This window comes from Myxococcus eversor (assembly GCF_010894455.1).
GTDB classification, from domain to species: Bacteria; Myxococcota; Myxococcia; order Myxococcales; family Myxococcaceae; genus Myxococcus; species Myxococcus eversor.
On sequence record NZ_JAAIXY010000002.1, the window covers coordinates 346,029 to 552,951 of the forward strand.

The window sequence follows — 206,923 nt, forward strand, 5'->3', positions numbered from 1 at the left end:
TCCAGGCCGCGCTCCGGCTGCTGCGCGCGGGCACGCCGAAGGCCTCCGCGCGTGTCGCGGCGAAAGACTCGGGGCTCCCCGTCGGCGGCCCGGATGACGCGTACGCGGCCATGACGTACCCGTCCGAGCCCTACCGGATGCTCGCGGTCATCCGCTTCTGGAACGTGATGCGCCTCTTCCACCCGGACCCCAAGGCCCTGCGGGATTGGGACGCGGTGCTGCCGGAGTTCCTCGGCCGGGCCCGCGCGGCCCAGGACTCGCGCGCGTACACGCAGGTGCTCTACGCGCTGTCCGCGCGAGTCTCCGACGGCCACGTCTTCGTCGCGGAGAGCGGCCAGCCCCTGCGCTCGCTCGCGGAGGCCACCGCGCCCCTCGTCCTGCGCGCGGTGGAGGGACGCTTCCTGGTGGCGGAGCTGCCCGTGCCCGAGGCCGCGCGCGCCGCCGGCATCGGCGTGGGGGACGAGGTGTTGACCATCGACGGGGAGCCGGTGGCCACGCGCGCCGCGCGCTTCTCTGGCCTGCTCGGCGCCTCGCACGACGCGGCCCGCGCCGCTCGCGTGGCCAGCCTGCTGCTCGCGGGCGCGGACGGAAAACCCGTGGAGGTGATGACCCAGGGCGTGGATGGACGCATGAAGGAATCGCGGCTGCCCCGCTCGCGCGACTTCCTCCCGTTCCTCCGCCCTCCCGTCCAGGACGACGCGCCGTGGAAGCAGCTCGACGGCGGCGTGGGCTACGTGGACTTGAGACGGCTGCGCGCCGACTCGGTGGACGGGATGTTCGAGGCGATGAAGGACACGCGTGCCCTCGTGCTCGACTTGCGCGGCTATCCCCAGGGCAGCGCCTGGGCGCTGGCGCCGCGACTCAACACCCGGGGCGCCACGGCGTCCGCGTTCATCACCCGCCCGCTGCTATCCGCGGGAGAGGCGCGGGAGGTGCGAGCCCCGGACACGCTGCCCGCTGGCGACAAACCCCGCTACCCCGGCCGCGTCGTCGTGCTCGTGGACGAGCGGACGCTGAGCCAGGGTGAATACACGGCCATGATGATTCAAGCGGCGTCCGGCGCGCGCCTGGTGGGCAGCGCCACGGCGGGCGCGGTGGGCGACACCACCAACGTCTGCCTGCCCGGCGACGTCTGCGTGCTCTTCACCGGTCAGCGCTTCGAGACGCCCGACGGCCGCGCGGTGCAGGGCGTGGGGCTGCGCCCGGACGTGGAGGTCCACCCCACCGTGCGCGGCCTGCGCGCCGGACGCGACGAGGTGCTGGAGCGCGCCCTCACCCTGCTGCGCGAGGCAGGTGCACGGTGAAGACGGAGCCCACGCCCTCGCGGCTCTCCACCTCGATGCGACCGCCCATCGCCTCGACAATCTGCCGGCTGATGTAGAGCCCCAGGCCCAGCCCTCCGTAGTGCCGCTCCGACACCGCGCGCTCGAAGCGGCCGAAGAGGCGCGGCAGGTCCGTCTCGGAGATGCCGATGCCCTCGTCCCGCACCGACAGCAGCACCTGGTCCTCGCCCGCCGCCGCGGCCGTCACCTGCACGGGCCTGCCCGCGCCGTACTTGGCCGCGTTGGTGAGCAGGTTCACCAGCACCTGGTCCAACCGGAGCGAGTCCCACCGGCCCTGGAGCGGCGCTGGGATGTCCACGCGCACCGAGCACCCCGCCACCGCGAACACCTCCTCCATCCGCTCCACCGCGTCGCGCACCGCCTGGCCCAGGTCCACCTCCGTGGGCTCCAGCGCCAGCCGGCCCAGCGACACGCGGCTGACGTCCAGCAGGTGGTCCACCAGCGAGGCCAGCCGCTGCACCTGACGCATCGCCGTGGACAGCCGGGGCGCCACCTTGTGGCGCGAATCCCCGCTGAGCGCCCGGTCGATGAGCCCATGCTGGAGCTTGAGGCTCGTCAGCGGCGTCTTCAGCTCGTGGCTCGCCACCGACAGGAACTCGTCGCGCAGCCGCACCGCCGCCTGCGCGTCCCGGTACAGCGACGCGTTCTCCAGCGCCACCGCCACCCGCCGCGCCAGCTCCTCCATCATCGACACGTCCGACATGGCCAGCGGCCGCTGCGGCGGCGACGTGCCCAGCGTGATGACGCCCAGCGTGCGTCCGCGCGTGCGCACCGGCACCACCAGCAGCGACGCGGGCCTCAGGGCCTCCAGCAGCGCGCGCTGGTGCACGGAGCTCTCCGACAGCCGCTCGCACAGCGCCGCGTCCACGTCCGGCACGAAGCGCGGCTCTCCCGACTGGAAGCACTCGCGCGACAGGGACAGGGCGCCCTCTCCGCCCAGCACGGAGAGCACGGAGGCATTGCGTGAAGGCTCCTGGTGCGCGGACGCCACGCACCGCAGGGAGCCATCCGGCCCCACCAGCTCCACCAGACAACTGGAGGCCACGCTGCTCGCGGCCACGCGGGCCACGTGCTCCAGCGTCCACTCCACGTCGTCCAGGTGCTCCGCCAGCGCGCGGCTCGCCTCCAGCAGGAAGAAGAGCCGCTCCTCGGCCTCCTTGCCCATCTGCAGCGCGTGGTGCAGCCGCTCGCCGCGCTCGCGCAGCGTCCCGTACAGCGCCGCGCGCTCCAGCGCCTGCGAGCACTGGTGGGCCAACGCCTCCAGGAAGGAGCGCTCCAGCGGAGCGAACACGCGCGGCGCGTTCCACGCCAGCCCCACGAAGCCCAGAATCCCCCGCTCCGTCAGCAGCGGGAGGACCGCGCGCGCGCCCTCGCCCAGCGCCTCCAGGTCGCGCCCCACGATGCCCGCCAGGGGAAGCACGTCCTCCAGTTGGGAGAACCACTGTGCCTCGCGCCGCTCCATCGCGAGCGCCAGCATGGGCAGGCCCGACACCCGCTGCCCGTCGATGGCGTCCAGCCAATCCCGCGAGTAGCCGCTGGCGCCGAGCGCTCGCAGGCAGCCCTCGTCGGTCAGCTCCACGAAGGAGACACGCGCCGCGCCCGAGGCCTCCAGCCCGTCGCGCACCAGCACCCGCGCCACGTCCTCGGCGGTGGCCGCGCGGGACAGCGCCGCCGTCACCAGTTGCAGCCGCGAGGAGAAGGACTGGGCCGCGCGCGCCTCCTCGTACAGGAGCGCGTTGTCCATGGACAGGCTGGCGCGGCGGGACAGCTCCATCGCCACATCCACGTCCGGCGCATCGAAGGAAGCCACCCTGTCACCTCGCACCAGCGACATGGCGCCGAGCACCCGTCCCCGCGCCACCAACGGCAGGATGAGCGCCGCCCGGCTGCCCAGGCTCCGGACGCCGTCGAGCTGCTCGGTGGCGCGCACCAGCCCCGGCAACAGCTCCTCCGTCACCACCGGCAGCGCCACCGGACGTCCGGTGCGCAGGGCCTCGGAGATGCCACCCGGGGACACCAGGTCCACGGGCCACAGCCGGGCCAGCTCGTGCACCAGCTCCACCTTCTCCGGCTCCCGGTGCGCCGCGGCCACGCGCTCCACGCGCCCGTCCTCGGCGATGACGTCCACCGCGCACCAGTCCGCCAGCACCGGCACCGCCAGCTCCGCCAGCCGCTGGAGCACCGTGCGCCACTCCAGCGACGTGCCCAACAGCTCGCCCGCGCGGGCCAGGAAGACCAGGCGCGCGTCCTCCGGGGAAATCGGCGGCTGCGCGTGGAGCTCGGAGGGAGGCTCGACGCGGCGGGGGTTCCCGGCGTCATCGCGGGAGGTGGCAGTGGACGAACCGGACTCGGCGGACATGGAGGCAGACCACGCTGGAAGAGAAGCGCCGCGCGACATCAGACCCCGAGGCTAGAGACGTCCCGGAGGCGTCAACAATGCCGTCTGTCTTCGAGGACAGGGAGACTGTCCAGTGTCGGACCGGTGAGACGTTGAGTCCCGCGCGTGCGCCCGCTTCGAACACCACGCGTACGGAATGACTCGGGACTGGGAGGACGCGGACTCAGCTCGCGGCGGCGGCCGTCGGCGGGTTCCACCACACGCCGCCCTTGCCTTCCATGGCGGCCTTCGCGCGCTCGCGCACGTCGGCCCGCTCCTCCATGGACAAGGGACGCGCCGAGTGGGCCGCGCCGAGCGCCGCGTCCTGCTCGTTGGGGTGGCTCATCCCCATCAACATGACGTCCGGGTCCAACGACAGCGTGTAGCGCACGCACTCCTCCACGCTCAGGTGCGGCAGGAGCGGCGCGTCCCGGTCCTCGCGTCCGCCGGAACCCACCTTGCCACGTGGGCGGGCCTCCAGCGGACGGCCATACCCCTCCGTGTCGCCCAACAGCTTGCCCGCGCCGAACGTCTTGAACGACACCACGCCCACGCCGCGCGAGCGCGCCAGCGGCAGCACGTCCTCCACGTAGCGCAAGTCCACGAAGGGCCCCAGCGGGAACATCACCACGTCGCACAGCCCGGAGTTCACCGCCGCGCGCAGCACGTCCGGATGGTGGCTGGAGATGCCCCGGAAGCGCGCCTGTCCCGCGCTCACGCACCGGCCCAATTGCTCCAGGCCTCCGCCCGGCGCCGCCAGTTGCTCCCACGCGGACGGCTCCGACACGGCATGGAAGGCGAACAGGTCCACCGTCGCGTGGCCCAGCCTCTTCAAGCTGGCCTCCACCTGCGGCGCCACCGGCGCGTCGAGCACGTCCACCTTGTCGATGAGGAACACGTGCTCGCGCCGGCCGCGCAGCGCCTCGCCCACCACCTCCTCGCTCAACCCCTCCTCGTAGTTGGGCGCGGTGTCGATGACGTTCAGCCCCGCGTCCAGGGCGCGGCGCAGCGTGGCGACGAGCGCCTCGCGGGGCGCCGAGCGGTCGGCGATGTCACCGATGCCCACCGCCGTGGCGACGAAGCCGGTGCGGCCCAGGGCGCGGCGGGGCGTGAAGCGGGGCAGTGGACTCACGGACATGCCCCGGGTTGTGCAAGAGGCCCTCCCTCGTCGTCAAGGCACGCGGCGCGCGAAGGTTCAGCGGAAGGGCCCTGTGACTTCGAACGTCACGCCCGCGTTGAGCGAGTTCGTCGTCCCGCGCTGCGAGCTGAAATACAGCCTGCGTCCATCCGGACTGAAGGCCGGCCCCGTCAGCTCCGAGCCCGCGTGGCCCTGCACTCGCAAGAAGCTGGCGACGATGCGCTGGGGGCCCGGGGTGATGAGACAGATTTCCAGGTTGCCGCCGTCCTCCGCGACGAAGAGGTCACCCGAGCGCGACACCACCACGTTGTCCACGCCCGACAGCGGCGAGCCCGGATACAGGGACGTGGCGTAGATGAGCTCCAGCTTCCCCGTGGCCGGCGTGTGCGCCCACACGCGGTTGTCGCCCTTGGTGGTGAAGTAGATGACGCCGCCGTCGTACCAGCAGCCCTCGCCGCCGTTGAACCCCGTCGTCCGCGCCGCCACGTCGGGCTGGAGCGACGCGGACCTGTCCGCCCCGCATGGCACCCAGCGCACCGTCGCATTCCCCGTCAGCGCATTGCCCGTCACATGGGCCGCCTCCAGCGTGCCCTCCGCCAGCACCGGCCACGCGGACGGAGTGAAGCGATACAGCCGCCCCATCGGATGGTCCTCCGTCAGGTAGAGCCGGCCACCGTCCGGGTCCACCGCCACCGCCTCGTGGGGGAACGTCCCGAGCGCGCCGCGCACCACGCCCTGCGAGGCCTTGACCGGGTTGCACTCCCAGACGCGTCCGGCGCCGTGCTCCTCGCACGACAGCCACGTGCCCCAGGGCGTCGGTCCCCCCGCGCAGTTCATCCGCGTGCCGGCCAGGATGCGGTACGCGGCCACCACGCTCCCACCGCCGTTGAAGCGCAGCGCGCCGACACCTCCGGGGTTGCCCTCGCTGTTGGACACGTACACCCAGCCGCCGTCGGGCCTCGCGAAGCAGGCGCCACCGTCCGGCGCGGGGTGCCACACATAGCCGGAGTTCCCCACCGACTGTCCCGAGCGGGCCACGATTCGCGAGGTGAAGCCCGCCGGAAGCCGCAGGCCGTTGACGTCCCCGCCGCCGGACATCGCCCCGTAGGGACTCACGCCCGGTTGGGCCGGCGCCGCGTAGGCCTCCTTCCAGAACGAGGGGCCCCAGGCGAGCGCTCCACCTCCGAGCGCGGAGAGACGAAGAAAGCCACGGCGACTCAGACGCATGTGCGGGTTCTCCTGTGCGAGCAGGAAAACCACCCACCCCGCCCCTCACCACTGAACGCGGCGCGAGCGTGAGGCCCGCGACATCACCCGCGTCGACTCGCGCGGTTCTTGTCCCAGATGGCGTAGAGGATGATGAGGAAGGCGACAAGCCGCGCCACGTAGAGGTAGTAGGTGCGCTCGTCCAGCGAGTCCATCAGCGCCAACACCGCCGAGTTCACCCCCAGCAGCGCGAACGCGAGCGAGAAGAAGGCGAACAGGCGCTCGTGCGACTGCTTCCAGAAGCGCAGGAAGAACAAGGCGCAGGCCAACCAACCCATCGCCGCCGCGCCGTTGAGCATGGACCTGAGCATGGGCGAGTTACCTCACGAAGCATCCCAGATGAGGCCGTAGAGCAGGACGGAGACACTGGCCAGCCCGGTCAGCAGGCGCGGCATGTACAGGTCGATGGTGGCGGGCAGAATCACCAGGTCCACGAAGAGCAGCACGTTGCTGACCGCCATGCCCACGAAGCACAGCCCGCTCCACAGGAGCAGCCGGGACTGGCTGCTCTTCCACGCGCGCAGGAGCAGCACCGCGCACGCCACGCTCGTCAACGCACAGAGGATGTAGACCGCCTCAGCCATTGCCGCCGTCCTTGTCCTTCTTCAGCACGAAGGCTTCAGCGAAACCCCGGACCTTGTCCAACGGCCGGGAGAAGATGAAGGAGATGACAGTCACCCGCCGCGCACCGTACACCGCCGCCAGCTCCGTCACCGCCTGCGCGTCTTCCGAGCTCGCGGGACTGAAACGATAGACGGATACGGCTCCGCCGTCGCTCACCAGCAGCTTGCTCGCGGTGAGGTCCGTCAGCCTCGCGGCCGCGGAGGGTTCTGTGATGCGCAGCTCCAGGCTCACCGATGACGCGGTCCACTCCCGTCCCGGATGGGCACGGAGCAGGAGAAGCACTTCCAGCTTCTCCAGGGAGTCGATGTGCGTCGTGATGAAGCGCTGGACCCGCGGGGGCAGTCCGGCGTCGCTCACGCAGCCAACATGCTCCCGTTATTTTGTGCGTCAACCTTTTCCTGCCCGAGGGTGTTCAGCTTCGGGCGAGGGGAGGTCCTCCGGTGGGTCGCGGAGCCTTGTGGGGAGGCCCTGCCCGGCTCCCTGCTCCGGCGGCGTCACGGGGGTAGGCACCAGGTGTCGCAGGCCCTCGACGAGCTGCTCGGTGGCGCTGGGGCCCGTGACGTCGAGCAGCGCCAGCAGCACCGTCTCCGGACGCCCGTACATCTTCGGCAAGAGCGTGCTGAAGGCGCGCACCGAGCCGCGCTGTTCGCCCAGCTCCCAGTCCACATGGAAGCCCTGGAGCGTCTCGCCCCGGGCCGCGCGCATCAGCGGCTGCGCGTCCTGCGGCAGCGCGATTCCATCCTGTCCCCGGACGATGACGCTCTCGTGGAGGCCCTGCGCCTCGCGATACGCCAGACACCCACCGGCCAGTCCCTGGGCGGCCCGGTTGGCCAGCAGGGTGTGGCCGCTGCCCGGCTCCACCAGGGCCAGGGGCGTGGGCAGCGCCGTCAATACGGCCTCCAGCCAGCGCTGCTGGTTGCGGTGTGACTCCATCTCCCGGCGCAGGTGCTCCTCGCGCGCGCGGGCCCGCTCCACCTCCATGCGCCGATGGGCCTCCGCCAGCTCGCTCTCGTGCTCGCGCCGCTGCGTCTCGCGCAGCGCCTCCGCCTGACGCCGCACCAGCTCCGTCTTGCGGAACAGGTCCACGAAGACGCCGACCTTCGAGCGGAGGATTTCCGGCTCATAGGGCTTGAGCAGGTAGTCCACCGCGCCCACCGCGTAGGCGCGCAGCTCCGGGAGCTGGCCGCGCGACAGGGCGGTGAGGAAGAGGATGGGGGTGTTGCGGCTGCGCTCGCGCTCGCGGATGAGGCTCGCCGTCTCGAAGCCGTCCATGCCCGGCATGACGACGTCCAGGAGGATGGCGGCGAAGTCCTGGGTGAGCAGGTGGCGCAGCGCCTCGCGGCCACTCTTCGCGGTGAGGAGCTTCTGCCCCAGCGGCGCCAGCGTCGCCTCCAGCGCCAGCAGTCCCTCCGGCTGGTCGTCGACGAGGAGGATGCAGGCGGGCTCCACGGAGAGCGCCGGGCCCCGCGGGGGCGTGGCGCTCATGGTTGCACCCGGCCGCGCGCCACGTAGGCCAGCCGCGTCAGCCATCCTCCCACCTCGGCGAGCGACAGGCGCTCCACCTCGCCCTCCTGCCCCTCGCCGCCCTCGGACCCGCCTCGCACCACGGCCACGCGTCCGCCCCGCGCCTGGAGGAGGTTCAGGCCCTCCTGGCCGTCTTCATGGCCGGCGAAGAGCAGCGCGGCGGCGGCCGCGCCGTAGCTGTCCGCCGCGGACTCGAAGAGGGCGTCGATGGCGGGACGGCAGCCGTGCTCGGGAGGCTCCACGGACAGGGCCACGCTGCCCCGGTCCACCAGCAGGTGATAGCCCCACGGCGCCAGGTACACGCGGCCGGGCACCAGGTCGTCCTTGTCGTCCGGCTCCACCACCGGCAGCGCGCAGCGACGGCCCAGCGGCGCGGCCAGCAGGTCATGCGGCCCCCGGTGCAGCGCGACGACGACGGGCGTCGGCAGGTGCGCCGGCAGCACGGACAGCAGCGTCTCCACGTCCGCCCCCGCGCTCCGAGGCGCCCCCACCACCAGCAGGCCCACGCTCATGTCACCCTCCGGAAGATGTGGCCGCTGCCCTCCAGCTCTTCGTAGGCGGCGGCGTGCGGCGTGCGCGCGAGCGACTCCTTGCGCCCCAGGCACAGGAAGCCGAAGCGGGCCAGGCTCTCATACAGCCGCGCGTGCACGCGGTTGTGCAGGGCGCGATTGAAGGACAGCAGCGTGTCCCGACACAGGATGACGTGGAACTCGTTGAACGAGCCGTCGATGGTCAGGTTGTGCTGGGTGAAGAAGATGCCGTCGCGCAGCTTCGGCTGGAGCAGCGCCCAGTTGCCGTCGCGCGTGTAGTAGTCCGACAGCGAGCCCCTCCCGCCCGACTCCGCGTGGCGGCGCGCGTCGTCCTCGCCGGGCAGCGGCAGCACGCCGGTGCGCGCGTCCGCCAGGAGCCCCTCGCTGGCATCCGACGCGTAGAGCCGGCAGCGGCCCCACAGGCCCTCCTCGTGCAGCAGGATGGCCAGGGCATAGGTGTCCTCACCCGTGCCGCAGCCCGCGTGCCAGACGCGCACGGACGGCCACGTGCGCAGCACCGGCACCACGCGCGCGCGGAAGTCGCGGAAGAAGGCCGCGTCCGCGAAGAGACCCGGAGGCGTGCTGGACAGCGCGCGCAAGAGGCCCTCCAGCGCCTCGCTGTCGTGCAGCACGCGGGCCTGGAGCGCGGAGAAGGACTCCAGGCGCTCCTCGCGCAGGTGGCGCCGCAGCCGCCGCAGCAGCCGCGGCCGGGAGTGGCTGCGCAAGTCGAAGCCCCAGTGGCGGGCCACGCCCTCCAGGAGCAGGTCCGCCTCCAGCGCCTCCAGGGCCGCCGCCGAAGCCGTGGCGTTCACCCGGAGATCTCCGTGCGCGGGCCTCGCGCCGAGACGCCTCGCGGCGCGTGCAGCCACACGCGCAGCAGGCTGAGCAGCTTTTCGATATCCACCGGCTTGGTGATGTAGTCGGACGCGCCCGCCTCCAGACACTTCTCGCGGTCCCCCTTCATCGCCTTGGCGGTGAGGGCGAGAATCGGCAGGTGCGCCACGCGCTCCATGCGGCGGATGGCGCGCATGGCCTGGTAGCCGTCCATCTCCGGCATCATCACGTCCATCAACACCAGCTCGATGTCCGGGTCTGTCTCCAACTGCGCCAGCCCCTCGCGCGCGCTCTCCGCGAAGGCCACCTTCATGCCGTAGCGCTCCAGCACGGTGTTGAGGGCGAAGATGTTGCGCACGTCGTCGTCCACCACCAGCACCTTGCGGTTGACGAGCAACGGGTCTCTCTCGCGCGCCTTCTCCAGCATGCGGCGCTTGGACTCGGACAGGTTCGCGGGCGAGCGGTGCAGGAACAGGCTGGTCTCCTCCAAGAGGCGCTCGGGGCTCTGCGCGTCCTTGACGACGATGGCCTCCGCCACCCGGCGCAGCTCCGTCTCCTGGGCGCGCGACAGCTCGCGGCCCGTGTAGACGATGATGGGCGGGCCGCTGGCGCCATGCGCCTCGCGCACGCGGCGGATGAGCTCCGTGCCAGGCAGGTCCGGCAGACCCAAATCGAGCACCATGCAGTCGAACCGTCGCTCGGCCAGCGCCGCCAACGCGTCCGCCGCCGTGCCCACCGCCACCGTCTGCACATCCTCGCTGCCCAGGAGTTCCAGCAGCGTCTGCCGGTGCACGGGGTCGTCCTCGACGATGAGCAGGCCCCGGCCCTCGCGCTCCACGAAGTCGCGCAGGGAGGCCAGCGCAGACGCCGCCGCCTCCGGGTCCGCCGCCGCGCGCAGGTGGCCGATGGCGCCCAGGTTGAGCGAGCGCTCGCGGTGGTCCGCGTCGGACACCGTGTACACGGGCAACGCGCGCGTGCCCGCGTCGTGCTTGAGCCTGTCGAGCACCACCCAGCCCGCCATCTCCGGCAGGTCCAGGTCCACCGCCACGGCCACCGGCCGCGCGTTGCGCACGGCGTCCAGCGCGCCCTCCACCTCCGTGGAGACAATCACCTTGAAGCCCGCGCCCTGCGCCGCCGCGCGCAGCCGGGCCGCGTGGTCCGGCACGTGTGTCACCGCGAGCAGCACCTTGTCCCCGGGCTGGATGGACAGCCGGTCATCGTCGATGCCCAGCGACGCCAGCGAGACGGCGGGCACCACCTCCTCCAGGTGGAGCGGCGGCACCAGCGAGGCCGTGTGGGCCAGGGCGGCGGCCGCGGGCACCGTCCGCGAGGTGTCCTGCTGTCCCGGCCGGTCCGCCACGAAGTCCAGGGGCAGGTACAGGGTGAAGACGCTGCCCTGGCCCGGCTCGCTCTCCAGCCGGATTTCACCGCCGAGGAGCCTGGCGATTTCACGGCTGATGGACAGACCCAGGCCGGTGCCGCCGTACTTGCGCGCGGTGGAGCCGTCCGCCTGCTGGAACGCCTCGAAGATGATGTGGTGCTTGTCCTTGGGGATGCCGATGCCCGTGTCTCGCACGGAGAAGGCCACCACCGAGGGCGCGGTGGAGAGCACCGGGTGGTCCGGCGTCCAGCCGCCCTGGGCCATGCCGATGTCGAGCGCCACCGAGCCGGACTCGGTGAACTTGAAGGCGTTGGACAAGAGGTTCTTGAGCACCTGCTGGAGCCGCTTGGCGTCCGTCTCCACCTCGCCGGCCATGCCCCGCGCCAGGTCGATGTCGAACTGGAGGCCCTTCTTGTCCGCCACCTGCCGGAAGGTGCGGTCCACGAACTCGCGCAGGTCGCTGAAGCGCAGCGGGCCCACGTCCACCGTCATGGTGCCGGACTCAATCTTCGACAGGTCGAGGATGTCGTTGATGAGCTCCAGCAGGTCCGCGCCGGAGGCGTGAATCGTCCGGGCGAACTCCACCTGCCGCCCGGTGAGGTTGCCCTCGACGTTGTCGCTGAGCGTCTGACTGAGGATGAGCAGCGAGTTGAGCGGCGTGCGCAGCTCGTGGCTCATGTTGGCCAGGAACTCGCTCTTGTACTTGGAGGTGAGGCTGAGCTGCTCCGCCTTCTCCTCGAGCGCGCGCTTGGCCTGCTCGACTTCGCCGTTCTTCCGCTCCACCTCCGTCTTCTGCTCGGAGAGCAGCTTCGCCTTCTCCTGGAGCTCCTCGTTGGTGCGGCGCAGCTCCTCCTGCTGCCGCTTGAGCAGCTCCTCGGACTGCTGGAGCGACGTGGCCTGCTGCTCCAGGCGCTTGTTCGTCTCCGTCAGCTCCTCCTGCTGCTTGCGGAGCTCATCGGTGAGCGCCTGCGACTGCTTGAGCAGCGCCTCCGTGCGCATGTTCGCGGCGATGGTGTTGAGGACGATGCCGATGGACTCCGTGAGCTGCTCCAGGAAGCCCAGGTGCACGTCGCTGAAGCGGTGGAACGAGGCCAGCTCGATGACGGCCTTGATTTCGCCTTCGAAGAGCACCGGCAGCACGACGATGTTGCGCGGCACCTCCTCGCCCAAGCCGGAGGAGATGCGGATGTATGTGTCCGGCACGTCCGACAGGAGGATGGGCTCCTTCTCCAGCGCGCACTGGCCGACCAGTCCCTCGCCCAGCCTGAAGCTGTTCGAGAGCCCCTTGCGCTCGCGGTACGCGTACGACGCCAGCAGCTTGAGAATCTGCTCCCCGGCCTCGGCGCGCTCGGAGATGTAGAAGACGCCGTGCTGCGCGTCCACCAGCGGCGCCAGCTCCGACAGGATGACCTTGGACACCGTGAGCAAATCCCGCTGGCCCTGGAGGACGCGGGTGAACTTGGCCAGGTTGGTCTTGAGCCAGTCCTGCTCCGTGTTCTTTCGCGTGGTGTCCTTCAGGTTGCGAATCATCTCGTTGATGTTGTCCTTCAGGGCGGCCACTTCGCCCTGCGCGGACACGGTGATGAACCGCGTGAGGTCACCCTTCGTCACCGCCGTGGCCACCTCGGCGATGGCGCGCACCTGCGTCGTCAGGTTGGCGGCGAGCTGATTCACGTTGTCGGTGAGGTCGCGCCAGATGCCGGCCGTGCCGGGCACGCGCGCCTGTCCGCCCAGCTTCCCTTCGATGCCCACCTCGCGGGCCACCGTCGTCACCTGGTCGGCGAACACCGCCAGGGTGTCAATCATCCCGTTGATGGTGTCCGCCAGCTCGGCGATTTCGCCCTTCGCGTCCACGACGAGCTTGCGCTTCAAGTCACCGTTGGCGACCGCCGTCACCACCTTGGCGATGCCGCGCACCTGCGTGGTGAGGTTGGAGGCCATGGAGTTCACGTTGTCCGTGAGGTCCTTCCACGTACCACCCACGCCCTTCACGTCCGCCTGCCCGCCCAGCTTGCCTTCCGTGCCGACTTCGCGAGCCACGCGTGTCACTTCGGACGCGAAGGAGGAGAGCTGATCCACCATGGTGTTGATGGTGTTCTTCAGCTCCGCGATTTCACCCTGCACATCCACCGTGATTTTCTTGGAGAGGTCTCCGCGAGCCACCGCCGTCGTCACCTCGGCGATGTTGCGCACCTGCGCCGTCAGGTTGGAGGCCATGGAGTTCACGTTGTCCGTGAGGTCCTTCCACGTGCCCGCCACGCCCTTCACGATGGCCTGTCCGCCCAGCTTTCCTTCCGTGCCGACTTCGCGCGCGACGCGTGTCACCTCGGACGCGAACGAGTTGAGCTGGTCCACCATCGTGTTGATGGTGTTCTTCAGTTCGAGAATCTCACCGCGCACGTCGACGGTGATTTTCTTCGACAGGTCTCCATTGGCGACGGCCGTCGTCACCTCGGCGATGTTGCGCACCTGAGCCGTCAGGTTGGACGCCATCGAGTTCACGTTGTCGGTGAGGTCCTTCCAAGTGCCACCGACGCCGCGCACCACGGCCTGTCCGCCCAGCTTTCCTTCCGTGCCGACTTCACGCGCGACGCGGGTCACCTCGGAGGCGAACGAGTTGAGCTGGTCCACCATCGTGTTGATGGTGTTCTTCAGCTCCAGAATCTCGCCGCGCACGTCGACGGTGATTTTCTTGGAGAGGTCTCCGCGGGCCACCGCCATCGTCACTTCGGCGATGTTGCGCACCTGGGACGTGAGGTTGGAGGCCATCGAGTTCACGTTGTCGGTGAGGTCCTTCCACGTGCCACCGACGCCGCGCACCACGGCCTGTCCGCCCAGCTTGCCCTCGGTGCCGACCTCCTTCGCGACGCGCGTCACCTCGGAGGCAAAGGACGAGAGCTGGTCCACCATCGTGTTGATGGTGTTCTTCAACTCCAGCACCTCACCGCGAGCATCCACGGTGATTTTCTTCGACAGGTCGCCCTTGGCCACCGCCGTCGTCACGTCCGCGATGTTGCGCACCTGCGCCGTCAGGTTGGACGCCATCGAGTTCACGTTGTCGGTGAGGTCCTTCCACGTACCACCGACGCCGCGCACCACGGCCTGTCCACCCAGCTTGCCCTCGGTGCCGACTTCGCGAGCAACGCGCGTCACCTCGGACGCGAACGAGTTGAGCTGGTCCACCATCGTGTTGATGGTGTTCTTCAGCTCCAGGATTTCACCCTGCACGTCGACGGTGATTTTCTTCGACAGGTCGCCATTGGCCACCGCCGTCGTCACCTCGGCGATGTTGCGCACCTGGGACGTCAGGTTGGAGGCCATGGAGTTCACGTTGTCCGTGAGGTCCTTCCACGTGCCCGCCACGCCCTTCACCACGGCCTGTCCGCCCAGCTTGCCCTCGGTGCCCACTTCGCGCGCGACGCGCGTCACCTCGGACGCGAACGAGTTGAGCTGGTCCACCATCGTGTTGATGGTGTTCTTCAGCTCCAGGATTTCGCCGCGCACGTCGACGGTGATTTTCTTGGAGAGGTCTCCGTTCGCCACCGCCGTCGTCACCTCGGCGATGTTGCGCACCTGGGAGGTGAGGTTGGAGGCCATGGAGTTCACGTTGTCCGTGAGGTCCTTCCACGTGCCACCCACGCCCTTCACCACGGCCTGTCCGCCCAGCTTTCCTTCCGTGCCGACTTCGCGCGCGACGCGCGTCACTTCCGAGGCGAAGGACGAGAGCTGATCCACCATGGTGTTGATGGTGTTCTTCAGCTCCAGGATCTCGCCGCGCACGTCCACGGTGATTTTCTTGGACAAATCTCCCTTGGCCACCGCCGTCGTCACCTCGGCGATGTTTCGCACCTGGGACGTGAGGTTGGAGGCCATGGAGTTCACGTTGTCCGTGAGGTCCTTCCACGTGCCGGCCACGCCCTTCACCCGGGCCTGACCTCCGAGCTTCCCTTCCGTACCCACCTCACGGGCCACGCGTGTCACTTCCGAGGCGAACGCGCCGAGCTGCTCCACCATGCCGTTCACCAGCCGGGCGGTGCGCAGGAACTCGCCCTTGAGCGGGCGGCCATCCACCTCCAGGGCCACCGTCTGGGACAGGTCTCCCTTGGCCACGGCGCCGATGACGCGGCCCATCTCCGTGGTGGGCTGCACCAGGTCCGCCACCAGCGTGTTCACCGACTCCACGCAGTCGGCCCACGAGCCCACGGCGCTCACCACGTTGGCGCGCTGGGTGATGCGGCCCTCCTTGCCCACCACGCTGCCAATGCGCTCGAACTCGTGCGCCATGCGCTCGTTGAGCTCGATGATTTCATTGAGCGAGTCGGCCACCTTGCCGGCGTTGCCCACCTTGTCCACGGGCATGCGCACGGAGAAGTCACCCTTGCGCACGGCGGTGAGCACGCGCAGGAGCTGGCGCGAGTCCAAGGTGTCCGAGTCGTCCACCACGGAGCGCGATGGCGGAGGACTCGCGGCGGCGCGGCGGGAGACCACCTTCTTCACAGTCATTGAGAGCCCCAGCGCGTTCCCGCGAGGAGTGGCCCTCGGCTGCCGGGAACGGAAACTTTCGGAAGGGCTCCGTTCTCCCGCGACTCCCCGGAGCGGGGATAGTCCCCTCGGGAGGGCTGGCTGACAGTCATCTGACACTGCGGCCCCGCTTCGTGAGCCAGGCAACACTTGGCTCGGGACCTACACGACCCGGCGTGAAATCCGGCGCCCACCAGGGCCGGGGCTCCGGCGCTTGCCCGAGCCCTGGTGGACCCTGGCCTAGAAGCAGCGCGCCTTCGCGGCGACGCTCACCTGGTTCGACCCCCCGCCCAGGTACCAGTAACCACCGCTGTCGAAGATGCGGACGTACTCGCCGCCGCCCTCGAACTTGCCCTTCACGTACGTCAAGGCACAAGCCAGGCCCGACGAGGGCCCCATGTACGCCGAGCCCTGGCCCTGGCTCCAGGAAATCTCAGGGGTATAGCCCGTCGTGGGGCTGACGGTGATGCAGCGCGCGCGCGCGCGCACGCCACTCTGGCCGGAGTCTCCGCTCAGGTACCACTGCCCCCCGCTGACATAGGCGTGAACCCACTCCCCGCCGCCGTTGAACTTGCCGGCGACCCCCACCAGGTAGCACATGCGGTTGGTCGCCGTGCCCATGTTCACGGGGTAGTTCATCGACTGCGTCCATTGATACTCGGTGGTGTCCCCGCTCGCGGAAACGCAGCGCGCGGCGCCGTTGATGCTCGTCTGGGACGAGTTGCCACCCAGATACCAGGAGCCGCCCGTCTGGAAGATGTCCACCCGCTCGCCACTCCCCTCGAAGTCGCCCCCCACGCGAGTGAGGAAGCAGGACCTGCCCGAGGTGATGCCCATGGGATTCGCGACATGGCCCTGCGACCAGGTGTACTCGGAGCTCGGGACCAGGGCCTGGGGCTGGGTGTCCAGCTCCGGCGCGGCGGTCACCTGCTTCGCGGCCTCCTCCTGGGACAGCTCGGCCGACAGGTCCTCGGGACCACAGCCCGACAGCACGACGGGAATCGCGAGCGCGACAAACACGGTGTGACGCAACTTCGACATGATGGAGTCTTCCTGTTGATGGGGATGGGTTTGACGACGGAGGTCACGCATCGGCGGGTGCCGCTCGCGTCACCTCGTCGCGGTCCGCTTGAGCAAGGCCCGTGCCTCCCTCGCCGATGATCTTCGCCACTCGGGAGCACGCAGGCGCGCGCCCCACGAGGAGCGGCTGACACAGCTCATGGCACGGCGAGGCGCGCGCGGTGACACAGCACGCGAGCTGTGCCATGCGGCCTCGGGGCTCGACTCCAGGGCCGCGTGATAGCGTCTGGCCATGGCGCCTTCCGGGAGAGACGAGCCGCTCCTCGCTCCGACCGTGGCGTCGGTGGCGCCCACGCCCGCGCCCGTGTCCACGTCGGAGACGCCACCCGCGGAGGCCTCACCCTCCGCCCTCGCCACGTCGGACGCCCCGCCCCCTCGCGACTGGGCACGCTACGAGCTGTTCGAGCTGCTGGGGCGTGGCGGCATGGGCGAGGTCTACCGCGCGGAGGACCGGCGACTTTCGCGCCAGGTGGCCCTCAAGTTCATCCGGGGCGCGGACCCCGAGCGCGCCCTGCGCCTGCTCCAGGAGGCGCGCGCCCAGGCACGCATCGACCATCCCCACGTCTGCAAGGTCTTCGAAGTCGGTGAAGTCGCCGGGCGGGCCTATATCGCCATGCAGCTCGTGGAGGGCGAGCTGCTGGATGCCGCCGCCCGGCACCTCTCCGTGCGGGAGAAGGTCCGGCTGATGAAGGACGTCGCCGAGGCCATCCACGAGGCCCACCGGCTGGGCGTCATCCACCGGGACCTCAAGCCCTCCAACATCATGGTGCTCCGCGCGGAGGACGCGGGGTGGACGCCCGTCATCATGGACTTCGGCCTCGCATATGAGGCGGAGCGGGGACACGGCCTCACCGTCACCGGCGCGGTGATGGGGACGCCCGCGTACATGGCGCCGGAGCAGGCGCGGGGCGACGTGCGCGGCATCGACCGCCGCAGTGATGTCTACAGCCTGGGGGCCACGCTCCACGAGCTGCTCACCGGAGCGCCGCCCTTCACCGGGGCCACGCGGATGGAGACCCTGTCGAAGGTGCTCCATGACGACCCTCCGTCCCTCCGCTCGCGAGTGCCCACGCTGGACGTCGCGCTGGAGACGCTCTGCCTCAAGTGCCTGCACAAGGAGCCCGGCCAGCGCTACGCGTCCGCCCAGGCGCTGGCGGAGGACCTGCGGCGCTACCTGGACGGCGAGCCCATCCTCGGACGGCGCCCCGGCCCGCTGCACCGGCTGCGACGGGCCGCGCGCGGCCCCAGGGCCCTGGTGACGCTCTCCGCGGCGTCGCTGGTGGGCATGCTGCTGCTCGCCGGACTCGGGACGCGGTCGTGGCTCGCGCAGCGGGAGCTGCGGGCGCGGACGGACGCGCGAGTGCGCCTGGCCGAGCAGCTTGGCCAGCAGGTGCAGGAGCTGGAGGCCTTCGTGCGCGCGTTCCAGGCCCTGCCGCTGCACGACACCCGACCCGAGCTGCGGCTCGCCCACGAGCGCCTGGAGAAGCTCGCCGCCCAGGGCCAGGGGCTGGGACCCCCGGAGGAGGGGCTCGTGCTCCAGGCGCTGGGGCGCGGCCACCTGGCGCTGCGCGAGTTCGAGCAGGCCCACCAGTCACTGGAGCGCTCGCGGGAGCTGGGCGTGGACTCTCCGGGCCTGCACTACGCGCTGGGACGCGCGCTCGGCGAGCGCTACCGGCTGGCGCTGGAGGACGCGCGGCGCGGCGGCGGCGAGGCGTGGGTGGCCAGCCAGGAGCCCCTGCTCGCGAAGCGCTACCTGCTACCCGCCCTCCAATCGCTGGAGCGCAGCCGGGGCCTGGAGCTGGAGTCACCGCGCTACCTGGAGGCGCTCATCGCCTTGTACCGCGAGGACCATGTCCTGGCGGAAGAGGCCGCGCGCGAGGCCATGGCCCAGGCGCCCTGGCTGGCCGAGGCGCGCAAGCTCGCGGGGGACGTCTCCCTGGCCCGCGCCATGTCCCTCTTGGAGCAGGGGGACTACGGCGGCGCGCGCGCCGGCCTGCGTGAGGCGGGGGCGCGCTACGAGCAGGCGCTGGAGCTGGGGCGCAGCGACGCGTGGAGCCACGAGGCGCTCGCCGAGGTCTGGCTTCAACTGTCGGAGCTGGACAAGCGGGAGGGCCGCTCGCGCAAGGCCTCGCTCGACCTGGCGGAGGCCGCCGTGGACAAGAGCCTGACGGCGGCGCCGGACCGCGCCTCCGGGCACACGAAGAGGGCCCAGGTCCTGATGAACCAGTACCGCGCGGTGAACTTCCAGGGGGAGCCCGACGCGCGCGACGCGGAGGCCCTGCTCACGGCGTGGATGGGCGCCGCGGGGAGGGCCGTGGAGCTCGACCCCCGCGACGTGCTCGCGCAGGACTCGCTGGGGTACAGCCACTTCATGAAGGGGCTCAGGCAGGCGCGCGCGGGGCAGGCGCCCGAGGCGTCGTGGGACGCGGCCATCCGCTGGCTGTCCCGGGCCATTGAACTCCAGCCGCTCTACCCCTGGGCGCTCAACGACCTGGGGCTCGTCCACCGCTGGCGGGGCAACCACCTGCGCGAGCACGGCCAGGACCCGCTGCCCGCCTACGAGGAGGCCGCGCGCGCGTTCCTGGAGGCGACCCGCGCGGACCCGCGCTACCTGTTCGCCCACTCGAACCTGGCGGAGCTGCATGCGGCGCTGGCGGCCCACCGGCTGTCACGAGGGCTCGCGCCGGAGGCCGACGTCCAGCGGGCCCTGGAGGCCAGCGCGCGCGCCCTCGCCGTCGACGAGCGCTTCCACTCCGCGCATGAACACGCCGCCTCGGCGGAGCTGACGCGGGCGCGCCACCTGCTCGACACCGGCGGAGACCCTGGCCTGGCCCTGGAGCGAGCCCTGCGCGCAGCCGCGCGCGCACGCGCGCTGAATGCCCGCTCCGACCGCGCCCCCTTCCTCCAGGCCGACGCGCACCTGCTCCAGGCGCTCCACGCGCTGCGCGAGGGCCGCGACGCGACGGAGCCGCTCGCCGCCGGGCGACGAGCGCTGGAGGAGGCCTCCCGGCTGTCCCCCTCCTGCGCGGACTGCCGGAGCCTGGGCGCGGAGCTGGCGCTGGCGGCGGCGGACCAGCAGCGGCGCGAGGGACGCACGGGCCTCGCCTCCCTGCGCGGCGCGCTCGACGAGGCCCGGCGCGCCGTGGCGCTCTACGCCTACCCGGAGAGCCACCTGACGCTGGCGCGCGCGTGCTGGCGGTGGGCCCAGGCGGCGACGAGGACGGCGGCGCCGCCCGTGGTCGACGAGGGACTCGCGCAGGTGGAGCTCGCGCTGCGAAGCGCCCCGGATTGGGCGGAGGCCCAGGCCGTGCGCGGAGCCCTGCTGCTGACGCGGGCCCGGACCCTGGAGCCCGGCCCCGGATGGACCCAGGTCCTCCACGAGTCCCACGCCGCGCTCACCCACGCCACCCAGCGCGTCCCCTGGCTGCGCGGCACGTATGCGCGGCCGCTGCGGGACGTGGAGGCGGAACTCGCCCGCCTCCCTCCGGAGCACCCGGTTCTACGGTAGCGGCCGGGGCACTCCCGTGGCGAACGTCGCCGCCGCGCTCCACTGGGGCGTGCTCGCGCAGGCGGGCAGCACGCTGGTGCGAGGGAGGGGGAAGTCGTGGCGACGGTTCCGCGGATTCAGACACACCGCGCCCTGGGGGCCCCAGAGCGCCTCCAGGTGCTCCAGCTCGTCGAGCCGATTGCTGGAGCGCGAGCCGAACCCGTGCGCGTCCCGCCGCAGGAAGTCGGTGCCGTTCGTCGTATAGGCCCTCAAGTCACCCTGACCGACGAAGTACGCGGCGCGCTTCGCCTGGAGGCAGGCCCGGTAGACGTGCTCGCGACTCGCATCGACCTGGAAGGTGTCAGGCGACCAGGGCTGGTAGCCCCACGCCAGACAGGCGCCAATGGCCCCCGTCTCGCAGGCCATCGTGACGGAGTCGAGCCGCTCATCCACGAAGGCGTTCAGCCCGTCCACCCGGCGCGCCGGAAGGAAGACGGAGGCGACGGGCGCCTTCTCCGGTGAGCGGCACTGAGGCAGCCAGGGCTCGCTGCCCGCCTCGCGGTAGAGCACCTGGAAGTGGCGCCCTTTCAGCGGGCTCAGCGTCAGCTCGTAGCCCCGGCTCACCACGTCGCCGTCCACCTCGTCCACGGGGAGCGTGAAGTGGAACGTCAGCCGCCCCAGCGCCTCACCCCGGACCTTCGTGGCCCGCCCTCCCTCGGAGACCACGGCGTAGAGGTCCGTGGGGCTCGCGTGGACCTCCTCGAGCACCGGAGACGCCTCCCGTGACGGAGCCGCCGAGGGCGTGAGCCGGACGGGGATGTCCAGCACCCGCCGACGCTGCTCCAGCGAGCGCACCCGCATGACGACCCCCTCGGGCGTGTTGATGAAGCCCTCGGGACACAGCGTCGCGGTCCTCCCGTGGAAGAAGCAGTAGCTGTGTCCCTCGGCGATGTAGATGCCCAGGCCGTTGGGGTCCGGGTCGCATTGCCCGGTGGGACAGCTTCCCCCTCCGCCCGGTATCACCTCGGGCCGCGTCGCCACGTCGGAGGGGCGACCCGGGCCCGTCAGGCGACAGGCCCCCATCCCCAGCAACAACACCAGACAGCCGAGCCACGCGCAAAGGGTCTTCATCCAGATGTCTCCTCGAAGTGGAAAGCCGGGCCCGACATGGCCCATGGACACGCCCCATAGCGAGCGCCATGCCAGCGCGCCCTTCGCGGGACATCCCAAGGGGCGGGCCCGGTGCCGAGGCACCCCGGAGCGGTGGCACACCTGATGGCACTGTGCCCGAGCGCGCGGGCTCCCGCGTAGGATGGGCGCGCATGGAACAGGACCGGTCGACCCTCCAGCAGAGCGACGCCGCCGACGGCGGGGACGGCGCGGGAGAAGCGCCGCGGCCGGGGCTGATGCGGGTGCTCGGAGCGGGCACCGCGATGGCCGTGGCCCTGCCGCTGGGGGACGAGCTGCTGCTGGGACGCGGCGCCCTGGAGCCAGGCGCGGCCCCGGACCCGCGCATGTCGCGCAGCCACGCGCGGGTGCGCTACGAAGACGGACGCTTCCTCGTCACCGACCTGGGCAGCCAGAACGGCACCTTCGTGGACGGCGAGCCCCTGGCGCCGCACACGCCGCGCGAGGCCTGGCGGGTCATCCGGATGGGGGACTCGCTCTTCGTGCCCGGCAAGGACGTGGGGCCGCTGTCGCGCCAGGGCGTCATGAGGGACGAGGGCTTCATCCGGGGCCCCGCGATGCGGAGGCTGCTCGAACAGGTGTCACGCGCGGCCCAGCACGGCTTCGCCCTGCACATCCACGGAGAGAGCGGCACGGGCAAGGAGGGCGTGGCCCGGGCCTTCCATGACCACGGCCCCCAGAAGGCCGGGCCCTTCGTGGCCGTCAACTGCGCGGCCATCCCCCAGGGGCTCGCCGAGCGGCTGCTCTTTGGCGCGCGGCGCGGCGCGTTCTCCGGCGCGGACGACGCGGACGGCTACCTCCAGGCGGCGGACGGCGGGACGCTGTTCCTGGACGAGGTGACGGAGCTGGACCTGGCCGTCCAGTCCAAGCTGCTGCGCGCGCTGGAGACGCGGGAGGTGTTGCCCCTGGGCGGCTCGCGTCCCCGGAAGGTGGACCTGCGCGTGTGCTCGGCGGGGAACAAGGACCTGCGCGCGCAGGTGGCGAGCGGGCGGCTCCGGGAGGACCTCTACTTCCGCCTCGGCAGGCCGGAGGTCACCCTGCCCCCGCTGCGGCGGCGCCCGGAGGAGCTGCCGCTGCTGGTGGCCCGCTTCCTCCTGGAGCAGGAGGTCCGCCTGCCCGCGCACGTCACGCTCTTCGAGGCCTGCCTGCTCCGTCCCTGGCCGGGCAACATCCGCGAGCTCCGCGTGGAGGTGCGAGGCGCCGCGCAGGAGGCGCTCCTGCGGGCCGCGACGCGCATCGAGGCGTGCCACCTCAGCCCCACCGCGGGGACCGCGTTCAGCGCGACCGCCGGGCCGGAGCCCGAGCCCACCCCCAAGCCCGGGGACGGCGGCGCCACTCCGAAGCCCGCGCGGCGGCGGCCCGTCGTCGTCCGGAGCCCGCCGCTCGCGGACTCCGAGCGCGCGCGGGTGGTGGAGGCCCTCCAGGCGCACGGCGGAAACGTCGCCGCCGCCGCGCGCGCGCTGGGCATGCACCGCACGCACCTGCGGCGTCTGATGGAGCGCCATGGCCTGGACGCTCCGGAGCAGCCGTAGCGTCAGTGCCGCAGCCGGGGCGTGGGGGCCCGCACGTGGACTTCCATGCGCGCATCCCCCGCCACCACGCTGCTGAGCACTTCCTGCTGCTCGGGAGACAGCCGAGCCACGGCGCGCAGCGCGGCCACCAGCAGCAGCGCCTCCACCGAGGACGGCACGCCCACGCCGTCCTTCCCCGTCTTCAGCGGCATGGGGAGCCGGGGCACGCGGTGGGCGGAGGTCAGCGCCTCCACGGCGTAGGCCGGCGTCGTGTCCAGCGTGACGGCGATGGCGGGCAGCTCCTGCGCGGCCTCGGCCTGCCCCCGCGCCTGCATCTCCATCAGCATCTGGAGCGCGCCCGGCTTGAAGTACAGCGCCAGCCCCGCCCGCCCATCATCCATGTGGAAGACGCACCCCTCGAAGGTGTGATTCAGGGGTCCGGAGACCGCCACCTCGAAGGGCTGGCTGTCGTCCCAGTACGTCCAGGGTTGCGCTTCCCAGAACTCGGTGGCCGCCTGGACGAAGAGCAGCGCCTTGTCCGAGCCCAGCGCGGACAACCCCCGCTGCCCCCAGGCCAGGAACGTGGCGATGGCCGCGCGCGAGGAGAGCGCCGCCGCCGGGGGCTCCGCCACCGCCACGCCCAGCGCCTCCCCGGCCTCCGCGAGCGCGGGCTCACATCGCACCCCGCTCAAATCCTCCAGCCCCTCCAGCAGCACCCGCAGGCCCGCCGCGTCGTCCTGCTCGAAGACGGGCTGGGACGGCTCGCCGCTTTCGGTGATGCGCAGATAGACCTGCGTGCTCCCCTGGGAGAGCGGCACGGGACCGAGCTTGAGCAGATGGAACATGGGGGCTTGCCGGAGACCTTCCGTGTCGTCAGCCGGAGGCGGCGCGCTTGCCATCCAGCGCCTTGCGAACCTGCTTCATCAGCGCGGGGATGTCGAAGGGCTTCTGGAGGAAGGGAATGCCCGGGTAATGGGCCCGCAGGGGGCCCACGTCCACCGCGCTCATGCCCAACAGAGACACCCCGGCCCAGCTCGGCTCCGCGCGGATGCGGTCGATGAGGGCGGGGCCGTCCAGCACCGGCATCATCCAGTCGGTGAGGACCAGGTCCGGGCGCAGCTCGCTCATGCGCTCCAGCGCCTCGCGGCCATGAGAGGCCGTCAGGACGCGGTAGCCCTCCTCCCTCAGGAGGTCCGCGAGGGCTTCCAGGATGCCCTGCTCGTCATCCACCACCAGGACCGTCTCCATACGGGCGGGCTTCGCTCCTCACGAATCAGGGATGTCCACCGCTCCGATGTCGGGCAAGGCCCGTCAACAGGGTGTCCAGGGCAACGGCGAAGGGAGGCAGCACCTCGATTCCTTGTCGGGAGATACGAAACTCCCGGATGGACGGGTCGTACTCGGTGTCCCGCAGCTTGAAGATGGTCAGCAGGCGGCGAAGGCGCCCCTCCAGCTCCACGTGCCGCAGGAAGAAGAGGTTCTCCGCCACGGCGGAGGGGCCCACTTCCAGCGGCACGTCGAGCGCGGGCCCGAAGAGGCGGGGCGTCTCCAGGCTGAAGATGGTGGTGGCGCACGACAGCCGCAGCTCCTGGGTGAGCGCCGCGAAGAAGGAACTCATCCGCGCGCTGTCCGGCGCGGCCTGGCTCATCGCGCTCAACCCATCCACGAACACCCGCGTCACCTGATGCTTGCGCACCGCGCTCAAGAGTTGGTCCGCCAGGATATCCAGGATGGACTCGGCGGGGGGTTGCCAGAGGATGTGCATCCTCCCCTCCTTCACTGCTTCACCCAGGTCCATGCCGGCGGCAGCCACCTTGTGGAGCAGGCGCTCGGGCGACTCGTAGAAGCCCATGTACAGGCACTGCTCGCCCCGCCTCAGTCCCTCGGCGAGCAGGCTGCTCCCCATCAGCGTCTTGCCGCTGCCGGGAGGCCCGAGCATCAGCGACGTGGAGCCCTTCGCCAGCCCTCCCGGGAAGAGCGCATCCAGCGAGGGGATTCCGAAGTGCACCCGCTCACTGCCAGGGTCCGGCGGCTGGGTGCGCCGCATGCGCGCCTCCAGCCGGGGGAAGACCTCCAGCCCGTCATTGGAGATGCGGAAGGTGTGCACGCCGCTCAGGGTGGCGCCACCCCGGAACTTGCGGACCTGCAGCTCGCGCCAGGAGCGCACGCCCAGGGTGCGCTCGCGCAGCTCCAGGATGCCGTCCACCATGGTGTATTCCGGGTGGACGGTGGGGCCGTTGGAGCTGGTGAGCATCAGCGCGGTGAAGCGCGACAGGCTCGCGGACACCTGCAGCTCGTGGATGAACTTCTTGAAGTCACGGCTGCTGCCGGCCGCCTCCTGCGCCTGGACCAGACCATCCAGCACGAGGATGCTGGTGTTGTGGTTGCGCACCTCGCGCCGCAGCAACTCCAGGAGCCCGGGCAGGCCCTGCTCCTCCAGCGTGCGGAAGCCGCTGACGTAGTAGACGCTCTCGGGCAGCAGCGCGGAGTCGAAGAAGGCCATGTCGCGCATGTTGGCGAGCATGCGAGCGTGCGACTCGGCCAGGAGCGTGACGTAGAGGCACCGCGCCCCCCCACGTCCCTGGTGGTAGCAGAGCTGGTTGGCGAAGAGCGTCTTGCCCGCCCCGGGCTCACCCACGACGATGTAGACACCCGAGGTGACAAGGCCACCCCCCAGCACGCCGTCGAGGCCGGGCACGCCAGTGGTCACGCGCGCGTCCTGCCGCGGCGCTTGCTCGGAAGGAGACATGAAGGGGCTCATACCGCAAAACCCGGCGTCCGCGCCCCTGGATTGCTTACAGGGGTGCGTGAAGGGGGGACAGGAGTGCTCAGGGGTCGGCGACCACGACGAAGTGCTCCTGGATGTGCCGGACGTCCGAGGCATGCGACACCCGGAGCTCGTAGCGCCCTGGCTTGTCGATTCGCACCCGTAACAGGGTGGCGGCGTCGCCGGTCCGCACGGTGAAGGCGTGGACGCAGCGGTCCTCGTCGCAGTCCACCAGCCCCCGTGAGAGAGCGTCGAGCGGATGGGGGTGGACCGCCAGGGGGGGCGAGGTCTCCAGCCGGACAGTGGCGGGCTCTCCGGAGTGGACTCGATGCGCCCATGGCAGCTCCAGCCAGCCGGCTCCGTCGCCCGGGAGCTGGAAGGCGACCTCCCGGGCCGGCAGCAGCTCCGGACCTGGAGGTCGAGGGAGCAGCAGCAGGACCAGCGCTCCCGTCAGCAACGCGCCCACCAGCACCCGGGTGGCGGGGTGGTGCGCCACGGAGAAGCGGGGCTGAGGCTTCGTCGCGGGAGGACCGCCGGACTGCTCGGCCCGGACGAGCGCGGCCTGGAGCCGGGCCCTCAAGTGGGCCGAGGGCTTCTCCGCCCGAAGCGCCCGGAGGGCCGCGTGGACCTCCTCGGGGAGCGGAGGTGGCCCGCCCTCATCCTGAGCGCTCATGGACGGCCTCCTTCGCTGAAGGCCTGAGCCTGGGGGTTGGAGGCCGCCAGGAACAACACCCCCAGCCGCGCGCGCCCCCGGGAGTGTCGACTCTTCACCGTGCCGAGCGGCACCCCGAGCACCCGCGCCACCTCCTCGTAGTCCAGGTCCTCCACGTCACACAGCAGGACGACGAGGCGGAACTTCTCCGGCAGCGCGTGAAGACACGCCAGCACCCGCTCCGCCTCCTCCGCGCGGCACAGCCGCGCCTCCGGGTCCGGCTGTTCGATGCCGCCCGAGAACAGCGAGCCCAGCACCGAAGAGGCCCCCTCCAGCACCGAGTCCAGCAACGAGCGCCGCCGCGCCTGCGAGCGCCGCTGCTCCAGGAACTGGTGCCGTGCGATTCCACACAGCCACCCCAGCCAGGAGTCGGAGTCCCGCGAGTCCCGGTGCAGGAATGCGCGCACCAGCGAGTCCTGCAACAGGTCCTCCGCCTCCTGTCGGCTCCGACACAGCGCCAGGCAGAAGCGGTGGAGCCGGGGCAGCAGCGGCTCCACGGCGGCCTCGAAGCACCGCCGCACGCTCGGCTCCGCGAGTGACTCACTCTGTTTCATTTTCAATCCAGACACGACCCCATCCCCTGAGAAACCAAGACACCCCATGCGGGCAATGGACTGCCCAGGAAATCAATACAAGCCCGGGAACCGGAGCGCGGCTCGTTCCATCTCTCGTTGTCGAGGGGGCGGCGCCATGCGAGCTACGCAGTCCAATGTCAGTCATTCGCCTGAGACCCAGGGACAGGCACCCTGGAAGCAAGACCTTGTCTCGGGTTTTCTCGTCTTCCTGCTCGCGTTGCCATTGTGTCTGGGTATCGCGATGGCGAGCGGCTTTCCGCCCGTGGCTGGCATCCTCACGGCGGTGGTGGGGGGCCTCTTGTCGTCCTGGGCGGGCAGCGCGCGGCTGACCATCAAGGGGCCCGCGGCGGGGCTCATCGTCATCGCGCTGGGGGCGGTGACGGAGCTGGGGGGAGGCGATGGCGTGCTCGGCTACCGGCGGGCGCTGGGGACCATCGTGGTGGCGGCGTGCCTGCAGATGCTCTTCGCGGCGCTGCGCGCGGGACGGCTGGGGGACTTGTTCCCGTCAGCGGTGGTGCACGGGATGCTCGCGGCCATTGGCGTCACCATCTGCGCCAGGCAGGTCCACGTGCTGCTGGGAGTCACTCCCGTGGCGCGGGCGCCGTTGGGGTTGCTGGCGGAGGTGCCGGCGAGCGTGGCGCGGCTGAATCCGGAGATTGCCCTCATCGGAGGGCTCGGCCTGGTGTTGCTGTTCGGCCATGCGGCGCTCAGTCGGCGGGTGACGTGGCTCCGGCGGATACCGGCGCCCCTGCTGGTGCTGGCCGTCGCGGTGCCGCTGGGGCTGGGGTTCGACCTGGAGCACGCGCACACGTTCACCTTCTCGCACGCCGTCTTCACCGTGGGGCCGAATCACCTGGTGAACCTGCCGAGCAACCTGCTCACGGCGCTCACCTTCCCGGACTTCTCCGGCGTGCTGTCCGTGCTGGGGCTCAAGTACGTGGTGATGTTCGCGCTGGTGGGCAGCGTGGAGTCGCTGTTGACGGTGAAGGCGGTGGACCTGCTGGACCCGGAGCAGCGCCGCTCGGACCTGGACAAGGACTTGTTCGCCACGGGGCTGGGCAACCTGGTGGCGGGGCTTTTGGGGGGACTGCCGATGATTTCGGAGGTGGTGCGCAGCTCCGCCAACCTGAGCCAGGGCGCGAGGAGCCGGCTGTCGAACTTCTTCCACGGCCTGTTCCTGTTGTTGTTCGTGGCGTTCGCGCCGGGGCTCATCCACCGGATTCCGCTGGCCGCGCTGGCGAGCATGCTCATCTTCACGGGCTTCCGACTGGCGTCGCCGGGTGAGCTGGTGAAGGCGTACCGCGTGGGGGCGGAGCAGGTGCTCATCTTCTGCGTCACGCTCGTCGTGACGCTGGCCACGGACCTGCTGGTGGGCGTGGCCGCGGGCATCGTCTTGAAGGCGGGGGTGCATCTGGTCAATGGGGCCTCGCCCCGGGAGATGTTCCGTCCCGACATCGACGAGCAGGTGAGCGCGGACCGGGTGGTGTTGCGCGTGCGCAGCGCGGCGGTGTTCACCAACTTCCTGGCGTTCAAGACGCTGCTGGACCGTCACGCCCAGGCGCAACGCATCGAGGTGGACCTGACGGAAGCCCGGCTGGTGGACCACACGGTGATGCAGCGGCTGCACGAGCTGGAGGTGGAGCGGGCCCGGGAGGGGCGGCAGCTGAAGGTGCTCGGGCTGGAGCGACATCGGGGGCTGTCTTCGCATCCCTTGTCCGCGCGGAAGAAGGCGCCGGCAGGAGACCTGGGTCTCACGCCCTGAGGCGAAGCCATGAGCCACGCCACTTGTCTGACTTCGCCCTCCGAAGACCGGGGCACGAGGCTGCGCGCCGCGCTGGCCCGGGCCAGCCACGTCCTTCCCGCCCAGGGCCCCATCGGCGTGTTCGTGCACCACAACACGCTGCACGCGTTTCAACACCTGCCCTTCCACGAGGCGGTGGCCACCGCGAGCCGGACCTTCGGCGCGGAGGGATATCTCTCCGAGGCGCGATTCCTGGAGTTGTACCGACAGGGCCGCATCACCGACCAGGACTTGCGGGCGGTGCTCGCGGAGCCGGGCGCGCCCCGTGTCACGCCACCGGAGGAGCTGACATGTGATGCGACGGCGCTGACGCTGCTCGCGCTGCTTCATCCGGTGGAAGCGGAGTCGGAGGCCTCGCTTCGCTGGAAGTTGGAGGAGCGCGGCGCGGCGGACCGGCTCCGCGCGGACCTGCCGCCCACCACGCGGCATGCGCTGCTCCGACGCTCGACCACGGAGGTACGCGCGTGGCTGGAGCGGGTGGGCCGGGACTGGACGATGACAGAGCTGGCGTGTGCGCTGCTCGACCCCGACATTGTGTCCACCGTACTTACGGCGGCGAGCGACATTCCACGGCCCCTTCCCGTGGATGTGGCGCTGCGACTGCTGGGTGTCCCGTCCGGTCGCGTGAACGCCTACGTCGACCGCGTGTCGCGCCAGCTCGACGGGCAGACGGCGCTCACGGTGGACGGCTGGTTGAGCGCGGAGGCGTCGAGAGTCACCTCCGAGCTGGCCACGGTGTTCGGAGGGGACGGCGGCCTGCGCTCGCTCCGTGAGCAACTGGAGCACGCGCCTGAGACCTTCGCGGTGCGAGCCCTGTGGGCCGCATGTCGCACGACGAAAACAGTATCCGACGAGCAGAGCGTCCCTCCGCGAACGACGGAGCCGCGCAGCCATCGCGAGCTGCTGCTCCAGGCCACGGGCGAGGATGTGAATGACTTGCTTCACCCCGTTCTCATCCGTGCCTGCGCGGCATTCCTGGATGAAGGCGTCGCGCATTGGAGCCTGCCGGGCCGGGAGCACGGCCTGCACACGGCCTGGGTGGCGATGATGCGCGACGGGCTCGGTGTCGCGCCCGACTGGCTGGATGGATTGGAAGACGACCTGGTGGCCGAGCCGGAGCACACGGTGCTCGGCATACTCGACGAACTGGGCGTGGCCGAGGCCGATTGGGAGCCCTACCTCGTCCGCGTGCTCCTCGCGCTGCCGGGCTGGGCGGGGATGATGCACCGGCTGGAGCACCACTCTGGGGACCGCGCCGAGGGAGCACCGCCCGCGCGGCTGCTGGACTTCGTCGCGTTGCGGCTCACCCTGGAACGACGTGCCCTGCGCGCGGTCGCCCGGCGACGACTCGACTACACCGGCCCGCTGTCCGGGCTGGCCCAACTCGCGAGACGTCCCCTCGAATCCACTCGGACCGCGAGCTGGCGACTCTTCCAGTGGGCACAGCTCCTGGCGCTGTCCGCGATGGACGTGGCGGGACTTCCACTTCGAGCCCGGCATGAGCTGCTCGCGGGACTGGAGGACTTCGACGACAGCGCGCGGCGTCGCGTCTGGCAGGAAGCCTACGAGCACCACTATCGAAGCGAGGTGTGCCGAGGTCTCGCGCGCAACCGTCTCCGCCCGGAGGCCGAGCGCACGGTGACGGCACCGCGCTTCCAGGTGATGTGCTGCATGGATGACCGGGAGGAGTCCTTCCGTCGCCACTTCGAGGAACTGGACGCGCGACACGAGACATTCGGCATCGCGGGCTTCTTCGGCGTGGCCTTCGACTATCGCGGGCTGGACGACGCGAGCCACGTCGCGCTGTGCCCCATCGTCGTCACCCCGGCGCACGTCGTGGAGGAGCAGGCGCGCGAGGAGCACCAACCCCTGGCGGAGACCCGAGCCAGACGACGGAGCCTGTGGGCACGCCTCGACCAGATGTTGCAGGAGGGCACCCACGCCCTGGAGCTCTCCTGGCTCTTCGTGCCGCTGCTCGGCCTGTTGTCCGCGCTGGCCCTGCCCTGGCAGCTCCTCTTTCCGCGAGCACGAGGTCGGCTGAGACGGGCCCTCGCCGAGAAGTGCCTGCCCAGTCCCTCCACCCGCCTCACGAGCCTGCGCGAACCCGAAGCACACCTTGCCTCACCGACGCTCAAGGCGCGGGGCTTCACCCTCGACGAGAAGGCGGCGCGGGTGGCGGCATCGCTGGAGAACCTGGGACTGGTGCGGGACTTCGCGCCGCTGGTGGTGGTGCTCGGCCATGGAGCGGTGAGCGTCAACAATCCCCATCAGGCGGCCTATGACTGCGGCGCATGCGGTGGCCGGCACGGAGGACCGAACGCGCGCCTCTTCGCGGAGATGGCGAACCGTCCCGAGGTCCGCGCGAGGCTGCGGGAGCGCGGTCTCCACATCCCTGACTCCACCTGGTTCATCGGCGGGCTGCACAACACCACCACCGACGAAGTGAGCCTGTATGACACGCAGGCCCTTCCGGAGTCAGCGCGTGGGGAATGGGCGGTGCTGCGCGCGGCCCTGGACCAGGCCCGTGCACTGTCCGCCCAGGAGCGCTGCCGACGCTTCGAGTCAGCGCCCCTCGGGCTGTCCGCGCCGGCGGCGCTCCGACATGTCGAGGCGCGCGCGGAGGACCTGGGGCAGCCTCGGCCGGAGCTGGGGCATGTCACCAACGCCGCCTGCATCGTGGGGCGCAGGGCGCTCACCCGAGGACTGTTCCTGGACCGGAGGGCCTTCCTCATCTCCTACGACCCGAGCCAGGACGCGAGCGGCGCCATCGTCGAGCGCATCCTCCTGGCGGCGGGCCCCGTCGGCGCGGGCATCAGCCTGGAGTACTACTTCTCCTGCGTCGACAACGAGCGCCACGGCTGCGGCACCAAGCTGCCCCACAACCTCACCGGCCTGCTCGGCGTCATGGACGGCGCGGAGAGCGACCTGCGCACGGGGTTGCCTCGACAGATGATTGAGATTCACGAGCCGATGCGACTGCTCCTCATCGTCGAGGCGAGCACCGGGGTGTTGTCTTCCATCCTCGCGCGGCAGCCCGCGCTCCAGGAGCTCATCGGTCAAGAGTGGGTGCAGCTCGTGAGCGTGGACCCGGTGACGGGAGAACAGCACCGCTTCACGCGCCACGGCTTCCAGTCACTCACGCCCCCGAAGACCCGCTTGCCGGAGGTGGCCTCCTCGTCGCACTGGTACCAGGGCCACCGCGACTTCCTGCCACCGGCCCTCATTCGCGCGCCAGCGCCGTGTCGCTCGGGAGAAGATCGTCATGCCTGTACCTGAGCTTGCCTGGACCTGGCTCACGGCGATGGTGCCGTTGAGTCCCCTGCTCGCCTTCTTCAGCCTGGGGACGGTGATGTTCCTGCACCGTGCGCCCAGCGAACGTTGGGTGGCGCGCCTGGTGCTGGGGGCGCTGTGGCTGTCATGGGGTTGCGCGGTGGCCACCGTCTTCCATTGGCTGTCTCGACCCGAAGCCGTGCGAGTCATACGGCTGTGTCCATGGTTCTCCTCGAGCGATTCGAGCTTCGACGTGACGCTCCAGCTCGACCCGCTCTCGGCGACGATGTGGCTGCTGACGAGCCTGCTCACCCTGCTCATCGGCCGCTTCTCGGTGAGCTACCTGCACCGGGAGCCGGGCTTCGCGCGGTTCTTCCTGCTGCTGTCGATGTTCTCCTCGGGAATGCTGTTGCTGGTGGGAGGTGGCAGCCTCGACATGCTCTTCGTGGGATGGGAGTGGGTGGGGCTCGCGTCGGCGCTGCTCATCGGCTTCTTCCACGAGCGGTCCGCGCCCCTGAACGCGGGGCTCCGGGCCTTCGGCACCTATCGACTCTGTGACATGGGGCTGCTGGCGGGACTGGTGCTGTTGCATCACCTGACAGGCACGACGGAGTGGAGCGGCGCGTTCAGCCCTCACCTCTCCGCGCTTCCGGCCACGGCGCTGAGCCTGTGTCTGTTGCTGGCCGCCATGGGGAAGTCCGCGCAGTTCCCCTTCAGTGGCTGGCTGCCTCGCGCCATGGAAGGTCCCACGCCGTCCAGTGCGCTGTTCTACGGAGCGCTCTCCGTGCATGCGGGGCTGTACCTGCTGCTGCGCGCGGCACCACTGTTGGAGCAGGCACCGGTGGCGAAGGGTGCGCTCGTGGTGGTGGGGCTGCTCACGGCGATACACGCCACCGTCGTGTGGAGAGTACAGACGGATGTGAAGAGCGCGCTCGCCCACGGGGTCCTGACACAGGTGGGCCTGATGTTCGTGGAGGTAGGCCTGGGGCTGTACACGCTCGCGCTCGTTCATCTGGTGGCGCATGCGTGTCTGCGCTGTCTCCAGCTCCTTCGCGCACCGTCCGCCCTGCGCGACGTCCAGGCACGACGCGCCGCGCTCCGGAACACACGCGCACCGTCCATCGTCACGGCGCACTCGCTGTTGCCGACGCGGTTCTACCGACTGGCGCTGGAGCGCTTCGCGGTCGACGTGCTGTTCGAGCGCTGGCTGGTCCAACCCGTGCTGCGCCTGGGTCATCGGTTGGATGGAGCGGAGCGTCGCTGGGTGGGCGGGCTCGATTCGGGAGCCTCGCGCCCGGAGGTCACCCCCGCGCCACGCCCCGCCGAGTCCGCGCCAGGCAGTCCCACCACGGGGGCCGCATGAGTCCCACCTTGTTCCTCTGCATCCTGGTGTCGCTCCCCCTCGTGGGCGCCGTGCTGCTCACCGTGTCGAGGCAACCCACGCTGGCTCGAGTCATCGCTACGGGCACGGCGGCCCTCACGTGGGTACTCGCCATCGCCGCGCCACACTTCGCCGGAGGCACTCCAACCGGCACCGGCCTCGCGGTGCCGTGGCTCAACGCGACCTTCCACGTCGGCATGGATGAGCCGAGCGCACGAGCACTGCCACTCGTCGCGCTGCTCACCCTCGTTACCCTCATCGCGAGCCCTCGCCAGGACTCCCACCGGCAAGTCCTCACCGCGCTGCTCCTCACCGAGAGCGCCACGCTGGGCTTCTTCTGTGCACACGATGTGCTTCCGCGGCTCCTCTTCTTCATCGCCATGGCGGCCCCCCTTGCTCGCGGGACACATGTGCCGTCCGCCGGGCGCGCGGTCCGGGTGTACCTGCTCCTCGGCACCCTGCCCGTCCTGCTGACCCTGGTGATGCTGGGCTGGCACGGGGGCCCGAGAACCCCCTTCCTCTCACCCGAGGAGCTCGCGAGCCTCCTGCCTCACGGCTGGCGCGTGGGGCTCTGCGCACTGTTCCTCATCGGCATCTGCGCGCGACTGGCGGTGGTGCCCTTCCATTCCTGGCTGCCCGTGGTGCTGACGCGAGGCCCTCTCGGCGTCGGGGTCCTTTGGATGAACCTCGCCGCGAGCCTCCATCTCCTGACGAATGTCGTGCAGCCGCTCTTGCCAGCGGAGTGGGGCGCGGTGGCTCCGGCGCTGGGAATTCTGGGGGCCGGTGCGGCGCTGTATGGCGCGCTGCTCGCGCTCGTTCAGACGGACCTGCGCCGCATGCTGGCCTTCCTGCTCGTGAGTCAGTCGGGGCTGCTGCTCGCGGGAGTGGCACTGGGTGGCCCCGCTGGACACTCCGGCGCGTGGCTCCAGTGTTTCTCCATGGGCATCGCCTTCACGGGTCTGGAGCTGCTCGTCCGCGCCATCGAGGCTCGCACCGGCACCACGGACCTGGAAGCACGGCACGGGCTCATCACCCGCGCGCCGCGCATGGCCATCACCTTCCTGCTGCTCGGGCTCTGCGCGCTGGGCTTCCCAGGCACGCTCGGCTTCGTCAGCGAGGACCTGCTGCTGCGCGGCACGCTCGGAGCCCATCCCCTGCTCGCGCTGCCACTGCTGCCGACGCTCGCGCTCAATGCCATCACCCTGGTGCGAGCCTTCCAGCGCGCCTTCCTGGGCCCGCGCCCGCGCGGCATGCCGTCCACCGAGGACCTTCTACCCCGTGAGCGTTGGACGACCCTGGCCCTGCTGGTGCTTCTCTGCGTGAGCGGTCTGTGGCCCTCGGCGCTCGTGCGGCCCGCCACCACGCCGGGGCTCTACTCCTCGACTTCCGTCTCGGTCCACTCCTGGTGGTTGAGGTTCGGGTCTCGGTTCGGGTTGTAGTTCGGGTCTTTCGACGGCACGTACTGGCCATTCCCATTCATCCAGTACTGATTCGCGCCCGACTCCACCTGGTGGCGCTTGCCATCCTTGGGGTTGCGGACCGTCTCCTCGTCCTTGATGTAGTTCATGAACCGGTGGTGGTTCCGGTCCGAGGCGGCGTTGCTGTCAGCGTAGTTCGAGGCAATCGCCTGGTTGATGGCGTCGTTCTTCTCATGGAAGGCGCGCTGCTGCGCCTCGAAGGCCGCCTTGTTCGCCTGCATGCGCTGGTTGTGCGCCGCCCAGCTCGCGCGCTCTCGCGCCATCTCGCCCTGGTTGTACGCCTGGACGTACTCCGGATTGTAGCGGGTGTTCGCCAGGGCGTTGAGGACGACCTCCTTGCTCGCCTCGTACCGCTCCTTCGGAGCATCCAGCGCATGGCTGTAGTAGCTCCAGTTCACCATGTTGCCCATGTCTGTCGCCGTCAGGTGGGTCACCATCATGTACGGGTCGCCGTTCTTGTCGGCCCACTCCGTCACCTTCGCGAGGAAGAGCTGCCGCATCGGGCCGACCTTGTAGAGCATGTCCGAGAAGCTCTTGTCGGAGGCCGCGATGGACGGGGCGTCGTACTGCTTCACCAGCTTCGCGCCCTCCTTCTTCGCAATCGGCACCAGGTCCTGCTGGATGACCTGCTCGATGGAGTGGAAGGGCCGCATCGCCTGGCCGCTCCGCGCGTACACCTGTTGCATCATCGGGTCGCCGGAGAACATGAACGTCTTCAGCGGCAGCATGTAGACATTCACGTTGCCCGGGCCGCTCATCGCCGCCTTGCCGTTGTTGACAATCCAGTTGTCCGGAAGCGGCATCATCGCCATCTCCATGAACTTGTCGTCATACAACTTGTGAGGGACGAGCTTGCCGTTCGCAGGGACCTTCATCTTGACCTCGGCCTCGGGTGAGTCGGCTTTCGGGGAATCGCCAGCGGCCTTGTTCTCGCGACAAGCCAGCACCACCACACACGATGCCGCGAGAGGAATCAGGAGAGATTTCATCGATGTCCCGGTTGTCCGCCTGAGCCACCAAAACTAACAGAGGACCGTCCGACCTCGAAAGCGCCCGCCACCCTGCTACGTGACAGGGCAAGAGGGGTGTCTGGCATCACTCAGGGGCGTGCCTACCGTGAAGCACGAAGCCACGTGAACCGGGAGGGGACGACATGATTCAGGCGAGCAGACCGAGAGTCTTGGGAGGTGTCCTCGCGGCCCTCCTGCTGGGAGGCGGATGTAGCTCGAGCCACTCCCACAAGAAGGCGGAGACCGCGAAGGTGGAGGACTCCTGGATGGCGAGGGTGCCCGCCGACCAGATGGACGACGTGCGCCAGGCACAGCTCGTCGTGAACACGGCGCAGGAGAAGGAGAACCGGGCGAAGGTGTCGGTGGAGGACGGCAAGCGAGAGCTGAAGGTGGCGAAGGAGCAACAGAAGGCCACGGAGGCTCGCCAGAAGGCCGCGGAGGCCGCGCTGTCGGCGGCCAAGGAGGGCGGCCAGGCCGACGACATCAACCTGGCTCAGGACGGTCTGGCCCAGTCCAACATGGAGATCGCCGCGGCGAAGGCGCGGACGACCCTGAGCGAGAAGACCCTCACCACGCGCGAGTCGATAGAGAAGGCGCGAGCGAGCGAGGTCAAGGTCGCGGAGGCGGAGCTGGCGCAGACTCGCTTCCTCACCCTCCAGCGCACGGGAGACGTCCGAGCCCAGCAGGTGGACGGCGACGAGCTCGCGCGGAATCTCGAGAAGGCTCGCGCCGAGGCCCGGAAGGCCGAGGACCAGGTCGACGCGAACCTCAGCGAACAGCAGCAGGCCCAGGCCACGTGGAAGGAGCTCGACGCGCAGACCCAGGCGTACGGCGGCAGCGGCGGACCGTAGCGCGGTGAGTCAGGCGCGGCGCGGACAACAGTGGTCGCCACGCGCGGGGATGCCGTAGAACGGGCGGGACACCATCCAGGAGCGCCCGCCCGCGTGGAGACCCTCGTCCGCATCGCCGAAGCCCTCGGCCGCTTCTCCGCGCGCTTCGTGCCCAGCGCGTTCTCCATCGCCGTCCTGCTGAGCCTGCTCACCATGGGGCTCGCCATGGGCTGGGCGGACGCGCCGGCACCCAAGGTGCTGGACGCGTGGGGCGGCGGCTTCTGGGAGTTGCTCACCTTCTCCATGCAGATGGCGCTGGTGATGTTCACCGGCTACCTGCTGGCGCTCACCACACCCGTGCGCGCGCTGTTGGAGAAGGCGTCCGGCCTGGCGCGCACGCCGCGCGGCGCGGTGGCGCTGATGGCCTTCGTCTCCATGGCGCTGGCGTACATCAACTGGGGCCTGTCCCTGGTCGCCAGCGCCATGCTGGTGCGCTACGTCGCGCGGAAGAGGCCGGACGTGGACTACCGGCTGCTCGTCGCCTGCGCGTACTTCGGCCTGGGCGCGACGTGGCACGCGGGCCTGTCCGCCTCCGCGCCGCTGCTCGTCGCCACGCCGGGCCACTTCCTGGAGAAGAGCATCGGCCTCATCCCCATCGACCGGACGCTCTTCTCCTCCTTCAACCTGGCGCTCACCGTGTCCGTCGTCGCGGGCCTCACGCTGCTCGCGTGGGCGCTGCATCCCAAGCCGGAGAACGTGGTGCGCGTGGACCCCGCCGTGCTGGAGAAGCTGGCGGACTTCGTCCCGCCCGAGCGCCCCACGGAGAAGAGCCTGGCCATCTGGTTGGACCACGCGCGGCTGCTCAACGTCATCTTCGGCGTGCTGGGCCTGCTGTGGCTGGGGCGCTACCTGTGGCTCAACGGCGGCTGGCGCGCGCTCAACCTCAACGTGGTGAACTTCACCTTCCTGGTGCTCGCGGTGCTGCTGCACGGCACGCCCGCGCGGCTCATCAAGGCGGCGGAGGAGGCCGGGAGCGTGCTGCACGGCATCGTCCTCCAGTTCCCGCTGTACGCGGGCATCTACGGCATCTTCAAGACGACGGGCCTGACGGACCGCATCGGCGAGCTGTTCGTGTCGCTGTCGACGAAGGAGACGTTCCCCGCCATCGTCTATCTCTACAGCGGCGTGGTGAACTACTTCGTCCCCTCGGGCGGCTCCAAGTGGGCCATCGAGGCGCCCTACCTCCTCGACGCGGCCAGTCGACTGGGCGTCGCGCCAGAGAAAGTCGTGCTCGCCTATGCCTGGGGCGACATGGCCACCGACCTCATCCAGCCCTTCTGGGCGCTGCCGCTCTTGGCCGTCGCGCGGCTCGAGTTCAAGGACATCCTCGGCTTCCTCCTGGTGGCCTTCCTGGTGTACCTGCCGCTGGTGACGCTGGCCTTCTTCCTGCTCGGGTGAGGGGCTGGGCGAGGACCTCGCTTTTCGTGCTAGACAGGGCCCAGGCTGGCCGGGGAAGGCCGGCTCGAACTCACCGAACGAGGGGACCCCGAAACATGAAGAAGCTTCTGACGCGGAGCATGGTGTGCGCGGTGCTGGGGATGTCGTCGATGGCCTTGGCGCAGGACGCGGCGCCTGAGGCTCCGGCCAAGGAGCCCGCGAAGGCGCCGAGCGCCGACGCGGTGCGCGACACCTGGAACTATTTCTACAACGGCCAGAAGCAAGGTCCCGTGCTGGTGGAGGCCAAGCTCTGTACGGAGGTGGCCAAGGACGGCCCCAACAAGTACGAGTGCACCGCCGAGGTGGGCGCCGAGGGCGTCAAGGCGAACACCACGGTGATGCTGTGGCAGGCCTACCTGGTGCCCCAGGGCGACTCCTACGAGGACGTCATGGTGCAGACCAAGCAGGGCAACGTGGTCCGCGAGACGAAGGACGTGAAGCTCAAGGGCGACGGCTGGCGCGCGCGGCAGTGGACGGGCGTGCGGCTGAACAAGCCGGGCACCTGGAGCATCACGGTGATGCGCGGTGACCAGGTCCTCAAGGAGCTGCAGGTCAAGGTGAACTAGTCTCCGGAGGGCCCGTTCACCGGGCCTCCAGCAACACGCGACGCCCGCCGGTGGCCACAGTGGCCCCGAGCGGGCGTCGGTGTTTTCAGCGTCCAGCGCCCTGGCTCATGGAGTCGGCAGCGGGCTGAAGAACGGGTCGTTCGGCGTGGACACGCTCCAGGTATTCACCCGGGTGTTGACGGCGCGGTACGTGAGGGTGCTCTCCCACTCGCCGATGAGGATGAGGAAGGTCGGCGTGGCGAGCACGCGGCCCCGGATGTCGCGCTCGATGGGCGTCGCCGACGCCGTCTTCACGCCGAGCCAGGTGTAGGCCGGAGTCGACGTGGACACGGGAGGAGTGAACGACACCCCCGTGACGGGCTGTGTGGCCGTGGCGAAGGTCGCTCCCGTGAGCAGCGGAGTGAAGGCATCCCGGCTGGAGCCGTCGGCCTGGAACGAATAGGAGCCGAAGTCGAGCGGCGTGGGTGAGCTGGCCGAGCAGTGGATGAAGCGCACGAAGGGAGACTGCGCGCCCGCCACCGAGAACTCGTCCTTCACGACGGTGAGCGTGGGCGAGGCCTCCACACGGCCACACAGCGCGCCCAGATAGCGACGACCCGCCTCCAGGGGACCCGTGGTCGCGCCCTCCAACACGCCTTGCCCGGGCTGGCCATTCACCGTGAAGCGCAGCGAGAAGCCCGTGGTCGACACCGGAAGGTCCGCGATTTTTGGCGCGGCGGCGTAGTTCATGGCGGTCGCGATGTTCGACGAGCCGCGGATGGCCTGGAGCTGCGGCGTCGTCCCTCCAACGGTGGCTGGCAGCAGGCCGTTGAACAGGTACAGGAGCGGGTCGCGTAGGAAGCGCGCGAACCTGTTCTCCTTCGCGGTGATGACGAGCAGCGCGGGAGCGCCCTCGTCAGCCAGGGTGCGGCGGTCCTCGCCGGTGTTGATGAAGTAGTACGCCTTGCCTTCCTCCAGCGTCCCCTCCGGCAGGGAGTAGAAAAGCCAGCCGCTCTGGGCGGGCGCGAAGGTGGGCGTGAGTCCAATGACCGCCACACGCTTCGTGTCGGCGGGGACCAGGACGCCTTGCTCGACGGCGTCCGCAGAGTACGCATCCACGCTGTTGTTCTCGTAGGGGCTGCCCGCCTCGTTCGCGAGGCGGCGCTTGGCCGTGGCCGAGAGGACCCGGTCCGCGGACGCGAAGCGCACGTGCACCTCCCCCGTCGGCGCGGCGACAGCCAGCTTGTCGTCATTCAGCACCAGGAGCCTGGGCTTGTCCGGGCGCTCCTGTCCGACCTGGAGCAGCGAGCCGACACCGACGACCGTCACATGGTCGCCGTCCGCCAGGGTGACGTCCGCCAGGGCCGCGAGGTCCAGCGCCTCCGCCGTGCCTTCCGCATCCCGAGCCACCACGCGCACGCGCTGGGTGGGCCCCGCCAGGATGACCTCCCGGAACTCCGACACGGACGCGGCGCCCGCCTTCATCGTCGGGAAGGGCTCTGCGTCGCCCACGCGCAGGGTGACGTGGAACGGGTCCCACGGCCGGTCCACCGCATCCGTGGGGTTGTTCTTGGACCCCACGAACGCATTGATGAAGCGCACGTGTGCTCGATAGCTGGGAGTAGGGTCGACACAGCCTCCGTCCGGCGAGGAAGCGCCGCCGTCGCACGTGTTCGTCGGAGGTTCGACACAGCCTCCATCCGGCGAGGAAGGGCCGCCGTCGCATGTATTCGTCGGAGGAGTGCCACAGCCTCCGTCCGGCAGCACAGGGCCGCCATCACATGTATTCGTCGGGGGGGGAGTGCCACAGCCCCCATCCGGCAGGACAGGACCGCCGTCGCACGTATTCGTCGGGGGAGTGCCACAACCTCCGTCCGGCAGGACAGGCCCGCCGTCGCACGTGTTCGTCGGAGGGAGAGTGCCACAACCTCCATCCGCCAGGACGCGACCGCCGTCGCAGCGGCCCGCGTCGATGCTCCCCGAATCCGGAGGCCCCGCGTCATCGTCTCCACAACCGGTGGCACCCACCGCGAGGGCGAGTCCCATCATCAACAGCCACGAACCCAGGACGTTTCTCTTCACGTTGACGCTCCGGAGGAATCGACTCGCTGAAGGACTCACAGGGACGGCCTGACTCATGGCGCCACCTGTCGCTCACACTCGGTCCGCAGGGGGTAGATGCCGCTCGGCCCCTCGGACAGCTCATCGCGCAGGTAGAAGTACGCCATCACCCCCACGTTGAACTGCGCGTGCTGAAGCCACTCACCCATCGCGGGCTCCTGGCCCGCCCGGACCGCGTCCGTCAGCGGGTTGTCGAGCGAGCAGACCTCTTCCCACATGCGCACGCCGCCAATGGCGTTGCGGTTGCCGCTCGGAGGCTCGGCGGACGCCGTTCCGAAGTTGCCCGTGCGGATGAGGTCACAGGCTCCGCGCCCGGCGCCCAGCATGTTCGCGCCCCACTTGCTCCAGTCCGACGTGCGCGGGGAGAAGTCGATGTCCACCTCTCCGTATTTGATCCACGCGCTCATGAACTCCGGAGTGAACTGGACGGTCGTCCCACCGGAGGCCATGTACGCCAGGTAGCGCGCGCCACCATGCGGGTTGATGCTGTCGAACCGCGTCAGGTGGGAGACGCCATTCGTGACGCCGAACAGGCCCGTGACGAGGTTGGCCACCCGACCGCCATTGAGCGCCACCAGCACCTTCGCCGCGCCCGTCTGGCCATCTCCCACGCGGCCGTGACAGTTGGAGCAGATGCCCTGGAAGGCCGTCGCGCCCGGCGTCGTGTAGTAGAGCTCGCCCCAGGGTGCCCGGGGATTGCCCAGCGCATTCACCATCCACTTGTCGCGCGAGTCATTCCAGGGGTCATGTCCCGCCGGAGGACTGTCGCGCTGCGGGAAGCGGCAGGTGCGCTTGGGCAACCACCAATTGGTGGGGAAGAGCTTCTTGGCGAGCTGCTCGTGGCGCTCGGTGATGGCGTACCGGGTGAGGTACTCGAACTCCCCCTGACCGATGGCGTCCCTCCAGGTGGGATTGCGCGGCTCGTAGGGGACCTTGTCGGTGAAGTCCTCGGCGATCCACTGCACGTCCGCGGGGTCCGTACACGCACCCGACACGACGGTGTCCGCCTCGCGCAGGCGCGCCTGGCGGGCCTCGGCCTGCTGAGCGGGGGCCAGGAGCTTGTCGGCGGGCCAGTCCAGCGCCGCGATGTAGCGCGCCACCAGCCGCGAGGCCCGGCAGTCCTTGCCCGGCACGTTGGTGGGCATGTGGATGACGCGTGCATCCGTGTCCCGCGCCACGCGCTGATAGAGCGTGCTGGAGGGCGAGCGCAGCAGCAGGTCCTGCGAGAAGTCCTTCACCTCGCAGTCCACATACACACGCTGGCCGTTGCTCTCCTTCACGCCGCACGGCTTCCAGCCGAAGAGGACACCGCTCGCGGAGAAGTCCAGCGAGGCGATGGCGGGGTTGCTCTTCACCGCGAAGCCGTTGGGGTTGTGGCACTGGCCGCAGTTGCCGACGAAGTAGCCCTGCAGCTCCAGCGTGGCCTTGTGGGCCTCCGGCGAGGTCGCCTCCGCCTGCGCCGCCTCGGCGATGCGCTCCAGCCGGGGCAGGTAGGTCTGCATCTCGCCCAGCCGGCGGAAGGTGGGCACGCCGGTGACAACGCCGTAACTCACCAGCCGGTCCATCTGGTTCAACTCGTCCTCGTCAATCACCGCCTTCGCATCCACCCCGGCCTCGCCGGGGACGCGGCGGTTGAGCTGAAGGGGGGTGAAGCCCAGGATGAAGTTCTGGGCCTCGGAGCCGGTGTGGCACTGGATGCACCGGTGGGCGCCCGGAATCGCGTAGTTGCGCGTGGTGCCGCCAATCTCATACGCCTTGTAGACGAGCACGCGGTCGGAGAAGGGCTCGTTGTCGCGGTAGCGCAGGTCATGCAGCTCCGCCACCGTCTCGTCCTCATTCCAGATGTACGTGCCGAAGAGGGATTGGTTCCAGGGCTCGCGGACGATGATGAGCCGCGTCTCCATCTTCCGGTAGCGCCGCTGCCCCTGGAAGTCCGTCACCGCCTTGAAGAACGTCTTGTAGAAGCGCGTGTTGGGCGGGATGTGGAACTTCTGAGTCTCCGAATCGTACCGGATGGACTGTCCTTGCGGCACATGGACCAGTCGCAGCTTCTTGGCGTTGTCGGAGAAGAGCGGATAGGTGGGCGCGAAGGCCACGGTGCCGTGCTCCGCCAGCGTGTCCGAGTCGAACGTCATGATGTCGCTGTCGGTCTCCGACAGGAGGCGGGGCAGCCTGGTGAGTCCGGCGAAGAAGGCGTCCTTCGCCGGGTCGCTTCCCAGCGGATAGTCCTTGGCGACCTGGGGGATGCAGTTTCCAATGTCCGTCAGCGAATCACCCACCTTCCGCGCCACCGCGACACCGCCCTCCGAGCTGGCCTCGCAGACGACGGGAAACGTGCCTGTCGGTGAGCCCCGGGCAAGCCAGGCATTGAGCGCGCAGGACAGCTCCACCGCCTCCTTGAGCTGCTGGGGCGACGCCCTGGGCGGCATCTCTCCTTGAGAGGCCTTCAACGCCATCCGCGCGCCGTCGCGCTTGAGCCCCTCCAGGTCCGCCGTGTACTGGAAGCCCCCCTGGATGTTGGGAGACAGGTGGCAGGAGGCGCACTGCGCCCCCACGCGCGCCAGCAGGTTGTCGAAGTTCTCCGTCACCGGCTCCCGGGTGGCGGCCAGTCGCAGGGGAATCTTCTCGCTGGAGCGAGCCTGGGTGCAGACGGGCCGGAAGGGAATCTGCTCCACCACGACTTCACTCCCCTCGGGCGCTGGCTCCGACGTACATGCCAGCAATGCCAGGAAGAACGACAGACACACCACCAGCACGCGGCCTGGGGCTTGCCCCATCCGAGTCATCCCCATGTCGATGTTCCTCCCGCATCCATTGGATGCGCCGTGGTCGCCCCCAGGCCCCCGAGTCATGTCAGACACGGAGGACCTGCCAGGATGGGCGCACCCTAGTCGCGGGCTCTGTCAGGGAATGACAAGTCCTTGCAACAAAATCAGACACCGCCCCGCACATCGGAAGCATGTCTCGGAATCGTCACGCCCCGGAACGTCAGGGAACAGCGATGGCGCGCAGCTTCCCGAGCTTGTGGCTGCCTCGCTCGGTGAACCAGACATGCGCGTCCAGGCACCAGTTGCCCGGAGGCGCGATGACGATGCCAGACGGGCGGCTGCCGGCCGTGGGCAGGGCGAACTCGGTGATGGCGCCCGAGTGGGTGATGCGGCCAATGCGGTTACCGGCGAGCTGGGTGAACCAGAGCTGGCCATCCGGACCCAGGGCGATGGCGTTCGGCTGGCTTCCGGCGGTGGGCAGCGGGAACTCCGTCACCACGCCCGCCGGGGTGATGCGGCCAATCAGGTGGGCCGCCTGCTGGGTGAACCAGAGGTTGCCATCCAAGCCCGCGACGATGGAGGACGGCGAGGAGCGCTCGGTGGGCAGGGCGTACTCGGTGATGACGCCCTCGAAGGAGATGGAGCCGACCTTGTTGGCCGCCTGCTCGACGAACCACAGGTTCCCGTCGAAGCCCTGGGTGATGGCGCGCGGCTGGGCGGAAGCGGTGGGCAGGGGGAACTCGGTGACTTCACCCGAGGGGGTGATGCGGCCGATGCGGTTGCCGGTGACCTCCGTGAACCAGACGTTGCCGTCCAGGCCCGCGGCGATGCCCGCCGGGCTGGCGCCACGGTTGGGCAGGGGGAACTCCGTCACCACGCCTCCCGGGGTGATGCGGCCAATCTGGTTGGCGGCCAGCTCGGTGAACCAGAGGTTCCCATCGAAGCCGGAAGCAATCTGCTGCACGCCCGCGCCAGGGGTGGGCAGGGCGAACTCAGAGGTGACACCCGCGCGAGTGGAACGGCCAATCTTCCCGGAGCCCGCCTGCGTGTACCAGAGCGCCAGGTCGGGCCCCAGGGCGATGCTCAGCGGGCCCGCGCTGGCGGGCAGGGCAATCTCCTCGACGTCGCCCACGGCGCCACGGGAATCACGGCACACCCAGGGCGGCACGCGGAGGTCCGACGCCAGCGCGGGAGCACCGAGCCAGGAGGTGGAGAGCAGCAACAGCGAGGAGCGGAACAGGACGCGAAGCTGGGAGCGCATGGTGGGTGGGTCTTTCGTCTGACACAAGGAAGCGCGGAGGGTCTTCCCTCCACGAGAGACGGGCCGGAGAGGCAGACAGGTGCCCTCCGGCCCGAAGCATTCAGTGACAATGACTGTCGAAGCGTGACGTCACATCAGATGCCGGAGCAGAGCCCCGCGCCACGGCCCAGGCCGTCGCCGCCGCAGTCGAGCGCCGCGGCGTCGCTGCAGGAGATGAAGTTCTGCTGCTTCAGAATCTCCTCGAAGTCAGTCGTGTTGGAGACGTAGATCCACTCGTAGAGGGTGGCCTCGTCGAACGACTGGGCGCGGCTGACGTTCTCGTTCAGGAAGATGCGGCGGGAGAGCGGATACGCATCCGTGGAGCCCGCCTGGATGAGCTTGCGCACGTTGGCGACCGTGGGAGCCACGTAGATGCTGGTCGTCGGGGTGATGGGGGCCACGGCCTTCAGCTTGAGCTTGGCGTTGCCGGCCCGGGTGGCCGAGTCACCGGCGTAGGCGATGGCGTTGTTGTCGTTCTCCGCCAGCTTGCCGATGCAGGTGGTCGCGCTGTCCGAGGACGTGCACGGGCTGGGATTGGAGACGGAGCCGTCGACGATGACGGTGATGCCAGGGCAGAAGGTGCCGCCCTTGAGCAGCGACTTGAACGTGTCCGTGGTGCCGGACAGGTCATCGCGGCGGTACTTGACGATGGTGGCCGACGGCTGGCCGAACGCGCTCCAGTCGGTGGGGCACGCGCCGGTGATGGCGACGTTCGAGCTGTCGGTGGCGAAGAAGATGCGGCGCAGCTCCTCCGTGGTGAGACCGTTGTTCGACAGGGACGCGGAGCGGGTGGACTTCACGAACGCGCTCACCGCGTCCAGGGCGATGGTGTTGCTGCGCTCGCCAGGGCAGCAGGCGCCGACCGCCGTGCCGGAAGCACAGTTCGAACCCGACGCCGTCTTCGGCGCCGCGAAGTCACGCGACATGGGGGCCAGCGTCTGCGCCGCCGAGCTGCAGAAGCCGCTGGAGCCCACGCCGTTGCGCAGGCAGGCCTCGCCCACGCCAGAACCCTTGCCCTCGATGCTCAGGCCGGAACCCGACTGCAGGCTGGCCGCGACCAGGGCCTCCTTCAGCGTGTCCGAACCATAGAAGTTCGGAATGGCCAGCGACGCCTTCTGCTCCACCGCTTGGGCCTCCTGGGCCCCCGCGCCGGACTGACCTCCACAACCCACGACCGACATGGCAACCACCGTGGCGGACATCACCCACTTCATGCTGTTCATGGACGGCTCCTTGGCTGCTGTGCTGGTTTCAACGCGGCGCAAGGTGCCTGAATGGACAGACATCCGATGACTCAACTTCGTCAATTCCACGACAGGACCACGTCACGCCGCCACCGACACCCAATTCGTTGCATGTTCGTGTTTGTCATCGAATCGTGATGTCCCCATCCGCCCCACCCCACGGATGTGCACGCGCGAGGCCAGGAACCGGACCGCGCGGCGCCTGTCATCTCCAGGACAGATGAGGGCCAAGCGCCACGCCTGCTCGCCGCCCGGAGCGCTACAGGCCTGTCTGCCTTCCAGCCGTGCGCGTCGTTTTTCCTCCAGCGTCAGCTGGTGGACAGGGATTTTTTCAGGAGAGCGGACACCTTTCTCGTCCTCCAGGCCCGGGTCCCTCTCGCGCCCAGAGGGAAGAGGCTTCCTTGGACAGTGCTGGCAATCGCCTTGCAGAAGCATCCTCGCGGTTGAAGGGCAGGGGGTCGTCGGGCGGCGGTGGCGGGGGAGAGGTCGGGGCGGGCATGGTGGGGTGGCGTTGGGTGAGCGTGGTGTGTCTGGTGGGTCCTCTCCTCGTGGCGTGCGGGGAGCAGGCCCTGGCGGCTCCACGTGCTCCGGGCTTGAGGGTGGTGGGGGCGGCGGCGGCGGAAGGTCGTGGCGAGGGCGAGGGGGCAGTGGCGTGGTCTTTCCCGTTGGCGAGCGGGGACAGCGAGGCGCCACATGCGGTGATGGCCCCCGACGGGGACGTTCTCGTCGCGGCGACATACCGAGAGCCTTTGGACGTGGGGGGCGGCCCCCTGCCTTTCAACCGGAGTGCGGATGCAACGCAGCCACATCTCATGGTGGCGCGCTTCTCCCCGGACGGGGCCCTGCGCTGGGCGCATGGGCTGACTCCGGGAGGGGGCACGTCCCGCGCGCGCGTGGGCGGACTCATCATCGATACGCAGGGCAAGCTCTGGCTGGGCGGCGCCGCGTCGGGCTCCCAGTGGGGCGACATGCGCCTGCCGGACGGGCCCTTCATCGCGCGCCTGTCGGCCGACGGCGCCGTCGAACACGTGAAGGGCTTCGCTGGAGAGGGCACGCTCACCGTGCACGCCGTCGCCCGGGACGACTCGGGCGTGGTGGTGGTGGGCGACTTCTCCGGAGCCCGCGACTTCGGCGACGCCGTGCGCGAGCCGCCCGACGGCGACCGCGGCGCCTTCGTGGTGCGGCTGGGCCCGGACGCCCACACGCGCTGGAGCCGCGTCTGGTCCGCCGGCCCCCAGGGCCTGGTGACGGCGCGCGCGACGGCGGTGGACACCTTCGGCGGTATCTATATTGGAGGCGCGTACGCGGGCGCGGTGTGCTTCGGCGGGGGCTCGTTCCTCACCGTGCGCCAACGCACTCCCTTCGTCCTCAAACTGCATCCGGATGGCACGCATGCGTGGAGCCGGGACTTCCGAGGCGCCACCGGAGCTGTCTCCGCGCTGGCGGTGGGCCCGGACCGCGTCTTCGTGGCGGGCTCCTTCTCCACCCGCTTCTACTTTCAGAACAAACCTCATGACGCGGGCGCCCATCACGGCTTCGTGGCGGCCTTCAACGCGGACGGACAAGAGCGCTGGGCGCGCTCCTTCGCAGCCACCGCCACGGCGCTCGCCACGGATGACGCGGGGCAGCTCACGCTCACCGGCACCCATGACGGCGGTCTGGATTTGGGCCCCAAGCCCTCTCCCGCCGGCCTCTATGTCGCCCGCCTCCTGCCTGAAAAGGGAGACTCCCTTTGGGTGCGAGGCTTCTCCAGTCCCCTCCCCCCGACAGCCCGCTCGGTGTCAGTGGATGGATCTGGCAATACCCTGGTCGCTGTCGCGCTGCGGCGCGTCCAACCTGTGGGAACCCCTTACCCGCATCCCCAGGATGGCTTCCTTTTCCGTCTGAAGCCCTGACATACACACACCACCTGACGGGTTGCGGGGCTCCCAGCTCCCTTCACAGTTGGATCAATTCGCGGACAATCACACCCCGCAATTCGACTTTCAGCGCCTGTCCATGCTATTCGCGAGCCCGCCTTCAGGCGTGTGACGTTGCACCTTGAAGGGCGAGGCTGTGCTGAAGCGTCGGCGCGCGGCAACTTCGCTCGCAGGCGGCCAACCCCTCGACACCACTCCCTGTTCACTCCGGGGCGCGGCGTTGTGGGCCGCGCTTTGGACGAGCCTCTGTGAGGAGTTGCACCCCCATGACACGCACTGTTCCACGGATGGACGCCCTGCGTAGGGGCGTCACCGGTGTCGCCGTCAAAGCCCTCGGGCTGTTGATGGTGTTCGCCGCCAGCGCCGCCCACGCCAGTGAGGCGGACCTCGTTCTCCCCGACTTCGCCTCCAAGTCATTCTTTGGCGGCAGCATCAACGGACACCAACTGTTGCTCTCCGGCATCGCGGTCTGCGTTATCGGACTGGTGTTCGGTTTCATGCAGTACGCCACGCTCAAGAACCTGCCCGTGCACCGGGCGATGCTCGAGATTTCCGAGCTCATCTACGAGACGTGCAAGACGTACCTGATGACGCAGCTGAAGTTCATCGCCGTGCTGTGGGCGCTCATCGCCGTGGTGATGGTGGGTTACTTCGGGTTCCTGCGCCACATGGGCGCGGACCGCGTGGTCATCATCCTGGTGGCGAGCCTCGTCGGCATCGCCGGCTCGTGTGGCGTCGCCTGGTTCGGCATCCGCGTCAACACGTTCGCCAACAGCCGCACCGCCTTCGCCAGCTTGCGAGGCAAGCCCTACCCCACGTACGCCATTCCGCTGCAGGCGGGTATGTCCATCGGCATGGTGCTCATCAGCACCGAGCTGTTGCTGATGCTCGCCATCCTGCTCTTCATCCCGGCGGACTTCGCGGGCTCGTGCTTCATCGGCTTCGCGATTGGCGAGTCGCTCGGCGCCTCCGCGCTGCGCATCGCCGGCGGCATCTTCACGAAGATCGCCGACATCGGCTCCGACCTGATGAAGATTGTCTTCAAAATCAAGGAAGACGACGCGCGCAACCCGGGCGTCATCGCGGACTGCACCGGTGACAACGCTGGCGACAGCGTGGGCCCTTCCGCGGACGGCTTCGAGACCTACGGCGTGACGGGCGTGGCGCTCATCACCTTCATCCTGCTGGCCGTGGGCGAGGGCTTCCGCGTCGAGCTGCTGGTCTGGATTTTCGTGATGCGCATCGTGATGGTGCTCGCGTCGCTGGCCGCCTACGGCCTGAACAACGTGTTCCAGTCCGCCAAGTACAAGAACGCGGACCACATGAACTTCGAGCACCCGCTCACCGCGCTGGTGTGGGTGACGTCGCTCATCTCCGTGGCGCTGACCTTCCTGGTCAGCTACCTGCTCATCCCCACCCTGAACGGTGACCCGACGCTGTGGTGGAAGCTGTCGCTCATCATCAGCTGCGGCACGCTGGCGGGCGCCATCATCCCGGAGGCCATCAAGGTCTTCACCTCCACGGAGAGCCGTCACGTTCGCGAGGTCGTCACGGCCAGCCGCGAGGGTGGCGCGTCCCTGAACGTCATCTCCGGTCTGGTCGCGGGCAACTTCTCCGCGTACTGGATGGGCCTCATCATCGCCGGCCTGATGGGCCTGGCGTTCTGGTTCAGCGGCTCCGGCGTGCCCGGCGCGGACGTGGGCCAGTTGATGATCGCCGCCCCCGTGTTCGCCTTCGGCCTCGTCGCCTTCGGCTTCCTGGGCATGGGCCCGGTCACCATCGCCGTGGACTCCTACGGCCCGGTGACGGACAACGCGCAGAGCGTCTACGAGCTGTCCCTCATCGAGAACGTCCCCGACGTGAAGGCGGAGGTGAAGCGCGACTTCGGCTTCGACCTCGACTTCGAGAAGGGCAAGCAGTTCCTCGAGGAGAACGACGGCGCGGGCAACACCTTCAAGGCCACCGCCAAGCCGGTGCTCATCGGCACGGCCGTCGTCGGCGCCACCACGATGATTTTCTCCATCATCGTGCTGCTCGTCGGAATCACCAACGGCCAGCTCAACACCGAGAAGACGCAGTTCCTCTCGCTGCTGCACGCCCCGTTCCTCCTGGGCCTCATCACCGGCGGCGCCATCATCTACTGGTTCTCCGGCGCGTCCATGCAGGCGGTGTCCACCGGCGCCTACCGCGCGGTGGAGTTCATCAAGGCCAACATCAAGCTGGAGGGTGTGGAGAAGGCCAGCGTGGCCGATTCCAAGAAGGTGGTCGAAATCTGCACCCAGTACGCGCAGAAGGGGATGATCAACATCTTCCTCGCCATCTTCTTCAGCACGCTCGCGTTCGCCTGCCTGGAGCCGTACTTCTTCGTCGGCTACCTCATCTCCATCGCCATCTTCGGCCTCTACCAGGCCGTCTTCATGGCCAACGCCGGTGGCGCCTGGGACAACGCGAAGAAGCTGGTGGAAGTGGAGCTGAAGGCCAAGGGCACGGAGCTGCACGCGGCCTGCGTCGTCGGCGACACCGTCGGCGACCCGTTCAAGGACACGTCCTCCGTGGCGCTCAACCCGGTCATCAAGTTCACCACCCTCTTCGGCCTGCTGGCGGTGGAGCTGGCGGTGGAGCTGGAGGCCGCGGGCCAGGGCAACCTCACCCGCATCTTCTCCGTGGTGTTCTTCGTCCTGTCGACGGTGTTCGTCTACCGCAGCTTCTACGGGATGCGCATCCAGAGCGTCGGCGGCAGCAGCGGCGCGTCGTCCTCCGACGCGAAGCCCCAGGCCGCCGTGAAGACGGCCTGAGCCGACTCATGGCGTTCGTGAAGTGATTGAAGCGGCGGGGTGCCTTCACAAAGGCCCCGCCGCTTCGCTTTTCACGCGCCAATGCCTTCCGGGTCCGTCCTCGACTCCCCGCCCAGGTGCATGCCCGTCTGGCAGCGGTAGTCCGTCACCAGCGCCACCGCCAGCGACGACAGCCCCAGCAGCACGTGCACCGTGGCGGTGATGGGGCTCTTCCGGGCGTACCCCAGGACGAAGGGCGCCAGGGCCAACGCGGTGCCCTGGACGTAGTCGAAGATTTCGTGTGCCTCGATGGGGATGAGCCGGGCCAGACTCAACCGGGCGTCGGTGAACAGGGACACGCCAATGGCCGACGCCCCCAGCACCCTCCCCGCCCGACGCGCCCGCCTGTCCTTGGACAGCTGCCCGGCCACCAGCGCCGCCACGCCCCCTCGGTAGTCCAGCAGGGTGTGGACCTCGGCGGGCACCCACCGGCGCAGGGGAAGTCGCTCGAACAGCGGTCGGGAGAGGATGCCCGCCCGGGCGCTCTTGTCCGCGACGTGCCGCGCCATCCGGCGGGGGCCCGGCTCCCTTCGAGGGGAGGCGGACGACACCGGGGGAAGGGTGGGATTCGGGAGGCTCGGCACGACCATGGGACGCTCCTTTTCCAAGGGAAGCCAAGGGCTTCCATGACGGTAGGCACGCGGCTCCCAGAGCGCGCGGCGCCTGTCCATGCCCTGGAAGCAGGTATGCCTGCTGGCAAGCAGCCAAGGGGGCTTCCACTCGGACGGTCGCCCCGGGCAAACTATGTCCCGCCTTACGGCCTCTAGTTTCTCAAAGGCCGATAACCGCGGCGCGCCGCACCACCCGAGAGAACGCGATACATGGCAACTGGTACCGTGAAGTGGTTCAACGATGCGAAGGGCTTTGGGTTCATCGTGCAGGACGGTGGTGGTGAGGACGTGTTCGTCCACCACACGGCCATCAACATGGATGGCTTCCGGACGCTGCAGGAAGGCCAGAAGGTGGAGTTCGAGGTCGGCCGCGGCCCCAAGGGCTTGCAGGCGCAGAACGTGCGCGCCGGCTGAAGCGGTCCGGCACGGTGGTCCCTGAAGCCCGGCATCCGCGCGCGCGGGGTCGGGCTTCTTCCTTTTGCTGTTCGGCGACGCGAGGGCTTGAGAGGCTGGACAGGCCATGCGTCTGCCCCGCTTCCCCCGAGTCATCGGCTTCGACGACGCGCCCTTCGCCCGCCGCGCGGGCTCCGCCGTGCAGCTCGCGGGCGTGGTGTGCGCGGGCACGCGCTTCGAGGGGCTCGTCTGGGGGCGCGTGCGGCGCGACGGCTGGAACTCCACGCGCGAGGTGTGCCGGCTCCTGGAAGGAGGCAAGTTCCTCCCGCAGCTGCACCTGGTGCTGCTGGATGGCATCGCCTTCGGGGGCTTCAACGTCGTGGACCTGCCGGAGCTGGCGGCGCGCCTGGGCAAGCCCTGCGTGGCGGTGATGCGGCGGCCTCCCGATTTGGACGCGGTGGAGCGCGCGCTGCGGCGCCTGCCCCGGGCGGACGCGAGATGGGCCAGGCTGCGCGGTGCGGGCGACATCCATCAACTGGGAGGCTTCACCTTCCAGGTGCAGGGCGCGGAGCCCTCCTTCGTCGCGGACGCGCTCGCGCTGGTGACGGACAAGGGCCGCGTCCCGGAGGCGCTGCGGCTGGCGCACCTCATCGGCTCCGCCGTCATCACCGGCGAGAGCAGTCAGCGGGCCTGAGTCATCCCGGACTCGATTTCACATCCGGCGTGGAGCATTCGCGTTGGCGTGGAACCCGCTGTGGGGTGGCGGCAATGTTCCGCCGTGCCGGGTCCATCCCGACACAATTCCTTTCGACTATTCCAGGGCTGACAGAGTCGCAGGGGGGGGTGTTTCGAACGGGGCCGGATGTTTGTTATTGTTTATCCTCCCCAGGAGGGAGGGGCTCATGTTCGAAGTCTCCAACGATACGAACCGTCGCACGGTCACCGTTCGGTTGAAGGGCTTTGTCCGACCCAATGAGATGAAGGATTTCGCCACGGCCTATCGGGCCGCGACGGATACGTATGCAGGAGGCCGGCACCTGGTGCTGGCGGATATGCGGGGGTTGAAGGCGCTGGAGCCGGAGTCCGCCACGATTTTCGGAGAAGTGGTGGCTTACGGTCGTCAGCGGGGTTGCTTGATGTGCGCGCATCTCTCGGATTCCACAATCGCCCGGCTTCAGACGGCGCGCGTGGCTTCCGAGGCCGCGCCCAACGACGACATCACGGTGGATTGTGTGTCCCCGGAGGAGGCGGAGCGGCAGCTCACCAAGGCCCGCACCCGCCACTTCCTGGTGAACGAGCCGGCCGCCGCCCACGCTCGCTGACGTCTCTTTCTTCTTCCCGCGCGCGACCCCCCCCTCGACTCCTTGTCGCGTCGCGCGCGGTTGTCTTCACAGGTTGTCTCGACTGAACGGCGCCGCGCCGGATGGCGAAGCCTTGCATTCGAGACATCCATTCCTGTCGCACTCGGGGGTGATTTACTTCCGGCGCTGACGCGCGTGCTCCAGGTACGCCCGCACCAGCGGGGAGACAGGAAGTCTCAGCGCGGTGTCCAGGTCGATGAACGCCGCCCAGGTGACCTCGCGGTCATCGATGGTGAGTCTTGGCTCGGTGCTCTCGGAGCCCTCGGAGTCCACGTCCAGCTCCAGGAAGCGGACATGGTCCTCCTTGTTCTCGGAGGTGCCCACCGTCTCGAAGGCGGGCCGCAGCGACGCGGGGTCTACGCGTATGCCCACTTCCTCGTGGAGCTCGCGCGCGCCGGCCTCGGCGGGGGACTCGTCCCGCTCCATGCCTCCGCCCGGCATGCTGAGCTGGTGCTTGTAGGAGTTCTGGAGGAGCAGCACCCGGCCCGCGTGCCAGACGCCCACGAAGACGCCGTGCGTCCGGGGGTGGCGCACGAGCCAGTACACCCGCGCCAGTGTGTACGCGCCCCGGTAGCCCGTGCGGGCGAGCGCATCCACCCAACGCTTCACTGGCGGCTCCGAATCTCAGGCATCCGCCCGTCATACCAGGAGACGGCCGCGCGCGGCGCGAGGGGCCCCCTGGCGAGCCCGCACCTCCGCGGGCACCTGGCAAGCCAGCACGCCCCACGGGCCCAGCAGGAGACGGCGGTGCGCGGCGCGAGGCCCTCTAGCGAGCCCGCACCTCCGCGGGCACCTGCGCGAGCCAGCCCACCTCCATGACGCCCCACAGGCCGAGGAGGATGGCCTCCGCGGCGTCATGGCGCAGCGAGGTGGGCCTGGGCGCGTGGGACCAGGCGATGACCTTGCGGGCGAGGCCATCCGCGGCGTCCTTGGCCTGGCCACCGCTGCGCTGCTCGCGGGCGTAGAGCAGCCGCTCGCGCCAGTCCTCGGCGGAGACGCGCAGCACGGGCAGCGCGCGGCGGGCGGCCTCGCGCTCCCAGACATCGGCGACGGGCCCGCCGCCCTCCAGCACCAGGAAGGCCAGGGGCCCGGTGTCCGCGAGCACGGCGGGCACGGCGCGCTTCAACCGGGACTGGCTGCCGAAGTTCTGGGAACGGTACGTGCGCAGGCGGCCGTCAGGGCCGTAGAGGGCCAGGCCCGAGCGCAGGCCCAGGTCGACCGCGAGCAGGCCGGGCCCGGTGGACGACTCAGGCTCCGAGCCCATCGCGCCAGGTGCAGCGGTAGGTGACGTCCGCGGGGGTGAACTCGCGCACGGTGACGACGGGTTGGATGGCGCCGGTGGCGCGCAGGCCCGCGAGCACGGCGCCCTGGGTGAAGTAGCGGATGGGGCCGGCCTCGTTCATCCAGAGGTCGACCTCGGTGGTGGACACGTCGTCGACGCGGGCCTCGGTGTAGTTGTTGCCGGAGCGGAACATCTGCCGTGCACGGCCCACGCCCCGGCGAGGGCCCAGGAGCTGGATGACGCTGAAGAGGGCTCGGCCCATCACCGTCTCGCGGTAACCGTCCACCATGCGCTCGCCGAGCAGGGAGTAGGCGACCTCGGCTGATACATCCGAATGGAGCTCATGGGCGGTGACACGGACGGCGGAACACCATGTGTCGAAGACGTAGGCCGGCTGGAGCTTGCGTTCCAGGTCCAGGCCCACGTCGCGCAGCCGCTCTCGCAGGGCTGGCGTGACACGTCCCGCGAGTCCGCGCACGAAGAGGCCTTCGAAGGTGTGCTCGAAGACGAGCTTCTCCGGCATGTTCACCAGTGTACTCCGGTCCTTTAAGCTGTGGCAGCGGGGTACGGAATTCCATGGGTTTACAACGAGAGCTGGCCGTCATGGCCATGAATGCAACGCCGTTGCCGGGCAAGACGAACTTCCTGGAGGAGCTGGGTGTGGCGACGCCGGTGCCACGCATCCGGGGTTCGATTGGGGCGGTGGCGCGCGAGCCGTTCCTGGCGTTCGACAACAAGCGGCTGTTCGACTTGTTGGTGGCGTTCACCATCGCGGACTTCCCGGATGGCGCGGGGTGCTCGGACTACTTCAATCCGCACACCCCTTGGTACAACGTCTTCTATGGCGCGTACGGCGTGCGTTCGTACAAGCGCGACGGCAATCCGTGGGGTTTCCGGAGTGACGGGCGGCCGGACGTGGAGGAGATGCTGGAGATTCCGCGGCTGGACTACAACTTCCTGACGGCGGGGGAGCTGGGTTGTCCGGCGTCGCGGATGTGCTTCGAGGTTCGCGAGGTGACGACGGGCCGGCATGGCGCGTGGCACAGCGCGGACGTGGCCTGCGTGATTCCCAGCGGGCTGCACCGCACGGAGGACGCGGACTCGCCGGACCTGAGCTACTACGCGGTGTTCGGGATGCCGGAGGAGGACTACCTCGCGGGTGGCCGGGAGAGCTACGAGCCGGTGGCCATGCGCGGACGCATGTACTGGCGCCCGGTGGCGGACCGCCTCACGCTCGTCTGGGGCGGACTGTGTCCGGACACTCCGGATGGACAGAGCCTCATGCACGCCATCATCGACGCGATGACGCCTGTGTACGCGGGCGGATGAAGCCCCGAGCGCTCACGGGCAGACAGGTGCTGGCGCATTCGCTGGGCCGCACCAGGGCCCATCGATACGCTGGGCCCCATGACCTGGCGGGCACGAAGCAGGCACCGAATCCTCGCGTTCGTCCTCCTCGGCTGCGCCCTGCTCTCCTGCGCCCACGTCGATGACGGGAGCGGAGGCGGCTTTGGCCGCAACAGCGCGGAAGCGCGAATCACCCACCTGATTTCGGAGGGCCATTTCGCGCAGGCCGAAGCGCTCGTGGCTGAATCGACCTCGGCGGGTCTGGTGGAGCAGTCCGCGGCAGCGGCCTTGCGCAGGCAGATTGCCGACCTCTCCATGAAGCTGGGAGAGATACCCGCCCGGCTCCAGCGCGTCCCGAGCTTCCCCTCCCGGCTCAAGGACTTCACGCGCCACGAGCTTCAGAAGATGTATGACTCGGAGAACTTCAGCATCGCGACGAAGAAGGAGCTTCAGACCGCGCTGAAGCTCTTGAAAGATGTAGCGAAGGACAACTCCCGATTGCTTCAGAAGCTGTGAGCCCCCATGCACCCGAGCCCCCACGAACTGCTGGAGTTGTTGTCGGAGGCGAAGCGCCTGGAATGGGGGAGCGAGGAGCAACTGAAGCTGCTCGAACGCCTGCGCGTCCGCTGTCCCGCCCATGTGCCAGGACTGCTGCTCTCCAGCAGGGCGCTGCTCTGGGCGAAGGAGGACCTCCCAGACCCCGCCGCCTTCTTCGCGGAGGTCGAGCAGTTGCTCCTGGGTGCCGTCGACGCCTCGGACAGGACGCCTGAAGCGCTCATCGGAATGGCCCGCTTCAAGAGCGTCGTCCGCGACTCGCCGTTGGAGGCAGAGGCCCTCTATCGAGAGGCCGCCACCCGCGCGTTGAGCGTCCTGGAAGAAGCCTGGGTCGGCCTCGTGGAGGCTCTCGGAGAGCAGGGAAAGACAGAGGGGGCCGCACGCACGGCCGACATCGCCAGCAAGGTGTTCCCCGACTCCAGCGCGCTCGCCGAGGCACGCAAGTTCGCGGGCCTCAAGGACTGAGCCACCTTCTGACACCGGGCCCGAGACACTCGCTCGGGCCCGGCGCTGTCGTCACGCGGCCCGGCTGGGCCCGGATGACACGGGGGCTTCTTCGGGCACGGGCGGCGTCTCCACCTTCGGCGTCTTCCAGAACCTGACCTTCTCCATCGCCGCGAACACCACCGGCACCACCAGCAGTGTCAGGAACGTCGAGGTGATGACGCCACCAATCACCGAGATGGCCATGGGCGCGCGGAACTCCGAGCCCGTCCCCGAGCCCACCGCCGTCGGCACCATGCCAATCGCCATCGCCGCGCTCGTCATCAGAATCGGACGCAGCCGCCGCGGCCCCGCCTTCATCAGCGCCACGTCCACCGAGTCCCCCTCACGCAGGTGCTGCAACGCACCGTCGATGAGCAGAATCGCGTTCTTCGTCACCAATCCCATCAACAGGATGACGCCAATCATCGCGCCCATCGACAGGTGATACCCCGTCACCACCAGGCCCAGCAGCGCACCCACCAACGCCAGCGGCAACGACGCCATGATGGTGAACGGGTGCTTGAAGGACTCGAACTGGCTCGCCAGCACCATGTAGATGAAGACGAACGCCAACCCGAACGCCAGGGTGAAGGCCTCGTTCTGCTCGTCCAGGCTCTTCATCTGCCCGTCGTAGACGATGGCATAGCCGGGCGGCAGCGGTGACAGCTTCACCTGCTCCTTCAACGCATTCGCGATGTCTCCCAGCGCCGCCCCCTTCGCGAGCTGCGAGTACACCGCGATCTGCCGCTCCCGGTTCTCGTGCTCGATGACGCTCGGCCCGTCGCGCAGCTCCACCTGCGCCAGGTCCGACACCGGCCGCAGCCCACGAGGCGTATACACCTCCAACTGCGCCACCCGCTCCGGCGTACTCCTGTCCCGCTCCGCCAATCGCACGCGGATGTCCGTCTCGTTCGTCCCCTCGCGCAGCTTCGCCACCACGTCGCCGCTGATGGCCAGCCGCAGCTGCGTCGCCAGCCCCGCCGCGTTGATATCCGCGTCGCTCGCTCGCGCCCGGTCGATGCGAATCTGGAGCTCTGGCTTCGGCGGGTTCGCCTCCACCCGCACGTCCTCCGTGCCCTTCAGCCCGCGCAAGATTCCCGCGACGCGCTCCGCCTCCTGGTTCACCCGCGTCAGGTCCGGCCCGGTGATGCGCACCATGATGGGGTAGTAGTCGCCCAGGCCCTCAATCGTCGGCGGGTCGCTCAGGTTCACCCGCGTCGCCACCAGCGGCGTCAACAGCGCGCGCGCCTCGTCCTTCAACACGGGGATGCCCTTGGTGCGTTCGCCCTTCCCCACCGTCAGCACGCGCATGCGCGCCTTGTTCACATCGCCGTTGGTGCCGACGATGGAATAGATGGCCGTGATTTCCGGCAGCTTGCGCAACAGCGCCTCCGCCTCTCCCGTGCGCGCCTCCGTCTCCGACAGGCTCGACGAGTCCGGAAGCTGCAAGTCCACCAGGAACTGCGAGCGGTCCTCCGGCGAGATGAACTCCGCGCCCAGCCGGCTCGCCGCCCCGAAGGACAGCACCAGCACCACCACCGTGATTCCCGTCGTCGCCCACTTGTGCGCCAGCACCCAGCCCAGGATGCGCGCGTAGACGCGCTCCGTACCGTCCAGGAAGCTCCGCAGCCCGGCCGCCACCGCGTTCTCCTTGTGGACCTCTCCCGGCACCCGCTTCTTCGCCAGTCGCGCCGACAACATCGGGTCCAGCGTGAAGGAGATGAACAGCGAGACAATCACCGCCGCGGAGATGGTGATGCCGAACTGCTTGAAGAACTGCCCGACGATTCCGGGCATGAAGGCCACCGGCACGAACACCGCCACCAGCGACAGCGTCGTCGCGAGCACCGCGAGCCCCACGTCGTTGGTGCCGTTGGCCGCCGCGCTCATCGGGTCTTCGCCCTTCTCCAGCCGGTGCGTAATCGCCTCGCGCACCACCACCGCGTCGTCGATGAGCAGACCGATGGCCAGGGACAACCCCAACAGCGTCATCTGGTTCAGCGTGTAGTCCAGCAGGTACATCACGAAGAACGTGCCGATGACGGACGTGGGCAGCGCCAGCGAGGAGATGAACGTGCCGCGCCCGTCCAACAGGAACATCAGGATGATGAGCACCGCCATCGCGCCACCGAAGACGAGCGCGATCCACACCTCGTGGGCGTTCTCCCGGATGAGCTCCGACTGGTCGATGAGCAGCGTGGCCGTGAAGCCCTGCCCGACCTCCGGCGCCATCTCCTTGAGCACCTGCTTCACCGCGTCGCTCACCGCCACCGTGTTGGAGCCCGGCTGCTTCACCACCTCCAGGATGACCGCGTCCTGGCTGTTGAGCCGCGCCACCGTACGCCGCTCCGCCACGCCGTCCGTCACCGTGGCGATTTCGCTCAGCCGCACCTGCGAGCCCGTCCGGCTGCGCGCCACGGGCAGCGCGCGAATCTCGTCCACGTCGCGGAACTGGCCCAGGGAGCGCACCGTCAGCTCACTGGCCCCCAACGCCAGACGTCCCGCCGGCAGGTCCAGGTTCTCCGCGCTCACGCGCTGGGCGATGTCCAGCGGCGACACCCCCGCCGAGCGCGCCTTGTCCAGGTCCACGTCGATTTGAATCTCACGCGTGTCGCCACCGGTGATGCGCACCTCGGCGGCGCCCTCGAGCTGCGCGAGCGCGGGCTTGATTCGGTCGTCGATGAGCCGGCGCAACGACTGCGACGGCATGTCCGCCGACACGGCGTACGTGAGGATGGGCGTCGCGGAGAGGTCCACGCGGCCCACCACCGGCGCATCCGCCGTCTGCGGCAGCTTGTTCGCGATGCCAGCAATCTTGTCGCGCACCTCCTGCACCGCGCGGTCCACGTTGGTGGACAGGGTGAACTGCACCACCACCGTGCTCAGGTTCTCCCGGCTCCAGGAGTGAATCTTGTCCACGCCGCTGATACCCGCGACGGCGTCTTCCACGGGCTTGACGACCTGGGTCTCGATTTCTCCCGGACCCGCGCCCTTGTACACCGTGGTGACGACGACGACGGGGAAGGACACGTCCGGATACAGGTCCGTGCCCAGGCGCCCCAACCCCATCAGTCCGAGGACGATGAGGCAGAGCGACAACATGGCCGTGAACACCGGCCGACGAATGGAGACGTCGCTGAGGAACATGGACGCGCTCCCCTTACTTCACGGTGACGCGCGAGCCCTGTGACAGGCCCGGCGTGGGGTGGTCGATGACGGACTCGAACGGCGAGCGGGCCAGCACCACCACCTCGCGCTCACGTCGCTCCAGCACCTGCACGTCCACGCGGCTCACCTCGCCGCCACTGCCCACCACGAAGACATGGTCCCCGTTGGAGGACGACAGCGCCGTGCCCGGCAGCACCCGCGCGTCCTGGTCCTCGCCCAACAGCAACACCGCGCGCGCCAGCGTGTGCGCCACGAAGCGGCCATCCGCGTTGGGCACCGCCAGCTCCACCGGCACCCGACGCGTGGCCGGGTCCGCGGAAGGGAGGATGGTGCGCACCGTCGCGTCCTCGGTGAACACGCCCGGGCCGCCAATCGACTCCACCCGCACCTTGGCGCCGGGCTTCAGCCGCGAGCGCAGCGACTCCGACACCGTCGTCCTCAGCAGCAGCGTGTCCAGGTTCTCCAGGTTGAACAGCGGCGTGCCCGGCCCCACCGTGGCGCCCGTCTGCTCGGGTGCGTCGATGAGCGTGCCCGAGAACGGCGCTCGCAGGTCATGCCGCCGACGCGCCGCCCGCGCCTGCGCGAGCTGGGCCTGCGCCGCGAGCAACTGCGCCCGCGCCTGCGCCGCCGTCGCGGAGCTGGCGCGGTTCTGCAAGTCGCTCACCCCGCCCTCCTTCTGGAGCGCCTCGTTGCGCGAGGCCACATCGGAGGCCATCACCGAAGCGGCTTCAGCGGCCGCCACCGCCGCCTGCGCCTGCGCCACCTGCGCGTCGACAATCTCCACGTCGAGCTGCCCCAACACGTCGCCCTTCTTCACCGCCGCGCCCTTGCCCAGCTTCACGGCGGCGAGCCGGCCCCCTACCTCGAAGCCCACCTGGAGCGCCTGCGCGGGGAACAGCGTGCCCGTCACCTCTTCCCGAGGCGCGGCGCGCACCGTGCGCGTGGCCACCAGCTTCACCGTGGGCACCGCCGCGTCCGTCTTCGCGGCGGCGGCCGGCGTGGAGGAGGCATCCGCCTTGCCACACGCGGACAACGACAGCGCCGTGACGACGACACCCAGCGCCGCGAGCGCACGCGGGGCGGAAGGTTTCCAGATGGAGTTCACGGGCTTTTCCTCGGGGTGTGGCGGGTCTTCGCGCGGGCGGGAGGCCGGCGCTGGGAAGTCGTGGGGCGCTTGGCCCGGGAGACAACAGGCTCCGAGACAGGCGCGGGGGCATCGAAGCGGGGCAGCGTGCCGCCCTCGCACAGGCGCTGGAGCGTGTATGCCCAGGCGGACATGTCTGGCTTCTCCGTCAGGTGCACCATGCGCTGGGACAGCAGCACGTACGCGCCGACGATGACGGAGGCGAACAGCTTCGCGTCCATCTCCTGGTCCGCCGCGCCCGCCTCCTGCATCCGCCGGAAGTCCCCCGCCACGCGCTCCACCTGCGCCTCCGTCATCCGCCACAGCAACGATTCGAAGGGCGTGCCCTGGCTGCCGCTGACGAGCACCGAGACGACGTCGCGGTAGGACCACATCAGCTCCAGCGACTCCAAATCGAAGGCCGTCTCCAGCTCGACGAATCGCCGGTAGCGCTCGCTGTGCTCCAGCCTGTCGCGAGAGCCCATCACTCCCTGCCCGAGGAAGTGGCGCTCCACGGCCGCCATCCGGCGCCCGTTCACCTCGTTCAGGTGCGCCTCGAACCGGGCCAGCACCTCCCCGAAGAGCGCCTCCTTCGAGGGGAAGTGCAGATAGAAGGCGCCCTTGGACAGCCCACACGCGGCGGTGATGTCCTCGATGCGCGCCCCACGCAGCCCCTTGCGGGCGAACTCCGCCCGGGCCGCGTTCATCAAGGCTTCCCTGGCATGAGGGTCAGCGGGTCTCGGCATGGCGGACCCGTTACTAACCCGGCGGTCATTAATGGCGCAACTTGACTGACCGACGGGTCAGAAACCCGCCCGCTATTCCAGTCCAGGCGTCCGAATCAACCCTGGCGCGCACCAGCGCCCACATTCATCAGGGCGGTGCAGAGGGGACACGCCGTGGGCCCGTGGGGCACGTCGCGGCGGTGCAGGTCCAGCACGGCGCGGGAGATTTCCGCCAGCTCGCGGCGCACCTCACGCCGCGCGCCCTTCACGCGGGCAATCTTCAGGTTGTCGTAGCTCGTCGTCTGGTGACGCATCCACGCGATGACGGCGGCCTCCGCGCGGCGCTCCACGGGGATGCGCTCCGTGCGGGCCACGGTGCCGCTGCCCACGGGCGTGGCATGCGCGGCGACGAGCACGGCCAGCCGCTTGCCGTGGGGCAACCACGCGGGGGAGAAGGCGAGGAAGCGCAGCACGGCGTTGGCGAAGTCGACCTCGTACTGCTCCTGCTCGCGGGCGCGGCGGTCTCGGCCAGCGGCCAGCTTCTTCGCGTAGGCGGGCGTGGCGCGCTCGGACTCCAGCGCGGCGCGGGCCTGGTGGATGTGCGGCTCGGGGGCCCACACGCCTCGGGAGAACAGCTTGCGGCCCACCTTCTCCACCACCGTCCAGGTGGGGCCGGCGGCCTTCACGCGACGGGTGAGGCCCGCGTCACCGGGGGGCAGAAGGGCCCAGCCCTCCGGCACGGAGAGCACGCGTCCATCCGGGGCACGCACGCGGCGAGGGTCGGGGGTGGGAGCGAACGTCAGGGATTCAGGCATGGCGGTGTCTGGGACGGCGGCCTCATAACACGGGCGGCTCCAAACCCTGCTAAATGGCGCCTCGCGCCGTGGGTGTGGCGCGGGAGACTCTCTTCGCGTGGGAAGTGCCGGCATGTCCCTCCTCAAGCTCACGTTCCTCGGCACGTCCGCCGCCCAGCCCACGCTGCACCGCAACCTGTCCGGGCTCGCCGTGAAGGCGGACACGGACCTGCTCCTGTTCGACTGCGGCGAGGGCAGCCAGCGACAGATGGTGCGCTTTGGCACCGGCTTCACGGTGGACGCGGTCTTCTTCACGCACTTCCACGCCGACCACTACCTGGGAATCATCGGCTTCCTGCGCACCCTGGGGATGATGGGGCGCGAGCACGCCATCCACCTGTATGGCCCGCCGCCCGCGCGGCGCCTCCTGCACCAGGCCGTGCACCTGGGCGTGGAGGCCATGTCCTTCCCCATCGAAATCCACGAGGTGAAGGACGGCGACGTCATCCGCCGCGACGGCTACTCGCTGCACGTGGTGGGCGTGGACCACCGCATCAACGCGCTGGCGTACGCGCTGGTGGAGGATGGCCGGCCGGGGCGCTTCCACGTGGAGAAGGCGCGCGAGCTGGGCGTGCCCCCGGGCCCCAGCTTCGGCAAGCTCCAGAAGGGAGAGGCCGTGACGCTGGAGGACGGGCGGACGGTGACGCCTGCGGACGTGCTGGGCCCGCCGCGCCCCGGACGCCGGGTGGTCATCTCCGGAGACACGCGGCCGTGCGCCGCGGTGGTCAACGCGTCGAAGGACGCGGACCTCCTCATCCACGAGTCCACCTTCTCCGATGACGAGCAGGAGCGCGCGGAGGAGACGCACCACTCCACGGCCCGGGAGGCGGCATGGGTGGCGCGTGAGGCGGGAGCGCGGCGGCTGATTCTCACCCACCTGTCCAGCCGCCACGACACGGACCCCGCGAAGCTGCTCACGCAGGCGCGCGAGGAGTACAAGGGCCCGCTGGAAGTGGCGTACGACGGCCTCACCCTGGAGCTGCCGCTGCGCGACGAGTAGCGCGCGCGAGCGGCGGCTCGTGGGGAAGCGCTACTGGACCTTGTCGGCCTCGGCGCGCAGCGTGGCGGCGGACTCGGCGTCCACCTTCTGGAGCAGCTCCCACTCCAGCTCCGCGTCGCGGTTGATGTTGCCGCCGTCGGCCCGGACGCTCGTCTCATTCAGCTCCTGGGAACGGCCGCCGGAGCTCGCGCTCTTGGTTTCGGTGGCGAGTTGCTTGTGGAACTCGATGGCGCACTGGCCGGGGCCGCGCTCGGTCCCCTTGACGTGGTAGCGCACCTGCGTGGTGCCCAGCGACGAGGGGGCGCCGTGCATCAGCCACTCGGAGGTCGCCTCGAAGCCCTGCGTACCGACGCGCAGCGAGTAGCCCTTCTCCTTGAGGAGGGCCAGCGCCTGCGGCCACACCTCGGCGATGGGCTTGCGGTACACGTGGGTCCGCGTCTTGTCGTGCAGGAAGGCCTCGCGGCGGCGGCCGGCGCAACCCGCGGCGGTGGTCAGACAGAGGGCGGCGACGACCAGCAGCGCGGTGGGCCCGAGCCGGGACTTGGACAGGTTCAGGTTCATGACGACTCCAGGGAACGTGAGACGCCGCAACATCCCTCACGCCCCGGCTCGCGCCAAGTCCCCCGCTCCCCCCGTCAAGTCCCCCGGTCAGGAAGCTTGCGTGGGGCAACTATCTTTTCCCCGCCTGCCTTCGCTCGGGGTGTGGCCAATGGTTGGCGCTCCAGGTGTTCGAGAATCTCCGAGGCCACGCGCTCGGGCGCCTCCAGCGGCGGGAAGTGGCCCACGCCCGCCAGGTATCGCACCTCCGGAGGTTGCTCGAAGTAGGGCTCCAGCCCCACCGTCAGCTCGCGGCCGAGCGCGGTGTCCTCCTCCCCCCAGACGAGGCGGAAGGGCGCGCGGATGCGCGGGTAGGTCCGGAGCAGTCGCCTGGCCCCTCCCGGAGTGAAGAGTCCTCGCAGGGCCTCGCGGTAGTAGTCCACGGCGGCCCGGGCCGCGTCCGGATGGGCCAGATTCTCCGCGTAGGGCGCCAGGCGCGCGTCACTCACCTGGGCACCCTTCGCCATGCCGCGCCGCATGAGCGCGGGCACCCGCCGGCCCCCTTCGGCGGACAGGGCGCGCTCCGGGAGCCAGGGGAGCTGGAAGTAGAACATGTACCAGGAGCGGCGCAGTTGCGCGGGCCGCCAGATGCGCCGGGCCAGCACGGACGGGTGGGGGCAGTTCACCACCGTCAGCGTGGCCACGACGTCCGGGTGCATGGCGGCCACGTGGTAGGCGATGGCACCGCCCCAGTCATGTCCCACCAGGTGCACGGGCCGCCCCGGCTGGAGATGGCGGGCGAGCTGGTAGACGTCGTCGGCCAGCGTGTCCAGGTCGTAGCCCTTGCGAGGCCGGTCCGTGCCGCCATAGCCGCGCAGGTCTGGCGCCACCGCGTGGTAGCCCGCTGTGCCCAACAGCGGCAGCACCTCGCGCCAGCTCTCCGACAGCTCCGGGAAGCCGTGCAGCAGCAGCACGAGGGGCCCGTCGGACGGCCCCGCCTCCAACGCCTGCATGCGCAGCGAGGCCAGCGGAATGGACAGGGAGGCGAGCGTGGAAGAGTCCATGGGCGCGCACGTTAGGCGCCGCGAGCCTGGACTTGGGGGACCTTCGTGCCGCCTCGCGTTGGACTCCGGACGCTGGCCCGCGCGAGGCGGGTGCGCCAGAGTGTCGCGCGCCCGTCCCCAACCCCGGGGCGGCCTCCCAGGCAGGTGCGCGAAACGATGCTGCGACGACTCGGCGGACTCCTCGGTGCGGTGCTCCTTCTCTCGGCCCTTGGCGGCTGCACGCGCAACACGCCGGGCGCCGAAGCCACGGGCACGTCGGTGTACGTGGCGAAGCGCATCCGCACGCTGGACGCGGCGCGGCCCCAGGTCGAGGCGCTCGCGGTGCGCGAGGGCAAGGTGCTGGCCACGGGCACACGCGACGAGGTGCTGGCGGCCGCGGGCCCCGGCGCGCGCGTGGTGGACCTGGGCGATGCCACGGTGGTGCCGGGCCTGACGGACTCGCACGGCCACCTCTCCGCGCTGGGCCAGTGGGAGGCGACGGTGAGCCTCTTGGGGGCGACCTCCAAGGAGGAGGCCGTGGCGCGCGTCGCGGCGGCGCCGAGCACCTCGTACCAGGGCGAGTGGCTCGTCGGTCAGGGGTGGGACCAGAACGACTGGACGGAGAAGGCCTTCCCCACCCGGCAGGATTTGGACGCGAAGCACCCTGGCGTACCGGTGATGCTGACGCGCATCGATGGACACGCGGCGTGGGTCAACAGCGAGGCCCTGCGGCGCGCGGGCGTCACGCGCGACACGAAGGACCCGGATGGCGGACGGATTCTGCGCGGCGCGAATGGCGAGCCCACCGGCATCCTCGTGGACAACGCCATGGGCCTCGTCTACGCGGTGCTGCCTCCGCTGACGGAGGAGCAGCTCTCCGCCCAGCTCACCGCGGCGCTCGCCCGGGCCGCGCGCGTGGGCCTCACCGGCGTGCACGACGCGGGCATGGACCTGCGCACCTTCCGCCTCCTCCAGCGCTGGGACAAGGAGGGCAAGCTGCCCCTGCGCGTCTACGCCATGGCGGATGGACAGACGTCGGACCGGGAGACGTACCTGCGCGACGGCCCCTATCAGGGCGAACGCCTCACGCTGCGCGCGGTGAAGCTCAGCCTGGACGGCGCGCTGGGCAGCCGGGGCGCGGCGCTGCACCAGGACTACAGCGACGAGCCCGGGCACCGGGGCCTGTTGATGATGGCGCCGGAGGAGTACGAGCGGCGCGTGAGGGCCTTCATGGCCGCGGGCTTCCAGGTGTGCACGCATGCGATTGGAGACCGCGCCAACACGCTGGTGCTGGACACGCTGACGCGCGCGGCCGAGGCCACGGGCACGAAGGACGGCCGCCACCGCGTGGAGCACGCGCAGGTGATGCGATTGGAGGACATCGACCGGCTGGGGCGCGGCGGCTTCCTGGCCAGCGTGCAGCCCACACACGCCACCAGCGACATGCCCTGGGCGGAGGCCCGCGTGGGTGCCGAGCGGATTCGAGGCGCGTACGCGTGGCAGCGGCTGAAGGCCTCCGGCGCGGTGCTGGCGTTGGGCAGCGACTTCCCGGTGGAGCGGCCGGACGTGCTCGCGGGCCTCTACGCGGCGCGCACGAGGCAGGACGCGCGCGGCACGCCCGAGAATGGCTGGTACGCGGACCAGCGGCTGAGCGGCGAGGAGGCCCTGGAGGGCTTCACGGTGGGCGCGGCATACGCCTCCTTCGCGGAGGCTCGGCGCGGACGATTGCAGCCCGGTATGGACGCGGACTTCGTCGTGCTGTCGGTGGACCCGGTGGACGCGCCCGTCGCCGAGCTGCCAGGCGCCCAGGTGCGCCTGACAGTCGTGGGCGGCGACGAAGTCTACCGCGCAACGGAGAAGTGAGTGCCGCCTAGAAGGCGGCCTCCGAGCTGAGCGACTGGACGCGGCGGTTGAGCTCCTCTTGAGCCACCTGCCGCTCCTTCGCCAGACGCTCCAGGTCGCGGGTGATGGCCTCCAGCCGGTCCTCCTGCTCGTTGAGCTTGGCCACGAAGCGCTCGGCCAGCTCACGCTGGGACACGCCGCTCTTGAGCGACTCGATGTTGGCGCGGATGCGCTCCTGGTCCTTGAAGAGCTGGGCGCGCTCGGCGGTGAGCTGCTGCTCGTCGCGCGTCAGCGCCGCCACGCGCTCGCGGATGGCGATGACTTCGCGCAGCGCGTCCGCCATCTTCGCGTCCACGTAGCGCTGCGACAGGAAGAAGGCCACGTCGTCCGGGCCCGCGCTGGAGACGGAGTACTGCCGGTGGCCGCGCGTGCGCTCGGACACCACCAGCTCGTCCTGCGAGCCCGGGGCCAGCTCGCGCTTGAAGCGCCAGAAGCCGTCCGTCGTCTCCGCGGGCGCGGGCATGTCCTTCTCCAGCTCCCAGCCCGTGCGCGGGTGCTCCACGTAGAGGACCTGCGCCCGCTTCCCCTTGTTGCGCACCAGGTACTTCGTGCGCCGCACGTGGAAGTACTCCACCACCAGCGAGCCCCGGCTCACCACCGCGCGGAACACCGGCCCGTCCTCCGTGTTGTCCTCCACGGAGACGACGCAGCCCAGCTCCACCGCGTACGGCACGAAGCGCGTGTCCAGCGGCTTCATGGTGTCGAGCATCGCCTCGCCCACGTACCGCTCGTCCTCCGTCACCGTCACCGGCCCGCCCTCCAGCGTCAGGCCCGTGGTGTTCTTCAGCTCGATGCAGGCCATGGGGTTCTTCTCGCGCGTCGTGCGGTTGTAGAGGAGCACCCGGCGGCCCTCGAAGGGCTTGTGGAGGATGGGCACCAGCGCGCTCTGGTTGCGGTGCACCGTCACCGGGCGGTCCACGCCGTACTCGAAGAGGTCCCCCACATCCTTCGTCAGCGTCGTCACCTGGTTGCTCTGCTCCATCACCTCGCGCAGCCGGGGGCCACCGCCACGGGCCGCACCTCCCACCAGGCTCGCCTCCTTGCGCATCTTCTTGGAGCGCTCCGGAGCCGCGGCGGCGGGTCCGGCGCTCGCCATCGGCATGGCCGCCTCGCTCTCCATCATGTCCATCGAGCCGCCGAAGCTCTCCTCCGGAATCACCGGCGCGGCGGCGGCCTCCGTGCGCACCTCCACCACGGGCCGCCTCATGTAGCGGGGGTTGTAGAGGTCATGCACGAAGGACACCGGCAGCCCCGCGACGAGCGCCAGCGACACGTCCACCCAGTCCTCGTCTCCCGTGTTGTCCACCAGCGCCCAGCCCTGGAGCAGCGGCGACTCGCCCTCATCCAGGAGGATGCGGTAGCTGGTCTTCCACACCGGCGCTTCCAACACGTAGCTGACGAAGACCTCCCGCTCACCCTCGCCGGAGGTGAGGATGGACATCCGCTTGCTGTCCTTCTTGTACGAGGACAGCACCGTGGCCAGGTAGAACTCCAGGTCCTTGCGCACCGCCTCGTCGAGGAACTCCAGCTCCGCGATGTCGAGCACGTCGAAGGTGCGCAGCGAGCCGCCCACCAGCAGCGTGAGGAAGGGCCGCACCACGCTCGTCTCGCCGGCCGCCACCGCGAGCGACTCCAGGCCGATGATGGCGCCCTCCACCTGGCCGCCGCCCACCCGCGCCCGCACGCGCGCGCCCTTGATTTGACCGAGCAGCGCCGTGAGGCTGCCGTCCTCGGGAATGCGGATGGTGGCCTCCGAGAGCAGCTGCTCCAGCGGCTTGGTGGAGTCGTAGCTCACCGCCGACACCGAGCCGCCCGACAAGTCCAACACCGTCAGCGACTTCAGCACGTCGTTCATGTCGCGCGCCTTGAAGTCCAGGTGCAGCGTGTCGCTGCCCGTGACGCCGCCTCGGCGCTCGAAGTAGCCGACGCCATGCTTGTAGAGGACGACGCGACGGATGGGCAGGTTCGTGGCCATGAGCGATGGAACTCCAGGAAGTTGGGGACAGCCTGCGCTCCGGTGTATCAAGCCCGCCCAGGGGTCGCGCAATGCCGCGCTCAAGCCCCACGAGGTGTCGCCCGAATGCGAAAGCCCACCGCAACCTTCCTGTCACGTTCCGCGCTGATGTGCGCGGCGCTGGCGTTTGGCGCCGGCTGTGAGAGCACGAAGCCGCGCGCCGTGAGTCCCACTGACGGCGTGCCCGTGACGCAAGGCGGCGCGGCGGAGGCCCCCACCGGTACGGCCGCGCCGGAAGCTCCCACGTCGACGCAGGGGAAATCCCCCTGGCATCGCGCCCGGGTGGGAGACCGGGTCGTCTATTCGTTCTCCGCGATTCGCACGCCGCCCCGCGAGGCGCAGGGCGGCTCGGCGGCGGCGGGGAAGCTGACCCTGGAGGTGGCGGCGGTGGAGGGCTCGCGCGTGTGGCTGACGCTCGACATCGTCGATGACGCGGGCAGCCCGCTGACGCAGCCGAAGCTTGCGCGTCGGCTGGTGCTCCCCATGCGCGTGGACGCCTCCAGGCCGTTGGCGGTGGCGCGCGAGGGCACGGAGACGACCGAGCAACCCTCGGCCGCCGGCCGCACGTGGGAGGCGAAACGTTACCTGCGCGACAATCGTCCCGTGGATGGTCCGCTGGAGAACCGGCTGTACGCGGTGGACGCGGGGCCGCTGTACCTGACGAACGGACTGCTCGACGCGAGCACCACGCTGTCCGGCTTCGGCGGCGCGGGCAGCCATCAACTCACGCTGGTGTCGATGCGCCAGGGGGCGGAGGGCGCGGGCACGGCGCCGGACCTGGAGTGGCCGCTGGGTCCTGGTACGTGGTTCGACCGGGAGATGGAGGCGGATGGCACGAAGACGGTGCTGCGCACGTGTCAGTCGGCCGAGGCTGGCTTCGTGCTGCGCACGGAGGCGCCGGTGAATCCCGCGGTGGATGAGGCGCCGTGCCAGGACTTCTCCCAGGCGAGCGTGCAGCCGCTGGAGGAGGTGCTGCTGTCGTTCATCTCGATGGGGCTGGAGCCCAAGCAGTGGCCGCCGGTCGTCCCCAATGCGGCGCCCGCGGTGCGCGAGACGCTGGCGGTGGGCGCCAAGCGGGTGTCGGCCCTCCTGGTCGACTCCACGGAGGGACCGGCGAACGCGAAGCAGGTGCGGACGCAGGGGTTCGCCGCGGACCCGTGGGAGAAGACGTTGGGCGGGCTGGCGCACGAGGCGCGCTTCGAGCCGCTGTCCGACTTCACCTATCGCGTCTCGCCCAAGGGCAAGCGTGAGTCGCAGGGCGGCGCGAAGCTGACGGGCTTTGGTGCCTGGCAGCCGTGACGGCGCTCTACACGGTGGTCATCGAGGTGGAGCCCGGGGCCGAGGACGCGTGGAACCCGTGGCATGAGGGGACACATGTCCCCGAGGTGCTGCGGGAGCCCGGGTTCCTCGGCTGCCGCAAGTGGCGCGATACCGAGCCCGCGAAGGACGGGTGGGCCCGGTACGTGTGTCACTTCGAGCTGGCCGGTGAAGCGGACTTCCAACGCTACACGGTCAGCGACGCGGCGAAGCACCTGCGCGCGGAGTCACTGGCCCGCTTCGGGACGGTGACGCGGTATTCGCGGCAGGTGCTCACCGAGGTGAAGCGGTTCTGACGTGGGCGGCGCCCGCGAGGTGAACTCGCGGGCGTCGGCCGGTAGCTCCAGACACCCCGCCACCAGGCGCGCAGTGTCCTCTTTTGCCAATTCCTGCCCAGGGCTCATCGCTGTCCCTTGAGCCGCGAGCGTGGGAAGTACAATGCTTGCCAAGATGGCGCCTCCCTTCCTGGCAGACATCTACGAGGAGCACCTGGCCGAAGCAGCCTTCCGCTGGAGTCAGTGGGAGCGTGCCCTGGCGGCCCCGGACTACAATCTCGAGGAAACGGCGCGAGTGGAGGAGTTGCTGCTGGCGCACCTCGATGGGTTGGTATTGGGAGGCGCTCCCGTCGCCGATGAAGTACTGCGGCCGGCCCTGGATTCAGAGGAACCCCTGTACGGAGCATCTGCGCTGTGGGCCTTGCTCGAAGGCAACGTCAACTTCAGTGAAGCGGATGTGCTGGCGTTGTTGAGGACCTCCGCGCCTGAAAAGCCCGGCCCGCTAAAGCGGGTCCTGGAGTTGAGCGAGCAGCGCAGCGTGGACGATGCACTGTGCCCACTGCTGCAACCCCAAGCCACCGAGGCGCCACTCCAAGCACTGGCGCTCGACGTACAGGCCTTCCGTGGCGCGCTGCCCAAACAGTTGGCGCTGGACCTGCTCCAACACTCCGACCCTCGAGTCGTCGCCGCGGCACTCCGGGGGCTGTGTCCGCTGTCGGGTGATGTCGCCACCAGGGAGCTACCTCGGTTGCTTCTGGATGGTCACCCCGAGGTCCGTCAGGCCGCCATCGAGACTGGCATCATCTCAGGCTCGCGCATGGCATGGGCGCAGTGCCGCGCAGTCGCGGAGGAGCGCAAGGATGCCGGCCGCTGGGCATTGGTCCTGCTGGCTCAGAGCGGGGAGGAAGGGGACCTGCCGCGGGTCATCGAGTGCTCCAGAGTGGCGTCGCTGCGGGCCGACGCACTGCTGGCGCTGGGCTTCAGCGGACGGGTGCAGGCCGTGGAGGTCTGCCTGGAGTTGATGGCTCACGCTCCGCTGGCGGCCCTGGCTGGTGAAGCCTTCAGTGCCATCACGGGACTCCGTTTGGAGCAGCCCTATGTGCTGCTGCCGGAAGAACAAGACTTCTTGCCGCCCCTGGAGGAGGACCTGGCTCAAGAGCTGACGCTTCGTCCAGAAGATGCCTTGCCGGTGCCAGACGCGACGGCGGTGGCTGCCTGGTGGCGGGGAGCTCGCAAGGATTTCTCTCCAGGGACACGCTACCTGCGTGGGCGGGTTTTCAACACCGCGACGCTGCTGGAGGAACTCGAACAGGGTGTCATGCGAAGCAGGCCTGTCCATGCACTCAGCCTGGCCATCAGGACTCATGGGGGGCGGCGACTCCAGACTCGAGCTTTCACCCGAAGGCAGCGAGCCCAACTGCAAGAGGCTCGCGCCGCCCGGAGGGGCCATGCAGATCTCCCATAACACCACGGAGATGCAGGCCGGATTGTGTGTGGCCACGGACAAACATGCCCGCGCTCACTGCGTGGTGGTGGTCAAGGGCACGTTTGCCGCAGATGCGAGAGGCGAATTGAGGCTGTCGGAGGTGCAACGGCCTTTGGTGTATGCCGACGAGCATCAAGGCGATGCCGGGAGCACGAGCATTCGCCACGAGTGTGATTTTGCCCTCACAAAACCCCACTCGGAGGTGCTGGTGCATGGACATGCGGTCGCGCCAAAGGGCCGTCCGATAGAGCGCATGCTGGTGCGTCTCGAGCTTCCGGGGCGGCGAAAAGACCTGCTGGTGACAGGGGAGCGGCGCTGGGAGCGAGGCCTGCTGGGGCTGAGCGCCTCGCCGCCCAGGCCGTTCATCCGCATGCCCTTGGTGTACGAGCGCGCTTTTGGCGGCGCTGACCACTCCCATCCGGACCCGAAGCACCAGGGGGCCGACCTGCGAAATCCCGTGGGGTGCGGATTTCGAAAGAACCCGCGTGCGGCGGATGCCGTCGGTGCGCCACTGCCGAACCTTGAGCATCCGCAGCAGTCCCTCTCCAAGTGGGACGAGGCCCCGGTCCCAGTGGTGGGGATGGGCTCACTCGGGCGCGGATGGCAGCCGCGCATCGCGCATGCGGGCACGTATGACCAGCGCTGGCTCGATGAGGACTATCCCTTCCTGCCCAGGGATTTCGACACGCGCTATTTCCAATCCGCGCCCGAGGACCAGCAACTGCCTCGCTTGCGTGGCGGCGAGGTGCTGCGCTGCATGGGAATGACTGCGGCAGGGAGCTGGGGAGTGACGCTTCCGCGAATCGCGCTCCCTGTGACATTCCGCTTCCAGGACCGCTCGGCGCATGTCGAGCCCCAGATGGATACGGTGCTGTTGGACTGTGATGCCCAGGTCGTCACCGTGACGTGGAGAGCCTCCACTCCCCTGGGGAAGAAGCTGACTCAGCTCAAGGAAGTGTTCGTCGGGTCGTCTCCAACCAGGTGGGGTATCCGCCGAGTTGGTGCCGCAGATGCTGGCAAGGCTCCGAGAGGAGTACGGCTTGCGCCTCGATACCGTCCATTCTCGTGGCTTCCCCACAGGTGGGACCAGTGGCCTGCGAGCCTTGGCGGAGGCCCGCGCCCTGCTGGAGCGCGATGCCCACCTCCCAGGGTGTCTCGTGGCGAGCGTCGACTCTCTCGTCAATGCACCCGCCTTGGCCTGGCTGGCTCGGAATGGGCGTTTGAAGCGGCCTGGTCACTCGGATGGAGTGATTCCGGGGGAAGCCGCTGCGTGCGTCTTCGTGACGCGCAGACCCTTGGGGCAAGCCCCTTCCGTGGAGCTGGCCGGGTTGGGGTTCGCACAGGAGCATGCGACGCTCGATTCGGACGAGCCCCTTCGCGGTATTGGGGCAGCGCAGGCCAGCCGCCTGGCGCTGAGCGAGGCGGGACTCGACCTGAGCGAGGTCGACTTTCGTGTCGCGGACGCCTCGGGTGAGGGGTACGCATTCATGGAGGTGGCGCTGGCGTCGGCGCGGCTGTTGCGTGTACGCAAGGCGTCACTGCCACTGTGGCTGCCGGCGGAGTCGCTGGGAGAAACGGGGGCCGCGTCAGCCATCTTGGCGCTGGCTTTGGCCGTGGTGGGGATGCGTCGAGGCTATGCGCCAGGACGGCGGGCGCTCCTCAGTGTCACGAGCGATTCGGGAGACAGGGCAGCTGCCGTCCTGCGGACACGCGACGTAGAGGTGAGGGTCCGGCAATGAAGGAGGTCTATGCCAATGGCCATGAGATTGCCGCTCAGGCGGGCGGCGGGAAGGTGACGGCCGCCTTTCCGGATGTCTGCCTGAGTCCGCCCGCGCCACCGGCCGGACCGATTCCGGTGCCCTACCCCAACTCGTCCTTCTCCAAGGACATGAAGAACGGCAGCAAGTCCGTGATGATCGGCGGCAAGCCCGTGATGTTGCGCGACCAGTCCTACTACGCCACTTCGCCCTTAGGCGACGAGGCGGCCACGCGCAACTTCGGTGCAGGCGTCATCACGCATACGATAACGGGCAAGACCTACTTCAACTCCTGGTCGATGGATGTCCAGTTCGAGGGCAAGAACGTCCCCAGGCACGTCGACCTCACCACGTCCAACCATGGCAGCAACTCGAACGAGTCGGTGCCCATCCCGAACCTCTCCCAGAGTTCAGCGGCCAGCGGCGGTCAGGCCACCCGCGATGCCTGCCCATGTTGTGCTGGCCCGCTCCACGAGAACCAGAAGAACCCAGAGACTGGCGAGCCCTACGACACCATTCCAGAGGCTGATTTCTATCAGGGCATCGCCGGGCACTACATGAAGCGACGCTCGGAGATGCAGAAACTCCTGAATGAGTTGGCTGCCAGCAACAAGCCCCTGCCCGGGTGGGCCACCGAGCTCGCGAGCAACGACAAGAACCCCGCCTACCGAAGCCTGACAAAAAGCGACGTCATCATCGCCAAGGGGGACGCCTTCGAGGAGGACTGTGACAGTCTGCGGCAGCTCCGGGAGAAGAATCCCAACTGCCCCAATGTGCATCAGCCGCCAGACCAGGGGTGCGGCGTCCACTTCAAGGTCAAGCACGCGGGCAAGGCCAGCGAAGCCCGCAAGAGGTTTACGGATGGCGTGCGCAAGCAGTCCATCAAGCAGTGGAAAGAGAAGGGGTTCGACATCAAGAACAGCGAACAGGTGAACCACAAGACGCCGCTGGATGCAGGCGGATGTCCCGTGTCCATGAACAACCTCGTCCCTGATTCGGTGCTCAAGGGAGATTGCAAGGGCATTGAGGACCTGCAGACGCGGCTGCAAAACAACATCCCGGACAACGCCAAGGATCGTGCCGCGCTCTTCGCGTGACTCCCATGCGCCCTGCCTACCTCCGCCGCACCTTCATCGAGATTGGAGATGGCCTGCACTTCTCCAGTCCTCCTCCGCCTCACGTGGCGGAGCTCCGCAACCTCTCCAGTCGGGACCCCTGGCAGGTCCTGCCTTGCGCGCTCGCCAACCTCCAGCAAGGGCGATTCGAGGTCGCGACCAGGCTCGTCCACCTGATGCATGAGTCCCAGGACGCCGAGGTCTGGGATGCATGCACGCTCATGTTGTCCTTTGCCGCGCCCTACTCGGTCCTCCTCCAGTGGTGGGTGGGTTCATTGAGAAGGCTGCTCGGCCCCGAGCGCAGTCCGCACATCCAGCGGTACTTCTGCGAGGTCCTTGCTCATTCCGCGCTCACGGGGGGCGTGCCTCTCTTGATTGAGATCTACAGGGGGCTGGAGGACCGAGACGTCAAGGCGCAGCTTGAGGTCTATCTCTCGCAACTGTTGGAGGAGCAGCCCGGCCCCATCTGGAAAGGTCCCCGAGAGGAGCTGAAGTCCAATGGGTTGCCGCCGCCCTTCGAGGAGTCCGAGCGGGCCTTCATGGACGCCGAGTACCTTGCCCGGGTCGAGCAGGTATACCAAGGACTGGTCGCCAGCGAGAGGTTGGGTCCACGAGATGCGCTCCTGGAAGGGCAGCGGCTGAGCATCCGGGACATCTGCCGGCGCCTGCTGGCGCGCCTGCGCTCGAATGAGTACCCGGATCGAGTCGAACTGGGTCGGATGTTCTTCGAGACCACCACGGGACTGGACTGTGGGGCCTTCTTCGACGAGTCAGGCCAACTGCAACGGCTCACCGCAGCGGCCATCGTCGAGGAATTCCTCGCTCGTGACGGAGCTGACACGTACGAGCGAGGGCATCGCTACTTCTTCGGGCACCGGATTCCGGAGTGAGTAGTTAGTTGGAGATGAGCGGAGAGCCGCCGCCACTCACGCGCAAAGCACGCGGAGCTGGCCGGGGCGCCTGCTCCCGGAACTCGGCGGGTAGCGCCAGACGCAGGTACACGTAGCCCCCGGGCTGGGCCTCCATCGGCGGAAAGCCCGGCACGTCCAGCGCGCGGAAGCCGAGGGACTCCATGAGCGGGAGAGACGTCCCGGGCCCCGCGCGCACGCAGGTCTCAAGGTGGCGCAGCCCGTCCAGTCTCACGCCCTGACGGATGAGCTCCGTCATCGTCCAGCGCCCCACGCCCTCCCGACGATACTCCGGCGCGATGGCGCAGCTCACCCGCGCGTAGCGCTCCTCCCGGCGGATGTTCGTGAGCGCCGCGAGCCCGATGATGCCCGAGCCCCGCTCCGCCACCGCGAACAACCGCGTGCCTTCCGCCGCGCTCCACCGGCCGGGAGGATTGCCTCCCGCCTCCGGTCGCAACCAGCCGAAGAACTCCTCGATGTCGGGCTCCTCCAACAACATCCGCGCTGCCCCCGACACAGCCGCCCCTGCCACTTCCATCGGAATGAGCTGTCGCTCACGCATGCTGACTTCCCCCCTTCGAGCACTCCCCGACTTCAAGGGGCATGCCAGAGGGCCGGTGCGGGGCGCGCCATGTGGCCCGCGCAGAGGGGACGCGTCGAGGCGTGACGCATCCGCGTGTCACCAGCACGCGAACATCAGGACCGTTCTAGGGGAAACCCCGCGAGTACCACGGTGCACATCGTGGCCGTCGCGACACGGTGGCGCTCATGCGCCGCGCCAGGCTGGAGCATCCGCGCGCCAGAGTGGAGCACCCTGCACCATGATGGAACACGCACGTGCCGCTGCGTAACGGCGCGCGCACGTGCCGCCGCGTAACAGCGCTCGCACGCGTCACCGCGTAACAGCGCACGCACGTGCCGCCGCGTCACGGTCCACCCACGCGCCGCGGCGGCACGGACCCTTCACTACTCCGCGACGGACAGCTTCACGTCGATGTTGCCGCGCGTGGCGCGCGAGTACGGGCACACCTCGTGCGCCGCGTGCATCAGCTTCTCCGCCTCGTCACGGGGAATGCCCGGCAGGATGCCCTGGAGCTCCACCGCCAACCCGAACCCGCCGTCCGGCGTCTTGCCGATGGTGACATTCGCGGTGATGCCCACCTCGGGCCCCAGCTTCTTGCCACCCTTGCCCGCCACCAGCCGCAGCGCGCTCTCGAAGCAGGCCGAGTAGCCCGCCGCGAAGAGCTGCTCGGGGTTGGTCGCCGCGCCCCCCGCGCCCCCCAGCTCCTTGGGCATCGACAGCGACAGGTCGATGACCTTGTCCGACGACTGGACCTTGCCGTTGCGGCCTCCGTGGGTGGTGGCGTGGGCGGTGTACAGCGGCGAAATCGTGACGGGGGCCATGGTTCTCTCTCCTGGGATGCCAGCTCGGGTTCGATGAAGCGGAAACGACGCGTTCAGATAGCGGCGACACGGGACGGCGGGAGCCACTTCGCCGCGACTTCCGGCCCGCTCCGTTCAGCCCCCAACAACCGGGCCACCCCGTCTCCGACGGGCACCGCGTCCTGCGCCATGTCCTATGATTAGGGCTCAATTAAATTGCGCGCAATCAAATCGAACCCAAAAAAAGTCCCCGGGCCGCGAAGCTGGCGGCGACCGGGGACTTTTGACTCACCCTCTCGAGTGAGACGCGCGGAGGCTCAGCGCTCGGCGACCGTCGTGGGCGGCGTGGCGACGAACTCCTTGGCGGCCTTCACCGCGGCGGCGATATCCAGCTTGCCGCCGGTGCTCACCTTGCCCTTGAGGTCCGGGTCGACCTCCACCGTCTTCACCAGCAAGTCCCTCACCTGCGCGGCCGTCAGGTCCGGGTTCGCGGCGAACATCAGGGCCGCGGTGGCCGCCACCGTCGGGGTGGCCATGGAGGTGCCGCTCATCTTCTCCCAGTCGCCGCCGGGCACGGTGCTCAGCACGTCCTCGCCCACGGCGGCCAGCTCCACCACCTTGTCGCCGTGCGAGGAGAAGCGCGCCAGCTTGTCGTTGTTGCGGTCCATGGACGCCACGGTGATGACGTTGGGCAGGTCCAGGTTGGCGGGCATGTCCGCCACGTTGTTCATGTTGCTGCCGTTGCCGTTGGCCGTCGCCGCGACGAGCAGGATGTCCGCGTCCGCCAGCTTCTGCACCGCCGCCGTCCAGCGCTTCTGCGAGGCCGCGTCGCGGTACTCGTCACCGAAGCTGGCGTTGAGGGCCCGGATGTTGGCGCCGTGGTTCTGCTTCATGTTCACGATGTAGTCCACGCCGCGCTCGAAGTTGGTGAGCAGGTCCGCCCCGTCATACAGGCCGCCAATGCTCATCACCTTCGCCTTGCCAGCGGCGATGCCCGTGTTGCCCTGGCCGTTGTCCTCGGCGGCGATGATGCCGGCCACGTGCGTGCCGTGGTCCGTCCCGTCCCCCTTCATCACGTCGCCGCTGTTGAAGCCGACGTTGTAGCCGTGGATGTCGTCCTTCACGCCGTTGCCGTCGTTGTCGATTCCGTCGCCGGCAATCTCGTTCGGGTTGGTCCACATGGCGCTGTCCAGGTCGGCGTGCTTGAAGTCCACGCCGCCGTCGAACACCGCGACAATCGGCTCACCCGTGGGCTTCGGGGGCTTGGGGGGCTCCACCGGGCCCGCCGTCTTGCCAGCGACCTCCAGGCCCCAGTTCTTCAGCGTGCCCGTGTCAGCGCGCGCCTTGTCCTCCACGGACAGCGTCCACGTTCCCTTGGCCGACTCGCCCTTGAAGGCGGTGCTCAGGTCGAACGTGCCCTTCACGTCGTCCGCGCTGCCACCCTGGCGGTCCGACACCGTCGCCGTCTTGCCGGACGGGCTGGTCAGCTTCACCACCAGGTCGCCCTTGTACGTGTGCGCCAGGTCCAGGTTCAGCTTCAGCGAGTCCAGCGCCACGTCCTGGTCGAAGCTGACCGTGGACGTCACCGCCTGGAGGTCCTTCACCGCCGCGTTCGGCGTGGCGGAGGCCGTCAGCGTGACGGGCGTGGACGCCTCGCGGCCCGCGAGGGCGAGCTTGCCGGGGCCGAAGGCGAAGGCCGTGGCCGGCAGCACCGGGGCGCTCGGGTCCGGACGGTGGCCCGTGGGACGGTCCACGAAGTTGGTGGGACGAGACGCCGTCTTTCCGGAGTCGAAGCCGTCAGTGCCGTTCTTGCCGGGCCGGGCCACCACGCGGGACTCGGTCGTCGCGGGCGTCTCCGGGCGGGTGGCCTCGCCGGTACGGGTGATGGGCGACGGGAGCGACGTGGGCTTGCGGGTGACGGTCATGGTGGGCTCCGTGGGGGATCGGAATCGAACGGCCTGTCACCCATTGTCGCACCCCGTCAGATGCAGTTTCCTCGGAACTGCTTTTTCCACTATCGGTGAAACCCTTCAGGAACATGGGGGCGTGGTAGAGGGCGGCCCCTGGGCCAGGGTCGGAAGGCCGGCCCGAGCGAGGACGGGAGCGGAGGATGCCGAGGACCATCGTCGCCACGCGTTATGTGACGCCCTTGCGCGAGGGGGGCTCGCTGCCCGCCATCGTCGAGGCGGACGACGCGGGGTTGTACGTCGTGAAGTTCCGGGGTGCCGGACAGGGCGCCAAGGCGCTCATCGCGGAGTTCATTGCCGCGGAGCTGGCGAAGGCGGCGGGCCTGCGCGTGCCGGAGATGGTGCTGGTGGACCTGGACCCGGCGCTGGGCCGCAACGAGCCGGACAGCGAGATTCGGGAGCTGCTCAAGGCGAGCGCGGGGCTGAACCTGGCGCTGGACTACCTGCCGGGCTCGGTGACGTTCGACCCGGTGGCGGGCCCGGCGCCGGACCCGGCCGTGGCCTCCGGGCTCGTCGCGTTCGACGCGTTCATCACCAACGTGGACCGCACGCCGAAGAACCCCAACCTCCTGTGCTGGCACCGGGAGCTGTGGCTCATCGACCACGGCGCCTCGCTCTACTTCCACCACGCGTGGGTGGACTGGGAGGAGCGCAGCCAGAGCCGCTTCGCCCCCATCAAGGACCATGTGCTGCTGCCGTGGGCGACCGCGCTGCCGGAGGCCCACGCCACCCTGAAGGCCCGCCTCACCCGCGAGCTGATGGAGGCCATCGTCGCCGGAATCCCCGAGGGCTGGCTCCAGGCCGCCGAGTCCCCCTTCCCCACCGTGGACGCGCACCGCGCGGGCTATGTCACCTGGCTGAGCAAGCGCATCGAGGCCCTGCCGGCCTTCATCGAGGAGGCGACGCGTGCCCGCGCACAGCTCGTTTGACTACGCCATCATCCGCGTCGTTCCTCGCGTGGAGCGCGGAGAGTTCATCAACGTGGGCGTCGTCCTCTTCTGCACCACGCAGCGCTTCCTCGGCGCCCGCGTGGAGCTGGACGAGGCGCGCTTGAGGGCGCTCGCGCCCGACATGGACGTGGACACCGTGCGCTGCCACCTGGACAGCTTCCGCCGCGTCTGCGAGGGCGGCAAACACGCGGGCCCCATCGGCCAGCTCCCGCAGAAGGAGCGCTGGCACTGGCTGGTGGCTCCGCGCAGCACCATCCTCCAGACGGGGCCGGTGCACTCGGGACTCAGCCAGGAGCCGCAGCAGGCCCTGGAGCACCTGCTGGACACCATGGTGCGCGTGAAGCGCGCGCCGTGACGCGCGCGGACCGGGCGCCTACTTCACGCGGCGCCCGGTGAAGCGCATGACGTAGGTGCACGTGCCGCCGCCAGGGATGCGCTCCTCCCGGACGTCGACGAAGCCGTGGATGGCGTCATCCTCCAGCGAGTCATTGTCCACGTAGTAGCGCAGCACGTACCTCGCGAGTGCGTCCGCTGGCAGGGTCCGTGTGGTGATATCCACGAACTGGAACGGTCCTCCCGCGGATGACGTGCCCGGGAAGACGATGGGCTCGTCGTGTCGGCCATAGTCCAGGCCCCCCTGACCGAAAATCCCATCCAGGAAGTCAAAGTGCACGGAGGGCACCTCGATACGGGTCGAGCGCATGTCGTCCGCCCGGAAGGTCCATTGCTGCCGCATCTCCATGGGCTGGGGAGGGCCTCTTCCCGCCTCGCCGTCCTCACACGAGTAGGGGATGGCGCTCGCGTCCTCGGCGTTCAACTCCACGTCGTAGACACTCTCCTTGAAGCCGCCGCAGCCCACCGCCAGCACCAGGAACGACACACCCAACCAACCCGCGTTTCCAGACATCGACCTGCCTCCTTTGACCAGATGCGGCTCGCACGAGAGCACGCTTCCGGAAACGTGGGGATGGAAAGACCTCAGCCAACAACTACAAGCAGAGTCAGACCGCCAGTGGCTTGCCCCTGGCGAAAACATGTTTCAGGCGGGTGGGCGCCGTGACACACGCGGGGCGCCTACTTCACGCGGCGCCCGGTGAACTGGACCTTGGAGGTGCACTCCTCCAGGTCCACCGCGTCGGTTCCGGCGCCCGTGTAGGTCGTGCGGCGCACGTCGATGAAGCCCTCGATGGTGTCGTCCTCCAGCGAGTCGTTGGCGATGTAGAAGCGCACCACGTAGTTCACCGACGTCGCCTCCTCGCCCTCCAATGGACGGGTGAAGATGTCGATGTATTGGAATGGCCCGCTGTCGGAGGTCGTCCCGCCGAGGACATCCGGCCCGCCATCATCGTCGAGGGTGGCACGGTCTCCTCCCGGCAGGGTGAATTCGAAGTCGGGCACCTCCAGGCTCGTGGCGCCGAATCGCTCCGCGCGCACAATCCAGCGTTGCTGGAGGGCCAGCCCCGAGGGTCCCCCGGTGCCCGGCACCGGCTCGGGGTCCTCCAGCGTCTTGTCGATGCACACGTAGGGGACGGCCTCGGCCTGGGCCTGGTCCAGCGTGATGTCGTACTGCTCCTGCTCGAACGAGTCGCAGCCGGTCAGCACCAGCGCCAGCGACAAGCCCCACGTCCCCACGGCCTTGAACATCGATGGTCCTCCTGGAGGGATGCCCCACGTCGCCCGTGCCGGCCCTGCGCGCGTGGGATGTCCGCCACCTTGTCGGGCAGGCGGGCGCCTTCATCGTTCCGGGGGACAGGAAAGCACGACCTCGGGCGGCGGGGAATTCACACGGGGCGCGGGCCGAAAGGTCGACTGTCTGACGGGAGGCCCACCAGCGAGGAATGGGGGGCGCGAACGCCAGGATGTGAGTACCTTCTTCCTGTGCCCGGGACGGGCACGGACCCGCGTATGCCCGACTCCTCGTTGCGAATCGTCACGTACAACGTCCGCTATTTCGGGCACATGCTCCGGGGCCTGGCGAGCACCATGGGGCCCAAGCGCCGCGTGGCCGCCGCGCTCGCGGCGCTGGAGCCGCTGCCGGACGTCGTGTGCCTCCAGGAGGTGGAGACAACGTCGTTGCGCAGCACCATCGCCCACCGGCCCAAGCTGCCCGGTGAGACGCAGTTGATGGCCTTCATGGGGCGCATGGAGGAGATCTTCACCGCCCAGGGCCGGGAGATGCCCTACGAGGCGTTCTACTTCCGCGCGCACCACTACAAGCTGGGCGAGGTGTCCATCTACACCACGGGGCTCGCGGTGCTCGTCAACAAGCGCACCCTCCAGGTGGACAAGCACAACGTGGACGCACCCCAGTCCATCACCCACCACCACGTGCAGCGCCTCAAGGACCGCAAGCAGAGCCGCATCTGCGCGCACATGCGCCTGCTGCGACGCGAGGACAACCGCCCCTTCCACGTCTTCAACACGCACCTGAGCCTGCCCACGCCCTTCGCCCGGGAGTTCTGGTCCACCAAGGACAAGATGGGCTGCGGCGTCAACCAGCTCCACGAGGCGCGCAAGCTGGCGGACTTCGTGGGCACCCTCTCCGCCAACGAGCCCTTCGTCGTCTGCGGGGACTTCAACTCGCCGCCAGCCACGCCCGTGTTCCGCTACCTCACCGGCGACGTGCGCCTCACCTGCGCCCAGGCCGCCGTCGGGCAGATTGACCCCACCGTGTCACGGGGCTTTCCCACCGCGGGCTTCATGCACATGCGCATGCACCTGGACCACATGTTCTCAGGGGGCGGCGTGCGCTGGCTGGACACCCACGAGACGAGCCCCTTCGGGGACCTCAAGAGCCGCTTCCACGGGCTGTCGGACCACATGCCCATCGTCGCGCGCTTCGCACTGGAGTCCGCGCCCGCCATCCTCGCCCTACCAGGCGCGCCCGCGGCCGACGTGGGCTGACGCGCGCGCTCACCGGTCGGACTTCAGCTCGACCTCCACCTCTTCCCACGCCGCCAGGATTTCGCGCGTGCGGCGTTCCGCCAGCTCCTGGAACTCCGGCGCCAGGTGGGAGACCTTGTCCGGGTGGTACCCGGCGATGAGCGCGCGGAACGCCTTGCGCGCCTCGTCCAACGTCATGTCCCGCGCGAGCCCCAGCACCGCCCAGGCGTCCTTCCGCGCCGGCTCGCGCGGCGGCGGGGCCCGGGTGCCGCGAGGCGGCGTCGCCTCCGAGTCCGTCGCGTGCGCCTCTCGCGGGTCATGACCCGATGCATCATCCCAGGGCTTCGACGACTCCGAGGCGGAGGTCCGCTCGGGCCTGACGCGCCGGCTGCCTGCGCTCCCCGCGCGCTGGCGCCAGCCTCCCTCGTCCGGTGGGGGGCCTGACGCGTCGGAGTCGACGGGGGCTCCGGTGCTCGCCGGGCGTCGGGGAGACCGGGGGGCGCGCTCCGGACGCTTCGTGCCGGGCTTCCTCGCCGGGTCCGGCGGAGCGACTCGCGAGGTGAGCTGGCTGAGCGCGTCCTCCAGGAACCACAAGTCGTTCGCGGGCAGGCCGTGCTTGCGCACCACGGTGCGCGGCCGTCCGTCCTCCAGCAGGAGATAGCCACTGGTGACGGCGTACGCGTCGTCCCGACTCTCCGGGTAGAGCCGGTCGCCCAAATCTCCCAGGGGGTCCCTCCACATGCCGTCCGCCGTGCCCTCGTCGGCCACGAGCACCTGCGTCAAGACGCGGCCGTGGAGGAACTCCAGGGTGGCGAAGGGCTCGCGCGCCTCCGGGGAGCGCATGGCCGGACCATGACGCACCCCGGTGACGAGCAACAGTCCTCGCGTCCCATCCACATGGGCGAAGAGCTGCTCGCGCACCTGCTTGTCTGAGAAGAAGAGAACGAACTGCACGGTGGACAACGTAGTCCGAAGCGCCCCCTCCCGGCAGGCGATACGTCCGGTGTCCTCGCGAGAGGGTGCAGGGTGGAACAGTGCGACGAAACACCGTCTCGACGGTGGCTCGCGCTTGGGAAAGAGTCGGGCTGCTTATGCGCTGCTGCCACCGTCACTCCTCCGAGCCCGCCCTCCCCCAGTCCCGCGCCTTTGGCCTCCCTGGCGCCACCGAGCACTATGCCGCGGAGCGTCCCATCCGCGCCGAGCACGTCCGCATCGAGCTGGAGCTCGACTTCGAGCAAGGCTCCGTCGCGGGCGTCTGCACCACCCGCGTCTCCGCGGTCCGCTCGCTGTCCACCCTCACCTTCGACGCCGTGGACCTGGACGTGTCGAGCGTCCTCGTCGAAGGGAAACCCGCTCGATTCTCCAACTCCGGCACGCACGTGCGCGTGGACCTGCCCACGCCACTGGAGCCGGGCCACGCCGTGGAGGTGGCCGTCCACTACGCCGCCCGCCCGCGCCGGGGCCTCTACTTCTGGGGACCGGAGGCGGCCTATCCGGACCGGCCCCGTCAGGCGTGGACGCAGAACCAGGACACCGACGCGCGCTGCTGGTTTCCCTGCCTGGACACGCCCGCGCAGAAGGCCACCTCGGAGCTCATCGCCACCTTCCCCGAGGGACTGACGGCGCTGTCCAACGGCGTGCTCGTGAGTGACAGTGCCCAGGGCGGCCGCCGCACGCAGCACTTCCGCATGGAGCAGCCGCACGCGCCCTACCTCGTCACGCTCGCCGTGGGTGACTTCGAGGAGCTCACCGACACGTCGGGCACGGTGCCGCTGCGCTACCTCTTCCCGCGCGGCCGGCGCGAGGACGCGCTGCGCTGCGTGCGCCGCACTCCGGAGATGATTCGTGTGTTCCAGGAGGCCACCGGCGAGCCCTACCCGTGGAGCGGCTACGCGCAGGTGTTCCTCACCGAGTTCATCTTCGGCGGCATGGAGAACACCACCGCCACCAGCCTCACCGACTCCGTCCTCCACGACGCGCGCGCTCACGCCGACTACAACGCGGAGCCGCTCATCTCCCACGAGCTGGCGCACCAGTGGTTTGGAGATTTGCTCACCTGCCGCGACTGGCCGCACGGCTGGCTCAACGAGGGCTTCGCCACCTGGTTCGAGGTGCTCTGGAAGGAGCGCGCCGACAGCCAGGACGAGGCCGACCAGCACCGCCTCTCGGACCTGGAGGCGTACCTGGGCGAGGTGAAGGAGCGCTACGCGCGCCCCATCGTCTCGCGCCGCTTCCACGCGCCGCTGGATGTCTTCGACCGGCACCTCTACGAGAAGGGCGGCCTGGTCCTCCACGAGCTGCGCCGCCGCCTGGGTGACGACCTGTTCTTCCGCGGCCTGCGCCACTACGTCTCCCGCCACCGCCACGGCTCGGTGGAGACGGTGGACCTGGCGCGCGCCTTCGAGCAGGCCACCGGCCACAACCTGGATGCGTTCTTCGACCAGTATGTCTTCGCCCCTGGCCACCCGGAGCTCAAGGTGGAGGTGCGCTACGAGGCCGAGGACCGGCGCCTGCGCCTCAAGGTGAGGCAGACGCAGCGCACCGACGCCGGCACGCCCCTGTTCCGCCTGCCGCTGGACGTCCGCGTCACCGTCGACGGCCAGGACACCGTGCACCGCATGGAGGTGACGGACGCGGAGCACTTCTTCCACCTGCCGTGCGCCGCCGCTCCCACGCAGGTGCGCGTGGACCCGCGCCGCGACGTGCTCGGCACGCTGGACGTGGACAAGTCCGTGGGCCTCTGGCTGGAGGAGCTGCGCGCCGCGCCCGAGTCCCGCGCGCGCACCGAGGCCGCGCACGCGCTGGGCCGCGACGGAGGCTTCCGCGCCGTGGAGGCGTTGGGCAAGGCCCTCACGGATTCGCGCCTGTTCTGGGGCACCCGCGCAGCCAGCGCCAGGGCCCTGGGCCGCATCCGCACGCCCGAGGCCCGCGCGCGACTGCTCCTGGCCCTGCGCGCCGAACACCCCCGCGTGCGTCGCGCCGTGGTGGCCGCGCTGGGCGAGTTCCGCCGCGACGCGGAGGTCATCGCGCTCCTCCGCGCGCTCTTGCAATCTGGAGACACCAGCTACTTCGTGGAGGCGGAGGCCGCGCGCAGCTATGGCAAGCTGCGGGCCGCGGATGCGCTGACGGTGCTGGAGACGGCCTCCACGCGCGCGTCGTTCCAGGACGTCATCGCCGTGGGCGCCATGGACGGGCTCGCCGAGTCGCAGGACCCCGCAGCCTTCACGCTGGTGGAGGCGCGCACCGCGTATGGTCAGCCCGCCTTCCTGCGCCGCGCCGCCACCCAGGCGGTGGCGAAGCTGGCGGAAGTCGCGGGCCGACAGCGCGAGGCCGTGGACCTGCTCACGGAGCTGCTGCGGGATTCGATGTTCCGCGTGCAGATGGGCGTCTTCGAGGCCGCGAGGACGCTCGGAGACCGGCGCCTCGTCCCTGCTCTGGAGGGAACGCCGCTGAGCGATGCCCGGGCCCGGCGCGCCGCTCGGGAGACGGTGCGCGCGCTGCGCGAGGGTGAGCCTCAAGCGCGCGAGCTGGCCGCGCTGCGCGAGGAGGTGGACGCGTTGAAGGATGCGACGCGCGCGCTGCGCGAGCGACTGGAGGTGCTCTCCCCCTCGCCTGACATGAAGGACTCCGTGGCGACGGGGCGCGTGAAGAAGCAGGCTCCAGCCCCTCGGGGCCAGCAGGCCTCGCCCCGTGGCAAGCAAGCCTCATCGCGCACGAGCAAGCAGGCCTCGGCTCGCAAGAAGGCGGGCAAGCCTGACGCCGGGGGTCGCCGACGCTAGGGCCCGCGCACGTCCACCGCTGTCTCCTGTCGACCGCTGTCGAACGTCGACCGCCTTCGCGCCTCCACGCTGCCCAGCACACGAACGTGCCGGGCGTGTGACTCCCGGGCAGGTCCTGGACGCGCCCGCCGCGTCGGATGGCTACCTGTAGGGAAAGGAAAGGCAATCCCTCGCGGGAGACACGTCGTGGGAACCCGTGCCGGAAGCGGGAGGGGCCCCACGAGGCCCCAGGGGAACACATGGCCAGAGCCAACGAGGAGCTCAGCGCCTGGCTGGATGCCGCCGTCGACCCCATGGTCGCCTGCGACGCGCACGAGCATGTGTACTTCCTCAACCGCGCGGCCGAGCAGTTGTTCGCCTGGAAGCGCGAGGACCTCCACGGCCAGCCCGTCTCCCGCCTCTTCCCGGAGCGCGTGAGCCACCATGAAGGCCAGAGCCTGGTGCGCTACCTGCTGTCGCGCAGGGACGCCCTGGAGGGACGCCCCACCCGCGTCTTCGCGCAACGAAGCGACGGCGCGGAAGTCCTGGTGGAGCTCACCGTGGGCGCGTCGGGCCAGGGGGACGACGAGCGCATCGTCATCAGCCTCCGCCGCCTGCACGAAGTCATCGACACCCTCCGCGAGCCGCTGGAGCACCCTCGCCATGAGGCGGAGGCGAGCCTCGTCGAGACGCGGGTCCGTGGGGATGACCTCTACCGGCTGGTGGTGGAGAACGCTCCCCTGGGCATCTTCCACTACGACACCACGCCCGTCGTCACCGCCTGCAACGAGCGCCTGGTCACCATCCTCGGCTCCACCAAGCGCATCATCGTGGGACTCAATCTCCTGTCCTTGCGCGACGAGGCGATGATGCGCTGCGTGCGCGAGTCGCTCGCGGGTCGGGGCGCGGACTACGAGGGCAACTACGCCTCCGTCACCGGACACAAGGTGACGCCCGTCCACGTACGCTTCGCGCCCTGCTACAACGACTCGGGCGTCGTCGAGGGAGGCGTGGGCATCGTCGAGGACGTCTCCCAGCGGCGGCTCGCGGAGCGGGAGCGCGACGAGGGCATGGCCCTGCTCACCACGCTCTTCGACAGCGCGCCCGTGGGCCTGGGCTTCATCGACACGCGGCTGCGCTACGTGCGCGTCAACGAGCGACTGGCGAACATCAACGGCAAATCCCCCGAGGAGCACCTGGGCAAGGACCCCCACCAGGTGCTGGGGCCCGGCGGTCCCGCCGTCGAGCTCATGTTGCGACACGTGCTCGACACGGGCGAGCCCGTGGTGGAGGAGGAAGTGGACACCTCCCTCATCGGCTCGCCCGGCCCCCGACGCCTGCTCGCGGGGAGCTGCTATCCGGTGCGTGCCCCCGACGGGCGCATGCTGGGCGTGGGCGTGCTGGTGGAGGACATCACCCGGCGCAAGCTGGCCGAGGAGGAGCGCGAGAAGCTGTACCACGAGGCCCAGCAAGCCATCCGCGTGCGCGACGACTTCCTGTCCATCGCCTCGCATGAGCTGAAGACACCCCTCACCCCGCTGAGCCTCCGGCTGGCGACCCTGGAGCGCAAGCTGGAGCGGGGAGAGAGCGTGGACCCCACCACCCTGCGCCACGCGCGTCAGCACCTGCTGCGGATGACGGGGCTCATCAATGACTTGCTGGATGCGTCGCGCATCGAAGCGGGCCGACTCGCGCTGCACCCGCAGGCCACGCGCATGGACAGTCTGGTGGAGCATGTCCTCCAGGCCATGGACGCGCAGCGCGCCGGCCACGAGCTGCGCTACGTGCACCCCGAGGACGCCGTGCAGGTGTTCGTGGACCCGTACCGGCTGGAGCAGGTCATCTCCAACCTGGTGGAGAACGCGTTCAAGTACAGCCCCGACGGCGGCGTCATCCAGGTGACGCTGGAGACGCACGGGGAGCTGGCGCTGCTGGCGGTGAAGGACCCGGGCATCGGCATCCCCGTGGACCAGCAGACGCAGCTCTTCGAACGCTACTTCCGCGCGCGCAACGTCTCCTCGCGCTCGTATGGCGGCCTGGGCCTGGGCCTGTACATCAGCCGCGACATCGTCGAGCGCCACGGCGGCCGCATCTGGGTGGAGAGCCAGGTCGGCCAGGGGTCCACCTTCCACATCGCCCTGCCGCTGCTCAGTGGCACCTCCGCCCACCCGGCCGTGAGCCAGCCGGACCAGCACGTTCACTGAAGCTCCGTCACCCCGCTTCCGAAAGAACTACAGGCCCGCCTGTCCACCACCGCGCATCCAAGGGGCCCAATCACCTGGATTCGCATGTCCCAGGCGATGGCACGCGGGCTGCTCTATCCGAAGTCAGAGAAGCAACCCGAGAGGAGCAGGCACATGACGACGGAAACGGCTGCTTGGACTCGCGACAATGACGGCTGGCTCGTGCGCGTGAAGGTGGGCGGGCGCATCCAGGAAGTGCGTTGCACCACCGAAGGCCAGGCGCGCTACATCGCCGGCGTGCTGGCCTTCAATCCGCCGCCTCCCCCCTCGAAGCTGCGTCACTGAGGGACGCTGGCGCCCGGCATCACCAGGTACGCGTCCAGGTGGTACCAGTTGTTGTACGCGACCTTCCACGCGCCATCGTGGACACCGGGCAGGGGGATGAGGGGGCCACCAATCTGGCCGCTGGTGCCCCACGTGAAGCCCATGTCCACGCCATTGGTCGTCTCCTGCACGGTGATGTCCGTGGCGAGCTGGGTGTTGAAGCGGCGAATCTCCGAGTTGGTGCCGGACACCCAGAACATGACGCGGTGGGCGCGCACGTCGAAGCCGAACGCGTAGAAGGCGCCCGAGTTGGTCGGGTCCGTGACGATGACGGTGTGCGCGCTGAGCAGGTAGGGGCTGTGCGGGTACAGCGGCGTGCCGGTGGGGATGCTCGACAAGGGCGTGGGCGCGGTGGGCATCGCGTACGGCGTCCCGGGGATGAGGCCCGGGCAGTAGTTGGACAGCGGCGGAGGCGCGGGGAGCGCGCGCTGCTCGGAGGAGCCCTGGGACGACAGGTCCTCGGAGGTCGACACGTCGGAAGGGTCACCACCGCAGGCGGCGGCGGTGGACAGCGAGAGGATGCAGAGCAGCGCGGAGCGAAGGTTCTTCATGGTGTGTTCCTCGGTGTGTAGTGACACGTCGAGCGTCCACGGCCCTGGGGAGCCGAGGTCGCCTTTACGGCGGCTGCGGTGAAGGTGGAGCGGTGGGGGGCCGGGCTACTCGAAGACGACGACTGTCTTCACCCAGCTGTCGGGCCGCGCGGACAACTCGCGCAGGCGTTCATCTCGGAGCGCGGTGGCGGCGCTGGCGCCGGCGCGGATGCGCTCCATGACCCGCGCGAAGAAGGGCCCGGCCTCGGCGTCCGGGATGTCGATGGGTGAGGCGATGACGGCGCGCGCGCCCGCCTCGGCGAAGGCCACCGGAAGGCTCCACGGCGAGTGGAGATACGGCGCGGAGCGCGCGGCCTGGCACGCGCCGAGGAGCACCACCGGCGCCCCCTTGAGCTTCTGCTTGCGCACCTCGCCCGCGGTGAGCGCGTAGCGACCACCGACCTCGGGCGCCATCACCAGCAGCGAGGCGTCCGACACGCCCAGGTTCACCAGGCCGTGCGCGTGGATTTCCACCTCGGTGGCCTCGGCCAGCTCGGCCAGGAGGCGCGACGGCGTGGCGGCGGCGCCCGTCAGCTCCACGCGGCGCGGAGACGGACCACCGGACAGCTCCCAACTGCGCAGCCGGGGCAGGTTCAGCGAGGCCGGCGCATCCACGTCGTAGACCACGAGCGGACGCGGCGCGGACAGGGCGGGCGCCTGGGCCTTCGGGCCCGTATCGTAGCTCCAGGCCAGCTCCGGCGGCAGCAGACCCGCCTGGCCATGCACCGGGTAGCGCGCGAACACATGCACATGCTCGCAGGGCTTCAGCGCGGCGGACATCGCCGGAGGCACCAGCGCGGTGATGTCGAAGTCGGGGGAGCGTCGGCTCGCGTCCTGATGACCGAGCAGCTCGCCACCCGGACCGCGCGCGGCGACCAGGGTGCGCTCGTCATGCACCTCCACGCCCAGCGCGCAGCGGGTGGGCGCGGCGACTCCGCTCTCCTCCGCGAAGAGGGCCAGCGCCCCCGCCCAGTCACCAGTGGAGCCCGCATCCAGGATGAGGGAGGAGTAGCTGTAGGCGCGGGCCTTCGCCGCCACCGGGTCTCCAGCACCCAGCCGCGTGCCGTCGGTGATGGCCTGGCGAAGCAACACGCGGCCCGCCTCGCGGTCCGAGCCGATGACGGCGCGCCCCTCGATGTGCGCGGCCATGACCCGCTCGCCCGGACGCAGCCAACCGGCGGCATCCAGCTTCTTCAAACCGTCGCGCACCTGCTCCGCGTCCCCGGGCTTCGGGTCCAGGCGAGCCAGGTCCGCGAGCACGAAGGCGCCGTTGAGGAAGAAGGGCACCTCGCAGGCCGGAGCCTTCTGGAGCTCCGCGCGCGCCGCTTGCGGCTGGAGCGCGAAGACATGCAGCGACGCGAGGCTCTCGTGGACATGCCGGCTGGCCGCGCAGCTCCTGTCACGCAGGGCCTGCTCGCCCAGGTACGCGCGCGTCAGGGCGAAGGCGTTGCGGAAGCGCGCCAGGTCGCCCAGCACCAGCAGCAGGTCCGCCTGGAGCTTCCACTCCTGCGACTGCCGCGCCCACTGCAGGCCCGCCAGGGCGTGCTCGCGAGACTCCACCAACCGGTGCTCGTCCTTGTAGATGTGCGCCAGCAGGTGCTCCAGCTGACCGCAGCGGTAGTCCGCCTTCGCGCTCCCGCAGGCCGCCACGGCGCGCAGGAGCCGAGCCTCCGCGCCGGCCAGGTCGCCCCGCGCATACTCGGCCAGGGCGCGCTCACGCTCCACGTTGAGCGTCAGCCACGAATCGCCGAGCGACTTCGCCGCCTGTTCATACGTGTCGAGGCGCGCCGGCAGTCCGCCCGCCAGCGGCAGCACACCCAGGAGGATGTCCTGGTGCTCCGTGCCAGCCAGCGCCTTCGCGAGCGGCTCCAGCGTCGTGCGGTCGAACGTCCCCTGCAGCACCTCGCGGAACCGGGCGGCCAGCGGCGCGCGGCGCTGGAAGTCCAGCCCGGCCACGCGCTCGGCGTAGCGCGCCATCGTCTCTCCGCCGTAGTGCGCGTCGAGGACATGCGCGAGCGGCAGGAGGGCACGCACGCGCTCGGCGGACGGGGCCGACCACACCGCGATGTTGAACCAGTTGCGCGCCGTGCCCGGCACCGCGCGAGCGATGTCCTCGGGAAAGGCAGTGCCGTCCAGGGCCAGCGCCTTGCCGGCCTTCTGCGCGGAGTCCCAGGCGCCCTGGCGTCCGTCGAGCTGCCGACGCAGCACCGCCGCGCGCTCCTTCGCCTCCTCCGACCAGCCCGGCTCGCCGAGCAGTGCCACCGCGTCGAAGGCCTCCGCCGCCAGCGCGTCCAGGCCCAGCTCGCGCAACACCAGCGCGCGGTTCCACAGCGCCTGCGGGTGTCGCGGGTGCTTCTCCAGCACGCCATCCAGCAGGGAGAGGGCCGCTTCCAGCTCGCCCTTCGTCAGCGCCACCACCGCCCTGTCGCTGTCCACGTCCGGAGACGCGGAGGCGCGTTGCAGGTAGTCCGCGGCCTGCTCGCGCTCACCGCGCAGCAGGTGTCCCACCGCGAGGCCCTGGAGGTCGCCCTCCTCCTCCAGCTTCGCCAGCGTCTGCAGCGGCACCAGCTCCCGGGGCCGCTCGTCGCCGGAGCGCAGCACGCCGTAGGGCCGGTGCGCGCTCGCGCCGGCCCAGCTCAGCCGTGCCTCCAACGAGCGCGTGGGCGCCAGGGCGAGCAGCTGCGTCTCGTCACCGCCCGGGTTGCGGATGCGCAGCGCCACCACCGCGAAGACGGCGGCCAGCGAGCCGGACAGCGCGGCGGCGGCCACCCAGTTGCGACGGCGGCTCCACGAGGGACGGAAGGCCCTGGCGGGCGCGGTCTCCACTCGGGCCGGTGGCGTCACCACGACCTGTACGGCGGACTTCGCCTCCTCGTGGGCGAGCTGCCCTCCGAGCGCCTGGAGCTGGAGGATGTCGTCCAGCTCCGCCTGGCACGCCTCGCACGTGCCCAGGTGCTCGCGGAACGTGTCGGCCTCCTCGCCGGACAGCTCGCCGTCCGCGAAGGCATGCACCAGGTCGTGGACCTCCATGGGCTCTGGAGCGCTCATGGCGTCTCTCCCTTGCCGGTGCCAGCGGGCATCAACAGCTCCTTCAGCTTGCGGCGCGCGCGGATGAGGCGCGTGCCCACGGTGGCCTTGGGGATGCCCAGGCGCTCCGCGATTTCCGTATAGGGGCGTCCCTCCAGCGCATGGAGGCGGTACACCGTGGCGAACTCCTGGGGGATGCGCTCCAGGGCCTCGCGAAGCTGCTCCGGTCCAATGGCGGCCCACGCGGGAGCGGCCTCCGGCTCCGGCGCGGCGATGCGCTCCTCCAGCTCCTCCGCCGACACATCCGAGCGGCGCTCACGCGCCTTGGAGCGGCACCGGTCGATGAAGAGGTGGTGGAGGATGGTGAAGAGCCACGCGCGCCCGTCGGTACCGGGACGGTAGCGGGCCAGGTTGAGCAGCCCGCGCTCGTAGGTGTCCTGGACCAGGTCCCTCGCGTCCGTCGGGTTGCCACACAGCCGGAGCGCCGTGGCGCGCAGCGCCGTCTCGTGCTCCCGGATGAAGGCCGCGAACCAACGGCTGTCGAGGGTCGGCGTTGAGAGGGGCCTGCTTTCCACGGGGGTCGCAGGCTGGACCGTCACGTCCGTGCCCGTCAAGCCCGGAGACCGTGCTCGGCGGGTCAGCAAGGCAGGTGGTTGCAGGGCGAAAGCATCCATGGCGGGTCGCTCCACTCAACGCCGCCCTCCCGCCATCTTCCCGAACGAATTATCGGCGGATTTTCCAGCCCCCGCCGGGAGCCCCCTTGGGAGGGTGGGCGTCAGTGCTCCGCTCGAGGGTTGCGCCGCACGATTTCGCCATTGAGGATGTTGGCGAAGCCCACCCACGCCAGATACGGCGCCACCAGCCACGCGGCCGGCCGATCCACCTCTCGCGTGGCGGCGATGTAGGCACCAATGCTTCCCAGCAGGGCCACGTTGTCCGCCAGCGCCCGGCGGGGCTGATGGCGGCCGAAGAAGAGCCAGGACCAGGCGGCGTTCAGGCCCAACTGCACGCCCCACCACCCCAGGGCCTGGGAGCGTGAGGGGCCCGCGGGCGCCGTCCACACCCGCCAGCCGGAGATGGCGATGAGGGCATAGAGCGCGGTCCACACGGGCGCGAAGGCCTTGGGTGGCGGCTGGAAGGGAGGCTTGCGCAGGTGGCGGTACCAGCGGGTATCGGCCGAGCTCTGCCGCGCGCCCAGGACCGCCGCGCCCAGCGTGAGCGCGCTGAAGGCCCCCAGCGCGATGACGGACTCGGTGCGCAGCGTGGGGTTGAGGGCGGTGCGCTTCACCGGACCCGGCACCGTTCGCGTCGAGGGCTCCCACGAGGTCTGCATGGACTGTCTCCCAGTGCGCATCGCGCGCCAGTGTTCGATGCAAGGTGGTGATGGCCCGCATCACCCGCCACCCCCGTTGACTGTCGACGGGTGGGCGCTCTATCGAGACCTTGGGGAGGAACGACATGGTGAGCGCGGACGAAGTGCTCGACTTCTGGTTCGGTCTGCCGGCGGACCCGGCTCGCAACCCAGCCTGCATTCGTCCTCGCGCCGCGTGGTTCCAGCGCGACGCGGCCTTCGATGCGGAGTGCAGGGACCGCTTCCTGGACACGCACGAGCGAGCAGCGGCCGGGGAGTTGAGCTCCTGGCGGGACGAACCCCGCACCAGCCTGGCGCTGGTGCTGCTGCTGGACCAGGTACCCCGCAACCTCTTCCGAGGCACGCCCCGCGCGTTCGCCACGGATGCCCACGCGCGCTCGGTGGCGCGTCACGCGCTGGCGAGGGGCCTGGACCTCACGCTGCCGTCCGTATGGCGGTGGTTCATGTACCTGCCCTTCGAGCACAGCGAGGAGCTCCACGACCAGCGGCTCTCCGTCTCGCTGTTCGAGATGCTGACGCTGCATCATTCCGGCAGCCACGAGACGCTCGGCTACGCGAAGCGACACCTGGACGTCATCGAGCGCTTCGGTCGCTTCCCACACCGCAACGATGCGCTGGGCCGTCCCACGACTCCGGAAGAGGCGCGCTTCCTCCAGGAGGCGGGCTCGGCGTTCTGACGTCGCTGCTGTCCCGACGGGGCCCCGCGGCGACGCGTGGGCCCGCGCTCGGAGTTTCCGCGCGAATAACCCACGGACTCGCGCGTCGGATGCCGAGCGTGTACACGAGGGCTCGTCGTCTCCGCGTGTCTCACGGTCGTGACTTCAGTGTATTCATGGTTTTATCGGCACCCTTCCGGCCGGGGAGATGCCGTGCGCGAGTGCGTGCTGGGCTAGTGTGGCGAGCCACGCACATCGCAAGAGGGGGCCGTGGCGGGAGACACCTGGAAAATCATCCGGCTGCGCTGGCGCAACCACTGGCGGCTGATGCTGGGCGTGGCGGTGTTGTCCACCGCGCTGGCGATGCTCGCGTGGTGGCGCGGCTGGCTCGACGACCTGGAGCGCGGCGCGTATGACCAGGCGCTCACCACGTTCACCGACGGGCGCGGGAAGTCTCCCACGGTGTCGGTGGTGGTCATCGACCAGTCGTCGCTGGACGGCATCCGCGCCAACGAGCGCTACACGCTCAACTTCGGCAGCTGGCCCTACAGCCGCAACCTGTGGGCCCGCGTGGTGGAGCAGCTCCAGGCGGAGGGCGCGCGCGCGGTCGTGTTCGACGCGGTGATGGACGAGCGTTCGTCCGATGAGTCCACGGACCTGGCCTTCGCGCAGATGCTGCGCGACACGCGCATCCCCTTCTTCCTGGGTGTCTCCACCAACGCCAACGCGCAGCCGCTGCCGCGCGCTGACTTCGACAAGACACCCCCTTCGCCGCTCGCCCCTCTCCCCTCCGCGCCCGTGGCTTCCCCCGTGGCCTCGACCGGCGAGTCGCTTCCCCGGGAGGCGCTGCCCGCGGGCGAGGAGACCTTCCCGGAGGAAGGCGGCGACGAGACGTTCCCCGAAGCGGGCGGCGACGCCTTCGCCGACACACCGGACAACGGCGCCGTCGCCTCCGTCACGCCAGAAGAGATGGCACACGCCCTCGCCTACCCGGTGCGGACGAGAGACCTCCTCCTGCCGACGCTGGAGGGCCGGGACTTCGCGGGTGAGACAGCCGAGTCCACCGCCGAGCACACCGCGCCCACGCTGCGCCATCCCGTGCCGCCCATCCCCGTGCTCGTGGGCGCGGTCGATGGCTTCGGGCTGGTGGATACGGAGACGGACCCCGACGGCTTCATGCGGCGCACGCACTTCGCGTACACGGATGGCGTCAACACGTACCCGACGCTGCCGGTGCGCGTGGCCGCGGGCCTGCTGGGCGCGAGCGAGGTGACGCTGTCCGACCGGAAGCTGCTCGTGGGCAGCCGCTCCTATGCCGTGGACCCGGATGGCGGCGCGGCGATTGATTACGGCGGCGGGGAGCTGCACAAGCGCTTCCACACCGTGACCCTGCTCGACGTGCTCGACGGCTGGGTGAACCGGGACAAGGGCGAGTCCTCGGGGCTTGCGTCGGAGGCGCTCCGGGGCAAGGTGGTGGTCATCGGCGGCACGGCGCTGGGACTCAGCGACATCAAGGCCACGTCCTTCCAGGCGGAGGTCCCCGGCGTCATGAAGCAGGCGGCGGTGCTGGAGACGCTGCTCGGCAACGGGCGCTTCATCACCCGGGCACCGCTCGCGGTGGACCTGGCGCTCACGTTGCTGGTGGCGCTGGTGTCCGTGGTGCTGCTGATGACGACGCGCTGGACGCCGCTGGAAATCGCGTGGCCGGTGGCGCTGCTTCTGGGCATGTACCTGGTGACGGGGCGCTTCATGTCGTCCGGCACGCACGTGCTGACGGCGCTGCCGTCCATGGCGGGCCTGCTGGCCAGCGTCACGGCGGTGGCCTTCAACCACCTGGTGGCCAACCGGGAGACGGAGTTCGTCCGCGCCGCCTTCAGTCGCTTCATGGAGCCCAAGCTCGTGGAGCAGATGATTTCGGAGCGCAAGCTGCCGAGGCTCGACGGAGAGAACGTCGAAATCAGCGCCTTCTTCAGCGACATCCGAGGCTTCTCCACCTTCAGCGAGCGCTTCAAGGAGGACCCGCGCAGCCTGGTGCGCATCCTCAACACGTACCTGACGCGGGTGAGTGGCGTGCTGCTGAAGGAGGGCGGGTGCCTGGACAAGTACATCGGCGACGCGGTGGTGTGCCTGTTCGGCGCGCCCATGCGCCAGGACGACCATGCGGTGCGCGCGTGCCGGGGGGCGCTCGCGGCCAAGGCGGAGGTGGACCGGATGCGCGCGGAGTTCAGCGCCAAGGGCCTGCCGGACGTCTACACGCGCATCGGCGTCAACTCCGCGGTGAACTTCGTGGGCAACTTCGGCAGCGAGCAGCTCTTCAGCTACACGGCCATCGGCGATGGGATGAACCTGGCCGCGCGGCTGGAGGGCGCGAACAAGGCGTATGGCTCCGTCATCATGATTGGCCCGCGCACGTACGAACTGGCGCGCGAGCACATCGAGGTGCGTGAGCTGGACCGCGTGCGGGTGGCGGGGAAGACGGAGGCCGTCACCGTGTACGAGCTGCTGTCGCTCAAGGGCGGCCTGGATGCGCGCAAGCGGGCGACGGTGGAGCGCTATCACGCCGCGCTGGCCGTGTATCGAGAGGCGCGCTTCGACGAGGCCGCGTCGATGCTGGAGACACTCGGGGCCGAGGACCCGGACGACGGTCCGACGAAAGCCCTGCTGGAGCGTTGTCACAAGTACGCGAAGGCGCCGCCGCCGGATTTCGACGGTGTGGCGAGCCTGGACAAGTGAGCGGGAAAGGAGTCGGAGCAATGACGATGAGAACCAGAGCGGCCTGGGTGGCCCTGATGCTGGCACTGGGCTTTCCGAGCCTCGCGTCGGCGGTGGCGGTGGGGGGTTCGCTGTATGTGAAGGCGAAGAACACGCGGGTGATGGAGAGCCCGTCGCCCACGGCGAACGCGGTGGTCGTCCTCCAGCCGGGCGAACAGGTGAAGTGGGAGGGCGCGGACGCGAAGAACAAGCAGTGGCACAAGGTGAAGACGGCGGCGGGGAAGAAGGGCTTCGTCTTCCAGTCGAACCTGTCCACCACCGCGCCCAACATGGAGCTCGTCGTGGAGGACAAGGGCAAGCGCCAGGTGAACCCCGCGGGCTTCGTCGCCAGCGGCGCGGCGGTGAAGGCGCTCAGCCCCGGCGCCGTCGAGTACGGCAACAAGAAGGGCGGCAACCACAAGCAGGCGGTGGCCCAGTTGCAGAGCCTGGAGAAGAAGGCCAAGGACGTCTCCACCGCGGACATCGCGAAGCACGCGAAGGAGGCGGGCCTGTTCCCCGTCGTCGGCGCGGAGGCCACGGCGAAGTCGGGTGCGTCCAAGGGCAAGTCGAAGGGGGGCACGTGATGCGCGGGCACTGGAAGACGGTGGCGCTGGCGGGCCTGGGGCTGATGGCCTCGTCGTGCAAGGGGGTGACACTCGCTCAGTTCGCCGACAAGGCGGGGACGGTGGTGAACAGCTCGGCGGCGGCGACGAAGGAGCGCGCCTCCTGCGACAAGCTGAACGTGGAGCCTACGGTGACGGAGGAGTACGCCATCGGCAGTGCCATGGCCGTCCACTGGGTGCAGGGAGGTGGCGGGTTGATGGCCCCGACGGACGGCGCGAAGGGCACCGGGGTGCATGACGTCCACGAGTACATCAATGTCGTGGGGAAGAACCTGGGTGCGCAGTCCGCGAGGCCCACGCTGGAGTGGACGTTCGGCGTGCTCAACGACGACAAGAACTTCAACGCCGTGTCCACGCCCGGGGCCTACGTCTTCGTCACCCGGAAGCTGCTGTCGGAGCTGGACAACGAGAGCCAGCTCGCGGGCGTGCTCGCGCACGAGATTGCCCACGTCGTGCTCAAGCACTCCATCAAGCAGTACAACGCCGCCAAGGTGAGCCTCTGCAAGACGGCCGTCACGATGGAGGCCGGCATTCCAGGCTCCGGCAAGCTCATCGCCTCGACGGACAGCGGCGGCAACCTGGACCTGGACGGCGACTCGGCGTTGCTCGGCAGCCTGACGGAGAAGGTCATCGAGTTCGCGGAGAGCGGGAACGACAAGGAGCAGGAGTACGCGGCGGACGAGCTCGCGGCGCGGATGATGATCTCCGCCGGCTATGACCCGAACGAGTACCGCACGCTCCTGCGCAAGACGACGGACGGCTCGAGCCTGGGCTCACGGCACCCCAAGAAGGCGGACCGTGAGAAGCGCCTCGTCGCGTTCCTCGACGGGCTCAAGTCCACGCAGGGCGAGTTCGCGGAGCTGTCGCTGGAGGGCCTGCACAACCCGCCGCTCAAGCCGGAGCTCGTCGCCGCCGTGAAGAGCACTTCGCGCGGTGGCGTGGCGAAGGACGGGAAGTAGGCGCCATCGTGTGGCGCCCTCTTCCGGGCGCCCCAGGTGGAGCGGATTCAGCAAGGCGCGGGAGTCTTCAGCGCCTTGCGTCCTCCACCGGCTCGACCCGACGCGACGAGGACTACCGGGCCGCGGCCTGGCTCAGCGCGCGGTGCACGGCCTCCAGGGCCTTGCGTGCCTCGAGCAGTTCGGCGCGCTCGGCGGTGAGTGACGCCACCTGCTGGGCCAGCACGTCACGCTCGCCCTGGAGTGCTTCCACCGCCCGGTGCAGCGAGGTCGACTCGTCCTTGGCGGACTCCAGCTCACCGGCGAGCCTCTCCTCCTCGGCGAGGCTGTCCACCAGGGCCTGCTTGCCGCGAGCCACGGCCTCCTCGAGGACCTCGTGCTCCCTCGCGGAGGCCTGGAGCGCCTGACGGTTCTCCTGGAGGGACAGGAGCGCCTCGTCGCGCTCACCCTCCAGCGCGGCCAGCTCCCGCTCCAGGTCCGCCAGCAGCTTCACGCGGCCTTCCATCTCGGAAGAGAGCCGACGCGCCTCGTCCATGCGCAGGCGGGCTTCCTCGGTGGCCTTCTCCGCCTGACGGCGCGCCACTTCCAGCTCCTGCGTGAGCGAGAGGTTGGCGGACTTCACCTTCACCAGCTCCGCCTGGAGGTGGGTGATGCGCTCCACCGCGCGCTGACCCGCCTCGGCCACCGTCGCCGGCAGGGGCTCCGGACGCGGATTCTCGCGCACCGCCTTGAGACGGGCCTTCAGCCGCTCGCGGCGCGCGTCGGAGTCATCCTCTTCACGCGGCGGCGCGGGCGTCTGTACCTCCACCTCCTGGGGCGGAGCTTCGACGCGAGCCACCGGCTCGGCGACCATCGCGGTGACATGGGGAAGCGAAGCGTGTGACGAGCCCTGCGTCATGGGATGGGCCTCCTGGGAGTGCCCGGCCGAGAAGCCGTCCAGATGGAACGCAGTGGGGGGAGGCGCCGCGAAGGTGGCGGGCGCTTCGCCGTACTCGTCGTCGAAGCGGGCCGACTCCGGCGACCCAGGCTCTGGCGACGCGTACGTGACGGGCTCGGAGACCTGCGAGGTGAACACCGGCTCCCGGGCGCGCGTCGGCTCCTGCGCACCCAACGCGACTTCCATCGCCTCGGCGGCGGTGGGACGCGGGGCGCGGGCGCGCTCGATTCGGGCGCGGACCTCGGCGGACAGGTCCGCGGAAGGAGGCTCGGGCGGGGCCGAGGCGGAGGGCTCCTGCTCCGAGGACTCGGAGGGGGAGGACTCGGCCGGGTCGGCGACGCCGGTGAACGCGCCCAAGCGGAGGCGCGGCTTGGCGCGAGACACGTTCTGTTCGAAGGCTTTCTTCATGGCGAATCTCAGCCGGCCTGCTGGGTGCCCTTCTTCGGGGCGGCGGCGGCCGCGGCGACGAGGCGCGGCAGGACGTTGTCAATCATGGCCTGGATGTCGCTGGCGCCCTTCGACGTGGGGTCCGCGACGAAGACGGGGCGCCCCTCGCTGGAGGCCTGGGCGAACTTGGTGCACTGCCGGATGATGGTCGGCAGGAGGAACTCCGGATAGTGCTTCTGGAGCGCCTCCAGCGCTTCCTTCGCCAGCTTGAAGGTGGCGTTGAAGGAGTTGACCACGATGAACACGTGGTCGAGCACGTGGTTCAGGTCCTCCTCCAGGCTCTGCACCGTTTCGAACAGCAGCTTGAGGCCGTGGAAGGAGAGGAAGTCCGCGAGCACGGGGACGAACAAGTCGTTCGCCGCCATCAGCGCGTTGAGGTTGAGCAGGCCGAAGGACGGGGGCGCGTCGAAGACGACGACGTCGTACTGGGCCTCCACGTCCTTGAGGGCGTTGCGCAGCTTGAACTCGCGGCCGGCCATGGGCATCAGCGAGAGGTCCATGGTGGACATGCTGAGGTTGGACGGGACGAAGTCCAGGTTGGGCAGGGAGGACTTCTGGATGACCTTGGCCAGGGGCGTCTTGCGCACCAGCACGTCGAGCAGCGTCTTCTCGAAGTCCTCGCCCTCGTAGCCCAGGCACTTGGTGGCGTGGCCCTGGCTGTCCAGGTCGATGAGGAGGACCGAGTAGCCCAGCTCCGCGATTCGCCACGCGTACGAGGTGGACAGGGACGTCTTGCCGGTGCCGCCCTTGAAGTTCAGGAAGAGCTGACGGCGGTGGCCAATCTTGTCCGGGAAGCGGTCGAGGGTGGTGCGCAAATCCCAGACGTCGTCCGGGGTGTACACGTCCTTCCGCGCGTCCTCCGGGATGGCCTTCGGAGACACGCCGAGCATCTCGGCCACCTGCTTCGAGCTGTATGTCGGCGCTTCCATGAACGACCCTTCGAAAGACGTACGGGACGGAGACCTTGCCTCAAGCGGCGAAGTATTTGTGTCCCCTTCGGACCACGGAACCTCGGGCTGATAGCAGGGTGAGTGCTTCCTGGGCGAGTTCCACGGGGGCCCCCAGGGCGGTCGTCAGCTCGGCGAGCGAGCGACCACGAACCGCGACGCGGACCTCCATCAGCATCTGCCCGCAGAGCGTCTCGACGGGTGAAACACCCGGGCGGCCCGAGGGGGGACGTGCTTCGGCGGCTCGCGCTGGAGCGGGAGGAGCGGCGGCGGGCACGGGCGCCGGAGCACCCATCGCCACCAGGGCCGCCTGGACAGGGGAGAGTCGAGGAGCGGCGGCGGGCCGGGCGGCCTGCGCTGTCGGCTGCGAGGGAGTGCCCGTCGCGGACTGGCCTGGCGCGCGCTGGCCGGACTGCGCGGTGGGGAGAAGCGTCGAGGGCGGAGACCCGCCCGCCTGCATCGGAGCACGGGCAGCACCCTGCGCCGAGGGAACGCCCCCCTGCCCCACGAAAGCCGGAGCCGGGATTTGCCGACCCCCTACCGAGGCCACGGCCTGAGGCGATGCAGCGGAACCCGCGGCGTGCCGGGCACCCACGGCGACCATGGCCTGCGGCGCAGCCGCGAAACCCGCGCCCTGCCGGGCACCCACGCCGACCACGGCCTGCGGCCCAGCGGCGGTCGCACCTACGTAGGCCATCCCCTGCGCCTGCGCGGAGCCCATCGAGGCAGCCCCATGGGCCCCCTGTGCGGAAGCCATCGAGGCAGTCCCGTGGGCCGAGCCAGCGGACATCATCACCTGCGTAGGACTCATCGAGGCAGTCCCATGGGCCATGCCCGAGGCGGCCACGTGCGCGGAAACCACCGCCTGCGCCTGAACAACCAGGGTGCGCGCGACCATCGGGCGCGCCGCATCCTCCAGCCGTGCGCGCACGGGCTTCACGGGCAGCGTCGCCAGCCTGCGAATCTCGCGGCGCCGGTGCGTGTCATCCAGCGAGACCACCGCCGACACGTCGTGTCCCAGGATCCGCGACAGGCTCTGCGCCGCCGCCTTGCGCACGCGCGGCTCGCGGTCGCCCAGCGCCTCCAGCAACAGCGTGCGAGCGTTCTCCCCGCTCCCAGCCCCCAGCGCGAGCGCCGCCAGCGAGCGGACCTCCGAGTCCGCGTCGTGGATGGCTTCCTCGCCCAGCCGCCGCGCCGTCTCACCCTCCAACCCCAGCGCCAGCAGCGACGCCCGGCGACGCACGGAGCGGTCCGGGTCCTTCATCGCCTGCGCCAGATGCGGCGCCGCGTCCCGAGGCGCCAACGTCAAGAGCGCCTTGAGCGCCGCGATACGCACCTCGGGCACCGGCGACGCCAATAGCGGAGACACCACCGGCGAGCCTTCTTCCCGGCACAGCGCCGCGAACGCCTGGAGCAGGGCCACCTGCGCCGCCGAGTCCGTCTCCGCGTGCAGCGCGCTCGCCAGCGCCGGAGCCGCCGCCGGCTGGGACAGCGCCTTCAGTCGCTCCGCTGCACGAATCCGCGCGGCGGGGTCCGGCGCGGACAGCTCGCGCACGGAGAACCCGAACAGCGTCTCGTCTGTCGAAGCCCCCACGCCACCCTGCCCGGACAGCTCCGCGAGCTGCGCCTGGCTGACGCCGAGACGCCCCGCCTGGAAGAAGCGCTGGGCCTCGCGCGCCACCGGCGACAGCCCCTCCAACAGGGGCTCCAGCAACGCGGCTCGAATCGGCGTGCTCGGAGCGGAAGCACTGGCGGCCTGCGCCTTCGCGGCCCCCTCGGCGAGCGGCACGGCCGGCCCGCGCATCGGTACCTTGACGACCGGCGAGGCCACGCGCTGCGACTCCCCGTTCAGCAGCGCCTCGCTGCGCAGTTGGGAGATGAACGACGCCAGGTCGAACCCCAGGTCGTCGTCCTCGTCGTCGCCGTCCTTCGTCGACGTGCGCAACCGACTGGCGTTCAGCAACCGGTCCATCAGCTGGTCGCGCTCGCCGCGCAGCGCCTGCGTGAGCCGCACGGACTCCTCGCGCTCCGCCTGGAACCGCCCGGCGCGAACCTCCAGCGCCGCCACCTCGCGGCGCAGCTCCAGCTCGCGCTGATGCGCCTCCGCCAGCTCACGCTTGAGGTGCTCCATCTCCTCGCGCGTCGAACCCAGCTCGCTGAGCAGTTGCTCCGCGCGCGCCTCGAAGTAGACAATTTTCTCGAGTGCGCTCTTGAGCAGCGCGTCCGGACGCTCGTCGCTCACGACCTCAACGGCCCTCCCCGCGAGGCAGCGCGGTGCACCCCCGACCCACCGGGGGGCGCCCACCCTACGTCAGACGTCCCGCCTTCGTAAACCACGGAAACACCAGGGCTTTTCCTTGAACTCCCGGCCTCTCCATTGACAACGCCGCGCAGGCCGACTTTTCGGCCTCGGAGGTGAGCACCGCCTTTCCGCCACACGCCGACGGTCGCGCCAGGACCGCTGAACACCTGCACCGTGAGTGCGGCCGCGCGGCGGGTGACGTCCAGCACCGGACGTTGCTCCGGAGCGACGTTCGCGGTGAGCCCGACGCGTCCTGGAAACGCTCCGCGTGAAGCCCCACTCGCACGCACGCCACGTTGATCCACCCGCGACAGGCGCTGATCTCCCCGGAGCCGATTTTTCGGCCTCGCGCGGCATTTGGCGAGATTCGCGTCCAGCGCCCGCATGGTGCCTTCCCCGGACGCCGGAACCCCACTTCCGGAGCCCCCCAGGAGCGGCCTCGGACACGTGTCCCGACAGGGTCCGAAACGCCTTCGGGTTCAAGCGCTTTCGCACGCCCTTCTGGATGCACCTGAATGTCAGACCCCACCCGTAGTCTGTGTTCCACGAGGTCAGGAGCCCGCAGGCACTTCTCCCCGGTACCTCTCCGCCGAAGCGCGGGGGGTGAAGCCCTCTTTCGACAGGTTTCCGCACGCCATGGAACAACGATTGGCCACCATCATTGGAAATGCAGTTCGCGCGGCGCGGCAGCGGCTGGAGCTCACCCAGGCCGACGTGGCCGAGCGCGTGGGAATCGCCACCGAGGTGTACGGGCGGCTGGAGCGCGGCCACATGCTCCCCAGCGTCCGCACGCTGAGGAAGCTGTGTCTGGTTCTCAACTGCTCGTCGGACGTGCTGCTCGGCATGTCCGGCGTGGAAGGCGCGCCCACGCTCGCCGAGGACCCGCCGGAGTACCGCGAGCGTCCCGAGGTGCGCCGGCTTCTGCGCACCGTGCGCAAGCTGGATGCGCCCCGGCTCAGGCTGTTGGGCCAGGTCGCCAACGCGCTCGAGACGTGAACCCCGCAGCACGCCCGCGACGCGCTGCTTCCATTCCTCATCCGTGGAAGACAGCGAGCGCGGGCGGAATCAGTCCCGGGGCGGGGTGGACCCGGGTTGCAACGGATTGAGGGGGACGACGCTCGAGGTTGCGCGTTTTCGCAAGCGCTTGGCGTATGGAATGAAGCGGCGAGGCGAGCGCAAGCCTACCTTCGTGCTTCATGACTCGCCCCTCCCCCGCCCCCGCTCTCGACTTGCCGCAGCTCGCGGTACACGCGCTGTGGTGGGTGTGGTTCCCTTCCTTCCTGTTGAGTTGGGACCACCTGGGCCTCTGGGGCCGCGTGGGCATGTGCGTCGTCGGCTGGGCGGTGCTGTTCTGGAACTACGCCGTCCTGCACAACCACATGCACGTGTCCATGGCGCGCCCCAAGGTGCTGCACTGGGTCGTGTCCCGGACGCTCGGCCTGGCGTGTGGGTTCCCCTACCGGGGCTACTACATCCACCACTTCAACCATCACCGGTACAACGACGGCCCGGGGGACTGGGGTCAGCGGCGTCCGGGTGAAGGCGCCCTGCGTTATTGCCTGCGCTCGGCGCTGACGCCGTGGTTCTGGCCGTTCGAGGCGGTGGCCAACGTGTGGCGGTGGGCCAAGAAGCGCAACCAGCGCCTGGAGCTCATCCTCGACTTCCTCGTCGTGGACGGGGGCATCCTCGCGGTCATCCTCTGGCGCCCGGCCCTGGGGCTGGCGTGGTGGGGGGTGCTGCTGGTGGGACAGGTCTGCATCCACTGGCTCAACCTGGCGGCCCACTTCGAGACGGACTCCACCCAGAAGGCGGCCCTGGGCACCACGTCCACCTCCCATCTGTACAACCTGTTCTTTTTCAATGCCGGTTACCACCAGGCCCACCACGTGAAGCCCCAGGTGGCCTGGCGGGAGCTGCCGGTGGTGACGGCGGAGCTGGCCGGCACGGCGCAGGTCCGGCCGGAGTTGGTCACTTCGCTGGCCCCCATCAATCCCTTCTGGGTGGCCAAGGTGGCGAAGCGCTATTCTGCCGAGCCGTGCGATCGGCAGACGGCGTCGACGATTACTTCAGGGACCCCCACGGCCGTTACCTAGTCGGGGAAGGCTTCCTGCATTGGTACGCTTCGGCGGACCTGTGCGGCTTCATCCTCTGGGGCCGCCCGGCCGAGGCGCACGTGCGCCGGCTGGTGCATGTGCTCGATGTGGAGCTCGCCCCCGCGGCGCCGCATGCGTCGCTGGTGGATGCGCGGCGGCTGGAGGCGGCGGACCCCGCCGCATTCGCGGTGCTCGTGAAGTACATGCAAGCGCGCGAGAAGTCGTTCAGCACGTCCGTGCAGCGGCAGGCCCTGGTGCGTCCGGAGGGCGTGGCGGGCGCGGTGGTGGGCGGGTTCTACACGCTCTTGACGGGCGCCTATCCCAGCAAGGTGTTCACGGACCCCGCGAACGCGCTCGCGTGGCTGGGCCAGCCGGAGGGCCGGGCGGCGCCGCTCTTGTCCAAGCTGAATGACCTGGTGGCGGAGGCCACGGGCCAGTCGCCCCTGTTGCGCGAGCTGCACCAGGCGATGCGCGGCAAGCTGCCGGACATCAACCTGTCGGACGTGGCCCGGGAGATGGGAATGTCCGAGCGCACGCTCCAGCGCCGGTTGAAGGAGGCGGGGACGTCCTTCCAGGCGGAGCTGAACTCGGTGCAGGTGCGTATGGCGCAGGCGCTGCTGCTGGAGACGGACATGAAGCTCACCGCCGTCGCGGTGGAGGTGGGCTGCGCGTCGCTCCAGCACTTCAGCAGCCTGTTCCGCAAGCTGGTGGGCGACTCCCCCAGCTCGTGGCGAGAGCGACAGCAGGGCAAGGCGTCCGCCGAGGCGAGCGCCCAGGCAGAGGAGCCCGCCATCGCCGCCGCGGTGAATCGCGGCGAAGGGCCCCCGAGCGAATAGCCGCCAGACGGAGGGCGTCCTACTGCTGGGCGCGCCGCGCGGCGGGACGAGCCATCTGCCGCTCCACGTAGGAGCGCAGGGCGGGGAAGTCCTCCAGCAGCCCCATGCCTCCACCCCAGTTGAGGATGGACGCCATCACCACGTCCGCCGCGGTGAAGCGCTCGCCCACCAGGAACGAGCGCCCCTTGAGCTTCTCCTCCAGCATGCGGGCGATGTCCGTGAAGCGCTTCTGGCCCCGCTCCGCCTCCCCGGGCACGCGCTCGTGCTCCGGCAGGAAGCGGCTGTGCGCGGAGTACGCGGACAGGGGCGGCTCCATGGTGGCCATGCAGAACATCATCCACTGGTAGTACTCGGCGCGCTCCACGGTGCCGAGCGCCGGCGCGAAGCCCGCTTCCGGGAACTTGTCTGCGAGGTGCAGGAGAATCGCGGCCGACTCGAAGACGGCGTGCCCGTCATCCTCCAGCGCGGGCATGGAGCCCATGGGGTGCACGCGCAGGTACTCGGGGCTCTTGTGCTCGCGCTGGAGCAGGTCCACCGGCACCAGCTCGTACGGGACTCCCAGCTCCTCGAGCAACCAGCGGGGTCGCGTGGCGCGCGTCTTCTGGGCGAAGTAGAGCTTCATCATCGTCGTCGAGACTCCGAGGTGTGTCGCTTGAGCCGGCGAGCCTTGCCCAGCCTCACGGCGTCGCGCGAGCTTCGCATCTCCCCCAACCTGGTGGGTGCGGGGATTATCGGGTCTGGGCACACCGCCCGCAGCTTGCACCCCCGGCATTCGGCCCCGCTCCACACCGCCTCGTAGAGCGCCGTCACCCGGTCGATGACGTCGAAGTCCTCCGTCACGAACCCCAGCTCGAAGTTGCGCACCGCGTCGCCCTTCGCGCCCAGGCCCGCCCCCGTGAGATTCGCGCTCCCCAGGTAGGCCCACGCCCCGTCCACCACCACCGCCTTGAAGTGCACGCGCGGGCACACCTTCAACTCCAACCCTCCCGCCACCAGCCGGGCCCGCTCGTCGAACGCCGCGCGGAACGGACGGCTCGGCAGCTCCGCGTGCAAGAGCCGCAACGACAGCCCTCGCGCGGACAGCCCATCCAGCACCTCCACCAGCGGAACGAAGCGCCCCTTCGACTCCACGTACATCGCCTTCACGTTCGCCGTCGCAATCCACACCGACTCGCGCGCGTGGAGCAGCTTCTCCAGCACCACCTCCCGGTACAGCTCGCTGCCGGACAGCAGTTCCGCCTGGATGGGACGCATGGCGACACTCTCACACACATACCCACTACCCTCCAGTCGGGGGCCATTGTTCAACCGTCGAAGCTGACCGCCAGTCAATTGACGACTGACCCAAGGTCACCTATTGATGACCCATGGTCAGCAACGTGGGCGAGAAGGCGGGACGGGCGGCGCCCCAGCGGGCGCGCAAGGACGAGGACAAGGAAGCGCGGCGGCGCCAGTTGCTGGACGAAGCGCTGGCGCTCTACGAGGCCACCTCCTACGCGGAGGTGAAGATGGCGGACGTGGCGGAGCGGGCCGGGCTGGCCAAGGGCACGGTGTTCCTCTACTTCCCGACCAAGGAGGCGCTGTTCCTGGCGCTCCTGGACGACCTGCTCTTCTCCTGGTTCTCGCGGCTGGACGCGCGGCTGTGTCAGCCGGACGCGACGTGGACGGGCCCGTGGCTGGCGCGCACCGTGGCCGAGTCGCTGGAGCCAGAGACGTCGCTCACGCGGCTGCTCGCGATGCTCCAGACGGTGCTGGAGCAGAACGTGACGGTGGAGCAGGCGCGGCGGTTCAAGGAGCGGCTGCTGCAGGCGATGCTGCACATCGGCGCGCTGCTGGAATCGCGAATGACTTTCCTGCGGCCCGGCGAGGGCCCCCGAGTGCTGGTGCACCTGCACGCGCTGGTGACGGGCCTGCGGCAGATGGCGGACGTGGCGCCCGTGGCGCGCGAAGTCCTGGCGTCGCCGCACATGGCCCCCTTGCGAATCGACTTCACCGCCGAGCTGACCGCGGCGCTCACCACCCTCTTGCGCGGGCTCGAGGCCCGCTGAAGCACCCCGCCACACCCCAGGAGCCAACCATGCTGGAGCTCGTCCCCGTCACCACCGAGTCGAAGCCCACCGCGGACCTCGCGCGCATCCAGGCCGCCTTCCAGGCCCAGCGCGCCAACCGCTGGGTGATGTCGCGCACCACCACCGCCGAGCGCATCGCCCGGCTCAAGCGCCTGCGCGAGGCCATCATCGCTCGCCGCGACGAGCTGGCCGAGGCCATCCACCAGGACTTCCGCAAGCCCGCGCTGGAGGTGGAGCTGACGGAAATCCACCCGACGCTGGAGGAGCTGAACCACACGGTGAAGCACCTGTCGTCGTGGATGAAGCCCACGCGCGTGGGCACGCCGCTGTTGCTCGCGGGCTCCTCCGCGCACGTGCGCTACGAGGCGCGCGGCGTGGTGCTGGTGCTGGCCCCGTGGAACTACCCCTTCCAGCTCCTGATGGCGCCGCTCATCGCCGCCATCGCCGCGGGCAACACCGTCATCTGCAAGCCCAGCGAGAAGACGCCTCACACCGCGCGCTTCCTCTCGCGGCTGGTGCGGGACGTCTTCCCGGAGAACGAAGTCGCGCTGTTCGAGGGCGGCGCGGAGACGGCGGAGGCGCTCTTGGAGCTGCCCTTCGACCACTTCTTCTTCACCGGCAACCCGCGCATCGGCCGCAAGGTGATGGAGGCGGCGGCGAAGCACCTGGCCAGCGTGACGCTGGAATTGGGCGGCAAGTCGCCGGCCATCATCGATGAGACGGCGGACGTGCAGGCCGCGGCGGAGCGGCTCGCGTGGGGCAAGTTCATCAACGGCGGACAGACCTGTGTCGCGCCGGACTACGTGTTCGTGCACGAGTCACGGCAGCAGGCCTTCATCGACGCGCTCAAGGCGGTCATCGCCCGCTTCTACGGGGCCACCGAGCCGGAGCGGCAGGCGAGCGCGGACTTCTCGCGGCTGGTGGACGCGGCGGCGTGGCGGCGGGTGAAGGACCTGGTGGACAGGACGGTGGCGGCGGGGGCGCGAGTCGAGGTGGGCGGGGTGGCGGACGGGCCCTCGCGCTACCTGGCACCCACCGTGCTGACGGGCGTGACGCCGGACATGGCCATCATGGAGGGGGAAATCTTCGGGCCGGTGTTGCCGGTGATGACGTACCGCTCGCGTGACGAGGTGTACGCGCACATCCAGGGTGGGGACAAGCCGCTGGCGCTCTACGTCTTCAGCCAGGACAAGCGGGCCGTCGAGGACGTATTCCGCAACACGACGTCCGGAGGGGCCGTGGTGAACAACGTCCTCATCCACGTGGCGAACCCGAACCTGCCCTTCGGCGGGGTGGGAATGAGTGGCCTGGGGCACTACCACGGCGTCTACGGCTTCCGGACCTTCAGTCACGAGCGCGCCGTGTCGGTTCAATGGATGAAGTCGCTGGCGGCGGTGTTCTTCCCGCCGTACCGCGGAAAGGCGCAGGAATGGGCCTCCCGCGCCAGCCGGCTGTTGGAGTAGGCCAGACAGCCAGAGGAGCCGGGATGCGCGTGGTGAAGCAGGAGGAGGAGCTGATTCCCCGGGCCTTGCAGGAGGCGTTCGAGCGCCTGCGGGCCCGGCGCTGGGACGTGGCGCGGCGCGGCCCCGGCGAGCGACTGGAGAGGCTGGAGAAGCTCAAGGCGCGCATCATCGAGCGGCGGGATGCGCTCGCCGACGCCATCCACGCGGACTTCCGCAAGCCCCGCGCGGAAGTCGAGGCGACGGAAATCCTCCCGGTGCTCATCGAGCTGGAGCACGTGCGCAAGCACCTCAAGGCGTGGATGAAGCCGCGCAAGGTGACGACGCCGCTGGTGCTCACGGGCACCTCCAGCCACGTGCGCTACGAAGCGCGCGGCGTGGTGCTGGTGCTGGCTCCGTGGAACTACCCCTTCAACCTGCTGATGCTGCCGCTGATAGGCGCGGTGGCGGCGGGCAACACCGTGCTGTGCAAGCCCAGCGACAAGACGCCGAACACGTCGCGCTTCCTGGCGGAGCTGGTGCGAGACACCTTCCCCGAGGACGAAGTCGCGCTGGTGGAGGGCGGCGCGGAGGTGGGCGAGGCGCTCTTGCGGTTGCCGTTCGACCACTTCTTCTTCACCGGTGGGCCGCGCGTGGGGCGGCGGGTGATGGAGGCGGCGGCGAAGCACCTGGCCAGCGTGACGCTGGAGTTGGGTGGCAAGTCACCGGCCATCGTCGATGCGACGGCGGACCTGGAGGCCGCGGCGGAGCGCGTGGCCTGGGGCAAGTTCCTCAATGGCGGGCAGACATGCATCGCCCCGGACCACGTCTGGGTGCATGCATCGAAGGAGGAGGCGTTCCTCGCGGCCCTGAAGGCGGCGCTGGAGCGTTTCTACGGACGCTCCGAGGAGGCGCGGCGCGCGAGCACGGACCTCTGCCGCATGGTGGATGACGGCGCCTTCGCACGGGTGCGCGGGCTGATGGACCGCACGGTGGCGGCGGGGGCGCGGGTGGTGGTGGGCGGCGGCGTGGACGCTGAGACGCGCTTCATCGCGCCGACGGTGCTGGCGGACGTGGCGCCGGATGCGCCGCTGATGGAGGAGGAGATTTTCGGGCCGGTGCTGCCGGTGCTGCGCTACGAGTCGCTCGACGAGGTGGTGACGCACGTACGCGCGGGCGGCAAGCCGTTGGCGCTCTACGTCTTCAGCCACGACGACGCGGTGGTGGAGCGGCTGCTCCAGGAGACGAGCGCGGGCGGCACGTGCATCAACACCGTGGTGTTGCACAACGTGAACCCGAACCTGCCCTTCGGCGGCGTGGGCGCGAGCGGCCTGGGCGCGTACCACGGAGAGACGGGCTTCAGGACGTTCAGCCACGAGCGCGCGGTGCTTCGCCAGGGCCGTACGACGCTGGCGAACCTGTTCTTCCCGCCGTACACCGGCAAGGCGCGGAAGCTGGCGCGACTGGCCAGCCGCCTGTTCGAGTAGCCGCGCATCCCGAAGGAGCGCGGCCTCTCGCCGTCACTCAGCTGCGCAGACCCGGCGCCTCGTGGCCGGTGCGCGCCACGTACTCGGTGTAGCCACCGCCGTACTGGTGGATGCCTTCCGGCGTCAGCTCCAGCACGCGGTTGGACAGCGCGCCCAGGAAGTGACGGTCGTGCGAGACGAAGAGCATCGTGCCTTCGTAGCGGGCCAGCGCCGTAATCAGCATCTCCTTCGTCGCCATGTCCAGGTGGTTGGTGGGCTCGTCCAGCACCAGGAAGTTGGGCGGGTCGAAGAGCATCTTCGCCATCACCAGACGCGCCTTCTCACCACCCGACAGCACGCGGCACTTCTTCTCCACCTCGTCACCGGAGAAGCCGAAGCACCCGGCCAGCGCGCGCAGCGAGCCCTGGCCGGCGCGGGGGAACGCGTCCTCCAGGGACTCGAACACGGTGCGCTCACCATTCAGCAGGTCCATGGCGTGCTGGGCGAAGTACCCCAGCTTCACGCTGCCACCCACCGTCACCGCGCCGGTGTCCGGAGTCGTCGAGCCCACCACCAGCTTCAGCAGCGTGGACTTGCCCGCGCCGTTGACGCCCATGACGCACCAGCGCTCGCCACGGCGCACGAGGAAGTCCATGCCCTCGTAGATGGTCCGCTTGCCGTAGGCCTTGTGCACGGCCTTCAGGTTCACCACGTCGTCACCCGAGCGCGGCGCAGGCTGGAACTCGAACAGCACCGTCGTGCGGCGCTTGGGCGGCTCCACCTTTTCAATCTTCTCCAGCTTCTTCACGCGGCTCTGCACCTGCGCGGCGTGCGAGGCGCGGGCCTTGAAGCGCTCGATGAACTTCAACTCCTTGGCGAGCATGGCCTGCTGGCGCTCGTACTGCGCCTGCTGCTGCTTCTCGTTCTGCGCCCGCTGCTGCTCATAGAAGTCGTAGTTGCCCGAGTACGTCGTCAGCGAGCCGCCGTCGATCTCCACCATCTTGGTGACGATGCGGTTGAGGAACTCGCGGTCGTGCGACGTCATCAGGAGCGCGCCCTCGTACCCCTTGAGGAAGCCCTCCAGCCAGATGAGGCTCTCCAGGTCCAGATGGTTGCTCGGCTCGTCGAGCAGCATCGCGTCCGGGCGCATGAGCAGGATGCGCGCCAGCGCCACGCGCATCTTCCAACCGCCGGACAGCGCGCCGACGTCGCCGTCCATCATCTCCTCGCTGAAGCCCAGGCCCGCGAGAATCTCCCGCGCGCGGCCCTCCAGCGCGTAGCCACCGAGCTCCTCGAAGCGCGCCTGCACCAGGCCGTAGCGCTCGACGAGCTTCTCCATGTCGTCGGCCTTGTCCGGGTCGGCCATGTCCGCTTCGAGCGACTTCATCTCCCCGGCGACCGAGCTCACTGGACCGGCGCCGTCCATGACCTCGGCCACGGCGGAGCGGCCGGACATCTCGCCGACGTCCTGGTTGAAGTAGCCGATGGTGACACCACGGTCGACGGCCACCTGGCCTTCGTCGGGGTGCTCCTGGTCGGTAATCATCCGGAACAGCGTCGTCTTGCCGGCGCCGTTGGGACCGACGAGCCCGACCTTCTCCCCCTTGTGGAGAGCGGCCGAAGCCTCGATGAAGAGAATCTGCTGGCCGTGCTGCTTGCTGATGTTGTCGAGACGAATCATGTGCGTAGGGGTTGCCCGGAAGGCGGGCGCGGCGCCCTTATGCCATGGGGGACGCCGAAGGAGGACTGTTCCGAACCCTCGACCTCCGCTTCCCATGCCCGAGGCCTGCCCACCAAGGGGGCGTCCGCCCCGGAGCCGGGAGGGAGACCTACATGGGCCGGCCGCATCCCCTCGACATCAGGCCCCCGGGGTGGTGCCCATTCCGCCAGGAGCGGATCCGCACCAGGTCCGGACACTCTCCTGGGTGCTCGGCCGCCCGCTCCCCCGCCGTGCTGCCCGTGAGCCTCAGGGCGTGATGACGAGGCGGATGGGATTGCCTTCCTTCTTCACCAGCCGCTCCACACCCTTCGCCACGTCCTCCAGCGGCATCGTCGCCGTCACGGAGCGCGAGACGTCCAGGCGCTTGGTGCTCACCAGCGCCACGAGCTGGTCCAGGTGCTTCTTCTCGTAGCCCAGGTGTCCCTGAAGCGTCTGGGAGCGCAGGCCGAAGTTCACACCGGCGCCCAATTGAATCTGCTCCGGTGACAGGCCCACCATCACCACGCGCCCGTAGCGCCCGAGGCACAACGCCGCCTGCGCCAGTACCGAGTTCGCCCCCACCAGGTCCACCGCCACATCCAGGCCCAGGCCATGCGTGTGCTGGAGCACCTGCGCACGCACGTCCGGAGAGCGCGGGTCCAACGCCACGTCCGCGCCGAACTCCAGCGCTCGATTGCGCGCGGCCTCGTTCGTGTCGAACGCGATGATGGGCGTCGCTCCCATCATCCGCGCAATCTGTACCGCGTGGACGCCAAGCCCGCCGATGCCCCACAAGCCCACCGACTGCGCGGGCTTCAGCTTCGCGCTGTCCAGCAAGCCCGCGTACGGCGTGGCCACCGCGTCCGCGAGGATGGCCGCCTGTTCGAACGGCAGGTGGTCGGGAACCAACGAGAGCACGAAGTACGGCACCACGACGTACTCGGCCCAGGCGCCGTCGTAGTGGAAACCCATGATTTGGAAGTCGAGGCAGTCCGTCGGCTGACCGTTGGAGCACTTCGCGCAGCGACCGCAGGGCTTGCCACCCGCCATCGCGACACGCTGCCCCACCTGCCAGCGCGGCACGCCCACGCCCACCTCGTCGATGACGCCCGAGGACTCATGTCCCGGTGTCACCATCGGCAGCGGAGAGCGCAGCGAGCCGTCGAGCAGGTGCGCATCCGAGAGACAGATGCCGCACGCCTTCACTCGCACCCGCACCTCGCCCGGACGCGGCTGGGGGACGGGGACGTCGGTCACCGTCAACGTCCGCGCGGCCGTATCGAAGCGCGCCGCCCGCATCATCCGCTGGTTCGCGTCTGCCATCGATTGCTCCTCCTCGCCGCGCATCGTGGGGCACGAGCGGGCGCCAAAGCTCGGAAGGCGCGACCGTACCACGCACGCCCGGGGGCGCTGGTTGCTCTCATGCGCGCCTTTCACCCTGGCGCGAGGACGACACTCTTACGGCACCGGTTCAGCTCTGGTTCAGCTCCGAGCGGTCTGGAACGACTCGCACTGCGAAACCAGCTCCGTACCCATCTGCCTCCCATGGGCAACGCGACACCGGGTGCGTGGGCATCGCCTCCGTGCCCGAGCACCGCCGCCAGCACAGGCTCCGCATGTGGCGGAGGCGACATCACCGCCGTTTGCGCGCACCACCGCCGACAAAGGCAGGCTCCACATGTGGCGTAGGCGGCATCACCGCCGTTTGCGCGCACCACCGCCAGCACGGGCGCGCCGTGTGGCGTAGAGTGCCCGACCGTGCTGACCGTCGAACCGCATCCGTCCCTGGACACCCTGGCCTTCACCACCACCTTCCCCGCACCGCTGGGCTCCCTGCCCTCGCCGGAGTGGCTGGTGGCGCTGCTGAAGTCGGATGCCTCCGCGCCGCTCTCCAGCGACGACGCCGTGCGAGGCGCGGTGCGCGACATGCTCCGCCACGGCGGCTACAAGCCCACCGGCCGAGGCAAGCCCGCCAGCGAGTACCTGGTGCGCGCCGCGGGCGATGGCTCGCTCGGCACCATCAACACCGCGGTGGACCTGTGCAACGCGGTGTCCCTGCACAGCGGACTTCCCGTCAGCGTCGTCGACATGGACCGCGCCACGTCTCCCTTCCGCGTGGCCATCGCTCCCGAGGGCGCGCAGTACGTCTTCAATGCCTCCGGACAGAGCATCGACCTGGCGGGCCTGCTGTGCCTCTTCGACGCGGAGGGCCCCTGCGCCAATGCCGTGAAGGACGCGCAGCGCACCAAGACGAACGCCGACACGCGCCGCACCCTCACCCTTCTCTGGGGCGCGAAGAGCCTGGGCGACCGCACCGCGCGCGCCTTCGCGTGGTACCGCGAGCTGTTGGAACGCGCGGGCGCCACCGTGGAGCGGCTCCCCTGAGCGCCCTGGACCTGGAGCAACTGCTCGCCGACGGCGCTCGCTCGCTCTCCGCCGCCTGGGGACGCCCCGTGCTCCTCGCGGAGCCCGAGGTCCTCCGCACCCAGTCCCGCTGTCACGTCGTGCGAGCCCGCGTGCGCGGTGGCGACGTGCCCACCGTCATCCTCAAGCACTTCCACGAAGACCCCGTGCTCGGCCTGGACGAGTGGGCCGGCCTGGAGCTGCTCGGCCGCCACAACCTCACGACCGCCCCGGGCCTCATCGCTGGAGACATCCACTCGCGCCTGCTCGTCCTCCAGGACTTGGGCAGCGGCCCCAGCCTGGAAGACCTCTTCAACGCCGACGACGCGAGCGCCGCCACCGGAGGACTGCTCGCCGTGGCCCGCCTCACCGGCCAGCTCCACGCGCGCACCCGGGGCCTGCAGGGTGACTTCGACCTGCTCCGCCACTCGCTCAACCCACGCCCGCTGCGCGTCCGCATCGACAACGCCCGCTATCTGCTGGACCACACGGACCGGCTGCGGCGCTGGACGGAGGCCCTGGGCACGCCCCTGGTCCCCGGCACGCAGGAAGACGTGGAGCAGCTCGCGCGGGAGCTGGCCGAGCCCGGCCCCTTCCTCGCGCTCACCCACGGGGACATGGCCCCGAGCAACACCCTCTTCACCCCCAGCGGCCCGCGCCTGCTCGACTTCGAATACTGCGGCATGCGCCACGCACTGTACGACGCGCTCATGTGGCTGCTCGTGGTGCCTTTGCCAGACGAGCTCGTCACCCGCGCGGACCTCACCTACCGCATCACCCTGGCCCCCGTCTGCGAGGCGGCCCAGACGGACACCACCTATACGCACGCGCGCGCCCTCGTCGCCACGGCTCGCACGGTGAACATGTTCCAGTGGCTGTCGCCCAAGGCGCTGGAGCGGGACAGGGACTGGGCGCCAGGCTACTCCGAGCGCGCCGCCCTGCTGCGCCACCTCGCGCGCTCCCGCGTCCTGCGAGAGCCCACGAACATGGTCCCCGCCCTCTCCCAAACCCTCGCCGCGCTGGAGGAGCAACTGGTGGAGCGCTGGGCTGGAACACCGACCTTCACCTGGCCCGCGTTCCGGTAGACGCCCCGCCGACGCGCTCACTCGCGGACGCGAATCACCACCTTGCCGAAGGGTCCCCGGTCCAGGTGCTCGAGCGCCTTCGGGAACTCGCGGAGCGCATACGTCGCGTCGACCACGGGCTCCAGGCGCAGTGAATCCACCGCGCGCACGAAGTCCTCCAGCCCGCGCCGATTCCCCACCGTCACGCCCTGGAGGGTGCCCTGCGTCTGGAACAACGGCAACACCGGGAAGCGCATGTCGAAGCCGTCCAGCACGCCAATGAGCGTGACACGCCCCGCGGGCGCCAGCGCCTTGACCGAGCGCCCGAGGTTGTCACCACCCACCATCTCCAGGATGTGGTCCGCGCCGCGCCCGCCCGTCAGCTCCACCACCGCCTTCTCCCAATCCGGCGACTGGCGTCGGTGGATGCCATGGGTCGCGCCCAGTTTCTTCGCGCGCGCGAGCTTCTCCTCATCCCCCGACGTGACGATGACCCGAGCGCCCAGCGCCGATGCGAGCTGCACCGCGAACAGCGACACGCCACCAGTGCCCTGTGCCACCACCGTCTGTCCTGGCCGCAGCCCACCCAACTCCACGAGCGCCGTCCACGCGGTGAGCCCCGCGCACGGCAGCGTGCTGGCGCGCACGTCATCCAATGACTTGGGCGCGGCGACGAGCCAGCTCTCCGGCATCGTCACGTACTCAGACAGCACGCCCTGAAGGCTCCCGCCCAGGCTGCGCACGGAGCCATTCACGCGGGGCACCGGCCCCTCCACCCAATCCGTGTTGAACGCGGCGAGCACCCGCTCCCCCATCCGGACGCGAGTGACGCCACTGCCCGTGGCCACGACCTCGCCCACCATGTCGGAGGTGGGAACGAAGGGCCACGGCACGTCCGAATAGCCCGCCGCATCCAGGAACAACTTCTCGCGGTAGTTCAGCGACACCGCGGAGACTCGCACCAGGGCCTCGCCCGCGCCCGGTGTGGGAATCGCCAGGCTCGCCAGCTCCAGGTTCGCCCGACCGGGCTTGCGCAGCTCCCACCGCTTCATCACGCCATCCATCGTCTCTCTCCGTTGCCGTGCCACCGAGGGGCGCGGGGGATATACCGACGCGGATATGTCGCCAGTGACGAGACTTCGGCGCTTTACTGGTGACAGGATTTCTCCAATGGACGCCACGCCATGACGATGGACCGACTCAGTGGAGTGCACACCTTCGTCCAGGCCGCCGAGGCCGGGGGCTTCGCGCTCGCCGCCGAGCGCCTGGGCCAGTCCCGCTCCGCCGTGGGCAAGAGCATCGCCCGGCTGGAGGAGCGGCTGGGCACCCGCCTATTCCAGCGCACCACGCGCAGACAGAGCCTCACCGAGGACGGACAGGTCTTCTATGAGCGCTGCGTCCGCGCGCTCGCGGAGCTGGAAGCAGCCGAGGCGGCGCTGGACTCCGGGCGTCGCGCGCCCACGGGCCGCCTGCGTGTGGCCGCGTCCGTGTTGTTCGGTCGGCACTGTGCGGCGCCGCTGCTGTGGGAGCTGACGCGCCAGCACCCGGGGCTGGAGCTGGAGTTGTGTTTCAGCGACCGCGTGGTGGACCTCATCGAGGAAGGCTTCGACCTGGCCATCCGCGCCGCGCCCCTGGCGGCCCACGCGGGCCTCACCGCGCGCAAGCTCGGCGTGCAGATGATGAGCGTCTGCGCCTCACCCCGCTATGTCGCCCGACGCGGCCGACCCAGGACGCTCGCGGACCTCGCGAAGCACGAGGCCATCAACTACGGGCGCGCGGGCGTGAGCAATTCCTGGCGCTTCCCGGACGGACAGGGCGGCGAGCGACTCATCGCGGTCCAGGGCCGGCTGCGCTTCGATGACCTGGAGACCATCGCCGATGCCGCCGTCCAAGGCGCGGGGCTCGCGTGGCTTCCGAGCTGGCTCATCGCCGAGCGGGTGCACAAGGGCGAGCTGGTGACGCTGCTGGAGAACGAGGGGCACCACGGCAATGAACTCTTCGCCGTGTGGCCCCAGAACAAGCACCTGCCCTCGAAGGTGCGCGCGGCCATCGACATCCTCGTCGCGCGCATCCCCGAGCGACTGTCCGCCGAGGAGCAACGACGGACCGTGAGGACGCGAAAGCGCCACCGCTAGCCACGGGCCACACGCGGGTTCATTGCTGGCGCACCGATGCACCGTCGGGGAATGCGTCGGTTGGGCGTGCTCGCGCGGATTGCTCCCGTGCTCGACTCCCTCTAGCGCCCTCGAAGGCGCGCGCGGCGAGCGACCTCTTCGCCGCGCACGATAAGCCCTAGAGACCTCCGCCGAAGCGGTCTCCCGTCTCCACCGAGTCGGTCTGCCCCGAAGGAGCCTGGGACCAGCGCTGCTCTCCCGCGCGTGACAGCCCCATGTCCCCCGCGCTGTACAACACGTGCACCGCACCCGAGTCGACCGCGCTCCCCACGTCCTCGTAGGGCACTCCCACCGCCAGGTCCACGAAGCCATTCCCGTCGTAGTCGCCCGCCGTCAGCCGGAAGCCGAACTCATCCTGGTACTCCGCGCCTTCATCCACGGTGGAGCCCACCTGGGACCAGCGCTGCTCGCGCGCACCGGACAGTCCACCCGGCGCGCCATGCAACACGTGCACGATGCCCGCGCCAGCGATGCCCTCCACGCTCTCCGAGGGCACACCGATGGCGAGGTCCGCATGGCCGTCTCCATCGAAGTCCTCGGCCACCAGCGAGGAGCCCAGACCATCTCCCTCCTCGGCCACGTCCGAGATACCCGCCGAGTCCTGACTCCAGGAGAGAGCCCCCGTGGACTGGAGCCCCGCGGTTCCGCCGCGCAGCACCGTCACGGCGCCAGCCAGCGCCTTGAAGCCCACCGTCTGTCCTGGCGCGCCGATTGCCAGCTCACTCCGGCCATCTCCGTTGAAGTCCCCCGCCGCGAGCGCGGCACCGAAGCGCAGCTCCGCGCTCACGGCACCTGGCACCCCATCGCTCCCCGGAACCCAGAGCTGGTTGCCCGTGCTCGTCAGACCATCGATGGAGCCGAACAGGACGTTCACCGCGCCCACGTCCTCGGCGGTGCCCACATCCTCGGAGGGCACGCCCACGGCCAGCTCGTCGAAGCCATCGCCGTTGAAGTCGCCCGCCGCCAGCGCGGAGCCGAAGCGGTCTCCCGTCTCCGTGACTTCGAGCACGTGCGCCGACGCCTGACTCCAGCTCTGCGAGCCCGTGCCGGAGAGCCCTGAGGCGGAGCCGTACAACACCGTCACCAACCCGGAGTCGAGCGCCGACGAGCCATAGTCCTCCGCGGGCACCCCCACAGCCAGGTCATCATACCCGTCGCCATTGAAGTCCCCCACCGCCACCGTGGTGCCGAAACCATCGAACGCCTCCGCGCTGTCGGGCACTCCCGTGCTGTTCTGGTGCAACACCTTGTCGGTGCTGAAATCCACACCCTGCGCCGACCCCAGGAAGATGTGGACCGAGCCCGCGTCGACAATCCCATTCACGTCGTCCCCGGGCACGCCGACCGCCACATCCGCGAAGCAGTCTCCGTTGAAGTCACCCACGGCCACGGCGGCGCCGAAGTGGTCGTCGAGCCCCGCCGTGTCCTCCACACCCGACACGTCGCGATGCAGCCACAAGCCCGTCGCTCCCAGCCCCGTGGCCGAGCCTAGCACGATGCTCACCGCGCCCTGGTCCACGCCCGTGCCCACGTCTTCATCCGGTGCGCCCACGACAAGGTCCGCGAAGCCATCTCCATTCACGTCGGAGCGGCGCCCGTAGCCGTGGAGGCGCTTCACCGCGCAGGCATCCGCGTTCGTCGGGGCCGTGCGGTTCGCGGTGAAGTACGAACCATCCAACCGGGTGATGGTGGGCGAGTCATTCGCGGAGAACGCCTCCGGTGCGTAGTGCATGATGGAATCCAAACCATACGGCCCCAGGTTGCGGCCCGCCGCGCCCTCCTGCGCGAAGGTCTCGAAGGCATGGGCATACCCCTCCTCGATGTTCTCGAAGTGGATGAGGACATTCTTGTCCCGGTCCGTGCGCGCCTGCTCGTGCCAGAGCCCCAGCACGTGCCCCACCTCATGAAGCGTGCTGCCCGTGGTGCAGCCCGGCGCGAGCGTCACGAACTGCTGACCGCCGATGCGCCCGACGTGCGACGAGCAGCCCGTGCCCGGCCGGAACGTGACGTAATCCGTCTGCGTGGTGCGTGGCACGAAACGGATGGGCGTGAGCAATTCCCACCGCGCCATGGCCCCCGCGACACGTCCGATGTCCGGCAGCGCCGCATCCAACGTGAAGGGCACCACGCCACCCGGCCAGCGCGTCATCGCTCGCGTGGACACCGCGCCCAGTGCTTCCACCGACTGCGCGGAGAGCTGTCTCGCCGGAACCTCGGGCGTCAGGAGGATGTCTCCCTGGAAGACGCGCTCACCATCGACGCGCTCGTAGGCGAGCGTGCGAAGCCCTCCGCCCACCTGGAAGTCCGCGCGATGCACTTCTCCCGTGCGACCTGGGAAGGCTCGCTCCTGTCGGATGGCCTCGCTTGGGGCAGCGGCGTCACCACCACAACCACTCGCGCCAAGGGCCAGCAGGCCGTGCGCCACGACGACACACCCACGTGAAACGTGTTTCATCCCCGGAAGTCTCGACATTGAAATGTCTCTCCAGAAAGTCGGGCACGGCGCCCCGCGAGACGCGGGACAGCATTCGTGCAACCCGATCTACATGTGCATCTGGGTCAACATTTACAGGAACGGTCTGACATTCCTGGCGGAATCCAGGGGCAAGCGCTTCAGAGGTTGAGTCCCTCGCGGATGCGCGCCACGACCTCCGGTGGTGGGGGCGAGACATCCACCTCCAGCGCCTGCGTGGGCACCTCCAGCGTGGCGAGCTGGCTGTCCAGCAACGACGGCGGCATGAAGTGGCCGTGGCGCTTGCCGAGCCTGCTGGCCAGCACCGCGCGCGGCGCATTCAGATACACCCATCGCGTCTGCTTCGGGTCCACCTCCAGGCGGTCCCGGTAGGTGCGCTTGAGCGCGGACGAGGCCAGCACCAGGTCCTCGCCTCGCTCCAACGCCGTCTGGAGCTGACCGCGCACCAGGTCGAGCCAGGGCCAGCGGTCCTCGTCCGTCAACGGAACCCCCGCCGACATCTTCGCCACGTTGGACCGGGGGTGCAGGTCGTCCGCGTCCAGGAAGCGCCAGCCCAGGCTCGCCGCCAGGGCCTTTCCCACCGTCGTCTTCCCGGCGCCCGACACTCCCATGATGATGACGACCATCCCGTGCGGCCTCCTCGAACCGTGGACCTCTGGACAGGTTGCGACTCCCTCCATCGGAGCGCCACTCCCGTCCCCGGCAAGTGCCCACCGCGCTACGTCCTCGTGAGGGCGACAGCCCCACTCCGTCCATCGACGCGGCGCCAGGCCGCTTGCCTTACCGGGCAGGCAGGCTCCCAGGCAGCGGCGCCACTTGGGCCCATGTCACATGGCAATCACAGGTGGGAGCGCATGAGCCGCGCAACCGCGAGGACGCGCCTCCTCGGTTCACCCAAGAATCACTTCTGGTCGGCGAGCCGCCTCTGTCCCGGCGCCGAGAATGGAGAGGACGCCCGTGACGGCCCCACGACACAGGCGCCCCGGAGTGACTCCTCGGAGCGACACTCGCAGATGGCGGTCGTTCCTGGCGCATACCCCCTTGCGACCGCCACACCCGCGAGGATGACCGACAAAGCTGCCGCCGCCGTACCGACATCACCCATCGAGGACGCGGGATACATCACGGGCAAGCGCTCGCGGCGGGTACGATAGATACGAGCATGCGAGAACGTCGTCTCCCAGGCCGCATAGCGCTCTCCATTGTGGTTCGAGACAACGAACGAAACCTCGGCTTCGCTGATACGAGCGTCGTCGATCGCCAGGCGGACCGCTTTTCCGAGCCCCTCACCAACGGAGTAGTGTTGGCCGCCCACGGTGTGCGGCTCGTGAGCCGAGCCGGCCCCACGCAGCGCGGCAAGCGGAACATAGGGGCTCTCGCGACCCGAGCGCGAGACCCAGAGGAATGCAGCCGCCTCTCCCGGAATCAGGCCCTGAGGGTTCCCTTCCTCATGGAGCCGGTGGACCTTTCTCAGTCGCTCGATATCCGTGTCGTTGAGAAGAGAATCAACTCCTCCAATGAACGCGCGTGTAATGGCGTTCCGTGCAAGGAGTTCGCGTGCGGCGGCGAGCGCTTCGAAGATGGAGGCCGCGCCTCCGTCCAACACACGCGAGCCCTGATGGAGTACCAATCCATGACGCGCCGCCAGCATTGAAACGAAGTCCTGGCGCGGGATGCCCTCGAGTCCAGGATGTTGCCGGAACGGCTCAGGAGGACAGACGAACAACGCCACGGGCCGAATGGAGGGACGCAGCGAGCCAACACACTCCTCAAGGGCTCTACTCGCGAGATTCAGGAGCCACTCCCGAGGGGTGCGCCGGAGCGCACGTCCCGCCTTCACGCGAGCGGCCTTGAGCGGCTCTCCGGGCGGAGGAACGGGAATGGAATACGAGACCCGGTTGATTCCAGCACGGATTGCCGCACACGTGGAGAAGCTATCGAGCCCGACGGGGGTCACCGCACCGCAGCTCTCCAGGTAGAGCGTGCTCATGGTCATACCCGGTACGTCGGTCTGGACAGGTCGATACCTCGGGTATTTCGACGATCGATGTACATCTTCCCGCCGTGTCGTGCACGGGTCCAGGCCTCGCGCATGTGGCCGAGCACAATCTCTCGCAAGCGCGCACTCCCGCGAACGGTTTCATGGCTGACGCGAGCCGTAAGGCGGACGCGACGGGAATCGGGTTCGAGTTGGACCGTGTCCAGCTTCAGCGCGGCACGCTTCACGCCACGGTCATAGAGGAGGTGAACGGGGACATCGAGGACAGGCAGGCGGAACGTCCAGAGCCCATCTGGAGTCAGGTTCAGGAGCCGAACAGGCTCGCCACCGACGAGGGTTCGGCTCTGTTGGTCGGCAGGCGCCACCTGGTTGTGCTTCGAATCAAAGTCCGTTGGAAGCAGTGGCCACCTCGTTTCGAGCCAGCGCTGGTCATCGCGCGCTCCCAGAGCAGCGGCATCTTCGTGAACGGGAGCGGGCGCGTCAGCGAGCCGGCCGCCCAGACACGGTGACCGAGGGCCCAGAGCGACTTCTGGACGTCGCCCACACGGACCTCGACGGAAACACGCTCCGCGGGCCTGCCACCGGGTGCGTACGCGGACCCGTTGATGATGACATCGACAAGTGGCTTGAACAGCGCCAGTTCATGCGTGAATCGAACGCTCGATTGGCCCGGGACGCCGACATGGGAATCCGTGAGGCGGATGCCGGCCTGTTCGTCCGCCAGATGGAGCGGCGCGCGGGAGGCTTCGAACGTCGCGGCGAGCACCACGAGAACCGACTCCTGTCCCTGGGGACCGACGAGGACGAACTTCTCCGCGGCGAAAGGAGTGTGGTTGCTCAACAGCGTCTGGAAGGACATGGCTACACCCAGTGGCCATCCGCGTCGATTCCCATGGGCCAGTAGGTCATCGCGGTGAGGACCTGCACCCAATCGTCTCGGCCCGCCTGCATGACCCAACCGAACAGGAGGACCTGTGGAGGGACACGCTCGTCAGGAGGGACGGTCTGGTTGAGTGCAACACATTTGAGCCAGTACGTCCGCAACACCCAGACGAGCTGCGGGCAGGCGGCGGGCCCCGCGAAAAAGGTACCGTAGGCCGCCTTCAGCGCGGAATCAGGGTCAAGTCCCCGTTCCTCGTGGGCCAGAATCCTGCCCTCCCACAGGTCGACGGCAATCAACATCGCAGCTTCGAGGAACTCCTCATACTCCTTGAAGAGCGCGCGATGGCCGACTGAAGCAGCCGCCAGGGTCAACATCGGCTCGCGCCAGGGAACAGGGTCCTTGACGGGAACGTCCTGCGGCGCCATGAGGAGCCGATGGATGCCGCGCTGCAGATTATGAGTCGTCCGCAATGCCATATCGTGCCTACGACAGCCTTTCATCGACATCCAACCCCATGGGCGAAAACACCAAGGCCTCCATGAAGTCGCCCAACTCTGGATCCACGGGCGAAATCCCATCAATCAGGAGGCGGACAGGGGGGACGAATGCGGGGACATCATCATCCTCGTCGTCCTCTCCCCACCCCGCCGACGGGCGGCTGGACGACCCGCGCGCGGCTTCGCGTTCCTCATTGAGTACGGCACAGGCCAGGTAATATTTCCGATAGATGGCGATGATGCGTGGGTATGACGCAGGACCCGCGGGCCAACGGAGCCGCACCTGGGTGTACGCACTCTTCGGGTCTGTTCCTGCGGATTGAATGAGCGAGTCCCACCACTGCACCGCTTCGTCGCGTGCCGGACGGAGCTCTTCGAGGTAATCGAGAAACAGGGAATCGTATGGACTCATCTATGCACCCCTAAGTCCAATCGCGAATGTCGGACTCCTGGACATGACGGATGGCGCCTCCTTGGGAGTTTGAGCATTTCTTGCAATGGGGCTTCACCGACGCCGTGCTTTTCGCCCACTTCTTGAACTGGACAGGGTCGTGACATCCCCCCATATACCATGCCGCCTTCTGGGGAGGCTCGTGGTCGGGAGTAAACCTCTCGTCCTTCTTGAAGTCCCGGATAGACCGCACTTTGGATTTCCGAGCGGGATGGCCAGACTTGTAGTTGGGCTTGGGGCATCGCCAGCATGGACCGCCACGGCAGGCATCCTGTTGTTCTTCGGTGGGGTCGACGTATATCGGCTCTGAGCCAGGGGGACAGGGCGTCACCGTGTTGACCCAGGAGAGGGCCTTGAATGCGGTCACGGCGGAGGAGTCGACGCACCCCGGCGGGGTCGATGCACTGTTCTGCCCCATCATGTCGCCATGACGGCAGACACCCTTGCCCTCGATCTTGACGGTGAAGGACCAGAGCGTGAAATACCCCTTGCCCTTCGTCTTATGCGTCACGACGTTGCCGCCCTGGGTTCCTGCCTCGTCGCCCGTGCTCGTGGACACATAGGACGAATCCTCGAGGGCGGTCGGCTGTCCTTCGACTTTTACCGTCTTGCTGCCATTCGCGAGATCAGCGGCGGAGAGGACATTGACATACGGGACCGGAACAGGCCCCGCCGGAGGAGGCGGCGGCGTGAGGCACACATCCGCTGGGGCAATGCCCTTACCACCGCTTCCCTTGTGGAAGAGGCCCATGTTCTCCGCGAAGACGAGCACCCCCATCTTGCCCTCCCGACTCACCGCGGTTCGATTCCGCGTCAGTCCTTCATGCCAATCAAAGGATGGCAGACCTCCTGGCCATTGACCACTCAAGCGTGGCGAAAGGCACTGGGATGCCCCGGCATCGTCATGCGTTCTGATTAGACTACGCTCCGGCGAATGCGCGACGTACTGACGGACGTGCTTGAGCAGCATCTGAGCGAAGCCGCCTTCCTTTGGGGTCAGCGGGAGCGCGGCCTTTGCGCCCCCAACCTCGTGCTGGCCGACGTTGCCGAGACCGAAGAGCGATTGCTGGCCCACGTGGATGGGCTCGCGGTCGCTGGACCCCCCGCGGTCGAAAAGCTGCTCATTCCAGCCTTGGAGGAGATGGAGGAGGAACAGGTCGCAGCCGCCGCCTACACCCTGCTCAATATCCAGGAGCCCCCGGGAACCGACCTCGTGCGCACAGCCCTTGAAGTGGCAAGTCCGGAGGTTCTCCCCGCCTTCTACAGAGCACTCGAGCTGTGGGACTCCGCCGCACTGCGCACATGGGTTCCCGCCCTGCTGAAGCAGGAAGAGCCCACACGGCTCACCCTGTCACTGGAGTTGCTCGCCTCGCACGGCGTCGATCCGGGCCCGCCACTTCCCGAACTGCTCCGACACGAGGAACCCAAGGTCGTCGCGGCGGCTCTCCGAGTCGCGGCTCGCATTCACCACCCATTCGACCGACACCTCTATCAATCCTGTCTGGGTTCAACCGCCCCCGCGCTCCGGGATGCCGCCATCCAGACGGGGTTGCTGGAAGGACGTCGCTCCGCGTGGGCCGCTTGCCAGTCCGCGGTCGAAAGCACGGCTCCCGACTTGGCCTTCCCAGCGCTGCTGTTGGCTCTGGGTGGGGAGGCAAGAGATGTGGAACGACTGAGGAAGCTCCTTCATGAGCCGCGACACCGTCCGGCGACATTCTGGGCGCTGGGCTTCAGCGGCCGACGGTCCGCCGCCGAGACCTGCCTTGAATGGATGGAGGACCCGGCCGTGTCTCACCTCGCACTCGAGGCCTTCCGCTCCATCACGGGCCTTCCCCAGGAAGAGCGCTTCGCCATGCCTCCAGTCGAGGAGGACCCGCTGCCTCCGCTGGAGGAGGACCTCGCGGCCGACCTCACGCATGGACCCGAAGACGACCTGCCCCGACCAGCGACAACGGAGGTTCTCGCATGGTGGAAGCTGGAACGGCGACGCTTCGACCTGGAGCGGCGATACCTGCACGGAGAGCCCTTCGGCATGGAGGCACTGAGCGCGGCCTTGCTGACCGCGCCGATGCGTCGGCGCCATGTGCTGGCGCTGGAGGTGACGTTGCGCAGCCGGGGGCGTCTGAACGTGCCGACGCGCGCATGGACATCCCTTCAGCGAAAGGCCCTGGCGAACCTCTTCAGGAGTTGGACGTCAGGGCTCCATGAGCCGTGACGCGGACGTCTGGCAAACCGTTGGTGGAGCGCGTCAGCGCGTCATCACGTCAAGCACCAGGGACCAGGCCTCTTGCTCCCATACCGCCAACGGCAGCGAGGAGCAGAGGTAGAGGGCGGCGAGGTCGCTCATCCTCGCGGCGGACGTGAGCGTCCGGACCAGGTCGGCGGTCACACTGTTCGTGAGGCGGAACTCCGTCATCAGCGCTCCCGCATAGTGATTGGCGAGCATCTTCCGGGCCCGCGCGATCAGATTCCCCCACAGATAGCGGTGTGAGCCGCTCGTGACGTTGGCGAGCGAATCCCGGCACATGTCCGACTTCGAGCCCCGGACCGCCACCTTCAAGCTATAGTACATGCGGGCAATCCTCCATGACGCGCGATGGGAGGAACCACAGGCAAATCACATACCAACGGTTGGAGTTGCCCGGCGCGAAGTGGCCACTGTCTGGGAATGCGGCTGCTCGCGCAGCTCCGCGTCCCATCAGGACGCGGGTGCGTCTGGGAGGAACACAATCCGCGTGTGCACCCCCAGGCTCCGCGCGCCTTGGGGATGTCGGACCTCGGGGGTACTCTTCCCTTCATCGCCGCGAAGGACGCGGCACGGAGGGGTTGGCACTTGGCGGAAATCGCGGACGGCGAGCAGGTGGAAGTCCAGGGCTCGGGTTCCAAGCCCTACATCCTCAAGAACACGGGAGGCGTCTACTCGTGCTCCTGCCCCGCGTGGCGCAACCAGTCCATCGCCATTGAACGGCGCACCTGCAAGCACCTGCGCCGCGTGCGCGGTGACGCCGCCGAGGATGCCCGCGTCGGCGGCACCTCCACGCCTCCCGCCAAGGCCACGCGCGTGAAGGCCACCTCGGAAGGCGCGGAGGGCGAGGCGGGCGATGAGAAGGCCCCGCCGCTGCTCCTGGCCCACCCGTGGGAGAACGACGTCGACCTCACGGACTGGTGGATGAGCGAGAAGCTCGACGGCGTGCGCGCGTACTGGGACGGCAAGCGCTTCTGGTCGCGCCTGGGCAACGAGTTCTTCGCGCCGGACTGGTTCACCGCGGGGCTGCCGGACTTCCCGCTCGACGGAGAGCTGTTCGGTGGGCGCAAGCGCTTCCAGCGCACGGTGAGCGTGGTACGCCGGCAGGACAAGAGCAAGGACTGGAAGGAGCTGCTCTTCGTCGTGTTCGACGCGCCGGGCTTCGACGCCGCGTTCGAGCAGCGGCTGGAGCACTGTCGCAAGTGGCTGGACGACGCGAAGCCCCCGTATGCGCAGTGGCATCCGCACGAGCGCTGTCAGGGGACGCCGCACCTGCGCTCGGAGCTGGAGCGCGTGGAGGGACTGGGCGGCGAGGGGCTGATGCTGCGCAAGCCGGGCTCGCGCTATGAGGTCGGCCGCTCGCACACGCTGCTGAAGGTGAAGAGCTTCAAGGACGACGAGGCGGTCGTCATCGGCCATGTCCCGGGCGCGGGCCGGCACAAGGGACGGCTGGGCGCGCTGGAAGTCGAGCTGCGCAACGGCAAGCGCTTCAGCGTGGGCACCGGCCTGTCGGACGCCGAGCGCTCGGCGCCTCCCGCCATCGGCACCCTCATCACCTTCCGCTACCAGGAGCTGTCCAACGACGGCGTGCCGCGCTTCCCCTCGTACATCGGCGTGCGCATCGACGCGGCCCCGTTCAAGGCCAAGGCCAAGGGCTGAGTCCTCCCGCGCCTGGCCCCGTCAGGCGTGAAGCTGGAGCGCGGCGACCCGCGTGGCCCCGCCAGCGCCAATCGCTCACCGTGTCCCCGCGCCCATGCGGGCCAGCCGCCCCGCCGGCTCTGTGCGCCAGCCATCATCGCAAGCGCCTGGACCCACGTGGCGCGCCTGGGCCCGTCGGCACGTGGACTCCCGCACGCGCTATAGAGCAACGGGTGAGCCCTCCGCCCCCGCGGAGTCAGCACCCTCTGGTGTCTGCTCGAGGCGACCATGCACTGCTCGCGCTGCCTGTCGGACCACTCCGTGGATTCGCCGTGCACGCCCGTCCCCCGGGCACGCCACGGCACCTCACTGCTCGGCGAATCCCATCCGCACGAAGGCGGGTCCGCTGAACAGGCACCTCCCGGGTCCTGGGACGTGTGGATTCGCCATCCCGAGGGCGTGAGCGTCCACGGCATGGAGCTGGGCAAGGGCGGCCTCTTCCTGAGTTGCGCGGAGCCCTTCCCTGCCCTCTTCACCCGGTTGGAGCTGACGCTGCGGCTGGCCGGCGAGGAGTTCGCCTGCGAGGGCGAGGTGGTGCGGCACGTCGACTCCGCGCACGCCCGCACGTGGGGCGTCTCAGCGGGCATCGGCGTGCAACTCCTGCCTCCCTCGCCCCAACTGCGCGACTTCCTCTCCCGTGCACGCCACTCGCGTCACGAGGACGGCCTCGTCCCCGAGCTGCTCACTTCACGGTGAAGGCCCGCGACGCGCCGTAGTACGGCCGCACGCGGCCATCCCAGCCGGACTTCCACTCGCCCTCATGAAGGATGCGATAGGTGCCCGGTGATGCATCCCGAGGGATGTGCCACTCCACGATGACGTGCGAGCACCCCAGCGTGGGCAGGCAGTTCTCCCGCTCCCACCGGTAGCGCGTCTCCCAATCGCTGTCATCCGCCACGTCCACCCACGCGCCGATGGAGCCCTTGCGCTGCACTCGCAGGTACGTGTCCTCCAGGCGCAGGTCATTCTTCGGATGCGCGCCCCAGAACGTGACGCGCACCGTGTCGCCACGTGAGTAGGCCGCGCGCGCGTCCTTGAGCACCTCGCCGAACTCCACCCAGAGCAGCTTGTCATCGAACACCACGCCGGGCTGGAGGCTCGTCTGCGCGTGGCGCAGGTCCGGAGGCGTCGGGCCGGGCGGCACCGGCTGGCCATCCCTCAACGCGACGGCGAGCGCATCAAAGCCCTGCTGGAGCGCGGCGAGCGTCCAGGGCCCGAAGTGCGTGGACGCGCCTTCATAGGCCTGGCGGGCGTACTCCTCGCGCGTGGCGACATAGCCCGCGTAGTCGTTGGCGAGCCCCGCGATGACGACCTCCGTGACACCCATGGGCGCCAGCCGCTCCAGCACCGTCTGGCGAAGGCGACGCCCGGCCATCGTCGTCACCTCGAACGGCACGGCCACCAGCGCGAGCGAGCCCACGGTGACGAGCTGGAGGGGCAGCACGTTGGGCGTCCACGGATACGGCAGCATGCTGCCCATCTCCAGGACGATGGGCTTCTCTCCCTGACACGGCGTGGTGGTGAGCGCGCAGGTGAACTGGCTCCAGAGGTCATGGATGACGGAGCACGTCGCTCCCTCCACGCCAAAGCCGGGCCCGTCCTCCGCGCCCGCGAGCATCGACACGCCAATGGCGGCGGGACACGTGCGGCGCGGCCGGCCATCCGTGTACGCGGGCGCCACATCCACCGCGTCCAGCTTCACGAAGGTGTGTCGGAAGTCCACGCCTCCGGTGAGCGGCGTGGTGGCCTGCCCCCACAGGCGCGCGGCGGCGGCGTACTGGCGACGGGCGGACAGCTCGGTGGACTCGAAGTCGTCGGCGCCGCCGCCATTCGTCCCGCCGAGGATGTTGGGCGTGACGTCCCCCTCGTTGGACTGGGCGAACGCGGCGACGAACGTGTCCCCCGCGTCATGCGCCCGCTCGAAGAGGTACGAAGCGAGGCCCTTGTTGTCGCCGCTGATGAGGTGGTTGTCATTGCCCATGGACGTGGCATGGACGGCGAACCAGTTGATGAGCCCCACGTCGCGCCCATCCTTCCGCGTCAGCCGCAACAGCGTCATCCGCGTGTCCACGTCGTGGGTGTAGCGGGCGCGCTCGGCGGCGGGGTTGAGGCGGTAGGCCTCTGGCGAGCGATTGCGGCTGGCTCCGAGCAGCTCTCCGGCGGACAGGCGCAGCGAGCCTTCCCCCAGTCGCGCGTGCGCGCGGGCGATGGAGGTGACGATGCCGGAGACGATGGCGTCGAAGCTCTGCGGCACGAAGCCGAAGGTGCTCAGGTTGTAGAGGGTGTGGTGCGAGAAGCCGCCCGGCCCCGAGTGCGTGTGCGTGGCGCTGATGAGGACGTTCTCCTCGGAGTAAACGGCGCCGAAGCGGGCGCGCAGCTTCTCCACCACCTGCGTCTTCACCGCCTGGAACACCATGCCCAGGTCCGCGCTGACGAAGGCGACGCGCCGCCCGTTGCACGGCGAGACGATGACGAAGGCGCGCGAGCGCAGGCGCTGGTGGATGCCCGCCGTCTGCTGCGAGAGCTGGCCGTAGCCCATCATCCCCACCTCGGCGGCGGGGCCGGTGATGTCCCCCATGCCCGCGCCGATGAGGAAGCGCGCGTTGCCCGCACAGGCCTCTCCGGCCGTACCCCGCACCGGCGTCGAGGCCCCCCGCGCCCCCGTCCCCAGGACGAAGCACAGCGCCACGATGAACCGGAACCAATGTGCGCGCATGCCTTCCTCCAAGGCGCGGGGGGAGCGCCGCTTCAGGGTGAGCCCCTCATAAAGACGCGCCCCTCCCCTCGCACCTACATGTTCACAATCAGCACCCTGAGTGCGCCCTCCCTGGGACATCACGAACCCCCATCCGGAGCCCGGTGTACGCGGCCGCCGCCCGCTCGGGACCCCCAACTCCTGACGCGATGGGCTGTCTCCCTGCATCGCGAACCCGGACAGGGCCCGCATCCAACCCACTGAGTTCGCAGTGGTTTTCGAGCCAACGCCCACGCCAGACCCCAGGACTCACGCCTGGAATCATCCGTGTTCACAGCAAATCAATTACACCCAACATTCCAGTCAGGGATTCCCACGATATGTCGATTTACACTTTACTGTCAGTGAACCCGGGTATATCCCCTGACTCCGCAAACAGAGCCCCTCCATCAGCCTTCAGGAGCAAGCCCATGAAGCGACTGTCGTATCTGGTTGTCCTTGCGTGCGCGGTGCTTTCCACGACGGCGTCGGCGCAACTGTCCACGCGCTGCTTCACGGATGATCAACTCACCACCTACGCGCTGTCGCAGGGTCGCAACAACTGGGCTCACAACTGCGGCTACATCACCGCGGCGAAGCGCGACTTCCTGAACTCCGAAGGCGAGTACCAGGTGTTCTCCGGCGGCTGTTACTCCTTCGCCACCACGGGGCCCTCCGCGAGCTGCACCTTCTTCATCCCCGCGGACGTCAACGCGGCCTGCATCCCCGGCCTCGTGAAGCTCGGCACCTGCGTGACGGGCTGCTACACGGCGAAGGAGAAGGTGTCCTTCGGGGGTGAGTACTGGCCCATCTCGGACGCCTATGCCGCGGGCGTGCGCACGGTGACGGCGCTCACCAAGGACGCGTCGCTCGTCGCGCCGACGACGGGAGAGCAGACCATCCGCGCCTTCGTGGCGGGAGACACCGTGGAGGACGTGTTCGCGATTGAGACGGTGGACGGCCGCCGCGTCGAGGTGACGTCCGAGCACCCCATGGTCACCGCCACCGGAGAGATGGTGAAGGCCAAGACGCTCCAGAAGGGCGACCTGCTGCTCGGCACCACGGGCGAGAAGGTGGAGATTCGCGACGTCACCGTGTTCCGGTACGAGGGGAAGACCTGGAACGTGCAGCCCGTCAGCCACGAGAAGATTGAGAACGTGCTCGACGTGGAGGGCCTGTTGACGGGCTCGGTGCGCTTCCAGAACGAGTGGGCGGACGACCACTACCGCCTGTCGCTGCGCGACGAAGCCAGCGTCGACGGCCTCTGACGCGGTCCCCGTTCGAAGCCGACGCGAGAGCCCCACGGGGGACATGGGCTCTCGCGTCGTCCCATCGCGCTCGTCACTTCACGACAAGGACGCCATGCGAAGCATCCCAGGATGGCTTGCGGACAAGGTGGCACGCGGTCTTTCGGTGGTGACACTCGCATGGGGAGCCCTCGCGCTCACGGAGTGTGGCCCGACGGAGGACCCCTCTCTTGAAACGGAGGCCCTCGTCGGCACCCAGGCGAGCTCCTTCGACTTCGAGCCGCTGATGCCCGAGGGCGACCTCGCGCTCAACGTGACGCGCTACGAATACGAGTTCGCGACGCAGACAGGCGCGGCGAAGTCCACGCTGCTCTTGAACGTCTATCCCCCCGGCGGCGACTGCGTCGTGGTGAAGGCGCCCGAGGGCCTCACCGACGTCCGCTGGAATGGGAACACCCCGCAGCGGACCGAGTCCGTCGAGGATGGCATCCGCGTCTGCGGGACTGGAATCTTCGCGGGCCAGGTGAAGCTGGAGGCGCGCTTCACCGTGCCCCTCCAGACGTACGACTTCACGCAGGTCGGCTTCTCCCGTCGCCAGGACAAGGCGGGCAACACGTTCTCCTACCTGCTCAACTGGGTGGAGGCCTGTGACAGGTTCGGCCCCTGCGACGACCGCACGGACCTGCTCGCGCAATACGTCTTCACCGTGAAGCATGCGCTGGGTGAGCGCGTGTTGTGCCCAGGCCAGCGCACGCGGCCGGACGACACCACGACGAAGTGCACGCTGACGGGGCTCACCAAGGCGCCCACGTACTCGTCCTTCGCCGTGGCCTCCAACCCCGCCTGGGTCTCCAAGACGCTCACGGAGGTGTCGAACAAGTTCAAGCTGGTGTTCTACGAGGTGCCCGGCGGCAAGCTGGCGTCCTCGCTCAACGGCGGGGACGTGACGGCGTACCTGCACTGGATTATCGGCGAGCTGGGGCCGCTGCCCTATGGCACGGAGCTGCGCGTGGCGGGCGCGCCCACGGATTGGCTCGGCGTGGAGCACCCCGCCAACCTCATCCTCCGCGAGGATCTGCCGGACCTGCGGCGCGACTACGCGAACATGACGATGCACACGCTGATGCACGAGGTCGTGCACCAGTGGGCGGGCAATCGCACGACGCTGTCGCGGCCGTTCGACTTCGTGTGGAAGGAAGCCATCGCCGAATACCTCACGTACCTGTACGAGCTGAGCGCGCGCCCCTCGGGCGAGGCGGAGCAGACGCGCGCGTACTGGGACAGGCTGGCGCGCACCGCCGCGTACTACCCGCAGCCCCAGGACGACCCGCCGCCCGTCTTCCTCTCGCTCGCGTCGGACGTCTACGGCACCGGGCCCATGATTCTGTTCCTCCAGTTGGAGCCGCTGCTCGGCGAGGACGTCGTGCTCCGAGGCATCAAGAGCTTCCTGTCGCAGCCTGGAGACAGGAGCGTGGAGGACCTGCGCGTCGCGCTGGAGCAGGCGTCTGGAAAGAACCTGCGCCCGTACTTCGACGCCTGGGTCCACGGCGAGGGGGACCCGGACTGGCCCTACTTCGAGGTGAGCACCGAGGAGGACGACGGCGAGGTCACCGTCACCGCCCTCCAGCGCTCCGTCTCTGGAACGCACTACCCCGTCTCCGTGGACGTGCTGCTCGAGGGCGCCACGCAGCGCAGGCTCGTCACGCTCGACTATGGCCTGGAGCCCGAATCCGACACGTCGCAGGTGACGGTGCCCTTCCCCGAGCCCGTGCTCCAGGTGACGGTGGACCCGGAGAACCGCGTCGTCAACCGCAGGTTCCTCGGCCTCTCCGACGAGCCGCCTCCGCCGCGCTGGCTGTTCTGAACCTCTCATCGAATCGCGTCGTCATCGACAAGGAGCGCAAGCCCCATGAACGGACATCCTCCCGAGAGCGCCAAGCCAAAGCCTCCCAGACGCTGGCGGATGATGGGACCCGGGCTGGCGCTGCTCGTCCTCGGAGGCACCGGCCTCTACGGACTCCTCTCCAGGACCACCGCCGCGCCCTCCGCCACCACACCCTCAGGCACCCCGACGCCCCAGGCGCACGCACCCGCGCCGCGGCCCGCCGCATTGGCGACGAAGCGAGTCGAGGCTCCCGTCGCCGCGCCAGCAGGCACCGCGCCCACCAAGGACGAGGCGCGCGTCGCGAAGGAGCAACGCGAGGCCGCGCGTCAGTCCGCTCGCGAGTACCGGGCCGGGCGCTTCAACGCATTCTTCCGCAAGGAGGTCTTCGTGGAGGAGCTGACGCGCGAAGGTGGCGCGCGCATCGTCGCACTGAGGAACGAGCTGGCGGACCCCACCGCGCTCCAGCAGCTTCCACCCGGCGCCCAGTTCCTGGAGACCAAGCCCGAGCCGGTGCTGGAGCGCATGGCGATGATTGACCTGCTCTTCGAGCTGGCACCCCAGGAGCCCACCGCTCGCGAGGCGATGACGTCGCTGGCGCTGACGCCCATCGACAGCACGTTGCCGGACTCGGTGAAGAAGGGGCTCGTCGGAGAGAAGTACGACCTGCTGTTCCGGCTCGCACAGGTGGACCGGCAGCTCGCCGTCGACACGTATTCGAAGCTGGAGAACCCCCGGCTCAAGGACCTGCTGCGAGAGGCGCTGTTCGCCGGCCTGGCGGAGTCGGGGGCCAATCCCGATGAAGTCCGGCGGATGACAGCTCACCTCTAGTTCGCAGCCGTGATGGGCCCAGGAGCACCCTGTCTGCCGTGGGCGGACGGGGCCTCGTGCGCCCCGCAGTGCCAGCGAGGAGGGTTCGCCCGTCCATCGGACGCACCCGCGCTGGAGCCGTGAAGCAACACCCACCAGAAGACAGGAGCGCGTCGTGACTCGGACTTGGAAACAGGGATTGATTGGAGCGTGCTGTGCCGTATTGAGCGTCGCGTGCGGCGACGTCCCGGCGGACCCGGCCGAGGCTCGGGACAGCACCCGGCAGGCGCGACAGGACGCCCTCGCCGCGCTGGGCCGCGTGGAAGTGGTCGACGTGGGGAAGGACGGCACCCCCCGCTTCATCCGGGGGCGGCTGGGCACGGCGGATACCGCGCTCGTCTCGCTCAGGGCCGGTGACGCGCTCGCTCCCGCGCTGCGCGCCATCGCCCCGGTGTTCGGGCTGCGCGCGGAGGAGCTGACGGTGCGCTCCAGCCGCGTGGATGACCTGGGCTTCACGCACATCCGCTACGACCAGACGCGCCAGGGCACCCGCGTCATCGGTGGTGAGCTGGTGCTGCACGTCAACACTGCGGGCCTGGTGTACGCGGCCAATGGCTCGGCCCGAGGCGCTGGCGAGCCCGCGACGCTCGCGCGGCTTCCCATCGACGACGTGAAGCGCGCGGCGCTGGAGGGACTCGACACGCTCGTCGTCGAGGGCGAGCCCCGCTTCGTCTACTTCCTGGGCGCCGAGGGCACGCTGGCCTCCGCCTGGGAGGTGACGCGCGCGGGCACTCGCGAGGACGCGCCCGCCAGGGACCGCGTCTACGTGGACGCGGCGTCGGGCCGGGTGCTCGACGTGCAGCCGCTCATCCACTCCGCCATGAATCGTCGCATCCACTCGGCCAACAACCAGTGGACCACGCCCGGCACCCTGCGCCGCATCGAGCTCGGCGGGGCCACGGGCGACAACCACGTCGACGTGAACTACGACCACGTCGGCACCACGTACGCCTGCTACGAGACGATTTTCGGTCGCGACTCGTTCGATGACCGGGGCGCCACCATCACCAGCACCGTGCACTACGGCTCCGCGTACGTGAATGCGTACTGGGACGGCATCCAAATCGTGTTCGGTGACGGCGACGGGGTGAACTCGGGCCAGCTCGGCCTGGATTTGGACGTGGTGTCGCACGAAATCACCCACGCCGTGACGCAGTACGAGTCGGGGCTCGTGTACCGCAACGAGTCCGGCGCGCTCAACGAGAGCCTGTCGGACATCGCCGCCGCCATCTGCGAGAGCTGGACTCGCGGCGGCGCCATCGACGCGGACGTCTGGAAGATTGGCGAGGACATCTGGACGCCGAACATCGGCGGGGATGCGCTGCGCTACATGGACAGCCCCACGCGAGACGGCTCGTCCAGGGACTACTACCCCGAGCGCTACACGGGCACCGCGGACAACGGCGGCGTGCACTGGAACTCGGGCATCCAGAACCTGGTCTTCAAGCTGCTCGTGACGGGCGGCACGCACCCGCGCGGCAAGTCACCCGTCAACGTGACGGGCGTCGGCATGAACCGCGCGGCGCAGACCTTCTACTTCGCCGCGACGAACTACTACACGTCGACCACGACGATGTCCCAGGCCAAGGCCTACACCATCCAGGCCGCGGCGGACCGCTACGACGCCTCCGTCGTCAACGCGGTGCGAGACGCCTGGAGCGCCGCGGGCGTGCCGTAGGCCACGCCAGCGCAATCCACACCCCAAACACCTCAAGGAGAACCCATGAAGAATGTCTTCATCGCTGTCGCTGTCTTGTCTGTCTGTCTCTCGAGCACCGCCCTGGCGCAGTTGTCCACGCGCTGCTTCCAGGATGACCAGCTCACCACGATTGAGCTCGCCCGGGGCCGCAACGCCTGGGCCCGCAAGTGCGGCCTCATCACCGCCACGCGCGAGGCGTACCTCAACACGGAGAACGAGTACCAGGTCTTCACCAACGGCTGCTTCGCGTACCCGGCCGTGCCCGCGGGTTCGACCTGCTCGTTCTTCGTCCCGGCCGAGGAGTCGGCCACGTGCATCTCCGGCCTGAACAAGCTGGGCACCTGCGTCGCCGGCTGCACCACGCCCAGCCAGAAGGTCGCCTTCGGTGGGCGGATGCTGCCCGTGCCGGAGGCGTATGCGTCCGGCCTCACCACCGTGACGTCCCTGAGCCCTGACTCGGAGCCGGGCTTCCTGCGCTACGGCGAGCAGACCATCCGCAGCTACGTCGCGGGTGACACGCAGGAGGACATCTTCACCCTGGAGACCCAGGAGGGTCGCCGCCTGGAAGTGACGGCGGAGCACCCGATGGTCCTCGAGGACGGCACCATGGTGAAGGCCCGCACACTGAAGGCCGGTGACACGCTGCTGGGCGCCGACGGCGTGAAGCTGCACCTCAACCGCGTCACCGTCTTCAACTTCAAGGGCCAGGTCTGGAACGTCCGGCCGGAGAGCAAGGTGAAGCTGGAGAACGTGATGAACGCGGAGGGCTTCCTCACCGGCTCCGTGCGCTTCCAGAACGAGTGGGCCCAGGACGACTACCGCCTGTCCCTGCGTGACGACGTGGACGTCGGCGGCCTGTAGTCCCGCGCGCTGAAGCCTCCAGGTCGGGACTCCGGCGACGTACGAGCCGGAGTCCCGACCGCTCCCTCAGGGAGTGAGCTGTGGAATGGGGCACTCGGCGGGGCTCAGGCACGGGGCCGCGAAGCCGCAGTCCTGGCTGCAGAGGAAGCGGTTCTCGATGCCAGTGCAGAGGCCGTCCCCACAGAAACCGCAGTCATGCAGACAGCTGCTCCACGTCTCCGAGCCCGTGCAGAAGTTGTCCCCGCAGTAGCCGCAGTCCGTGGCGCAGGAGAACACGTCCTCTCCACCCGTGCAGGCACCGTCTCCACACGCGGAGCCACAGTCACCGGGACACGTGGCGGTGGACTCGCCCGGCCCACACGTCCCGTCGCCGCAGGGGTTGGGACAGCCACAGTCCACGGAGCAGGTATACGCCGTCTCGCCATTGCACCAGCCGTCCCCGCAGTAGCAGTCGGACGGACAGCTCCCCTCGCTCTCGCCGAAATCACAGGAGCCGTTTCCGCACCAGGTGGGTGAGCCGCAGTCCCACGAGCAGCTCCACGAGTCCTCACCCGCGGCGCAGTAGCCATCACCGCAGTAGCTCTCACACTCGTAATAGGGACACTGGGGCCGCAGCGGGTCCACCACCTCGCCCGCCTGGAGATACTGCAGCGGACACTGGCAGGCGGGGAGCGGCTGGGAGGACTCGCCGAGCGCTTCACTCGAGCCCTCTGGAGCCACGACTCCGCAAGCCATCCAGGTCACGCAGGCCCACAGGACCACGGTGAGGCGGCCGGTCGCCGCCGCGCTCACGTGGGGCCCGCCGCGTCACGCGGGAGCCAGGCGGGCCACGCGGGCACGGAGTCCTCCAGGTATGCCAGCAGGGAGCCGCGCGGCGGAGCCACGGTGCTCGCCATACACGTTCCGAGGTTGACGAGCCCCGTCACACAGGGCGCGCTGGGCGAGACGGGCACGAAGTACAGACAGTTGTTCGTGGAGCACGGGTACTGGAAACAGCCGTTGGCGAAGACCTGGTACTCGCTGTCCGCGTTGAGGATGGCCTCCTTCGCGGCGGAGATGTAGCCACACTTGCGCGCCCACGCGTTGCGTCCCTGGACCTGTTGCGGCGTGAGGTTGTCGTCACCGCCGCACCGGCCGCTGAGCTGCGCCTGGGAGGGGCTCGCGAAGCCCACGATGACCAGACCGACGATGAGCCAGAGCTGCTTCATGCCAACCTCCACGATGGATGCGGACTGAGAAGGACCACGTTGCTCCCGGGTACGCACCTAGGGCTCACGGCGAACCGTGGAGCCCAGGAGGACCTCCACGGTGTCCGGCGTCGTCCACGCCAGGTCGGGGAAGCCATCCGCGTCCAGGTCCTCGGCGACCAGGGACGTGGGCGCCACGCTGGACGCCACTCGCACCGGCGCGCCGAGCTGTCCGTCCGCCGTGCCGAGCAGCAGGTAGACACCGCCGGACATCCCCGCGTGGGCGATGTCGCTGCGCCCGTCCTGGTTGAAGTCGGCCACCACCACCTCTCCCGGCTCGTTGGCGAGGATGGGCGCGATGGAGGTGAAGCCGCCCCGGCCGTCACCGAGGTGCACGGAGAGGTAGCCGCTGTCCGACAGGCCATGGGTGATGACGAGGTCCAGCTTGCCGTCGCCATTCACGTCCACGGGGGCGAGGCGGAAGGGCTCGTCGTCCGCGGACCCGCTGAGCTTCAGCGGAGGAGCGGCGGTGAGCTTCTCGTCCTTGCGCGCGAGCAGGATGTCCACGGTGAAGCTGTTGGTGTTGAGGACGAGGACATCGGGCAGCGCGTCGTCGTTCACGTCCGCGACGGTCAAGTCCCGAGGCAGTCCGGTGACGGAGTGAGGCACCGCCTCGCCGAAGGAGCCATCGCCACGGCCCTTGAGCGAGGTGATGTTCCAGAAGCCCGCCGAGCCGGCGTTCTTCGTTATCGCGTCGAGGTGCCCGTCTCCGTCGAGGTCCGCCACCCGCACCTGCTGCGAGTGATTGCCCAGCGAGTAGGGGATGCCCTCCTGGAACGTGCCACCCGCTCCGCCCAGGCGCACCGTGAGGGCGTTGGAGAAGTGGCCGACGATGAGCAGGTCCTGGCGTCCGTCGCCATTCACGTCGCTGACGGCCACGTCCATGGGCGTGGTCCCCGCGGCCAGGCACCGGGCCGCCGCGAAGCGCCCTCCTCCTTCGCCCTGGAGGATGCAGACCTGCTCCTCCTGCGAGGCGACGAGGACCAGGTCCTTCCTCCCATCGTCGTCCACGTCGGCGATGTGCAGCCCTCGCGCCTTGGACCCCCCCGCCTGGAGCGTCGCCCGCGTCTCGGAGAAGCCGAGCCACTCGACCTCCACGTCCGAGAAGGCCCGAGGGGAGATGGAGGAAGACGTGCATGCCAGCCCGGCGCAGCAGCCCAGCACGAGGTGGTGGAGACGGCGGCTCATGGTGCTTCCTGTCTCTGGAGGGTAGGAACCGCGAACAGGTCCCCCAGCAGGGATGCGGAGCAGGAGGAGTCTCCGGGTTGGCAGTCCACGGTGAGCCCACCGGGACACCCACAGTCCACGGGGCAGGTGTTCACCGTCTCCGCGGTGCAGACGCCATCACCACACCAGCAGTCGCTCGGACACGTCGCCTCGTTCTCCGCGCCCACCTGACAGAAGCCGTCCCCGCACCCCAGATGGCATGAGCCCATGCAGGAGTCGGCCAGCGAGGAGACCCGGGCGACGGGACACGTGCGGACCGCCTGGACTGCCTGGGCCTGGGTATCGAGCCCCGTGGACGGTGGCGCTTCTTCCCGGGCGCCACAGGCCGCCAGCAACGTCAGCGCGAACCCCACCAGCCACCGCCAGGACTCCGGACGCGAGACCGTTCGAGACTCGCACACTCCGGGTATGAGATGACGAAAGCGGCGTCGACTCAGCATGTCAGCCCCACGATAAGGGATTTCGCTATATTCTCGGAGCCCTGGCGTTCCCAGTCATTCAATGACAAGCGTGGGTTGGGACACATCCCCCTGTCAAGGAAGCGTCCCCGGGAGACACGATGCGCCGCAAGCGACTTCACGTCGTCGGGTTGGCAGCGTTCCTCCTCCTCCTGGGGCTGGGCGCGGTGTGGTGGAGGCAAGCGGGGGAAGCATCTTCCGCCCCGGTGGGAAACGCGGCGTCATCCGTGCGGGCAACGGAGCCTCCACCGCCCTCCGAGGCCCCGCGTGACGCGGTCGGAGGACGGGCGTGGGTGCCGGGCTCGCTCCACCGTCACGCGTTGAGCCTGGGGCTGACAGTGTCCTTTGGCCAACAGAACGCGCCCGCCGCGTCCACCGGCTCCGGCATGCGCTTCGCCGTCCAGGGTGAGTGGGACGTCGGCATCGTCTCCGTCGAGGGCGACACGGTGCTCGTCCGCTTCCATCTGCGGCCCACGAGCTTCGAGCTGCAGGTGGAGGGACAAGGGGCGCTCGCGCCCGAGCAGCGCCAGGCGATGGTGGCGGCGTTGTCGCTGCCCTTCTTCGCGACGTTGGACAGGACGGGCGCGGTGTCGCTGACGCACTTCGAGCAGGGCGTGGACGAGTTGGCGCGAGGGCTGCTGCGCTCCGTCGTGGCGTCGTCCCAGTTCGTGGTGAACGGCATGCCCGGGACGTCGTGGAGCACCGAGGAGCAGGACACCTCCGGCCAGTACCTCGCGGCGTACCAGCGCCAGGGCTCCAGCCGCTTCGAGAAGCGCAAGCGCGCCTATACCGCCGTGGCGACGCCTCAAGGGCTCCAGCCGTTGGGCACATCCCCGCGCATGAGCGTCAGCGGCGGCTCCACCTTCGAGCTGGGCGAGGGCGCGTGGCTGCAGACGCTCCAGACGCGTGAGCAGCTCACGGTGGACTCGGGCGAGGGCCTGCCCACGGTGACGAACGCGACGGAGCTGACGTTGCGGCTGCTGGAGCGTCGACAAGACGCCTCGCTGCGGAGCGCCTTCGCCGCGCGCTCGGGACTGCTGACCACCGCGGCGCTGGCCTCGTTCCAGGGACAGGCGACGGACCCGCTCGCGCACCATCGCCAGGTGCTTGGCTCGCGGACGTTCGAGGACATCCTCGCGGACCTGCGCGCACTGCCCACGGACGAGAAGGCCCGGGACGACGCGAGGACGCGGGCCCTGGAGCAGCTGCGCGCCCTGTTCCTGCTCCGACCCGAGGAGGCCGCGCGCATCCCCGCGCTGCTGCGCGAGAAGGGCCTGTCCCCGCTCGCCGCCAGCGCGATGCTGGGCGCGCTCTCCGCGGCCAGTACGCCGGAGTCCTTGCGCGCGCTGGCGTCGGCCACCGTCGACACCGCGCTGACGACGGACGTGCGCATGGACGCGGTCTCCGCGCTGGGCATGGCGGACAACCCCCTTCGCGAGGGCGTGGACACGCTGCGACAACTGTCCCGAAGCGAGGACCCACGCCTGCGAGGCACCGCGACGCTGGCGATGGGCAACGCGGCCATGCAGTTGAACGACACCGACGGGCGCGGCTCCGAGGCGCTGGTGCAGGAGCTGAAGAACGACTACCGCGCCGCGCGAGACGCGGACCAGCGAGCCCTGCTCCTGCGCTCGCTGGGCAACACCCGTGCGCCGGGCGCGCTCGAGTCCATCATGGACGCGCTGCGCTCCGACTCCGTGAAGGTGCGCGAGGCGGCCATGGTGGCGCTGCGCGGGATTCCCGGCCCGGAGGCGGACCGCCTGCTGGTGGAGCGACTGGCGAACGATTCCGCCTCCGAGGTGCGCCGGGCCGTCGTCTTCGCCTGCGGCTTCCGTCCCCTGGAGCCGCTGCTCCTGCCCATGCTCGGACAGGCGCTGCGCGAGGACGTGTCCGACGGCGTGCGCTCCGACATCGTCCAACTGCTCGGCCAGCACCGGGGCAACACGCCCGGCGCCCTGGCCCTGCTGCGCTGGGCAAGCCAGCACGAGCGCCATCCCGATATCCGACGCATGGCCACCACCTACGTGGAAACCCCCACCACGCCTGTCACTTCTCAGTCAGCACCAACGCCCATGCACTGACGTTGACGCGGCGGACCGTGAGAAGTCAGACATACCGACGGCCCCCGTGACGTGTTTTCACGATTCAAACACATCCACGGACTTCACCCGGAGTAAATAGACAGCCTTCCACCTACCCCCCGGGAGGCCCACATGAACAGGGCACTGTCGCGCGTCGTCGCGACGCTGCTGGCCGTGGTTCCAGGACTCGTCGCCGCGCAGAGCTACGTCGACCCGAGTCCCTACGTCGTCCAGCCCTCGAAGTATCCGTTCGCCGTCTACGCCCCGGGCACACCGCTCAACAACACGGTGGCGTGGGAGTCCCAGGTGGCGCCGTTCGTCCCGGGCGCCAGCTACACGACGAACCAGGAGTACTCCATCCTCCAGGACGAGGCGAACCGGACGGGCGGCCAGCTCCAGTTCGACCTGTCCGACTACACCCACAACATCGACATCCAGCAGGCGGTCATCCCGGAGGCGTTCCAGCACCAGGTCCCTCCGGCGACGGAAATCATGCCGTGGACCAACCCGGCGCAGACGTTCAACAAGTCCTACGTGCGCACGGAGAAGTTCGGCAACAGCCTCTTCGGCGCGGGCTACCACCTCAACGCGGTGCTCACGGCCGAGACGGCGACCGTCAACGCGGACAAGAAGGTCGTCGCGGTGGCGGAGGGCAAGCTGTTCGCCGCCGTGTTCTCCTCGGAGCATGACCTGGTGCGCGGGCGCGCGCAGGTGGTGGGGCAGAACGGCGGCGACAACAGCGGCACGGCGGCGCTCTACGTGCTGGGCCAGGAGGTCTGGTCCACCAGCCTCTACGCCACGTACTCACCGCCTCCCATCAACTGGAGCCGGACGTTCTTCAACGCCTCCAAGACGTTCATGGTGGGCCCGGTGCCCATCACCGTGAAGGCGTCGCTCTCCGGCGGCGTGAAGCTGGCGGTGCAGGGACTTGTCGGCCCCACGGTGGCGCGGCTGTCGGCGATTCCGGGCGGCTGGTCCAACGTCGCCGCGTCCGCGTCCGTGGACGTCATCATCGTCGCCTTCGGCGTGGAGGGCAGTCTGGCCCTCATCAACGCCACCCTGCCCGCCTCGGGCGAGGTCTTCTGGCCCGTCTGCTCGCTCGACTGGAAGCTGAAGACGGACCTGGACCTGAACACGCTCTCCGGAACCCTGAAGGCCTTTGCTCGCGTCCGCCTCCTCTTCTTCAAGAAGACCTGGTGGGTGACCATCGCCCAGTGGGGTGGAATCACGCACCAACGGACCCTGCTGGGAATCGAGGGCTCACAGCCGCTGGGCATCTGTAGCTGACGCGCCTCTTCGAGCCACACCCCTCGCGGGCGATACGCGCGCGCGAGGGGACTCCCTCACCGTCAGGGCTCAGAGGCCGTGACGGGCGACGGAGTCCAGCGGAGACGCGGCGTGCAGGGCCACGCGGAAGGTGGTGCCCACGCCCACGGCCGACTCCACGGAGATGTGGCCACCCAGCGCGGAGACGATGGTGTCGCAGATGGACAGCCCCAGGCCCGTGCCCAGGCCCGCGGACTTGGTGGTGAAGAACGGGTCGAAGATGCGACGCAGGTGCTCCGGGGGGATGCCGCCGCCCGTGTCTCGCACCTCCACCAGGACGCGCTCGCCGTCGTCCGGCCGCGTGGTGATGCGAATCTCGTTCGTCTCCGACTGGCCTTCTTCAATCGCGTGCGCGGCGTTGATGACCAGGTTGAGGAACACCTGGAACAGCTTGCCCTCGTTGCCGCGCACCAGCGGCACCACGCCGTAGGTCTTTATCAGCCGCGCGCGGGGACGCACCTCGCTGGCCGCCATCTGCGCCACCGAGTCCAGCACCCGGTGCACATCCACCGGCTCCTCGCGGTTGTCCTCCACGCGGGAGAAGACGCGGAGCTGGCGGACAATCTGCCGCATCCGCTCGGCGCCCTCGCGCGCGTCGTCCAGCACCTGGCGGCACTCCACCAGGTCATCGGGAGTCAGCGGACGCGCGCGCGGGCCCACCGTGGCGTGCAGGAAGTCCAGGTTGGAGAGCACGTAGGCCAGCGGGTTGTTCAGCTCGTGCGCGATTCCGGCGGCGAGCAGGCCCATGGAGGCCATGCGGTCGGCGAGGATGAGCTGCGCCTGGGAGCGCTTCCGCTCGGTGAAGTCGCGCGCCATCGTCACCCACGCGGGCGTTCCATCGAAGACGACCGCGAGCGTCACCAGGTCCGCCACCACCGTCTCGCCATCGCGGCGCACCAGCGGCACCTCCACCGCGCGCGACGACCGCTTCCCCTCCAGCGCCTGGCCTAGATAGAGCTGGGCCGCGCCGCGGTCCTCCTCGCGCACCAGCTCCAGCACGTGCGTGCCCACCAGCTCCGCCGCGTCCCGGTAGCCCAGGTACTGCACCAGCGCCGGGTTCACCGACAGCAGCACGCCGTCCCCCACGTGCACCATGACGGGGTCCGGGAAGGCCTCAATCAGGAGGTGGACGCCGGCCTCGGTGCGCCGCAGCGTCGTCTCCGTGCGCACGCGCAGCGCCTTGTCCGTGCGCTGCTCCAGCGCGAGCGACAGCGTGCCCGCGGCGCCCGACAGGAGGTTGACCTCGATGGGCCCCCAGGGCCGCGCCTCGCGACAGTTGTCGAAGCCGATGACGCCGAAGAGCTGCCCGTGCACATGCAGCGGCAGGAGCAGCACCGAGCGCACGCCCTGCGCCTCCAGCATCGGCGCCAGCACGGGCGTGAAGCTCGTGGGAAAGCCCTGCACCGGCTCGCCGTGCATCAGCGCGGAGGCCTGCTCGGGGAGGAGCGCCTCCAGCAGCGGCAGGCCGTGCATGTTCGGGTCCTCCAGGTTGGGAGGAATCCCCGGCATGCACCACTCCGCGCGCTGCGAGGCGAGCGGCTCGCCTTGCGGACCGCGGTGCATCTCGAAGACGTAGACGCGGCTGGCATTGGACACGCGGCCCAGCGGCTCCACCACGGAGGCATACAGGTCCATGGGGAGCTGGTGCGGCATCATCCGCCGCTGCACCTCCACCATCGTCTCCAGGTAGCGCTCGCGCGTGGCGACGGCCTCCTCGGCCCGACGGCGCGAGTCGATATCCAGCAGCGTGCCCACGACTTCACCGGGCAGTCCGGGCACGCCTCGCGCGGTGAGCACCACCCAGCGCGCGTCGTCGCCCACGGACAGGCGCAGCTCCTGGCGCGCGTCGGGCAGGCGTTGCGTGGACACCGACTCCAGCAGCGCCCGCGCGGCGTCGCGGTCCGGCGGGTGCACGGCCTCCACCAGCGGGTGGCCCTGCGACACCGCCCTGAGCGTCCCCGTCAGCTTCTCCCAGCCGGGGCCCAGGTAGGTGACGCGGCCTTCGGCGTCGAGCTGGAAGACGACTTCACTGAGCAGTCCCTCCAGCACCTGGAGACGCCGCGCCATCGCGGCTCCGCTGTCCGCGGAGGACGAGGATGCGCGGGGGGAATGGCCACCCTCGGTCGCCTCGGGAACCGGTCCTGGAGCCTCGACACGCCCCACGTCCCGCCGCTCGTCTGCCACTTCGGCCTCCTGCGCCCTCGGCGGGGGTCCAGCGCCCAGGCAGCGCACATGGCTGCCAGAAGCCTGACCAACACCCTGTGCCCCTCCCGGTGGCGACGTCTGCTCCCAGCATAGAGCCGGCGAATGTCGGGAAGTCAATGAAGCCGGAGAAGGTTCACTCCTGGTCGCCCGGTTCCCACCCGCCCGGGGCCCCCGAGCGGTGGCGCTCCCGGCGGTCGCCGAGCACACGGGCGGGCACCCCTCCGACGACGGCCCAGGCGGGCACATCGCGGGTGACGACGGCGCCCATGCCCACCACGGCGTGGTCCCCCACGGTGACGCCATCCGTCACGCCCGCGTTGGCACCTATCCACACATCCGCGCCCAGGGTGATGCCCTGGGAAGTCACGGGCTGCTCTCTCACGGGGCGGTCCGGGGCGAGGCCATGGTCGAAGGCGTAGAGGGTGGCGCCGGTGGCGATGCGGGTGCCCTCGCCGATGCGGATGCCGCCCGCGCCGCCGTCCAGGCTCACTCGGGCGTTGAGGCTCACGCGAGGCCCGAGGACGACGGGGCCATGGACGAAGGCGTCCGCGGCGATGCTGCACCCGGGGCCGATGACGACGGCGCGGCCGGGCTCGGCGAAGATGCGGGCCTGCGGGGCGATGAAACAGCCCTCGGCGATTTCGACGGTCTCCAGCTCACGCAAGAGGTCCTGCACCTCGCGCTGCCAGGCGTCCGCCCACGCGCGGTGGCGGGGCTTGAGGGAGAAATAGAGCCACGGCATCCACGAGAGCCGGAGCTTGTGCTGCTCACGGCGGAGCGCGTCCAGGTCCACGGCCCCTGCCTACCATGAGCCCTGGGGGTTCGTGGTGGGTGCCAGGAGGGCGAGCGCCTGCCCGAGGCGCGGTGACGGACTGCCTCCCGCGAAGCGCGCCTCGAGCGGACGGACGCGCCTGGCGCCCCACTCAGTGCCGGGGCTCCACGGTGAAGTGGCAGCGCTCGCGCTCGGCGGCGATGACGTCGGTGTCGACGGGGACGGGCTCCAGGCGCAGGACGAGGTCATCCGGCTCCCAGCGGTAGGGCTCGCCGTTGAGCGACACGCGGCCCTCGGCCACGGCGCGCGTGGCTTCGAGCAGGGGCAGGTGGGCCAGGTCTCTCATCATCGCCTCGAAGCGGCCCTGACGCGCGGGGTCGACGAAGCGGAAGCGGGCCCGGGCGACCACGGCGAGGTGGTACCACATGGGGCGTGAGGCGACGCCCGCGAGGCCGAGGCGTCTGGCCATCAGGACGAACATCTCCGTGGCCTCGCGCGCGAGGCCGAGGCCGGGGACGTCCTGGCCCGGGAGCTGGGGGCGGCGCTCGCTGAAGCGTGCTCGGGGGTGACGCAGGCTGAGCCAGTTGACGAAGAAGAAGGGTTCGCCCGCGATGGTGCGTCGCTCCACCACGGCGTCGACGAGCAGGTGTTCTTGTCCGCCCGCGCGGCCCAGCACCTTGATGCGGTCTCCGACGCCGGTGGAGCCCACCTCCACGCGAGGTCGGCTGTAGCCCAGTCGCTCCACCTGCCAGAGGAGGCCGTAGCGGAAGAGGGCGTACTCCAGGGACTGCGCCGTGTAGAAGCCGAGCACGCGGGGCTGCACCGCGCCGCCCAGGCCGAGCGAGCCCTCCAGGTCCTCCAGCGTCAGCGGCTCATCGAGCGGCTCACCTTCCTGCGAGAGGAGGCGGGAGATGCGCTGATAGCGGGCGCTGAGCGGGTCATAGCGGTCCTTGATGCGGCGCCCACCCATGTCGGACAGCACGAGCACGGTGCCGGCGAAGACCTTCCACGACTCGGCGTGGTAGCCGCCGCCGGGGAGCCAGACGCTCGGCACGCCGCGCAGGGCGCGCGCCAGGAGCTGGTCCCTGCGCCGCGCGCCTTGCACGGTGAGGCCCACGCGTCCGAAGCGGTCACCCGCGAGCACGTCACAGCCGGCGATGACGAAGGCGAGGTCGGGCTTGGGCATGCGCGACAGCGTGGCCTCGAGCAACGCGAGGTAGCCGTCGTCGGTGACGCCCTCGGGCACGCGGGTCTCGTCGACGCCTTCGGGCAGTGCGCCCCAGTCGCTGCCGGAGAGTGAGCCAATCCAGACCTTGGGATGTCCGGCGAGACATTCGGCGGTGCCATCGGGAGGATGGGCGTCGAGGTCGAGGACGACAGTCTGTCCTTCGTAGCCATCGGCGTTGAGGGAGGCGAGTGCGACGGCGATGTCATTGACGGCGCAGAAGCCACCGCCGCGGCCGGGAGCGGCATGGTGGAAGCCGCCGGACATGTTGACGACGGGGCCTCTGCGGCCGAAGGCGAGGCGCGCGGCGCCGAGGGTGCCTCCGCAGACGAGGCGCACGTTGGACAGGAGGGTGTCCACGGGCACTTCGGACGGGTCGACGGCGTAGATGCGCGCGAGGGTCTCCGGAAGGCTGAGTGACTCCAGATAGGAGGCGTCGTGGATGCGGGACATCTCCGCGTAGCTCACGGGCCTGGGTCGGTGCACGTCCGAGGGACGGACGACGTGTTTCTCCAGCAGGTACCAGGTGGTGAAGTCGACGCCGCGCGGTTCGACGCCGACGGTGGACTCGATGCCGGTGAGGGGGAGTCGGTAGTCCTCGTCGTAGAAGATGGGGACGTGCTCGCTGCGCAGCGAAGGGAACCACCGACCCAGCCAGCTCCACACGCTCATTCCGCGAACCTCACGGGAGAGGGGAACGGTCGCGGTGGGGAGGGACGGGAGAGACGACGCACGGGGTCACGACTTTCGCCCAGAGGACGCCGCGTGGGGGCTTTTTCGTGAGGCCTGGCGTGGGGATGCGTTCGTGTCCGACGCTGGGAACTGATGCCCTCTCGGTCTCCTAGAGACCGAGCAGCCCTGCTGGACGAGTCGTTGGCCTACTTCTGCACGGAGAGGATGAGCCACCGGGCGATGTCACTCCACCTCGCGGCGCGTCTCTTCACGCAGGGCTGGGCTGCGACGTCGCAGGCCACGCGCGACGAGCGCCGTCAGCAGCGCCCACGCGAGCCCCGCCACCCAGCCGCCCAGCACGTCCGTGGGGTAGTGCACCCCCAGGTACACACGCGTCAGTCCCACCAGCACCGGGAGCAGCAGCGCCACCGTGAGGATGTATGCCTTCACGCGCCTGCTCTCCGCGAGCTGTGCCAGGAGCGCTCCCAGCGTGAGGTACACGATGGCCGACAACATCGCGTGTCCGCTCGGGAAGCTTGTCGTCATCACCTGCTTCAGGTGTGGCACCACCGAGGGCCGGGGCCGCGAGAAGAACTGCTTCAGCGCACCGTTCAGCAGCGTCCCGCCCACCGTCGCCACGAGCAGCAGCAGCAACGTCCGGTAACGTCGCACCAGCAACAGGAAGCCGCTCACCGCCAGCGTCACCAGGATCAACACCGGCGCGCCCCCCAGTGATGTCACGTCCTCTGCGGAGAGCCGCAACCACCACGGCCCCCTCGGCACCAGCGGATCCTCTGGACTTCGCAGCGCTCGCAACACCCGTTCGTCGAAGTCCTGAGTCTCCCCCTCCGACACCTCGTCCGACAACGCGATGAACCCCAGACAGCACACGCCCAGCAACAGCAGCATCCCGAAGAGCCGCGTCACCGCCACATTCTGCTGGGACATCCTCGCCCACAAGCCTCGCCACATATCCCCGACACTATGCCTGGGCCCGCGCATGGAGGCCCGCATGACGTGCGGACTGTCGCCTCGCGGGCTCCGGACTCGGTACCGGAACCCACGGACGTGTCCTCAGGGCGTCAACGGGAACGGCGTGCCCGCGCTCGCCTGACCCTCGGGCTTCACCACCGCGAGCGACACCTTCTCCGCCCCGGAGTCCTTCGCCAGTTGCATCACCTTCATCACGTCCGCGTACGTGAGCGACTGGTCCACCTTGAGCAACAACCGCCGCCGAGGCACTTGCGTCAGCTCGGCCTTGAGCTTCGCCTGAAGGACGCGCTCGTCCGGATAGGCCTCGGATTCCACGAACAGCTTTCGGTCCGGAGTCACCGAGAGGATCAACGGGTCGGGCCCATCCTCCTCCTCGATGTGCTTCGCCTGGGGAAGTTCCACTTCCTTGCCTCGCTTCATCATGGGCGTCACCACCATGAAGATGATGAGGAGGACGAGCACCACGTCGACCAGGGGAGTGACGTTGATGTCACTCTTCATTCCACCCCGGCCACCACCGCTGGACATGCCCATGCGCGACTGCTCCTTGCGTAGAAGGGACAGTCACAGTGGTACACGCGCACGAAGACCCGTTGGCGGGCGGACGTCCCGCGTCGGGTCATCGTTCCGTCACGACGCGGGCGTGGACGCCACGAAGGGGACGGACATCAACAAGCTCCTGACTGAGCGCCAGCAGCGATAGAACCACGCCATGCCCACTCGATTCTTCGACCTTGCCGAGAACGTTCAGGCCGGGAGCTGGTACCTGGGGGACCCCGAAGACGAACGAGGCCAGGAAGTGGAGGACCCATGGAGCTTCAGGGCGGGGCGGCCTGTCCAAATCAAAGGCCCTCTAAAAATACCCATTGATGAGCCAGGCAAGGCACTGGACTTCTCCACGGCGGGCGTGGGCGTGACGCCCGTGGTCCACGTCAGGGTGGCGGAGATCTTCAAGGAACTGGCCCCCGATGACGTGCAGTTCATCCCCGTGTCCATCAAGGGGCACCCGGACCAGTACCTCATCCTCGTGGCCACGAAGCTCATCCGCTGCATCGATGACGCAGCGTCCAGGGTGCAGCGCTGGGAGCCGGAGGATGGACTCCCCGAGAAGGTAGGCCAGTACTACGCCGTCGATGACATGCGCATCGACCTCGGGAAGGTGGGAGATGCCAAGGTCTTCCGCACGGAAGGCTGGGACATCGCGCTCATCGTCTCCGAGGACATCAAGAAGGCTTTGGAGCGCGCGAAGGCTACCGGCGTGAAGTTCTCACCGGTGTAGTTTCTTGGGGTCTTCTACCTGCGAAGCCGGAGCCGGTCCTGTCCCGCGCTGCCCAGGGCCGCGCCGAGCACGCAGAAGAAGTGCAGCACGAGGCCGGGGAAGATGAAGAACCAGTAGCCCGCGCCGACGAAGCAGAACCACAGGATGGCTCGGAACAACTGCCCCTTGTAGAGCTGGCCCAGGCCCGGGAAGAAGAACGACAACACCCCGGCAATCAAGGGGTTGAAACGGCGCTCGCGGATGATGTCGGTGGTCATGTCGGCCTCCAATCCTCCCCTCTTAAAAGCGGGCTCCCCGAAACGAAAATCCCGCCCGTCCCTCAGGGCACCGGCCGAGCAGACGGGGCGGGCGTCAACACCATCCCATCCAGGACACCATACGCATAGGCCGCCGCGAAGGCATAGGCGCCCACCAGGTACGTCACGTTGAGCGTCCGCGCCGTCCCCGCGTCACTCGCGCTGTAGCGGCCGTCCGGCCCTCGCATGGAAAGCGAGGCCCCCAACGAGACTCCCGCCGCCGCGAGCCCCAACCCCTGTGTCACCGCCATCACCGCGCCCATTCCCGAGCGCCCATGCTTGAAGTGCCCCACCCCCAACGGCGCCAGATACCAGGCCCGCGTCGGCATCGGCGAAGCGGGCACCGCGACCTGGCCCACGGGGTCGACGATGGGCGTCGGCGGTGGGAGCAGTCGAGGACGTCGCTCCGCGCTCAGCTCCGCGATGCGCGCCTGGTGCTGCACACGCGCACGCTCCACGAAGGCGAGGAAGTCCGGCGGATACAGCAGCGGGTCCAGCACCGCGTCACCGTGCACGGCCAGCCCTCGCACCACCTCGTCCTCCGCCCGGGCGAGTTCCTCCTGCGCATGGTAGGTGGCCGCGAGCAGCAGGTGCGCGTCCGCCTCCAACGCGTCTCCGTCGAGCCGCAGTGGATAGAGCAGGGACTCCAGCTCCGCGCGAGCCTGGGACAGCTCGCCGGACTGGTAGGCACCGCGCGCGCCGTCGAGCGGGGTGGCCGCGAGCACAGTCATCAACAAGGCCGCGCCCATCACGGCGTCACGTCCAGCGTCACTTCGAGACGACGACCAGCCACCACGTCCACCTCTCGCTGCAAGGGAGGCGCACCCGCCCGGCGCGCCGTCACCGTGTGTCGCCCATGTTCGACGGCCACGGGGCCAGGGAGGGGCGCGACGCCCACCTCCCGGCCATCCAAGAAGAGCCGCGCACCCACGGGCGCCAGGATGAGCACCTCCGCCTTGCGCAACGGCAACACCACGTCACGCACCACCGTCTCTCCGGGTGCGAGCGTCACCACCTGGTCGACCTCGTCACACAGCGGGTTGACGAAGCGCAACTGGTAGGTCCCCGGTGGCAGCGAGAGTTCACGTACGCGCGGCGTGTAGCCCCGACTCTCGCCATTCACGAACACCTCCGCCCACGGACGCGCCGTCACCTTCAGCACGGCGGGACGCGCAGGGACAGTGGTTCCCGCGCTTGGGCTCGTCGTCGGCACCAGGGCATCGGAGACGGTGATTCCCATGTCCGGGCTCTTCATCGGCGCTGGGGACTGGGACGCCTCAACGGGCTCCCCTCTCGTCGAATGTCTCGTCGGCGCTGGGGACCCGCCGGGCTTCGCTGGGGCCACTTCCTCCGAACGTCCCGTCGGCGCAGGTGACTCGCCGGGCTTCGTGGGGCGCTCTGTCCGTGGAGCAGGTGGCTCACTGACACCCGAGGGAGCACGAGACCGCTCGTCGACGGAGGTGGAGGAGGAGCCATCCACGGGCACCGTCTCTGGGGACACCTGCGCTGACGGAGACTCCGCACCACGCGACGGCGTCCCTCGTTCAATTGCCTGAGGCGTCTCCACCGCGGAAGAGCCATCACCCGCCCGCTGTGCGGACTTCGCTCGCTCGGCGGTGATGGCTTCGCTCGAAGGCTCGGTGACGCGCGCCCCTTCCACTCCGGAAGTCCCGCTCCGTCGAACCAGCGTCCATCCACCCCACCCCACCGCCGCGCAGAGCACGAGCCCCGTGCCCACGGCGCCAGCCCGCCACCCGGAGCGCCTCGGCCGCTTGCGCAACAGCGCCACCACTTCGGCGGAGGTCGGCTCCAGCACCAGCGCGGCGTTGAGGACCTTCGCGGCCCGCGCGCCCTCGCCGCGCGCCAGCAGTCCACGCCCCTCCTCCAACAACCGCTCGAAGCGCTCCCGACGCCATCGGGAAACAGCCGCTACCGGATTGCCCAAGAACTCCCGAGCCACCTCCGCGGGCGGTCCCACCCCGCGCTGAAGCAGCTCCTCCAGCGCCGCCGCGAGCACGGCCCCGTCACGAGGCCTGTCCCGCGCGTCCTTCGCCAGACACCGCGCCACCAGCGACGCCAGTGGCTCGGGCGTGCCCGGCACCACCTCCGTCAGCGACGGCGACTCCTTCGTCATCACCGACGCGGCCAGATGCGCCGCGCCCTTGCCCGCGTGCGGCGTCGTCCCCGAGCACAGCTCGAACAGGATGACCCCCACCGCATACACATCCGAGGCGGGCGAGTACGCGCCCGTATCAATGCGCTCGGGCGCCATGTACGGCAGCGAGCCCGTCACCGCCCCTGTACTCGTGAGTCGCTCCTGGTCCTCCAGCGCGGCGAGGCCGAAGTCCGCCAGCTTCAGCGGCCCTCCCTCCGCCACCAGCACGTTGTCCGGCTTCACGTCGCGGTGGACGATGCCGCGCGCATGCGCCGCCGCCAGCGCCCGGGCGAGTTCCCAACCCAGCACCATCACCGCCTCGGGCGGCACCGGCGACAGCCTCCCCGCCAGCGCGCGCAGGTCCTCGCCCCGCACCCACTCACAGACGAGAAACGGGCCATGCGCCCCGTCCTCGCCGTAGTCGTGAACCTCCAGGACGTTGGGATGGTGGAGGGACGCAGCCAGCTCCGCTTCCCTGCGGAAGCGCTCAGCGCGGCCCGTGCCACCTCCCGGGTGCATCCGCTTCAGCGCCACCGGGCGCGACAGCCGCAGGTCCGTGGCCAGGAAGACCGTGGCCATTCCCCCACGCCCCAACTCCCGCTCGAGTCGGTAGCGGCCCGCAAGCACCTCACCCGTCATCACCCGCGCATTCTCCGGGAGCGCGCCCCCGCGAGCAACCCGGCGGATTACAGCGACAGCCGACAGGCCTTCGTGTCCCCTACCTGCTCGCAGGCCCCCACCGCGCCTCCAGGGCAATCCCGGTCCAGCCGGCAGGGCTGCCGACACCGCAAGGCCGCTCCCGACGACAGGCACACGCTACACGGCGAGCAGTCCATCGAGTTCTCACAGACCTCCCCCACCGACACCGGCGTGCCCGAGCATGCCTGGACGCACAGCCCGTCCGGGGAACACTGGTAGCCCGGCTCGCAGAGGCCGCCACCGGCGTTCGGGTTGCACTTCTCCTCGCACCGCATCCGCTCCCTGGGACACCCCGCGAACGTGGGACAGTCGAGCGAGTCCGTGCACGCCTCTCCCAGTCGAGGACCCACGACACACGCATCATTCGAGCACCGTCGCCCGCCCCGACACGCGAAGTCCGACACGCACGTCAGCGTGCACTTCGAGTCCTCGCAGGCCGCGGCCGGGTCCGCGCACTCACACGCCCGCGAACACGTGCCTCCCACCGCCACCGTGCTCGAACACCCCGCGTCCGGCGTCCCGCACCCCGTGCCCGTACAGCCTCCATCCGGTACACCGCACCCCGAGCCCGTGCAGCCCCCGTCTGGCACCTCGCACGCGGCACCCGTGCAGCCCCCGTCCACGGGCGTCGTCACCGGCACACAAGCAGTCAGCGGCTCGCCCGCTTGAGGCACCGCGCCACAGCCGTATCCCGAGCGAGCACAGTCCTCACCACAGGCTCGCAAGCACTGTCCCAGCCCCGTCGCGCACACGGTGCCTCGAGGACAGTCCCGCGCCTCGGAGCACTCCCGCAGGCAATACCCACCTGGGAAGCCCAGGCCGCAGGTGAGGCCCTCGCCACACTCCGAATCCGCGCCACAGGCCTGCCCCACCCGCTCGGCGTCCACGGGCTCGCAACCTCCCCGCACACAGACCTGTCCCTGGGAACACTCCTGGGACTCGTCACAGCGGATGCGGATGTCGAGCGGACAGCCCGGCGCGACGAGCAACACGAGCACGGGCAGCAACGAGAGCGGAAGAAGGCGGCGCATCACCAAGGCCCGGTCGACTCTATGCGGAGGGACGCTCGAAGCGCAGCCCCTACATAGAAGGGCCCCGTGTCCCCCGACTCGGGAACACAGGGCCACCTCCGTCCGCTACATGCAGGCGCCCATGACGCCGGGAGCGGCGAAGCACTGGCCGCTCTTGCAGTGCGCGTTCTCCGTGCACGGGAAGCCGAAGGCCCCCGGGCTGCAGAACCCCAGGACGGCGCCAACGACGGGCTTCACGCAGCTCCACGATGAGGGGCAGTTCGAGTTGTCACGGCAAAGCCCCTGCATGCAGAAGCGGCCCTTGTTGGCCAGGTAGCCGTCGTTGCACACCGCGCCGCCCAGGCCCGTGGGGCAGGCGCCGTCCTCGGCGCACGGCGCGAAGCTGGCGCAGTACGGCTGCCGCGAGCCGTCGTCATCCGGGTCCAGACAGACGGAGTAGTTGTCACAGCCGTCCTTGAAGTCGCTCGTCTCCGGGTTGCACGAAGGCGGGTTGGTCGGAGGCGCCAGGCTGCACAGGCCCTCGATGCAGACCTGGTTGCTCAGGCACTGGCTGTTCGAGGTGCACGTCGGCACGTTCTTGCTCTTGCAGTAGGAGGCCAGGGTGCCCGTGTCCTCGGCGTCGCAGTACTGGTCCGCCGCGCAGTTGGCGTTCGACTGACAGCCGAGCGCACACAGGCCGTTGAAGCAGAACTGCCCGGAGGGACAGGCCTTGCTCGCGCTGCACAGCGCGGCGTCCTGCTGGCTGGGGTTCTCGTCGGGCCCCCCGCCGTCATCGTCCTTCGTGCTGCCACAGCCCACGACCGCCATCGCCAGGAACAATCCCATCACGACATGTTTCATGTGCGTCTCCCCGAGGTTCGGTTGCACCGTGGCGGCTCTCCGCCAGCGTGCGATGGGCAGCCCCATCGCAACGTGCGTGCCGCGGCCTCGCGAGACACCGAAACGCCCCGATTCCACGGGGTTGCGTGATGCCCCAGCCCCGACGAGAGCTCGGCGCCGGGGGAAACGTGCCAGGACTGGCACGCGGAACAGGCCTCCCTGGGAGGCGGCCTGTCAGTCCCCCTCTCCCAGGTAGCGGAACAGCGAGCGCAGGCCGATGCCCAACGCCGCCGCCGCGTCCTTCTTGCTGCCGCCACAGCGGGCAATCGCCTCGCGCACGTAGCGCTGGACGAACGCCTCCCGCGCGTCCTCCAGGGGAATCATCGGCGTGGCGTCACCGCCCAGCTCCAAATCCTCGGGCCCCAGGAGTTCGTCCGTTGCCAGCACCGCCGCGCGACGCACGCGCGACGCCAGCTCCCGCACGTTACCGGGGAAGGGATGCCCGCGCAGCGCCTCCGTGGCCTTCTGCGTGAAGCCTCGCGCCCTGCGCGACTCCTGCGTCAGCACATGGTGGGCGATGAGCAGCACGTCGTCACCACGCTCCCGCAGCGGGGGCACGTCCACGCGCACCTCTTCCAGCCGGAAGCGGAGGTCCGCGCGGAAGGTGCCTCGTCGCACCGCCTCCTCCATCCCCACGTGCGTCGCCGACACCACGCGCACGTCCACCTTGCGCGGCTGGTGCTCACCCAACCTCGTCACCTCGCGCTCCTGCACCACGCGCAACAGGCGCGTCTGGAGCGACAGGGGCATGTCTCCAATCTCATCCAGGAAGAGGGTTCCGCCGTCGGCCGCCTCCACCAGCCCCGCCCGCTCCGCGCCCGCTCCGGTGAAGGCGCCGCGCGCATGGCCAAACAACTCGCGCTCGATGAGGCTCTCCGGCAGCGCCGCGCAGTTGATGGCCACCAGTCGTCCGCGACGCCCGCTGCGCCGATGGAGCGCCCTCGCCACCAGCTCCTTGCCCGTCCCTGTCTCTCCTTCGATGAGGACGTTGAGCGGCGTGGGCCCCAGTCGCTCCACCTGCCGGTACAGCGCACGCATCGATGGGGACTCGCCGATGAGCCCCTCGAAGGTCGCCGCTTCGATGCGACGGGTGAGACCCTCCACCGTCGCGCGCAGCTCCGTCAGCTCGCGCCGGGTCGACAAGAGCAGCGCCGTCAGCGCGGAGAGCGCCATGGCCTCCTCCAGCTCCACCGCCGAGAAGGCCGGGGCTCCCAGCCGTCGCCCCAGGTACACCACCGACAGCGGCACCGACTCCACGCGCAGCGGCACCACCAGCGCCGAGCCCAATCGCAGGGCCTCCAGGCTCGGTGTCCGGGCCAGCGCCGCGTCCGCTTCCACGTCCGCCACCCGCACCGGCGAGCCCGACGTCAGCGCCCGGTCCACCAGACTGTCCACCACCGCCGCCTCGGGCCTGGCTCCCGTGGCGCACACCACGCGCCGAGGCCCTTCGCGCGAATCCGCGGTGACGAGGAAGCCCACGTCCGCGCCCACCACCTCGGCGAGCCCGCGCATCGCCACCTCCAACAACTCCTGGGGCGGGCGCTGCACCAATAGTCGCGAGGACAGCTCCGCCAGCACCGCCACCAGCCGGCCCTCCGGTCGCGGCGCCACCTCCGCCGCGTCACGGGGAGCGGACTCCCCCGCGTCGACGAGCTCCAGCTCCACGGTGCCCACGCGGAAGCGGTCTCCAGGCTCCAGCGGCGCCAGGTCCACGCGCTTGCCTCGGACCTTGATGTCGCAGCCCTTGCCCGCGGGGGACACGCTCCAGCCTCGCGCGTCGCGGAACAGCAGCGCGTGGCTCGGCTTCACGCCGGGCGCGCTGAGCACGGCGTCGCAGGTGGCATCGGAGCCCACGGAGATGACGGGCTTGTCCAGCGGGAGACGGCGGCCGTCGGGGAGGACCAGGAGCTGGGGCATGGCGGGAGCGGACCGACTCTGTCGCATATCAGGAATGCGGAGCGCGGGCGCGTACGCGGCACGACGCTCCCTCCACCGAGTCATTGTCCAGACGCGCCCGGCTGCTATCACGGAGCCCCAGAAGGAGCTTCCCATGGCCATCGCCACCATCGACCCGACGACGGGCAAGACGCTGCGCACGTTCAACGCCCTCACCCCGGCGGAGCTGGAGATGAAGCTCCAGCTCTCGGCCGATACCTTCGACTCCTACCGTCGGACGTCCTTCGCCGAGCGCGCCCGGTGGATGCGCCGCGCCGCGGAGCTGCTGGACGCGGAGGCGGAGCGCTACGGCCGCATCATGACGGAGGAGATGGGCAAGCCGCTGGAGGCCGCGAAGGCCGAGGCCCGCAAGTGCTCCACCGCCTGCCGCTACTACGTGGCCAAGGCGGAGGGCCTGCTCAAGGACCGGCCCATCGAAGTGGGCGGCGACACCGCCTTCGTCCGCTATCAACCCCTGGGCCCGGTGCTGGCCATCATGCCGTGGAACTTCCCCTTCTGGCAGGTGGTGCGCTTCGCCGCGCCCGCGCTGATGGCGGGCAACGTGGGCCTGCTCAAGCACGCGAACAACGTGCCCCAGTGCGCGCTCGCGCTGGAGGAGCTGTTCCTCCAGGCGGGCTTCCCGGCCGGCGCCTTCCAGACGCTGCTCATCGAGACGGCCGACGTGAATCGCGTCATCGAGGATGCGCGCGTCAAGGCCGTGACGCTCACCGGCAGCGAGGCCGCGGGCCGCTCGGTGGGCGCCTCCGCGGGCAAGTCGCTGAAGAAGGTGGTGCTGGAATTGGGCGGCAGCGACCCGTTCATCGTCATGCCCAGCGCGGACCTGGACAAGGCCGTGGAGACGGCGGCGTCCGCGCGCCTCATCAACAACGGCCAGTCCTGCATCGCCGCCAAGCGCTTCATCGTCGCCGAGTCCATCGCCGCCGACTTCGAGCGCCGCTTCGTGGAGCGCATGAAGCGCGTCACCGTGGGCGACCCCATGGACCCGAAGACGGACCTGGGCCCGCTCGCCACCGAGAGCATCCTCAAGGGTCTGCACGCGCAAGTAGAAGAGAGCGTGAAGGCCGGCGCGCGCCTGCTGCTCGGCGGCAAACCGCTGGAGCGCCCGGGGAACTTCTACCCGCCCACCGTACTGGCGGACCCGCCCCCGAAGGCGCCCGCCTTCCATGACGAGCTGTTCGGCCCGGTGGCCACGCTGCTGCGCGCGAAGGACGTCAAGCACGCCATTGAACTGGCCAACGCGACGCCCTTCGGCCTGGGCGCCAGCGTGTGGACGAAGGACGCGGAGGAGCAGCGCCAATTCATCGACGGCGTCGAGGCGGGCATGGTGTTCGTCAACGACATGGTCGTCTCCGACGCGCGGCTGCCCTTCGGCGGCGTGAAGCACTCCGGCCACGGGCGCGAGCTGGCCGACCTGGGCATCCACGAGTTCCTCAACGCGAAGACGGTGCGCGTGGCCAGCACCTCCGGAGCCGAGTCGTCGCCCAAGGGCCGCGCCCTCAGCGAGTAGCCCTCAGCGCGTGCGCACCCGGCCATCCGACGGGCGGTGGACCTCCTCCAACGCCTGCGTCACCGCCTCCACCTCCGCGCCGAGCTGCTCCACGCTCTGGCGCAGACCCAGCCCGGCGATGTTCTCGCCGGCCGCGTCCGCCGAGCGCACCCGCAGCACCTGCGCGTACAACCCCTCCAGCGTGTAGTAGAGCCGGGTGTGCTCGGCCTCGAGCCGGTCCGCCGCCGTGGCCAGCTCCGCGCGTTGCGCCCGCTGCGCGTCCAGCGCCGTCAGCGCGCCTTGCAGCCGCTCTCGCACCACCGCGTCCTTCTCCGCCACCACGCGCGTCGACAGGCGCTCCCGCTCCTCTTCGAGCCGGCGGGTCTCCTCCGGTGTCACCAGCGCGCGCAGCTCCCGCTCACGGCGCGCCAGCGCGTGACACCCCTGGCGCAGCGCCTCCACCGTGCGCTCGGGCGCATGCACCACCTCGCGCAGCACCTCGGGCCCCTGCCCCAGCTCCGCCAGGAGCCGCGTGCACAGCGCGTCCACCCGCGCCGTCCTCGGGTCCTCGGGCTCGCCGGTGGCTTGCGGCTGGGGCGGCTCTCTCTCTGGAAGCCTGGGCCCCGCCTCCTCTTCCGGGCGCTTGAGGTAGCCCGCCGCGGCGAGGAAGAAACCCAGCGCCACGAAGACGAGCCACCACAGCCGCCGCGGCTGCCCCATCGCGATGAAGAGGCACGCCATCGCCGACGCGATGAAGGCCGCCGCCTTCGCCGGGTCCCTGGAGCGGTTGGAGCGGGAGCGACGGCCGGTCCGCACCGCCTTGCGCGACTCCCGATGAGCCTCCCGACGCCACTGCTTCTCCCACGCCCGACGCACCTTGCGAGGCGGCAGGCGGCCCGTCTTCCGTACCCACGCCTCCACGGCCGCGTCCTCCCGCGCCTGCCCCTCCGACAGGGCGCCTTCCAACCGACGGAGACGCTCGTCCTGGAGCTGCGTGGAAGGGGGCGGAGGTGACTCAGGAATGCGGGGCACGCGGTACGATAACGACTTCCCCCCGCGACGCGGGAGGGTGAGCCTTCCGCCCACTGTCTCCTTCATAAGGGCGCGTCATTCTCAACGTGACGTTCGGTTCACCTTTGAAAATGCTCAATCGTTTGCATTCTCCCTGGAAAAGGCCCATGAGATTGCGTCCGCGGGGGGCACAAGGGGTTCGGTGTCGTGGAGACATTGGAGGACAAGGGGGAGCGGGGAGAGCTGGGACCCGAGGCCATCCGCGCCCTGCGTGGAGGGCACAGTCGCGCTGCTTTCGCCCGCATGCTCGGTGTCACCCCCCTCACCGTGTACCGCTGGGAGCTGCCGGAGTCGGCGCCCCAGGCTCGCAGGCCTCGTGGCCGGGTGGGCCAGGCGCTGCGCCAGTTGCTGGGGGCCGGTGGGCTCGCCGGCGTCTCCCGCCTGCCCTCCCTGTCCCGTCAACCCCTGCGTCCCGAGGAGAGCGTCCGGCTCCAGCCCTGCCTGGAGCGCCTGAAGCGGGCGGAGTGGCGCGCGGCGGAGGAGGAGCTCTTGGCGCTGGGAGCCTCGGGCGTGCTCAGGACGCCGGGCGCGCGGGCGCTGGCGGCGGTGGGCCTGGCCCACCTCCAACGCTGGGGCCGCGAGGACAGCCGGGGCGCCTTCGCCACGCTGCTCCCCCACCTGGGTGAAGCCGAGACGGGCCTCTTGCCGGAGTGGGTGGAGCTGCAGGTCCACGCGCTGGCGGCCAACCTCTACGCGTCACCAGACGGCAAGCTGCTCGACGTCCCCAAGTCCGACGCGCACGTCGCTCGCGCCGAGGCGCTGATGGCGGAGCGTCCGGACCCGGAGGCGCGCTGTCTCTTGCGCATGGCGCAGATGGCGGGCGCCTTCTACCTGGGCGAAATCGAACGGGTGAATCGCTACGCCGGACGCGTGGCGGAGGCGCTCGCGGGGGTGACGGACCCGGCGCTGCGCCTGCTGGCCGAGGACGTGTGCGCGCACGAGGAGTCCATCCGGGGCGAGGCCACGCAGGCCACCCGGCGCTTCCGCGAGGTGGCGCAGGGCGCGGCGCGGCTGGGCTACGCCTTCCTGGAGGCACGCAACCTCGCCTTCCTCGCGCAGCGCCGCCTGGATGAAGCGTGCGAGCCGGAAGAGGCGCTCCTGCTGGTGCGCCGCGCGCGCGAGGCCGCGTACGGCGGACGCATGGCGCGGGGCTTCTCCTTCATCTTCGCCGCGCGCGCGGAGGCGGACGCGCTGATACGCCTGGCCCGCTTCACGGAGGCGGAGACGGTGCTGGACGAGGCCGACGCCGTCGTCGAGGAGCTGAGCTGGTCGCCGCTGCACCTCGCGGTGACGCGCTCGCGGCTGTGGCTGACGACGAGCAAGTCCACGGAGCTGCGCCGGTTCGCGGCGAAGCTGGCCGCGTATGACGGCGACATCCAGCGCGGGCTCACGGGCGCCTACGCCCTCTTCGTGGAGGCCATGGCGGACCTCTCCAGCGGCCCCGCCCAACAGGCCGCCGCGGGCTTCGCCGCCGCCGGGGCCCGCGTCATGGAGCTGGGCGGCTGGCCCTACCTGCGCCGCGAGTGCCTGCTCTATGAGACGGCCGCGCGCGGCTACGCGGGCCAGCGCGAGGAGGGCCGCGCGGTGCTGCGCCGCACCCGCGCGTTCCTGGAGCGGATGCCGTCCGCGTGGCACTCGGCGCTGCTGCACCGCTTCGAGGGCATGTTGCTGGTGCTGGAGGGACGCACGCGCGAGGCCCGCGAGCTGCTGGAGGCGTCGCTGGGCACCTTCCGCCTCTCCGGCGACGTGTGCATGGCCGGCTACACGCGAAATCTCCTGGCGTGGCTGGCGAAGCACGAGGGCGACCCCGCCGCCGACGAGCTGCTGGCCGCCAGCGAGGCCGAGCTGCGCCGCCTGGGCGGGATGACGCCGCCCCCCAACTTCATCCCCGCCTCGGTGCTTCCACCCAGCGCGAGCGCTCCCGTCACGGACAGCACCTCCGTGAAGCGCCTGGGCGCGGAGGCGCTGGTGGTGCCCTTCGAGCGGCTGTCCGTGCGAGGCATGGGCGCGCCCCTCATCCAGCGCGAGCTGCTGGGCGTGTTGGAAGGGCTGTTCCCCGGCTGCGCGCCGCGCCTGGAGGAGGTGGACTCCCAGGGCCGCATCACCCTGCTGGCGGGGCTGGACACGAAGCCGAGCACGGACGAGGTGGAGTTCGGCGACGGCTGCGGACGACGGCTGCGGCTGGGTGTCGCGGGCCCGCTGCCGGCGGATGGCCGCGCGCTGCTCACCGCGCTGTCACGGCTGGGCGGCTTCGCGCTGGAAGTGGCGACCCTGCGCGGCTTCGCGATGGTGAACGTGGAGGCGCCCGGCTCGAACGAGTCCGCGCCGGAGGAGCCGGGCCGGGACGCGGAGCTGCCGGGCTTCATCGCCGCCTCGCCCTCCATGAAGCGGATGCGCGTGGAGCTGGCGCGCCTGTCCGCCAGCCGCTCCACCGTCATCGTCACCGGCGAGTCCGGCGCGGGAAAGGAAGTCGTCGCGCGAGCGCTGCACGTGCTGTCCACCCGCTCGCAGCGCCCCTACGTCGCCTTCAATTGCGCCGCCGTCCCCAAGGAGCTCTTCGAGGGACAGCTCTTCGGCTACCGGCGCGGCTCCTTCACCGGCGCGGCCTCGGACCACCCCGGCGTGCTGCGCGCGGCCCACGGCGGCACCCTCTTCCTGGACGAGATTGGCGAGCTGCCGCTGGACGTGCAGCCCAAGCTCTTGCGCGTGCTGGAGAACGGGGAGGTGTTCCCCCTGGGCGAGACGCGGCCTGTCGAAGTGGATGTGCGCGTGGTGGCGGCCACCCACCGGGACTTGAGCCAACTGGTGCGCGAGGGCCGCTTCCGCGAGGACCTCTACTACCGGTTGCAAGTCGTGCCGGTGCGGGTGCCGCCGCTGCGCGAGCGTCGCGAGGACGTGGTGGCGCTGGCGAAGCACTTCGTCCGGCAGCTCACTCCCGAGGGCCAGCAGCCGCCCGTGCTGGGACCGGATGCCCTGGCGACGCTGATGGCGCACTCCTGGCCCGGCAACGTGCGCGAGCTGCGCAACGTCATCGAGCGCTCCATGGCCTACGGGCCGCTGCCGACGGTGCTGGGGGCGGAGCAGATGCGCATCGCGGGCTGAGGGTCGAGGAATCATCCCCAACCCGCGATGCGCCCCGCCCTGTTTCCCCACACCCCTGTGGGAACCTGTCGAGGCTGAAGGAAGAGGTCACGCTCCGGGCCGGGGAGGGGGGGAACCCCGGCCCAGAGCGCAGTACTGCTTCCGAATCGATGCCTCTCAAAGAACACACCCATGGGCCAAAGAGGGGGGGAGCTTCGACCCTGGGTGCCGGGACCACTCCGAGAGCGGTCTCCTGTTCAAATCGTGTGTCGCCAGCCTCCGGAGAGGTCCGTCGCTCACTGACCATTCGTTAAGCACCATACGTGCCAGCCCTTAGTCCAATGGATCTGCTCAATGGAAATCATCCGAACGGGTAGGCAAAGGGAGCAGGTATATCCAATGGCCCGAGTGGGACATCCGGCTGGCCCTATCCGGATATGCCCTGACGCACTGCGAGCGGGGAGGCGAGCAGCGCGGCTGATGGCCCGGTTGAAACGGGATGAGGGGGCTCGGGCAGCGAGTGGGGTGGAAGTGAGTTAAGGGGACCGCGATGACTCACGCCGCCTCGTCACGTCGGTTCCAGGCCTTCAGCGTCGGAGTGCTGGTCTTCACGCTGGGGGTGATTCTGTGGGGCGCCTTCGTCCGGGCGACGGGCTCCGGCGCGGGCTGCGGCGACCACTGGCCGCACTGCAACGGCGAGGTGGTGCCCCGCGAGCCCACGGTGCAGACGCTCATCGAGTACACCCACCGGCTGACGAGCGGGCTCGTCATGATTCTCGCGGTGGCCCTGTGCGTGTGGGCCCTTCGAGCACATGCGAAGGGGCACCCGGTGCGCAAGGCGGCGAGCTGGGCGCTGTTCTTCATGCTGACGGAGGCCCTCGTCGGCGCCGGCATCGTGCTCCTCAAGTACGTGGCGGACAACGCGTCCCTGGGCCGCGCGGTGTGGATGGGCGTGCACCTGGTGAACACGTTCCTGTTGGTGGGGGCGCAGACGCTGGTCATCTGGTTCGCGCGAGGCCGTGCGCCGCTGACGTTCCGGGGCCAGGGGTGGGTGGGCGTGCTGGTGGGCACGAGCGTGGCGGGGATGCTGCTGCTGGGCGTGAGCGGCGCGGTGGCGGCGCTCGGTGACACGCTGTTCCCCTCGGAGACGCTGATGGAGGGGCTGCGCCAGGACGTTTCCGACACGGCGCACGTCTTCATCCGCCGGCGCATCCTTCACCCGGTGCTCGCGGTGTCCATGGGCGCGCTGCTGGTGTTGATGGGACGGTGGATGGCGCGGCTGAGGCCCTCGGTCGAGGTGAAGCGCGCGGCGCTCATCATCACCATCCTCTACTCGGTGCAGTTGGTGGCGGGCCTGGTCAACGTGGTGCTGCTGGCGCCGGTGTGGTTGCAGTTGGTGCACCTGCTGCTGGCGGACTTCGTGTGGATGGCGGTGGTGAGCCTGTGCGCGGCGGGGCTCGCGGCCGATGCGCCGAGGGCGGAGCCGGTGGTGGAGACGGTGCCGACGCACGCGTCTCCCGTGTAGCGCGTCAGCGGGACTCCGACTCCGCGCGCAGCCGCAGGCCCTTGGGGACGAGGACGCGACCCAGGGCCTCGAACGCGCCGCTGACGAGCAGGGCGAGCACCGCGGCGGGCACCGCGCCTTCCAGGATGAGGCGCGTGTCGTCCAGGCGGATGCCGGTGAGGATGGGCTGGCCGTAGCCGCCCGCGCCCACGAGCGCGCCGAGCGTGGCGGTGCCCACGTTGATGACGGCGGCCGTCTGGATGCCCGCGAGGATGGAGGGCGAGGCCATGGGCAAATCGATGCGCCACAGCCGCGCGCGTGGAGGCAGGCCCAGCGCGTCCGCGGACTCGCGCACCTCCAGGGGGATGCCGGTGAGTCCCGAGGCCGTGTTCCGGACGATGGGCAGGAGGCTGTAGAGGAACAGCGCGGCGATGGCCGGCCGGAAGCCGATGCCCAGCAGCGGAATCATCATCACGAGCAGCGCCAGCGAGGGGATGGTCTGGATGACGCCGGCGAGGCCGAGCACGCCCTGCCCGAGTCGGGGACTGCGCGACGCGAGCACGCCCAGCGGCACCGCGAGCGCCAGGGCCCCGAGCAGCGAGACGCCGACGAGGAACAGGTGCTCCCGGGTGCGCAGCCAGACGCGGGAGACGAGGCTGTCGCCGTGCACGACGGTGGAGACGCCCAGGGCTTGCGCGAGGAAGTCGGAGGCCACCTGGGCTTCGGGCACGCGCTCCAGTCGCGCGCGGGCGTTGAGCTTCACCATCTTCTCCTCCGACAGCGTGCCGGAGAGTCGAAGGATGGCCGCGAGGGCCTCCGGGGCGCGTGCCTCCAGGTCCGCGCGGTAGAGGAGCACGGCGTCGTAGGCGGGGAAGTGGTGCAGGTCGTCCACGAGGACGCGCAGGCCATAGGCGGCGATTTCAGCATCCGTGGAGTACAGGTCCGTCACCTGGACGGAACCCGCCTCCATGCCGCGATAGGCGAGGTCATGGTCCAGGCCGCGCACGTCGCGCTGGGGGAGACGGTAGCTGTCGCGGAGCGCGGGCCAGCCGTCGCCGCGCTCCATGAACTCGTTGCTGAAGCCGAAGCGCAGCTCGGGATGTTCGCGCAGGTCGGAGATGCTCCGGATGCCCAGGCGCTCGGCCTCGGCCTCCTTCATGCCCAGCGCATAGGTGTTGTTGAAGCCGAGCGGCGCGCTCATGCGCAGCCCCTCTTCGGCCAGGGCGACACGAAGGGCCGCGTCGTCCGGCAGCTTGCGGCCGGAGAGCAGCTCCTGGCGCAGCGTGCCGGTGTACTCGGGATACACGTCCAGCTCGCCTCGGCGCAGCGCTTCCCAGAGCACGGCGGTGCCACCGAGCTCGCGCCGGTGCCGCACGCTCGCCCCGGTGCTCCGCGCGAGCTGCGACACCATCTCTCCGAGGATGACGGACTCGGTGAACTTCTTGGAGCCCACGCGCACGGAGGGCTCACCCTGGGTCGTGCTCGCGCGCTCGCACGCGGTCAGCGCCAGCGAGAACAGGAGGAGCACCGCGAGGCCCATCGGCGGGCGTGTTCCATGCTTGCTCATGCCGAGGCCCCATTCCCCGGAGCCAGTCGCTGGGCCTGGATGAACCGCGTGACGAACGGGTCGGCGGGACGGGTCTCCAGGTCCACGAGGCTGCCCTGCTGCACCACGCGTCCCTCACGCATGAGCACGATGTCATCTCCGAGGAACCCCGCCTCCGCGAGGTCATGCGTCACCAGCACCACCGTCTTGCGCAGCCGCGCGAAGATGGCGCGCAGGTCCGCTTGCAGCTCGTGCCGCACCAGCGGGTCCAACGCTCCCAGCGGCTCGTCGAGCAACAACACCTCCGGGTCCAACATGAGCGCGCGCATCAGCGCCACCCGCTGCCGCTGTCCTCCAGAGAGCTGCGCCGGATAGCGCGCGAGCGCCTCCGCGGGAAACCGCGTCAGCTCCACCAACACGTCCCTCCGCTCGCGAGTCTTCGCGGGAGACCAGCGCAGGTGCTGCGCCATCAGCGTGACGTTCTCCTCTCCCGTGAGATGCGGAAACAGCCCGCCCCCCTGGAGCGCGTAGCCCACCCGATGACGCAGCGACAGCAGCGCCTTCGCGTCCGTGGGCAGGGGCTTGCCCCCATAGAGCACCTGCCCCGTGTCCGGATGCAGCAGCCCGTTGAGCAATCGCACCAGCGTGGACTTCCCGCAGCCGCTCGGCCCCAACAGCACGGTGGTCCGCCCCGTGGGCAGGGTGAGGTTCAGTGCGTGCAGCGCCTGCGTGGTGCCGAAGCGCTTGGAGACATCCTGCAAGGCATACACGAGGCGGCCCCTTCGCTCGAAGGCAGTGGGTTCAGGGTACGGAGAAGGCACCATTGCAGACCGGGGGGAACGCGGGCTCGGCCGACGCGAGGAAGCTGCACGCAGCGAACAGTGCCCGGTCCCCCCACTGCATCGCCCCAGCCCAGACGACGAGCGGGCCGCGCGCGGACGGCGCGGTGAAGCGCTGACACCGCGCGGGCCGCTCCTCCAGAAGGCACTCGACCTCCTCCACCGGACTTGCGCCCGGCAGCGCGGCTCTCAATTCGGCGACGCTCTGGTCCCTCCAGCGCACCGTCACCTCCTCCCGCGCGGGCCGATACACGCTCCACACCAACGACGCGTCGTCACAGCGGATGCGTCCATCGCGACTGGTGGACAACGACGGCTGGCAGCCTTGAGGCACCGCGAGCGTGCGCCAGGGCAGACGCGGAGGCAGCAGCAACGCCGCCGCGTCCAGCGACTCGCCCTCCGGACTGCCGCGCGACGCGAGGAACTCGAAGAGCTCCAGACAGCGCGTCAACGCGGGCTGCGCGTTGTCCTTCGCGACACAGCCCAGCTCCCGCTGCCGCCCCAGCAGCCCCGCCACGGAGACCAGATAGCCGCCCGCGCGACAGGAGCCCGGTCCCTCCAGGCCCGCGTCCCCCACCTCGCACACGGCGAAGCGGGCCGCCGGCCACGAGCGCCCCGCGAGCGGCAGCGCGCCCTCCGCCACCACCACGCCCTCCCCCAGCCGCTCCACCAGGCGCGCCCGGGCGAGCGTGAGCACTCGCGCGGCGGGCACGTCCTTGCGCTCGACGAGCCACACCGTCGCGTCACCACATTGATAGGTGCGCGAGTTGGTGCTGTCGGGAACGGGCGTGCATCCCTCGAAGAGCGCACGGGCTTCCGGCAGGAAAGGGCCCGCGGGTGTGGCCCCTTCGGGCGCGACGGGCGGGACATGCGGCGCCGACGTCATGCACGCGGCGCACAGCACCGTGAAACCCCAGGCCAGCATCCACTTCCAGGCGTTCGCCATGTGCCGGGATAGGCATCCGTCCGCCGCGACGTCAACCTGGCAGATGCGCCCGCTCCCGGCGTCCCACACACCTGCTGGAACGCCGGCGCGGTGACACGGGTCGCCCCGAGTCACCGCGCCGACGCTTCACGAGAGGCTCCGCGCGCTCAGCGGTGGATGGTCTTCTCGAGCTCCTTCGCCATCTTCTCGTTGCTCGCGATGCCCCGACGCGTCTTGCTCAGGAGCGCGCTGAAGGCGGCGTCGGTCTCGTACTTGTCCATGCCTTCCTTGGCCAGGTCCTGCCCCCGCTTGCCGTCATCGGCGACGCGCGAGAGGAAGTCCTTGTCGAACTCCTTGCCGTTCTTCTCGCGGAGCTTGTCCAGCTCCTTCTCCGCCTCAGTGATGCGCTTGTTCAGGCGCTCGTCCACTCCCTCCATCTTCTTGTCGTAGCCCTCCTGCATGCCGGGGGTGGCACCGGAGCCACCCGTCCCGGGAGGCCCGGACAGGTCGATGGTCGCCACCTCGATGGACTTGCTGTCGGCCCACGCCTTGAGGTCGGACAGGTGCTGCTTGTGGTCCGTCACCAGCTTCTGCGCGAACGTGCGGACCTTCGGGTCCTGCGTCTTCTCCAGCGCCATGTTGCCCAGGGCAATCTGCTTGGCGTCGAACAGGGCCAGCTTGCCGACATACAGCTCCTTCTCGGCCGCCGCCTCACCGATGCGCTTGTCTTCCTTGTGGGCCTTCTTGGCCTCGTCTTCCGCGAGCGCCGTACCCGTCATCGAGCCGAACACCAGCGCCGCCGCCAGGGCCGCCCCACCACCACCACCAAGAATCCTTCGAGCCATGCCGTCCTCCTGGACAGGGAATGCCGGAAGCTGGTTCACCCCCCGTGGCCCGGCAATCGCCGCCCGCTCGCCAGCCCCCGCCGCGAGCAGCACTCTTTCGTGGGGTGCTCGTCAGTCACCGGGACAATGAAAGACATTTTACAGTCGACCCGAAAACTGGAGCATTCCTGTCTCATCCCGTCCCTGAGTACGACGTCGGACACACGGGGACTGTCGACAGAATGTCTCATGGTGGCATTGACTCTCGCTGTTTCATTCAGTTATTCACTCAATCTCCATCTTTCCCGGAGATGACAATGATTGGCAGCGTCGCGAAGAAGAATGGTCGTCTGGCCGTGTTTGCCGGTGCCCTGCTGAGCCTCGCCGCGTGCACGGGCGAGGAGGCGCAGACCCCGGAGGCCCCCGCCGTGGAGCAGACGGCGCTGAACCGTGGCTGTGCGACGATTGAGCCCTCGGTGGAGGAGCGCGCCGCCATCGACGCCTTCCTGGCCGAGCAGAAGACGGCGATGCGCGCGGTGGGCTCGGTGACGGTGCCGACCTACTTCCACGTCATCAACAAGGGCACGGGCATCGCGAACGGCGACATCCCGGACTCGCAGATCACCGCGCAGATGAACGTGCTGAACGCGGCCTATGCCAACACCCCGTTCCGCTTCGTGCTCCAGGGCACGGACCGCACGACGAACGCGAAGTGGTTCGCGCTCAAGGACGGCAGCGCCAACGAGAAGGCGATGAAGAAGGCCCTGCGCAAGGGTGGCCCGGAGAGCCTCAACGTCTACACCGCCAACCTGAGCGGCGGCCTGCTGGGCTGGGCGACGTTCCCCACCAGCTACACCTCGCAGCCCAAGCAGGACGGCGTGGTCATCCTCTTCAGCAGCGTCCCCGGCGGCTCCGCGGCGCCCTACAACGAGGGTGACACGGGCACGCACGAGGTCGGCCACTGGCTGGGCCTGTACCACACGTTCCAGGGCGGCTGCACTGGCGCGGGTGACTCGGTCAGCGACACGCCGGCGGAGGCTTCTCCCGCGTACGGCTGCCCCACGGGCCGCAACACCTGCTCGTCCACGGGCAACGACCCCATCACCAACTTCATGGACTACACCGACGACAACTGCATGAACACGTTCACCGCCGGCCAGTCGGCGCGCGCGGACCAGTTGACGGCGACCTACCGCTAGGACGTCTCACGACAGCACGGACTGTTGTCGGCTCGGCGCCGGGGTCTCCCACGAGGAGGTCCCGGCGTCGTTGTTTTCACTCCGTCCCGCAACCATCCGAGGGGTCGCGGGTTGAAGGCCGAGACACCTTGGAGCCTTCTTCATGTCCCGCCTCGGTCTGCTCGGTTTGTTGTGCGTGTGCATCGTCACGGCCTGTGACTCCTCGACTCCGGACTCACCCGACGCCGAGCCACCCGACTCGGGGACGACGCTCGACGCGGGGAGCGACAGCGGCACGGACGCGGGGAGCATGAGCGACGGCGGCACGGACGCGGGCAGTCCCCAGGATGCCGGAGCGGACGCGGGCGTGATTCCGGATGGCGGCGCCACCGAGAGCCTCTGCTCCACGCTGCCATTCCCCGCGCCCTGTGAAGAGCCGCAGGCGGGCACCCTCGTCACGTCCGTGAGCGACTGGGGCCGGCCCGGGACCTATTCGGTGACGGAGGAGAAGGTGACGAACCCGCACCCCGTCGCGCGCGGGCAGGTGGTCACCTACCGGCCGACGGGACAGGACTCGGTGCCGGTGCTCTTCTTCTCGCATGCGTTCGGAGCCACCGACTCAGACCTGTACGTGGAGATGTTCCGGATGCTGGCGAGCCAGGGCTACGCGGTCGTCTTCGTGCCCTACCCGCTCACGCCGGACACGACGCGGCCCAACGAGGCCCGCTACGACTGTCTGTGGCAGGGCTTCCAGGCGGCGGTGGCCCAGCAGCAGGGCCGCTTCGACCTCACGCGCGTGGGCTTCTTCGGCCACAGCTACGGCGGCGGCGCGACGCCGGAGATGGCGCGGCGGGGCTTCGTGGAGCAGGGCTGGGGAAGCCGCGGGCGGTTCATCTTCTCGATGGCGCCCTGGTACACGTGGGGCCGCGACTACCAGACGCTCCCCACCGACGTCCGGGCCGTCATCCAGGTGTACGCGGATGACGACGTGAATGACCACGCCATCGCCGTGGATATCTGGAACAGGCTGCCCTCGGGGATGGAGCGCGCGTGGCACAACGTGGTGAGCGATGCCTGTGGCTGCGGGCTCAACGCCACCCACACCGTGCCCATGTCTCGCGCGGCGCTCACGGGCAACCCGGAGAACGTCCTCAACGCCCATGACCGCGAGGCGGTGTGGCGGCGGGTGCATGCGCTCGCGGTGTACGCCTTCACGGGTGACACGGCGGCGCGTGCGGTCGCCTACGGGACGGACACGAGCATGGGCCACTGGGTGGCATGTGGAGGCCGCCCCGTGCGACCGCTCGTGCGGAGCAGTGCGGAGCCGCGGCCCTCACCCTGCCATGCGTACAAGTATCCGTGGTCCGCGCGCTGCCAGTACGTGGACCCCGGCGACACCTGCCAGTGAAGGAGGTGTCGGGCCCTCCCCAGCCGAAGCCCACGGTGGAGTGATAAGTCAGCACCGTGGCTCACCTGGGAGGGCACGATGTGGCGGTTTCCAGCGATGCACGTGGAGGCGCGATTCACGACCCGAGCGCGGCCGGAAGCCGTGCTCGAGCAGCTCGTCGAGTGGGTGGACCCACGACAGTCGCTGACGCTCCTGGGACGTGATGGGAGGACAGCCCGTCCCTATCTGGGTACGCAGGGAAGCAACAGCATGAGGCTTGAACGGAAACAGCAGGGAGACCACTTCCTGTCGTCCCTCTGGATTCAGGCCTCGTCCGAGCTGACGCCCGTGTCGGAACGAGAGTTCCGTGCGGTCACCACGCTGACGCCCGCGGCGTCAGGGGCGCTCGGTCTCGTGCTCGTGAGCGTGCCCGTTCTCGCCATCCTCGGGTTCGTCGTGGCGTTGGTGACTCGTGGGGGCACGATGTTGTTGCTCGTGCTGCTCTCGCCGGCCTTCGCGTCGCTCTGGCGATTTCTCGCGGGCCAATGCGTCACGCGCGAACATGAAACCCTCCAGCGCGCGTGGGCGCACGCGGATGAGGTCTCACAAACCTCGTGAATGTCGAGGCCTGAGCCTCGAGGGACGCCGACCGGGTGCTCGGCGTCCCTCGGCGTCACGGTGCCTCAGGGGCTGCGAGGACAGACGGGCGGCTCGGAGGGGCAGCGCCCATCGCGGTCCTTCGGGTTCGTCTCCGTGCACTCTGCGATGCGCGCGAAGGTGGTGCTCGCCGCGAGGCTGAGGTCGGAGCCATTCCACCCGCGCAGGATGCCGTGGCCCGCGCTGTCCTCGATGCGCGAGTTCGCGATGAAGGGCGCCGTCGGCTCGTCGAACACGAGGATGGCCGAGCTGACATCGAACGAGGACGGCAGGTAGTTGCACCCATGGCTGGAGCACTGACACGCCCCACCCGCGTAGCGCACCACCACCGACTCCAGCCGGTTGGCCGCGTTCATCCCGTCGAAGCGGATGCCCGTCCAGTCACCCGCCCTCGGCGTCGTCTCGCTCGAAGTGAAGGTGATGGGCCGAGCGGTCGTCCCGGCGGCGATGAGCGCGCTCGTCTCGTCGTAGATGTCCAGCGTCGTCGCCGGCTCGAAGCGCAGCGTCGCGCCCGCTTCGATGGTGAGCGTCGCCGCCACCCGGTTCCCACCCACCTGGAGCCCGCCCAGGCGATAGGGCACACCCAGGTCCTTCAGCGTGGCATTGGCGCCCAGGAAGTACACCGAGGCCGACGCGATGGCCGGCCCCACGTAGATGGTGTCCTCCAGGTTGCCCGTGTACGTGCCCGACGGCAGCGTCCCCAGGGCATTGGGATTGACGGCGAGCGGCTGCGGCCGGGCCGTGCTGCCCGACCCGCGAATGGTCAGGTCCGAGGAACCCGTCGCGAAGCCCGAGGTGCCATTGATGAGGATGCCGGGCCCCTGCGAGCTCTCGATGGTGACGTGATTGACGAACAGCGGCGTCAGGCCGGGCAGGTCAGCGCCCGCGTTTACTCGCACCGTGGCCAGGGCCGTCGCCGTGTCTCCGCCTCCAGAGAACACCGTCCACTCCAGCCGCGCCGAGCCTCCCGTCCCGATGAGCACCTGGCCCCACGGCCTGCCCGACTCGCGCGACTCGAAGCGCACGGGCTGGCCCTGCTTGCCCTCGACGCGGAGCACGCCGCCGCTGTCCACCTGGAGCGAGGCCCCCGCCGCGATGCGCACCGTCGCGCAGGCCGCCACGGTGACCTGCCCTCGGATGGAGAGGTTGCTGGTGATGACATGCGGACTGCCGGCGGCCCACGTCTCCGAGGTGGAGAGGGTGCCCTGGTGCTCCACGACGGCGCCGGTGACCGCGGGACACCCTTCTTCCGTGTCGGGTCCGTCCTGCGGCGTTTGCGAGTCCTCGGAGCATCCGGACAACAGCGAGGCACTCAAGAGCAAAGAAAGCGCGAACCGGCGCGATGCGACGTGCATGTCATCTTCCCCAAAGCAGATTGGAACAACCCCTCTGCTCGCGAACATCGCCGATTCTCGCGGACGTGCCAATGCGCTCGCCCGCATCGGTGGCCCGTTACATTCGTTTACATTCCGCACATCCTCCCGCGACATCCCAGCGGTGAAGTGCGCAGCATCCAATGGACCCCGAGGTCCTGGCCCTGGGAGGTTCGATGTCGTCCCCACGCCCCATCCGACATTTCTTCGCGGTTGCCCCGCTCGTCGTCCAAGTCCTGTTGCTGCTCGCCTTCGCGTCGCGGGCCGCGATGCCGCCGAGCCTCGACATGAGGTCCAGCCTTCGAACGACAGACGTGGTGGAGCTCGGACAGCTCCTCGTCGATGTCGGCGTGTGGCAGGTGCGCCGGCTGAATCCCCAGGAATGGGTGAGGCAGCTCATGACGCCTGGGGGCGCCTGCGCGACAGGCATGCTCCTGCTCCACTGGAGGAGGCAACTGGTGGGTGATGCGCTCCCGTGGTTCAACGGCGAGCCCGCCGCGGGCCAGTCCCACTAGACTGGGAGACATGATGGGAACCGCCACACCGTCACCTGGCATCGAGGTGCTCCTCATCGAGGACGACGCGCACCTGGCGCGCCTCACGGCCGAGTACCTGGAGCGCCAGGGCGTGCGCACCTGCGTCGCGCGGGATGGCGAGCTGGGTCTGCTTGAAGCCTCGCGCCGCGCCTTCGACGCCATCCTCATCGACATCATGCTGCCCCGGAAGGATGGGCTCACCGTGTGCCGCGAGCTGCGGGAGCGCTCGGCGGTGCCCATCCTCATGCTCACCGCGCGCGGCGAGGAGGCGGACCGGGTGATGGGCTTGGAGCTGGGCGCGGACGACTATCTGCCCAAGCCCTTCTCCTCACGGGAGTTGCTGGCGCGCATCCAGGCGCTGGTGCGGCGCAGCCGGGGACTGCTGGGGCCCTCGCGCGAGGTGGTGCGTGTGGGCGCGCTCACGCTGAACCGGGGTGACATGCGGGCGTCGCTGGATGGGCAGGTGTTGTCGCTGACGCGACACGAGTTCGCGCTGCTGCTCGGGCTCGCGGAGCGCGCGGGACGGGTGCTGTCGCGCGAGCAGTTGCTGGAGCTGGCGAAGGGCAGCGACCCGGACGGCCCCGTGGACCGCGCCATCGACGTGCATGTGTCCCGGCTGCGCCAGAAGCTGGGGGACGACGCTCGCAATCCCCGGATGCTCAAGACGGTACGAGGCGTGGGGTATGTGCTGGAGCGAGGCGACGAGTCATGAAGCTCAGTGAGCGGCTCCGCCCCCGTCGGATGTTCTGGCGCATCTATCTGTATGGCCTGTTGATGCTGGGGGGCGCCGTCTTGTCCTTCTCCCTCATCACCAAGCTCCTGCAGCTCCATGGCAACCAACCCAACAACAACCACTTCACGGAGCTGGTGGACCTGGCCAACTCGGACTCCCCGGACCTCGGGCGAATGATTGAGTCCCTCAACGCGAAGAAGAACGTCCAGGCCACCCTGTATGACCTTCAGGGCAACGTGAAGCTGACTTCGGCGCACCCCCCGCTGAGACCGCTCAACGAAGCGGAGTGGCAACAAGTTCGCAGGGCCAATAACTGGTTCGAGAGGGACGAACTCAACTTCTGGGCCGCCCCCACGTGGCGCGGCGACGTCGTGACAGGCGTGCTGATCTACCGGACCGTCACCCATCGTTGGGTCTACGTGGCGCTGAGTGTCAGTCTGGCCGCCGTGCTCTTCTTCCTGGCGGGAATCTCCGTGCCCCTGGCGCGCGCGATTGTCTCCCCGCTGGAGCAACTGACCACCGCGGTGGGAGAGTTTGGCCGAGGGAACCTGTCCGCGCGCGTGCGGCTGAAGGGCCGGAACGAAGTGGCGGTGCTGGGGAACACCTTCGACACGATGGCCGCACAGACGGAGTCGCTCATCCGAGGCCAGAAGGAGTTGCTGGCCAACGTGTCGCACGAGCTGCGCACGCCCCTGGCGCGGCTGGGCGTGACGCTGGACCTGGTGGAGGACGGACAACCAGAAGAGCTGGCGATGCGATTGCCGGAGCTGCGGCGGGACATCGGGGAACTTCAGCAGCTCGTGGATGGTGTGTTGCAGATGGCCCGGCTCGACCTGGAGGCGAATCAGGCGGGACAGCCGGGTCCTCGCATCCAACGGGCGACGCTGCGGCTGACGGAGTTCCTGAAGGACGCCGCCGAGCGCTTCCAGAAGAGCGCGCCCGAGTGCCCTCTCCAATTGGAGCTGGCCGAGCAACTGCCGCCGTTGGAGGCCGACCCGGTGCTGGTGCGGCGGGCGCTGCACAACCTGCTCGACAACGCGCGCAAGTACTCGGAGCCCGGCAGTCCGGTGACGCTGCGGGCCCAGGTGGAAGCCGACGCGGTGCACCTGGAAGTGGAGGACCGGGGCATCGGCATCAGCGACGAGGACCTGCCGAAGCTCACCACGCCGTTCTTCCGCACCGACCGCAGCCGAGCGAGGGAGACGGGAGGCACCGGCCTCGGGTTGACGCTCGTGCGCCGCATCGTCGAGGCCCACGGAGGCACGTTGTCCCTCCAAGGGGTCACCGAGGGAGGAACCCGCGCCCGGCTCGTGCTTCCCCTCGCGAAGCCCTAATCCACGTCCCGAGGCTCGGGGCGGCTCTGTCCGTAGGCGTTCTCGAGAATCGCGTCACTGCGGAGTCCACTCGACTTCGCCGCCTCGACGTCCAGACCCTCGCCGTGCCCGCGCCCGCGTCCCTCGAACACCAGCGCGTCCCCGTTGAACGACGCCGTGCGGGGACATGACGGCAGCTTCAAGCCCGAGCGCAGCAACTCACATGGCAGTGAGCGCCCGCTCTCGAAGGTCGACGCGCCCTCCTTCTCCGTGAGCAGGTATTGGACGCGTCCCGCCTCGAAGCGCAGCGACACCAGGCCCTTGCCCAGCAGCCGCTCCACGTCCACTCGCGGCCGCTCCTGAGTCCAGGGCTCTTGTCCCCCCTGGGAGAACAACAACCACTCCCGCCACTTGAGCGCCGGAAGTCTCAGCGCCTTCGCATCGTCTCGCGGCACCCGCACCGTGCCTCGAAAGGCCTGACAGTGTGTCGTGTCGCAGACGGCCCGGCCCGGGTGACGGCTGTGCTGCTCGTTGTGCGCCACCACCCGCGCCAACGCCAGCCGCGCTTCGCCCTTCAACGTCACGTCCTCCGCCGACACCACGCCCGCCGTGTACTGCAACCGCGTCGTGCGGAACACGAAGTCCGAGCCTCGCCGCGCCTTCAATGCGCTGGGCGACGTGGGCACTCCCGCGGGTGGCCGGTACGCGGGCGGTGGCGACCACGTGAAGACTCCCGCGTAGTCCCGTCCCTCCTCCGGCCCCTTCGGAAAGCGCACCCGCCACGGCGCACCCAGGCACACCGCCGCCCCTCGCGCCGTCAATCCCTCCAGCCGGGCCCACTCCACCGGCGCCACCTTCGGCAGCCCGTTGTCCACCGTGAAGCCCGCACCCGCGCAACGCGCTTCCACCTCGCGCGCGGGCACCAACCCCAACACCTGCACCCGCGCCGCCTCCACCCCCGCCTGCTTGCGCGCCTTCGCCAGCGCCGCCGGAATCTCCTCCGCGAACTGGCGCGGCATCTTCCCCGGCCGCACCGCCACCACCACCAGGTCCCCGTCCACCGCCGCAATCCAGCCGTACTGCGGACGGCTCGCCGCGTCGCGCACCGTGCCCGTCTTCGTCGCCACGCCCACCAGCGCCTTCGACGCGGGCAGCTCCGCCAGCGTCCCTCGCGCCGCGTTGTCCGCCAGCAGCCCCACCACGTCCGGCCGAGCCTCCGCCAACAACCGATAGGCCTGCGCCATCCCCCACGGACTCAGCGCCAACGTGGAGCGCAGGCCGACCACGTCCGCCATGTCCACCGGCGTCCCCGTCAGACCCAGCACCGACAGCACCGGCTCCCACGCACCAAACCCCTTCGGCGCCGAGCCCTGCGTCTCCCAGTCCAGGAAGTACCCGTTGCACGAGCGCAGCAGCGCCGTGCGCGCGTCCACCTTCGCCGGCAGCCCCGGGCCACACGCCCACTCCTGTACGTCCACGCGCGGCGCCAACACCGGATGACCTCTACCCGACGCGTACACGAAGGGCTTCAGCACGGAGCCATAAGGCAGCGCGCGCCGCACCTCGCCCTCCGACAACAGCACCTCGCCCGAGTGACGACTCACCACCACCGTGGCCGGCCCCGCCGCGCGCACCTCCACGTCCGCGAGCTCGTCGATGGACAGCGGCACCACCCACCGCGCCCCGTCGTGACACTGGCGCAGCCGCCGCGCCAGCGCCTTGGGAAACCCCACCGTCTCGCTCAACAGCCGCGCCAGCGCCCGCCGCGCCCGCGACGAGTCCACCGCTGGCGCCGCCGCCAGCTCCGAGGCCGCGCGCGACAGGGATTGATACGGGCCCTCGCGCCACGCGGGCAGCTCGCCGCTCAGCGCCACCGCGAAGGCTTCGTGAAAGAGCCGGTCCTCGCTCGACTGCGGACAAGCCCACCACAGGAGCTGATGGGCCAGCTCGTGCCGCAGCGCCACGCGCAACCGCTCGTCCAACACGCCCGGCGTGTTCTGCCGCAGCTCCACGAGTCCCGGCCGGCCCTGCGCGTTGCGCTCGGGCGACAGGGCCACGCCGCGCTGGAGGATGATGGAGGCAGGGGCCTTCACCGGCGCCCCACCCGCCTCCGCCGCGTACACCGCCTCCAACGCCGCCCAGCCGGCCTCCGCCTCGCGACGAAGGTCCGACTCGGGCGTCACGTCACCTCGCGTGACGAAGGTGGGGGTGGCCGTCAGCAACACGGCCACCACGGAGGCCCACCCCATCGACTACAGGTCTCCCGTGCCCTTCTTCGACGGAACCACCTTCAGCGAGTCCGGGGCCGTGCGGCCGTGGATGCTCGCGGCGTACATGTCCTCGATGCTCGCGGGAGGCGCGGAGAACGTGCCGGGGAACTGCGCGCGCAACACGTAGCCCACCGTGCGCGGGCTGTCGCTCCACCACGCCGGCTCCTCGAAGAAGAACGTCGCGCGCTCCGGGCTCAACACCCGGCGCTTCAGCGCCTCCGGCACCAACGGCAGCGAGTGCGGAGGACCGCGGAACGCCTTGTCCTCCTGGAGCGCCACGAAGCCCGCGGGCACCGCGTCCTCCACCACGTAGTACGCCGAACGCACCTTGTTGCTCCCGCGCGCGTCCATCGTCAGCTCCACGTAGACCTCTTCGCCCTGTGACACCGTGTCCCCCGCGCCGAGCTTCACCTTCCCGCCCTCGCGCAGCGCGTAGTACGCACGCGAGAGCGACATGCCCTCCGCCTGCGCGCGCACCGCGGACAGCGGCGTGAGCGCGGTGGCCTGAAGCGTCGCCACGCCGTCGAAGCCACCCACGTCCACCGTGCGAGTCCCCGGCTCCAGCGTCGCGACGAGGCCCATGCCGCGCGGAGAGAACTTCACCGCGCCCTGGGTGCCCTTCACCTCCGGCGGAGTCATGCCCTTGAACGCCTTCGCGTCGCGCTCCAACAGCCACAGCGAGTGCAACAGCGCGGTGCTCCGGTCGAACGTGGACAGGTCCGGCTCGGACAGCATCTCCAGGATGCGCTTGCGAGCGCGGGTGACATCCAGCGTGCCGAACGACGCCGCGTGCGCGGCAATCGCCGACATGCCCACGCGCCGCAGCGGGAAGCGGAAGAACGCCTCCGACAGCTCCAGCTCCTGGCCCGGCTTGTACGCGGCCAGCGTCGTGAACCCCTCCGAGCTGCGCTTCACCAGCGCGTTGATGCGCGCCTGGAGCTCCGGCTCCTTGATGACGCCCGCCTTCTCCGCCGCGAGCACCGCCAGCGCCAACGAGTACAGCTCACCGGACTCGGAGGCCTCCACCAGCGCACGCACGCGCGCCGCCTGCTTCGGCCCCTCCAGCCGCGCCAGCACATAGGCCCGCGTGGCCTCGTACTCGGGCGGAAGCCCCTCCTGCGCCTCCAACCAGCGCGCGCTCTCGACCAGACGCGGGTCCGCGCGGTCCACCAGGCCCGCCTCGGCCGCGTACGCCAGGCCGTCCAGCGCGATGAGGGTGAGCGGCAGGCTCGGCGTGCTGTAGCCACCGAACCAGGTGAAGCCGCCGCCCTTCACCGACAGGTTGAGGATGCGCGCGGTGCCCTGCACGGAGCGGCTGCGAGCCTCCGCCAGCAGCGCCTGCGTGTCCGTGTCCAGCTTCGCCAGCGCGCCCGCCTTCTGGAGCACCTGGTACACCGCCACGTTGGGCACCGTCGTCGACACGAGCTGCTCCAGGCACCCGTACGGGTACGTGAGCAGTTCGCGCACGTTGGACAGCGCCGCGTCGACGATGGACGGCTGGAGCACCAGCTCCACGCGCGTCAGCGTCGCCTCCTTCGCCGCCGGCACCTCCAGCGCGCCACCACCCCAGGCGCTCACCTTGACGACGTCCTCCACCGCCGCCGACTCCACCTGGAACAGCTTGCGGTCCTTCAGCGGGTCCTTGCCACCCGACACGTCCACCATGAGCTGCGCATCACCCGTCGAGGCGGCGCGCAGCGTCAGCGGCACCACCTGCTCGCCGCCCTTCGCCAGCTCCACCTTGTGCTGCGACTGGTCCGCCTTCAGCGCGCCCAGCGACGCGAGCTTCACCTGGAGCAACTGGCTCCCCGGCGACTTCTCCCCCGCGGACAGCCGGATGGACGCCAGCGCCTCGTCACCCTCGCGCAGGAACTGCGGCAGCGCCGCATACAGGTTGAGGCCGCCGCGCGAGGCGAACTCGGACGTGCTCTCGCCGAAACGGCCGGACGTGTCCGCCGCCACCGCCGTCACCACCCACAGCGTCTGGTTGGACGGCAACGTGAAGCGCACCGTGGCGCGGCCGTCACGGTCCGTCACCACCGTCGGGTCCCAGTGCGCCGTGTCCTTCTCCAAATCCTTCGCCTGACGGCTGGGCGGTTTGATGGACGCGAAGGCGTGGTCCGGCAGCCCCGCCATCTTCCGCGCCAGCGCCTCGCCGTACCCGTACCCCTGGAACTCCGAGGAGTAGAAGTTGGACACGTTGTTGCGCGCCGGCGGGTAGAAGAAGTCGAGCACCTTGGGACGGAACTCGGACTGGATGGCGTAGACGGCCTTGTCCACCACGCCCAGCGACAACTGCGCGACGACGCCCTTGCCCTCGTGGTCCACGACGCGCACGTCGATGGTCTGCTCGGTCAGCGGCGTGGCCTCGGCGCGACGCGGCTGCAACTCCACGGTGAGCGTGCGCTCGCGCGGAATCACGCGGAACGCCACCGTGCGCTCCTCCCAGCGGCCCGTCGACGTGGGGTACGCCACGGACGCATACACCGCGCCGCCGAAGCGCTTCTCCACGCTGAAGCTGTGCACCAGCGTGCGGCCCGTCAGCTCCACCACCTGCGTGTCATAGAGGCTGGCGCCCGCCAGCGTCACCCACACCGGGCCCGCGTCTCGGCCACCCGCGCCCCAACCGTCCGGCAGGAGCGCCACCAGCCGCGCCGAGTCCCCGGGCTCCAGCGTGCCCGACAGCGACGCCAGCGTGAGGTTGGGCACCTGCGCCACGGCCTCGTCCGCCGAGCCGATGACGAGCAGCGACTCCTCGCCCTGCCACGTCTCGCCGCGCTTGTCCTTCACGACGACGCGCGCCAGCACCGCGCCCACGTCCGACGTGGGCACCTTCTCGCGGTGCGTCCCGTCCGCCGCCGTGGTGAACGAGCGCTTGCCCAGGCTCTTCTCCGCGCCGTCCGCCTTGCGCAGCACGAACTCCACCTCGCCCTGCGTGACGCCATACGCCTTGCCCGACAGCGTCGTCGCGCGCACCGACAGCTGCGCTTCGCCACCCTTGGCCACCACCGCGTCCGAGTAGCGCGCCGTGCCCAGCACCTCCACCTTCGACAGGAAGAACGACGTCGTCGAGTTGGCGAACGTCTCCTGGTCATCCCGCGCGCGCACTGTGAGCGAGTAGCGATACGGCAGCCGCTCCTCCCCCGCCTTCAGCTCCGGCACCGCGACTTCAATCGCCGCCTCGCCGCTCGCATCGAAGCCGGTCGCGCTGGCCCACGGGTCCTCGCTCGCGCCGCGCTCCGCCACGGAGGAGTACAGCCGCTCGGGCACGCTCAGCTTGCCCTCGTTGCTGGACTGCGAGCCGTACGTCACGTCGCTGCCCTGGCCGCCCTTGCCGGAGTCATCCACCCACGCGGGCGCGTCCAGCAGGCTGCGGTACAGGAACACCTCGTACTTCGCACCGGCGGGCACGCCACCCGCGTAGCGACGCGCGCGCACCTTCACGCGCAGCGCCTGGCCGGGCACCACCGTCTCCGACTCGGGCTCCGCCTCCAGGTAGAAGGTCGGCTTCACGTAGTCCTGCACGCGCGCCTCGCCCTGGTGCGGCTGGCCGTCCAGCTCCGCCTCCACGCGCAGCACGCCCGTGCCCAAGTCGTCGGGCACCTTGAGCGTGCCGTGGAAGGCGCCGAACTCGTCCACGGACACGCGCGTGGTGAGCGCACGGCCCTCCTGCGAGACGAGCTTCACATTCACGTCCTTCTTCGTCGGCGTGAACAGCCGCGCGAGGAAGGTGTCCGGCTGGCGCAGCACGCCGCGGAACTTCACCTCGTGGCCCGGCTTGTAGATGGGCCGGTCGCTGTAGATGAACACGTCCGGCGCCACCGCCAGCGTGGAGTAGAAGTCCGTGTCGACAATCGCCGTGTCGCCGCCCACCGACGCGGTGGCGATGATGCGCGGCTCCGTCACGTCCAGCCGCACCTCGCCCTTGGCGTCCGTCTTCCCCGTCGGGCCCTTGCCCTTGGGCAGGTACACCTGCACCTGCGCGCCCACGGCCGGCTTCTGGTCCTTGCCGGCCACGCGCACCAACACCTCGCCATCCGTCTGCTTGAGCTGCACCGTCAAATCACTGACGACGAGCACCACCTGGCCCTCGACGAGCCCCTGCACGAGCTGGAGGACGTAGGTGCCGGCCGGCAGCGGCGCCAACAGCACTCGACGCTCCTGGAAACCGTAGCCACCGCTCGCGTTGAAGCCGGGCACGTTGAAGTCACGCTCCGCGCCGCCCAGGTCCAGGTTGAGCCACTGGCTGCGCGCCACGGTGAAGCCCGGGGGCACGCCGACGAGCTTCTTGGGCCCCTCCGCCACCTTGGCCAACGGCTCGTAGGTGAAAGGCACGTCCGGCGCGGGCGGCAGGACGCTCAGCGCGTCCTGGCGGAAGTTCTGGTCGAGCGCGTCGAGCAGCCACCGGCCCGGCAGGGCCATCGCGTTGACACCGCGGCTGAGCGCGCGGCCCGGGTTGTTCATCGTCGGAGGCGTCTGGTACGCGCGCCGCAAGTCGCCCTGTGCGCGGATGAACGCATCCACGTTGTCGGGCTTGAGGACGCGAAGCTCCACCGGCCCCTTGTCCTCGAAGGCCACGTCCACCGCCACCGGCTCGCCGCTGCCATAGGAGCGCGGCACGGTGATGTAGAGCGGCTTGGCCATCGCCACGCCGGACAGCGCCACCGCCGTCAGTACCGCGAGTCGAGCAATCATCCTCATGACCCGAAACCTCCAGGAACCAGCGAATCGCCTTGCACGGTGCCGCGCAGGCCCAGGTACGGCAGCGACTCCAGGTCGCGCCGCGCCGCTTCGATTTCAGGGGGCGCCGACTTCGGAATCGGCGCGTTGCGCCCCACTCGGGACTCGGACAGGAAGCCGTCCATGGTGAGGCCGCTGAGCAGCCGTCCCAGATTCACCCCGAAGGCCACCGAGCTCGGCTCGCGCAGCCCCGTCACCACCGGCCCCGGCGCGGCGAGCATGTTCGGCTTGCCGCCCGAGCACGACATGCGCAGCGCCTGCAGCTCCGCGTCGCTCGACGCCAGCACCACGTGGTTGCACATCGTGGCCTGGGTCAACGCGCTGCTGCCTCCCGTGAAGAAGCCCTCCAGCGCGGGCCCGTCCTCGGGCCGGCCCCACAGCAACGCCACCTCTTGAGGCAGCCCCGAGTCCCCGCGCGGCGTCCACACCACCGCCACCTGCCGCGTGCGCGTCGCGCCCACGCCGCCTGACTTCCAGAAGGCCTTGAGCGACTCGGCCGTCAGCGTCTCCGGCAGCTTGAGCTGCATGGCCAGCAGCACCGGCGTCTCCTCCGGCACCAGCTTCAGCAAGTCGTCGGACAGCGGCGCCTTGTCCAGGCGCGCGGTGCCCTCCATCAGCTCGCCAGCGATGCCCCGCCCCACCAGACGGTCCCCCTCCACGCCGAACTGGAGGCGCGTGTCCGGCGACAGTCCCAGCACGTGCGTGAACAACTGCGCGTCGCGGCCGAACGCCTCGGGCTGGAAACCCAGCTCCACGTCCACGTTGTCCTCGCCGCGCAGCTCCGGCACCTCCGCGCACAGGCCCTGGAGCACCGCGATGGGGTGCCGCGCCACGACGAGCCGGTCCGGCGTCCTGCCCGCCCACAGCGTCTGCTCCGCCACCAGCCAGCGCTTCAACTCCAGCCCCTCGGCGACGGCGGTGGGCGTGCCACCCGGGCACGTCTTCGCCGTGAGCGTGCCTCGGCTCGCCACCGCATCCAACGCGTTGTAGGCCGCCGTCGCGGACGCCGTCGCCTTGGGCAGGATGAACGCGGGCGTGCTCGCGCGCGCGACACCGGCGAACCACGCCACGCGGAACGGCGTGTTGGCCGCGCGGCCCACCAGCAGGTCCAGCACCGCGCCCTTGAAGTCGGCCTTCAGGTCCTCTCCGGTGGAGCCGAAGAATCCGGCCCAGCCTCCGACGAAGCCCTGCCCCAGCGGCTGCGAAAGCTGCGCGCGAAGCCAGGCATTGCGCGACAGCGCCTCACGCACCTTGGGCGGATGGAGCACGTCCAGCCACACCGCCATGGGCGCGCTCGCACCGGGCACCTCCAGCTCCGTGCTGGTGGGCTCGGGCAGCCCTTCCACCTGCGCGGGGGGAGCGGAGGTGCCGCTCGCCTCACTGATGAGCGAGGGCGAACTGCTGCCGTCGTCACCCCCCAACGAGGGGCCGCCGGTGCGACGGCCAATGACGAAGGCCCCCGCCACCGCCGCGCCGACAAAGACAGTGCCCAGTCCAATCAACAGGCCCTTGGGAGGACCGCCCCGCTTGGGCGGTGGGCTCACCGGTGACGGCGTGCCCGGAGGAGGGCTCGACGGAGATGTCATGGCATCCACTCCTTGAAACGGAAGAAGCCGAGGAAGGCGCCGTTGCCAGGCACCGGACGCCACTCACGTGGCGCCTCGTCGGCGAGGTTGTGGAGGAGCCCGGTGCGCACCGCGGCGCCCTTCTCCCCCGGGTGGTAGACGACGCGCGCCGGTGCATGGGCCCGGTCCTCCGGGCGCACCACCAGCATGAGATGGAAGTTGGGACCCGAGTCCTGGTCCTGGCGGAACGCGAGCACGTCGCCGGTGCGCACCGCGTCGCGCGTGGCCTCGTCACGGCCCAGGAACACCAGGCTGTGGTGCAGCAACGTCTCCGCGTCCGCGAAGTCCGACGGCTTGCCGCGCGCGTCCTGCCACAGCGGCGTGGCGAGGCGCTCGGGAGCGACGTGCTTGTAGGCCGTGCGGAAGGCGAAGCGGATGAGGCCCGCGCAGTCGCGCTGGTCCGGATGCCAGGCGGCGTCCTGCTGCTTCAACTGCGCGAGCGCGACCTGCGCCACCTGCCGACGCAGCAGCACCTCGCGCGACTCGGGCGCTGGCGCGGCGGGCGCGGTGGCCTCCAGCAACAGCAGCAGGGACAGGGCGAGCATGGCGTGGTGGACCGGAGCGCGTCAGACGGCGCGGGTCAGTAGTCGCCCTCGCCGCCGCCGTCGCCGTTCGTCTGGAGCTCCTTGAGGGCGGCGTCCAGGTTGGTGGGCCAGCCCTTGCGCGTGGGCTTCGGGTCCTGCGAGGGGACGTAGACCTCCGCCTGTCCGTCGCCGAGGATGTTCACCCACGCGAGCACGCGCGTGGTGCCGGGCGTGGCCAGGGGGATGCGCACCATGCGGCGGACCTCGTTGGGCGTACCCTCGAAGAGCGCGAGGTTGAGCGTGGCCAGGGTGTGGGCCTTGTCGCCGCTGGGCCAGTAGTTGGTCGCCACCAGGTACACGCCCTTGGGCGGCGCGCGGTGGATGTAGAGGTACGGGCCGTACGCGGGCTGGTCGAAGTCACCGCCCTGCGAGTTGAGGAAGAAGGTGCCGCCGGACGGGCTGGAGGTGTCCGCCCAGTACACGTGGGCCATGGAGCCGATGACGAGCTGGCCGGCCTTCTCGCTGGTGTCGGTGGGCTCGTAGACGTGCAGGTCGGTGTACACGCCGTCGGTGTCGCTGGTGAGGATGACCTTGAACGGGACGGGCGGCACCTGCGCGTAGCTGGTGGCCTGGGTGCGCGCGGTGCCGGCCTGGTTGGTGGCCATCACCGTGACGACATTCTTCCCGCTGGCCGCGGGGAACTTGCGGCTGAAGCGCCCGTTGAAGGTGCGCATCAGGTAGCGATCGCCGTTGAGGGACACGACGATGGGGTCGATGGTGGTGTCGCTGACGGTGCCCTCGATGAGCAGCATCCGGTCCACCGTCCAACCGCCGGAAGGCGCACTGAGGCGCACGGTGGGCAGCGTCTTGCCCTTGCCGATGGGCACGCCCTGCTGGCGCGGGTTGGCTGCGGGCGGCGTCTGCGACAGGAGCAGGGCGAGGATGACGGGAAGCATCGCGCGTCCTTAAGGGAAAGGGGTCCGACGGAGGCGTCGGTGATGGGCACACTGCGCCCGCTCGACCTTCCATTTCAAGTCGCCTGCCAATCGTCAATAGGGCGGAACCTCGCGGAATCACGGCCATGCGCGTTTCGCGGCGCGGGCGCCCGGACACGTTGGTGGGCAAGCACGAGGCCCTTCTGCCGCACCAGGAGTCCCGGCAGACTCACGCGCCACGACAGGGGGAGCGGCGAACATGATTCAAGGGATTGATCACATCCAGCTCGCGATGCCCCGAGGCGAGGAGGCCCGGGGCCGTGCTTTCTATGGCGAGCTGCTCGGGCTGCGAGAGATTCCCAAACCCCCAGAACTCGCGAAGCGAGGCGGGCTCTGGTTCGAGCTGCCGGACGGGCGAGGGCTGCACCTTGGCGTGGAGGAGCCGTTCCTGCCGGCGAAGAAGGCGCACCCGGCCTTCCGGGTGACGACGTTGGATGCGCTGGTCTCACTGTTTCTCGAAGCGAAGCATCCGGTGAGGTGGAGCTTCGAGGTTCCGGAGGTGCGGCGGTTCCACGGTGAGGACCCGTTCGGGAACCGGCTGGAGTTCCAGGAGCAGCCGAGCGAGCACAAGCTGACGGAGGACGAGGTGCTCGAAGTGCTGTACGCGCTGGAGCGGGGCGAGGTGACGATTTCGACGCGGCAGCTCCAGCTCGTGGAGGACTCTGGCGGTGGCGACACGCCGATTCTCTGCTCCAACGGGTGGTGCTTCGTCATCTTCAACGACTCTTGCGAGTGGGACTACATCTCGCGCGTCACCGCGCCGGATGGACGCTGGCTGACGTACGCGGATATCGCCGGTGGACCGGGCGAGCCCGTGCCCATGCCTCGGCTCGAGGACTACCGGCCTCCGCCGGATATCTCGCTCGATGTGTGGGGATTGCCGTCGTGAGGGCGTGCGTGAGCCACGCTTACGCCCAGGCCCAGGCCCAGAGAGTCAGGCGGGCCCGTCCGTCACGGGCCGCATGAGACCTGCCTTCGACAGCAACTCGCGCACGCGCTTCGCCAGCGCCACATGCTCTGGGTTGGTCGCGGTGAAGCGCTCGGGGGTGAGAATCACCAGCGTGCCCATGCCTTCGACCTTCTCGATGCGCACCGGCGCGGGCAGCGGAGGCACCGTCCCGCGTCGCAGGGACACGTACGTGACCCAGCCGACGAACGTCCCGGTCCTGAGTTCTTCTTCGAGCATCTCGCGATGCTCCCACGACGTCGCGAGCGCCCAGTCCGCATCCCAAGCCGATGCCATGCTTCGCACCACTTGAGTCAGAACAGGTGCCGTGAGGACTCGCTCCGCGTTCGCTCCCTTGGAGGGGATGGACAGGACGCAAGCATTCGACATGCCCTTGGCATGGCTCCCGCAGTGCATTCTCGCAGTGACGAAGTCGGGGCCAGTGCCATCGTTGTATGCAGAGACAGTCAAGCCCAGGTGCTCGATGGGAGGCCCACCAGGCTCCCGATTGACGCCGCGCCGAAACGCTTCTGTCAGGGTGCTGAGGTCAGGGGGCATGAGGGGGAACTTGAGGCCCTTGCCTCGCGGCTTCGGAGTCTTGTTCCAGTGAGCCAGCAGAGGGTCACAAGCAGCCAACAGGTCGAGGAAACCCACCGCTCGACGGGCGCACTCTTCAGCGGACTCCTGTCGCGGGCCCCAGTAGGCACCGGCGTAGTAGGTCTCAGGGTCGGCCATTGGCGTCGTGGATTGGGTCGTCATGAAGCGTGTGTCTCAGGGTACCAGGGAGCGTGCCGGGGTGTGGATGACGACAATCCCGGTGACATCGTTGCCCTTCAGCAGCCTCCGGATGGCATCTGCCGCGTGTTTCTCAGCGACATGCCACTCGATGCGAATGCCCTTGCCTTCAGCCCGCCTGCTCTGTCGCCGAGCCTGGTCAATAAGGTCCTCGGCCTTGCCCGATGCTTCGAACCAGGCCTTGGGGGCAAAATCGCTCTCGAAGAACTCGGCGTAGCCGGGGCCTTTGGCCTCCAGCAGGATGCCATCCGTGAAACCATCAAACTTCGTCCCGCCACTCTTTCTGCCAACGCCTCCAACCCAATAGGCATCATCGTAGGAGCGTCCTGAGATTTGTTCCTGGTACGCCCGAGCACGCGCGGAGGCTCCTTTTTCATCTGAGGGTCCCCACTGACCAGGACCCTTTCCTCCGGAGGGAGCCGGCTGTCCCGCTGCCGAATTGGCGCGATGAAGGATGATGGCGGCACCAGGACCGCCACCCAGCACCGCCGCCGCTCGTCCCACTGGCACCGCTACCCGCTCGAGGGTCAGCGCGCCCTGCGCGGACAGGGTCAACACCGGAACCGTGGCCTCGGCCCCCGCCAGCGCCCCTGTCACCGTGCGCGTCGTGGCCGCGGCGGTGCCCGTCGTGAGCAGGAGGTTCGTGGCCAGTTCGGCCACCGCCTGAACCTGCTCCCCTCGCGTCATGTACCGGAAGCGCTCGAAGTACTCTGGTGATGCCTGGATGAGCGCGGCCACGCCAGCGGGCAGGTTCTTGAGTGAGGCGATGCTGTCCAACGGGTAGGTGAAGAAATGGCCCAGGGAGAGCGCCAGCTTCACGAACGCCATCTCGGCCCCATCCAGCGTGCGGCCCACGTAGTCCGCGTCGTCATGGACCTCCGCCAGGTGACGCCCATCCACCTCCTGGAGCGCGTCATCCAGCAACCTGAAGACGCCTGAGCGTCCATCGTAGAAACGGCCCAACTCGAAGCCGTGCGCGCGAAAGGCGCCGTCCCTCCATTGCACAGCCGCGATTCGCTGTTGCGTCATCCCACTGCGCACCCACGCAAGGCAGCCATCAGGACGCAATACCGCCAGAGACGTGAAGCGCTCCACCCGACGCACCAGCTCGGCGCGCGACACCTCGCCCTCCTTCAGCACCTCGCGCAGCAGGTGCCCCACCGCGAGACGCGAGGGAAACTGACCCAGCGTAACGGGCTTTCCCAACAGCCCTCTCAGCAGTCGCGCCGCCAGTGCTGGGGTGAGCGGGCCGCCTGGCACCGGACGCTCGTCCCGTGCCTCCAATCCCGCATTCGTGAGCAGCGACTCCCACGCATCCACCTGAGGAGCCACGCTCACCGAGGCACGCGGGGAACCACCGCGCGTGAGCTCTCCATCCCCACGGTGGGTGGCCACTCGCTGCGAGTGGTTCAGATTCCTCCCCCTACTCGACACGGAAGTGCCCGCCGCACATCCCGTGGTGATGGCCAGCAGAACGATTCCCAACACCCGCACGTCAGCGCGCATGGTCAGCAGGGTTGCACGACCCACCCACACCAACCGCGAGCACATGAACCGCGCTGCTCTCGCTGCACGGATGCGCCGGGACTGGATTCCCTCGCGGAGTCGAGTCGCCATTCACCGGGAGGGGTGGGTGTCAGGGGCCGCGTGCTGTAACCTGCCCGACCCAGACACACCACCCCGCGGTCTCACCGAGCCCTCGATGCCAACCCTGATTCCCGCTCCCATGCGCGTGACAGCCGTGGGCAACAAACCGAAGCTCATCCATGAGTTCGTCGGCCGGGCCACCTCCAAGACCTCCGACGTCAGCGTCGCCCACATGAACAGCCCGGGCGGCTGGGAGGAGCCGGGCCAGAAGCCCGAGTTCAAGGAGATCACCCTCGTCCTCGCCGGCGTCCTGCGCGTCGAGCACAAGGGCGGGTTTCTCGACGTGCGCGGCGGACAGGCCGTCATCTGCGAGCCGGGCGAGTGGGTCCGCTACAGCACCCCCGAGCCCGAGGGCGCCGAGTACGTCGCCATCTGCCTCCCCGCCTTCTCCCCCGGCACCGTCCACCGCGACGCCTGACGCACCCCTTCAGCGCGCGTTCACCATCGTCACGAAGAACTCGCGCAGCGCGCGGAACAGCCGCTGCGTCACCCGCTCGTACCAGGCCTGGTCCTCGTCGGACTCGAAGAACTCGTCATTCCACGAGCCCATGCCTCCAAAGACGTCCGCCACCGAGCAGGCCAACAGGCCCCGCAACCGCTCCTCCGACGAGGGGAACACCTGGAACAGCGTCACGAGCGAGAAGCGACGCTCGAACGCATCCCACGCCCGCTCGCTCAACCCCGCGCCCTTCAGCGCCTCGCGCACGGCCGCCAGTCGCGCCGGCGAGGCGTCGCGGAGCTGGAAGCCGGTGTTCTCCAGGACAAGGCGCGCCAGCCCGAAGGCCTCCGCGAAGGGAGAGCCCTTGCGATTGGCGAACTCCTCCGCGTCCTTCAGGCTCGACAGCAGCTCCGCCCGCGTGTCCGTCGTCGCGCGCGGCGACAGGAGCGGCGAGCGCGCCACCTTCAACGCGTTGAACAGATACATCTGGTAGCGCGAGTCATTGGGCACCAGCCGCAGCCGCTCGCGCTCCGGAATCAGTCCCGGGTCCTTCGCGCGCTCCTCCTTCGTGTGGCCCTGCGCCCGCACGCGCTCGCGCAGCGGCTCCGGGACGAGGAGCTCCGCGCCGTGCGCCTTGCAGCACATCTGCAGCTCCTCCATGAGGTTGCCGGCGGGAACCCCTTGCACCGCCGCGGGCTCCCCCGTCGCGAGCAGCTCCCGCAGCGATGGGGCCGTGTACGGCGTCGCGTCCGGCGCGATGAACCGGTTGAGGTTCTCCGCCGAGCGCGCCCAGACCTCCTCCGCGAAGGGCTGCGCCTCCACCAGCGCCACGAAGTCCCGCCCGAAGTCGTCGCCCGACAGGTACACCCGCTCGTCCGACGGCACGAACTCCGCCAGTCGCTCCGGCGGCAACAGGCCGCGCTCGAAGTCGTCCGGGTCCAGCGTCTGGAAGAAGGGGCGGAAGTCCTCGGACAGCACCATGGCGCCGCCCATGCGCAGCACGGTGGACTGGAGCGCCTTGAGCAGGTCTCCACCGAGCAGGTCGAACAGCGAGGCCCCCTCGCGCGAGCACAGGTAGTCCGCCACCTGTGACGGCGACACGGCGGGACGCTGGTTCAACGTATTGGAGTCCGTGATGACACGTGAGAGTGCCTCCAGCACGCGCTCCGCGTTCGGCTGCGCCCTGGCGAAGCCCACGAACTGCCGGGGGGCGATGAGCGAGGAGCTGCTGAAGACGACCTCCAGCCGGTACAGGTTGTTGCCCTGCTTCGTGCGCACGTCCAACACCAGGGCCTCCGAGTTGACGAAGGCCGCGGCCACATGGTCCGGCAGCTCGCCGGGCCCCAGGCCGCCCAGGTCCATGGCGCGGACGCTCACCAGCTCCTCTTCGTCCAGCACCTCGCGCCAGGCCTCCAGCGGCAGCTCGCGCCCTTCCCGTGTGCGCGCGCCCACCGAGTACGTCCCTGGCACCTCCAGGAGTCGCAGCGTCCACCCCGACCCCAGCTCCGTCTCCAGCCGCGTCAGGACGTCCAGCCACCGCTCGCGCTCCACGCGCAGCAACGAGACGGTCAACGCCAGCACCAGGTCATCCAGCTTCATGCACGTCCTCTCACCGGGCCCTGGGCCCCCCGCGCGCGTGTCCCTCCGGTCGCGCGCGCCGTCCGCCCGACAGGGTTATCCCATGCGCAACGCCCGATGGGCGCGCCTCTTCCTGCAATTGTCCATCGCCCTCACCTCCGCCCACGCCCTGCGGGCTGACGCGCTCGTCCAACGCGGGGTGGCAATGGACTGGCGACCAACCCTAACGACGCCGCGTCAGCCGCGTCTCCACCGCGCGGTCCTCCTGTCCCTCGGGGGAGATGTTGAAGGACTCGAGCACCACGGTGTCCGCATCCGGCTGGTGAATCACCGTGCGCCAGCCCCACTTCTGCTTCTGCGTGACACCCTGCTCGTCGCACATGCTGGCCGTGTAGCTCCCGAGCATGGACACGCGTCCGTCGTCCCGCGGCGCGCCGGTGGAGATCAACATGCTCGCGCTCATGTGGAAGCTGTCCACCCAGGCCACGGTGTAGAGCCCCTCCGTGCGGTCGAAGCCGACGATGAGCTGGCCCGCGTGCGGCTTGCCCATCGCGGTGGAGTGGTAGTCGATGCGCACGAAGCGCCCGCCAAGCAGCGACTCGATGTTCGCATGGGTGCGCGACTCCTCGGGCGCCCCAGACGGGTCGAACCACGTGCGCGTCGGCCCCTCCCAGGCTCCCACCCACCGGGTCAACACCGCATGCTCCGCGCCCGGGTCGAAGTCCGCCGTGGGCGCGTTCGTCGCATTCCAGTCCTGGCTCATGCCCACTTCGTAGCTCCGAGCCTCATTGTCGTCACCACAAAGCCTCGTGACGCATGCCATCATCCGCGCCCCACGGGAGACCACCACCTGAGCACACTCGCCACGACCCCCTCCGAGCTGATTGCCGGGCTGCTTGAACAGTTCGCCGCCGAAGGCATCTCCGTTCCCAGGCCACCGCCCCTCCCCACCTCGGCCGAGGACGCCGCGGCGGCCCTGTTCTCCATCGCCGCGCAGACGCGCACCCTCGTCTTCTCCGTGTGGGCCGACGAGGACGGAGACGTGCTCACGGCCGGAGCCTCGTTCTTCATCGTCCGCGCCGATGGGCCCGAGCACCCGGGCATGCTCGGACAGGACAGGCTGCCGGTACGTCAGCCCTTCGCGCCCGCGCTGCATGCGTCACTGAGTCAGGCCATCCACGCCCTGTCCCGACGAGGCCACGACGCCGAGCGTCCCGCGCGTGGCACCGTCGCGCATCCGCCCGACGCCAGCGACCCGGACGTCCTCTTCTGGGTGACGTTCCAGGACGGGCCCCTGGCCCCCAGCGTCACCGCATACGCGAGAGACCGTCAGCTCCGCGCCGCGCAGCCGGACTTCGCGTCGCTGAACCTGGGCGCGAGCGAGGCCGCGTTCCTCACCGAGCGCTTCCTGCGGCTCGACACGCTGTTCCAGGGACGGCCGGTGGTGTTCTCGGGCGCGCGCGGCACCGGGCGCACCACGTCGCTCCACGCGGCGATGGCGGCGCTCCCGGACTTCACCAACGTCCTCGCCGCGCTGGAGCACCCGCGCGCCGTGGATGCGCGGCTCGGCGTGGTGCGGGTGAATGACACCACGCCGCTCGCGCAGGTGGTCCGCTCGTTCCTGCGCCAGGACCCGGATGTGATTCTGGCGGACGAGCCTCGCGGCGCGCAGGACCTCCAGTTGCTCATCAACTCCGCGCTCACCGGCCACGGCACCGTCTTCGTCCTCGAGGCGCAGAGCCCCGAGGCCGTCCTCGCGAAGCTCCACGAAGCCCTGCCCGAGGTCCCCATCACTCCGCTCATCGTCCACCATGCGCTCGACGCGGCCACCGGCAAGCAGGCTCGCACCCTGTACACCGTCACCCGGGATGACTCGGGACAGAGCCACGTCAGTGCGTGGGCACCACACTCCGCGGCGGAGGGCTGAAGCCCCACGCGTCTCGGCGTGACGCGGGCGCGTCTCGCGCGAACGCGGGCCCTTCCTCCTGGCGTCGAGACCCGTCCGCCTCGGGTCCCTGGTACATGCCTTGCTTCGCGGGGTGAGACACCGGGAGTCACACCTCGCGCGCTCATCACCGAGGTGTGCCTGCCCCTCCGAGGCTGCCGCGGCATGCCCAACGAGCTGTTCTGGGACTTCCAGAGCCAGGAGGACTGGACGAAGCGGGCGCTGTACTTCCAGCCCGACGCGGGGACGACGGACGCGGTGCAGGTGAAGCTCCTGTTCTGGCAGGGTCCTCGCAGCCAGGGCACCAAACCCCTGAAGAAAGACCCCATCCCCACCCCGCTCTTCGTGGGCTACTCGAACACCTCCGGGTCGACGACCTTCAGCATCCCCAAGGTCTCCGTGCAGACGCTCGCCCCGCACCCCTTTGGCGGGCGCTATGACAACCAGCACAGTTGCTTCGTCATGAACTGTGACTGCCGCCAGTTCGCCCCCACTTCCGGCAATGCGATGCAATGCCAGGGCTGCGGCCACCCCCACGGGTCCTGAAGTGGGGTCCGGTGGACACGTTCCTCATGGAACGCTCATGAATCCGGCAGGAAACCAGCACCGTCACCCGGCGCTCCGGGGCAGGTCCCCTTCACCGCGACGAAGACAGGCATTACCCCCGTGTCAGGTGGATGGGGCCTCTCGCTAGACTGCGGTTCCAAGCGAGAGGGAAGGGGGTCTGGACATGCCGGACGAAAGTCCGAAGGACGGCCACGCCGAGGCAACGCTTTTCGCCTCCGTCGCCCACGCGCGCTCACGCGGGGCCGCGCACACGACACGCGTCTTCTGGGTGGCCCCCCTCGCGGTGGCCTTCCACATGCTCGCCCTCGTGGGCCTGGACGCCGTCTGGCACGGCTCCACCCACGCTCCCCGGCTCGCCACGCAGGACGACGACGCGCTCGTCCTGCGCCTGCTCGCCGCGCCTCCGCCGCCAACTCCCGCCCCCGCGGCCAGCGCGCCGTCCGTGCCGCATCGGGCCTCCGCGCGACGCGCCCGCCCCTTCCCGAAGCCTGGCCCGTCCAGGGCCTTCAGCCGGCTCTCGGAGGAGCCTCGTCCGCTCCCGACGCCCGAGGCTCCACCTTCGACGGAGACAGCCGCTCCGGACTCCACCGTCGAAGCCCGCGCTTCGGCCTCTTCAGGCGGTGTCTCCGGGGGCGTGGCCGGAGGAGTCATCGGCGGCGTGGTGAACAGCGTCCTCGCCGCGAGCAGCGCGGGGCTGCTCCCCGTCACGCAGACGCCACCCTCCCGCGAGGAGCGCACCGCCTGGGAAGAGGAGTACTTCGAGGTGATGTTCAGGGACCGCTTCGAGAACGTGCGCTACCCGCACCAGGCCGCCATGGCTGGAATCGAAGGGCGCTTCTCGCTGCGCATCACCGTCGGAGCCCGGGGCCAGTTGCTGGAGCTGTCCGTCGTGGGCTCCTGCCCCCACTACGTCCTGTGCGACGCGGCCCAGGCGGCGGTGCGCGCGGCGGCCCCCTTCCCTCCTCCCCCCGCCGCGCTCGGCCCGCGTGTCACGGTGGAGCTGCCCTTCAACTACCACCTGCGCTGACGCGGAACCTGTCCGCCTCCAGCACCTGACACGCCCGCCAGCGCGACAGGTTCCACTCGGGCCAGGGCATGGCTTCACACGCATCCCCCATTTCGATGTGCGCCAGCCCCATCGAGTCCGTGAGCTGCCCCGAGGCGAACCCCCGCGCCAGCTCCGGCATGGCATCCGCGGAGAGCGTGTACAGGTAGTCATCATCCACGTGCGGCACCGCCGCCACCCGCGCGATGTTGAGCCGGACGATGAGCGCGTCGGGGTTGATGACATTCACCGCCAGCACCGCGCCCAGCGCCGCGACGAAGGCTCCCACGGTGAAGCGCTCCGGCCGCCACCACAGCGTCACCGCACGCCACGCGAGCACCCCACCCAGCGCGACCATGAAGACATGCGTGAAGACGCGCAGCCGCGTGTAGCCGTATGCCTCCTCGAGGAGCGTCATGCGCTTCACCGCCGAGGCGACGATGACCAGCGTCAGCGCCACCATGACCGTGGCCCCCGCCTGGAAGACAGCCCTGGCCAGCGGTGACTCGCGACGGGTCCACCGCGCCAGCGCCATGACCAGCCCCAGCGTCAGCATGGACACGACCAACAGCTCGAAGAAGCCCTCGCGCGCATACGCCGCATACGAGGAGTACCCGGGCGCCGGCGACGACGCGTCACCGATGAAGAGGTACGCCACCTGGAAGCCCGCGAAGGCGAGGAACAGCGCGTCCACCGCGAGGATGAGCGTCAGCGCCTCGATGAGCCCCAGCCTCGGCGTCGCGGGCGGCACCTCCTCCTCTCCCTCCTCGCGCCCCCTGCGCCGGCGCAGGGCGTGGCCCAGCACGCTCGCGGCCACGGCCGCCGAGAAGCCGACGCCCACCGCCCGGGCCACCGACACGCCCAGCAGCGCGCCCAGGTCCACGTCCCACACCCGCCGCACGGCCGACGCGAACGCCACGTCCGCGGACGACAGCAACAAGGCGAACACCGCCAGCACCGGCAGCGCGAGGAGCACCCCCCGCGCGAAGGGGATGATGCTGGGCGCGTGCCGCTTCGCCGCGCTCAGGTCCACCGAGTCACGCACCAGCGCGGGCGGATGGAGCATGCCGCGAAAGGCACTGCCCAGCACCACCCGGGGATAGCCCCACAACCCCAGCCGCTGCACGCGGCCCGCGCCCCAGAAGTGCGCCAGCAGGAGCAGCAGCGTCCCCGCCGTCAGCACGTTCAGCGCCGTGAGCCACGGGCTGTCGCGCACCGCCACGAAGCCCGACACCGCCAATAGCGGCGCCAGCAGCCACGCATTGGGCCGCGCGCGCTGCCAGCCCTCGCGTCCGCCCAGGCCCACGAGCATCGCCACCAGCGCCAGCACCATCAACGGAAAGGACACGCCCCACAGGGCCCTGTCCAACAGCACCTCCGCCAGCACCCCCAGCGCCAGGGCGGCCCCCAGCGTGAGGCGCGGCGCGCGCGACTGGGGCAGCCATGGCGTGGCCAGCGGCAGGGACGGCGGCGCGGTCGGCGCGGCCATGACGGGCGTGGACGGAAAAGTCGAAGACATGACGGCGCACCTCGGACGGACGTCGGCTCGAAACGTCCGCAGGATGCGCCGGGGGCCGGGGGCCGTACGGCCGGAGCGGGCGAGCGGTCGGCTCTCCACCCCAGCCGGCTCCCCTGCCCGGCTGACCGGCCGGTGCTTCAGCCGGCGCGCATCCAGCCCTCGCGCTCCAGCAGGCCCGCCACTCGCGCGGCCACCTCGTCGCGGATGCGGTGCACCAGCACCTCCGACTTGCCCTTCGGGTCGTCCAGCGGCCAGTCCTCACGCTGGAGCCCCGTGACGTGAGGACACGCCTCGCCACAGCCCAGGGTGATGAGCCAGTGGGCGTCCCGCGCCAGCTCCTCCGTGAGCTGCTGGGGCCGGGCGTCCTTCAAATCCAGGCCCGCGTCACGCATCGCCTCGAGGACCTCCGGATGCACGCTCTCGCCGGGCTGCGTCCCCGCGGAGATGGCGCGCGCCTTCTCCGGGTCCGCCAGCACGTTGAAGAACGCCGCCGCCATTTGCGAGCGGCCAGCGTTGCGCACGCAGGCGAAGATGACCTTGTTCATCGGTACCACTCCTCCAGTTCCTTCGGCTCGTCGCGCCCCTCCCCACGCGACAGTCACGGGCTTCCCCTCACGGGCCGCCCCGCGCGGACGCTGACACATCCCGTGAAGGGAAGCTCGCAAAGAGAGCGAAAAGCCCCCTGCCTGCCCGTATGGGTTGGTCAACCCACATCCCCCTGCCCGGGGGTGTCTGGCCCACCCCATTCCTGACGCGACGCGTGCGGGAAACTCCCCCCGTCCGCGAGGAGGATGCCTAAGTTCAGCCGACGAACATGCATGCGATTCCCACATGGCTCTGGGGGGTCTTCTGGGCGGCGGTGCTGACGCTGCTCGTGGTGGACCTGCTGTCGCACCGGGGGCACCACGGCGAGTCCCGCCGGGCCGCCTGGATTTGGAGCGGTGTGTGGGTTGCCGCGGGCCTGAGCTTCGGCGGGCTGGTGTGGGCGGTGCTCGGGGGGCACGCGGCCCAGGAGTACGTGGCGGCGTGGCTGATTGAGAAGAGCCTCAGCCTGGACAACGCCTTCGTCTTCCTCGTCATCTTCCAGAGCCTGTCGGTGCCCCTGCGAGCGCAGCACCAGGTGCTCTTCTTCGGCATCTTCGGGGCGCTCGTCTTCCGCGCGCTCTTCATCTTCGTGGGGGCCGCCGCGCTGGAGCGCTGGGGCTGGGTGTCCTACGTCTTCGGCGCCATCCTGCTCGTCACCGCGCTGCGCGTGGCGCGCGAGGACCCGGCGAAGCAGAAGGACAACGGGGCGGTGCGCTGGCTGTCCAAGCACCTGCCGGTGACGCAGGAAGTGCATGAGAAGAAGTTCATCGTCCGGCGCGCGGACGGCCACCGCGTGGCCACGCCGCTCCTCCTGGCGCTCATGGGCCTGGAGCTGACGGACATCCTCTTCGCGGTGGACTCGGTGCCGGCCGCCTTCTCCGTGACGAAGGACACCTTCATCCTCTACAGCTCCAACGCCTTCGCGATTCTGGGGCTGCGGGCGCTGTACCTGGTGCTGGCCGGCACGCTGGGCCAGCTGCGCTACCTGCACTACGGCCTGGCGGGGGTGCTCGGCTTCGCGGGCCTGAAGATGGTGGTGGAGCCCTGGCTCCACGTCCCGCCCCTGCCGTCGGTGGCCATCATCGCCACGCTGGTGGGCGTCTCCGTCGTCGCGAGCATCAAGGCCCGGCGTCGGGACGCCCGGGAACACCCCGGTCCGACCGCTTCCGACGGGAAGGGGCCGGAGCCGGAAGTCCCCACGCGACGCTAGTCCGCGAGCTCTCCGTCCGCGCCGGCGCCCGCGCCGCTCAGCTCGTCGGTGGCGCCGCCGAGCACGAAGCCGTCGAAGGCCGGGTTGGCCATGACCTTGACGCGCTCCTCGTGCTTCTTGAGCAGCACCATGTTGGCGGCGGTGGCCTGCTTCGACGCCTCGGACGCGGGCGGGTCACCCGCGCCGTCCTCGATTTCGGACATGGCGCCAATCTGCTCCTGGAGCTCGGCCTGGGACGCCTCGAGGTCCGCGCGCTCCTCGGCGGACAGCTTGTCGTTCCCCAGCTTTGCTTCCACCACCTTGAGCTGCTTCTCCATGGCCTCCAGGGCCTTGGCGCTCATGCCCTTCATCGCCTCCGTGCCCTGCGCCACCATCGACGCGTAGACGGTGCCGGTGATGGTCTGGAACTCGTTGGGCGACATGCCGTGCTCCTTCAGGCTGGCGATGTACGCGGTGCGCACGTCCGCCATCATCGACATCATGAGGTTGGCGGCCTCCATCGCGGAGTCGAAGGACGGGTTCGCGTTCTCGTTCTTCGTGTCGTGCTTCTCCTGGAACGCCGTCGACTTCTCCTCGTAGGTCTTGAAGACGGGCAGCGCGGACTCGCGCACGGAGAGATAGGTCAGCAGGCGCTCTTCCTTCAGGGGCAGCACTTCACCGTCGGCCGGAGCCGTGAAGGGGTGGCTCTTGTTCAGCTTCGCCAGCTCCTCCTGCTGCACCTGCATCTGCTTGACGGCCTCGAGGCTGCCGCCCGCCTTCTTCGCGAACCACATGCCGCCGACGACCACCGTGGCGATGACGCCGAGGATGATGACGCCACAACCGATACCGAGCCCGATGAGGACCTTCTTCATGCACCCCTCCGAGGGATTTGAGCCTGAACCCCCCGTGCTAGCCGGGTGCGCCCCCGGGAGCAAGTGGCCGATGCCTGCCAGGTCGCTCCTGGACATCTTCTTCACGAGCGGCTCGCGGGGGGCGGGCCCTCGAGGTCACGAATTCATGGGCGGTGGGGAAGAGAGCACGCGGGGCAGCCGCACCATGAAGAGGGTGCCTCCCTCCTCCGACGAGCGCACGCGCAGTCGGCCGCCGTGGGCGTCCACGATGTGTTTGACGATGAAGAGGCCCAGGCCCAGGCCGCCCCGTCCGTCCTTCGCCTCCGGGCGCTCGGCGCGCTTCATGGGCTCGAACAGGCGCGGGAGCAGCTCTGGGGGAATCGGCATCCCCATGTTGTGGACACAGAGCATCACCGCGCCGCGCGCGCCATGCGTGCGCACCAGCACCGGGCAGTGGATGGGGCTGTAGCTGAGGGCGTTGTTCACCAGGTTGGTGATGACCTGGGCCAGCCGGTCCGGGTCCCACAGGCCCGCGCCGTCCCCGCCGGACTCCAGCTCCAGGATGCGCTCGGGGTGGGCCAGCCGCACCTCGTCCAACACCTGCCGCGTCAGCTCGTGCAAATCCAACGGCCGGGGCTGCATGGGGATGCCACCGCCCAGTCGAGCCTGGGTGAAGTCCAGCACGTCGCGCAGCATGCGCGTGGCGCGCTCGGCGCTGGAGAGGATGCGGTCGATGACCTTGCGCTGCCGCTCATCCAGGGTGTCCCGCCGCAGCAGGGTGGTGGACGCCATGGTGATGGCGGAGAGGGGGTTGCGCAAATCATGTCCGACGATGCCGATGAGCAACTGCTCGAACTCCGCGCGACGCCGGGCCTCCTCCTCGGCGACCCTCCGCTCGGTGACGTCATGCATGGCGCCCACCATTCGCAGGGCCCGGCCCTCGGCGTCCCGGACCACCTGTCCCCGGTCCTCGACGATGGCCCACGAGCCGTCCCCCCGTTGGAAGCGGTACTCGTCACGCCAGTGGTCCACGCCCTCCTCGATGACCTGCTGCATCTTCCCGGCGACGCGCCCCCGGTCCTCTGGATGGATGGACCGGGTCCACCAGTCGATGCCCATCTCCAGCCCCTCCGTGCTCAGGAGGAACTGCCGCGCGGCCAGCTCGCTCCACTGGATGTCGCCGGTGGCCAGGTCCCAGTCGTAGATGACGTCGCGCGTGGCCAGCGTGGCCAGCCGGTAGCGCGTCTCCGACTGGCGCAGCACCTCCTCGGCGCGGCGGCGCTCGGTGATGTCCAGGGACACGCCCGACACGCCCACCACGCGCCCGTCCGGGCCCAGCTCCGGGGAGACGTAGGCCATGAACCAGGAGCCCCCCATCTCCAGCTCCAGGGAGAAGGTCTCTCCCTCCTGCGCGCGGCGCGCGGCGTCCAGCAGCTCCGGCCGGCCCGCGTACACGTCGGAGGTGTTCCGGCCCACCACCTCGCTCGTGCTCACGCCCATGGCGGGCAGGCCCTTGCCCTCGAAGAGGGTGATGTTGCCCTCCGGGTCCGTGGCCCACAGCACCACGGGCAGCTCGGTGAGGACGCGGCGCAGGCGCTCACGGGCCTGGTCCCGCTCGCGTTGGGCGCGCCGCGTCTCCGTCACATCCGTGGAGAAGCCGCACACGGCATCCACGCTCCCTCCGGGGCCGGGCAGCGGAAACTTGAGCGACTGATAGATGTGCATGCCGTCCGCCCACTGGACGTGCTCGTCGGACTCCAGGGGCTGTCCCGTCTCGAGGACCCAGCGGTCAGCGGCTTCGAACTCGTCCGCCACCACCGCTGGGAACAGCTCGCGGTCCGTGTGGCCCACCACGTCGGCGCGACTCACGTCCGCGGTGCGCTCGAAGGCGCGGTTGATGAAGAGATACCGGCCCGCTTTGTCCTTCGCGAAGATGACGGCCGGCGCGTGCTCCAGGATGTCGTGGAGCTTCGCCTCCGTGGCGCGCAGGGTCCGCTCATGCCCCTCCGCGTGCCGGGCCACCGCGTCCGCGATGCTCGCGTCGATGGCGCGGTTGAGCGCGCGCAGCCCCTCGAAGTCCGGTGCCCACCCCGACTCCTCCAACACCTCGACGAGCACATCCCGGAGCAGGCCGTACTCACGGACCACCGCGGCGATGTCCGCGCCAGCCCGGTTGCGCTCGGCACCAGGCCCCCGTGGAGGGAGCTGGACCTCCTCCTCGGCCGAGACACCGAACAGCCGCAGCAGGTCCATCACGGAGTCCACCCACTCCAGCGAGCCCGTCGCCTGCGTGGGGAGCCGCAGCAGCCCCTCTCCGCGCCGCGTCCCCGCCCGCTCCTCCCAGCGCCGGGCGATCTCCTCGCGGCGGGAGGTCAGCAGGTCCGCCAGGGGACCGATGGGCTCGGGACAAGGGTTCACGCGAGCGCCCTCCCCACCCGGGAAAGGTGAACGTCCTCGGAAGCGCGCGACCATGGCACGCACGTCCCAGTCGGACAGCGCACGCCCACTCGGGTGCGCGCTTCCGCTGGCCCGCCCTTCGCCGGCCGCTGCTGAAAGCGGACCGGTCTGGATGATTGGCGCGTAGGCATGGCCGTCAGGAATGGAATAGGGCGCCCGGGTCGTCCAGGCTCCCCGCCCTCTCGGGCCGCCTGGGCGGCGCCTCGCCCGGGAAGCGTGCTCGAAGTGCCTCATCACGAACAGGGCACCGGCGAGCAGGCGCCCCACAGGCCCCGCCGCGCCCGTCGAGCCTGGAGCTCCAGCGCCTCCAGCTCCGCGCGCCGTGAGTCGCCGGCGGGTGGAACATGGAGCACGCAGGCAAAGCCTCGCTCCACCAGCAGCGCGCTCACGTCATGGCCATCGACGGCGACGTAGGCGAGCCGCCGACCGAAGCGGTCCTCGCACGCCTCCGCGTCCACGAGCGTCACCTGCCTGCCCTCCACGAGACTCCGGTTGAAGGCCAGGGCCTCCCGCCCGAAGCAGTCGTGACGTCCCGCCGTGCTCTCCGGAGTGTCCGCGAGCACGTAGCGGATGCGCTCCCCGCCCTCGAGAACCAACGTGTCGCCATCGATGACCTCCGCCACGCGGCCCGTGTGCGGTCCACACCCGGGCCCCGCCTCATGGCCACAGGAGGCCCCGAGCAGCCCCACCAGGACGAACGCGAGACTCAGGGCGCGCATGCGCGGTTCTCCAGTCCCGGCGTTCCCCTGTCTCCCAGCCCATAACGCGCCGACGCGGGCGCGAGGCAGAAGCTCCCTGGCGCGTCATTGCGCTGAGGGTCGCTGCTCATGGGGCTCACCTGCCAGGACACGCCGGACGTCGCGGCGCTCGTCCAAGTGATGACATCCAGCATCCGGCTGCCCAATGCGAGGCGGAGCGAGTGATTGCCCGTGGCGTTGGACAGGTTGAAGGAGAACGTGGCGAGCACCGAGGGAAGCCCGCCGTTGAGCGCCGTCTCCGCGCTGCGCGCGAGCACCCCTCGGGCCCCGGCCTTCAAGGACAGACACAGCGTCGCGTCGAGCAGCGTGTTCGCTCCGCCCTCGTTCATCAGCGTGACGCCATTGAGGTCCACTTCGCGCGTCGCGAGGACCTCCACCCATTCGCCCACGCTGTCCGCCACGGCGCTCGGGTCCGCCATGAACTCGGTGAGCACGAGCGAGCCCACCTCCGGTAACCGGACTGGACGCGGGATGCCCGTCACCCGGTCGATGCACGTGGGCACCGGGCTCCCCGCGTCTCGGGCTCCGCCGTCCGTAGCACCCGCGTCTCGAATTCCACCGTCCAGACCTCCAGCGTCACGGGTTCCTCCATCCGGGGAGCCCGCGTCGGTGCCACCACCACGCCCGGCATCCGGAGTGACTCCACCCGCGTCGCGTCCTCCTTCGGAAGCGCCACCCTCCGGCCCTCCACCCTCGCCAGACGCGCAGTCCCGGTTCGCACGCCCCGGCGTCCCCAGGTTGCCGCGCGAGCCATACGTCTCCGAGGCCCGGCACCACGCCTCCGCCGAGTCATTGCCGGACGCGTTCGCCTTCCCCACGGACACCTGGGTCGCCACGCCTTCCTCCGCGGCTCCGTGAGCAACGGCATCCACGAGCAGGTCACCGGACCGCACCTGCACGACGCCGCCCGTGTTGCGCAGGTCCACGTTGAACGTGGCCACGGGCATGGGCAGCCCACCGTTGAGCACGGCCTCCATGCGTCGGGCGAGCACCGCGTACCCTCCCGCCGGCAGCGACAGACAGTTCGGCCCCTGCACCTTCGTGCCCGTGGTGTCGGTGCCCAGCGTCAGCCCATTGAGGTCCACGGGCACGGTGGCCAGGACCTCCACCCACTCGCCCACCGTGTCGTCCCCGAGCGGATTCGCCATCAACTCCGTGATGACCAGCTCACCGGCGCGGGGCCGCTTCACGTCCCGAGGAACCTGGGAGCCCACGGGGACACAGGTCTCTTTGCTCCCATTCGGTTCGGACGCGCCTTCCGTCGGCGCACAGGGCGCATTCGCCGCGCCAGGGCTTCCCCGCGACGCCCCCGCATCCACGGAGGCCGCGCCGTCACACCACCGCGCCGGGTCATCGTTGCCAGCGGAGTCCGGGACGAGCCGCCCGTCATACCCACGGGCGGCTCCGCTCTTCGCGGGCGCGGTGAGGGGCACTTCGTCAATCACCCGCTCGCCACAACGCACGCCCAGCCGTCCCGACGTGTTGCCCAGCGCTCCCAGCGCCTCGCCATAGGACAGGTCCACATGCGCGGGCACGGGCCCTTCACGAACATCCCCCAGCACCAGGTAGTCCCCGGGTGACACCGACAGCGGCTCCGCGAAGAAGAACCCCTTCTCCTGCGAGCCATCCGAGCGCGCCGCATAGAGCGTCATCGACTCCAGGCTCACCGGCACCTGGAGGGGATTGTGAAGCTCCACGTACTCCCGCCCCGTGTCGGTGCCCTCGGGGTCATTCAGGTACTCGGTGATGACCAGGTCCCCCGGCAATACCTCCGCGCACGCGTCCTCCGCCCCTTCCTCCAACGGCACTCCACACGCGACCATCCCCAACCAACACATCCACCCCAGCCTCCATCCCCAACCCCTCACGTCGATGTCCTCCCCTCTCGATTCACTTCATTCCACGGACACACGTCAGAAGCGCGTCTCCACTTCCAGGTGGAACAGGTGTCGCGGCGCGTCCGGCGGAGTCTTCGCCGCTCGCGCGTCCTTCAGGTCCACCACCCAGGCATACCGGCCCCGCGCCGTCGTCGAGGACAGGAGCGTCCAGCCCAGGTCCACCGTGGTGCGGACCTCCTGTCGAAGCCGGGTGCGCTCGGCGAGGTCCTCGTCCTTCCACTGCAAGCGGGCTCCCAGTCGCAACGACTCCACGGGGCGCAGCTTCAGCTCCACGAGTGCCCGTCCGTCATCGCGGGCCCTCGGGCTCCCAGGCTCGACCACCCGCGCGTAACCGGACTGCGCCGCCACGGAGACAAACTCCGAGAGCTCCGAGCGGACCCGCGCGGTGACGCCCCAACGGCTTCCTCGGGAACAGGCGGGCACCTCCTCCAGCTCCGCGCTGTCTTCCGTGTCGGAGCAGGCGAGGGCCTGCCCCAGCCCCGCCTCACGCGCCTCCAGTTGCAGCGCGGGGCGCAGCCATGGCCAGGCCAGCCAGTCCACTCGCGCGGAGGCACGGAGCTGCGTCAGCCCCGCCGTGCCC

At 69.6% G+C, this 206,923-nt stretch carries 169 protein-coding genes and 1 pseudogene (1 of these 170 running past the window's edge); 71 read left to right on the forward strand and 99 right to left on the reverse strand.

The genetic code is table 11. The annotated features are described in order from the left end of the window. Positions 1-1,304, forward strand: partial view of a S41 family peptidase gene (locus G4D83_RS04890; RefSeq protein ID WP_163863301.1) — the 3' portion only. Its footprint begins 985 nt before the window's first position; only the last 1,304 of its 2,289 coding nucleotides appear in the window; its start codon lies off the left edge, out of view; its stop codon occupies positions 1,302-1,304. Here G4D83_RS04890 and G4D83_RS04895 read toward each other — a convergent pair. From G4D83_RS04895 to G4D83_RS04950, 12 genes are all read right to left on the reverse strand, one after another. Continuing rightward, positions 1,273-3,702 carry a sensor histidine kinase gene (locus G4D83_RS04895; protein ID WP_163863302.1) on the reverse strand — a complete coding sequence of 810 codons (2,430 nt, stop codon included), beginning with the start codon at positions 3,700-3,702 and terminating at the stop codon, positions 1,273-1,275. The two genes, G4D83_RS04890 and G4D83_RS04895, sit on opposite strands and share 32 nt — an antisense overlap. A 202-nt stretch (positions 3,703-3,904) precedes the next feature. Then, entirely contained in the window at positions 3,905-4,858 is a 954-nt protein-coding gene (locus G4D83_RS04900) for an aldo/keto reductase (RefSeq protein ID WP_205522570.1), read from the reverse strand. A 57-nt stretch (positions 4,859-4,915) separates the two neighbouring features. After that, entirely contained in the window at positions 4,916-6,085 is a 1,170-nt protein-coding gene (locus tag G4D83_RS04905) for an alkaline phosphatase PhoX (protein ID WP_163863306.1), read from the reverse strand. Positions 6,086-6,168: 83 nt separating this feature from the next. Then, positions 6,169-6,435: a DUF5985 family protein gene (locus G4D83_RS04910; protein WP_163863308.1), complete on the reverse strand. Its 267-nt coding sequence runs from the start codon at positions 6,433-6,435 to the stop codon at positions 6,169-6,171. 12 nt (positions 6,436-6,447) lie between these two features. Next, positions 6,448-6,708 (reverse strand): DUF5985 family protein, encoded by a 261-nt coding sequence (locus G4D83_RS04915; protein ID WP_163863311.1) that lies wholly within the window; start codon positions 6,706-6,708, stop codon positions 6,448-6,450. Then, positions 6,701-7,105 carry a hypothetical protein gene (locus G4D83_RS04920; protein WP_163863314.1) on the reverse strand — a complete coding sequence of 135 codons (405 nt, stop codon included), beginning with the start codon at positions 7,103-7,105 and terminating at the stop codon, positions 6,701-6,703. The genes G4D83_RS04915 and G4D83_RS04920 overlap by 8 nt, the downstream gene beginning before the upstream one ends. 30 nt (positions 7,106-7,135) lie before the next feature. After that, positions 7,136-8,233, reverse strand: coding sequence for a response regulator (locus tag G4D83_RS47080; RefSeq protein WP_163863316.1), 1,098 nt, complete (start codon positions 8,231-8,233; stop codon positions 7,136-7,138). Further along, complete coding sequence (locus G4D83_RS04930; RefSeq protein ID WP_163863318.1) at positions 8,230-8,784, reverse strand: chemotaxis protein CheB; 555 nt, start codon at positions 8,782-8,784, stop codon at positions 8,230-8,232. The genes G4D83_RS47080 and G4D83_RS04930 overlap by 4 nt, the downstream gene beginning before the upstream one ends. Beyond that, complete coding sequence (locus G4D83_RS04935) at positions 8,781-9,614, reverse strand: CheR family methyltransferase (protein WP_163863320.1); 834 nt, start codon at positions 9,612-9,614, stop codon at positions 8,781-8,783. Before G4D83_RS04935 ends, G4D83_RS04930 begins: the two co-directional genes overlap by 4 nt. Further along, a complete protein-coding gene (locus G4D83_RS04940) occupies positions 9,611-15,520 on the reverse strand; it encodes a HAMP domain-containing protein (RefSeq protein ID WP_205522571.1) in 5,910 nt (1,969 codons plus the stop codon). The genes G4D83_RS04935 and G4D83_RS04940 overlap by 4 nt, the downstream gene beginning before the upstream one ends. A gap of 258 nt (positions 15,521-15,778) precedes the next feature. Further along, positions 15,779-16,579: a hypothetical protein gene (locus G4D83_RS04945; RefSeq protein ID WP_163863322.1), complete on the reverse strand. Its 801-nt coding sequence runs from the start codon at positions 16,577-16,579 to the stop codon at positions 15,779-15,781. Between the two features lie 43 nt (positions 16,580-16,622). Next, on the reverse strand, positions 16,623-16,805 hold the full coding sequence (locus G4D83_RS04950; RefSeq protein ID WP_163863324.1) for a hypothetical protein: 183 nt from the start codon (positions 16,803-16,805) through the stop codon (positions 16,623-16,625). A 45-nt stretch (positions 16,806-16,850) separates the two neighbouring features. Here G4D83_RS04950 and G4D83_RS04955 point away from each other — a divergent pair, with 45 nt between their 5' ends. Next, positions 16,851-20,126 (forward strand): serine/threonine-protein kinase, encoded by a 3,276-nt coding sequence (locus tag G4D83_RS04955; protein WP_205522572.1) that lies wholly within the window; start codon positions 16,851-16,853, stop codon positions 20,124-20,126. Here G4D83_RS04955 and G4D83_RS04960 read toward each other — a convergent pair. Continuing rightward, positions 20,118-21,236, reverse strand: a complete 1,119-nt coding sequence (locus G4D83_RS04960; RefSeq protein WP_163863325.1) for an ADYC domain-containing protein — start codon at positions 21,234-21,236, stop codon at positions 20,118-20,120. The genes G4D83_RS04955 and G4D83_RS04960 overlap by 9 nt on opposite strands. Positions 21,237-21,427: 191 nt before the next feature. Here G4D83_RS04960 and G4D83_RS04965 point away from each other — a divergent pair, with 191 nt between their 5' ends. Further along, entirely contained in the window at positions 21,428-22,825 is a 1,398-nt protein-coding gene (locus G4D83_RS04965; RefSeq protein WP_163863327.1) for a sigma 54-interacting transcriptional regulator, read from the forward strand. A gap of 2 nt (positions 22,826-22,827) precedes the next feature. Here the strand turns inward: G4D83_RS04965 and G4D83_RS04970 are convergent, their stop codons facing one another. From G4D83_RS04970 to G4D83_RS04990, 5 genes are all read right to left on the reverse strand, one after another. Next, positions 22,828-23,649 carry a hypothetical protein gene (locus G4D83_RS04970; protein ID WP_163863329.1) on the reverse strand — a complete coding sequence of 274 codons (822 nt, stop codon included), beginning with the start codon at positions 23,647-23,649 and terminating at the stop codon, positions 22,828-22,830. 28 nt (positions 23,650-23,677) lie between these two features. Continuing rightward, entirely contained in the window at positions 23,678-24,052 is a 375-nt protein-coding gene (locus G4D83_RS04975; protein WP_163863331.1) for a response regulator, read from the reverse strand. 25 nt (positions 24,053-24,077) lie between these two features. Continuing rightward, positions 24,078-25,553: a DUF7125 family protein gene (locus G4D83_RS04980; protein ID WP_163863333.1), complete on the reverse strand. Its 1,476-nt coding sequence runs from the start codon at positions 25,551-25,553 to the stop codon at positions 24,078-24,080. A gap of 79 nt (positions 25,554-25,632) precedes the next feature. Beyond that, positions 25,633-26,244 (reverse strand): hypothetical protein, encoded by a 612-nt coding sequence (locus tag G4D83_RS04985; RefSeq protein ID WP_163863335.1) that lies wholly within the window; start codon positions 26,242-26,244, stop codon positions 25,633-25,635. Then, positions 26,241-26,837 carry an RNA polymerase sigma factor gene (locus tag G4D83_RS04990; protein WP_163863337.1) on the reverse strand — a complete coding sequence of 199 codons (597 nt, stop codon included), beginning with the start codon at positions 26,835-26,837 and terminating at the stop codon, positions 26,241-26,243. The genes G4D83_RS04985 and G4D83_RS04990 overlap by 4 nt, the downstream gene beginning before the upstream one ends. A gap of 136 nt (positions 26,838-26,973) precedes the next feature. On the opposite strand from G4D83_RS04990, the gene G4D83_RS04995 reads away from it, so the two are divergent. Genes G4D83_RS04995 through G4D83_RS05010 form a run of 4 tightly spaced genes read left to right on the forward strand, consistent with a single transcriptional unit; the run spans position 26,974 to position 34,749 of the window. Then, positions 26,974-28,620 carry a SulP family inorganic anion transporter gene (locus tag G4D83_RS04995; protein ID WP_163863339.1) on the forward strand — a complete coding sequence of 549 codons (1,647 nt, stop codon included), beginning with the start codon at positions 26,974-26,976 and terminating at the stop codon, positions 28,618-28,620. Positions 28,621-28,629: 9 nt separating this feature from the next. Next, complete coding sequence (locus G4D83_RS05000) at positions 28,630-31,935, forward strand: YbcC family protein (RefSeq protein WP_163863341.1); 3,306 nt, start codon at positions 28,630-28,632, stop codon at positions 31,933-31,935. Further along, positions 31,922-33,292 (forward strand): proton-conducting transporter transmembrane domain-containing protein, encoded by a 1,371-nt coding sequence (locus tag G4D83_RS05005; RefSeq protein ID WP_163863343.1) that lies wholly within the window; start codon positions 31,922-31,924, stop codon positions 33,290-33,292. Before G4D83_RS05000 ends, G4D83_RS05005 begins: the two co-directional genes overlap by 14 nt. Beyond that, positions 33,289-34,749, forward strand: a complete 1,461-nt coding sequence (locus tag G4D83_RS05010) for a proton-conducting transporter transmembrane domain-containing protein (RefSeq protein WP_163863345.1) — start codon at positions 33,289-33,291, stop codon at positions 34,747-34,749. Before G4D83_RS05005 ends, G4D83_RS05010 begins: the two co-directional genes overlap by 4 nt. On the opposite strand, the gene G4D83_RS05015 is transcribed toward G4D83_RS05010, so the two are convergent. Next, positions 34,683-35,663: a hypothetical protein gene (locus G4D83_RS05015; protein WP_163863347.1), complete on the reverse strand. Its 981-nt coding sequence runs from the start codon at positions 35,661-35,663 to the stop codon at positions 34,683-34,685. The genes G4D83_RS05010 and G4D83_RS05015 overlap by 67 nt on opposite strands. A gap of 401 nt (positions 35,664-36,064) precedes the next feature. Between G4D83_RS05015 and G4D83_RS05020 the strand changes: the two genes are divergently transcribed. The 3 genes from G4D83_RS05020 to G4D83_RS05030 all read left to right on the forward strand — a co-directional run bounded on the left by G4D83_RS05020 (position 36,065) and on the right by G4D83_RS05030 (position 38,691). After that, entirely contained in the window at positions 36,065-36,649 is a 585-nt protein-coding gene (locus G4D83_RS05020; protein WP_163863349.1) for a hypothetical protein, read from the forward strand. Between the two features lie 93 nt (positions 36,650-36,742). Beyond that, complete coding sequence (locus G4D83_RS05025; protein ID WP_163863351.1) at positions 36,743-38,086, forward strand: short-chain fatty acid transporter; 1,344 nt, start codon at positions 36,743-36,745, stop codon at positions 38,084-38,086. A 95-nt stretch (positions 38,087-38,181) separates the two neighbouring features. Then, entirely contained in the window at positions 38,182-38,691 is a 510-nt protein-coding gene (locus G4D83_RS05030; RefSeq protein ID WP_163863353.1) for a hypothetical protein, read from the forward strand. Between the two features lie 105 nt (positions 38,692-38,796). Here the strand turns inward: G4D83_RS05030 and G4D83_RS05035 are convergent, their stop codons facing one another. The 4 genes from G4D83_RS05035 to G4D83_RS05050 form a co-directional block, all read right to left on the reverse strand. Beyond that, positions 38,797-40,752, reverse strand: coding sequence for a DUF4397 domain-containing protein (locus G4D83_RS05035; RefSeq protein ID WP_163863355.1), 1,956 nt, complete (start codon positions 40,750-40,752; stop codon positions 38,797-38,799). Between the two features lie 53 nt (positions 40,753-40,805). Then, positions 40,806-43,568: a c-type cytochrome gene (locus G4D83_RS05040; protein ID WP_240356158.1), complete on the reverse strand. Its 2,763-nt coding sequence runs from the start codon at positions 43,566-43,568 to the stop codon at positions 40,806-40,808. 211 nt (positions 43,569-43,779) lie between these two features. Next, positions 43,780-44,820, reverse strand: a complete 1,041-nt coding sequence (locus G4D83_RS05045; protein WP_205522573.1) for a Vgb family protein — start codon at positions 44,818-44,820, stop codon at positions 43,780-43,782. Between the two features lie 134 nt (positions 44,821-44,954). Then, complete coding sequence (locus G4D83_RS05050) at positions 44,955-46,082, reverse strand: type 2 periplasmic-binding domain-containing protein (RefSeq protein WP_163863359.1); 1,128 nt, start codon at positions 46,080-46,082, stop codon at positions 44,955-44,957. Positions 46,083-46,915: 833 nt separating this feature from the next. On the opposite strand from G4D83_RS05050, the gene G4D83_RS05055 reads away from it, so the two are divergent. Together G4D83_RS05055 and G4D83_RS05060 are read left to right on the forward strand one after the other, a co-directional pair. Then, the gene (locus G4D83_RS05055) at positions 46,916-47,998 is read left to right on the forward strand and encodes a hypothetical protein (protein ID WP_176438033.1); all 1,083 of its coding nucleotides are present in this window, start codon (positions 46,916-46,918) and stop codon (positions 47,996-47,998) included. Between the two features lie 290 nt (positions 47,999-48,288). Next, positions 48,289-50,817 (forward strand): sodium-translocating pyrophosphatase, encoded by a 2,529-nt coding sequence (locus G4D83_RS05060; protein WP_163863361.1) that lies wholly within the window; start codon positions 48,289-48,291, stop codon positions 50,815-50,817. Positions 50,818-50,888: 71 nt separating this feature from the next. On the opposite strand, the gene G4D83_RS05065 is transcribed toward G4D83_RS05060, so the two are convergent. Beyond that, positions 50,889-51,365 carry a hypothetical protein gene (locus tag G4D83_RS05065; RefSeq protein WP_163863363.1) on the reverse strand — a complete coding sequence of 159 codons (477 nt, stop codon included), beginning with the start codon at positions 51,363-51,365 and terminating at the stop codon, positions 50,889-50,891. A 312-nt stretch (positions 51,366-51,677) separates the two neighbouring features. Here G4D83_RS05065 and G4D83_RS05070 point away from each other — a divergent pair, with 312 nt between their 5' ends. From G4D83_RS05070 to G4D83_RS05080, 3 genes are all read left to right on the forward strand, one after another. Continuing rightward, entirely contained in the window at positions 51,678-51,881 is a 204-nt protein-coding gene (locus G4D83_RS05070; RefSeq protein WP_046710823.1) for a cold-shock protein, read from the forward strand. Positions 51,882-51,987: 106 nt separating this feature from the next. Next, positions 51,988-52,554 carry an endonuclease dU gene (locus G4D83_RS05075; RefSeq protein WP_163863365.1) on the forward strand — a complete coding sequence of 189 codons (567 nt, stop codon included), beginning with the start codon at positions 51,988-51,990 and terminating at the stop codon, positions 52,552-52,554. 208 nt (positions 52,555-52,762) lie between these two features. Next, positions 52,763-53,182: a hypothetical protein gene (locus G4D83_RS05080; protein ID WP_163863366.1), complete on the forward strand. Its 420-nt coding sequence runs from the start codon at positions 52,763-52,765 to the stop codon at positions 53,180-53,182. Positions 53,183-53,335: 153 nt separating this feature from the next. On the opposite strand, the gene G4D83_RS05085 is transcribed toward G4D83_RS05080, so the two are convergent. The 3 genes from G4D83_RS05085 to G4D83_RS05095 all read right to left on the reverse strand — a co-directional run bounded on the left by G4D83_RS05085 (position 53,336) and on the right by G4D83_RS05095 (position 55,026). After that, complete coding sequence (locus G4D83_RS05085; RefSeq protein ID WP_163863368.1) at positions 53,336-53,830, reverse strand: NUDIX domain-containing protein; 495 nt, start codon at positions 53,828-53,830, stop codon at positions 53,336-53,338. A 157-nt stretch (positions 53,831-53,987) separates the two neighbouring features. Beyond that, positions 53,988-54,485, reverse strand: coding sequence for a hypothetical protein (locus G4D83_RS05090; protein ID WP_163863370.1), 498 nt, complete (start codon positions 54,483-54,485; stop codon positions 53,988-53,990). After that, complete coding sequence (locus G4D83_RS05095; RefSeq protein WP_163863372.1) at positions 54,469-55,026, reverse strand: DUF2378 family protein; 558 nt, start codon at positions 55,024-55,026, stop codon at positions 54,469-54,471. The genes G4D83_RS05090 and G4D83_RS05095 overlap by 17 nt, the downstream gene beginning before the upstream one ends. 80 nt (positions 55,027-55,106) lie before the next feature. On the opposite strand from G4D83_RS05095, the gene G4D83_RS05100 reads away from it, so the two are divergent. The 3 genes from G4D83_RS05100 (at position 55,107) to G4D83_RS05110 (ending at position 56,870) form a co-directional block, all read left to right on the forward strand. Beyond that, a complete protein-coding gene (locus tag G4D83_RS05100; RefSeq protein ID WP_240356159.1) occupies positions 55,107-55,832 on the forward strand; it encodes a hypothetical protein in 726 nt (241 codons plus the stop codon). Positions 55,833-55,910: 78 nt separating this feature from the next. After that, on the forward strand, positions 55,911-56,366 hold the full coding sequence (locus tag G4D83_RS05105; protein WP_163863374.1) for a hypothetical protein: 456 nt from the start codon (positions 55,911-55,913) through the stop codon (positions 56,364-56,366). A 6-nt stretch (positions 56,367-56,372) separates the two neighbouring features. Then, the gene (locus G4D83_RS05110) at positions 56,373-56,870 is read left to right on the forward strand and encodes a hypothetical protein (RefSeq protein ID WP_163863375.1); all 498 of its coding nucleotides are present in this window, start codon (positions 56,373-56,375) and stop codon (positions 56,868-56,870) included. A 51-nt stretch (positions 56,871-56,921) separates the two neighbouring features. Here the strand turns inward: G4D83_RS05110 and G4D83_RS05115 are convergent, their stop codons facing one another. The 4 genes from G4D83_RS05115 to G4D83_RS05130 form a co-directional block, all read right to left on the reverse strand. Next, positions 56,922-60,038 carry an efflux RND transporter permease subunit gene (locus G4D83_RS05115; protein WP_163863376.1) on the reverse strand — a complete coding sequence of 1,039 codons (3,117 nt, stop codon included), beginning with the start codon at positions 60,036-60,038 and terminating at the stop codon, positions 56,922-56,924. A gap of 13 nt (positions 60,039-60,051) precedes the next feature. Next, entirely contained in the window at positions 60,052-61,164 is a 1,113-nt protein-coding gene (locus G4D83_RS05120) for an efflux RND transporter periplasmic adaptor subunit (protein WP_163863377.1), read from the reverse strand. After that, the gene (locus G4D83_RS05125; protein ID WP_240356160.1) at positions 61,161-61,889 is read right to left on the reverse strand and encodes a TetR/AcrR family transcriptional regulator; all 729 of its coding nucleotides are present in this window, start codon (positions 61,887-61,889) and stop codon (positions 61,161-61,163) included. The genes G4D83_RS05120 and G4D83_RS05125 overlap by 4 nt, the downstream gene beginning before the upstream one ends. Before the next feature lie 134 nt (positions 61,890-62,023). Beyond that, entirely contained in the window at positions 62,024-62,722 is a 699-nt protein-coding gene (locus tag G4D83_RS05130) for a DUF2293 domain-containing protein (protein ID WP_163863380.1), read from the reverse strand. 112 nt (positions 62,723-62,834) lie between these two features. On the opposite strand from G4D83_RS05130, the gene rnz reads away from it, so the two are divergent. Continuing rightward, positions 62,835-63,761 (forward strand): ribonuclease Z, encoded by a 927-nt coding sequence (gene rnz, locus G4D83_RS05135; protein WP_163863381.1) that lies wholly within the window; start codon positions 62,835-62,837, stop codon positions 63,759-63,761. Between the two features lie 30 nt (positions 63,762-63,791). Here the strand turns inward: rnz and G4D83_RS05140 are convergent, their stop codons facing one another. After that, positions 63,792-64,322 (reverse strand): hypothetical protein, encoded by a 531-nt coding sequence (locus G4D83_RS05140; protein WP_163863382.1) that lies wholly within the window; start codon positions 64,320-64,322, stop codon positions 63,792-63,794. Between the two features lie 74 nt (positions 64,323-64,396). Further along, entirely contained in the window at positions 64,397-65,362 is a 966-nt protein-coding gene (locus G4D83_RS05145; RefSeq protein ID WP_163863384.1) for an alpha/beta fold hydrolase, read from the reverse strand. 156 nt (positions 65,363-65,518) lie between these two features. Between G4D83_RS05145 and G4D83_RS05150 the strand changes: the two genes are divergently transcribed. After that, on the forward strand, positions 65,519-67,204 hold the full coding sequence (locus G4D83_RS05150; protein ID WP_163863386.1) for an amidohydrolase: 1,686 nt from the start codon (positions 65,519-65,521) through the stop codon (positions 67,202-67,204). 7 nt (positions 67,205-67,211) lie between these two features. Here the strand turns inward: G4D83_RS05150 and G4D83_RS05155 are convergent, their stop codons facing one another. Beyond that, a complete protein-coding gene (locus G4D83_RS05155) occupies positions 67,212-69,218 on the reverse strand; it encodes a hypothetical protein (RefSeq protein WP_163863388.1) in 2,007 nt (668 codons plus the stop codon). A 105-nt stretch (positions 69,219-69,323) separates the two neighbouring features. Here G4D83_RS05155 and G4D83_RS05160 point away from each other — a divergent pair, with 105 nt between their 5' ends. The 6 genes from G4D83_RS05160 (at position 69,324) to G4D83_RS05185 (ending at position 76,097) form a co-directional block, all read left to right on the forward strand. After that, positions 69,324-70,556: a DUF6068 family protein gene (locus tag G4D83_RS05160; protein ID WP_163863390.1), complete on the forward strand. Its 1,233-nt coding sequence runs from the start codon at positions 69,324-69,326 to the stop codon at positions 70,554-70,556. Further along, positions 70,553-70,870 (forward strand): DUF4286 family protein, encoded by a 318-nt coding sequence (locus G4D83_RS05165; RefSeq protein WP_163863392.1) that lies wholly within the window; start codon positions 70,553-70,555, stop codon positions 70,868-70,870. The genes G4D83_RS05160 and G4D83_RS05165 overlap by 4 nt, the downstream gene beginning before the upstream one ends. A gap of 142 nt (positions 70,871-71,012) precedes the next feature. Next, on the forward strand, positions 71,013-72,314 hold the full coding sequence (locus tag G4D83_RS05170; RefSeq protein ID WP_240356161.1) for a TIGR02270 family protein: 1,302 nt from the start codon (positions 71,013-71,015) through the stop codon (positions 72,312-72,314). Between the two features lie 10 nt (positions 72,315-72,324). Next, positions 72,325-73,809, forward strand: a complete 1,485-nt coding sequence (locus G4D83_RS47175) for a DUF2169 family type VI secretion system accessory protein (protein WP_420826620.1) — start codon at positions 72,325-72,327, stop codon at positions 73,807-73,809. Positions 73,810-74,070: 261 nt separating this feature from the next. Beyond that, complete coding sequence (locus tag G4D83_RS05180) at positions 74,071-75,189, forward strand: DUF4150 domain-containing protein (protein ID WP_163863396.1); 1,119 nt, start codon at positions 74,071-74,073, stop codon at positions 75,187-75,189. Positions 75,190-75,194: 5 nt separating this feature from the next. Beyond that, entirely contained in the window at positions 75,195-76,097 is a 903-nt protein-coding gene (locus G4D83_RS05185; protein ID WP_163863397.1) for a hypothetical protein, read from the forward strand. Between the two features lie 4 nt (positions 76,098-76,101). Here G4D83_RS05185 and G4D83_RS05190 read toward each other — a convergent pair whose 3' ends face one another. The 3 genes from G4D83_RS05190 to G4D83_RS05200 all read right to left on the reverse strand — a co-directional run bounded on the left by G4D83_RS05190 (position 76,102) and on the right by G4D83_RS05200 (position 79,423). Further along, positions 76,102-76,677 carry a GNAT family N-acetyltransferase gene (locus G4D83_RS05190; protein WP_163863399.1) on the reverse strand — a complete coding sequence of 192 codons (576 nt, stop codon included), beginning with the start codon at positions 76,675-76,677 and terminating at the stop codon, positions 76,102-76,104. Between the two features lie 404 nt (positions 76,678-77,081). Further along, complete coding sequence (locus G4D83_RS05195) at positions 77,082-77,519, reverse strand: organic hydroperoxide resistance protein (protein WP_163863401.1); 438 nt, start codon at positions 77,517-77,519, stop codon at positions 77,082-77,084. A 296-nt stretch (positions 77,520-77,815) separates the two neighbouring features. Further along, positions 77,816-79,423, reverse strand: coding sequence for a S8 family serine peptidase (locus G4D83_RS05200; protein WP_163863403.1), 1,608 nt, complete (start codon positions 79,421-79,423; stop codon positions 77,816-77,818). Positions 79,424-79,608: 185 nt separating this feature from the next. Between G4D83_RS05200 and G4D83_RS05205 the strand changes: the two genes are divergently transcribed. Both G4D83_RS05205 and G4D83_RS05210 read left to right on the forward strand, forming a co-directional pair. Then, positions 79,609-80,394, forward strand: a complete 786-nt coding sequence (locus G4D83_RS05205; protein ID WP_163863404.1) for a HipA family kinase — start codon at positions 79,609-79,611, stop codon at positions 80,392-80,394. Then, positions 80,372-80,770: a DUF3037 domain-containing protein gene (locus G4D83_RS05210; RefSeq protein WP_163863406.1), complete on the forward strand. Its 399-nt coding sequence runs from the start codon at positions 80,372-80,374 to the stop codon at positions 80,768-80,770. Before G4D83_RS05205 ends, G4D83_RS05210 begins: the two co-directional genes overlap by 23 nt. Before the next feature lie 18 nt (positions 80,771-80,788). On the opposite strand, the gene G4D83_RS05215 is transcribed toward G4D83_RS05210, so the two are convergent. Further along, the gene (locus G4D83_RS05215; protein WP_163863408.1) at positions 80,789-81,322 is read right to left on the reverse strand and encodes a hypothetical protein; all 534 of its coding nucleotides are present in this window, start codon (positions 81,320-81,322) and stop codon (positions 80,789-80,791) included. 167 nt (positions 81,323-81,489) lie between these two features. After that, a complete protein-coding gene (locus tag G4D83_RS05220; protein ID WP_163863410.1) occupies positions 81,490-82,059 on the reverse strand; it encodes a hypothetical protein in 570 nt (189 codons plus the stop codon). Between the two features lie 261 nt (positions 82,060-82,320). On the opposite strand from G4D83_RS05220, the gene G4D83_RS05225 reads away from it, so the two are divergent. Beyond that, positions 82,321-83,319 carry an endonuclease/exonuclease/phosphatase family protein gene (locus G4D83_RS05225; protein ID WP_163863412.1) on the forward strand — a complete coding sequence of 333 codons (999 nt, stop codon included), beginning with the start codon at positions 82,321-82,323 and terminating at the stop codon, positions 83,317-83,319. Positions 83,320-83,328: 9 nt separating this feature from the next. Here G4D83_RS05225 and G4D83_RS05230 read toward each other — a convergent pair whose 3' ends face one another. Continuing rightward, positions 83,329-84,252 carry a J domain-containing protein gene (locus G4D83_RS05230; protein WP_163863413.1) on the reverse strand — a complete coding sequence of 308 codons (924 nt, stop codon included), beginning with the start codon at positions 84,250-84,252 and terminating at the stop codon, positions 83,329-83,331. Positions 84,253-84,389: 137 nt separating this feature from the next. On the opposite strand from G4D83_RS05230, the gene G4D83_RS05235 reads away from it, so the two are divergent. The 3 genes from G4D83_RS05235 (at position 84,390) to G4D83_RS45465 (ending at position 89,584) form a co-directional block, all read left to right on the forward strand. Next, positions 84,390-87,077, forward strand: a complete 2,688-nt coding sequence (locus G4D83_RS05235; RefSeq protein WP_240356162.1) for a M1 family aminopeptidase — start codon at positions 84,390-84,392, stop codon at positions 87,075-87,077. A gap of 239 nt (positions 87,078-87,316) precedes the next feature. Continuing rightward, positions 87,317-89,260, forward strand: coding sequence for a PAS domain-containing sensor histidine kinase (locus G4D83_RS05240; protein ID WP_163863415.1), 1,944 nt, complete (start codon positions 87,317-87,319; stop codon positions 89,258-89,260). Positions 89,261-89,413: 153 nt separating this feature from the next. Next, entirely contained in the window at positions 89,414-89,584 is a 171-nt protein-coding gene (locus G4D83_RS45465) for a hypothetical protein (RefSeq protein ID WP_176433829.1), read from the forward strand. On the opposite strand, the gene G4D83_RS05245 is transcribed toward G4D83_RS45465, so the two are convergent. The 4 genes from G4D83_RS05245 to G4D83_RS05260 form a co-directional block, all read right to left on the reverse strand. Beyond that, complete coding sequence (locus G4D83_RS05245) at positions 89,578-90,174, reverse strand: hypothetical protein (RefSeq protein ID WP_163863417.1); 597 nt, start codon at positions 90,172-90,174, stop codon at positions 89,578-89,580. The genes G4D83_RS45465 and G4D83_RS05245 overlap by 7 nt on opposite strands. A 105-nt stretch (positions 90,175-90,279) precedes the next feature. After that, the gene (locus G4D83_RS05250; protein ID WP_163863418.1) at positions 90,280-93,261 is read right to left on the reverse strand and encodes a CHAT domain-containing protein; all 2,982 of its coding nucleotides are present in this window, start codon (positions 93,259-93,261) and stop codon (positions 90,280-90,282) included. Next, positions 93,258-93,815 (reverse strand): RNA polymerase sigma factor, encoded by a 558-nt coding sequence (locus G4D83_RS05255; RefSeq protein WP_240356163.1) that lies wholly within the window; start codon positions 93,813-93,815, stop codon positions 93,258-93,260. The genes G4D83_RS05250 and G4D83_RS05255 overlap by 4 nt, the downstream gene beginning before the upstream one ends. A 200-nt stretch (positions 93,816-94,015) precedes the next feature. Beyond that, positions 94,016-94,573: a TspO/MBR family protein gene (locus G4D83_RS05260; protein WP_205522574.1), complete on the reverse strand. Its 558-nt coding sequence runs from the start codon at positions 94,571-94,573 to the stop codon at positions 94,016-94,018. Positions 94,574-94,698: 125 nt separating this feature from the next. Between G4D83_RS05260 and G4D83_RS05265 the strand changes: the two genes are divergently transcribed. The 4 genes from G4D83_RS05265 (at position 94,699) to G4D83_RS05280 (ending at position 99,601) form a co-directional block, all read left to right on the forward strand. Then, the gene (locus G4D83_RS05265; RefSeq protein WP_163863424.1) at positions 94,699-95,289 is read left to right on the forward strand and encodes a DUF924 family protein; all 591 of its coding nucleotides are present in this window, start codon (positions 94,699-94,701) and stop codon (positions 95,287-95,289) included. A gap of 249 nt (positions 95,290-95,538) precedes the next feature. Then, positions 95,539-98,001 carry an adenylate/guanylate cyclase domain-containing protein gene (locus tag G4D83_RS05270; RefSeq protein ID WP_163863426.1) on the forward strand — a complete coding sequence of 821 codons (2,463 nt, stop codon included), beginning with the start codon at positions 95,539-95,541 and terminating at the stop codon, positions 97,999-98,001. A gap of 20 nt (positions 98,002-98,021) precedes the next feature. Further along, positions 98,022-98,603 (forward strand): SH3 domain-containing protein, encoded by a 582-nt coding sequence (locus G4D83_RS05275; RefSeq protein ID WP_176433826.1) that lies wholly within the window; start codon positions 98,022-98,024, stop codon positions 98,601-98,603. Further along, on the forward strand, positions 98,603-99,601 hold the full coding sequence (locus G4D83_RS05280) for a M48 family metalloprotease (protein WP_163863430.1): 999 nt from the start codon (positions 98,603-98,605) through the stop codon (positions 99,599-99,601). Before G4D83_RS05275 ends, G4D83_RS05280 begins: the two co-directional genes overlap by 1 nt. Before the next feature lie 112 nt (positions 99,602-99,713). Here the strand turns inward: G4D83_RS05280 and G4D83_RS05285 are convergent, their stop codons facing one another. Genes G4D83_RS05285 through G4D83_RS05295 form a run of 3 tightly spaced genes read right to left on the reverse strand, consistent with a single transcriptional unit; the run spans position 99,714 to position 104,171 of the window. Next, positions 99,714-100,943, reverse strand: a complete 1,230-nt coding sequence (locus G4D83_RS05285) for an extensin-like protein (protein WP_163863431.1) — start codon at positions 100,941-100,943, stop codon at positions 99,714-99,716. Positions 100,944-100,951: 8 nt separating this feature from the next. Continuing rightward, positions 100,952-101,911, reverse strand: a complete 960-nt coding sequence (locus G4D83_RS05290; protein ID WP_163863433.1) for a ParA family protein — start codon at positions 101,909-101,911, stop codon at positions 100,952-100,954. Between the two features lie 40 nt (positions 101,912-101,951). Next, positions 101,952-104,171, reverse strand: a complete 2,220-nt coding sequence (locus G4D83_RS05295) for a HEAT repeat domain-containing protein (protein ID WP_163863436.1) — start codon at positions 104,169-104,171, stop codon at positions 101,952-101,954. A gap of 696 nt (positions 104,172-104,867) precedes the next feature. On the opposite strand from G4D83_RS05295, the gene G4D83_RS05300 reads away from it, so the two are divergent. From G4D83_RS05300 to G4D83_RS05310, 3 genes are all read left to right on the forward strand, one after another. Beyond that, positions 104,868-105,227, forward strand: coding sequence for a helix-turn-helix transcriptional regulator (locus G4D83_RS05300; protein WP_141643418.1), 360 nt, complete (start codon positions 104,868-104,870; stop codon positions 105,225-105,227). Positions 105,228-105,427: 200 nt separating this feature from the next. Beyond that, complete coding sequence (locus G4D83_RS05305; RefSeq protein WP_163863438.1) at positions 105,428-106,324, forward strand: fatty acid desaturase family protein; 897 nt, start codon at positions 105,428-105,430, stop codon at positions 106,322-106,324. An 80-nt stretch (positions 106,325-106,404) separates the two neighbouring features. Beyond that, positions 106,405-107,160: a helix-turn-helix transcriptional regulator gene (locus G4D83_RS05310; protein WP_240356164.1), complete on the forward strand. Its 756-nt coding sequence runs from the start codon at positions 106,405-106,407 to the stop codon at positions 107,158-107,160. A gap of 19 nt (positions 107,161-107,179) precedes the next feature. On the opposite strand, the gene G4D83_RS05315 is transcribed toward G4D83_RS05310, so the two are convergent. Then, positions 107,180-107,785 carry a glutathione S-transferase family protein gene (locus G4D83_RS05315; protein ID WP_163863440.1) on the reverse strand — a complete coding sequence of 202 codons (606 nt, stop codon included), beginning with the start codon at positions 107,783-107,785 and terminating at the stop codon, positions 107,180-107,182. After that, complete coding sequence (locus G4D83_RS05320; RefSeq protein ID WP_163863442.1) at positions 107,782-108,414, reverse strand: phospholipase D-like domain-containing protein; 633 nt, start codon at positions 108,412-108,414, stop codon at positions 107,782-107,784. Before G4D83_RS05320 ends, G4D83_RS05315 begins: the two co-directional genes overlap by 4 nt. A 113-nt stretch (positions 108,415-108,527) precedes the next feature. Here G4D83_RS05320 and G4D83_RS05325 point away from each other — a divergent pair, with 113 nt between their 5' ends. The 3 genes from G4D83_RS05325 to G4D83_RS05335 are packed head-to-tail and all read left to right on the forward strand — an operon-like array spanning position 108,528 to position 112,155. Continuing rightward, positions 108,528-109,208: a TetR/AcrR family transcriptional regulator gene (locus tag G4D83_RS05325; protein ID WP_163863444.1), complete on the forward strand. Its 681-nt coding sequence runs from the start codon at positions 108,528-108,530 to the stop codon at positions 109,206-109,208. A gap of 29 nt (positions 109,209-109,237) precedes the next feature. After that, positions 109,238-110,692 (forward strand): aldehyde dehydrogenase family protein, encoded by a 1,455-nt coding sequence (locus G4D83_RS05330; protein ID WP_163863446.1) that lies wholly within the window; start codon positions 109,238-109,240, stop codon positions 110,690-110,692. A gap of 23 nt (positions 110,693-110,715) precedes the next feature. After that, entirely contained in the window at positions 110,716-112,155 is a 1,440-nt protein-coding gene (locus G4D83_RS05335) for an aldehyde dehydrogenase family protein (RefSeq protein WP_163863448.1), read from the forward strand. Between the two features lie 37 nt (positions 112,156-112,192). Here the strand turns inward: G4D83_RS05335 and G4D83_RS05340 are convergent, their stop codons facing one another. Together G4D83_RS05340 and G4D83_RS05345 are read right to left on the reverse strand one after the other, a co-directional pair. Next, positions 112,193-113,815: an ABC-F family ATP-binding cassette domain-containing protein gene (locus G4D83_RS05340; protein ID WP_163863450.1), complete on the reverse strand. Its 1,623-nt coding sequence runs from the start codon at positions 113,813-113,815 to the stop codon at positions 112,193-112,195. Positions 113,816-114,100: 285 nt separating this feature from the next. Beyond that, entirely contained in the window at positions 114,101-115,156 is a 1,056-nt protein-coding gene (locus G4D83_RS05345; RefSeq protein WP_163863453.1) for a zinc-binding dehydrogenase, read from the reverse strand. Positions 115,157-115,591: 435 nt separating this feature from the next. On the opposite strand from G4D83_RS05345, the gene G4D83_RS05350 reads away from it, so the two are divergent. Both G4D83_RS05350 and G4D83_RS05355 read left to right on the forward strand, forming a co-directional pair. Further along, on the forward strand, positions 115,592-116,218 hold the full coding sequence (locus G4D83_RS05350) for a phenylalanine--tRNA ligase beta subunit-related protein (protein ID WP_163863455.1): 627 nt from the start codon (positions 115,592-115,594) through the stop codon (positions 116,216-116,218). 68 nt (positions 116,219-116,286) lie between these two features. Further along, positions 116,287-117,321 (forward strand): phosphotransferase, encoded by a 1,035-nt coding sequence (locus G4D83_RS05355; RefSeq protein ID WP_163863457.1) that lies wholly within the window; start codon positions 116,287-116,289, stop codon positions 117,319-117,321. Positions 117,322-117,338: 17 nt separating this feature from the next. Here G4D83_RS05355 and G4D83_RS05360 read toward each other — a convergent pair whose 3' ends face one another. After that, entirely contained in the window at positions 117,339-118,364 is a 1,026-nt protein-coding gene (locus G4D83_RS05360) for a zinc-dependent alcohol dehydrogenase family protein (protein ID WP_163863458.1), read from the reverse strand. Positions 118,365-118,484: 120 nt separating this feature from the next. Between G4D83_RS05360 and G4D83_RS05365 the strand changes: the two genes are divergently transcribed. Then, on the forward strand, positions 118,485-119,435 hold the full coding sequence (locus tag G4D83_RS05365; protein ID WP_163863459.1) for a LysR family transcriptional regulator: 951 nt from the start codon (positions 118,485-118,487) through the stop codon (positions 119,433-119,435). Between the two features lie 157 nt (positions 119,436-119,592). Here the strand turns inward: G4D83_RS05365 and G4D83_RS05370 are convergent, their stop codons facing one another. From G4D83_RS05370 to G4D83_RS05405, 8 genes are all read right to left on the reverse strand, one after another. Next, positions 119,593-121,929 carry a M12 family metallopeptidase gene (locus tag G4D83_RS05370; RefSeq protein WP_163863460.1) on the reverse strand — a complete coding sequence of 779 codons (2,337 nt, stop codon included), beginning with the start codon at positions 121,927-121,929 and terminating at the stop codon, positions 119,593-119,595. Between the two features lie 158 nt (positions 121,930-122,087). Then, entirely contained in the window at positions 122,088-122,573 is a 486-nt protein-coding gene (locus tag G4D83_RS05375; RefSeq protein WP_163863461.1) for a gluconokinase, read from the reverse strand. Positions 122,574-122,848: 275 nt separating this feature from the next. Beyond that, positions 122,849-123,937, reverse strand: coding sequence for a hypothetical protein (locus G4D83_RS05380; protein ID WP_163863462.1), 1,089 nt, complete (start codon positions 123,935-123,937; stop codon positions 122,849-122,851). Between the two features lie 2 nt (positions 123,938-123,939). Beyond that, positions 123,940-124,347: a DUF2169 domain-containing protein gene (locus G4D83_RS47180; protein ID WP_368670350.1), complete on the reverse strand. Its 408-nt coding sequence runs from the start codon at positions 124,345-124,347 to the stop codon at positions 123,940-123,942. Next, positions 124,251-124,805, reverse strand: a complete 555-nt coding sequence (locus G4D83_RS45905; protein ID WP_255203259.1) for a DUF2169 domain-containing protein — start codon at positions 124,803-124,805, stop codon at positions 124,251-124,253. Before G4D83_RS45905 ends, G4D83_RS47180 begins: the two co-directional genes overlap by 97 nt. A 2-nt stretch (positions 124,806-124,807) precedes the next feature. Continuing rightward, on the reverse strand, positions 124,808-125,305 hold the full coding sequence (locus G4D83_RS05395) for a hypothetical protein (protein ID WP_163863464.1): 498 nt from the start codon (positions 125,303-125,305) through the stop codon (positions 124,808-124,810). 7 nt (positions 125,306-125,312) lie between these two features. Beyond that, on the reverse strand, positions 125,313-125,738 hold the full coding sequence (locus G4D83_RS05400) for a hypothetical protein (protein WP_163863465.1): 426 nt from the start codon (positions 125,736-125,738) through the stop codon (positions 125,313-125,315). Between the two features lie 10 nt (positions 125,739-125,748). Further along, positions 125,749-126,852 (reverse strand): DUF4150 domain-containing protein, encoded by a 1,104-nt coding sequence (locus tag G4D83_RS05405; protein WP_240356165.1) that lies wholly within the window; start codon positions 126,850-126,852, stop codon positions 125,749-125,751. Between G4D83_RS05405 and G4D83_RS05410 the strand changes: the two genes are divergently transcribed. Continuing rightward, entirely contained in the window at positions 126,733-127,992 is a 1,260-nt protein-coding gene (locus G4D83_RS05410) for a TIGR02270 family protein (protein ID WP_240356166.1), read from the forward strand. The genes G4D83_RS05405 and G4D83_RS05410 overlap by 120 nt on opposite strands. A 33-nt stretch (positions 127,993-128,025) precedes the next feature. On the opposite strand, the gene G4D83_RS05415 is transcribed toward G4D83_RS05410, so the two are convergent. After that, positions 128,026-128,349: a hypothetical protein gene (locus G4D83_RS05415; RefSeq protein WP_163863468.1), complete on the reverse strand. Its 324-nt coding sequence runs from the start codon at positions 128,347-128,349 to the stop codon at positions 128,026-128,028. Between the two features lie 261 nt (positions 128,350-128,610). Between G4D83_RS05415 and G4D83_RS05420 the strand changes: the two genes are divergently transcribed. Both G4D83_RS05420 and G4D83_RS05425 read left to right on the forward strand, forming a co-directional pair. Then, positions 128,611-129,681, forward strand: a complete 1,071-nt coding sequence (locus G4D83_RS05420) for a DNA ligase (RefSeq protein WP_176433814.1) — start codon at positions 128,611-128,613, stop codon at positions 129,679-129,681. A gap of 267 nt (positions 129,682-129,948) precedes the next feature. Next, positions 129,949-130,416: a PilZ domain-containing protein gene (locus G4D83_RS05425; protein WP_163863470.1), complete on the forward strand. Its 468-nt coding sequence runs from the start codon at positions 129,949-129,951 to the stop codon at positions 130,414-130,416. Here the strand turns inward: G4D83_RS05425 and G4D83_RS05430 are convergent. Further along, positions 130,403-132,436, reverse strand: a complete 2,034-nt coding sequence (locus tag G4D83_RS05430) for a neutral/alkaline ceramidase (protein WP_163863471.1) — start codon at positions 132,434-132,436, stop codon at positions 130,403-130,405. The two genes, G4D83_RS05425 and G4D83_RS05430, sit on opposite strands and share 14 nt — an antisense overlap. A 449-nt stretch (positions 132,437-132,885) precedes the next feature. Here G4D83_RS05430 and G4D83_RS05435 point away from each other — a divergent pair, with 449 nt between their 5' ends. The 5 genes from G4D83_RS05435 to G4D83_RS05455 all read left to right on the forward strand — a co-directional run bounded on the left by G4D83_RS05435 (position 132,886) and on the right by G4D83_RS05455 (position 139,013). Then, positions 132,886-133,722: a Hint domain-containing protein gene (locus G4D83_RS05435; RefSeq protein WP_163863473.1), complete on the forward strand. Its 837-nt coding sequence runs from the start codon at positions 132,886-132,888 to the stop codon at positions 133,720-133,722. A 94-nt stretch (positions 133,723-133,816) separates the two neighbouring features. Continuing rightward, positions 133,817-135,565: a M1 family aminopeptidase gene (locus G4D83_RS05440; protein WP_163863475.1), complete on the forward strand. Its 1,749-nt coding sequence runs from the start codon at positions 133,817-133,819 to the stop codon at positions 135,563-135,565. A gap of 45 nt (positions 135,566-135,610) precedes the next feature. Further along, entirely contained in the window at positions 135,611-136,414 is an 804-nt protein-coding gene (locus G4D83_RS05445) for a hypothetical protein (RefSeq protein ID WP_163863477.1), read from the forward strand. Positions 136,415-136,568: 154 nt separating this feature from the next. Next, a complete protein-coding gene (locus G4D83_RS05450) occupies positions 136,569-138,131 on the forward strand; it encodes a M4 family metallopeptidase (protein ID WP_240356167.1) in 1,563 nt (520 codons plus the stop codon). Between the two features lie 45 nt (positions 138,132-138,176). After that, a complete protein-coding gene (locus G4D83_RS05455; RefSeq protein WP_163863479.1) occupies positions 138,177-139,013 on the forward strand; it encodes a hypothetical protein in 837 nt (278 codons plus the stop codon). A gap of 66 nt (positions 139,014-139,079) precedes the next feature. On the opposite strand, the gene G4D83_RS05460 is transcribed toward G4D83_RS05455, so the two are convergent. The 4 genes from G4D83_RS05460 to G4D83_RS05475 are packed head-to-tail and all read right to left on the reverse strand — an operon-like array spanning position 139,080 to position 141,840. Beyond that, complete coding sequence (locus G4D83_RS05460; RefSeq protein WP_163863481.1) at positions 139,080-139,748, reverse strand: hypothetical protein; 669 nt, start codon at positions 139,746-139,748, stop codon at positions 139,080-139,082. 53 nt (positions 139,749-139,801) lie between these two features. Then, a complete protein-coding gene (locus G4D83_RS05465; RefSeq protein ID WP_163863483.1) occupies positions 139,802-140,221 on the reverse strand; it encodes a hypothetical protein in 420 nt (139 codons plus the stop codon). A gap of 57 nt (positions 140,222-140,278) precedes the next feature. Beyond that, a complete protein-coding gene (locus tag G4D83_RS05470; RefSeq protein ID WP_163863485.1) occupies positions 140,279-141,448 on the reverse strand; it encodes an FG-GAP repeat domain-containing protein in 1,170 nt (389 codons plus the stop codon). Continuing rightward, a complete protein-coding gene (locus G4D83_RS05475) occupies positions 141,445-141,840 on the reverse strand; it encodes a hypothetical protein (RefSeq protein ID WP_163863487.1) in 396 nt (131 codons plus the stop codon). The genes G4D83_RS05470 and G4D83_RS05475 overlap by 4 nt, the downstream gene beginning before the upstream one ends. A gap of 206 nt (positions 141,841-142,046) precedes the next feature. Between G4D83_RS05475 and G4D83_RS05480 the strand changes: the two genes are divergently transcribed. Then, entirely contained in the window at positions 142,047-144,026 is a 1,980-nt protein-coding gene (locus tag G4D83_RS05480; RefSeq protein WP_163863489.1) for a HEAT repeat domain-containing protein, read from the forward strand. Between the two features lie 132 nt (positions 144,027-144,158). Continuing rightward, on the forward strand, positions 144,159-145,313 hold the full coding sequence (locus tag G4D83_RS05485) for a hypothetical protein (protein ID WP_163863491.1): 1,155 nt from the start codon (positions 144,159-144,161) through the stop codon (positions 145,311-145,313). A gap of 69 nt (positions 145,314-145,382) precedes the next feature. Here the strand turns inward: G4D83_RS05485 and G4D83_RS05490 are convergent, their stop codons facing one another. The 5 genes from G4D83_RS05490 to G4D83_RS05510 form a co-directional block, all read right to left on the reverse strand. After that, positions 145,383-147,419, reverse strand: coding sequence for an ATP-binding protein (locus G4D83_RS05490; RefSeq protein ID WP_240356168.1), 2,037 nt, complete (start codon positions 147,417-147,419; stop codon positions 145,383-145,385). Positions 147,420-147,690: 271 nt separating this feature from the next. Beyond that, entirely contained in the window at positions 147,691-148,350 is a 660-nt protein-coding gene (locus tag G4D83_RS05495; protein WP_163863496.1) for an acyltransferase, read from the reverse strand. 130 nt (positions 148,351-148,480) lie between these two features. Continuing rightward, complete coding sequence (locus G4D83_RS05500) at positions 148,481-150,226, reverse strand: histone deacetylase family protein (protein ID WP_163863499.1); 1,746 nt, start codon at positions 150,224-150,226, stop codon at positions 148,481-148,483. Between the two features lie 243 nt (positions 150,227-150,469). Beyond that, the gene (locus G4D83_RS05505) at positions 150,470-151,174 is read right to left on the reverse strand and encodes a phosphatase PAP2 family protein (protein WP_163863501.1); all 705 of its coding nucleotides are present in this window, start codon (positions 151,172-151,174) and stop codon (positions 150,470-150,472) included. A gap of 126 nt (positions 151,175-151,300) precedes the next feature. Next, a complete protein-coding gene (locus G4D83_RS05510) occupies positions 151,301-151,753 on the reverse strand; it encodes an ExbD/TolR family protein (protein ID WP_163863503.1) in 453 nt (150 codons plus the stop codon). Positions 151,754-151,931: 178 nt separating this feature from the next. On the opposite strand from G4D83_RS05510, the gene G4D83_RS05515 reads away from it, so the two are divergent. After that, positions 151,932-152,498, forward strand: coding sequence for an imm11 family protein (locus G4D83_RS05515; RefSeq protein ID WP_163863506.1), 567 nt, complete (start codon positions 151,932-151,934; stop codon positions 152,496-152,498). A gap of 14 nt (positions 152,499-152,512) precedes the next feature. Here G4D83_RS05515 and G4D83_RS05520 read toward each other — a convergent pair whose 3' ends face one another. From G4D83_RS05520 to G4D83_RS05545, 6 genes are all read right to left on the reverse strand, one after another. Next, the gene (locus G4D83_RS05520) at positions 152,513-152,755 is read right to left on the reverse strand and encodes a hypothetical protein (RefSeq protein ID WP_163863508.1); all 243 of its coding nucleotides are present in this window, start codon (positions 152,753-152,755) and stop codon (positions 152,513-152,515) included. A gap of 62 nt (positions 152,756-152,817) precedes the next feature. Next, positions 152,818-153,543 carry a hypothetical protein gene (locus tag G4D83_RS05525; RefSeq protein WP_217911142.1) on the reverse strand — a complete coding sequence of 242 codons (726 nt, stop codon included), beginning with the start codon at positions 153,541-153,543 and terminating at the stop codon, positions 152,818-152,820. Further along, the gene (locus G4D83_RS05530; RefSeq protein WP_240356169.1) at positions 153,543-155,528 is read right to left on the reverse strand and encodes a serine/threonine-protein kinase; all 1,986 of its coding nucleotides are present in this window, start codon (positions 155,526-155,528) and stop codon (positions 153,543-153,545) included. Before G4D83_RS05530 ends, G4D83_RS05525 begins: the two co-directional genes overlap by 1 nt. Before the next feature lie 107 nt (positions 155,529-155,635). After that, positions 155,636-156,679 carry a hypothetical protein gene (locus G4D83_RS45910; protein ID WP_240356170.1) on the reverse strand — a complete coding sequence of 348 codons (1,044 nt, stop codon included), beginning with the start codon at positions 156,677-156,679 and terminating at the stop codon, positions 155,636-155,638. A gap of 105 nt (positions 156,680-156,784) precedes the next feature. Beyond that, positions 156,785-157,519 carry a Dickkopf N-terminal cysteine-rich domain-containing protein gene (locus G4D83_RS05540; RefSeq protein WP_163863514.1) on the reverse strand — a complete coding sequence of 245 codons (735 nt, stop codon included), beginning with the start codon at positions 157,517-157,519 and terminating at the stop codon, positions 156,785-156,787. A 213-nt stretch (positions 157,520-157,732) separates the two neighbouring features. Beyond that, entirely contained in the window at positions 157,733-159,475 is a 1,743-nt protein-coding gene (locus tag G4D83_RS05545) for a sigma 54-interacting transcriptional regulator (protein WP_163863517.1), read from the reverse strand. Positions 159,476-159,608: 133 nt separating this feature from the next. Between G4D83_RS05545 and G4D83_RS05550 the strand changes: the two genes are divergently transcribed. Next, positions 159,609-161,021 (forward strand): NAD-dependent succinate-semialdehyde dehydrogenase, encoded by a 1,413-nt coding sequence (locus G4D83_RS05550; RefSeq protein ID WP_163863519.1) that lies wholly within the window; start codon positions 159,609-159,611, stop codon positions 161,019-161,021. 3 nt (positions 161,022-161,024) lie between these two features. Here G4D83_RS05550 and G4D83_RS05555 read toward each other — a convergent pair whose 3' ends face one another. Next, positions 161,025-162,032, reverse strand: coding sequence for a hypothetical protein (locus G4D83_RS05555; RefSeq protein WP_240356171.1), 1,008 nt, complete (start codon positions 162,030-162,032; stop codon positions 161,025-161,027). A gap of 186 nt (positions 162,033-162,218) precedes the next feature. Between G4D83_RS05555 and G4D83_RS05560 the strand changes: the two genes are divergently transcribed. Together G4D83_RS05560 and G4D83_RS05565 are read left to right on the forward strand one after the other, a co-directional pair. Beyond that, positions 162,219-165,173 (forward strand): sigma-54-dependent transcriptional regulator, encoded by a 2,955-nt coding sequence (locus G4D83_RS05560; protein WP_163863521.1) that lies wholly within the window; start codon positions 162,219-162,221, stop codon positions 165,171-165,173. A 529-nt stretch (positions 165,174-165,702) separates the two neighbouring features. Next, positions 165,703-166,677, forward strand: a complete 975-nt coding sequence (locus G4D83_RS05565) for a COX15/CtaA family protein (protein WP_163863522.1) — start codon at positions 165,703-165,705, stop codon at positions 166,675-166,677. Positions 166,678-166,681: 4 nt separating this feature from the next. Here the strand turns inward: G4D83_RS05565 and G4D83_RS05570 are convergent, their stop codons facing one another. From G4D83_RS05570 to G4D83_RS05585, 4 genes are all read right to left on the reverse strand, one after another. Next, complete coding sequence (locus tag G4D83_RS05570; protein WP_240356172.1) at positions 166,682-168,223, reverse strand: ABC transporter permease/substrate-binding protein; 1,542 nt, start codon at positions 168,221-168,223, stop codon at positions 166,682-166,684. Beyond that, complete coding sequence (locus G4D83_RS05575; protein WP_163863523.1) at positions 168,220-168,972, reverse strand: ATP-binding cassette domain-containing protein; 753 nt, start codon at positions 168,970-168,972, stop codon at positions 168,220-168,222. The genes G4D83_RS05570 and G4D83_RS05575 overlap by 4 nt, the downstream gene beginning before the upstream one ends. A gap of 31 nt (positions 168,973-169,003) precedes the next feature. Further along, positions 169,004-169,987 carry a hypothetical protein gene (locus G4D83_RS05580; RefSeq protein WP_163863524.1) on the reverse strand — a complete coding sequence of 328 codons (984 nt, stop codon included), beginning with the start codon at positions 169,985-169,987 and terminating at the stop codon, positions 169,004-169,006. 146 nt (positions 169,988-170,133) lie between these two features. Then, complete coding sequence (locus tag G4D83_RS05585) at positions 170,134-170,811, reverse strand: DUF4142 domain-containing protein (RefSeq protein WP_163863525.1); 678 nt, start codon at positions 170,809-170,811, stop codon at positions 170,134-170,136. A gap of 296 nt (positions 170,812-171,107) precedes the next feature. Here G4D83_RS05585 and G4D83_RS05590 point away from each other — a divergent pair, with 296 nt between their 5' ends. From G4D83_RS05590 to G4D83_RS05600, 3 genes are all read left to right on the forward strand, one after another. Next, positions 171,108-171,989 carry a zinc metalloprotease gene (locus G4D83_RS05590; protein ID WP_163863526.1) on the forward strand — a complete coding sequence of 294 codons (882 nt, stop codon included), beginning with the start codon at positions 171,108-171,110 and terminating at the stop codon, positions 171,987-171,989. 142 nt (positions 171,990-172,131) lie between these two features. Next, a complete protein-coding gene (locus tag G4D83_RS05595; RefSeq protein ID WP_163863527.1) occupies positions 172,132-173,376 on the forward strand; it encodes an alpha/beta hydrolase family protein in 1,245 nt (414 codons plus the stop codon). Positions 173,377-173,454: 78 nt separating this feature from the next. Beyond that, complete coding sequence (locus G4D83_RS05600; protein ID WP_163863528.1) at positions 173,455-173,973, forward strand: hypothetical protein; 519 nt, start codon at positions 173,455-173,457, stop codon at positions 173,971-173,973. Between the two features lie 65 nt (positions 173,974-174,038). On the opposite strand, the gene G4D83_RS05605 is transcribed toward G4D83_RS05600, so the two are convergent. Further along, on the reverse strand, positions 174,039-175,367 hold the full coding sequence (locus G4D83_RS05605; RefSeq protein ID WP_163863529.1) for a hypothetical protein: 1,329 nt from the start codon (positions 175,365-175,367) through the stop codon (positions 174,039-174,041). A gap of 194 nt (positions 175,368-175,561) precedes the next feature. On the opposite strand from G4D83_RS05605, the gene G4D83_RS05610 reads away from it, so the two are divergent. The 3 genes from G4D83_RS05610 to G4D83_RS05620 are packed head-to-tail and all read left to right on the forward strand — an operon-like array spanning position 175,562 to position 177,988. Beyond that, the gene (locus tag G4D83_RS05610) at positions 175,562-175,900 is read left to right on the forward strand and encodes a hypothetical protein (protein ID WP_163863530.1); all 339 of its coding nucleotides are present in this window, start codon (positions 175,562-175,564) and stop codon (positions 175,898-175,900) included. A 13-nt stretch (positions 175,901-175,913) separates the two neighbouring features. Further along, positions 175,914-176,633 carry a response regulator transcription factor gene (locus G4D83_RS05615; RefSeq protein WP_163863844.1) on the forward strand — a complete coding sequence of 240 codons (720 nt, stop codon included), beginning with the start codon at positions 175,914-175,916 and terminating at the stop codon, positions 176,631-176,633. Further along, a complete protein-coding gene (locus G4D83_RS05620) occupies positions 176,630-177,988 on the forward strand; it encodes a sensor histidine kinase (protein ID WP_163863531.1) in 1,359 nt (452 codons plus the stop codon). Before G4D83_RS05615 ends, G4D83_RS05620 begins: the two co-directional genes overlap by 4 nt. Here G4D83_RS05620 and G4D83_RS05625 read toward each other — a convergent pair. From G4D83_RS05625 to G4D83_RS05645, 5 genes are read right to left on the reverse strand one after another with little or no spacing between them, the layout of a single operon-like run. Continuing rightward, positions 177,985-180,216 carry a SpoIID/LytB domain-containing protein gene (locus G4D83_RS05625; RefSeq protein WP_163863532.1) on the reverse strand — a complete coding sequence of 744 codons (2,232 nt, stop codon included), beginning with the start codon at positions 180,214-180,216 and terminating at the stop codon, positions 177,985-177,987. The two genes, G4D83_RS05620 and G4D83_RS05625, sit on opposite strands and share 4 nt — an antisense overlap. A 3-nt stretch (positions 180,217-180,219) precedes the next feature. Then, entirely contained in the window at positions 180,220-184,938 is a 4,719-nt protein-coding gene (locus tag G4D83_RS05630) for an alpha-2-macroglobulin family protein (protein WP_163863533.1), read from the reverse strand. After that, positions 184,935-186,563: a hypothetical protein gene (locus G4D83_RS05635; RefSeq protein ID WP_240356173.1), complete on the reverse strand. Its 1,629-nt coding sequence runs from the start codon at positions 186,561-186,563 to the stop codon at positions 184,935-184,937. The genes G4D83_RS05630 and G4D83_RS05635 overlap by 4 nt, the downstream gene beginning before the upstream one ends. Beyond that, positions 186,560-187,147: a DUF1175 family protein gene (locus tag G4D83_RS05640; protein ID WP_163863535.1), complete on the reverse strand. Its 588-nt coding sequence runs from the start codon at positions 187,145-187,147 to the stop codon at positions 186,560-186,562. The genes G4D83_RS05635 and G4D83_RS05640 overlap by 4 nt, the downstream gene beginning before the upstream one ends. A gap of 35 nt (positions 187,148-187,182) precedes the next feature. Continuing rightward, entirely contained in the window at positions 187,183-188,082 is a 900-nt protein-coding gene (locus G4D83_RS05645) for a DUF2135 domain-containing protein (RefSeq protein WP_163863536.1), read from the reverse strand. A 238-nt stretch (positions 188,083-188,320) separates the two neighbouring features. Between G4D83_RS05645 and G4D83_RS45470 the strand changes: the two genes are divergently transcribed. Next, positions 188,321-189,010, forward strand: coding sequence for a DUF7693 family protein (locus tag G4D83_RS45470; RefSeq protein ID WP_205522577.1), 690 nt, complete (start codon positions 188,321-188,323; stop codon positions 189,008-189,010). A gap of 45 nt (positions 189,011-189,055) precedes the next feature. On the opposite strand, the gene G4D83_RS47085 is transcribed toward G4D83_RS45470, so the two are convergent. Together G4D83_RS47085 and G4D83_RS46760 are read right to left on the reverse strand one after the other, a co-directional pair. Further along, positions 189,056-189,826 (reverse strand): Imm52 family immunity protein, encoded by a 771-nt coding sequence (locus tag G4D83_RS47085; RefSeq protein ID WP_163863537.1) that lies wholly within the window; start codon positions 189,824-189,826, stop codon positions 189,056-189,058. 12 nt (positions 189,827-189,838) lie between these two features. Continuing rightward, positions 189,839-191,200, reverse strand: a complete 1,362-nt coding sequence (locus G4D83_RS46760) for a Tox-REase-5 domain-containing protein (RefSeq protein ID WP_275902354.1) — start codon at positions 191,198-191,200, stop codon at positions 189,839-189,841. Positions 191,201-191,564: 364 nt separating this feature from the next. Between G4D83_RS46760 and G4D83_RS05665 the strand changes: the two genes are divergently transcribed. Beyond that, positions 191,565-191,927 (forward strand): cupin domain-containing protein, encoded by a 363-nt coding sequence (locus tag G4D83_RS05665; RefSeq protein WP_163863541.1) that lies wholly within the window; start codon positions 191,565-191,567, stop codon positions 191,925-191,927. Positions 191,928-191,936: 9 nt separating this feature from the next. Here the strand turns inward: G4D83_RS05665 and G4D83_RS05670 are convergent, their stop codons facing one another. Further along, on the reverse strand, positions 191,937-193,547 hold the full coding sequence (locus G4D83_RS05670; protein WP_163863543.1) for a hypothetical protein: 1,611 nt from the start codon (positions 193,545-193,547) through the stop codon (positions 191,937-191,939). Between the two features lie 202 nt (positions 193,548-193,749). Beyond that, entirely contained in the window at positions 193,750-194,289 is a 540-nt protein-coding gene (locus tag G4D83_RS05675; protein ID WP_163863545.1) for a DUF1579 domain-containing protein, read from the reverse strand. A 279-nt stretch (positions 194,290-194,568) separates the two neighbouring features. Here G4D83_RS05675 and G4D83_RS05680 point away from each other — a divergent pair, with 279 nt between their 5' ends. The 3 genes from G4D83_RS05680 to G4D83_RS45475 all read left to right on the forward strand — a co-directional run bounded on the left by G4D83_RS05680 (position 194,569) and on the right by G4D83_RS45475 (position 197,065). Further along, entirely contained in the window at positions 194,569-195,453 is an 885-nt protein-coding gene (locus tag G4D83_RS05680; RefSeq protein ID WP_163863547.1) for an ATPase, T2SS/T4P/T4SS family, read from the forward strand. 183 nt (positions 195,454-195,636) lie between these two features. Beyond that, entirely contained in the window at positions 195,637-196,017 is a 381-nt protein-coding gene (locus G4D83_RS05685; RefSeq protein WP_163863549.1) for a hypothetical protein, read from the forward strand. A 184-nt stretch (positions 196,018-196,201) separates the two neighbouring features. Next, the gene (locus G4D83_RS45475; protein ID WP_240356175.1) at positions 196,202-197,065 is read left to right on the forward strand and encodes a TonB family protein; all 864 of its coding nucleotides are present in this window, start codon (positions 196,202-196,204) and stop codon (positions 197,063-197,065) included. On the opposite strand, the gene G4D83_RS05695 is transcribed toward G4D83_RS45475, so the two are convergent. Further along, positions 197,046-198,602, reverse strand: a complete 1,557-nt coding sequence (locus tag G4D83_RS05695) for a DUF4153 domain-containing protein (RefSeq protein WP_163863551.1) — start codon at positions 198,600-198,602, stop codon at positions 197,046-197,048. The genes G4D83_RS45475 and G4D83_RS05695 overlap by 20 nt on opposite strands. A gap of 137 nt (positions 198,603-198,739) precedes the next feature. Then, positions 198,740-199,147, reverse strand: coding sequence for an arsenate reductase/protein-tyrosine-phosphatase family protein (locus G4D83_RS05700; RefSeq protein WP_163863553.1), 408 nt, complete (start codon positions 199,145-199,147; stop codon positions 198,740-198,742). 269 nt (positions 199,148-199,416) lie between these two features. Between G4D83_RS05700 and G4D83_RS05705 the strand changes: the two genes are divergently transcribed. Beyond that, positions 199,417-200,397, forward strand: a complete 981-nt coding sequence (locus tag G4D83_RS05705) for a TerC/Alx family metal homeostasis membrane protein (protein WP_163863554.1) — start codon at positions 199,417-199,419, stop codon at positions 200,395-200,397. On the opposite strand, the gene G4D83_RS05710 is transcribed toward G4D83_RS05705, so the two are convergent. The 5 genes and pseudogenes from G4D83_RS05710 to G4D83_RS45930 form a co-directional block, all read right to left on the reverse strand. Continuing rightward, on the reverse strand, positions 200,394-201,251 hold the full coding sequence (locus G4D83_RS05710; RefSeq protein WP_163863556.1) for a hypothetical protein: 858 nt from the start codon (positions 201,249-201,251) through the stop codon (positions 200,394-200,396). The two genes, G4D83_RS05705 and G4D83_RS05710, sit on opposite strands and share 4 nt — an antisense overlap. A gap of 135 nt (positions 201,252-201,386) precedes the next feature. Next, entirely contained in the window at positions 201,387-203,648 is a 2,262-nt protein-coding gene (locus G4D83_RS05715) for a PAS domain S-box protein (protein WP_240356176.1), read from the reverse strand. 272 nt (positions 203,649-203,920) lie between these two features. Beyond that, positions 203,921-204,406, reverse strand: a complete 486-nt coding sequence (locus G4D83_RS05720; protein ID WP_163863560.1) for a thermonuclease family protein — start codon at positions 204,404-204,406, stop codon at positions 203,921-203,923. Next, the gene (locus G4D83_RS05725) at positions 204,394-206,268 is read right to left on the reverse strand and encodes a lamin tail domain-containing protein (RefSeq protein ID WP_240356177.1); all 1,875 of its coding nucleotides are present in this window, start codon (positions 206,266-206,268) and stop codon (positions 204,394-204,396) included. The genes G4D83_RS05720 and G4D83_RS05725 overlap by 13 nt, the downstream gene beginning before the upstream one ends. A gap of 90 nt (positions 206,269-206,358) precedes the next feature. After that, positions 206,359-206,923, reverse strand: a pseudogene (locus tag G4D83_RS45930) (hypothetical protein); the annotation flags it as partial.

Excerpts from the sequence above, each read along its gene's own strand:
- G4D83_RS04895 (WP_163863302.1), bottom strand. The coding sequence starts at position 3,702 with ATGTCCGCCGAGTCCGGTTCGTCCACTGCCACCTCCCGCGATGACGCC.
- G4D83_RS04900 (WP_205522570.1), bottom strand. The coding sequence starts at position 4,858 with ATGTCCGTGAGTCCACTGCCCCGCTTCACGCCCCGCCGCGCCCTGGGC.
- G4D83_RS04905 (WP_163863306.1), bottom strand. The coding sequence starts at position 6,085 with ATGCGTCTGAGTCGCCGTGGCTTTCTTCGTCTCTCCGCGCTCGGAGGT.
- G4D83_RS04910 (WP_163863308.1), bottom strand. The coding sequence starts at position 6,435 with ATGCTCAGGTCCATGCTCAACGGCGCGGCGGCGATGGGTTGGTTGGCC.
- G4D83_RS04915 (WP_163863311.1), bottom strand. The coding sequence starts at position 6,708 with ATGGCTGAGGCGGTCTACATCCTCTGTGCGTTGACGAGCGTGGCGTGC.
- G4D83_RS47080 (WP_163863316.1), bottom strand. The coding sequence starts at position 8,233 with ATGAGCGCCACGCCCCCGCGGGGCCCGGCGCTCTCCGTGGAGCCCGCC.
- G4D83_RS04930 (WP_163863318.1), bottom strand. The coding sequence starts at position 8,784 with ATGAGCGTGGGCCTGCTGGTGGTGGGGGCGCCTCGGAGCGCGGGGGCG.
- G4D83_RS04940 (WP_205522571.1), bottom strand. The coding sequence starts at position 15,520 with ATGACTGTGAAGAAGGTGGTCTCCCGCCGCGCCGCCGCGAGTCCTCCG.
- G4D83_RS04945 (WP_163863322.1), bottom strand. The coding sequence starts at position 16,579 with ATGTCGAAGTTGCGTCACACCGTGTTTGTCGCGCTCGCGATTCCCGTC.
- G4D83_RS04950 (WP_163863324.1), bottom strand. The coding sequence starts at position 16,805 with ATGGCACAGCTCGCGTGCTGTGTCACCGCGCGCGCCTCGCCGTGCCAT.
- G4D83_RS04955 (WP_205522572.1), top strand. The coding sequence starts at position 16,851 with ATGGCGCCTTCCGGGAGAGACGAGCCGCTCCTCGCTCCGACCGTGGCG.
- G4D83_RS04960 (WP_163863325.1), bottom strand. The coding sequence starts at position 21,236 with ATGAAGACCCTTTGCGCGTGGCTCGGCTGTCTGGTGTTGTTGCTGGGG.
- G4D83_RS04965 (WP_163863327.1), top strand. The coding sequence starts at position 21,428 with ATGGAACAGGACCGGTCGACCCTCCAGCAGAGCGACGCCGCCGACGGC.
- G4D83_RS04970 (WP_163863329.1), bottom strand. The coding sequence starts at position 23,649 with ATGTTCCATCTGCTCAAGCTCGGTCCCGTGCCGCTCTCCCAGGGGAGC.
- G4D83_RS04975 (WP_163863331.1), bottom strand. The coding sequence starts at position 24,052 with ATGGAGACGGTCCTGGTGGTGGATGACGAGCAGGGCATCCTGGAAGCC.
- G4D83_RS04980 (WP_163863333.1), bottom strand. The coding sequence starts at position 25,553 with ATGTCTCCTTCCGAGCAAGCGCCGCGGCAGGACGCGCGCGTGACCACT.
- G4D83_RS04985 (WP_163863335.1), bottom strand. The coding sequence starts at position 26,244 with ATGAGCGCTCAGGATGAGGGCGGGCCACCTCCGCTCCCCGAGGAGGTC.
- G4D83_RS04990 (WP_163863337.1), bottom strand. The coding sequence starts at position 26,837 with ATGAAACAGAGTGAGTCACTCGCGGAGCCGAGCGTGCGGCGGTGCTTC.
- G4D83_RS04995 (WP_163863339.1), top strand. The coding sequence starts at position 26,974 with ATGCGAGCTACGCAGTCCAATGTCAGTCATTCGCCTGAGACCCAGGGA.
- G4D83_RS05000 (WP_163863341.1), top strand. The coding sequence starts at position 28,630 with ATGAGCCACGCCACTTGTCTGACTTCGCCCTCCGAAGACCGGGGCACG.
- G4D83_RS05005 (WP_163863343.1), top strand. The coding sequence starts at position 31,922 with ATGCCTGTACCTGAGCTTGCCTGGACCTGGCTCACGGCGATGGTGCCG.
- G4D83_RS05010 (WP_163863345.1), top strand. The coding sequence starts at position 33,289 with ATGAGTCCCACCTTGTTCCTCTGCATCCTGGTGTCGCTCCCCCTCGTG.
- G4D83_RS05015 (WP_163863347.1), bottom strand. The coding sequence starts at position 35,663 with ATGAAGGTCCCTGCGAACGGCAAGCTCGTCCCTCACAAGTTGTATGAC.
- G4D83_RS05020 (WP_163863349.1), top strand. The coding sequence starts at position 36,065 with ATGGCGAGGGTGCCCGCCGACCAGATGGACGACGTGCGCCAGGCACAG.
- G4D83_RS05030 (WP_163863353.1), top strand. The coding sequence starts at position 38,182 with ATGAAGAAGCTTCTGACGCGGAGCATGGTGTGCGCGGTGCTGGGGATG.
- G4D83_RS05040 (WP_240356158.1), bottom strand. The coding sequence starts at position 43,568 with ATGGGGCAAGCCCCAGGCCGCGTGCTGGTGGTGTGTCTGTCGTTCTTC.
- G4D83_RS05045 (WP_205522573.1), bottom strand. The coding sequence starts at position 44,820 with ATGCGCTCCCAGCTTCGCGTCCTGTTCCGCTCCTCGCTGTTGCTGCTC.
- G4D83_RS05050 (WP_163863359.1), bottom strand. The coding sequence starts at position 46,082 with ATGAACAGCATGAAGTGGGTGATGTCCGCCACGGTGGTTGCCATGTCG.
- G4D83_RS05055 (WP_176438033.1), top strand. The coding sequence starts at position 46,916 with ATGGTGGCGCGCTTCTCCCCGGACGGGGCCCTGCGCTGGGCGCATGGG.
- G4D83_RS05060 (WP_163863361.1), top strand. The coding sequence starts at position 48,289 with ATGACACGCACTGTTCCACGGATGGACGCCCTGCGTAGGGGCGTCACC.
- G4D83_RS05065 (WP_163863363.1), bottom strand. The coding sequence starts at position 51,365 with ATGGCGCGGCACGTCGCGGACAAGAGCGCCCGGGCGGGCATCCTCTCC.
- G4D83_RS05070 (WP_046710823.1), top strand. The coding sequence starts at position 51,678 with ATGGCAACTGGTACCGTGAAGTGGTTCAACGATGCGAAGGGCTTTGGG.
- G4D83_RS05075 (WP_163863365.1), top strand. The coding sequence starts at position 51,988 with ATGCGTCTGCCCCGCTTCCCCCGAGTCATCGGCTTCGACGACGCGCCC.
- G4D83_RS05080 (WP_163863366.1), top strand. The coding sequence starts at position 52,763 with ATGTTCGAAGTCTCCAACGATACGAACCGTCGCACGGTCACCGTTCGG.
- G4D83_RS05090 (WP_163863370.1), bottom strand. The coding sequence starts at position 54,485 with ATGGGCTCGGAGCCTGAGTCGTCCACCGGGCCCGGCCTGCTCGCGGTC.
- G4D83_RS05095 (WP_163863372.1), bottom strand. The coding sequence starts at position 55,026 with ATGCCGGAGAAGCTCGTCTTCGAGCACACCTTCGAAGGCCTCTTCGTG.
- G4D83_RS05100 (WP_240356159.1), top strand. The coding sequence starts at position 55,107 with ATGGCCATGAATGCAACGCCGTTGCCGGGCAAGACGAACTTCCTGGAG.
- G4D83_RS05105 (WP_163863374.1), top strand. The coding sequence starts at position 55,911 with ATGACCTGGCGGGCACGAAGCAGGCACCGAATCCTCGCGTTCGTCCTC.
- G4D83_RS05110 (WP_163863375.1), top strand. The coding sequence starts at position 56,373 with ATGCACCCGAGCCCCCACGAACTGCTGGAGTTGTTGTCGGAGGCGAAG.
- G4D83_RS05115 (WP_163863376.1), bottom strand. The coding sequence starts at position 60,038 with ATGTTCCTCAGCGACGTCTCCATTCGTCGGCCGGTGTTCACGGCCATG.
- G4D83_RS05125 (WP_240356160.1), bottom strand. The coding sequence starts at position 61,889 with ATGAACGCGGCCCGGGCGGAGTTCGCCCGCAAGGGGCTGCGTGGGGCG.
- G4D83_RS05130 (WP_163863380.1), bottom strand. The coding sequence starts at position 62,722 with ATGCCTGAATCCCTGACGTTCGCTCCCACCCCCGACCCTCGCCGCGTG.
- rnz (WP_163863381.1), top strand. The coding sequence starts at position 62,835 with ATGTCCCTCCTCAAGCTCACGTTCCTCGGCACGTCCGCCGCCCAGCCC.
- G4D83_RS05140 (WP_163863382.1), bottom strand. The coding sequence starts at position 64,322 with ATGAACCTGAACCTGTCCAAGTCCCGGCTCGGGCCCACCGCGCTGCTG.
- G4D83_RS05145 (WP_163863384.1), bottom strand. The coding sequence starts at position 65,362 with ATGGACTCTTCCACGCTCGCCTCCCTGTCCATTCCGCTGGCCTCGCTG.
- G4D83_RS05150 (WP_163863386.1), top strand. The coding sequence starts at position 65,519 with ATGCTGCGACGACTCGGCGGACTCCTCGGTGCGGTGCTCCTTCTCTCG.
- G4D83_RS05155 (WP_163863388.1), bottom strand. The coding sequence starts at position 69,218 with ATGGCCACGAACCTGCCCATCCGTCGCGTCGTCCTCTACAAGCATGGC.
- G4D83_RS05160 (WP_163863390.1), top strand. The coding sequence starts at position 69,324 with ATGCGAAAGCCCACCGCAACCTTCCTGTCACGTTCCGCGCTGATGTGC.
- G4D83_RS05170 (WP_240356161.1), top strand. The coding sequence starts at position 71,013 with ATGCTTGCCAAGATGGCGCCTCCCTTCCTGGCAGACATCTACGAGGAG.
- G4D83_RS47175 (WP_420826620.1), top strand. The coding sequence starts at position 72,325 with ATGCAGGCCGGATTGTGTGTGGCCACGGACAAACATGCCCGCGCTCAC.
- G4D83_RS05180 (WP_163863396.1), top strand. The coding sequence starts at position 74,071 with ATGAAGGAGGTCTATGCCAATGGCCATGAGATTGCCGCTCAGGCGGGC.
- G4D83_RS05185 (WP_163863397.1), top strand. The coding sequence starts at position 75,195 with ATGCGCCCTGCCTACCTCCGCCGCACCTTCATCGAGATTGGAGATGGC.
- G4D83_RS05190 (WP_163863399.1), bottom strand. The coding sequence starts at position 76,677 with ATGCGTGAGCGACAGCTCATTCCGATGGAAGTGGCAGGGGCGGCTGTG.
- G4D83_RS05195 (WP_163863401.1), bottom strand. The coding sequence starts at position 77,519 with ATGGCCCCCGTCACGATTTCGCCGCTGTACACCGCCCACGCCACCACC.
- G4D83_RS05200 (WP_163863403.1), bottom strand. The coding sequence starts at position 79,423 with ATGACCGTCACCCGCAAGCCCACGTCGCTCCCGTCGCCCATCACCCGT.
- G4D83_RS05205 (WP_163863404.1), top strand. The coding sequence starts at position 79,609 with ATGCCGAGGACCATCGTCGCCACGCGTTATGTGACGCCCTTGCGCGAG.
- G4D83_RS05215 (WP_163863408.1), bottom strand. The coding sequence starts at position 81,322 with ATGTCTGGAAACGCGGGTTGGTTGGGTGTGTCGTTCCTGGTGCTGGCG.
- G4D83_RS05220 (WP_163863410.1), bottom strand. The coding sequence starts at position 82,059 with ATGTTCAAGGCCGTGGGGACGTGGGGCTTGTCGCTGGCGCTGGTGCTG.
- G4D83_RS05225 (WP_163863412.1), top strand. The coding sequence starts at position 82,321 with ATGCCCGACTCCTCGTTGCGAATCGTCACGTACAACGTCCGCTATTTC.
- G4D83_RS05235 (WP_240356162.1), top strand. The coding sequence starts at position 84,390 with ATGCGCTGCTGCCACCGTCACTCCTCCGAGCCCGCCCTCCCCCAGTCC.
- G4D83_RS05240 (WP_163863415.1), top strand. The coding sequence starts at position 87,317 with ATGGCCAGAGCCAACGAGGAGCTCAGCGCCTGGCTGGATGCCGCCGTC.
- G4D83_RS45465 (WP_176433829.1), top strand. The coding sequence starts at position 89,414 with ATGACGACGGAAACGGCTGCTTGGACTCGCGACAATGACGGCTGGCTC.
- G4D83_RS05245 (WP_163863417.1), bottom strand. The coding sequence starts at position 90,174 with ATGAAGAACCTTCGCTCCGCGCTGCTCTGCATCCTCTCGCTGTCCACC.
- G4D83_RS05250 (WP_163863418.1), bottom strand. The coding sequence starts at position 93,261 with ATGAGCGCTCCAGAGCCCATGGAGGTCCACGACCTGGTGCATGCCTTC.
- G4D83_RS05260 (WP_205522574.1), bottom strand. The coding sequence starts at position 94,573 with ATGCAGACCTCGTGGGAGCCCTCGACGCGAACGGTGCCGGGTCCGGTG.
- G4D83_RS05265 (WP_163863424.1), top strand. The coding sequence starts at position 94,699 with ATGGTGAGCGCGGACGAAGTGCTCGACTTCTGGTTCGGTCTGCCGGCG.
- G4D83_RS05275 (WP_176433826.1), top strand. The coding sequence starts at position 98,022 with ATGACGATGAGAACCAGAGCGGCCTGGGTGGCCCTGATGCTGGCACTG.
- G4D83_RS05280 (WP_163863430.1), top strand. The coding sequence starts at position 98,603 with ATGCGCGGGCACTGGAAGACGGTGGCGCTGGCGGGCCTGGGGCTGATG.
- G4D83_RS05285 (WP_163863431.1), bottom strand. The coding sequence starts at position 100,943 with ATGAAGAAAGCCTTCGAACAGAACGTGTCTCGCGCCAAGCCGCGCCTC.
- G4D83_RS05290 (WP_163863433.1), bottom strand. The coding sequence starts at position 101,911 with ATGGAAGCGCCGACATACAGCTCGAAGCAGGTGGCCGAGATGCTCGGC.
- G4D83_RS05300 (WP_141643418.1), top strand. The coding sequence starts at position 104,868 with ATGGAACAACGATTGGCCACCATCATTGGAAATGCAGTTCGCGCGGCG.
- G4D83_RS05305 (WP_163863438.1), top strand. The coding sequence starts at position 105,428 with ATGACTCGCCCCTCCCCCGCCCCCGCTCTCGACTTGCCGCAGCTCGCG.
- G4D83_RS05315 (WP_163863440.1), bottom strand. The coding sequence starts at position 107,785 with ATGATGAAGCTCTACTTCGCCCAGAAGACGCGCGCCACGCGACCCCGC.
- G4D83_RS05320 (WP_163863442.1), bottom strand. The coding sequence starts at position 108,414 with ATGCGTCCCATCCAGGCGGAACTGCTGTCCGGCAGCGAGCTGTACCGG.
- G4D83_RS05325 (WP_163863444.1), top strand. The coding sequence starts at position 108,528 with ATGGTCAGCAACGTGGGCGAGAAGGCGGGACGGGCGGCGCCCCAGCGG.
- G4D83_RS05330 (WP_163863446.1), top strand. The coding sequence starts at position 109,238 with ATGCTGGAGCTCGTCCCCGTCACCACCGAGTCGAAGCCCACCGCGGAC.
- G4D83_RS05335 (WP_163863448.1), top strand. The coding sequence starts at position 110,716 with ATGCGCGTGGTGAAGCAGGAGGAGGAGCTGATTCCCCGGGCCTTGCAG.
- G4D83_RS05340 (WP_163863450.1), bottom strand. The coding sequence starts at position 113,815 with ATGATTCGTCTCGACAACATCAGCAAGCAGCACGGCCAGCAGATTCTC.
- G4D83_RS05345 (WP_163863453.1), bottom strand. The coding sequence starts at position 115,156 with ATGGCAGACGCGAACCAGCGGATGATGCGGGCGGCGCGCTTCGATACG.
- G4D83_RS05360 (WP_163863458.1), bottom strand. The coding sequence starts at position 118,364 with ATGGATGGCGTGATGAAGCGGTGGGAGCTGCGCAAGCCCGGTCGGGCG.
- G4D83_RS05365 (WP_163863459.1), top strand. The coding sequence starts at position 118,485 with ATGACGATGGACCGACTCAGTGGAGTGCACACCTTCGTCCAGGCCGCC.
- G4D83_RS05370 (WP_163863460.1), bottom strand. The coding sequence starts at position 121,929 with ATGAAACACGTTTCACGTGGGTGTGTCGTCGTGGCGCACGGCCTGCTG.
- G4D83_RS05375 (WP_163863461.1), bottom strand. The coding sequence starts at position 122,573 with ATGGTCGTCATCATCATGGGAGTGTCGGGCGCCGGGAAGACGACGGTG.
- G4D83_RS05380 (WP_163863462.1), bottom strand. The coding sequence starts at position 123,937 with ATGAGCACGCTCTACCTGGAGAGCTGCGGTGCGGTGACCCCCGTCGGG.
- G4D83_RS45905 (WP_255203259.1), bottom strand. The coding sequence starts at position 124,805 with ATGTCCTTCCAGACGCTGTTGAGCAACCACACTCCTTTCGCCGCGGAG.
- G4D83_RS05395 (WP_163863464.1), bottom strand. The coding sequence starts at position 125,305 with ATGGCATTGCGGACGACTCATAATCTGCAGCGCGGCATCCATCGGCTC.
- G4D83_RS05400 (WP_163863465.1), bottom strand. The coding sequence starts at position 125,738 with ATGAGTCCATACGATTCCCTGTTTCTCGATTACCTCGAAGAGCTCCGT.
- G4D83_RS05415 (WP_163863468.1), bottom strand. The coding sequence starts at position 128,349 with ATGTACTATAGCTTGAAGGTGGCGGTCCGGGGCTCGAAGTCGGACATG.
- G4D83_RS05425 (WP_163863470.1), top strand. The coding sequence starts at position 129,949 with ATGCACTGCTCGCGCTGCCTGTCGGACCACTCCGTGGATTCGCCGTGC.
- G4D83_RS05430 (WP_163863471.1), bottom strand. The coding sequence starts at position 132,436 with ATGCGCGCACATTGGTTCCGGTTCATCGTGGCGCTGTGCTTCGTCCTG.
- G4D83_RS05435 (WP_163863473.1), top strand. The coding sequence starts at position 132,886 with ATGAAGCGACTGTCGTATCTGGTTGTCCTTGCGTGCGCGGTGCTTTCC.
- G4D83_RS05440 (WP_163863475.1), top strand. The coding sequence starts at position 133,817 with ATGCGAAGCATCCCAGGATGGCTTGCGGACAAGGTGGCACGCGGTCTT.
- G4D83_RS05445 (WP_163863477.1), top strand. The coding sequence starts at position 135,611 with ATGAACGGACATCCTCCCGAGAGCGCCAAGCCAAAGCCTCCCAGACGC.
- G4D83_RS05455 (WP_163863479.1), top strand. The coding sequence starts at position 138,177 with ATGAAGAATGTCTTCATCGCTGTCGCTGTCTTGTCTGTCTGTCTCTCG.
- G4D83_RS05460 (WP_163863481.1), bottom strand. The coding sequence starts at position 139,748 with ATGGCTTGCGGAGTCGTGGCTCCAGAGGGCTCGAGTGAAGCGCTCGGC.
- G4D83_RS05465 (WP_163863483.1), bottom strand. The coding sequence starts at position 140,221 with ATGAAGCAGCTCTGGCTCATCGTCGGTCTGGTCATCGTGGGCTTCGCG.
- G4D83_RS05470 (WP_163863485.1), bottom strand. The coding sequence starts at position 141,448 with ATGAGCCGCCGTCTCCACCACCTCGTGCTGGGCTGCTGCGCCGGGCTG.
- G4D83_RS05480 (WP_163863489.1), top strand. The coding sequence starts at position 142,047 with ATGCGCCGCAAGCGACTTCACGTCGTCGGGTTGGCAGCGTTCCTCCTC.
- G4D83_RS05485 (WP_163863491.1), top strand. The coding sequence starts at position 144,159 with ATGAACAGGGCACTGTCGCGCGTCGTCGCGACGCTGCTGGCCGTGGTT.
- G4D83_RS05490 (WP_240356168.1), bottom strand. The coding sequence starts at position 147,419 with ATGGCGCGGCGTCTCCAGGTGCTGGAGGGACTGCTCAGTGAAGTCGTC.
- G4D83_RS05500 (WP_163863499.1), bottom strand. The coding sequence starts at position 150,226 with ATGAGCGTGTGGAGCTGGCTGGGTCGGTGGTTCCCTTCGCTGCGCAGC.
- G4D83_RS05505 (WP_163863501.1), bottom strand. The coding sequence starts at position 151,174 with ATGTCCCAGCAGAATGTGGCGGTGACGCGGCTCTTCGGGATGCTGCTG.
- G4D83_RS05510 (WP_163863503.1), bottom strand. The coding sequence starts at position 151,753 with ATGGGCATGTCCAGCGGTGGTGGCCGGGGTGGAATGAAGAGTGACATC.
- G4D83_RS05515 (WP_163863506.1), top strand. The coding sequence starts at position 151,932 with ATGCCCACTCGATTCTTCGACCTTGCCGAGAACGTTCAGGCCGGGAGC.
- G4D83_RS05520 (WP_163863508.1), bottom strand. The coding sequence starts at position 152,755 with ATGACCACCGACATCATCCGCGAGCGCCGTTTCAACCCCTTGATTGCC.
- G4D83_RS05525 (WP_217911142.1), bottom strand. The coding sequence starts at position 153,543 with ATGGGCGCGGCCTTGTTGATGACTGTGCTCGCGGCCACCCCGCTCGAC.
- G4D83_RS05530 (WP_240356169.1), bottom strand. The coding sequence starts at position 155,528 with ATGGCCACGGTCTTCCTGGCCACGGACCTGCGGCTGTCGCGCCCGGTG.
- G4D83_RS45910 (WP_240356170.1), bottom strand. The coding sequence starts at position 156,679 with ATGCGCCGCCTTCTTCCGCTCTCGTTGCTGCCCGTGCTCGTGTTGCTC.
- G4D83_RS05540 (WP_163863514.1), bottom strand. The coding sequence starts at position 157,519 with ATGAAACATGTCGTGATGGGATTGTTCCTGGCGATGGCGGTCGTGGGC.
- G4D83_RS05545 (WP_163863517.1), bottom strand. The coding sequence starts at position 159,475 with ATGCCCCAGCTCCTGGTCCTCCCCGACGGCCGCCGTCTCCCGCTGGAC.
- G4D83_RS05550 (WP_163863519.1), top strand. The coding sequence starts at position 159,609 with ATGGCCATCGCCACCATCGACCCGACGACGGGCAAGACGCTGCGCACG.
- G4D83_RS05565 (WP_163863522.1), top strand. The coding sequence starts at position 165,703 with ATGACTCACGCCGCCTCGTCACGTCGGTTCCAGGCCTTCAGCGTCGGA.
- G4D83_RS05570 (WP_240356172.1), bottom strand. The coding sequence starts at position 168,223 with ATGAGCAAGCATGGAACACGCCCGCCGATGGGCCTCGCGGTGCTCCTC.
- G4D83_RS05580 (WP_163863524.1), bottom strand. The coding sequence starts at position 169,987 with ATGGCGAACGCCTGGAAGTGGATGCTGGCCTGGGGTTTCACGGTGCTG.
- G4D83_RS05585 (WP_163863525.1), bottom strand. The coding sequence starts at position 170,811 with ATGGCTCGAAGGATTCTTGGTGGTGGTGGTGGGGCGGCCCTGGCGGCG.
- G4D83_RS05590 (WP_163863526.1), top strand. The coding sequence starts at position 171,108 with ATGATTGGCAGCGTCGCGAAGAAGAATGGTCGTCTGGCCGTGTTTGCC.
- G4D83_RS05595 (WP_163863527.1), top strand. The coding sequence starts at position 172,132 with ATGTCCCGCCTCGGTCTGCTCGGTTTGTTGTGCGTGTGCATCGTCACG.
- G4D83_RS05600 (WP_163863528.1), top strand. The coding sequence starts at position 173,455 with ATGTGGCGGTTTCCAGCGATGCACGTGGAGGCGCGATTCACGACCCGA.
- G4D83_RS05605 (WP_163863529.1), bottom strand. The coding sequence starts at position 175,367 with ATGCACGTCGCATCGCGCCGGTTCGCGCTTTCTTTGCTCTTGAGTGCC.
- G4D83_RS05610 (WP_163863530.1), top strand. The coding sequence starts at position 175,562 with ATGTCGTCCCCACGCCCCATCCGACATTTCTTCGCGGTTGCCCCGCTC.
- G4D83_RS05615 (WP_163863844.1), top strand. The coding sequence starts at position 175,914 with ATGGGAACCGCCACACCGTCACCTGGCATCGAGGTGCTCCTCATCGAG.
- G4D83_RS05620 (WP_163863531.1), top strand. The coding sequence starts at position 176,630 with ATGAAGCTCAGTGAGCGGCTCCGCCCCCGTCGGATGTTCTGGCGCATC.
- G4D83_RS05625 (WP_163863532.1), bottom strand. The coding sequence starts at position 180,216 with ATGGGGTGGGCCTCCGTGGTGGCCGTGTTGCTGACGGCCACCCCCACC.
- G4D83_RS05630 (WP_163863533.1), bottom strand. The coding sequence starts at position 184,938 with ATGAGGATGATTGCTCGACTCGCGGTACTGACGGCGGTGGCGCTGTCC.
- G4D83_RS05635 (WP_240356173.1), bottom strand. The coding sequence starts at position 186,563 with ATGACATCTCCGTCGAGCCCTCCTCCGGGCACGCCGTCACCGGTGAGC.
- G4D83_RS05640 (WP_163863535.1), bottom strand. The coding sequence starts at position 187,147 with ATGCTCGCCCTGTCCCTGCTGCTGTTGCTGGAGGCCACCGCGCCCGCC.
- G4D83_RS05645 (WP_163863536.1), bottom strand. The coding sequence starts at position 188,082 with ATGCTTCCCGTCATCCTCGCCCTGCTCCTGTCGCAGACGCCGCCCGCA.
- G4D83_RS45470 (WP_205522577.1), top strand. The coding sequence starts at position 188,321 with ATGATTCAAGGGATTGATCACATCCAGCTCGCGATGCCCCGAGGCGAG.
- G4D83_RS47085 (WP_163863537.1), bottom strand. The coding sequence starts at position 189,826 with ATGACGACCCAATCCACGACGCCAATGGCCGACCCTGAGACCTACTAC.
- G4D83_RS05665 (WP_163863541.1), top strand. The coding sequence starts at position 191,565 with ATGCCAACCCTGATTCCCGCTCCCATGCGCGTGACAGCCGTGGGCAAC.
- G4D83_RS05670 (WP_163863543.1), bottom strand. The coding sequence starts at position 193,547 with ATGAAGCTGGATGACCTGGTGCTGGCGTTGACCGTCTCGTTGCTGCGC.
- G4D83_RS05675 (WP_163863545.1), bottom strand. The coding sequence starts at position 194,289 with ATGAGCCAGGACTGGAATGCGACGAACGCGCCCACGGCGGACTTCGAC.
- G4D83_RS05685 (WP_163863549.1), top strand. The coding sequence starts at position 195,637 with ATGCCCAACGAGCTGTTCTGGGACTTCCAGAGCCAGGAGGACTGGACG.
- G4D83_RS45475 (WP_240356175.1), top strand. The coding sequence starts at position 196,202 with ATGCCGGACGAAAGTCCGAAGGACGGCCACGCCGAGGCAACGCTTTTC.
- G4D83_RS05695 (WP_163863551.1), bottom strand. The coding sequence starts at position 198,602 with ATGTCTTCGACTTTTCCGTCCACGCCCGTCATGGCCGCGCCGACCGCG.
- G4D83_RS05700 (WP_163863553.1), bottom strand. The coding sequence starts at position 199,147 with ATGAACAAGGTCATCTTCGCCTGCGTGCGCAACGCTGGCCGCTCGCAA.
- G4D83_RS05705 (WP_163863554.1), top strand. The coding sequence starts at position 199,417 with ATGCATGCGATTCCCACATGGCTCTGGGGGGTCTTCTGGGCGGCGGTG.
- G4D83_RS05710 (WP_163863556.1), bottom strand. The coding sequence starts at position 201,251 with ATGAAGAAGGTCCTCATCGGGCTCGGTATCGGTTGTGGCGTCATCATC.
- G4D83_RS05720 (WP_163863560.1), bottom strand. The coding sequence starts at position 204,406 with ATGCGCGCCCTGAGTCTCGCGTTCGTCCTGGTGGGGCTGCTCGGGGCC.
- G4D83_RS05725 (WP_240356177.1), bottom strand. The coding sequence starts at position 206,268 with ATGGTCGCGTGTGGAGTGCCGTTGGAGGAAGGGGCGGAGGACGCGTGC.